At 66.8% G+C, this 219148-nt stretch carries 226 protein-coding genes and 1 tRNA gene; 121 read left to right on the top strand and 106 right to left on the bottom strand.

What is annotated here, in order from left to right; genetic code table 11:
* Nucleotides 1–6: 6 nt before the first annotated feature.
* The 6 genes from ACODTJ_RS05140 (at nucleotide 7) to ACODTJ_RS05115 (ending at nucleotide 6509) form a co-directional block, all read left to right on the top strand.
* A complete protein-coding gene (locus ACODTJ_RS05140) occupies nucleotides 7–756 on the top strand; it encodes a TerB family tellurite resistance protein (protein ID WP_454656135.1) in 750 nt (249 codons plus the stop codon).
* Between the two features lie 180 nt (nucleotides 757–936).
* Nucleotides 937–1725 carry a peptidoglycan recognition protein family protein gene (locus ACODTJ_RS05135; protein WP_454656134.1) on the top strand — a complete coding sequence of 263 codons (789 nt, stop codon included), beginning with the start codon at nucleotides 937–939 and terminating at the stop codon, nucleotides 1723–1725.
* A 108-nt stretch (nucleotides 1726–1833) separates the two neighbouring features.
* Nucleotides 1834–3495 (top strand): hypothetical protein, encoded by a 1662-nt coding sequence (locus tag ACODTJ_RS05130; protein WP_488847776.1) that lies wholly within the window; start codon nucleotides 1834–1836, stop codon nucleotides 3493–3495.
* Nucleotides 3496–3505: 10 nt separating this feature from the next.
* Nucleotides 3506–4255: an ABC transporter ATP-binding protein gene (locus tag ACODTJ_RS05125; protein WP_454656132.1), complete on the top strand. Its 750-nt coding sequence runs from the start codon at nucleotides 3506–3508 to the stop codon at nucleotides 4253–4255.
* The gene (locus tag ACODTJ_RS05120; protein ID WP_454656131.1) at nucleotides 4252–5484 is read left to right on the top strand and encodes an ABC transporter permease; all 1233 of its coding nucleotides are present in this window, start codon (nucleotides 4252–4254) and stop codon (nucleotides 5482–5484) included. Before ACODTJ_RS05125 ends, ACODTJ_RS05120 begins: the two co-directional genes overlap by 4 nt.
* 83 nt (nucleotides 5485–5567) lie before the next feature.
* On the top strand, nucleotides 5568–6509 hold the full coding sequence (locus tag ACODTJ_RS05115; protein ID WP_454656130.1) for a diguanylate cyclase domain-containing protein: 942 nt from the start codon (nucleotides 5568–5570) through the stop codon (nucleotides 6507–6509).
* Nucleotides 6510–6549: 40 nt separating this feature from the next.
* On the opposite strand, the gene ACODTJ_RS05110 is transcribed toward ACODTJ_RS05115, so the two are convergent.
* The gene (locus tag ACODTJ_RS05110; protein ID WP_454656129.1) at nucleotides 6550–6909 is read right to left on the bottom strand and encodes a winged helix-turn-helix transcriptional regulator; all 360 of its coding nucleotides are present in this window, start codon (nucleotides 6907–6909) and stop codon (nucleotides 6550–6552) included.
* 123 nt (nucleotides 6910–7032) lie between these two features.
* On the opposite strand from ACODTJ_RS05110, the gene gstA reads away from it, so the two are divergent.
* From gstA to ACODTJ_RS05095, 3 genes are read left to right on the top strand one after another with little or no spacing between them, the layout of a single operon-like run.
* Nucleotides 7033–7644 (top strand): glutathione transferase GstA, encoded by a 612-nt coding sequence (gene gstA, locus ACODTJ_RS05105; protein ID WP_454656128.1) that lies wholly within the window; start codon nucleotides 7033–7035, stop codon nucleotides 7642–7644.
* A 15-nt stretch (nucleotides 7645–7659) separates the two neighbouring features.
* Nucleotides 7660–8040 (top strand): nuclear transport factor 2 family protein, encoded by a 381-nt coding sequence (locus tag ACODTJ_RS05100; protein ID WP_454656127.1) that lies wholly within the window; start codon nucleotides 7660–7662, stop codon nucleotides 8038–8040.
* A 28-nt stretch (nucleotides 8041–8068) separates the two neighbouring features.
* Entirely contained in the window at nucleotides 8069–8308 is a 240-nt protein-coding gene (locus tag ACODTJ_RS05095) for a tautomerase family protein (RefSeq protein ID WP_454656126.1), read from the top strand.
* Nucleotides 8309–8323: 15 nt separating this feature from the next.
* Here ACODTJ_RS05095 and ACODTJ_RS05090 read toward each other — a convergent pair whose 3' ends face one another.
* The 4 genes from ACODTJ_RS05090 to ACODTJ_RS05075 are packed head-to-tail and all read right to left on the bottom strand — an operon-like array spanning nucleotide 8324 to nucleotide 14522.
* Nucleotides 8324–8785: a GNAT family N-acetyltransferase gene (locus tag ACODTJ_RS05090; protein ID WP_454656125.1), complete on the bottom strand. Its 462-nt coding sequence runs from the start codon at nucleotides 8783–8785 to the stop codon at nucleotides 8324–8326.
* Between the two features lie 55 nt (nucleotides 8786–8840).
* Nucleotides 8841–12593, bottom strand: coding sequence for a methionine synthase (gene metH, locus ACODTJ_RS05085; RefSeq protein ID WP_454656124.1), 3753 nt, complete (start codon nucleotides 12591–12593; stop codon nucleotides 8841–8843).
* 4 nt (nucleotides 12594–12597) lie between these two features.
* Nucleotides 12598–13509, bottom strand: coding sequence for a methylenetetrahydrofolate reductase [NAD(P)H] (gene metF, locus ACODTJ_RS05080; protein WP_488847772.1), 912 nt, complete (start codon nucleotides 13507–13509; stop codon nucleotides 12598–12600).
* Nucleotides 13509–14522, bottom strand: coding sequence for an ArsR/SmtB family transcription factor (locus ACODTJ_RS05075; protein WP_454656122.1), 1014 nt, complete (start codon nucleotides 14520–14522; stop codon nucleotides 13509–13511). The genes metF and ACODTJ_RS05075 overlap by 1 nt, the downstream gene beginning before the upstream one ends.
* Before the next feature lie 380 nt (nucleotides 14523–14902).
* On the opposite strand from ACODTJ_RS05075, the gene mbfA reads away from it, so the two are divergent.
* The gene (gene mbfA / locus ACODTJ_RS05070) at nucleotides 14903–15892 is read left to right on the top strand and encodes an iron exporter MbfA (protein WP_454656121.1); all 990 of its coding nucleotides are present in this window, start codon (nucleotides 14903–14905) and stop codon (nucleotides 15890–15892) included.
* Between the two features lie 19 nt (nucleotides 15893–15911).
* Entirely contained in the window at nucleotides 15912–16448 is a 537-nt protein-coding gene (locus ACODTJ_RS05065; RefSeq protein ID WP_454656120.1) for a cytochrome b, read from the top strand.
* 813 nt (nucleotides 16449–17261) lie between these two features.
* On the opposite strand, the gene ACODTJ_RS05060 is transcribed toward ACODTJ_RS05065, so the two are convergent.
* Nucleotides 17262–17465, bottom strand: a complete 204-nt coding sequence (locus tag ACODTJ_RS05060; protein WP_199091797.1) for a cold-shock protein — start codon at nucleotides 17463–17465, stop codon at nucleotides 17262–17264.
* 542 nt (nucleotides 17466–18007) lie between these two features.
* On the opposite strand from ACODTJ_RS05060, the gene ACODTJ_RS05055 reads away from it, so the two are divergent.
* The 3 genes from ACODTJ_RS05055 to ACODTJ_RS05045 all read left to right on the top strand — a co-directional run bounded on the left by ACODTJ_RS05055 (nucleotide 18008) and on the right by ACODTJ_RS05045 (nucleotide 20136).
* Nucleotides 18008–18631 carry a YitT family protein gene (locus ACODTJ_RS05055; protein WP_454656119.1) on the top strand — a complete coding sequence of 208 codons (624 nt, stop codon included), beginning with the start codon at nucleotides 18008–18010 and terminating at the stop codon, nucleotides 18629–18631.
* 95 nt (nucleotides 18632–18726) lie between these two features.
* Nucleotides 18727–19899, top strand: a complete 1173-nt coding sequence (locus tag ACODTJ_RS05050) for an alpha-hydroxy acid oxidase (protein WP_488847770.1) — start codon at nucleotides 18727–18729, stop codon at nucleotides 19897–19899.
* A gap of 24 nt (nucleotides 19900–19923) precedes the next feature.
* Entirely contained in the window at nucleotides 19924–20136 is a 213-nt protein-coding gene (locus ACODTJ_RS05045; RefSeq protein ID WP_454656117.1) for a DUF4287 domain-containing protein, read from the top strand.
* 119 nt (nucleotides 20137–20255) lie between these two features.
* Here ACODTJ_RS05045 and ACODTJ_RS05040 read toward each other — a convergent pair whose 3' ends face one another.
* From ACODTJ_RS05040 to ettA, 3 genes are all read right to left on the bottom strand, one after another.
* Nucleotides 20256–22043, bottom strand: coding sequence for a peptide ABC transporter substrate-binding protein (locus ACODTJ_RS05040; protein WP_454656116.1), 1788 nt, complete (start codon nucleotides 22041–22043; stop codon nucleotides 20256–20258).
* A gap of 242 nt (nucleotides 22044–22285) precedes the next feature.
* Entirely contained in the window at nucleotides 22286–22924 is a 639-nt protein-coding gene (locus ACODTJ_RS05035) for a VOC family protein (protein ID WP_454656115.1), read from the bottom strand.
* 149 nt (nucleotides 22925–23073) lie between these two features.
* The gene (ettA, locus tag ACODTJ_RS05030; protein WP_454656114.1) at nucleotides 23074–24726 is read right to left on the bottom strand and encodes an energy-dependent translational throttle protein EttA; all 1653 of its coding nucleotides are present in this window, start codon (nucleotides 24724–24726) and stop codon (nucleotides 23074–23076) included.
* A gap of 162 nt (nucleotides 24727–24888) precedes the next feature.
* On the opposite strand from ettA, the gene ACODTJ_RS05025 reads away from it, so the two are divergent.
* Together ACODTJ_RS05025 and ACODTJ_RS05020 are read left to right on the top strand one after the other, a co-directional pair.
* Nucleotides 24889–25437 carry a hypothetical protein gene (locus tag ACODTJ_RS05025; protein WP_454656113.1) on the top strand — a complete coding sequence of 183 codons (549 nt, stop codon included), beginning with the start codon at nucleotides 24889–24891 and terminating at the stop codon, nucleotides 25435–25437.
* A gap of 82 nt (nucleotides 25438–25519) precedes the next feature.
* A complete protein-coding gene (locus ACODTJ_RS05020; RefSeq protein ID WP_454656112.1) occupies nucleotides 25520–26332 on the top strand; it encodes an MBL fold metallo-hydrolase in 813 nt (270 codons plus the stop codon).
* Nucleotides 26333–26342: 10 nt separating this feature from the next.
* Here the strand turns inward: ACODTJ_RS05020 and ACODTJ_RS05015 are convergent, their stop codons facing one another.
* Entirely contained in the window at nucleotides 26343–27083 is a 741-nt protein-coding gene (locus ACODTJ_RS05015; protein ID WP_454656111.1) for an SDR family NAD(P)-dependent oxidoreductase, read from the bottom strand.
* 111 nt (nucleotides 27084–27194) lie between these two features.
* Here ACODTJ_RS05015 and ACODTJ_RS05010 point away from each other — a divergent pair, with 111 nt between their 5' ends.
* On the top strand, nucleotides 27195–27812 hold the full coding sequence (locus ACODTJ_RS05010; RefSeq protein WP_454656110.1) for a TetR/AcrR family transcriptional regulator: 618 nt from the start codon (nucleotides 27195–27197) through the stop codon (nucleotides 27810–27812).
* A 95-nt stretch (nucleotides 27813–27907) separates the two neighbouring features.
* Nucleotides 27908–28237, top strand: a complete 330-nt coding sequence (locus ACODTJ_RS05005; protein WP_454656109.1) for a hypothetical protein — start codon at nucleotides 27908–27910, stop codon at nucleotides 28235–28237.
* A 12-nt stretch (nucleotides 28238–28249) separates the two neighbouring features.
* On the opposite strand, the gene ACODTJ_RS05000 is transcribed toward ACODTJ_RS05005, so the two are convergent.
* A complete protein-coding gene (locus tag ACODTJ_RS05000) occupies nucleotides 28250–29257 on the bottom strand; it encodes an aldo/keto reductase (protein WP_454656108.1) in 1008 nt (335 codons plus the stop codon).
* Here ACODTJ_RS05000 and ACODTJ_RS04995 point away from each other — a divergent pair.
* Genes ACODTJ_RS04995 through ACODTJ_RS04980 form a run of 4 tightly spaced genes read left to right on the top strand, consistent with a single transcriptional unit; the run spans nucleotide 29256 to nucleotide 32478 of the window.
* Complete coding sequence (locus ACODTJ_RS04995) at nucleotides 29256–29381, top strand: hypothetical protein (RefSeq protein WP_454656107.1); 126 nt, start codon at nucleotides 29256–29258, stop codon at nucleotides 29379–29381. The two genes, ACODTJ_RS05000 and ACODTJ_RS04995, sit on opposite strands and share 2 nt — an antisense overlap.
* Nucleotides 29382–29411: 30 nt before the next feature.
* Nucleotides 29412–31028, top strand: a complete 1617-nt coding sequence (gene fliK / locus ACODTJ_RS04990) for a flagellar hook-length control protein FliK (protein WP_488847763.1) — start codon at nucleotides 29412–29414, stop codon at nucleotides 31026–31028.
* The gene (locus ACODTJ_RS04985; protein ID WP_454656105.1) at nucleotides 31025–31318 is read left to right on the top strand and encodes an EscU/YscU/HrcU family type III secretion system export apparatus switch protein; all 294 of its coding nucleotides are present in this window, start codon (nucleotides 31025–31027) and stop codon (nucleotides 31316–31318) included. The genes fliK and ACODTJ_RS04985 overlap by 4 nt, the downstream gene beginning before the upstream one ends.
* Nucleotides 31315–32478, top strand: a complete 1164-nt coding sequence (locus ACODTJ_RS04980) for a GNAT family N-acetyltransferase (protein ID WP_454656104.1) — start codon at nucleotides 31315–31317, stop codon at nucleotides 32476–32478. The genes ACODTJ_RS04985 and ACODTJ_RS04980 overlap by 4 nt, the downstream gene beginning before the upstream one ends.
* Here ACODTJ_RS04980 and ACODTJ_RS04975 read toward each other — a convergent pair.
* Nucleotides 32396–33409 (bottom strand): hypothetical protein, encoded by a 1014-nt coding sequence (locus ACODTJ_RS04975; protein WP_488847760.1) that lies wholly within the window; start codon nucleotides 33407–33409, stop codon nucleotides 32396–32398. The genes ACODTJ_RS04980 and ACODTJ_RS04975 overlap by 83 nt on opposite strands.
* Nucleotides 33410–33562: 153 nt before the next feature.
* Between ACODTJ_RS04975 and mog the strand changes: the two genes are divergently transcribed.
* Nucleotides 33563–34096: a molybdopterin adenylyltransferase gene (gene mog, locus ACODTJ_RS04970; RefSeq protein WP_454656102.1), complete on the top strand. Its 534-nt coding sequence runs from the start codon at nucleotides 33563–33565 to the stop codon at nucleotides 34094–34096.
* Between the two features lie 29 nt (nucleotides 34097–34125).
* Here mog and ACODTJ_RS04965 read toward each other — a convergent pair whose 3' ends face one another.
* From ACODTJ_RS04965 to ACODTJ_RS04910, 12 genes are all read right to left on the bottom strand, one after another.
* A complete protein-coding gene (locus ACODTJ_RS04965) occupies nucleotides 34126–34695 on the bottom strand; it encodes a glutathione peroxidase (protein ID WP_454656101.1) in 570 nt (189 codons plus the stop codon).
* 123 nt (nucleotides 34696–34818) lie between these two features.
* Nucleotides 34819–35205 (bottom strand): response regulator, encoded by a 387-nt coding sequence (locus ACODTJ_RS04960; RefSeq protein ID WP_047578914.1) that lies wholly within the window; start codon nucleotides 35203–35205, stop codon nucleotides 34819–34821.
* A 10-nt stretch (nucleotides 35206–35215) separates the two neighbouring features.
* On the bottom strand, nucleotides 35216–36328 hold the full coding sequence (cheB, locus tag ACODTJ_RS04955) for a chemotaxis-specific protein-glutamate methyltransferase CheB (RefSeq protein ID WP_454656100.1): 1113 nt from the start codon (nucleotides 36326–36328) through the stop codon (nucleotides 35216–35218).
* Complete coding sequence (locus ACODTJ_RS04950) at nucleotides 36328–36921, bottom strand: chemoreceptor glutamine deamidase CheD (protein WP_454656099.1); 594 nt, start codon at nucleotides 36919–36921, stop codon at nucleotides 36328–36330. Before ACODTJ_RS04950 ends, cheB begins: the two co-directional genes overlap by 1 nt.
* Entirely contained in the window at nucleotides 36918–37796 is an 879-nt protein-coding gene (locus ACODTJ_RS04945; protein ID WP_454656098.1) for a CheR family methyltransferase, read from the bottom strand. Before ACODTJ_RS04945 ends, ACODTJ_RS04950 begins: the two co-directional genes overlap by 4 nt.
* A 3-nt stretch (nucleotides 37797–37799) precedes the next feature.
* The gene (locus tag ACODTJ_RS04940; RefSeq protein WP_454656097.1) at nucleotides 37800–39626 is read right to left on the bottom strand and encodes a methyl-accepting chemotaxis protein; all 1827 of its coding nucleotides are present in this window, start codon (nucleotides 39624–39626) and stop codon (nucleotides 37800–37802) included.
* Nucleotides 39627–39693: 67 nt separating this feature from the next.
* Nucleotides 39694–40206, bottom strand: a complete 513-nt coding sequence (locus ACODTJ_RS04935; protein WP_454656096.1) for a chemotaxis protein CheW — start codon at nucleotides 40204–40206, stop codon at nucleotides 39694–39696.
* Nucleotides 40203–42512, bottom strand: a complete 2310-nt coding sequence (locus ACODTJ_RS04930; protein ID WP_488847754.1) for a chemotaxis protein CheA — start codon at nucleotides 42510–42512, stop codon at nucleotides 40203–40205. Before ACODTJ_RS04930 ends, ACODTJ_RS04935 begins: the two co-directional genes overlap by 4 nt.
* Nucleotides 42513–42531: 19 nt before the next feature.
* Complete coding sequence (locus tag ACODTJ_RS04925; RefSeq protein ID WP_257731518.1) at nucleotides 42532–42891, bottom strand: response regulator; 360 nt, start codon at nucleotides 42889–42891, stop codon at nucleotides 42532–42534.
* A gap of 6 nt (nucleotides 42892–42897) precedes the next feature.
* Nucleotides 42898–43179, bottom strand: a complete 282-nt coding sequence (locus ACODTJ_RS04920) for an STAS domain-containing protein (protein ID WP_488847750.1) — start codon at nucleotides 43177–43179, stop codon at nucleotides 42898–42900.
* A 238-nt stretch (nucleotides 43180–43417) separates the two neighbouring features.
* Nucleotides 43418–43885, bottom strand: a complete 468-nt coding sequence (locus tag ACODTJ_RS04915; protein WP_454656093.1) for a response regulator — start codon at nucleotides 43883–43885, stop codon at nucleotides 43418–43420.
* Between the two features lie 56 nt (nucleotides 43886–43941).
* A complete protein-coding gene (locus tag ACODTJ_RS04910; RefSeq protein WP_488847748.1) occupies nucleotides 43942–45414 on the bottom strand; it encodes a methyl-accepting chemotaxis protein in 1473 nt (490 codons plus the stop codon).
* A gap of 255 nt (nucleotides 45415–45669) precedes the next feature.
* On the opposite strand from ACODTJ_RS04910, the gene ACODTJ_RS04905 reads away from it, so the two are divergent.
* Nucleotides 45670–46407: a superoxide dismutase gene (locus tag ACODTJ_RS04905; RefSeq protein WP_454658963.1), complete on the top strand. Its 738-nt coding sequence runs from the start codon at nucleotides 45670–45672 to the stop codon at nucleotides 46405–46407.
* A gap of 160 nt (nucleotides 46408–46567) precedes the next feature.
* Here the strand turns inward: ACODTJ_RS04905 and ACODTJ_RS04900 are convergent, their stop codons facing one another.
* Nucleotides 46568–47791, bottom strand: a complete 1224-nt coding sequence (locus tag ACODTJ_RS04900) for an MFS transporter (protein WP_454656091.1) — start codon at nucleotides 47789–47791, stop codon at nucleotides 46568–46570.
* A gap of 269 nt (nucleotides 47792–48060) precedes the next feature.
* Between ACODTJ_RS04900 and ACODTJ_RS04895 the strand changes: the two genes are divergently transcribed.
* Entirely contained in the window at nucleotides 48061–49035 is a 975-nt protein-coding gene (locus tag ACODTJ_RS04895; protein ID WP_454658962.1) for a TAXI family TRAP transporter solute-binding subunit, read from the top strand.
* Nucleotides 49036–49217: 182 nt separating this feature from the next.
* On the top strand, nucleotides 49218–51383 hold the full coding sequence (locus tag ACODTJ_RS04890) for a TRAP transporter permease (protein WP_454656090.1): 2166 nt from the start codon (nucleotides 49218–49220) through the stop codon (nucleotides 51381–51383).
* 19 nt (nucleotides 51384–51402) lie between these two features.
* Here ACODTJ_RS04890 and ACODTJ_RS04885 read toward each other — a convergent pair whose 3' ends face one another.
* From ACODTJ_RS04885 to ACODTJ_RS04865, 5 genes are read right to left on the bottom strand one after another with little or no spacing between them, the layout of a single operon-like run.
* The gene (locus ACODTJ_RS04885) at nucleotides 51403–52890 is read right to left on the bottom strand and encodes a M81 family metallopeptidase (RefSeq protein WP_488847744.1); all 1488 of its coding nucleotides are present in this window, start codon (nucleotides 52888–52890) and stop codon (nucleotides 51403–51405) included.
* A gap of 38 nt (nucleotides 52891–52928) precedes the next feature.
* Entirely contained in the window at nucleotides 52929–53774 is an 846-nt protein-coding gene (locus ACODTJ_RS04880) for an ABC transporter permease (protein ID WP_454656088.1), read from the bottom strand.
* Entirely contained in the window at nucleotides 53771–54703 is a 933-nt protein-coding gene (locus tag ACODTJ_RS04875; RefSeq protein ID WP_454656087.1) for an ABC transporter permease, read from the bottom strand. The genes ACODTJ_RS04880 and ACODTJ_RS04875 overlap by 4 nt, the downstream gene beginning before the upstream one ends.
* A 32-nt stretch (nucleotides 54704–54735) precedes the next feature.
* Nucleotides 54736–56304 (bottom strand): ABC transporter substrate-binding protein, encoded by a 1569-nt coding sequence (locus ACODTJ_RS04870; RefSeq protein ID WP_488847740.1) that lies wholly within the window; start codon nucleotides 56302–56304, stop codon nucleotides 54736–54738.
* A gap of 51 nt (nucleotides 56305–56355) precedes the next feature.
* The gene (locus ACODTJ_RS04865; RefSeq protein WP_454656085.1) at nucleotides 56356–57234 is read right to left on the bottom strand and encodes a MurR/RpiR family transcriptional regulator; all 879 of its coding nucleotides are present in this window, start codon (nucleotides 57232–57234) and stop codon (nucleotides 56356–56358) included.
* 139 nt (nucleotides 57235–57373) lie between these two features.
* Between ACODTJ_RS04865 and ACODTJ_RS04860 the strand changes: the two genes are divergently transcribed.
* From ACODTJ_RS04860 to ACODTJ_RS04820, 9 genes are all read left to right on the top strand, one after another.
* Nucleotides 57374–58651 carry an NAD(P)/FAD-dependent oxidoreductase gene (locus ACODTJ_RS04860; RefSeq protein WP_454656084.1) on the top strand — a complete coding sequence of 426 codons (1278 nt, stop codon included), beginning with the start codon at nucleotides 57374–57376 and terminating at the stop codon, nucleotides 58649–58651.
* A 169-nt stretch (nucleotides 58652–58820) separates the two neighbouring features.
* On the top strand, nucleotides 58821–60452 hold the full coding sequence (locus tag ACODTJ_RS04855) for a methyl-accepting chemotaxis protein (RefSeq protein WP_454656083.1): 1632 nt from the start codon (nucleotides 58821–58823) through the stop codon (nucleotides 60450–60452).
* A gap of 26 nt (nucleotides 60453–60478) precedes the next feature.
* Complete coding sequence (locus tag ACODTJ_RS04850; RefSeq protein ID WP_454656082.1) at nucleotides 60479–60943, top strand: chemotaxis protein CheW; 465 nt, start codon at nucleotides 60479–60481, stop codon at nucleotides 60941–60943.
* A complete protein-coding gene (locus ACODTJ_RS04845; protein WP_454656081.1) occupies nucleotides 60943–62220 on the top strand; it encodes a CheR family methyltransferase in 1278 nt (425 codons plus the stop codon). Before ACODTJ_RS04850 ends, ACODTJ_RS04845 begins: the two co-directional genes overlap by 1 nt.
* Entirely contained in the window at nucleotides 62220–62915 is a 696-nt protein-coding gene (locus ACODTJ_RS04840) for a chemotaxis protein CheW (RefSeq protein ID WP_454656080.1), read from the top strand. Before ACODTJ_RS04845 ends, ACODTJ_RS04840 begins: the two co-directional genes overlap by 1 nt.
* On the top strand, nucleotides 62912–65179 hold the full coding sequence (locus ACODTJ_RS04835; protein WP_488847733.1) for a hybrid sensor histidine kinase/response regulator: 2268 nt from the start codon (nucleotides 62912–62914) through the stop codon (nucleotides 65177–65179). Before ACODTJ_RS04840 ends, ACODTJ_RS04835 begins: the two co-directional genes overlap by 4 nt.
* A gap of 28 nt (nucleotides 65180–65207) precedes the next feature.
* Complete coding sequence (locus ACODTJ_RS04830; protein WP_454656078.1) at nucleotides 65208–66227, top strand: chemotaxis response regulator protein-glutamate methylesterase; 1020 nt, start codon at nucleotides 65208–65210, stop codon at nucleotides 66225–66227.
* 12 nt (nucleotides 66228–66239) lie between these two features.
* On the top strand, nucleotides 66240–67262 hold the full coding sequence (locus tag ACODTJ_RS04825) for a GGDEF domain-containing response regulator (protein ID WP_454656077.1): 1023 nt from the start codon (nucleotides 66240–66242) through the stop codon (nucleotides 67260–67262).
* Nucleotides 67263–67432: 170 nt separating this feature from the next.
* Nucleotides 67433–68677: a Zn-dependent hydrolase gene (locus tag ACODTJ_RS04820; RefSeq protein ID WP_454656076.1), complete on the top strand. Its 1245-nt coding sequence runs from the start codon at nucleotides 67433–67435 to the stop codon at nucleotides 68675–68677.
* On the opposite strand, the gene ACODTJ_RS04815 is transcribed toward ACODTJ_RS04820, so the two are convergent.
* Nucleotides 68655–69635, bottom strand: a complete 981-nt coding sequence (locus ACODTJ_RS04815) for a LysR family transcriptional regulator (RefSeq protein ID WP_454656075.1) — start codon at nucleotides 69633–69635, stop codon at nucleotides 68655–68657. The two genes, ACODTJ_RS04820 and ACODTJ_RS04815, sit on opposite strands and share 23 nt — an antisense overlap.
* A 152-nt stretch (nucleotides 69636–69787) precedes the next feature.
* On the opposite strand from ACODTJ_RS04815, the gene ACODTJ_RS04810 reads away from it, so the two are divergent.
* From ACODTJ_RS04810 to ACODTJ_RS04795, 4 genes are all read left to right on the top strand, one after another.
* Complete coding sequence (locus ACODTJ_RS04810; protein ID WP_488847729.1) at nucleotides 69788–70450, top strand: RraA family protein; 663 nt, start codon at nucleotides 69788–69790, stop codon at nucleotides 70448–70450.
* 78 nt (nucleotides 70451–70528) lie between these two features.
* Nucleotides 70529–72052 carry an ABC transporter substrate-binding protein gene (locus ACODTJ_RS04805; RefSeq protein WP_454656073.1) on the top strand — a complete coding sequence of 508 codons (1524 nt, stop codon included), beginning with the start codon at nucleotides 70529–70531 and terminating at the stop codon, nucleotides 72050–72052.
* A gap of 94 nt (nucleotides 72053–72146) precedes the next feature.
* Nucleotides 72147–73064, top strand: coding sequence for an ABC transporter permease (locus ACODTJ_RS04800; protein WP_454656072.1), 918 nt, complete (start codon nucleotides 72147–72149; stop codon nucleotides 73062–73064).
* Nucleotides 73064–73936: an ABC transporter permease gene (locus ACODTJ_RS04795; protein ID WP_454656071.1), complete on the top strand. Its 873-nt coding sequence runs from the start codon at nucleotides 73064–73066 to the stop codon at nucleotides 73934–73936. The genes ACODTJ_RS04800 and ACODTJ_RS04795 overlap by 1 nt, the downstream gene beginning before the upstream one ends.
* Before the next feature lie 6 nt (nucleotides 73937–73942).
* Here the strand turns inward: ACODTJ_RS04795 and ACODTJ_RS04790 are convergent, their stop codons facing one another.
* Nucleotides 73943–75094: an acyl-CoA dehydrogenase family protein gene (locus ACODTJ_RS04790; RefSeq protein WP_454656070.1), complete on the bottom strand. Its 1152-nt coding sequence runs from the start codon at nucleotides 75092–75094 to the stop codon at nucleotides 73943–73945.
* Between the two features lie 112 nt (nucleotides 75095–75206).
* Between ACODTJ_RS04790 and ACODTJ_RS04785 the strand changes: the two genes are divergently transcribed.
* On the top strand, nucleotides 75207–76400 hold the full coding sequence (locus tag ACODTJ_RS04785; RefSeq protein WP_454656069.1) for a CaiB/BaiF CoA transferase family protein: 1194 nt from the start codon (nucleotides 75207–75209) through the stop codon (nucleotides 76398–76400).
* A 6-nt stretch (nucleotides 76401–76406) separates the two neighbouring features.
* Entirely contained in the window at nucleotides 76407–77033 is a 627-nt protein-coding gene (locus tag ACODTJ_RS04780; RefSeq protein WP_454656068.1) for a TetR/AcrR family transcriptional regulator, read from the top strand.
* 3 nt (nucleotides 77034–77036) lie between these two features.
* Here the strand turns inward: ACODTJ_RS04780 and pdxR are convergent, their stop codons facing one another.
* A complete protein-coding gene (gene pdxR / locus ACODTJ_RS04775) occupies nucleotides 77037–78464 on the bottom strand; it encodes a MocR-like pyridoxine biosynthesis transcription factor PdxR (protein WP_454656067.1) in 1428 nt (475 codons plus the stop codon).
* Nucleotides 78465–78538: 74 nt separating this feature from the next.
* Here pdxR and ACODTJ_RS04770 point away from each other — a divergent pair, with 74 nt between their 5' ends.
* Nucleotides 78539–79162, top strand: coding sequence for an FMN-binding negative transcriptional regulator (locus tag ACODTJ_RS04770; RefSeq protein ID WP_454656066.1), 624 nt, complete (start codon nucleotides 78539–78541; stop codon nucleotides 79160–79162).
* A 140-nt stretch (nucleotides 79163–79302) separates the two neighbouring features.
* Here ACODTJ_RS04770 and ACODTJ_RS04765 read toward each other — a convergent pair.
* From ACODTJ_RS04765 to ACODTJ_RS04755, 3 genes are all read right to left on the bottom strand, one after another.
* Nucleotides 79303–79378, bottom strand: a tRNA-Ile gene (locus tag ACODTJ_RS04765).
* 124 nt (nucleotides 79379–79502) lie between these two features.
* Entirely contained in the window at nucleotides 79503–81911 is a 2409-nt protein-coding gene (locus ACODTJ_RS04760) for a methyl-accepting chemotaxis protein (protein WP_454656065.1), read from the bottom strand.
* 314 nt (nucleotides 81912–82225) lie between these two features.
* The gene (locus tag ACODTJ_RS04755) at nucleotides 82226–82633 is read right to left on the bottom strand and encodes an acyl-CoA thioesterase (RefSeq protein WP_454656064.1); all 408 of its coding nucleotides are present in this window, start codon (nucleotides 82631–82633) and stop codon (nucleotides 82226–82228) included.
* 149 nt (nucleotides 82634–82782) lie between these two features.
* On the opposite strand from ACODTJ_RS04755, the gene ACODTJ_RS04750 reads away from it, so the two are divergent.
* A complete protein-coding gene (locus tag ACODTJ_RS04750; RefSeq protein ID WP_454656063.1) occupies nucleotides 82783–83208 on the top strand; it encodes a VOC family protein in 426 nt (141 codons plus the stop codon).
* A gap of 99 nt (nucleotides 83209–83307) precedes the next feature.
* Here ACODTJ_RS04750 and ACODTJ_RS04745 read toward each other — a convergent pair whose 3' ends face one another.
* Both ACODTJ_RS04745 and ACODTJ_RS04740 read right to left on the bottom strand, forming a co-directional pair.
* Nucleotides 83308–84543, bottom strand: coding sequence for an MFS transporter (locus tag ACODTJ_RS04745; protein WP_454656062.1), 1236 nt, complete (start codon nucleotides 84541–84543; stop codon nucleotides 83308–83310).
* 139 nt (nucleotides 84544–84682) lie between these two features.
* A complete protein-coding gene (locus tag ACODTJ_RS04740) occupies nucleotides 84683–84970 on the bottom strand; it encodes an HlyU family transcriptional regulator (protein ID WP_454656061.1) in 288 nt (95 codons plus the stop codon).
* 203 nt (nucleotides 84971–85173) lie between these two features.
* Here ACODTJ_RS04740 and ACODTJ_RS04735 point away from each other — a divergent pair, with 203 nt between their 5' ends.
* Entirely contained in the window at nucleotides 85174–85491 is a 318-nt protein-coding gene (locus ACODTJ_RS04735; protein WP_299858293.1) for a hypothetical protein, read from the top strand.
* 149 nt (nucleotides 85492–85640) lie between these two features.
* Complete coding sequence (locus ACODTJ_RS04730; protein WP_299858295.1) at nucleotides 85641–85892, top strand: DUF2798 domain-containing protein; 252 nt, start codon at nucleotides 85641–85643, stop codon at nucleotides 85890–85892.
* A 4-nt stretch (nucleotides 85893–85896) separates the two neighbouring features.
* Here ACODTJ_RS04730 and ACODTJ_RS04725 read toward each other — a convergent pair whose 3' ends face one another.
* From ACODTJ_RS04725 to ACODTJ_RS04715, 3 genes are read right to left on the bottom strand one after another with little or no spacing between them, the layout of a single operon-like run.
* Entirely contained in the window at nucleotides 85897–86322 is a 426-nt protein-coding gene (locus tag ACODTJ_RS04725; RefSeq protein ID WP_299858297.1) for a secondary thiamine-phosphate synthase enzyme YjbQ, read from the bottom strand.
* Nucleotides 86322–86933: a LysE family translocator gene (locus ACODTJ_RS04720; RefSeq protein WP_299858300.1), complete on the bottom strand. Its 612-nt coding sequence runs from the start codon at nucleotides 86931–86933 to the stop codon at nucleotides 86322–86324. Before ACODTJ_RS04720 ends, ACODTJ_RS04725 begins: the two co-directional genes overlap by 1 nt.
* Complete coding sequence (locus ACODTJ_RS04715; RefSeq protein ID WP_299858302.1) at nucleotides 86933–87184, bottom strand: hypothetical protein; 252 nt, start codon at nucleotides 87182–87184, stop codon at nucleotides 86933–86935. The genes ACODTJ_RS04720 and ACODTJ_RS04715 overlap by 1 nt, the downstream gene beginning before the upstream one ends.
* 146 nt (nucleotides 87185–87330) lie before the next feature.
* Between ACODTJ_RS04715 and ACODTJ_RS04710 the strand changes: the two genes are divergently transcribed.
* Complete coding sequence (locus tag ACODTJ_RS04710) at nucleotides 87331–87519, top strand: hypothetical protein (RefSeq protein WP_299858304.1); 189 nt, start codon at nucleotides 87331–87333, stop codon at nucleotides 87517–87519.
* Nucleotides 87520–87706: 187 nt separating this feature from the next.
* Here the strand turns inward: ACODTJ_RS04710 and rpoD are convergent, their stop codons facing one another.
* Nucleotides 87707–89719 carry an RNA polymerase sigma factor RpoD gene (gene rpoD / locus ACODTJ_RS04705; RefSeq protein ID WP_454656060.1) on the bottom strand — a complete coding sequence of 671 codons (2013 nt, stop codon included), beginning with the start codon at nucleotides 89717–89719 and terminating at the stop codon, nucleotides 87707–87709.
* A 195-nt stretch (nucleotides 89720–89914) separates the two neighbouring features.
* Nucleotides 89915–91813, bottom strand: a complete 1899-nt coding sequence (dnaG, locus tag ACODTJ_RS04700) for a DNA primase (protein WP_454656059.1) — start codon at nucleotides 91811–91813, stop codon at nucleotides 89915–89917.
* A gap of 123 nt (nucleotides 91814–91936) precedes the next feature.
* On the opposite strand from dnaG, the gene ACODTJ_RS04695 reads away from it, so the two are divergent.
* Nucleotides 91937–92212, top strand: coding sequence for a type II toxin-antitoxin system VapB family antitoxin (locus tag ACODTJ_RS04695; protein WP_454656058.1), 276 nt, complete (start codon nucleotides 91937–91939; stop codon nucleotides 92210–92212).
* A complete protein-coding gene (locus tag ACODTJ_RS04690; protein WP_454656057.1) occupies nucleotides 92206–92598 on the top strand; it encodes a type II toxin-antitoxin system VapC family toxin in 393 nt (130 codons plus the stop codon). The genes ACODTJ_RS04695 and ACODTJ_RS04690 overlap by 7 nt, the downstream gene beginning before the upstream one ends.
* A 21-nt stretch (nucleotides 92599–92619) precedes the next feature.
* Here ACODTJ_RS04690 and ACODTJ_RS04685 read toward each other — a convergent pair whose 3' ends face one another.
* Nucleotides 92620–93081, bottom strand: a complete 462-nt coding sequence (locus ACODTJ_RS04685; RefSeq protein ID WP_454656056.1) for a GatB/YqeY domain-containing protein — start codon at nucleotides 93079–93081, stop codon at nucleotides 92620–92622.
* A gap of 154 nt (nucleotides 93082–93235) precedes the next feature.
* Between ACODTJ_RS04685 and carA the strand changes: the two genes are divergently transcribed.
* The 4 genes from carA to ACODTJ_RS04665 all read left to right on the top strand — a co-directional run bounded on the left by carA (nucleotide 93236) and on the right by ACODTJ_RS04665 (nucleotide 96421).
* Nucleotides 93236–94444 (top strand): glutamine-hydrolyzing carbamoyl-phosphate synthase small subunit, encoded by a 1209-nt coding sequence (carA, locus tag ACODTJ_RS04680; protein WP_454656055.1) that lies wholly within the window; start codon nucleotides 93236–93238, stop codon nucleotides 94442–94444.
* 22 nt (nucleotides 94445–94466) lie between these two features.
* Nucleotides 94467–94796 carry an NIPSNAP family protein gene (locus ACODTJ_RS04675; RefSeq protein WP_454656054.1) on the top strand — a complete coding sequence of 110 codons (330 nt, stop codon included), beginning with the start codon at nucleotides 94467–94469 and terminating at the stop codon, nucleotides 94794–94796.
* Between the two features lie 170 nt (nucleotides 94797–94966).
* Nucleotides 94967–95779, top strand: coding sequence for a prephenate dehydrogenase/arogenate dehydrogenase family protein (locus ACODTJ_RS04670; RefSeq protein ID WP_454656053.1), 813 nt, complete (start codon nucleotides 94967–94969; stop codon nucleotides 95777–95779).
* 216 nt (nucleotides 95780–95995) lie between these two features.
* The gene (locus tag ACODTJ_RS04665; protein ID WP_454656052.1) at nucleotides 95996–96421 is read left to right on the top strand and encodes a group III truncated hemoglobin; all 426 of its coding nucleotides are present in this window, start codon (nucleotides 95996–95998) and stop codon (nucleotides 96419–96421) included.
* 114 nt (nucleotides 96422–96535) lie between these two features.
* Here ACODTJ_RS04665 and ACODTJ_RS04660 read toward each other — a convergent pair whose 3' ends face one another.
* Complete coding sequence (locus ACODTJ_RS04660) at nucleotides 96536–97468, bottom strand: LysR family transcriptional regulator (protein WP_454656051.1); 933 nt, start codon at nucleotides 97466–97468, stop codon at nucleotides 96536–96538.
* A gap of 91 nt (nucleotides 97469–97559) precedes the next feature.
* On the opposite strand from ACODTJ_RS04660, the gene ACODTJ_RS04655 reads away from it, so the two are divergent.
* Nucleotides 97560–98468 carry a DMT family transporter gene (locus ACODTJ_RS04655; RefSeq protein WP_454656050.1) on the top strand — a complete coding sequence of 303 codons (909 nt, stop codon included), beginning with the start codon at nucleotides 97560–97562 and terminating at the stop codon, nucleotides 98466–98468.
* On the opposite strand, the gene ACODTJ_RS04650 is transcribed toward ACODTJ_RS04655, so the two are convergent.
* Nucleotides 98469–99722, bottom strand: coding sequence for a class I SAM-dependent methyltransferase (locus ACODTJ_RS04650; RefSeq protein WP_454656049.1), 1254 nt, complete (start codon nucleotides 99720–99722; stop codon nucleotides 98469–98471). It lies immediately after the preceding gene.
* 144 nt (nucleotides 99723–99866) lie between these two features.
* Here ACODTJ_RS04650 and ACODTJ_RS04645 point away from each other — a divergent pair, with 144 nt between their 5' ends.
* From ACODTJ_RS04645 to ACODTJ_RS04635, 3 genes are all read left to right on the top strand, one after another.
* Nucleotides 99867–100562, top strand: coding sequence for a class I SAM-dependent methyltransferase (locus tag ACODTJ_RS04645; RefSeq protein WP_454656048.1), 696 nt, complete (start codon nucleotides 99867–99869; stop codon nucleotides 100560–100562).
* A 109-nt stretch (nucleotides 100563–100671) separates the two neighbouring features.
* Nucleotides 100672–101487, top strand: a complete 816-nt coding sequence (locus tag ACODTJ_RS04640) for a hypothetical protein (RefSeq protein ID WP_454656047.1) — start codon at nucleotides 100672–100674, stop codon at nucleotides 101485–101487.
* Nucleotides 101488–101491: 4 nt separating this feature from the next.
* Nucleotides 101492–101962, top strand: coding sequence for a hypothetical protein (locus ACODTJ_RS04635; protein WP_454656046.1), 471 nt, complete (start codon nucleotides 101492–101494; stop codon nucleotides 101960–101962).
* Nucleotides 101963–101992: 30 nt separating this feature from the next.
* Here the strand turns inward: ACODTJ_RS04635 and ACODTJ_RS04630 are convergent, their stop codons facing one another.
* From ACODTJ_RS04630 to ACODTJ_RS04615, 4 genes are all read right to left on the bottom strand, one after another.
* Nucleotides 101993–102397 (bottom strand): GtrA family protein, encoded by a 405-nt coding sequence (locus tag ACODTJ_RS04630; RefSeq protein ID WP_257731426.1) that lies wholly within the window; start codon nucleotides 102395–102397, stop codon nucleotides 101993–101995.
* 40 nt (nucleotides 102398–102437) lie between these two features.
* A complete protein-coding gene (locus tag ACODTJ_RS04625; protein ID WP_454656045.1) occupies nucleotides 102438–103745 on the bottom strand; it encodes a hypothetical protein in 1308 nt (435 codons plus the stop codon).
* Nucleotides 103746–104043: 298 nt separating this feature from the next.
* A complete protein-coding gene (locus ACODTJ_RS04620) occupies nucleotides 104044–105105 on the bottom strand; it encodes a class I SAM-dependent methyltransferase (RefSeq protein WP_454656044.1) in 1062 nt (353 codons plus the stop codon).
* Nucleotides 105106–105202: 97 nt separating this feature from the next.
* A complete protein-coding gene (locus ACODTJ_RS04615) occupies nucleotides 105203–105592 on the bottom strand; it encodes an ArsR/SmtB family transcription factor (RefSeq protein ID WP_454656043.1) in 390 nt (129 codons plus the stop codon).
* A 165-nt stretch (nucleotides 105593–105757) separates the two neighbouring features.
* Here ACODTJ_RS04615 and ACODTJ_RS04610 point away from each other — a divergent pair, with 165 nt between their 5' ends.
* Nucleotides 105758–106966, top strand: a complete 1209-nt coding sequence (locus ACODTJ_RS04610; protein WP_488847709.1) for an MFS transporter — start codon at nucleotides 105758–105760, stop codon at nucleotides 106964–106966.
* A gap of 15 nt (nucleotides 106967–106981) precedes the next feature.
* Here the strand turns inward: ACODTJ_RS04610 and zigA are convergent, their stop codons facing one another.
* Nucleotides 106982–108193, bottom strand: a complete 1212-nt coding sequence (gene zigA, locus ACODTJ_RS04605) for a zinc metallochaperone GTPase ZigA (protein ID WP_454656041.1) — start codon at nucleotides 108191–108193, stop codon at nucleotides 106982–106984.
* A gap of 229 nt (nucleotides 108194–108422) precedes the next feature.
* Here zigA and carB point away from each other — a divergent pair, with 229 nt between their 5' ends.
* Both carB and greA read left to right on the top strand, forming a co-directional pair.
* Nucleotides 108423–111770 carry a carbamoyl-phosphate synthase large subunit gene (gene carB / locus ACODTJ_RS04600; protein ID WP_454656040.1) on the top strand — a complete coding sequence of 1116 codons (3348 nt, stop codon included), beginning with the start codon at nucleotides 108423–108425 and terminating at the stop codon, nucleotides 111768–111770.
* Nucleotides 111771–111871: 101 nt separating this feature from the next.
* Nucleotides 111872–112348 (top strand): transcription elongation factor GreA, encoded by a 477-nt coding sequence (greA, locus tag ACODTJ_RS04595; protein WP_047579718.1) that lies wholly within the window; start codon nucleotides 111872–111874, stop codon nucleotides 112346–112348.
* Between the two features lie 177 nt (nucleotides 112349–112525).
* On the opposite strand, the gene ACODTJ_RS04590 is transcribed toward greA, so the two are convergent.
* A complete protein-coding gene (locus ACODTJ_RS04590) occupies nucleotides 112526–113137 on the bottom strand; it encodes a MarC family protein (RefSeq protein ID WP_454656039.1) in 612 nt (203 codons plus the stop codon).
* Nucleotides 113138–113309: 172 nt separating this feature from the next.
* On the opposite strand from ACODTJ_RS04590, the gene ACODTJ_RS04585 reads away from it, so the two are divergent.
* Nucleotides 113310–113801, top strand: coding sequence for a hypothetical protein (locus tag ACODTJ_RS04585; protein ID WP_454656038.1), 492 nt, complete (start codon nucleotides 113310–113312; stop codon nucleotides 113799–113801).
* A gap of 10 nt (nucleotides 113802–113811) precedes the next feature.
* On the opposite strand, the gene ACODTJ_RS04580 is transcribed toward ACODTJ_RS04585, so the two are convergent.
* Nucleotides 113812–114276, bottom strand: coding sequence for an Lrp/AsnC family transcriptional regulator (locus ACODTJ_RS04580; protein WP_454656037.1), 465 nt, complete (start codon nucleotides 114274–114276; stop codon nucleotides 113812–113814).
* A gap of 60 nt (nucleotides 114277–114336) precedes the next feature.
* Between ACODTJ_RS04580 and ACODTJ_RS04575 the strand changes: the two genes are divergently transcribed.
* The 3 genes from ACODTJ_RS04575 (at nucleotide 114337) to ACODTJ_RS04565 (ending at nucleotide 117435) form a co-directional block, all read left to right on the top strand.
* Nucleotides 114337–115347, top strand: coding sequence for a mitochondrial fission ELM1 family protein (locus tag ACODTJ_RS04575; RefSeq protein ID WP_454656036.1), 1011 nt, complete (start codon nucleotides 114337–114339; stop codon nucleotides 115345–115347).
* Nucleotides 115348–115433: 86 nt separating this feature from the next.
* Complete coding sequence (trxB, locus tag ACODTJ_RS04570; RefSeq protein ID WP_454656035.1) at nucleotides 115434–116399, top strand: thioredoxin-disulfide reductase; 966 nt, start codon at nucleotides 115434–115436, stop codon at nucleotides 116397–116399.
* Between the two features lie 145 nt (nucleotides 116400–116544).
* Nucleotides 116545–117435 carry a LysR family transcriptional regulator gene (locus tag ACODTJ_RS04565; protein ID WP_079591033.1) on the top strand — a complete coding sequence of 297 codons (891 nt, stop codon included), beginning with the start codon at nucleotides 116545–116547 and terminating at the stop codon, nucleotides 117433–117435.
* A 564-nt stretch (nucleotides 117436–117999) separates the two neighbouring features.
* On the opposite strand, the gene ACODTJ_RS04560 is transcribed toward ACODTJ_RS04565, so the two are convergent.
* The 6 genes from ACODTJ_RS04560 to ACODTJ_RS04535 all read right to left on the bottom strand — a co-directional run bounded on the left by ACODTJ_RS04560 (nucleotide 118000) and on the right by ACODTJ_RS04535 (nucleotide 123606).
* Nucleotides 118000–118551, bottom strand: coding sequence for an NADPH-dependent FMN reductase (locus tag ACODTJ_RS04560; RefSeq protein ID WP_454656034.1), 552 nt, complete (start codon nucleotides 118549–118551; stop codon nucleotides 118000–118002).
* Between the two features lie 122 nt (nucleotides 118552–118673).
* Entirely contained in the window at nucleotides 118674–119249 is a 576-nt protein-coding gene (locus ACODTJ_RS04555; protein WP_454656033.1) for a methylated-DNA--[protein]-cysteine S-methyltransferase, read from the bottom strand.
* A gap of 108 nt (nucleotides 119250–119357) precedes the next feature.
* Entirely contained in the window at nucleotides 119358–120314 is a 957-nt protein-coding gene (gene msrP / locus ACODTJ_RS04550; protein ID WP_454656032.1) for a protein-methionine-sulfoxide reductase catalytic subunit MsrP, read from the bottom strand.
* 333 nt (nucleotides 120315–120647) lie between these two features.
* Nucleotides 120648–121757, bottom strand: coding sequence for a 3-isopropylmalate dehydrogenase (leuB, locus tag ACODTJ_RS04545; RefSeq protein ID WP_454656031.1), 1110 nt, complete (start codon nucleotides 121755–121757; stop codon nucleotides 120648–120650).
* A gap of 107 nt (nucleotides 121758–121864) precedes the next feature.
* Nucleotides 121865–122251 carry a RidA family protein gene (locus ACODTJ_RS04540; protein WP_454656030.1) on the bottom strand — a complete coding sequence of 129 codons (387 nt, stop codon included), beginning with the start codon at nucleotides 122249–122251 and terminating at the stop codon, nucleotides 121865–121867.
* A gap of 170 nt (nucleotides 122252–122421) precedes the next feature.
* The gene (locus ACODTJ_RS04535; RefSeq protein ID WP_454656029.1) at nucleotides 122422–123606 is read right to left on the bottom strand and encodes a lytic murein transglycosylase; all 1185 of its coding nucleotides are present in this window, start codon (nucleotides 123604–123606) and stop codon (nucleotides 122422–122424) included.
* 62 nt (nucleotides 123607–123668) lie between these two features.
* Here ACODTJ_RS04535 and ACODTJ_RS04530 point away from each other — a divergent pair, with 62 nt between their 5' ends.
* Genes ACODTJ_RS04530 through ACODTJ_RS04520 form a run of 3 tightly spaced genes read left to right on the top strand, consistent with a single transcriptional unit; the run spans nucleotide 123669 to nucleotide 124733 of the window.
* Nucleotides 123669–123992, top strand: coding sequence for a SemiSWEET family sugar transporter (locus tag ACODTJ_RS04530; protein WP_454656028.1), 324 nt, complete (start codon nucleotides 123669–123671; stop codon nucleotides 123990–123992).
* A 42-nt stretch (nucleotides 123993–124034) separates the two neighbouring features.
* Nucleotides 124035–124391 carry a DMT family protein gene (locus ACODTJ_RS04525; RefSeq protein ID WP_257731406.1) on the top strand — a complete coding sequence of 119 codons (357 nt, stop codon included), beginning with the start codon at nucleotides 124035–124037 and terminating at the stop codon, nucleotides 124389–124391.
* A gap of 39 nt (nucleotides 124392–124430) precedes the next feature.
* Entirely contained in the window at nucleotides 124431–124733 is a 303-nt protein-coding gene (locus ACODTJ_RS04520) for a hypothetical protein (RefSeq protein WP_454656027.1), read from the top strand.
* Between the two features lie 7 nt (nucleotides 124734–124740).
* On the opposite strand, the gene ACODTJ_RS04515 is transcribed toward ACODTJ_RS04520, so the two are convergent.
* The 4 genes from ACODTJ_RS04515 to ACODTJ_RS04500 all read right to left on the bottom strand — a co-directional run bounded on the left by ACODTJ_RS04515 (nucleotide 124741) and on the right by ACODTJ_RS04500 (nucleotide 129100).
* Nucleotides 124741–125874 carry a PQQ-dependent sugar dehydrogenase gene (locus ACODTJ_RS04515; protein ID WP_454656026.1) on the bottom strand — a complete coding sequence of 378 codons (1134 nt, stop codon included), beginning with the start codon at nucleotides 125872–125874 and terminating at the stop codon, nucleotides 124741–124743.
* Between the two features lie 56 nt (nucleotides 125875–125930).
* Nucleotides 125931–127235 carry an NAD(P)H-dependent oxidoreductase gene (locus tag ACODTJ_RS04510; RefSeq protein ID WP_454656025.1) on the bottom strand — a complete coding sequence of 435 codons (1305 nt, stop codon included), beginning with the start codon at nucleotides 127233–127235 and terminating at the stop codon, nucleotides 125931–125933.
* A gap of 166 nt (nucleotides 127236–127401) precedes the next feature.
* On the bottom strand, nucleotides 127402–128376 hold the full coding sequence (locus ACODTJ_RS04505) for a Bug family tripartite tricarboxylate transporter substrate binding protein (protein WP_454656024.1): 975 nt from the start codon (nucleotides 128374–128376) through the stop codon (nucleotides 127402–127404).
* A 244-nt stretch (nucleotides 128377–128620) separates the two neighbouring features.
* Complete coding sequence (locus ACODTJ_RS04500; RefSeq protein WP_454656023.1) at nucleotides 128621–129100, bottom strand: YaiI/YqxD family protein; 480 nt, start codon at nucleotides 129098–129100, stop codon at nucleotides 128621–128623.
* Between the two features lie 165 nt (nucleotides 129101–129265).
* Here ACODTJ_RS04500 and ACODTJ_RS04495 point away from each other — a divergent pair, with 165 nt between their 5' ends.
* Nucleotides 129266–130468, top strand: coding sequence for a pyridoxal phosphate-dependent aminotransferase (locus ACODTJ_RS04495; RefSeq protein ID WP_454656022.1), 1203 nt, complete (start codon nucleotides 129266–129268; stop codon nucleotides 130466–130468).
* Between the two features lie 5 nt (nucleotides 130469–130473).
* A complete protein-coding gene (locus ACODTJ_RS04490; RefSeq protein ID WP_454656021.1) occupies nucleotides 130474–130896 on the top strand; it encodes a rhodanese-like domain-containing protein in 423 nt (140 codons plus the stop codon).
* A gap of 65 nt (nucleotides 130897–130961) precedes the next feature.
* On the opposite strand, the gene trmD is transcribed toward ACODTJ_RS04490, so the two are convergent.
* From trmD to ffh, 6 genes are all read right to left on the bottom strand, one after another.
* Complete coding sequence (gene trmD / locus ACODTJ_RS04485; RefSeq protein WP_454656020.1) at nucleotides 130962–131693, bottom strand: tRNA (guanosine(37)-N1)-methyltransferase TrmD; 732 nt, start codon at nucleotides 131691–131693, stop codon at nucleotides 130962–130964.
* 4 nt (nucleotides 131694–131697) lie between these two features.
* Nucleotides 131698–132369, bottom strand: coding sequence for an HAD family hydrolase (locus ACODTJ_RS04480; protein ID WP_454656019.1), 672 nt, complete (start codon nucleotides 132367–132369; stop codon nucleotides 131698–131700).
* Nucleotides 132356–132877, bottom strand: coding sequence for a ribosome maturation factor RimM (rimM, locus tag ACODTJ_RS04475; RefSeq protein WP_454656018.1), 522 nt, complete (start codon nucleotides 132875–132877; stop codon nucleotides 132356–132358). Before rimM ends, ACODTJ_RS04480 begins: the two co-directional genes overlap by 14 nt.
* A gap of 99 nt (nucleotides 132878–132976) precedes the next feature.
* Nucleotides 132977–133345, bottom strand: a complete 369-nt coding sequence (gene rpsP / locus ACODTJ_RS04470; RefSeq protein WP_454656017.1) for a 30S ribosomal protein S16 — start codon at nucleotides 133343–133345, stop codon at nucleotides 132977–132979.
* A 30-nt stretch (nucleotides 133346–133375) separates the two neighbouring features.
* Nucleotides 133376–133891: a GNAT family N-acetyltransferase gene (locus ACODTJ_RS04465; RefSeq protein WP_454656016.1), complete on the bottom strand. Its 516-nt coding sequence runs from the start codon at nucleotides 133889–133891 to the stop codon at nucleotides 133376–133378.
* Entirely contained in the window at nucleotides 133888–135462 is a 1575-nt protein-coding gene (gene ffh, locus ACODTJ_RS04460; RefSeq protein WP_454656015.1) for a signal recognition particle protein, read from the bottom strand. Before ffh ends, ACODTJ_RS04465 begins: the two co-directional genes overlap by 4 nt.
* Nucleotides 135463–135762: 300 nt before the next feature.
* Here ffh and ACODTJ_RS04455 point away from each other — a divergent pair, with 300 nt between their 5' ends.
* The 5 genes from ACODTJ_RS04455 to ACODTJ_RS04435 all read left to right on the top strand — a co-directional run bounded on the left by ACODTJ_RS04455 (nucleotide 135763) and on the right by ACODTJ_RS04435 (nucleotide 139246).
* On the top strand, nucleotides 135763–136191 hold the full coding sequence (locus tag ACODTJ_RS04455) for a hypothetical protein (RefSeq protein ID WP_454656014.1): 429 nt from the start codon (nucleotides 135763–135765) through the stop codon (nucleotides 136189–136191).
* A 78-nt stretch (nucleotides 136192–136269) separates the two neighbouring features.
* Complete coding sequence (locus ACODTJ_RS04450; RefSeq protein WP_454656013.1) at nucleotides 136270–136851, top strand: CAP domain-containing protein; 582 nt, start codon at nucleotides 136270–136272, stop codon at nucleotides 136849–136851.
* 60 nt (nucleotides 136852–136911) lie between these two features.
* Nucleotides 136912–137538, top strand: a complete 627-nt coding sequence (locus tag ACODTJ_RS04445) for a LysE family translocator (RefSeq protein WP_454656012.1) — start codon at nucleotides 136912–136914, stop codon at nucleotides 137536–137538.
* 8 nt (nucleotides 137539–137546) lie between these two features.
* Entirely contained in the window at nucleotides 137547–138155 is a 609-nt protein-coding gene (locus tag ACODTJ_RS04440; RefSeq protein WP_454656011.1) for a class I SAM-dependent methyltransferase, read from the top strand.
* Between the two features lie 32 nt (nucleotides 138156–138187).
* Entirely contained in the window at nucleotides 138188–139246 is a 1059-nt protein-coding gene (locus ACODTJ_RS04435; protein ID WP_454656010.1) for an MBL fold metallo-hydrolase, read from the top strand.
* A gap of 147 nt (nucleotides 139247–139393) precedes the next feature.
* Here ACODTJ_RS04435 and ACODTJ_RS04430 read toward each other — a convergent pair whose 3' ends face one another.
* A complete protein-coding gene (locus ACODTJ_RS04430; RefSeq protein WP_454656009.1) occupies nucleotides 139394–140242 on the bottom strand; it encodes a GyrI-like domain-containing protein in 849 nt (282 codons plus the stop codon).
* Between the two features lie 191 nt (nucleotides 140243–140433).
* Here ACODTJ_RS04430 and dapF point away from each other — a divergent pair, with 191 nt between their 5' ends.
* A complete protein-coding gene (gene dapF / locus ACODTJ_RS04425; RefSeq protein ID WP_454656008.1) occupies nucleotides 140434–141318 on the top strand; it encodes a diaminopimelate epimerase in 885 nt (294 codons plus the stop codon).
* Nucleotides 141318–142589, top strand: coding sequence for a tRNA (N(6)-L-threonylcarbamoyladenosine(37)-C(2))-methylthiotransferase MtaB (gene mtaB, locus ACODTJ_RS04420; protein WP_454656007.1), 1272 nt, complete (start codon nucleotides 141318–141320; stop codon nucleotides 142587–142589). The genes dapF and mtaB overlap by 1 nt, the downstream gene beginning before the upstream one ends.
* A 129-nt stretch (nucleotides 142590–142718) precedes the next feature.
* Here the strand turns inward: mtaB and ACODTJ_RS04415 are convergent, their stop codons facing one another.
* The 3 genes from ACODTJ_RS04415 to ACODTJ_RS04405 form a co-directional block, all read right to left on the bottom strand.
* Nucleotides 142719–143732: a sulfite oxidase gene (locus ACODTJ_RS04415; RefSeq protein WP_454656006.1), complete on the bottom strand. Its 1014-nt coding sequence runs from the start codon at nucleotides 143730–143732 to the stop codon at nucleotides 142719–142721.
* A complete protein-coding gene (locus tag ACODTJ_RS04410) occupies nucleotides 143729–145444 on the bottom strand; it encodes an AMP-binding protein (RefSeq protein WP_454656005.1) in 1716 nt (571 codons plus the stop codon). The genes ACODTJ_RS04415 and ACODTJ_RS04410 overlap by 4 nt, the downstream gene beginning before the upstream one ends.
* Nucleotides 145445–145657: 213 nt before the next feature.
* Nucleotides 145658–147742 carry an elongation factor G gene (locus tag ACODTJ_RS04405; protein ID WP_454656004.1) on the bottom strand — a complete coding sequence of 695 codons (2085 nt, stop codon included), beginning with the start codon at nucleotides 147740–147742 and terminating at the stop codon, nucleotides 145658–145660.
* Nucleotides 147743–148163: 421 nt separating this feature from the next.
* On the opposite strand from ACODTJ_RS04405, the gene ACODTJ_RS04400 reads away from it, so the two are divergent.
* On the top strand, nucleotides 148164–148367 hold the full coding sequence (locus ACODTJ_RS04400; protein WP_454656003.1) for a hypothetical protein: 204 nt from the start codon (nucleotides 148164–148166) through the stop codon (nucleotides 148365–148367).
* 215 nt (nucleotides 148368–148582) lie between these two features.
* Here the strand turns inward: ACODTJ_RS04400 and ACODTJ_RS04395 are convergent, their stop codons facing one another.
* Nucleotides 148583–149371 (bottom strand): SDR family NAD(P)-dependent oxidoreductase, encoded by a 789-nt coding sequence (locus ACODTJ_RS04395; RefSeq protein ID WP_454656002.1) that lies wholly within the window; start codon nucleotides 149369–149371, stop codon nucleotides 148583–148585.
* 176 nt (nucleotides 149372–149547) lie between these two features.
* On the opposite strand from ACODTJ_RS04395, the gene rplS reads away from it, so the two are divergent.
* The 10 genes from rplS (at nucleotide 149548) to ACODTJ_RS04345 (ending at nucleotide 157479) form a co-directional block, all read left to right on the top strand.
* Complete coding sequence (gene rplS, locus ACODTJ_RS04390; protein WP_199088077.1) at nucleotides 149548–149943, top strand: 50S ribosomal protein L19; 396 nt, start codon at nucleotides 149548–149550, stop codon at nucleotides 149941–149943.
* Nucleotides 149944–150121: 178 nt separating this feature from the next.
* Nucleotides 150122–150571, top strand: coding sequence for a MarR family winged helix-turn-helix transcriptional regulator (locus ACODTJ_RS04385; RefSeq protein WP_454656001.1), 450 nt, complete (start codon nucleotides 150122–150124; stop codon nucleotides 150569–150571).
* Entirely contained in the window at nucleotides 150568–152202 is a 1635-nt protein-coding gene (locus tag ACODTJ_RS04380) for an efflux MFS transporter permease (RefSeq protein WP_454656000.1), read from the top strand. Before ACODTJ_RS04385 ends, ACODTJ_RS04380 begins: the two co-directional genes overlap by 4 nt.
* Before the next feature lie 15 nt (nucleotides 152203–152217).
* Entirely contained in the window at nucleotides 152218–153261 is a 1044-nt protein-coding gene (locus tag ACODTJ_RS04375; RefSeq protein WP_454655999.1) for an HlyD family secretion protein, read from the top strand.
* Nucleotides 153262–153340: 79 nt separating this feature from the next.
* Entirely contained in the window at nucleotides 153341–153493 is a 153-nt protein-coding gene (locus ACODTJ_RS04370; RefSeq protein WP_454655998.1) for a hypothetical protein, read from the top strand.
* A 108-nt stretch (nucleotides 153494–153601) separates the two neighbouring features.
* Nucleotides 153602–155020: a 3-isopropylmalate dehydratase large subunit gene (gene leuC / locus ACODTJ_RS04365; protein WP_454655997.1), complete on the top strand. Its 1419-nt coding sequence runs from the start codon at nucleotides 153602–153604 to the stop codon at nucleotides 155018–155020.
* 23 nt (nucleotides 155021–155043) lie between these two features.
* A complete protein-coding gene (locus tag ACODTJ_RS04360) occupies nucleotides 155044–155289 on the top strand; it encodes a hypothetical protein (RefSeq protein ID WP_454655996.1) in 246 nt (81 codons plus the stop codon).
* The gene (locus ACODTJ_RS04355; protein WP_454655995.1) at nucleotides 155289–155735 is read left to right on the top strand and encodes a metallopeptidase family protein; all 447 of its coding nucleotides are present in this window, start codon (nucleotides 155289–155291) and stop codon (nucleotides 155733–155735) included. Before ACODTJ_RS04360 ends, ACODTJ_RS04355 begins: the two co-directional genes overlap by 1 nt.
* A 27-nt stretch (nucleotides 155736–155762) precedes the next feature.
* On the top strand, nucleotides 155763–156365 hold the full coding sequence (leuD, locus tag ACODTJ_RS04350; RefSeq protein WP_454655994.1) for a 3-isopropylmalate dehydratase small subunit: 603 nt from the start codon (nucleotides 155763–155765) through the stop codon (nucleotides 156363–156365).
* Between the two features lie 28 nt (nucleotides 156366–156393).
* Nucleotides 156394–157479 (top strand): tetratricopeptide repeat protein, encoded by a 1086-nt coding sequence (locus ACODTJ_RS04345; RefSeq protein ID WP_454655993.1) that lies wholly within the window; start codon nucleotides 156394–156396, stop codon nucleotides 157477–157479.
* On the opposite strand, the gene ACODTJ_RS04340 is transcribed toward ACODTJ_RS04345, so the two are convergent.
* The 5 genes from ACODTJ_RS04340 to ACODTJ_RS04320 form a co-directional block, all read right to left on the bottom strand.
* The gene (locus tag ACODTJ_RS04340) at nucleotides 157469–158719 is read right to left on the bottom strand and encodes a DUF1501 domain-containing protein (protein ID WP_454655992.1); all 1251 of its coding nucleotides are present in this window, start codon (nucleotides 158717–158719) and stop codon (nucleotides 157469–157471) included. The two genes, ACODTJ_RS04345 and ACODTJ_RS04340, sit on opposite strands and share 11 nt — an antisense overlap.
* A 5-nt stretch (nucleotides 158720–158724) precedes the next feature.
* On the bottom strand, nucleotides 158725–160188 hold the full coding sequence (locus ACODTJ_RS04335) for a DUF1800 domain-containing protein (RefSeq protein ID WP_488847673.1): 1464 nt from the start codon (nucleotides 160186–160188) through the stop codon (nucleotides 158725–158727).
* A 157-nt stretch (nucleotides 160189–160345) separates the two neighbouring features.
* Complete coding sequence (locus tag ACODTJ_RS04330; protein WP_454655990.1) at nucleotides 160346–160744, bottom strand: DUF1801 domain-containing protein; 399 nt, start codon at nucleotides 160742–160744, stop codon at nucleotides 160346–160348.
* Between the two features lie 217 nt (nucleotides 160745–160961).
* A complete protein-coding gene (locus tag ACODTJ_RS04325; RefSeq protein WP_488847670.1) occupies nucleotides 160962–162053 on the bottom strand; it encodes an ATP-dependent DNA helicase in 1092 nt (363 codons plus the stop codon).
* An 81-nt stretch (nucleotides 162054–162134) separates the two neighbouring features.
* Nucleotides 162135–163841: a methyl-accepting chemotaxis protein gene (locus tag ACODTJ_RS04320; RefSeq protein WP_488847669.1), complete on the bottom strand. Its 1707-nt coding sequence runs from the start codon at nucleotides 163839–163841 to the stop codon at nucleotides 162135–162137.
* Between the two features lie 153 nt (nucleotides 163842–163994).
* Between ACODTJ_RS04320 and ACODTJ_RS04315 the strand changes: the two genes are divergently transcribed.
* Together ACODTJ_RS04315 and ACODTJ_RS04310 are read left to right on the top strand one after the other, a co-directional pair.
* Nucleotides 163995–164987, top strand: coding sequence for an alpha/beta hydrolase (locus ACODTJ_RS04315; protein WP_454655987.1), 993 nt, complete (start codon nucleotides 163995–163997; stop codon nucleotides 164985–164987).
* Between the two features lie 19 nt (nucleotides 164988–165006).
* On the top strand, nucleotides 165007–165861 hold the full coding sequence (locus tag ACODTJ_RS04310; protein ID WP_454655986.1) for an alpha/beta fold hydrolase: 855 nt from the start codon (nucleotides 165007–165009) through the stop codon (nucleotides 165859–165861).
* Between the two features lie 17 nt (nucleotides 165862–165878).
* Here ACODTJ_RS04310 and ACODTJ_RS04305 read toward each other — a convergent pair whose 3' ends face one another.
* The 3 genes from ACODTJ_RS04305 to ACODTJ_RS04295 form a co-directional block, all read right to left on the bottom strand.
* The gene (locus ACODTJ_RS04305) at nucleotides 165879–166466 is read right to left on the bottom strand and encodes a GNAT family N-acetyltransferase (RefSeq protein WP_454655985.1); all 588 of its coding nucleotides are present in this window, start codon (nucleotides 166464–166466) and stop codon (nucleotides 165879–165881) included.
* A 105-nt stretch (nucleotides 166467–166571) separates the two neighbouring features.
* A complete protein-coding gene (locus tag ACODTJ_RS04300) occupies nucleotides 166572–167267 on the bottom strand; it encodes an SDR family oxidoreductase (protein ID WP_454655984.1) in 696 nt (231 codons plus the stop codon).
* 176 nt (nucleotides 167268–167443) lie between these two features.
* Nucleotides 167444–171043 carry a hydantoinase B/oxoprolinase family protein gene (locus ACODTJ_RS04295; RefSeq protein WP_488847667.1) on the bottom strand — a complete coding sequence of 1200 codons (3600 nt, stop codon included), beginning with the start codon at nucleotides 171041–171043 and terminating at the stop codon, nucleotides 167444–167446.
* Between the two features lie 220 nt (nucleotides 171044–171263).
* Here ACODTJ_RS04295 and ACODTJ_RS04290 point away from each other — a divergent pair, with 220 nt between their 5' ends.
* From ACODTJ_RS04290 to ACODTJ_RS04275, 4 genes are all read left to right on the top strand, one after another.
* A complete protein-coding gene (locus ACODTJ_RS04290; protein WP_454655982.1) occupies nucleotides 171264–171812 on the top strand; it encodes a TRAP transporter small permease in 549 nt (182 codons plus the stop codon).
* A 2-nt stretch (nucleotides 171813–171814) separates the two neighbouring features.
* Nucleotides 171815–173119 (top strand): TRAP transporter large permease, encoded by a 1305-nt coding sequence (locus ACODTJ_RS04285; protein WP_454655981.1) that lies wholly within the window; start codon nucleotides 171815–171817, stop codon nucleotides 173117–173119.
* A 40-nt stretch (nucleotides 173120–173159) separates the two neighbouring features.
* The gene (locus ACODTJ_RS04280; protein WP_488847662.1) at nucleotides 173160–174149 is read left to right on the top strand and encodes a TRAP transporter substrate-binding protein; all 990 of its coding nucleotides are present in this window, start codon (nucleotides 173160–173162) and stop codon (nucleotides 174147–174149) included.
* Nucleotides 174150–174262: 113 nt separating this feature from the next.
* Nucleotides 174263–174787: a winged helix DNA-binding protein gene (locus ACODTJ_RS04275; RefSeq protein WP_454655979.1), complete on the top strand. Its 525-nt coding sequence runs from the start codon at nucleotides 174263–174265 to the stop codon at nucleotides 174785–174787.
* Here ACODTJ_RS04275 and ACODTJ_RS04270 read toward each other — a convergent pair whose 3' ends face one another.
* Both ACODTJ_RS04270 and ACODTJ_RS04265 read right to left on the bottom strand, forming a co-directional pair.
* On the bottom strand, nucleotides 174788–175342 hold the full coding sequence (locus tag ACODTJ_RS04270; RefSeq protein WP_454655978.1) for an SRPBCC family protein: 555 nt from the start codon (nucleotides 175340–175342) through the stop codon (nucleotides 174788–174790).
* The gene (locus tag ACODTJ_RS04265; RefSeq protein WP_454655977.1) at nucleotides 175339–175662 is read right to left on the bottom strand and encodes an ArsR/SmtB family transcription factor; all 324 of its coding nucleotides are present in this window, start codon (nucleotides 175660–175662) and stop codon (nucleotides 175339–175341) included. Before ACODTJ_RS04265 ends, ACODTJ_RS04270 begins: the two co-directional genes overlap by 4 nt.
* Before the next feature lie 136 nt (nucleotides 175663–175798).
* On the opposite strand from ACODTJ_RS04265, the gene ACODTJ_RS04260 reads away from it, so the two are divergent.
* Nucleotides 175799–176701, top strand: coding sequence for a DMT family transporter (locus ACODTJ_RS04260; protein ID WP_454655976.1), 903 nt, complete (start codon nucleotides 175799–175801; stop codon nucleotides 176699–176701).
* A gap of 24 nt (nucleotides 176702–176725) precedes the next feature.
* Here ACODTJ_RS04260 and ACODTJ_RS04255 read toward each other — a convergent pair whose 3' ends face one another.
* Nucleotides 176726–177361, bottom strand: coding sequence for a pyridoxamine 5'-phosphate oxidase family protein (locus ACODTJ_RS04255; protein WP_454655975.1), 636 nt, complete (start codon nucleotides 177359–177361; stop codon nucleotides 176726–176728).
* A gap of 183 nt (nucleotides 177362–177544) precedes the next feature.
* On the opposite strand from ACODTJ_RS04255, the gene ACODTJ_RS04250 reads away from it, so the two are divergent.
* The 4 genes from ACODTJ_RS04250 to ACODTJ_RS04235 all read left to right on the top strand — a co-directional run bounded on the left by ACODTJ_RS04250 (nucleotide 177545) and on the right by ACODTJ_RS04235 (nucleotide 180235).
* The gene (locus ACODTJ_RS04250; RefSeq protein WP_454655974.1) at nucleotides 177545–178003 is read left to right on the top strand and encodes a hypothetical protein; all 459 of its coding nucleotides are present in this window, start codon (nucleotides 177545–177547) and stop codon (nucleotides 178001–178003) included.
* Nucleotides 178004–178020: 17 nt separating this feature from the next.
* Entirely contained in the window at nucleotides 178021–178683 is a 663-nt protein-coding gene (locus ACODTJ_RS04245) for a ribonuclease T2 family protein (RefSeq protein ID WP_454658961.1), read from the top strand.
* Nucleotides 178684–178746: 63 nt separating this feature from the next.
* Nucleotides 178747–179598, top strand: a complete 852-nt coding sequence (locus ACODTJ_RS04240) for a 23S rRNA (adenine(2030)-N(6))-methyltransferase RlmJ (RefSeq protein ID WP_454655973.1) — start codon at nucleotides 178747–178749, stop codon at nucleotides 179596–179598.
* Nucleotides 179599–179632: 34 nt separating this feature from the next.
* On the top strand, nucleotides 179633–180235 hold the full coding sequence (locus ACODTJ_RS04235; protein ID WP_454655972.1) for a glutathione S-transferase: 603 nt from the start codon (nucleotides 179633–179635) through the stop codon (nucleotides 180233–180235).
* Between the two features lie 167 nt (nucleotides 180236–180402).
* Here the strand turns inward: ACODTJ_RS04235 and ACODTJ_RS04230 are convergent, their stop codons facing one another.
* On the bottom strand, nucleotides 180403–181053 hold the full coding sequence (locus tag ACODTJ_RS04230; protein WP_454655971.1) for an outer membrane protein: 651 nt from the start codon (nucleotides 181051–181053) through the stop codon (nucleotides 180403–180405).
* Between the two features lie 374 nt (nucleotides 181054–181427).
* Between ACODTJ_RS04230 and ACODTJ_RS04225 the strand changes: the two genes are divergently transcribed.
* Together ACODTJ_RS04225 and ACODTJ_RS04220 are read left to right on the top strand one after the other, a co-directional pair.
* Nucleotides 181428–182243, top strand: coding sequence for a glycosyltransferase family 2 protein (locus ACODTJ_RS04225; protein ID WP_454655970.1), 816 nt, complete (start codon nucleotides 181428–181430; stop codon nucleotides 182241–182243).
* Nucleotides 182227–182982, top strand: a complete 756-nt coding sequence (locus tag ACODTJ_RS04220; RefSeq protein ID WP_488847655.1) for an SDR family oxidoreductase — start codon at nucleotides 182227–182229, stop codon at nucleotides 182980–182982. The genes ACODTJ_RS04225 and ACODTJ_RS04220 overlap by 17 nt, the downstream gene beginning before the upstream one ends.
* A gap of 3 nt (nucleotides 182983–182985) precedes the next feature.
* On the opposite strand, the gene ACODTJ_RS04215 is transcribed toward ACODTJ_RS04220, so the two are convergent.
* The 7 genes from ACODTJ_RS04215 to ACODTJ_RS04185 all read right to left on the bottom strand — a co-directional run bounded on the left by ACODTJ_RS04215 (nucleotide 182986) and on the right by ACODTJ_RS04185 (nucleotide 188195).
* Nucleotides 182986–183615, bottom strand: coding sequence for a 2-hydroxychromene-2-carboxylate isomerase (locus ACODTJ_RS04215; RefSeq protein WP_454655968.1), 630 nt, complete (start codon nucleotides 183613–183615; stop codon nucleotides 182986–182988).
* Nucleotides 183616–183749: 134 nt separating this feature from the next.
* Nucleotides 183750–184034, bottom strand: coding sequence for a hypothetical protein (locus tag ACODTJ_RS04210; protein ID WP_454655967.1), 285 nt, complete (start codon nucleotides 184032–184034; stop codon nucleotides 183750–183752).
* Nucleotides 184035–184173: 139 nt separating this feature from the next.
* Nucleotides 184174–184938, bottom strand: a complete 765-nt coding sequence (gene pgeF, locus ACODTJ_RS04205) for a peptidoglycan editing factor PgeF (protein ID WP_454655966.1) — start codon at nucleotides 184936–184938, stop codon at nucleotides 184174–184176.
* A gap of 45 nt (nucleotides 184939–184983) precedes the next feature.
* Entirely contained in the window at nucleotides 184984–186075 is a 1092-nt protein-coding gene (locus ACODTJ_RS04200; RefSeq protein WP_454655965.1) for a class I SAM-dependent methyltransferase, read from the bottom strand.
* Nucleotides 186072–186926, bottom strand: a complete 855-nt coding sequence (gene lgt, locus ACODTJ_RS04195; RefSeq protein WP_454655964.1) for a prolipoprotein diacylglyceryl transferase — start codon at nucleotides 186924–186926, stop codon at nucleotides 186072–186074. Before lgt ends, ACODTJ_RS04200 begins: the two co-directional genes overlap by 4 nt.
* A 181-nt stretch (nucleotides 186927–187107) precedes the next feature.
* Nucleotides 187108–187680, bottom strand: a complete 573-nt coding sequence (locus ACODTJ_RS04190) for a chloramphenicol phosphotransferase CPT family protein (protein ID WP_454655963.1) — start codon at nucleotides 187678–187680, stop codon at nucleotides 187108–187110.
* Nucleotides 187677–188195 (bottom strand): MarR family winged helix-turn-helix transcriptional regulator, encoded by a 519-nt coding sequence (locus ACODTJ_RS04185; protein ID WP_454655962.1) that lies wholly within the window; start codon nucleotides 188193–188195, stop codon nucleotides 187677–187679. Before ACODTJ_RS04185 ends, ACODTJ_RS04190 begins: the two co-directional genes overlap by 4 nt.
* A 116-nt stretch (nucleotides 188196–188311) precedes the next feature.
* On the opposite strand from ACODTJ_RS04185, the gene ACODTJ_RS04180 reads away from it, so the two are divergent.
* Nucleotides 188312–188668: a cupin domain-containing protein gene (locus ACODTJ_RS04180; protein ID WP_488847650.1), complete on the top strand. Its 357-nt coding sequence runs from the start codon at nucleotides 188312–188314 to the stop codon at nucleotides 188666–188668.
* 135 nt (nucleotides 188669–188803) lie between these two features.
* Here ACODTJ_RS04180 and ACODTJ_RS04175 read toward each other — a convergent pair whose 3' ends face one another.
* From ACODTJ_RS04175 to ACODTJ_RS04165, 3 genes are all read right to left on the bottom strand, one after another.
* Nucleotides 188804–189064 carry a hypothetical protein gene (locus ACODTJ_RS04175; RefSeq protein WP_454655960.1) on the bottom strand — a complete coding sequence of 87 codons (261 nt, stop codon included), beginning with the start codon at nucleotides 189062–189064 and terminating at the stop codon, nucleotides 188804–188806.
* 41 nt (nucleotides 189065–189105) lie between these two features.
* Nucleotides 189106–189396 (bottom strand): 30S ribosomal protein S21, encoded by a 291-nt coding sequence (gene rpsU, locus ACODTJ_RS04170; RefSeq protein ID WP_454655959.1) that lies wholly within the window; start codon nucleotides 189394–189396, stop codon nucleotides 189106–189108.
* A gap of 137 nt (nucleotides 189397–189533) precedes the next feature.
* A complete protein-coding gene (locus ACODTJ_RS04165; protein ID WP_293806237.1) occupies nucleotides 189534–189743 on the bottom strand; it encodes a cold-shock protein in 210 nt (69 codons plus the stop codon).
* A gap of 356 nt (nucleotides 189744–190099) precedes the next feature.
* Between ACODTJ_RS04165 and uvrC the strand changes: the two genes are divergently transcribed.
* From uvrC to ACODTJ_RS04140, 5 genes are all read left to right on the top strand, one after another.
* Entirely contained in the window at nucleotides 190100–192181 is a 2082-nt protein-coding gene (uvrC, locus tag ACODTJ_RS04160) for an excinuclease ABC subunit UvrC (RefSeq protein WP_454655958.1), read from the top strand.
* A gap of 181 nt (nucleotides 192182–192362) precedes the next feature.
* Nucleotides 192363–192974 (top strand): CDP-diacylglycerol--glycerol-3-phosphate 3-phosphatidyltransferase, encoded by a 612-nt coding sequence (pgsA, locus tag ACODTJ_RS04155; RefSeq protein ID WP_454655957.1) that lies wholly within the window; start codon nucleotides 192363–192365, stop codon nucleotides 192972–192974.
* Nucleotides 192971–193264 carry a molybdopterin converting factor subunit 1 gene (gene moaD, locus ACODTJ_RS04150; RefSeq protein WP_454655956.1) on the top strand — a complete coding sequence of 98 codons (294 nt, stop codon included), beginning with the start codon at nucleotides 192971–192973 and terminating at the stop codon, nucleotides 193262–193264. The genes pgsA and moaD overlap by 4 nt, the downstream gene beginning before the upstream one ends.
* A gap of 163 nt (nucleotides 193265–193427) precedes the next feature.
* Entirely contained in the window at nucleotides 193428–193892 is a 465-nt protein-coding gene (locus ACODTJ_RS04145) for a molybdenum cofactor biosynthesis protein MoaE (RefSeq protein WP_454655955.1), read from the top strand.
* On the top strand, nucleotides 193861–194943 hold the full coding sequence (locus ACODTJ_RS04140; protein WP_488847644.1) for a DUF1176 domain-containing protein: 1083 nt from the start codon (nucleotides 193861–193863) through the stop codon (nucleotides 194941–194943). Before ACODTJ_RS04145 ends, ACODTJ_RS04140 begins: the two co-directional genes overlap by 32 nt.
* A 224-nt stretch (nucleotides 194944–195167) precedes the next feature.
* Here ACODTJ_RS04140 and ACODTJ_RS04135 read toward each other — a convergent pair whose 3' ends face one another.
* Nucleotides 195168–196055 (bottom strand): branched-chain amino acid aminotransferase, encoded by an 888-nt coding sequence (locus ACODTJ_RS04135; RefSeq protein WP_454655953.1) that lies wholly within the window; start codon nucleotides 196053–196055, stop codon nucleotides 195168–195170.
* 182 nt (nucleotides 196056–196237) lie between these two features.
* On the opposite strand from ACODTJ_RS04135, the gene ACODTJ_RS04130 reads away from it, so the two are divergent.
* The 4 genes from ACODTJ_RS04130 (at nucleotide 196238) to ACODTJ_RS04115 (ending at nucleotide 199987) form a co-directional block, all read left to right on the top strand.
* A complete protein-coding gene (locus ACODTJ_RS04130; RefSeq protein WP_454655952.1) occupies nucleotides 196238–196741 on the top strand; it encodes a MarR family winged helix-turn-helix transcriptional regulator in 504 nt (167 codons plus the stop codon).
* Between the two features lie 277 nt (nucleotides 196742–197018).
* Nucleotides 197019–197762: a response regulator gene (locus ACODTJ_RS04125; RefSeq protein ID WP_454655951.1), complete on the top strand. Its 744-nt coding sequence runs from the start codon at nucleotides 197019–197021 to the stop codon at nucleotides 197760–197762.
* Between the two features lie 119 nt (nucleotides 197763–197881).
* The gene (locus ACODTJ_RS04120) at nucleotides 197882–199216 is read left to right on the top strand and encodes an ATP-binding protein (RefSeq protein ID WP_454658960.1); all 1335 of its coding nucleotides are present in this window, start codon (nucleotides 197882–197884) and stop codon (nucleotides 199214–199216) included.
* Between the two features lie 72 nt (nucleotides 199217–199288).
* Entirely contained in the window at nucleotides 199289–199987 is a 699-nt protein-coding gene (locus ACODTJ_RS04115) for an alpha/beta hydrolase family protein (RefSeq protein WP_454655950.1), read from the top strand.
* Here the strand turns inward: ACODTJ_RS04115 and ACODTJ_RS04110 are convergent.
* A complete protein-coding gene (locus ACODTJ_RS04110; RefSeq protein WP_454655949.1) occupies nucleotides 199959–200885 on the bottom strand; it encodes a LysR family transcriptional regulator in 927 nt (308 codons plus the stop codon). The two genes, ACODTJ_RS04115 and ACODTJ_RS04110, sit on opposite strands and share 29 nt — an antisense overlap.
* A gap of 99 nt (nucleotides 200886–200984) precedes the next feature.
* On the opposite strand from ACODTJ_RS04110, the gene ACODTJ_RS04105 reads away from it, so the two are divergent.
* Nucleotides 200985–201623 (top strand): glutathione S-transferase, encoded by a 639-nt coding sequence (locus ACODTJ_RS04105; protein ID WP_454655948.1) that lies wholly within the window; start codon nucleotides 200985–200987, stop codon nucleotides 201621–201623.
* Complete coding sequence (locus ACODTJ_RS04100) at nucleotides 201613–202539, top strand: pyridoxamine 5'-phosphate oxidase family protein (RefSeq protein WP_454655947.1); 927 nt, start codon at nucleotides 201613–201615, stop codon at nucleotides 202537–202539. The genes ACODTJ_RS04105 and ACODTJ_RS04100 overlap by 11 nt, the downstream gene beginning before the upstream one ends.
* On the opposite strand, the gene ACODTJ_RS04095 is transcribed toward ACODTJ_RS04100, so the two are convergent.
* The 6 genes from ACODTJ_RS04095 to ACODTJ_RS04070 all read right to left on the bottom strand — a co-directional run bounded on the left by ACODTJ_RS04095 (nucleotide 202536) and on the right by ACODTJ_RS04070 (nucleotide 207784).
* Nucleotides 202536–202895 (bottom strand): tRNA-binding protein, encoded by a 360-nt coding sequence (locus ACODTJ_RS04095; RefSeq protein ID WP_454655946.1) that lies wholly within the window; start codon nucleotides 202893–202895, stop codon nucleotides 202536–202538. The two genes, ACODTJ_RS04100 and ACODTJ_RS04095, sit on opposite strands and share 4 nt — an antisense overlap.
* Nucleotides 202892–204868, bottom strand: coding sequence for a methyl-accepting chemotaxis protein (locus tag ACODTJ_RS04090; RefSeq protein WP_454655945.1), 1977 nt, complete (start codon nucleotides 204866–204868; stop codon nucleotides 202892–202894). Before ACODTJ_RS04090 ends, ACODTJ_RS04095 begins: the two co-directional genes overlap by 4 nt.
* Before the next feature lie 118 nt (nucleotides 204869–204986).
* On the bottom strand, nucleotides 204987–205733 hold the full coding sequence (locus ACODTJ_RS04085; protein WP_454655944.1) for a TetR/AcrR family transcriptional regulator: 747 nt from the start codon (nucleotides 205731–205733) through the stop codon (nucleotides 204987–204989).
* 66 nt (nucleotides 205734–205799) lie between these two features.
* Nucleotides 205800–206621 (bottom strand): pyrroline-5-carboxylate reductase, encoded by an 822-nt coding sequence (gene proC, locus ACODTJ_RS04080; RefSeq protein ID WP_454655943.1) that lies wholly within the window; start codon nucleotides 206619–206621, stop codon nucleotides 205800–205802.
* A gap of 111 nt (nucleotides 206622–206732) precedes the next feature.
* Entirely contained in the window at nucleotides 206733–207239 is a 507-nt protein-coding gene (locus ACODTJ_RS04075; RefSeq protein WP_454655942.1) for a type III secretion system chaperone family protein, read from the bottom strand.
* A 290-nt stretch (nucleotides 207240–207529) separates the two neighbouring features.
* Nucleotides 207530–207784 (bottom strand): accessory factor UbiK family protein, encoded by a 255-nt coding sequence (locus ACODTJ_RS04070; protein WP_454655941.1) that lies wholly within the window; start codon nucleotides 207782–207784, stop codon nucleotides 207530–207532.
* A gap of 245 nt (nucleotides 207785–208029) precedes the next feature.
* Between ACODTJ_RS04070 and ACODTJ_RS04065 the strand changes: the two genes are divergently transcribed.
* From ACODTJ_RS04065 to pth, 8 genes are all read left to right on the top strand, one after another.
* Complete coding sequence (locus ACODTJ_RS04065) at nucleotides 208030–209181, top strand: M24 family metallopeptidase (protein ID WP_454655940.1); 1152 nt, start codon at nucleotides 208030–208032, stop codon at nucleotides 209179–209181.
* A 61-nt stretch (nucleotides 209182–209242) separates the two neighbouring features.
* Nucleotides 209243–209806 (top strand): hypothetical protein, encoded by a 564-nt coding sequence (locus ACODTJ_RS04060; RefSeq protein WP_454655939.1) that lies wholly within the window; start codon nucleotides 209243–209245, stop codon nucleotides 209804–209806.
* Between the two features lie 197 nt (nucleotides 209807–210003).
* Nucleotides 210004–210948: a ribose-phosphate pyrophosphokinase gene (locus tag ACODTJ_RS04055; protein WP_454658959.1), complete on the top strand. Its 945-nt coding sequence runs from the start codon at nucleotides 210004–210006 to the stop codon at nucleotides 210946–210948.
* 10 nt (nucleotides 210949–210958) lie between these two features.
* The gene (gene queC / locus ACODTJ_RS04050; protein WP_454655938.1) at nucleotides 210959–211681 is read left to right on the top strand and encodes a 7-cyano-7-deazaguanine synthase QueC; all 723 of its coding nucleotides are present in this window, start codon (nucleotides 210959–210961) and stop codon (nucleotides 211679–211681) included.
* Nucleotides 211678–212241 carry a VUT family protein gene (locus ACODTJ_RS04045; protein ID WP_454655937.1) on the top strand — a complete coding sequence of 188 codons (564 nt, stop codon included), beginning with the start codon at nucleotides 211678–211680 and terminating at the stop codon, nucleotides 212239–212241. The genes queC and ACODTJ_RS04045 overlap by 4 nt, the downstream gene beginning before the upstream one ends.
* A 109-nt stretch (nucleotides 212242–212350) precedes the next feature.
* Nucleotides 212351–214204, top strand: a complete 1854-nt coding sequence (locus tag ACODTJ_RS04040; RefSeq protein WP_454655936.1) for a putative bifunctional diguanylate cyclase/phosphodiesterase — start codon at nucleotides 212351–212353, stop codon at nucleotides 214202–214204.
* Nucleotides 214205–214364: 160 nt separating this feature from the next.
* Nucleotides 214365–214982: a 50S ribosomal protein L25/general stress protein Ctc gene (locus ACODTJ_RS04035; protein ID WP_454655935.1), complete on the top strand. Its 618-nt coding sequence runs from the start codon at nucleotides 214365–214367 to the stop codon at nucleotides 214980–214982.
* A 127-nt stretch (nucleotides 214983–215109) separates the two neighbouring features.
* Entirely contained in the window at nucleotides 215110–215724 is a 615-nt protein-coding gene (pth, locus tag ACODTJ_RS04030) for an aminoacyl-tRNA hydrolase (RefSeq protein ID WP_454655934.1), read from the top strand.
* 134 nt (nucleotides 215725–215858) lie between these two features.
* Here the strand turns inward: pth and ACODTJ_RS04025 are convergent, their stop codons facing one another.
* Nucleotides 215859–216464: a hypothetical protein gene (locus tag ACODTJ_RS04025; RefSeq protein WP_454655933.1), complete on the bottom strand. Its 606-nt coding sequence runs from the start codon at nucleotides 216462–216464 to the stop codon at nucleotides 215859–215861.
* A gap of 206 nt (nucleotides 216465–216670) precedes the next feature.
* Here ACODTJ_RS04025 and ychF point away from each other — a divergent pair, with 206 nt between their 5' ends.
* Together ychF and ACODTJ_RS04015 are read left to right on the top strand one after the other, a co-directional pair.
* Nucleotides 216671–217768, top strand: a complete 1098-nt coding sequence (gene ychF / locus ACODTJ_RS04020; protein ID WP_488847629.1) for a redox-regulated ATPase YchF — start codon at nucleotides 216671–216673, stop codon at nucleotides 217766–217768.
* A 14-nt stretch (nucleotides 217769–217782) separates the two neighbouring features.
* Nucleotides 217783–218796 carry a MaoC family dehydratase gene (locus tag ACODTJ_RS04015; RefSeq protein WP_454655931.1) on the top strand — a complete coding sequence of 338 codons (1014 nt, stop codon included), beginning with the start codon at nucleotides 217783–217785 and terminating at the stop codon, nucleotides 218794–218796.
* 83 nt (nucleotides 218797–218879) lie between these two features.
* On the opposite strand, the gene ACODTJ_RS04010 is transcribed toward ACODTJ_RS04015, so the two are convergent.
* The coding region (locus ACODTJ_RS04010; RefSeq protein WP_488847628.1) for a helix-turn-helix domain-containing protein at nucleotides 218880–219148 on the bottom strand (269 nt) is incomplete at its 5' end.

Here is a 219148-nt window from a genome sequence, read left to right as displayed (position 1 = left end):
TTTGTGATGGCTTCCTCTTTCTGGGGCGCTCTTGGCGGTGGCGGGCTCGGGCTCGTGATCGGCGGCCCGCTCGGCGCCCTCGTCGGCGCGCTCGCCGGCCATGTCCTGGTCGATCGCGAGGGCGCGCCCTTCGGCCCGGCTCCGCGCGAGCTCGTCTTCACCACCGGCCTCGTCGCGCTTGCCGCCAAGATGGCGCGCTCGGACGGCGTCGTGACCTGCGACGAGATCACCGCCTTCCGCCGCATCGTCGAGGTCCCGCCCGACCAGCAGCAGCGCATCGAGGCCCTGTTCGATCTCGCCAAGCAGACCAGCGCCGGCTTCGAGGCCTATGCCACGCAGATCGCCGGCGCCTTCAAGGACGAGCCGGCCCTGCTGGAGGACGTGCTCGACGGGCTCTTCCTGATCGCCGCCGCCGATGGCGCGATCCATGAGGCCGAGCACGCCTATCTCCAGTCCGTCGCCGGCATCTTCGGCATCGCCGAGAGTGATTTCGCCCGGATCGAGGCCCGCCATGCCCGCCGGCCCGACGATCCCTATCTCGTGCTCGGCGCCAGCCGCGAGATGGACGACGCCGAGCTCAAGCGCCATTACCGCCGCCTCGTCGCCGAGACCCATCCCGACCGCGAGATCGCCCGCGGCCTGCCGGAGGAAGCGATCGCCATCGCGACGCGCCGGATCGCCGCCATCAATGCCGCCTGGGACGCAATCCAGAAGGAACGCGGCATGAGCCGCAGCCTCGCGCCGCAACCTGCTTGAATCCAGGCTTCTCGGACAATACGCGGGTCATCCCGGACAAGCGGCGTTAGCCGCGCCGATCCGGGATCCATGCCTGAACCTCAATCGGACATGCTCAGGAATGGATCCCGGGTCTCCCTTCGGTCGCCCGGGATGACGGCGCGGTTCCATCACGATCACACAATGCGCTAAGGCCGACGCATGACCGACACAGCCAAGCCCGACAGCCGCTTCGCCTCGAAGATTTTTCCCTCGCCGAACCACGGTGAGCGCAAGCACCCCGACGGCACGCCGGACCGTCGGCCCGACATGCTGATCCTGCATTACACCGGCATGCCGGTCGCGGGCGAAGCGCTGCAATGGCTTTGCAACCCGGTGGCGCAAGTCTCGTCGCATTACTTCGTCTTCGAGAACGGCCACACGCTCCAGCTCGTGCCGGAGGGCCGGCGCGCCTGGCATGCCGGCGCCTCGCACTGGGCCGGCGAGACCGATATCAACTCCTGCTCGATCGGCATCGAGATCGCCAATCCCGGCCATCCCGGCGGCCTGCCCGACTATCCCGAGGAGCAGATCGCCGCGACGCTCAACCTCTGCTGCGACATCTGCGAGCGCTGGTCCATCCCGCCGGAGCGCGTGCTTGCCCATTCCGACATCGCGCCCGGCCGCAAGATCGATCCCGGCGAGAAATTCCCGTGGCGCCGGCTCAGTGAGGCCGGCGTCGGCCTCTGGACGGAGCCTGCCCCGATCCGCGGCGGGCGCTTCTTCGCCCGCGGCGAAAGCGGCCAGCCGGTCGAGGCCTTGCAGGCGATGTTCGCGATGCTGGGCTATGGCGTCACCGTCGATGGTGTCTTCGACGAGAAGCTGGAAGCGGTGGTCGCCGCCTTCCAGCGCCACTGGCGGCAGGAGAAGGTCGACGGCGTCGCCGATTCCTCGACGATCACGACGCTGCGCGACCTGCTCGCCGCGACGCAAGCGAGCCGCACCGCCTGAAGCGTAGCTAAGCCAAAGATTGCAGGAAGTTAACTCGCCGGACGGCCCGCTTTCTGGCAAGCTCTTCCCTAGCGGCCGCCAAAGGCTGCCGGGATTGGGGAAGCGACCTTGCGCAAATGGCTGATCGGAACCGGGCTGATCGTGCTTGCCGCGGCCGGCGGCTACTGGGCGCTGCGCCCGGCCGGCGGCAACGCCAATGAGCCGCCCTATCGCACGGCTGCCCTCGATCGCGGCCGCATCACCGCCGCCGTGCGCGCCACCGGGACGCTGACGCCGGTCACGACCGTCCTCGTCGGCTCGCAATTGTCCGGCCAGATCGTCGAGCTCCTCGCCGACTATAATTCGCAGGTGAAGGCCGGCCAGGTCGTCGCCCGCCTGCAAAGCGACCAGATCCGGACGCGCCGCGATGCCGCCCAGGCCGATCTCGAACAGGCCAAGGCCGATCTCGTGGTCAAGAACGCCCAGCTCGAACGCGCCCGCGCCGCCCGGATCAAGGCCGACTCGATCATCCGCGATCTCGAAGCCCAGCGTACCCGCACCTCGGCCCAGCTCGCCGATGCCAGGCGCACCTTCGAGCGGCAGGACCAGCTCTTCAACCGCAGCACGGGCTCGCAGCAGAATCTCGACACCGCCCGCACGCAGGTCGAGGTCCAGACCGCCTCGCTCGCCTCGAACGAAGCCCAGCTCGCCTCTGCCCGCGCCGAGCTCAGGGGGCTCGATGCCGATATCCAGCTCGCCGAAGGGCAGGTTCAGGCCAGCCAGGCTCTGATCGGCAGCCGCGACGCCAAGCTCCGCGACATCCTGATCGACCTCGAACGCACGCAGATCCGCTCGCCGGTCGATGGCGTCGTGGTCCAGCGCCAGGTCGATCTCGGCCAGACCGTCGCCGCCTCGCTCTCCTCGCCGACGCTGTTCCAGATCGCGCAGGACCTGCGCACCATCGACATCTACGCCAATATCGACGAGGCCGATGTCGGCCGGCTGAAGCCGGGCCAGCCGGTCTCCTTCACCGTCAACGCTTATCCCAGCCGCAATTTCCAGGGCCGGGTCGAGATGGTCCGGCTCGGCGCCCAGACCATCCAGAACGTCGTCACCTATACCGGCATCATCCGCGTCGAGAACCGCGACATGGCGCTCCTGCCGGGCATGACCGCCAATCTTCAGGTCGTGACCGAGGACCGGCCGGATGCGCTGCGCGTGCCCAATGCCGCGCTGCGCTTCCGCCCGGCCGGCGCGGCAGGTGCCGCCCCTGCAGGCTCGGGCACCGGCCCTGTAGCGCTGCCGGATGCCGGCGAGCGCGGGCCACGCGCAGCCAACGCCCTGCGCGAGCGGATCGAGACCGAATTGCAGCCGACGCCCGAGCAGAAGCAGGCGATCGCCGAGATCCTGAAGGAGCGCCGCGGCAACCGTGAGGCCATGGCCGGGCTCTCGCCGGAGGAGCGGCGCGCCGCCTTCCGCGCGGCGCGGACGGAGATCGTCACGAAGATCGGCGCTGTGCTCGATCCCGAACGCCGCGCTAAGTTCGAGGCGATCATGCAGGAGGGTCGCGGGGCGCCGCGCCAGGGCGTTCCGGGCCGGGTCTATGTGCTGGACGAAGCCGGCCAGCCCAAGCCCGTGCCCGTCATACTCGGCCCGACCGACGGTGCCTTCACGGAATTGCTCGGCGGCGAGGTCAAGGACGGCGCGCAGGTCGTGACCGGCGGCGGTCCGCGCCTGACGACCGCGCCGGAACCGCCTGCCTCCCGCGCCCGCGGCCCACGGCTGTTCTGAGGGCCTCGCCGTGCCCCTGATCGAAACCCGTGACCTCTCCCGCGTCTACGATCTCGATTCCGGCCGCGTCACGGCGCTGGACCGGGTCTCGCTCGCGATCGAGGCCGGCGATCTCGTCGCGGTGATGGGCCCGTCAGGCTCGGGCAAATCGACCTTCATGAATCTGATCGGCTGCCTCGACCGGCCGAGCGGCGGCCATTACATGCTCGACGGCGTCGCGGTCGAAACCCTATCGGGCGATGGGCTCGCTGAACTGCGCAACCGCAAGCTCGGCTTCGTCTTCCAGCAGTTCAACCTGCTGCCGCGCATCGATGCCTGCGCCAATGTCGAACTGCCGATGGTCTATGCCGGCGTCGCCCGCGCCGAGCGAAAACGGCGCGCGCTTGCAGCGCTCGCCCGCGTCGGCCTGGCCGAGCGCGCCCATCACCGCCCGATGCAGCTCTCCGGCGGCCAGCAGCAGCGCGTCGCCATTGCGCGCGCGCTGGTCAACGAGCCGCGCCTGCTGCTCGCCGACGAGCCGACCGGCGCACTCGACAGCCGCACCGCGCTGGAAATCCTCGCCCTCTTCCAGGATCTGAACCGCGAGGGCGTCACCGTCGTCCTCGTCACGCATGATGCCGAGGTCGCCCGCCACGCACGCCGGCTGATCCGCTTCCGCGATGGCCACCTGCTCAGCGATCTCAGGCAGGAGCCGGCCGACGCCCGCGCCGCGCTCGCCGCCTTCGATGCCGGGATCGGCCTACCGGAGGCCGCCGCATGAGCCTGACCGAAGCGATCCGCTCGGCGCTGTCCGCCATCGGTGCCAATGCCCTGCGCTCGGCGCTGACGATGCTCGGCATCATCATCGGCGTCGCCGCCGTCATCGCCATGGTGGCGATCGGCGCCGGCGCTCGCGAGCGCGTCACCGGCCAGATCAAGTCGCTCGGCGCCAATCTCGCCATCATCCAGTCCGGCAACGTCACGCAGGGTGGCGTCAGGCTCGGCGCCGGCGCTTCTTCGACGCTGACCGACGAGGACGCAGCCGCGATCCTGCGCGAGGTCGAGGACGTCACGGCTGCCGCGCCGGTCCTGGTCACCCGTGCGCAGGCCGTCTATGCCGGCGCCAACTGGTCGACCCAGATCACCGCCACCGATCTCGACTTCTTCGCCGCCCGCGAATGGGAGATCGGCGCAGGCCGGCTGTTCGAGCCCGAGGAGCTGCGCAAGGGTGAGATCGTCGCCGTGATCGGCCAGACAGTCGCGCGAAACCTCTTCGGCGAGGAAAACCCGCTCGACCAGCAGTTCCGCATCCGCAACGTGCCCTTCAAGGTCATCGGCGTGATGGCAGCCAAGGGCCAGTCGGCACTGGGGCAGGACCAGGACGACGTCATCTTCGTGCCGCTCGACACCGGCCGGCGCCGCATCGTCGGGCGAAACTATGCTCGCGACCGCTCGGTCCAGAGCATCATGGTCAAATTCGCCAGCGAGGAAGCGATCACGCCGGGGATCGCCGAGGTCACCGCGCTGCTGCGCCAGCGTCACCGCTTGATGGAGGATCAGGAGGACGACTTCATCGTCCGCAACCTCACCGAGATCGCCAACACCGCGACCGCTGCCGCGACCACGCTATCCTGGCTGCTGGCCGCGGTCGCCGCCGTCTCGCTCCTCGTCGGCGGCATCGGCATCATGAACATCATGCTGGTCTCGGTGACCGAGCGCACGCGCGAGATCGGCCTCCGGCTCGCGGTCGGTGCTCGCCAGAGCGCAGTGCTGACCCAGTTCCTGATCGAGGCGACGACGCTCGCGACAATCGGCGGCGCGGTCGGCGTCGGGCTCGGCATCGCGGCGGCGCTGATCATCGCCCATGTCGCCGGCTGGCCTTCGGTGATTTCGGTCCAGACCATCCTGATCGCGGTCGGCGTCTCCGGGCTGATCGGCGTGTTCTTCGGCTTCTACCCGGCGCGGCGAGCCGCAAGGCTCGATCCGATCGAGGCGCTCAGACGCGAGTGAGGCGGCGGATTTTCTTGCACTGCGCAAGGGTCGCTTAACCCTGCCCGCCCTAGGCTGCCTTTGAGGCAGTCAGGAGGCGGACCGTGAACAGCCAGCAGCTCACCGCGGCGACGCAGTCCCTCTACGATCGCGCGACCGCGGCCGCAGCCGTTGGCGCCTGGGAATGCAACCTCGCCAATGAATCGCTGAGCTGGACTGACGGCGTCTACGACCTGTTCGGCCTGCAGCGCGGCTCTGCCATCTACCGCAGCGCAACGCTGGACCTCTATGAGGAACGCTCGCGCCGCGAGATGAACCAACTCCGCAGCAAGGCGATCAGCACCGGCCAGGGCTTCGCGCTGGATTGCCGCATCCGAGCCGCCAATGGCGAGAAGCGCTGGATGCGCCTCATCGTCGGTGTCGGCCACGAGCATGGCCGCCCGATCCGCATCTTCGGCTCGAAGCAGGACGTCACCGCCGAGAAGGGCTTGTGGAGCGAAACCGCGACGCTGGTGCGGGCGAACGCATCGACGAACCTCGCAGCGCGCCGCAACTTCATCGATGCTCTTCGGCAGTCCCGATACGAACGTAGCCGGGAGCCCGAGCGCTTCGCCCTCGCCATCTTCGGGATCGATCGGTTCGCGACTCTCGTCGAGAATTACGGCCGCTCCGCGGGCGACGATGTGATCCGGAATTTCGGCGAGCGGCTGCGCCGGCTCTTCCCCGATGCGCTCGCCATCGACCAGACCGGCCCCGGCGCTTTCGCCTTGCTGCTGCGCATGCCCGGCGACAAGGGCTACCTCGCCTCGATGCTCTCCGGCACACGCAAACTGCTGTGCCGGCCGATGCCGCGCGGCAATCTCGTCATTGACTTCACGCTCTCGATCGGCGCGGCCCTGCTGACACCGGAGGGCTATCGCGAGCAGAACGAGATCTTCGCGGAGGCCGAGGCCGCGCTTCAGGTCGCCGGCATGGCCGGAGGCGACTGCGTCCGCGTTTTCGACGGGCCGATGGCCGCCGTCAGCCGGGTCGCGCTCGCCGGCTGACATCGCTGAAATGTTCGCGCGGCCAGCGGGCCCTGCCCGGTCAGGATGCCTGCCCGCGCGCAAGAGCCTTGAGCTTGGCGCCGACCTCCGCGATCGCCTGAATCGCCGGCATGTAGTCGCGGCCAAGTGGCGTCAACGCGTATTCGACCGAGGGCGGCGAGCCCGACAGGACGCGCCGCCGCACAACCCCCTTGACCTCGAGACTGCGCAGCCGGGTGCTGAGCATTTTGGCCGATATCATGGGGATGTCGCGCCTGAGCTCCCCGAAGCGCCGTGGCCCCCCGCTCAGATACCAGATGATGTTCGGCGTCCAGGCTCCGCCAAGCACCTGCATGCAGGTGCCGACATCGCAGGCCTCCGGTGGCTCGGGTGAGCGATTCCTACGGATTTTCAAAGCCATGCAGCAAACCTCTGGTAACCGCGAGGATACCGGAAAATGCAGTTACAACAAGTAACGAGGTATACAAAGGTTATTTCAGGGATCTAACCATGGCGCATCACCAATCCACGGAGATGAACCACCATGAAGCTCTACTTCGCTCCCGGCGCCTGCTCGCTCTCGCCCCATATCGCACTGCGCGAGGCCGGCCTGCCCTTCACCCTCGAAAAGGTCGATATCTCCACCGGCAGGACGGCAAGCGGCGAGAGTTTCGCCGCGATCAATCCCAAGGGCTACGTTCCCGCGCTGAAGCTCGATGATGGCGACGTCCTGACCGAAGGCGCGGCGATCGTCCAGTATATCGCCGACCTCGCCCCCTCCGCCGGCCTTGCTCCCCAGCCAGCGACGCTCGAGCGGGCACGGTTGCAGGAATGGCTCACTTTCATATCGAGCGAACTGCACAAGGCATTCTCGCCTCTGTTTCATCCCCGGACGGACGAGGCCGGGCGGCAGGAAGCCCGGGCAGCGATCGCGCGGCGCCTCGGCTATGTCGAGGCAAAGCTCGCCGACGGACGCGACTACCTGCTCGGAGACACCTTCAGCGCCGCCGACATCTATCTCTTCGTCATCACCAGCTGGGCCGAGGGCAAGGAGATCTCGCTGTCGACTTGGCCACGTCTGAAAGCCCTGCTGGAGCGCGTCGCGGACAGGGATAGCGTCCGGGAAGCGCTGAGCGCCGAACGTCTCGCCGCCTGACACGAGGCGCAGCGCATGACCTCGCAATTCGCCCCGATCGAGGCCGTGCTCGGCCGCTATTTCGACGGGCTCTACCACAGCGATGCGGCCCTGTTGGGCCGCGCCTTCCATCCGCAGGCGATCTACGCCTGCGCGACCGATGGACGGCTGACCCACATGACCATGGATGCCTATCTGCCGATGGTGGCGGCCCGCCCCTCCCCGGCGAGCCGTCAGGAAAAGCGGCGCGATCGGATCATCTCGATCGCCTTCGCCGGGCCGGTCACCGCACTGGCCCGCGTGGAGTGCGCCATCGGAGAGAAGCGCTTTACTGACCTGCTCAGTCTCGTCCAGCTCGAAGGCGAGTGGCGCATCATCGCCAAGGTCTTCCACTTCGACCTCGCGTCCGCCGCCTGAACACTTACGAACCCGTGAAGGAACATCCATGCCCTATGTCAACATCCGCATCACCCGCGAAGGGGCCACGGCAGATCAGAAGGCCGCGCTCATCGCCGGCGTCACCGACCTTCTGAGCAAGGTCCTGAACAAGAACCCGGCCACCACCTTCGTGGTCATCGACGAAGTCGGCCTCGACGACTGGGGCGTCGGCGGCCTGCCGGTTGAGCAGTACAGGCTCAAGTTGTCCCAGACCGCAGCTCCGACCGGCGCGGCCGCGCGGGGCTGAAGCGCGCGTCCGAGATCAGGCCGTCAGCGGCTCCTCCTGCGACAACGATCGGGTGAAGACGATCTGCCCGTCGAGACCGCGCCCCATGTCGCGCCAGCCATGGCGGCGATAGAAGCGCTCCGCCCGCGTGCCGGCACCGGTTTCGAGCCAGGCCTGGGCATGGCCCGCAGCCTTCAGTCCGGCCAGCGCCGCATCGATCAGAGCGCGGCCATGGCCCCGCCCCTCCTGCGCCGGATCGATGAACAGGGCCCAGATCAGGCCGGTCTGATGGTTGGCGCAGGCGAAGCCCGCGATCTCGCCCGCGTCTTCCGCAACGAGGAAGATCGCGTTGTCGCGATACCAGGCCACATCCTCGTCCGTGACCTTCGAGGGGTCGCTCAGGATGTTCTCGCGCACGCCCATGCGGATCGCACGGATGCGCGGCTCATCCGCCGCCACCGCCTTGCGGATCAGCCTTGCCTCGTCAATCGTCGCCACACGTCATCTCCATCGCTGCGTCTAGCGTGATGCCCGCCGCTGCGATGGAAGGCAACTACTCCGCCGCCTGCAGGCGATAGGCTGACGTGTCGTAGTTGAGGATCGGCGCGAGCCAGCGCTCGACCTCCTCGATCGTCATGCCCTTGCGCTGCGCATAATCCTCGACCTGATCGCGCTCCACCTTGGCGACGCCGAAGTAGTAGGCCTCCGGGTGCGCGAAATAGAGCCCGGAGACCGAGGAGCCCGGCCACATCGCATAGCTCTCGGTCAGCTTCACGCCGACGCGGCGTTCGGCTTCGAGCAGCCGGAAGAGCGTTTCCTTCTCGGTATGGTCGGGCTGGGCCGGATAGCCCGGCGCCGGGCGGATGCCCTGATATTCCTCGCGGATCAGATCCTCGTTGGTGAAGGTCTCGTCCGGCGCATAGCCCCAGAATTCCTTGCGCACGAGCTGGTGCATGCGCTCGGCGAAGGCCTCGGCGAAGCGGTCCGCCAGCGCCTTGACCATGATCGAGCGGTAGTCGTCATTGTCGCGCGCGAACTTCTCGGAGATGCGCTCTTCCTCCGCCCCGGCCGTGACGGCGAAGGCGCCGATATAATCGGGCGCCACGCCTTCCGGCGCGACGAAATCGGACAGGCACATATTCGGCTTGCCGTCGCGCTTCGAGAGCTGCTGGCGCAGGCCGTGGAAGGTCGCGAGCTGTTCCTGCCTGCTCTCGCCGGTATAGAGGCGGATATCGTCGCCGACGGCATTGGCCGGCCAGAAGCCGATCACCGCCTTCGGATTGAACCAACGTTCCTCGACGATGCGCTTCAGCATCGCCTGAGCATCGTCCCAGAGCGCGCGCGCCGCCTCGCCCTGCTTCTCGTCCTGCAGGATCGCCGGGAAGCGGCCCTTCAATTCCCAGGTCTGGAAGAACGGCGTCCAGTCGATCACCGGCACGAGATCGGCGATATCGAAGGTACGGAACGTACGCGTGCCGAGGAAACTCGGCTTCGGCGGGACATAATTCGCCCAATCCGGCTTGAAGGCGTTGGCGCGGGCACGGGCCAGCGGCAGGCGCTGCTTGTCGGCTTCCGAGCGGCGATGCGCCTCGGCAACCTTGGCGTATTCCGCCTGCACGCCCGCCACGTAACCCGGCTTCTGCTCCGACGAGAGCAGGCTGGAGACGACGCCGACGGCGCGCGAGGCGTCGTTCACATGCACCGCCTGGCCTTTCTCATAGGCCGGGTGGATCTTCACCGCGGTATGGACGCGACTGGTCGTCGCCCCGCCGATCAGCAGCGGGATGTCAAAACCCTCGCGCTCCATCTCGGAGGCGACGGTGACCATCTCGTCGAGTGAGGGCGTGATCAGCCCGGAGAGCCCGATGATGTCGACCTTCTCCTTGCGCGCCGTCTCCAGAATCTTCTGGGTCGGCACCATCACGCCGAGGTCGATCACCTCGTAATTGTTGCACTGGAGCACGACGCCGACGATGTTCTTGCCGATGTCGTGGACATCGCCCTTCACCGTCGCCATCAGCACCTTGCCGGCGGCCGAGCGCTCGGAGCCGCCGTTGAGGCGCTTCTCCTCCTCCATATAGGGCATGAGATAGGCGACGGCCTGCTTCATCACGCGGGCCGACTTCACCACCTGCGGCAGGAACATCTTGCCCGCACCGAACAGATCGCCGACCACGTTCATGCCGGCCATCAGCGGGCCTTCGATGACATGCAGCGGCTTGGCGGCGTTCAGCCGCGCCTCTTCGGTATCGATATCGATAAACTCGGTGATACCCGCGACCAGCGCGTGCTCCAGCCGCTTCTCGACCGGGAGTTCGCGCCAGGCGAGGTCCTTACCCGAAGCCGCGACCGAACCATCGCCCTTGAAGCGAGGGGCAGCCTCCAGCAGGCGCTCGGTCGAATCCTTGCGGCGGTTGAGGACGACATCCTCGCAGAGCTCGCGCAGCTCCGGATCGAGATCGTCATAGGAGCCGAGCTGGCCGGCATTGACGATGCCCATGTCCATCCCCGCCTTGATGGCGTGGTAGAGGAACACGGAGTGCATCGCCTCGCGCACCTTCTCGTTGCCGCGGAACGAGAAGGACAAGTTCGAGACGCCGCCCGAGATATGGGCATGCGGCAGGGTCTCGCGGATCGCGCGGGTCGCGTCGATGAAGTCGTTGCCGTAGTTGTCGTGCTCCTCGATGCCCGTCGCCACCGCGAAGATGTTCGGGTCGAAGATGATATCCTCGGGCGGGAAGCCGATCGTCTCGGTCAGCAGCTTGTAGGCCCGCGTGCAGATCTCGATCTTGCGCTGGAACGTGTCGGCCTGCCCGACCTCGTCGAAGGCCATCACGACGACCGCCGCGCCGTATTGCCGGCAGATGCGCGCCTGTTCGAGGAAGGCTTCCTCACCCTCCTTCATCGAGATCGAGTTGACGATCGGCTTGCCCTGGATGGTCTTGAGGCCAGCCTCGATCACCGGGAATTTCGACGAGTCGACCATGATCGGCACGCGCGAGATATCCGGCTCGGAGGCGATCAGGTTGCAGAACTCGGTCATCGCCTTCTCGGAATCGAGCAGGCCCTCGTCCATGTTGATGTCGATGACCTGCGCGCCGTTGGCGACCTGGTCCCGCGCCACGTCGAGCGCGGCGGCATAGTCGCCATTGGTGATCAGCTTCCGGAACTTGGCCGAGCCGGTGACATTCGTGCGCTCGCCCACGTTCACAAACGGAATGGTCTCGTCGAGCGTGAACGGCTCCAGCCCCGCAAGCCTGAGCCAGGGCTTCACCTCGGGAATCTGGCGCGGTGCCTTGCCGGCGACCGCCTCGGCGATGGCGCGGATATGGTCGGGCGTGGTGCCGCAGCAGCCGCCGACCATGTTGACGAAGCCGGCATCGGTGAACTCGGCCAGCATCTTGGCCGTCGCCTCGGGGCGTTCGTCATAGAGGCCGAATTCGTTGGGCAGGCCGGCATTCGGATAGGCGCAGACCAGCGTGTCGGCGATGCGCGACATGTCCTTGATATGCGCCCGCATCTCGCGCGCGCCGAGCGCGCAGTTGAGGCCGATGGTCAGCGGGGCTGCATGGCGCACCGCGTTCCAGAACGCCTCGACCGTCTGGCCCGAGAGCGTGCGGCCCGAGAGATCGGTGATCGTGCCGGAGATCATTACCGGCAGGCGGATGCCCTTCTCGCGATAGACCTGCTCGATCGCGACGATCGCGGCTTTGGCGTTGAGCGTGTCGAAGATCGTCTCGATCAGCAGCAGTTCGGAGCCGCCGTCGATCAGGCCCCTGACCTGCTCGGCATAGGAATCGCGCACCTGATCGAAGCTCACGGCGCGGAAGCCGGGATTGTTGACGTCGGGCGAGATCGAGAGCGTGCGGTTGGTCGGGCCGATCGCGCCGGCGACGAAGCGGCGACGCCCGTCTTCCCTCTCGGCGATCGCGGCCGCCTCGCGGGCGACGCGCGAACAGGCGACGTTCAGCTCATAGACGATCGCTTCCATGCCGTAATCGGCCTGGGCGATCGAGGTGCCCGAGAAGGTATTGGTCTCGACGATATCGGCGCCGGCCCGGAAATAGGCGAGATGGATGTCGCGCAGCGCCTCGGGCTGCGTCAGGGCGATGATGTCGTTATTGCCCTTGAGGTCGTGGTTGAAGCCCTTGAAGCGCTCGCCGCGGAAATCGGCTTCGGAGAGCTTCAGGTTCTGGATCTGCGTGCCCATCGCGCCGTCGAGCACGAGGATGCGTTCGCGCGCGGCCTGGCGCAGCGAGCGCTCGATCTCGGCGCCATCAACGGGAGCGGGAATGAAGTCGGACATAGGCTTACTCCGCCGCCACGGCCTGCGCCGCCGGCTTCTCGGGCTTCAACCCCACGAGATGGCAGATGGCATAGACGAGGTCGGCCTTGTTCATCGTGTAGAAATGCAGGTCGGTCGCGCCGCGGTCGATCAGGTCGAGGGCCTGCTCGGCGCAGACGGCGGCGGCGACGAGGCGGCGCGTCGCGACGTCGTCCTCCAGCCCCTCGAACCGGTCGGCCAGCCATTGCGGCACGCTGGCGCCGGTCTTGCGGGCGAAATTCGCGGTCTGCTTGAAGTTCTGGACGGGCACGATGCCGGGCAGAATCGGGATCTCGATGCCGCGCGCGCGCACCTTGTCGAGATAGCGGAAATAGACGTCGTTATCGAAGAAGAACTGGGTGATCGCCCGCGTCGCGCCGGCATCGACCTTCTTCTTGAGCGCATCGATATCGGCATCGAGCGAGGCGGCTTCCGGGTGCTTCTCGGGATAGGCCGAGACCGTGACCTCGAAGTCGCCGATGCGCTTCAGGCCGGCGACGAGATCAGAGGTCTGGTGATAGCCCTCAGGATGCGGCTCGTAAGCCGTACCGAGCCCGCCGGCCGGGTCGCCGCGCAGGGCCACGACATGGCGCACGCCGGCATCCCAATAGGATCGGATGACCTCGTCGACCTCGGCCTTCGAGGCCGAGACGCAGGTGAGATGCGCGGCCGGCTTCAGCGCGGTCTCGTCGACCATGCGCTTGACGGTCGCGTGAGTGCGCTCGCGGGTGGAGCCGCCGGCGCCGTAGGTCACCGAGACGAAGCTGGGGCCGAGCGGCTCGAGCCGGCGCACGCTGTCCCACAGCGCAACCTCCATCTCCTCCGTCTTCGGCGGGAAGAATTCGAAGGAGACGCGCGGACGGCGCGAGCCGTGGCGGCTGGGGCGGAAAGCATTCATCACGCAACCTCGAGATTGATCGTGCGGACCGGCGGATCGGCCTGGACGCGCCGGTCGCGGCCACGCCAGAGCATGACCGGGAGCTGGCCCGAGCCGCCATCGGCAAGGGTAACTTCACGGGAAAGATCGCAGGACAGGCCGGCCTCGGCGAACCAGGCCGCGATCTGCTGGCGGGAGAAGCCGAGCCGACGATGCGCATGCTCGGTCCGCAGGAATTCCATCTCGTGCGGCGCGAAATCGACGACGATCAGGCGCCCGCCGGGCGCCAGCATCGCGGCGGCCTCGCGCACGGCCCGGCCGGGATCGTCGAGGAAATGCAGCACCTGATGGATCACGACGAGATCGAAGGAGCCGCGCGCGAAGGGCAATGCATAGATATCGCCCTGCCGAAGCTCGACGCGCGACAGACCCGCCTGCTCCAGATTGGCTCGCGCCACCGCCAGCATCGCATGGTTGGCATCGACCCCGACGGCGCGGCCGAATTTCGGCGCGATCCGCTCCAGCATCCGCCCCGTGCCGGTGCCGAGATCGAGCATCGCGCCGGGCGAGCCCTCGCCGACGGCCTCCTCGACCGCAGCCTCCACGGCATGGTCAGGCACATGCAGCCCACGCAACCGGTCCCAGTCACGCGCGACGCTGGCGAAATAGTTTTGCGCGGCCTCGGCTCGCGTCGTCCGGACGGCAGCGAGCCGCTCGCGATCGGCCGCAAGCACCGGATCGCTCAGGTCGAGCCAGGCGGCGAGCGACGCGGCGAAAGCCCCGCCCGGCCCGGTCTCGTCGAGCCGGAAGAAGGCCCAGGCGCCTTCGCGCGAACGCCGGACCAGCCCGGCCTCGGCCAAGAGCTTGAGATGACGCGAGATGCGCGGCTGCGACTGGCCGAGAATGTCGGTGAGATCGGAGACCGAGAGCTCGCCCTCGGAGAGCAGCGCGAGAATGCGCAGCCGCGTCTCCTCGCCGGCGGCCCTGAGACCAGCGAGAAGCACGTCGGAAGACAATGTCGTCGGCTGCCGCACGCGCTGGCGTCCTCTATCGACAAGGAAAAAGATATAAAGATATCTTTATATCGAACACGCCGTTCGTGCAAGCGGATTGTCGTGCGGAAGATAGGACGCAATCCACAACCGCTCCTGCGGGAGAAGGTGCCAATATGTGGCGCTGACAGATCAGGACTTGCACCGCCGCCGATGCCAGCGCCGGACCTCTTCGCGAGAGAGCGGACTGCCCCTTAGACCTCACTGGGACGCGTGGCACGAAGGCCGTTCAGGCCTGATCTTGATCCACAGCAGTCGCTTTCGACCTTCATTCTGAGGCGACAGAGCGGTCGCGCACGCCCTGGACACTAGATTAGAATTATTCTAAACAATGACCAATGATCGCTCGCGCAGGTGCCGCAATGCCCGCTCTCTTCCCCATCTTTCGGCCAGCCCGCCGCAGGTTTGACGATCTCAGCGCGCAAGAGGTGTTGTCGCTCGCCATACTCGCGGAGGAAGAGGATGAGCGCATCTACGCCGCCTACGCGGCCAATCTGAATGAGAAATTTCCGGCCTCGGCTGCAATGTTTGACGCCATGGCAGCCGAAGAGAACGAACATCGGCGCCTCTTGCTCGACCTTTATGTCCGCAAGTTCGGTTCGACGATCATTCCCATTCGTCGCGAGCATGTTGAAGGCTTCTACACGCGGCGCCCTTTGTGGCTGGTGAAATCCCTGCCATTGGAGCGTGCACGAGCCGATGCCGCCGACATGGAGCGGCAAGCAGAGGCCTTCTATCGGCTGGCTGCGTCGCGCAGCACCGATGTCGAGACACGTAAGCTCCTCGGGGATCTTGCCGCCGCAGAAGCCACCCATGAGCGCAAGGCAACGGCGCTGCACGAGGGCCTTTCGAAAGGCGACGAAGGGCAGGCCGAAACGGAGCATGCCAAGCGCCAATTCGTACTGACATGGGTTCAGCCGGGGCTTGCGGGCCTGATGGACGGCTCAGTCTCAACCTTGGCCCCGATCTTCGCCACTGCGTTCGCAACGCAGAACCCTTGGACAACCTTCTTGATCGGCCTGTCGGCATCCATTGGCGCTGGCATTTCCATGGGGTTTACCGAGGCCGCCCATGACGACGGCAAGTTATCCGGCCGCGGAGCACCGTGGAAGCGCGGGCTGGCATCGGGTGTCATGACTGCTGTCGGCGGCCTCGGCCATGCCCTGCCGTACCTCATCCCGCACTTCTGGACCGCGACGGCCATCGCGCTCTGTGTGGTGTTTGTGGAGCTCTGGGTGATTGTCTGGATACAGAACCGCTACATGGAAACCCCGATAGGCCGGGCCATGTTCCAGATCATTCTTGGCGGCATGCTCGTCCTGGCAACGGGCATTTTGATCGGCGGGGCGTAAGCAAAAGGCGAACGCGGCGATGCAGAACCGTTCTGACGAAAATCACTATGACAACACGAGTGTCAGCTTCCACTGGATAACGGCGGCACTTGTCTTGCTGCTCTGGCTCATGGCGCAAAGCGAATCTTTGCTTCCACAGGCGTTGCGGCACGGCATGTGGTCTGCCCATATCGCAATGGGCGCGTTGCTCATCCTTGTTTATTGTACGCGTGTGGTTTGGAGGCAGTTCGCAGGCGCACATCTGGCCTCCGTCAACTCAGGTTTGCTGAAGATCGCCGAACACCTCGTCCATGGCCTGCTTTACCTGCTCCTCGCAGCGACGCTCGTGGCTGGAATCGCGAATGTCACTGCGCGCGGCTGGGACCTTTTCGGCTTAGTCCAGATACCGGCATTCGCAGCAGACGACAGGGCTCTTCGGCGATCCATTAACGGGTGGCATGAGCTTGCAGCGAATGGCCTTATCTGCCTGGCAGCAATCCATGCCATTGCAGCGATGTTTCACCAGTTCGTGTTGCGAAATGGCCAGCTGAAGCGGATGTGGTTCACACGACCATGATCGCCACGACATGTCGTCAAATGGCAATCGGCCCATAGAGTCGAGTGACCGAAGCTCCAAGATCGACCGAACACGGATTTTTCCCGTCGTGCTGCTCACGCTCATCGAGGCCGGTTTAAGCCCCCGATTTCAGCTCGACCCGAAATGAGCAGGAGTTCCAAAAGAACCCGAATTTGATGCGAGGGGAGAAAGTGGCGGCCCCGCAGAACTTATCCCCGCCCCACTCCCCGCTCCCCTATCCTGCACGCGTCCCATCCGACCGGGAGGGCTTCGCGAGGCATCGTGGGCCGGAGGGGATTGCGGGTTTCGCGCCCCGGGCCGTTACGGGTTCGTCAGGCGCGCAGGTGCCGACTTCGCACAGGCCGAACAGGCAGGCCTCCGCCCTCAAGCATCGAACCGAAAAGTGGAACCGACCTTTCGGATGAATCGATGCTGAAACAGAGAGCTGGATCGCCGCGCGTCCCCGGACGCACGGCGATCAGGCGGCGTCCAAGCGGAACAGACCCCCAGATACCCGTGCGCGGAGCGGGGCAGCGCGAGGTCGTCTCTGTTCGACATCATCGGCATCGATCTCGACACCGGCACGCAGCCGTCGACTGCGAACGCCGTCCGGCTCCGCGCATTCCCCCGGATGCCAACATCCAAAACCCCGCAGGCCGGGCCTGGACGGGGCTTTCGGCGCGCATCATGTCGCGTCAAGAACCATCGCGCCGGACAGGCGGCGATAACGCCGGTCCGGTCGTCATTTTCAGGCGCGCGCCCGCCAACACCCCGCCGCGCGCGGCAGGCGAGCCCTACGGCAACAGAATGGTCTCAGAGTACTTTCAGGTCGCCCGCGGCCGTCTTGCCGCGCTCGGTCTTCAGCTCGAACGAAACCTTCTGCCCTTCCGTCAGCGTCATCATTCCGGCCTCTTTCACGGCCGTGATGTGCACGAACACATCCTTGCCGCCGTCCGCCGGTTGAATGAAGCCGAAACCCTTCTCAGTATTGAACCACTTCACGGTTCCGGTCGCCATCGCCACATCCCTCGAAGCCAAAGCGTCTCATGCTGGCACAGGGCGCATGGCTCCTATGCCGGCAAGGCAGGATTGACCGAAAACCTGTCCTTGTCGAGATGAAAGGACAGGCAGGCACCGCCTCCTGCTTTCAAGATTTTGTCAACGCGATCCATATCTTGGCACCGGCGCGAGAAGAGTCACTCGGACAGGCTTTCGCTTCGTTGGGAGGCACGACCCAGCGCCTCCACCCGCGATGATTGCCGTGTCCTTGCCTGCTCAACCTCAAGCCGATGACGGCGGTCTCGCCGGCCTCGAACGTCATCTTGGCGAAACCCTTCCTGCCCCGCCGCCAGCCAACAAGCTCGCGACCTTCCGACGATCGGTCCCGATCATGGCCAGTCGTCTCGAGCGACGGGACGGCACAGGCCATTTTCCTCCATCGGCACACCCATCCAGAGGCATCGGGCCCTCAACGACCGCATCCCGCCAGGCGCCCCTATCCGGCGCGATCCTTGCTAGACCTCTGGCGCCGGAAGCCGCCAGCCGATACAGGCCTCGCAATGTCCCAAACCGTCAGCGCCGCCATGCCGCAGCAGCACCGCTTCTACGAAGACCTCCTCGCCCTGCCGCTGGGCACGCTGATGATCAGCTTCGGCATCGTCCTGTTCGCGAAGGCGACGCTCTTGACCGGCGGCGCGGCCGGGCTCGCCCTCCTGCTGCAATTCGGCACGGGGGCGGATTTCAGCCTGCTCTTCTTCGTCATCAACCTGCCCTTCTACTGGCTCGCCTTCCGGCGGATGGGCCTGCCCTTCACCTTGCGCACCTTCGCCGCCGTCGGCCTCGTCTCGGTCTTCGTCTGGGCGACGCCGGGCTGGTTCCGCATCGAGGCGGTGGCGCCGCTCTACGCCGCCATCGCCGGCGGCGTCGCGATGGGGCTCGGCCTGCTGGCGCTCGCGCGCCACCGTACGGCGATCGGCGGGGTCAACATCCTCGCGCTCTATCTGCAGGAGCGCCATGGCCTGCGCGCCGGCTGGGTTCAGCTGGGCATCGACGCCGCGATCTTCGCCGCCGCGCTTTTCGTGCTGCCGCCCGACAAGGTCGCGCTCTCGCTCGTCGGTACGCTCGTGCTCAACGCCATCCTCGGCATGAACCACAAGCCCGGCCGCTACATGGCGGTGTCCTGACGCATGCCTTCGGTGCGGCGTAACGGTTGCACCCTGCCCGTCATCATGCGAGCAAGCCCGAAGGACTAGACGGGACGCCAACGGCGAGACGAGACATGGCCCAGCCCCTGACCATCGAAGACCTGCGCCTTCTGGCCAAGCGCCGCGTGCCGCGCATGTTCTACGACTACGCCGATTCCGGCGCCTGGACCGAGGGCACCTACCGCGCCAACGAGACCGACTTCGCCAAGGTCAAGCTGCGCCAGCGTGTCGCCGTCGACATGACCAATCGCTCGCTCGCCTCGGAGATGATCGGCCAGCCGGTGACGATGCCCGTCGCGCTCGCGCCTACCGGCCTCACCGGCATGCAGCACGCCGATGGCGAGATCCTCGCCGCCAAGGCCGCTGCCAAGGCCGGCGTGCCCTTCACGCTCTCGACCATGAGCATCTGCTCGATCGAGGATGTCGCGAACCACACCCAGGCGCCGTTCTGGTTCCAGCTCTATGTGATGAAGGATCGCGACTTCATCTCCCGCCTGATCCAGCGCGCCAAGAAGGCCGGCTGCTCGGCGCTGGTGCTGACGCTCGACCTGCAGATTCTCGGCCAGCGCCACAAGGATATCCGCAACGGCCTCTCTGCCCCGCCGAAGCCGACGCTCGCCAACCTGATCAACCTCGCCTTCAAGCCACGCTGGTGCCTGAAGATGCTGGACACGCCGCGCCGGCAGTTCGGCAACATCGTCGGCCATGTCATCGGCGTCGCCGACATGTCCTCGCTCTCCTCCTGGACGGCGAGCCAGTTCGACCCGAAGCTGAACTGGGACGACGTCCAGTGGATCAAGGACCAGTGGGGCGGCAAGCTGATCCTCAAGGGCATCCTCGATCCGGAAGATGCTGAAATGGCAGCCAAGAGTGGCGCCGACGCACTGATCGTCTCGAACCATGGCGGCCGCCAACTCGACGGCGCGCTCTCCTCGATCGAGGCCTTGCCGGGCATCGTCGAGCAGGTCGGCAACCGTATCGAGGTCTTGTTCGACGGCGGCATCCGCTCGGGCCAGGACGTGTTGAAGGCGATCGCGCTCGGCGCGCATGGCACCTTCATAGGCCGCGCCTTCCTCTACGGGCTGGGCGCCATGGGCGAGCAGGGCGTCACAGCCGCGCTCGACATCATCCGCAAGGAACTCGACACCACCATGGCGCTCTGCGGCCTGCGCGACATCAAGGATGTCGACGAGCGCATCCTCGTCGGCGGCCGCGCCGGGGCGATCAAGCGGCTGACCACGGCCTGAATTTGGCTCCGCAGGAAATCCGAGATGTCAGAGCAGCCGGTCAAGGGACCCGCGTCCTACTTCCCCTCCATCGAGAAGAAGTACGGCCGCCCGATCACCGAATGGAAGGCGATGGTACGTGCCCGCCTCCCCGCGAAGCATATGGAACTCGTGACGATGCTCAAGACGGAGCACGGCATGGGCCACGGGCACGCCAATGCTATCGTGGCCCATACCCTCGCCGAGGACGCGAAGTAACCGGTTCCGGCCAGACCGCGCCGCAAGACGACAGAAGGCCCGGCGGATGCGATCCGCCGGGCCTTCTTCATTGAATAGCCCTTGCGGAGATCACTCTCCGCAAGGGACCGATTTCCGGATCAGACGCGATACCAGGACGCGAGGTTCCAGGTGTCGACATCCCAGCCCGAATGGTCATGCGAGAGGGTGTTCGACGCGGCGACCACCTTCTTGCGCGACAGGATCGGCAGGATGACGTTGGCCTCGCAGAAGATCTCGTTGACCTTGATCAGGAGCGCTGCGCGCTTGGCAGGGTCGAGTTCCTTCTGGGCGGCCTTGTAGGCCTCGTCGGCAGCCGGGTCGGTGTAACGCGAGACGTTGCGGCCCAGCCACTTGTTCTCCTTGTTGGCGACTTCCCACGAGGTGAACTGGTTGAGGAAGCGCTCCGGATCGGGCTGCGGCTGCGTCGTGGTGTACATCTCCATGTCGACATACAGCTTGGTGTAGGTGTCGGGGTTGGCGACGTCCGACGAGAAGAACACCGAAGCGGTGACCGACTTCAGCTCGATATCGATGCCGGCGCGCTGGCACGCCTGCTTGATGATGGCCTGCACCTTCTGGCGCGGAGCGTTGATCGAGGTCTGGAAGACATATTTGAGCTTCTTGCCGTCCTTCTCGCGGATGCCGTCCGAGCCCTTCTTCCAGCCGGCATCGTCGAGGATCTTGTTGGCCTTCTCGATGCTGAACTCGTACTTGAGCTTGGTCGACTTGAACTGCTTCGGCTCGTTGACGAAGCTCGCCGTGGCAGCACCAGCGCGGCCATAGATGAACTTCTGGATCGAGTCGCGGTCGATCAGCAGGTTGATCGCCTGGCGCACGGCCGGGTCGCTCAGCGTCGGGTGCTTGGTCTTGACGCTCGAACGCTCGCCATCGACTTCCGTCCACGGATCGGTCGTGTTCAGCGTGACGAACTCGATGTCGCCGGCAGCAGCCGCGCTGATCTTGCCGCGACCACCGGTCTCCATGCGCTTGAGGACCTCGTCCTCGACCAGCGTGTCCCAGGCGTAGTCGTACTCGCCGGTCTGCAGGACGGCGCGCGCCGCGGAGACGGCATCACCGCCGCCCTTGATCTCGAACGTGTCGAAATGCGGGCGGTTGGCGACGTGGTAGCTCTCATTGCGGGTGCCCGACAGGATGTCGCCCGGCTTGAAGTCGGCGAACTTGTACGGGCCGGTGCCGACGGGCTTCAGGTTGGCCGGAGCCTCGCGCGACTTGGAACCCTTGTACTCGCCGAAATGATGCTTCGGGATGATCATGCCGGCGACGCCGACGAAGGGGTCAGCCCAGAACGGGGTCGGCTTGGCGAAGATCACCTTGACGGTGAAATCGTCGATCTTCTCGACCTTGATGTCCTTGTAGGCGCCGGTGGTATAGGCCGCGGTCGCCGGGTCGGCCGCATATTCCCAGGTGAAGACGACGTCGTCGGCCGTGAACGGCTTGCCGTCATGCCACTTCACGTCCTTCTTCAGCTTCCAGATGACGGTCGTGCCGTCCTCGGACAGGCCGCCATTGGCCTTGGTCGGGACTTCCGCCGCAAGCTGCGGGATCAGGTTGCCTTCCTTGTCCCAACCGGCGAGCGGCTCGTAGAACACGCGCGAGGCGATCTGGTCCTTGGTGCCCGAGGCGAAATGCGGGTTCAGCAGCGTCGGAGCCTGCCAGAGCAGCATCTTCAGCGGGCCGCCGCCGCCAGCCTTGGTCGGCTTGTACTCGAGCGTGGCATTGGCCATCGCGACATCGTTCCAGGAGAGGATCTGGGTCGCGATCGGCGCGGTGATGCCCAGCGCCGCCATCTTCTGGATGAAGGAGCGCCGCGAGAGGCCACCTTCCTTCACATCCTGCACCATACCCTGGATATACTGACTAGTCATAATCAACCTTCACGTCATGGCAGCAAGAACACGATCAATAACTTGACCAGTTCCAGATCGGATTTATCAGTTCCAAGGCGTAGAATTGCTTTGGACGCGACTCTGCTCCTAGGAGCCGCTGCCTTAAACATAACTTAAGTCGTCAGACGGAAACCGCATGGCGGACCTGCTTGTCACTCGGGACGCCAGCTAAATTACGCTAATTCCAAAGGAAAATGCCTCGCGATCACTTTCCGATGTGTTCAGGATAATTCCCTGAGACCGCCGGGCGTGTCGATCTGTGCGCGATAGCGCAGTTCGGCCTCGTAGGTGACGCCGGGCGGCCGTTCGACGGCCAGTTCGTGCAAAAGCGCCGAGACCTTCCCGGCCTCCGGATGCTCCAGCGAGAACCCGCGCAAGCGCGCGCCCAAATCGGCGATCGTCGCCATCGAGCGCGGCTTGCCACGCCGGTCGATGATCGAGGGAGCCGCCCCGCCCCAAGGCAAAGAGCCGTCATCGGGAATGGCGAAATCGAAGACGGGATCATCCGTCGGCAGCCCGACCTTGCGGCCGAAGATCGCCTCCCGACCTTTCAGGACGTCATCGATCCCATCGGCCCGGGCGACCCAGCCACGCAGGCGGCGGCCGGCATCCCAATCCCGCCTGACCTGCTTCTGGTTATCAAGCCCGAACCAGCGCGCGCGCCCGGGATGCACCCCGTCGGGATCGAGCGCGACGATCTCCAGATAGACCGTGCCACCGAGCTGAAGCAGGTGGTTCCAGGTCCCCATATAGCCGTGCCGCTGCCCGAAGGGCACCTCGAGATCGAGGCAATCGCGCACATGCGCTACGCCTTCGGCGAGCGTGGGCGCGATGACGGTGAGATGATCGAGGGCGAGCATGCTGTCAGTTGAAGCCGGGGCGCGACTGTAGTCCAGCTTCTGTAGCACTGAACCGCTTCATCGCGCAGGCATGCGCCTTAAAGCAACACATGAAAAAGCCCCGCGGACCTTGCGGCACCGCGGGGCTTTTTGAGTCAGATATCAAGCACTCAGCGCGAGAACTTCTTGTACTGGATGCGCTTTGGAATGGTCGAGTCGATGCCGAGGCGGCGCTTCTTGTCTTCCTCGTAATCGGCGAAATTGCCCTCGAACCACTCGACATGGCTGTCGCCTTCGAAGGCGAGGATATGGGTCGCGATGCGGTCGAGGAACCAGCGATCGTGGCTGATGATCACGGCGCAGCCGGCGTAATCCTCAAGCGCCTCTTCAAGCGCCCGCAGCGTATCGACGTCGAGGTCGTTGGTCGGCTCGTCGAGCAACAGCAGGTTGGCGCCGGACTTCAGCATCTTGGCGAGGTGGACGCGGTTGCGCTCACCGCCGGAGAGCGAGCCGACCTTCTTCTGCTGGTCGCCGCCCTTGAAGTTGAAGGCCGAGCAATAGGCCCGCGAATTGATCTCTTTCTTGCCGAGATAGATGATGTCGTTGCCGCCGGAGATCTCCTCCCAGACGTTCTTCTTGTCGTCGAGCGAGTCGCGGCTCTGGTCGACATAGCCGAGCTGGACGCTCTCGCCGACCTTGATCGTGCCGGCATCCGGCTTCTCGACGCCGGTGATCATCTTGAACAGCGTGGTCTTGCCGGCGCCGTTGGGGCCGATCACGCCGACGATGCCGCCCGGCGGCAGCTTGAACGAGAGATCGTCGATCAGGAGCTTGTCCTGGAAGCCCTTCGAGAGCCCCTCGAAATCGACGACGTTGTTGCCCAGCCGCTCGGCGATCGGGATGATGATCTGCGCGGTATCAGGGCCCTTGTTATTGGCCTTCTGCACCAGCTCGTCATAGCGCTGGATGCGGGCCTTGCTCTTGGCCTGGCGGGCCTTCGGCGAAGCCGCCATCCACTCGGCTTCGCGCTCCAGGGTCTTCTGGCGCGAGGCGTCCTCGCGGCCTTCCTGGGCGAGGCGCTTCTGCTTCTGCACCGACCAGGCCGAGTAGTTGCCCTCGTAGGGAATGCCCTGGCCGCGATCGAGCTCGAGGATCCAGCTGGTGACGTTGTCGAGGAAGTAGCGATCGTGGGTGACGATCAGGATCGCGCCCGGATAGGTCCTGAGATGCCCTTCGAGCCAGGCGGTGGTCTCGGCGTCGAGATGGTTGGTCGGCTCGTCGAGCAGCAGCAGCTCGGGCTGTTCCAGCAGGAGTTTGCACATGGCGACACGGCGGCGCTCGCCGCCCGAGAGTTTGTCGACCTGCCAGTCGTCCGGCGGGCAGCGCAGCGCGTCCATCGCCTGATCGACCTTGGAATCGAGATCCCACAGCCCCTTGGCCTCGATCTCGTCCTGGAGATTGGTCATCTCGTCGGCGGTCTCGTCCGAGTAGTTCATGGCGAGCTCGTTGTAGCGGTCGAGGATCGCCTTCTGGGGCGCGACGCCGAGCATGACGTTCTCGCGGACGGTCAGCGTCTCATCGAGCTTCGGCTCCTGCGGCAGATAGCCGACGCGCGCGCCTTCCGCGACCCAGGCCTCGCCGGTCCATTCCTTGTCCATGCCGGCCATGATCTTGAGCAGGGTCGACTTACCGGCGCCGTTGACGCCGAGCACGCCGATCTTGGCGTCCGGATAGAAGGACAGGTGGATGTCCTTCAGCACCTGCTTGCCGCCCGGATAGGTCTTGGACAGGCCGCGCATATGGTAGATGAACTGGCGGGACATGGGGCGAGCGGGCTCCGCTTTCGAACGCTTGCGACAAGGATGTCGGGAAATCTGGCCGCTATGTAGCGGTGAGCCGCGCCGCCCGCAACCGCATCCGGCGCATTGCGGAGGCGGGACCTGTCCGGAACAATGCCGGCCTGCGACAGCGGGAGGGGTTTCGCGATGGAGGACCGGGACGGCAGGACGACAGTGGCGCTGAGGCTGCGCGACGGCGCCCAGCTCTTCAACACGCTCGACCCTTTCCCCTTCCGCGAGGGTGACCTCGCACCCGAGGCTGAGGAATACATCGTCGACTGGGCCCGCGACCTGCCGAAGGACGAGCCGATCGCGATCGTGATTCATCTCGAAAGGCCCGATGCGCCCGACAGGCCGGTTCCCGATCTCGCCAACGCCATCACCGGCTGGTTCGCCGGCCGGGCGAAGGCGGAGACCCATGCGCTGCGCGAACTGTTCCATGACGGCCGCCTCGCCTTCGCCATCGGCTTCGTCGGTCTCGCCGCCTGCCTGTTCCTGAGCTGGCTGCTGACGAAGGCCTATGAAGGTCCCTTCGCCCGCCTGTTTCAGGAAAGCCTGATCATCATCGGCTGGGTGGTGATCTGGCGCCCGGCCGAGATGTTCCTCTACGACTGGGTTCCGATCCTGCGACGCAGGAAGCTCTACCGCCGTCTCGCGACCGCGACGGTCGAGATCCGACGCTCCGCGCCTGTGTAACGGTTCACGAAACCGCCAGCGCGCTTTTCAAGGCCCGTCCTTTGCCTGATCGTTGCGGGCAACGCGCAACCGGAGCCGGACGATGAATCTGTCGCGCACCTTCGGGTTATCGGCTTTCGCCGGCATCGTACTGAGCGCTGCCCTGGGCTTCGCTCCAGCCCGCGCCCAGTCGAACGAACCCGGCTGCCGGCCCGAGATGGCGAGCCTCGGCCTGCCCATCCACCGGGTGCAACTGGCAAAGGACGAGGCAAGGCTGACCTTCGTCGGCCACGCCACTTTCCTGATCGAGACGCCGGGCGGCGTGAAGATCGCGACCGACTACAACGATTATGTCCGCCCGCCGGTGACACCCGACATCGCCACGATGAACAAGGCGCATTCCACCCATAACTCGCGCAGCCCGGACCCCGCCATCAAGCATGTCCTGCCCGGCTGGGACATGTCCGGCCGGGGCGCCGCGCAGCACGACCTGACGCTCAGTGATGTCCGCGCTCGCAACGTGCCGACCAACATCCGCACCTATGAGGGCGGGACGGACTATGACGGCAACTCGATCTTCGTCTTCGAGATCGGCGAGCTCTGCATCGCCCATCTCGGCCATCTGCATCACCCGCTGGAGCCCGGCCATCTGCGCGCGCTCGGCCGGGTCGACATCGTGCTCTTCCCGGTCGACGGCAGCTACACGCTGGACCAGACCGGGATGCTGGACGTGCTGAAATCGATCCAGGCGCGGGTGATGATCCCCATGCATTTCTTCGGCGGCGGCACGCTGAACCGCTTCCTCGCCCGCACGCAGGACATCTGGCCGGTCGAGCGCCGCGAGCAGCCAACGATCACGCTGGCCAAGGCGACGCTGCCGGCCAAGCCCACCATGATCGTCCTGCCCGGGCACTAGGCCGGCGGCGTCAGGTGTTCACGCCGCCGTCGATGGCGAAGCCCGCACCGGTGATGAAGCGCGCCTCCTCGCTGGCGAGATAGGCGACGAGCCCGGCGATATCCTCGGGCTGGCCATAGCGCGGGATCGCCATGCGCGCCCGCTGGGCGTCCGCTCCGGGGCCGCCGGCCGGGTTCATGTCGGTATCGGTCGAGCCGGGATGAACGATATTGACTGTGATGCCACGCGGGCCGAGATCGCGCGCCAGCCCCTTGGTGAAGCCGATCAGCGCCGCCTTGCTCATCGCATAAAGCGTGACATTGGGCTCGACGACCCGGTCGGCAAGGCACGAGCCGGTCGAGATGATCCGCCCGCCCTCGCCCAGATGCGCCGCCGCAGCCTGCGATGCGAGCACCACGGCGCGGACATTGACGGCGAGCGTCGCGTCGATATCGGCGAGGCTCCACTCCGCGACCGGGCCGCCGCGATAGATCCCGGCATTGTTGACGAGGATATCGAGCCCCCCGAGCGCCCTGGCGGCATCATCGACCGCGCGTGTCACCGCGGCAGGGTCGGCGCTGTCGGCCGCGATGGCGAAGCCCTTGCGGCCCAGCGCCTCGATCTCCGTCACGACGGCGGCCGCCTTGTCGGCGGAACGCTCATAGGTCAGCGCGACATCGGCTCCCTCGGCAGCGAGCCTGCAGGCGATGGCGGCGCCGATTCCGCGGCTGCCGCCGGTGACGAGCGCGCGCTTTCCGGCAAGGCGTGACATGGCAAACTCCATTTATGTGATGATCGATACATAATAAATGCTGCGCTTGCCTGCAGGCGTCAAGAGAAATATATAACGACCGTCACAAAATAATTTCGAGGAGGCGGATTCATGGCCGAACGGGGCCGCCCACGCAGTTTCGACCGGCAGGCCGCGCTGGAGCGCGCCATGGACGTCTTCTGGGAGCGCGGCTACCAGGCGGCGTCGATGAGCGACCTCACCGAGGCGATGGGCATCAATTCGCCGAGCCTCTACGCCGCCTTCGGCAGCAAGGAGGAACTTTATCGCGCGGCCATCCACCACTTCGCCGCGACCGAGAGCGACGACATCCTCGCGCCACTGCAGAACGAGCCGACGGCGCGCGCGGCGATCGAGGGCTATCTCATGGCGAGCGCCAGAACCTTCACCCGCCCCGGCCGGCCGCCCGGCTGCATGGTGGTGCTCTCGGCCGTCAACGCCGTCGGGGTCGGCGACGAGACCAGCCGCATCCTGCGCGAGATGCGAGCCGGCAGCGTCAGCATGATCGAGGAACGGCTGCGGCGGGCCATCACTGAGGGCGAATTGCCGGCATCGCTCGATCTGCCGGGGATCGCGAGCTACTACGTCACCGTCCAGCAGGGCATGTCGATCCAGGCTCGCGACGGTGCCTCACGCCCGATGCTGGAGACGATCGCGCAGGGTGCCATGGCCGCATGGGACAGTCTCACCCGGCGTCTAGCAGCCGCCTGAGGAGCGGCGTTAACGCCTCGCTGAGGCTGATTCCAGGCTTTCCTTGTCGTTGCGGCAGATCGCGGCATCCTGTCGGCAACCGGGAGACCGTCCTCATGCGCCGCATCGCCGCCCTCGCCTGCCTGCTCGCGACCGCCACCTTGCTGCCTGTCCAGGCCGAGGCCGCCAAGTTCCGTTCCGGCGGGCGCAGCTCCGGCTCATCCGCAACGACCAGCCGGAGCGTCGTCGTCGTACCCGGCATCGCCGCGGGCGCAAGCCGCGCGCAGGCCGCAACCGGCAAGCCCGAGCGCGTGCCTTTCCCCCCGGCGGCAACCCATCAGCAGCGCGAAGAGCCTTTGCCCTTGCGCCTCTCGGCGAACGGCGAAGCCAAGAAGCCGTGGTGCCAGACGGATGTCGTGGTCAACGGCTTCTGCATGATGAACTGAACGGCCCGTCACTCAGACGCGGCTGACGCGCCCCTCCAGCGGATAGGCCGGATCGCTGTAGCCCGGCGTCGAGGGATGCCCCGCCGGCACCAGCCCATCGATCAGCGCCTCGTCCTCCGCGTCGAACCCGGCATCGAGCGCGGCGAGATAGGCTTCCCACTGCTCGAAGGTGCGCGGCCCCGCGATCGCCGCCGTGACGAAGGCATTGTTCAGCACCCAGCGCACCGCGAACTGGATCGGCGTCAGCCCCTTGCGCGCGGCATGCTCCTTGATGGTCTGGGCGATGATCAGGCTCTCCTCGCGCCATTCCGCCTGCATCATCCGTCGGTCGCCGCGCCCGGCGCGCGTACCCTCCGCCGGCGCCTGGCCCGGCGCGTATTTCGCGGTGAGAACGCCACGCGCCAAGGGTGAATAGGACGCGACGCCAAGGCCGAAATAGCCGCAGGCCGGCAGATGCTCGACCTCCGGCATGCGGTTCATCGCGTTGTAATAGGGCTGGCTGACGACGGGCCGGTCGATGCCCAACTCGTCGCAGAGCCGGCAGATCTCGGCCAGCCGCCAGGCGCGATAGTTCGAGACGCCGAAATGCCGGATCTTCCCCTGCCGCACGAGATCGGCGATCGCGTGCACCGTCTCCGCCAGCGGCGTCGTGTGATCCTCCTTGTGGAGGTAGTAGATGTCGATGGTCTCGGTGCCGAGCCGGCGCAGACTGTCCTCGCAGGCGCGCAGGACCCAGCGCCGCGACAGCCCGCCATTCATCGGCCCCTGTCCCATCACGTTCGCGACCTTCGTCGCCAGCACCCAGTCATAGCGATGGGCGGCGATGGCACGGCCGGTGACTTCCTCGGAGCGGCCCTCGTTATAGACATCGGCCGTGTCGATGAAATTGATCCCGGCCTCGCGCGCGCTGTCGATGATGCGGCGGGACGTCGCCTCCTCAGTCGGGCCGCCGAACATCATCGTGCCCAGGCAGAGCGGCGAGACCTTGAGGCCGGAGCGGCCGAGACGGCGATAATCCATGGCAGATATCCTCGAACGTGGTAGCCAAACCTGCCGCAGCGCCGCGCCCGAGACCAGCGCCCGGCGCGCAGGCACGCCCTGCATCACGCGGCCGGTCGGCAAGGAAATGCTTAATCTTTCGTGACAGGGTGATGCGTCGCCACATGGTCATCAGATGAATCTCGCCCAGCTCGTCAAGAGCCAGACCCTCGCCACCTTGCTGCAGGCGCTCGACGCAGGCGGCGAGCTGACGGCTGGCCGGACGGTGCAGGCGCGACTCGCCTCGCTGGAACCGGACGGCACCGCGACCGCGATGATCGGCGAGACCAAGGTCGCGCTCGTCCTTGCCGGCCCGCAGGCCAAGCAAGTGGCCCTGCAACCGGGTGCCACGCTCATGCTGCGGCTCGATCCGCCAGAGCAGCCCGGTGGCGACCTGCGTGCCACGCTGGTCGAGATCCGCCCGCCATCGGCAACATCCGGTCAATCTCAGCCGCAACCGGCCCCCGCGCCTCAACCTGCGCAGCCAGCCGTGCCTCCGGCTTCGACGATGGCTCCAGCCCGGCCGAACCCGGCAGCCGTCCCCGGTGCTGCACCACAACCTGCCGTCGCGCTGGCACCTACAGTCGCACAGGCTGCGCACCCGCCCTCCCCGGTAGCGGTGCAGCAGGCCTTTCTGCAGCAAGCTCTGAAAACGCTGGGCCTCCCGGCAGCGCAAACCGCTACCACGCCTGCGACCTCGACCGCCGCCAACCCCGCGTCACCGACAGCCGCTGCGTCCTCTGCTGCTCCCGTCATCACGGCCGCGACCGCGCGCGCCATCGCCGGTCCGCTGCTCGGCCCGATGCTGCAACAGCAGGCCGGCCTCGCCCCGCTCTTCGCCAATCTGCGCGCGATCGCGCAAGGCTCGATCTCGCTGGCCTTGCCGAAGACCCTGCCGCCCGCCATCCAGCAGGTACTGGCGCAGGCTGTTCCCGCCGAGCGGCAGGCGCCCACCGCGGCGAAGCTGAAGGAAGCCTTCCGGGCGTCCGGGCTCTTCCTCGATGCCCGGCAAGCCGCAGCACTGCCCGCACCCCGACAGGGCGATCTCAAGGCCGGGCTGCTGGCGTTGCGCGAAACCTTGCTGCCGATCATCGACGCCCTCTCGCCGGATCCGAAGGCGAGCCGCCATGAGCATGGGCCCGACCAGGCGGCGGATCCACAGGCCAGCTCCACCGACCAATCCCCCCGCCTCGCTCCGCCCCGCCGCAACGGCCCGCTCGCGCCGCAGCCGGCGGTCGAGCCGTCGCTGACGCCGGGCGAGAAGCCGCTCGCCATCGCCGAGACCCTGCTCGACCAGACCGAGGCCGCGCTCGACCGGATCAAGCTGACCCAATATGCCTCGCTGCCGCTGGAGCCCGCCCGGCAGGACGGCACGCAAGCAGGGCAGCGCTGGCTTGCCGAGGTCCCGCTCGCCTTCCAGCAGGGTGTCTCGATGCTGCCGCTTCAGGTCGAGCGCGAGCCGCCGCGCCGCGATGCGCAGGGGGTGAGCCCACCGGTCTGGCGCATCCGCTTCGCGCTCGATGTCGAGCCGATGGGTCCGCTCCAGGCCGTCGTCACCTTGCAGGGCCGCGATGTCGGCGTCTCGATCTGGGCTGAGCGCGAGGAGACCAGCCAGCTCCTGCGCAGCGCGGCGCCCGGCCTCGAAGGCGCTCTGCTCGATGCCGATTTCGCCAGCGGCGCTATCGATATCCATACCGGCCAGCCGCGCGTGATGCAGCCGACCGCCGGCCAGTTCCTGGACCGCCTGTCATGAGTGCGCCGCAACCACCCCGCATCGCCGTCGCGCTCGAATATGACGGGCATGGCGCGCCGCGCGTCACCGCCAAGGGTCGCGGCGAGCTGGCCGAGCGCATCGTCGAGACCGCCAGGGAGCATGACGTCGCCGTCGAGCAGAACGCCATCCTCGCGCAGGCGCTCTCGACGGTCGAGCTCGACGACCAGATCCCGGAAGAACTCTATCGCGCGACCGCGCAGGTGATCGCCTTCGTCCTCTCCCTGCGCGGCGAGCTGCGCCGGCCGAGCCGGGACGGCCATCGCTCTTGAGCACGATCGTCGTCAGGCGCCTCGGCTCCGCCGCATACGCGGAGCTGGGGCCGGTTTTCGCGGAGCTCGCGCGCCACGCGCTCGAGCCCAATCCGCATATGGCGCCGGCCGCCGTCTCGGCCGCAACGGCGCTGGTGCCGGAGGAGGAGATCGTCGTCCTCTGCGCCTGGCTCAGCGAGGCGCTCGATTTCGAGCAGCTCGTCGGCGTCTGGGCTTTCCGTCGCGTTAAGAGCTGGCGCAGTGGCTTCTCCGCCGCCCTCGCCTCGCCGCTCGTGCCGCTCTACGAGGTCTCCTCGCTGCCGGTGCTCGACCGCGACCATGCGGCGGAGGCGGCGCGCGCGCTGATGCGCTATCTCCTCGCCTCGCGCGACCTGCCGCATACGTTGTTGCTGCCGCTGCTGCCTCTGGTCGGGCCTTGCTACGCCGCATTGGCTGAAGCCTGCCGCCAGACCGGCAGCGCGATCTCGACCTATGAGCGCTGGATCCGCCCGGTCATGATCCCGCGCCCGGACGACAATTTCGAAGCCTATCTCAGGCGCGCGCTCGGCTCCTCCTACAAGAAGCGGATGCAGCAGTTCCGGGCGGTGGGGAAACAAGGCGCCCTCACCTTCCGACGCAGTCGCGGTCGCGGCGCGCTGGAGGCGCTCGACGCTTTCCTCACCCTCGAAGCTTCCGGCTGGAAGGGCGAGGCCGGCACCGCCATCGCCTGCCTTCCGACCGACACAGCCTATATCCGCCACCTGGCGGAGCTTTGCGCCACTGACGACACACTGCTGATCGACACGCTATTGCATGACGGCCGCGTGATCGCGATGGGCCTGCTGATCGAGAGCGGTAATCGCCGGCATTTCCTCAAGATCGCCTATGACGAGACGCAGAGTCGCCATTCGCCCGGCCGGACGCTGGCGATCGCCATGCTGCAGGCCGATTTCAACGGAACGCCGCCGGCCTTCTTCGACAGCGGTGCCGGCGAAGGCGTCGATGCCGGCACCTATATCTGGGGCGAGCGCCGCGAGATGGCCAATGCGATCATCCGCGTCGGCCCGGGTCGCCCGGGCGCGGCGGAGATCGCGGGCTTCAGCCGGATGTGGCTCCGGCGCCTGCGGGATGCCGCCCGAGCCCGATCCGCCCGAGCAGCCAGCGGCCGACCTCCGGCTTGAAGTGCAGGGTGTCGAGCCAGTAGCGCGACGACGCCTTTCCGGGATCGAAATCCTCGAACGGATGGTCCGAGACGAAATCATGAAACGGCAGGCCGCGACGTGCGGCCAGCGAGGCAAGGTCCTGTCGCCAAGCCGCCAGTTCCGCTCCGCGACCACCTGCCTCGATGAGATGTCGCTGCGCCGCGCTCATCGGGGACAGCACAATGGCGATCTCCCACCCCCTTAGCAGGTCGAGAGTCCGGTCGAGGTAAGCAAGGTCACCGGGCCGATAAGCCATCGCCGCGATATTCTGCTCGCGCGTGATCTTGCCCACGAGCTCGGCATCGAAATCCGGCGTCGCCTTGTAGCCGTCGCCATGCCAGAGGCCGGGCTCCGTCCGTAGGCTGCGCCGACCCAGCAGATTGTCGATCACCTTCGGATTGAGCACGACCGAGACCAGCGCCTCGCGGCGCCCCGCTACTGTGGCGAGCTTGCGATCGATCGGCGGCGGCGGTGGCCAGGTCGTGAACATGAAATAGTCGAGTTCGATCACCACGCGTCTGACGCTGCCGACATCGACGGCCAGCGCCGCGAGCACCGGCAGTTCCCGCGCCATCAGCGCGGAGAAGCCGGCATTGTAGACTTGGCCGACCGCGGCCGAGACGTCGCGCGGATCGAGCCCGCGATAGACCACGGACGAGCCGATCAACAGCGTCTGCGGCTTCAGCCTGGCGATCTGGAGCGGCTTGATCAGGCGCATCTCGACGTCGAGCAGGCGGCTCGCACCGACTCCGTCGCGGGTCCAGGGCGGGTTGTCCCGGAAGACCCAGTAAGGATCGCGCCAGAGAGTCAGCGCCGCCAGCAACCCGGCCGCGAGCACCACCGTCGCCGCAAAGCAGGCGGCAAAGCTGCGGGCGTCCGAAGAACGGGACAGGGCGGCGGCGAGGCGCATGGCGCTGCGCTACAGCATCGAACCGGAAAGTGGAAACCGCTTTTCCGGGGTATCCGATCCGACGGCAGGATGGGTCGCCCCGTCGCTGGCGAGCCGGCTTGACCGTCCAACCGCCCCCGCCGATACAGTAACCCTGCCCGCTGGAGAATGCCGATGAGCGCGACCGCCCGGATTGGAATCGTCACGGTCTCCGACCGCGCCTCGGCCGGCATCTATGCGGATGAGGGCGGGCCGGCGATCGATGCCTATTTCAGGAAGGTGCTGACCTCCCCCTGGGAAGCCGTGGCGCGCATCATCCCCGACGATCGCGCCGTGATCGCCGGGACGCTGCGCGAGCTCGCCGACAAGGAAGGCTGCTGCCTGATCGTCACCACCGGCGGCACCGGCCCGGCCCCGCGCGACGTCACGCCTGAAGCGACCGAGGACGTCGTCGAGAAGCCGATGCCCGGCTTCGGCGAATTGATGCGGCAGGTCAGCCTCGCCAAGGTGCCGACCGCGATCCTCTCGCGCCAGACGGCAGGCATCCGGGGCCAATCGCTGATCGTCAACCTGCCCGGCCGCCCCCGCGCCATCGCCGAATGCCTCGACGCGGTGATGCCGGCGATCCCCTATTGCATCGACCTGATCGAGGGCCCCTGGCTCGAAACCGATCCGGCGGTGATCGCGGCGTTCCGGCCGAAGAAGTGAGATAGCCCCGGTTTTCGGAACAAGGAGGCTCAGCCCGCCGCCAGCTCCCGCCCGATCGCCTGCACGAGCTGCGGCGAGAGCGGATCCGTCCCGGCCGGAAAGCCCCCGAGCAGCGCGCCGTCGCGTCCGACAAGGTATTTGTGGAAGTTCCAGCGCGGCGTATCCGCCGGTCGTTCGCTTGCCGCCCAGCGATAGAACGGATGCGCCTCCGGCCCGCGCACGACGGACTTCTCGACGAAGGCGTAGGTCGCGCCATGGCTCTGCCGGGCGGCCTCGGCAATGGCGGCACCCTCCAACGGCTCCTGCCCGCCGAAATCATTGCTCGGCACGGCGACAAGCATCAGGCCGCGCGCCTGATAGCGCTGCCAGAGCTGCTCCAGCGTCGCCATCTGCCCGGCATAGCCGCAGCGCGTCGCCGTGTTGACGACGAGGATCGGCCGGCCGCGGTAATCGGCGAGCGGCATCCGCCCGCCACCCGGCTTGTCGAAGCCGAAGGCATGGGCGCCGGTGAGGGCCTGCGCCGCGGTATCGCGGGAGACCAGGCCGACAGCGGCAGCTCCGGCAATCCCGGCGACGATCTGGCGGCGCGACGGCAACATGGCTTCTCTCCGGTTCGACAGCCGAACGGGCGGCATCATGCCCCAAAGCAAAAAGCCCCGCAGCCGGCCGGCGCGGGGCTTCGCTTCACGATGGCGAGACCGGAAGGCCTCGGCAACTAACTCTCAGCAGGCGAGAACCTTCTTCACCCGCACTTCGAGATCGCGCAGCTCGTAGGGCTTCACGACATAATGGTCGGCGCCGTTGCTGGTCGCCTCGTCCATCTTGTCGACCGAGCGCTCGGAGGTCGCCATGATGATCTTGATCTGGTTGAGTTCCGGCACCGAGCGGATCGCGCGCAAGAGGTCGATGCCGCTCATGCCGTCCATGTTCCAGTCGAGCAGCAGCAAGTCGTAGCGTTTGGTCTGCATCTTCATCAGGGCTTCGCGGGCATTCTCCGCCTCGTCGATGTCCTGGAATTCGATCTGCTTGAGGAAATAGGTCGCCAGGCCGCGCATGCTCTTCTGGTCGTCGACCACCAGGATGCGGTATTCGCTTCTGGCCTTTGACATCTTACTCTCCTTACGCGGTGCGCAGGTTCGGCTTCTCGCCGATCAACTGGCTGACCGCGGTACCAATCTGTGTGAGTGGAACGACCCGCTCGGTCGCTCCCAATTCGTAGGCCGCTTTCGGCATCCCGTTTACCACGCAGGTTTCCCCGCTTTGGATTAACGTCTCGGCGCCGGCTTTGCGCATGGCTAACAAACCGTCAGCGCCGTCGCGCCCCATGCCAGTGAGCAGGATGCCGACCGCATGGCTGCCGACGCTGCGTGCCACGGAATGGAACATCACGTCGACGGACGGCGAATGACCGCTGACCAGCGGCCCCTCGCGCAGCACGCAGACGAACTCGCCACGCCGCTCCTCGATTTCGAGATGGCGCGGACCGCCGGGCGCCACCACGGCCATGCCGGGCCGCAGCTTATCACCGTCGGCCGCTTCGCGCACGTCGAGACCCGTCGCGGTGGCAAGCCGCGCCGCGAACTTGGCCGTATAGCCCGACGGCATGTGCTGCACGACGACGATCGGCAGCCTGAGATGCGCGAGATCCCGCATCACCGTCTGCACGGCCGGGACGCCGCCGGTCGAGGCGCCGATCGCGATCAGCGAGGTCTTGCCGCTGCGCGCCGGCTCCCGCGACGGGACGGGCGCGGCCGGGCGGGCCGGTGCGGCGGCGGCCATCTGCGTCATCTGCCGGGCGGCGGCGATCATCTTGCGGCTGGCCGCGGCGCGCTGCAGCGCCGCGACGAGATGCTTCATGAAGCCGTCGAGCGTATGGGTCGTGCCATCCGGCTTCTCGATGAAGTCGATGGCGCCGAGTTCCAGCGCCTGGATGGTGTTGTCGGCGCCCGGCCCGCCGAAGGCCGAGACGATCAGCACCGGCAGCGGGTCCTGCTTGAGGACGCGCGCCAGGAGCTTCAGACCGTGCCGGCCCGGCAGTTCGAGGTCGAGCGTCACGACGTCGGGACGGAGCTCCTGGATGGCGTCCCAGCCCTCCTCGGCGCTGCCGGCGACGCCGATCACCTCGAAGCCCGGCGCTCCGTTGATGATCTGCGTCATCAGCTTCTGCATCAGGATGGAATCGTCGACGACGAGAACCTTGACCGGGCTTGCGGAGGATAACGGCATGCTCATCACCAGACCTCCACTTCACCGGCCACCGGCTGCGTCTTGAGCCGGTTGAGATAGGCGATTTCCTGCTCGTGGCCGCTGTCGCGCGCGGTCGGCTGGACATGCTGCACCCAGGCCCGGCCCGTGGAGGGCTGGTAGTGGATGCGCCGCGAGCGCGTGCCGCCGACATCCCGCGAGACCACCGGGATGCCCTCGACCTTCAGGAACTCGTTGACGAAGGTGATGTTGCCGTCGCCGATCGCGAGCATCGTGGCGCCCGAGAGCACGCGCGCCCCGCCGAAGACCTTCGCCTCGAAATTGCTGCGCTTGGCGCCGCGCTTGAGCAGGTCGTTGATCAGCACTTCCATGGCGGTGTCGCCATAGCGCTCGCCGGCGCTGGGATCGGCATTGCCGTTGTTCTTCGGAAGCAGGAAATGGTTGAGCCCGCCGACGCCGGCGATGGGGTCGCGCATGCAGACCGAGACGCAGGAGCCGAGCACCGTCGCGACGATCTCGTCCTTGGCGGAGGTGATCTCGTGCTCGCCCGGCGCGACGGTGATGATCGTCGCCTGGAAACGTGGATCGAAATAACGGCGGGAGGACCGGGAGACGCTCATGCAGTCCTCTCGTAGATGGTGCGGCCGATCAGGCGCAGTTTCGGGTGCGGCTGCGGCAGCGATTCCGAATGCCCGAGATAGAGGAAGCCGCCTGGCGCCAGCAGCCCCACGAAACGGTCGAGGATCGAGGCCTTCGTCTGCGTGTCGAAATAGATGAACACGTTGCGGCAGAAGATCACGTCGAACGGGCCGCTCATCGGCCATTTCTCGATCAAGTTCAGTCGCTTGAAGGCGATCATCCGGCGCAGGTCCTCGACGATGCGGGCCTCGTTTCGCCCTGCCCCGCCTTCGAGCTTGAGCAACGGCTTCACGTCGCCCGGCAAGCGCTCGAACAGCTCGGCCGGATAGATGCCGGCCTCTGCCCGCGTCAGGATATCGGTGTCGATATCGGTCGCCAGGATCTTGAAATCGAGATCGCTGCGCGACCCCATCACGTCGCGGCAGGATGCGGCGATCGAATAGGGCTCCTCGCCCGAGGAGCAGGCCGCCGACCAGATGCGGATGCGGCCGCGCCGGCCACTGCGCTCCTGCAGAAGCCGCGGCATCACATCCTTGCGCAGATGGTCGAAATGGTGGCGCTCGCGGAAGAAGGCGGTGTGGTTGGTAGTCACCGCGTTGATGAGCTCGGGCAGTTCGCCCGCCGCCTGAGGCGTCTTGAGGAAGGCGCAGTATTCCGCGACCGAGTTCATGCCGAGCGCCTTGACGCGCCGCGCCAGGCGGCCGCGCGTCATCGCCTCCTTGTGCTCCCGGATGACGATGCCGGCCTGCTCATAGACCAGCGTCGCGATGAACTTCATGTCGTCGCGCGTCAACGTGACGTCGGCGAGCGCGGGCTGGGCCAGGGCGAAGGGATTGGGCGAGGCGGCTCTGGTCATCTCTCAAATCCCCATGCGGCCGCCGGCAGCGACGCGGCGAGGCTGCGGCTGCAATTGCGGCGACGGTATCGTCCGCGACGGCTGCGTGGCCGTCGGCGCCACGTTGCGCCGCGGCGGCAACGCGCCGCCGGTCACGGCATGGCCGCCGCTGAATGCTTCGACATAGGCGTGCAGTGCTGCCGCCCGTTCGGCGAGCTCCGCCGCCGCTTCGGCGCTTCGCGCGGCCAGGTCGCTGTTGTGCTTTGTGCCCTTGTCCATCTTCGCGACGCTGCGGCCCATCTCGCCGGCGCCTTGCGCCTGCTCGGTCGTCGCGCTGGCAATCTCGGAGACGGTGGTCGAGACTTTGCCGGCCGCGGCGACGATGCGCTCCAGCGCCGTGCCGGTCTCGCGGACGAAGCCGACGCCCTCGGCGACCTGCCCTTTGGACGAGGCGATCAGGCCCCTGATATCCTTGGCGGCCTGTGCCGAGCGCTGCGCCAGCGAGCGCACCTCGGAGGCAACAACGGCGAAACCCTTGCCGGCATCGCCGGCGCGCGCCGCCTCGACGGCAGCGTTCAGCGCCAGCAGATTGGTCTGGAAGGCGATCTCGTCGATCACGCCGACAATCTCGGAAATCTTCAGCGACGAGCTTTCGATGCGCCCGATCGCATCGACGGCGCGGGCGACGACGCCCTGCCCCTGCTGGGCGACGCTCATCGTCTCGCTGGCGATGTCGCCAGCCTCGCGGGTGCGGATGCTGCTGCGCCCGACCGAAGCCTTGACCTGCTCGGCTGCGGCCGAGGCTTCGCCGAGATCCGCCGCCGCCTGCCCGGCTCCCGCCGCAAGCTCCGTCGTCGCCGCATCGACCTCCGCCGCGGCATGCGAAACCCGGCCGGCGCTGTCGCGGATGGTCGCGAGCGTCGCGCCGACATGACTGAGCGCCTCGTTGAGACTGTCCTGAAGGAAACCCAGGCTGCCCTGATGGGTCACCGGGATATGGCGATTGAAATCGCCTTCAGCCACGCCCGAGACGGCATGGGCCATCTGGTCGAACGTACCTTCGAGCAGCGTGTTGATCCGGTTCAGGCCTTTGACCGCATGGCCGAGCGGCAGCGCCTGCCCCTCCGACGCCAGACGACGGGAAAAGTCGCCGGCCTCGGCAGCCTCGACCAGCGCCACGATTTCGGCGGCGAGCTTGAGGTCACCGGTCATCTCGCGCCATTCCACGGCCGTGCCGAGACTGCGGCCGTCGGCACGCATCATCGCGGTCAGGGTCAGACAGATCGTGCGACGGCCGAGCGTCAGGCGCACCGGCTGGCCGCCGAGCGGTTGGTGCTCGCCCTGCACGCGCTCCATGACGCGGCCCAGCATGTCCTTGGCGGAACAGCCCGGAAAGGCGGCACGGAAATCCTCCTGTGCCTCGCCGAAAAAGCGCAGCAGCGCCTTGCTGACATAAACGACGCGGCCGTCGGGGTCGCAGAGCATGACGCTGGCCCGGCCATGGTCGAGTGCGGCGCGCAACCGCTCTGCTTCCTGGCCCTGCTCGTGGATGGCCGCCAGCGCACGCGAAAGCTCCGCGCCTTCACCGGGGCCGGATGGATCGGGAAGCGCGATCTCCCCGCCTTCGGCGAGGCGGGCAGCAGCCGCGGCGCTGCGCGCGAGCGGGCGGGTCGCGCCCCAGGCCGCGAGGCCGCCGAACAGCGCGACCACCGTCACCGCGGCAACTCCCAGGGCGGGAGCCCCAGCGACGGCGGCATAGGATGCCAGGCTTCCGGCGAGCGCGGCCGAACCGGCGGCGAGCAGCGGCTGGCTGACCGAGAGACGTGAGAAGGGGCCGAGCGCGCTGCCCATATGGTTCGATCGTTTCTTGTTCTCGCCCGCTTCTTGAACGCTACGCTCGGGCTGGTCTCAAAGAAGGTCAGGCGGCCCGGCTGGTCTTGATCTGGGCCTCGGCGCCGCCGTCACGGATCACGGCCGCGAGGTCGAGCAGCGCGACGATATCGGTGTCGAGCAGAACGAGGCCTTCGATCAGGCCATGCTCGTCACGCTCCAGGTCGGGAGCAGGGCGAACCGCGGTAACCGGCACATCGACGATATCGGAGACCGAGTCGACCAGCAGGCCGGCGGTCTTGTCCTCGACATCGACGACCACGATGACATGGGTCGCGGTGGCGTCGGTGGCGCCGAGGCCGATCGCGGTGCGCAGGTCGTAGACCGCGAGGATCACGCCGCGCAGGTTGAGCACGCCGCGCACATGCGGCGCCGCATGCGGCAGCGGCGTCGTCGCCTGCCAGCCCTTGATCTCGCGGACCATGCCGACATCGATGCCGAAGGTGCGGTCGCCGACCTTGAAGGTCACGATCCGGCGCGCAGCCGCTTCCGGCTGTGCAGACGAGAAGTGCTTTTCGCCGAGTTGGAGGCTCATGGTCATCCAGCCATCTTGAGGTCAGATTGGGGGTTGCGGCCGCCGGACGCGGCCAACCGCAGCATCGAGTCGATATCCAGGATCAGGGCGACGAGGCCGTCGCCGAGGATCGTCGCCGCAGAGGCGCCGTTGACCGCGCCGTAATTGGCCTCGAGGCTCTTCACGACGACCTGCTGCTGGCCGACGATCTCGTCGACGGCGATGCCGACATTGTTGCCGCGCTCGGTCTCGGCGATGATCACGATGTTCTCGTTGGTCTTGCCCATCGAGCCCATGACGTCGCCCAGCCGGTAAAGCGGGGTGACCTCGCCGCGCCAGCGCTGGACTTCCTGGCCGAAGGGCAGGCGCTCGATCGGGGTCGAGGCGAGATGCTGCGTCTCGATCACCGAGGCGATCGGAATGACGTAGCGGTCGTCGCCGCAGCGGATCACCATGCCTTCGAGCACGGCAAGCGTCAGCGGCAGGGCGAGCGTGAATTTGCAGCCCCGGCCCGGCTCGGAATCGACGCTGATGCGCCCACCGAGCGATTCGACGTTGCGGCGCACGACATCCATGCCGACGCCGCGTCCCGAGACGTCGCTGACGACCTCGGCCGTCGACAGGCCGGCGGCGAAGATCAGCTGGTCGATCTCCTCGGGAGCGAGCTTCTCGTCGGCGCCGACGAGGCCGCGCGAGCGGGCCTTGGCCAGCAGCCGGTCACGGCCGATGCCGCGCCCGTCGTCGGTGACGGAGATGACGATGCGGCCGGCGCGATGCTCGGCGACCAGCTTGATCGTACCCTCGCGCGGCTTGCCGGCCTCGACGCGATCATCCGGCGTCTCCAGCCCGTGATCCATCGAGTTGCGGATCATGTGGGTCAGCGGATCGGCAAGTTCCTCGATGATCGTCTTGTCGACCTCGGTGTTCTCGCCTTCCAGGACCAGGCGCACTTCCTTGCCCAACGTCTGCGCGAGCTCGCGCACCAGGCGCGGCATGCGCTGGAACACGGCCTTCACCGGCTGCGCGCGGACCGCCATGACATGGTCCTGCAATTCGCGCGTCTGGCGCGACAGCGTGAGCATGCCTTCCGCGGTCTTGGCGTGGACGTCGTAAGGCAGCGAGCGGACGCATTCGACCAGCATCGACTGGGTGATGACGATCTCGCCGACGAGGTTCATCAGCTTGTCGATGCGGTCGAGATCGACGCGCACGCTGACGGCCTGGCGCTGGCGGGCCGCGTTGTCGGGGGCAGCCGGGGCACGCGGTGCCGCGCGGGCGACGGCGGGCGCCTCCACGGCGACAACAGGAGCGGCGACGGCAACCGGGGCCGGCGCGGGCTGGATATCGGGCTCGTTCGCGGCTTCCGGCGCCGCGCCGAGCTTGGCGAGGATCGCGGAGAGATCGGCGGCGACCGCGCTGGAGACTTCCGGCTCGGCGGCTGGTGCTTCGGCGACCTGCGGAGCCTCGGTGACAGCCTCCTCAAGGAAGTTGATCTCGAATTCCTCGTTCGCGAGGCTGAAATCGAAGCGGCCGTGCAGATCCTCGACGGACAGCTCGGTGCGCAGGTCCACATCGAAGCGCATCCAGCAATCGCTGACATCGATGCTTTCGAGCGGCGGCACCTGGCTCAGGTCGCAGCGGATCGAGACGATGTCGTCGGCCGGCAGGGAGCCCAGCACGACGCGCGGCTCGATCACGCGGCGGAACAGATCCTGCTCCGGCGCGATGCGCAGATGCACGTCGCGGCCTGGCTTGTTCGATGCGGGCGCAGGCGCAGCGACCGGCTCATCGTCCCAGCCGTCATCGGAAGCCGCGGCAGCGGGGGCAGCCGTCTTCGCCTCGACCATGGCGAGCAGGTTGCCGAGCGCGGCAATCCCGATGGGCGCGTCATTGTTGGCGGCGGGAGCGACCGGCTCCGGAGCAACCGGCGCGGGCGGCGGCGGCGCGGCGACGGGGGCCTGCGGCTCCTTGCCGACCTGTTCGAGCGCGGCCAGAAGATCGGGCCGCTCGGTCGCGGGCTCGTCGTTGCGCGCGGCCGAGACCAGATCGGCGACGGCATCGGCGCAGCGCAGGAACAGCGTGAACGGCGCATCCTCGACGGCGACGCGGCCGGACCTCAGATGGTCGAGCGAAGCCTCGAAGACATGCGCGAAACCGACCAGCTCCGTGCAGCCGAAGGCGCCCGCGCCACCCTTGATCGAGTGAATGGCGCGGAAAGCCGCATTGACGTCCTCAGAATCGGTCGAGCCCTCGTCGAGAGCCTGGAGCTTTTGCTCCAGCGCGCCGAGGAGCTCTTCGCACTCCTGGAAGAATGTCTGCTTGAGTTCTGCCAACGGATCCATCGGCCGACCTTCAGTTCTGGTAGCGCGCGACGAGGCCGAGCAGCGTGTTGGGTTCGAAAGGCTTGACCATCCAGGCGCTGGCGCCGGCGCGACGGCCTTCCGCCTTGATCTCGGCGCCGTTCTCGGTGGTCAGCACGATGATCGGCGTGTTCTGCCCGGCCGGGCGCGAGCGGCAAGCGCGGGTGAACTCGATGCCGTCCATGATCGGCATGTTGAGGTCGGTAATCACCAGATCGGGGCGGAACTGGTCGAACTTGGTGAGCCCATCCTCGCCGTTCTCGGCTTCGGCCACCTCGTGGCCGGCATTGCGGAGCGTCAGGCTGAGCAGGCTAAGCAGAGTCTTGGTATCGTCAATCGCCAGGATTTTCATACCTGATCACTCCAGAACGAGAGCGCTGTGAGCGGCATCGAAGCCGATCGCCCGCAAGGATTCGCGGCATTCCTCGGAAGCCGCCCTGAGCGTGACCGAAAGCCCCCGCGCGGCGGCGCTGGTGGCTGCGGAATGAAGGAGCTGAATCCAGAGACTGGGCAGAGGCCCGGCCTCTGCGCATTCGACGGCGACACTTTCCCGCTGTTCCAGCGCGACCAGAAGCTGGTTGCGGAACGTCGCGGCCTCGGACCGGCCGAGGAAAGGGGGAAGCGAGACAGTGATGACCATGAAGGGCGACCCAGGATTGCGCCTGGAGCATCGGGGCAAACTGGTAAAAACTTCGCTAAATATGTTCAGCCGCATCAATACTCTTGGCATTTTCGCGGCAAGCACGACCTACCTGGGGTTGCCGTCGAACGCGACGGCGATCCGACGAGGCCTCAGCGCGCACGCAAGCGCGCCGTGGCGCCTGCCCGAGGGCGAACCTTGCCGTTGCATTCCCCTTGGATAGCGTCTGATGCGTCGCTCAGAAGATGGCGTTGCTGATCGCGCGCGGCACCAGCGTGATCTTGCCAGCCGCTTCCCTGTATTTTCGGGGCATGTTGATGACACCCGACAGGTGAAGCCAGAGATTGTTGGGCGAGATCGGCTTGGTGACGATCTCATGCGCACCGAGCTTCGCGGCCTGGACGACCGAACGCCGGTCCGGCCGCTCCATCATCACCAGCACCGGCGCCTTGGCGAAGGGCGAGGTCTTGAACGACCGGATCGCCGCCAGGCACTTGATGCTGTTGCCCTCCGGCATGTCCCAATCGAGGATGACGATGTTCGGCTGCTTCTGGATGAAGGTCGAGGCCGCGGAGGACAGGTCGGATGCCTCGAAGATGCGGTTGAGCTGCGCCTGGTACAGCATCGTGCGCACGATCCGGCGGTAATGCGGGCTCGGATCGATGAGCAGCACCGACAGGTTGGGAAAGGATGGCGCGATATGCATGGCGCAGACTCGGAAACTCGCTCACTCAACTCGACAGGGCACGCACGGACGAAGCACTAGACCTTGAGGCCGAAGCGGAAGGCGCCCCAGTGCCGGCCCTTGACCATGATCGGCGCCGACAGGTCCTCCATCACGAGGAACTGCCCGCCGCCCATGTCGCGCCGGTAGCTCTGCAACAGGAAAGGCTTGCGGCTCCGTGCGGCGGCCAACCCGGTCCGGTCGTCGAAGATGCGCCGGTTGCGGCAATTGGCGTTGTTCCAGACCGGATCGCTGCCCTGCGGTTGCGCGTATTTGCGATTATGCGTCGGCAGGAAGCCGTTGCGGTCCACCGCCGCGCAGAACACGATCCGCCCGTTCGAGGTCAGGAGCTCTTCCTGCAGCGGCGGCAGCAGCCGGTCGGTCAGCGCGACGAAGCGCGTCATGTGCTGGGCCGGGTCGGAGCCCGGAATCGGCCGGTAGGCCTCGTCGAACAGGTCGGCAAGCGCGATCTCCCCACGCACCAGCGCCGCCTCGAACAGTTCGCTGATCGTGCCGGCCGTCGCCATCGCCGTCGCGATCAGCTCCGACTGAGCCGTCCGCACGCCGGACGCCGCGATCGAGCCGAGGATGCCTTCGCTGATCGCCACCAGCGCCTCGGTGCCCTGCCCCGCCTGCTGCAGATTGTCCGTGGAGGTGTCGACCCCGGCTACGAGGCCCGCTAGGTCCTGCCCTGCCTTCGTGCAGGCCTCGGCATTCTCCCGCGTCGGCCGCGACACCGCCTCGATCTCGCCGATCAATTCGACCACCGAGCGACCGAAGCTGTCGAACTCGCCGATCTGCTGCGAAATGGTCTGGCTGCCCGCCTGCGCGCGCTGCGCCGTCTGCGCGTTTTCCTGGCTGCGGCGGGCGACCGCGTCGACGGCCTTCACCAGCTGATCGAGCTGCGCGGCGCTCGCCGCAGTCGCTTCGCGCGTCTGCTCCGCCAGCGCCTTCACGGCCGCGGCGATGACGGCGAAGCCCTTGCCGGCCTCGCCGCTACGGGCCGCCTCGACGCCGGCATTGATCGAGAGGAGCTGGATCTCGCGGGTGATCGACTGGATCGCATCGCTCGACGCCCGCGCCTTGTGCGCATCGCCGACGGCCTGCGCCAGCACCTGCGACATCGACTGGGCCTCTTGCGACAGGGTCTCGATATCGACCTGCGCGGCATTGAGCCCGAGCCGGACCGATTTCGTTACGCGTTCGAGACCGTTACGGACACCCGAGGCAGCCACTTGCGCGCCCTCAGCCGCCTGCCGGATCGCATTGTTGGCCTGCGACACCTGCTCGACTGCGCCGACCACGCGGCGCAGACCGGCCGTCTGCTTGTCGAATTGCTGAGTCACGTCGCCGACGCGCCCGGCGATATCGGTGATCTCGGCGCTGAGCTTGCCGAAACGGGCGGCGATCTCGCGCACGGCGCGCTCGGCACCGGCCTCCATCGGCTCGCCCGCGGGCCCCGACGCCACCGCATGAACCGGCAGATCGAGCTTGCGAGCCAGTGCATGCATGGCGGGGCGCCCCTTCAACCCGGGAGGAATTCTTCCGGAAATGTAGAGAAACGCGGTAAATCGCCGGTTAAGAGCCTGTTCAGGGGGGGGACCACTTTCGGCGGACATGCCGGATTGCGATATTGCCCTAGGGTCAACTGCGGTGCACGTCCGTGCTATAGCTGTCGCGATCGACGGCGGACCCGCAACGGGACACGCGCGTTGAGCCAGAAGCCAACACGCCCGAACGCTTTCCGGAGGAATTCCATGACCGTAATCTCCGCCGTCTCCCGCCGCGGCCTGCTCGGCCTGGGCGCCGCTGCGCTCGCCATCTCCGCCGCTCCGCGGGTCTGGGCTCAGGCCGCCGCCCCCGCAGCGCCGGCCGGGCCGTTCTCGCTGCCGAAGCGCGCCTACGAGGCCAATGCGCTGGAGCCGCATATCGACGCGGCGACGATGGATATCCACTACAACCGCCACCACGCAGCCTATGTCACTGCGCTGAACAACGCCGCCAAGGACAATGGCGTCATCGCCAAGGCCTCGGTCGCCGAGCTGATCGCCGATCTCGGTCAGGTGCCCGAGAGCATCCGCACCCTCGTCCGCAACAATGGCGGCGGCCATGCCAACCACAGCATGTTCTGGGAGATCATGGCGCCGGGCGCCGGCGGCGCGCCGACCGGCGAGGTCGCCGAGGCGATCACCCGCGACCTCGGCGGCTTCGACAAGTTCAAGGCCGATTTCGAGGCGGCGGGCCTGCGCGTCTTCGGCTCCGGGTGGGTCTTCGTCACCGTCGACAAGGCCGGCAAGCTCGCCTTGCTCGGCAAGCCGAACCAGGACAGCCCGATCATGGACAAGCAGATGGTCCTGCTCGGCAACGACGTCTGGGAGCACGCCTATTACCTGAAATACCAGAACCGCCGCGCCGACTACCTCAAGGGCTGGTGGAACGTGGTCGACTGGAAGAAGGTCAACGAGCGCTACGCCGCCGCCAAGGCCGGCAAGCTCGCAATCTGATCTAACCAGCTTCAGTCACTTTAGAAAACGCAGGTCATCCCGGACGGAGCGAAGCGAAGATCCGGGATCCATGCCTGAACCTTCATCGGAAGCGCTCCGGCATGGATCCCGGGTCAAGCCCGGGATGACCGCGTGGTTCCTGTGGTCGTGCGGGTCGGGTCTAGTGCCCGACCTTGGCGCCCCGCGTTCCCTCGCTGAGCCGCGGCAGGAACCAGGCGAGGAGACCCATCAGCGGGATGAACGAGCAGATCTTGTAGACCGCCTCGATGCCGAGGATGTCCGCGAACTCGCCGAGCAGCGCGGCAGCGAGACCGCCGAGCCCGAAGGACAGCCCGTAGAAGAAGCCGCCGACCAGCCCGACGCGGCCAGGCAAGAGCTCCAGCGCATAGATCAGGATCGCGGCGAAGGCGCTCGACATGATCAGGTTGATCACGATCGTCAGCACGCCGGTCCAGAACAGGTCGGCATAGGGCAGGATCAGCGTGAAGGGCAGCGCGCCCAGGATCGAGAACCAGATGATCTTGTTGCGGCCGATCCGGTCGCCCAGCATGCCGCCGCCCAGCGCGCCCGCCGCCGAGGAGGCGAGGAACAGGAACAGCATCACCTGCGAGTTCTGGATCGAGATGCCGAACTTGCCCATGAGGTAGAAGGTGTAGAATGAGGAGAAGCTCGCCGAATAAGCGTTCTTCGAGAACAGCAGGATGATCAGGATTGTGATCGCGAAGGCGACCGAGCGCTTGCCCGGCCGGGCCGGTGCTACGCTCGCCGTGGCAACCTTCGGCGGGCGCGCCCTGTCGAGCTTCGCATAGCTCGCCGCCGTCCAGACCATCAGCATCATCGCGACGAGCGCCGCGACCGAGAACCAAGCGAGGCTGCCCTGCCCGCGGGGCACGATGATGAAGGCGGCCAGCAGCGGCCCGAGCGCGCTGCCCGTCTGCCCGCCGACCTGGAAGATGCCCTGCGCCAGACCATGCTGCCCGCCGGAGGCATTGCGCGCCATGCGGGTCGCCTCGGGGTGGAAGATCGAGGAGCCGATACCGACGCAGGCCGCCGAGAGCAGCAGGAACCCGTAGCTGCCGGCATAGGCGAGGCCGATGAGGCCAGCGAGCGTAAAGCCCATGCCGACCACCATCGAATAGGGCATCGGATGCTTATCGGTGTAGAGCCCGACCGCCGGCTGCAGCAGCGAGGCCGAGACCTGGAAGGTCAGCGTGATCAGGCCGATCTGGCCGAAATCGAGCCGGTAGGCTTCCTTGATGATCGGGTAGATCGCCGGGATCAGCGACTGGATCATGTCGTTGAGCAGATGCGTCACGCTGAGAGCAATCAGCACCGGCATCATGGCGCGTTGCGGCAGGGAGGCGGTCGGCGCGCTGGCGGTCATCTGGCTAAGTCCCGCGGCATCTCCGGCAGGCCGATTCCCGCCTCGTGAAGCGGTCGAAGGCTCTAGAGGATTGCCGCCGGCCGCACAATTTCATGAGCCGGCACCTCGGCAATGCCTCCGTTGCATGCCGGACCATGATTTCGCGCGCCGAAAGCCGTCCTATTCGGCCATATCGCTGTTGATCGAGTCGACCAGACCGCTTTTTAGGTTGATCCCGCGCCCATTCCTGCCGAGATTGCCCCCTTTCATGGGAGGTTGACTGAATGTCTCTGCGTTTTCGTTCGAAATTGACCGCCGCCGGCCTCGCGCTCGGCGCCGTGGCGCTGGTGGCCGGCATCGCCGTCGCCCAGGCTCCCGCCTTCTTCCGCATCGGCACCGGCGGCACGGCCGGCACCTATTATCCGATCGGCGGCCTGATCGCGAACGCGATCTCGGCTCCGCCGCAGCTGGTCGCGACCGCCGTCGCCAGCAACGGCTCCGTCGCCAATGTCAACGCCATCGTCGGCGGCGCGGCTGAATCCGGCTTCGTGCAGGCCGACGTCGCCTTCTGGGCCCATTCCGGCACCGGCGTCTACGACGGCAAGCCGAAGGTCGAAGAACTGCGCTCGATCGCCAATCTCTATCCCGAGAGCGTCCATCTCGTCGTCCGCAAGGCCTCGAACGTGAAGAGCGTCGCCGACCTCAAGGGCAAGAAGGTCTCGCTCGACGAGCCGGGCTCCGGCACCCTGCTCAACGCCAAGGCGATCCTCGCCGCCTTCGGCGTCACCGAGAAGGACATCACCGCCGAGTATCTCAAACCGAACCAGGCGGCCGAGAAGATGAAGGACGGCTCGGTCGATGCCTTCTTCTTCACCGGCGGCTTCCCGGCGGCGGCGATCTCCGAGCTCGCCTCGACCGGTTCGGGCATCGACATCCTGCCGATCACCGGCGCCCCGGCCGAAAAGCTCGCCAAGGACTCGCCCTTCTTCGCCGCCGACGAGATCCCGGCCGGCACCTACAAGGATGTCGGCGCGGTGAAGACCGTCGCGGTCGGCGCCCACTGGGTCACCTCCTCCAAGATCTCGGCCGACACCGTCTATGCCGTGACCAAGGGCCTGTGGAGCGACAAGGCCCGCGCGGCGCTCGATGCCGGCCACGCCAAGGGCAAGGTGATCCGCAAGGAAACCGCGCTCTCCGGCCTGCAGGGCGTGCCGCTGCATCCGGGCGCCGAGAAGTTCTACAAGGAAGCCGGCCTGCTCAAGTAAGCAGACCCCGCGTCCATACATCTGATCCGTCATCCCGGGCGGGCAAAGCCCGACCCGGGATCCATTCCGGAACCGTTCCGGCATGGATCCCGGCTCTACGCTACGCTCCGGCCGGGATGACGGCGCTTTTATTTGACGGCGCGGATCGCGCTGCTCTCAGCTCGACCGCCGAGGTTCTTCCCATGGCCAATCAGCCCTCCGCCGCCGAACTCGCCAAGCTCGAGGAAGAACTCGACCCGGAAATGCAGTTCCGCAAGGTGCCGCATGGCACCGCGCTGCTGATCGGCGGCCTGCTGCTCGCGCTGTCGGCCTTCCATTACTACACCGCTGGCTTCGGCCTGATGCGCGAGACCACGCATCGCGGCATCCACCTCGCCTTCGTGCTCGGGCTGATCTTCCTTGTCTTCTCCGCACGCAAGAGCGAGGCCGGCACCGTTTATCCCTCGACCGTGTTCCGCCCCGGCGGCGTGCCGCTCTATGACTGGATCTGCGCGGCGGCGGTCGCCGTCGCCAGCCTTTACGTCCCCTGGATCTTCGAGGACCTCGTCTTCCGCGTCGGCAACCCCTCGCCGCTCGACGTGACGATGGGCACGATCACCATCGTCCTGATGATCGAGGCGACGCGCCGCGCCATCGGCTGGGGCCTGCCGCTGATCGCGCTCTTCGCCATCGTCTACGCGCTCTTCGGCAACTGGTTCCCCGGTATCTTCCTGCACCCCGGCGCGACCTGGTCGAACCTCGTCAACCACCTCTACCTGACCAGCCAGGGCGTCTATGGCGTCGCGCTCGGCGTGGTCGCGACTTATGTCTTCCATTTCGTGCTGTTCGGCGTGCTGGCGACCCGCATCGGCCTCGGCCGCCTGTTCCTCGGCGTCGCCGCGGCGGTCGCCGGCCGCTTCGCCGGCGGCCCGGCCAAGGTCTCGATCTTCGGCTCGGCCCTGTTCGGGATGATCTCGGGCTCCTCCGTGGCGAACACGGTCACGGTCGGCTCGCTCACCATCCCGATGATGATCCGCCTCGGCTACCAGCGCCATTTCGCGGCCGCCGTTGAATCGACCGCTGCGACCGGTGGCCAGATCACCCCGCCGATCATGGGCGCCGCCGCCTTCCTGATGGTCGAGTTCCTCAACCTGCCCTATGCGACGATCATCATCGCCGCGATCGTGCCGGCCTTCATGCATTTCTTCGGCGTGCTGATGCAGGTGCATTTCGAGGCGCGCCGCTCCGGCATGGGCGGCATGACCGATGCCGACGCACCGAAGCTCCGCGAGGTCTTCGCCCGCGACTGGCCGACCATCGCTCCGCTCTTCGCGCTGATCGTCGTGCTCTTCACCGGCTACACGCCCTATCTCGCCGCCTTCTGGGGCATCACCGGCTGCATGCTGGTCGGCCTCGCACATTACCGCGCGCCGGCAGCGTTGGCGCTGGCGCTCGCCATCGGCATCGCCGCCCCGACCGAACTGCTGCGCGTGCCGGGCGTCAACGCGGCGCTGGTAGCAACCGCCTTCGCCGTCATGGCGCATGGCGTTCTGCTGCGCTCGACCGAGGGCCGCAAGCGCGTCAACGACATGGTCGATGCCTTCGTCCTCGGCGCGAAATATGCCATCGGCGTCGGCGCGGCGGCTGCGACCGTCGGCATCATCGTCGGCGTGGTCACGCTGACCGGCGTCGGCTTCAAGATCTCCTGGATCGTGACCTCGCTTGCCGATCAATGGGCCAAGGGCCTCATCGACATCGTCCCGTTCCTGCCCTTCGACATCAAGAGCGCGACGCTGTTCTTCACGCTGCTGCTGACAGGCATGGTCTGCATCCTGCTCGGCTGCGGCGTGCCGACCACGGCGAATTACATCATCATGGTGACGGTGGCGGCGCCCGCGCTCGGCATGCTCGGCGTCAACCCGCTCGTGGCGCATTTCTTCGTGTTCTATTACGGCGTGCTCGCCGATATCACGCCGCCGGTGGCGATCGCCGCCTATGCCGGGGCGAGCATGGCCGGCGCCGATCCGTTCAAGACCGGTAACACGGCCTTCCGGCTGGCGCTCGGCAAGGTGCTGGTGCCCTTCGTCTTCGTGTTCTCGCCGTCGATGCTGATCATGGCGCCGGGATTCACCTGGACCGAGTTCGTCGGCTCGACCGCCGCCTGCATGGCCAGCATCACCCTGCTCTCGGCCGCCTTCTCCGCCTGGCTGCTCGCGCCGCTGGCGATGTGGGAACGGCTCGTCCTCGCCGTCGCGGCCCTGCCGATGATCCTGGCGACGCCCGCTTCGATCGTGGCCGGCCTCATCATCGGTGCGCCCGTCCTGTTTAGGCAGGTCATCGCCCGCAAGGCGGCGCCCGCCCCGGCCTGAGCCGGGGCGCGCAGCCCTCTCACGCCACCTTGTCGAGCGGATAGAGCGGCCGGCGCACCCGGCGATAGGGCAGCTTGCCGAGATCGGGCGTGCAGAGCGCCCCGCTGTCGCAGACGGTGACCTTACCGGCGATCGGCTCGAAGGCGGCGCGGAAATGCTGCATCGACTTCAGCCCCACGACACGTTTCGCCGCCGGATCGATGCCGAAAGCGCGCAACTGCTGCAGATCGTTCATCTGCGCGCGGATGGTGGTGACGAGGATTTCGATGTCGCCGACGCGCAGCACGGCACAGGGGCCCCAGCTCGCCTGGAGACCGCCGATCATCGGGCCATCGCCGGTATAATCGCCGTCGCTGACGCTGACGAGCGTGCCGGTGAGTTCAAGCGGGCCGCCACCGATCTCGGGATCGACCTTGCCACCGAGCCTGACCGAAACCGTCGAGCCCGGCTTGCCCTTGCGCAGTTCGGCCGCGACCTCCGGATCGACCATCGGCCCGAAACAGGCGTCCTTGAGATCGGCATCGATCATGCCCTTGAGCAGGCCGGTCGCATCGCCATAGCCGCCGCCACCGGGGTTGTCCGCGTAGTCCGCGATGATCAGCGGCCCCTTCGTCGCGACATAGGTCTTCGCTTCCGCGACCGCCTCCTCGACCGAAAGGAACGGCGTCACCACGTCGAAGCGGCGCTGCCACATATCCTCGACCATCGCCTCGGCGAAGGCCTGGTGCTTCTCGCGCTCGCCCTCGCAGGTGACGAGCACGGTCGGGCCGACCTCATGGATATCGGCATTGCCGAAGCCGCCATTGACGCTGACGGCGAAAACTCCGGCTTCGTTCTCGTAGGCCCTGGCCTTGGCGATGCGCTCGACCATCGGGCCGATATCGGTGCGCCCGCCATTGACCTCCTCAAGCATCGGCCGCTCGGCGCGCAGCGTCACCGGCCTGATCTCGCCCTTCATGGTCCGCTGCAGGATGCCGGCGGCAAGCTTGCCGATCTCGCGCATATCGACATGCGGATAGGTCTTGTAGGAGACGACGATGTCGGCGAGGTCGGTCATCTTGCGGGTGACGTTGGCATGGGGGTCGAGCGTGATGCCGATCGGCACGTCCGGCCCGAGCACGGCGCGCACCCGCTCCAGCAACTCGCCCTCGCCGTCCTCGCAGAACTCCGTGACCATGGCGCCGTGCAGGCCGAGCAGCACGCCGTCGATCTTGCCGGCATGCGCTTTCGCGGTCTCCACGATCACGCCGGCGATCCGGTCGAAGGCATCGCGCGTCACCGGGCCGGAGGGCTGTGCGGCGGCACTGATCGCATGGATGACCGTCCAGCCGGCCGGGCGGCCGATATCGAGGAAACCGGCGATCGGCGTATTGGCCTCGGCCCGCGCGGCGATGGCCTCATCGCCGAGCTTGATGCCGCGATCGGTGAAGGCGGCGTAGTCGGCCGGGCAGCGGCTGAAGGTGTTGCTCTCATGCGAGAACTCGGCGGTCAGGACGGTGAAGCTCATGGCGTTCCTCTGGCTGCTTTCGCGCGTTATTGGGGGCTTCAGCCGTCCCGAAGCGGGCGGCGGATATCGAGCGCCTCGATCAAGGCGTCGCCGAAGACATTGATGGCGATGACGGCCGTGGCGATGACGAGGCCGGGGAAGATGATGATCCAGGGCGCGATGAAGATCTGCGCGGTGCCGGAGCTCATCATCGCCCCCCAGCTCGGCACGGGCGGCTGCGCGCCGAGCCCGAAGAAGCCGAGCGTCGCTTCGAGCACGATCGCATCGCCCGTCGCCAGCATGCCGGCGACGATGACCGGCGTCATCGCGTTGGGCAGAAGATGCAGGAAGAGTACGCGGGCAGGCCTCGCGCCCGCCGTCACCGCCGCATCGACGAAGAGCTCGCCCTTGAGAGCCATCACCTGCGCCCGCGTCAGGCGGGTGAATTGCGCGAGATAGGCGATCGCGATGGCAATCGCCGTCGAATGCAGCCCGGGCCCCAGGATCGCGATCAGGATCAGCGCCAGCAGGATTTCCGGGAAGGACCATGTCAGGTCGACGAAGACGGTAACGACCTTGTCGAAGACGCCGCCGAAATAGCCGGCGGCGGCGCCGAGCGTCGCACCCATCAATACCGAGAGCGCAATCGAGAGCACACTGACGCTGAGCGAGGTACGCGCCCCCTGGATGATGCGTGAGAGCAGGTCTCGCCCGAACTCGTCGGTGCCGAGCCAATGCGCGACTGACGGCGGCGTATTGGCCATGGAGAGTTTCTGCGCGGCATAGTCGTAGGGTGCGATCCAGGGCGCGAAGATCGCGCACAGCACGAGCGCGAGCAGGAACAGCGCGCAGATGGCGCCGCGCGGCGACCGGACGATGCGGCCGGCGAGGGATTTGCGGCTCATCGTGCACCCATCGCTTCGCGCAGGCGCGGGTCGAGCGCCGCCTGGGCGAGATCGCCGATCAGCGTGCCCAACATCACCGCAATCGCCAGCATCAGCAGGCAGCCCTGAACCAGCGGATAGTCGCGCTGGCCGAGCCCCGTGATCAGAAGGGAGCCGAGCCCCGGCCGGGCGAAGACATACTCGACCGTGACAGCGCCACCCAGAATCCAGCCGATGCGCAGGCCCAGAATGGTCATCACCGGCAGCATCGCCTGCTGCAGGATATGGCGGAGCTGGACGCGCCAGAACGGCACGCCCTTGGCCTGCAGCACGCGCACGAAATCCCGCTGCGAGATCTCGACCATCGCCGCGCGGGTGACGCGGGCGATCAGTGCTGTGCCGCCGATGCCGATGGTCAGCGCCGGCAGCACCAGCGCGTCCCATGTCCTTGCCCCCGAGACCGGGAACCACTCGAACTGCACGGCGAACATCAGGATCATCAGGAGCGCCAGCCAGAAACTCGGCAGCGTCGAACCGAGCAGGATGAAGCCCATCACCGCTCGGTCGAACAGGCTGTCCCGAAAGGAGGCCGCGAGCACGCCGGTGACGATCCCGACCACGGTCGAGAAGATCAGCGCCGTGCCGCCGAGCGCCAGGCTATGCGGCATGTTCTCGGCGATGAGCTGCGAGACCGGCTGGCGCATCACGATGGCATCGCCGAAATCGCCGGTGACGACCTTGGCGAGCCAGCGCCCGTACTGGACCAGCAGTGGCTGGTCCAGCCCGTAGCGGGCGATCATCTGCGCCCGCTGCTCGGGCGAGGAGCCGACCTGGATCAGATGTTCCAGCGGATCGCCCGGCACGAGATGGATGATCATGAAGATCACCAGCGAGACGGCGAGGAAGACCGGCACCAGCATGGCGAGGCGCCGGATCGCGAAGCGCAGCAAGGGATCGATCTCCTACGCGAATTCGTCCCGGCTCAGTTGGCCGGGGCGATGTCGATCATCGACTGGCTGGAGAAGCCGATGCCGCGGATCTTCTCGGGCATCACGACGCGCTTGCCATAGGCCAGGCTCTGCACCGGCTGATAGATCGGCGCGAACGGGTACTGCGACAGCACATACTCGTGGTACTTCGTGAAGTTCGCGACGCGCTCGTCCCAGGTCTTCGACTTGTTCATGGCGATGTCGTTGAGCTTCTCCGCCTCGGGGTCGTTGAACATCGAGACATTGGGGTAGCCCGCGCGCTTGGCCGCGAAGAACCAGTCGACGATATCGGCATTGGTCCACTGATAGGCGCGCACCGCGAGCTGGTGCTCGGTCTTCTTGCGGTACTGCGCATTGATCGAGCCGGCATCGATGATGCTGATATCGGCCTGCATGCCGACCGCCTTGAGCTGCGCCTGGACGATCTCGGCGAGGCGCTTGAACTCGGTGCCGTTCTGGGCCCAGAGCTTCACTTCGAGGCGCTTGCCGTCCTTGACGCGGATGCCGTCCGGACCGGGCTTCCAGCCGGCCGCGTCGAACACCTTCTTCGAGCGCTCCGGGTCATAGGAAATCTTGTACTTGGGATCGACCTGCGATTCCTTCAGCGAGGAGATCAGGAAGGTGTCGGCGGTCGCGCCATTGCCGCCATAGAGGCTGGTCAGGATTTCCTTCTGGTTCACGGCGAAGGCCGTCGCCTCGCGCACCTTCACGTCGGTGAACGGCTCGACACTGGTGTTGATCGGCATGTAGACCACCTCGTTGCCGGGGATGGTCACGAGCTTCACCGCCTTGTCGGCCTGGATGCGCGGCAGGAAGTCGGTGGGCACATTGACGAGCACGTCGGCGCCACCGGTCTTCAGTTCGAGATAGGCGGTCGATTCCTCGCCGATCTCGCGGAAGGTCAGCTTCTTGAACTTGGCCGGCCCCTGATTCTTCGACAGGGCGGAGGCCGATTTGTAGTCGTCATTGCGCACGAGCACGGTCTGCTGGCCGACCGTGAACTGCTGCATCTTGTAGGGGCCGGTGCCGATCGCCTCGGTCACGCCGAACTTGTCGCCCAGAGCCTGATAGGATTTCGGCTCCGGAACGCACATGAAGGAGCTTGCGAGATTGAACAGCAGGTTCGGGTCGGGATGCTTCATGTGGAAGCGCACGGTCAGGTCGTCGACAACCTCGACCTTCTCGATCGCCTCGACGGTGAAGGCATTCTCCGTGCCCTTGAACTGCGGCACCCACCATTCGATCGTCTTGGCGTTGAACGGCTCGCCGTTGTGAAACTTCACGCCTGGCTTGAGCTTGAAGGTCCAGAGCTTGCCATCCGGGCTCGATTCCCAGGAGGTCGCGAGCTGGCCGTGGAAGCTCTGGTCGGCATCCTGCACCACCAGCCGGTCGTAGATCAGCGTCGTCGCCGTGTTGAGCTTCGTCGCCTTGATCGGGTTATAAGTCGGCGCACCAACGAGGCGCGCGGTCATCACGAACGTGGCCTCCTGCGCCAACGCCGTGCCGGCGGCAAGCGCCGACAGGCCCAGCGCCAGAATGCTCCCCTTCATCATCGTCTTCATCCCGCTTCCCCTTTTGTTTCGAGATGTTGCGAAAGGCTGTGATCGCGGCCGTCAGCCGAGCGGGCCGGAACTGTCCCCGACATGGCCGGTGAAGCGGCCGTAGAGCTCGGCCATCCGGTTCAGCCGCGCCTCGACCTGCGGTCCGAGCTCGACGAAGACCGCGTTGATCAGCAGGTTACTCAGGCTCGCCATCTGGGCGGTCGAGTCCCAGAACAGGTTGAACTCGGTCGAGACGACCAGCATCTCGTCGACGAGTCCCTGCCCCCAGTCGCAGAAGGAATCGGTGATGAGCGTGGTCTTGATGCCCGCCGCCTTCGCCTGCTCGGCCAGCACCTTGGCCATGCGCGAATAGCGCCGCGCCTCGAAGATCACGAGGCAGCGCTCGGTCTCGCCCGACAACAGCAGGTCCGAGAAATTGCCGGCGGCGAGATCCGCGAGATGCACGCCGTCGCGCAGATACTGCAGCTGGTTGGCGAGGTACTGCGCGAGCCCGCGCTCGGTCTGGAAACCGGTGACGCAGACGGAAGACGCCGTCGCCAGCCGGCGGGCGACGCGCTTCCACTCCTCGCTCTGGGCCAGCTCGTAGATGCGCACGAGCCCGGCGATCTCCAACTGGAGGCTGCGCGCGAGCTGATCGTCGCCGGCCAAGCTGCGCTGCTGGAAATCGCGCAGACGGTCGCTGATCAGCCAGGGCCTGTCGCCGATCTCCTCGGCGAGATTGGCCTTGAGGTCCTTCAGGCTCTTGTAGCCGAGCGTCCGGCAGAAGCGCCCGACCGTCGGCTCGCTGAGCGAAACCTTCTCGGCCAGGCTCGCCGCCGTCTCGAAGGGCAGGCTCGGCATCTGCGCCAGCATATAGCTCGCCAGCGCCTTGTCGGCCCTGGAGCCGTTGGCGAGGCAAGCCTGCAATCTCTGGCGAAGCGTCTGCGACATCGGCACTCCTGCGCGTCTAGAGATCAAGAAATTTTTCTTTCAAACTGTCAAACAGTTTTTATTTTCTTGCAAAAATGCTTCGCTTGAGGCTCGGTTCCGCTGCGCCTATTCCAGAGAGATGGGGAGGATTCCAGCGACGATGGCGACCGCGACAGGACAGGCCGATGTGATCGTGCTCGGCGCTGGCATCGTCGGCGTCAGCGTGGCGCTGCACCTGCAGGAGCGCGGCAAGACCGTCCTGCTCGTCGATCGCGGCGAGCCGGGCGCCGAGACCAGCCATGGCAATGCCGGGCTGATCGAGCGCTCCTCCGTCGTGCCCTATGCCTTCCCGCGCGATCTCGCGACGTTGGCCAGCCTCGCCTCGAACCGCTCGATCGCTGTGCGCTATCGGCCGGCCGCACTGCTGCGCATGGCGCCCTGGCTGGCACGCTACTGGTGGAACTCGGCCCCGAACCGGCTGGATAAACTGGGCCGCGCCATCCTCCCGCTGATCGAGCGCTGCATCGAGGAACACCGGCGCTGGACGAAAGCCGCCGGCACCGAGGCCCTGATGCGCGGCGAAGGCTGGATCGAGCTTTACCGCAGCCGGCAAGGACTCGACGCGGCGATCCGCGGAGCGGTCGAACTCGCCGCCTATGGCCTCAGCTATGACCTGCTCGATGACGCCGCCCTGCGCCGCCTTGAGCCCGGCCTGATCTCCGGCAGCGTTTCCGGCGCGGTGCATTGGCGCGACCCGGTCACCGTCAGCGATCCCGGCGCAGTGACGCGCGCCTATGCCGCGCTGTTCGTCGCCCGAGGCGGCCAGTTGAAGCCGGCTGATGCGGCCAGCTTGCAGCAAGACAACGGGGCTTGGCGGCTATCCGCCGATGGCCATAACTGGCAGGCGCCTGAGACCGTCGTCGCGCTCGGCCCGTGGTCGAACGACCTGTGCGAGCGCTTCGGATATCGCTTCCCGATCGGCTTCAAGCGCGGCTACCACATGCATTACGAGAGCGCCGCCGAAACGGCACCGCAGCATCCGCTTTGCGATGCTCAGGCCGGCTTCGTGCTGACCTCCATGCAGCGCGGCGTCCGCCTGACGACGGGGATCGAACTCGCCGGCCGCGACGAGCCCTCCGATTCCTGGCAGCTCGACCGGGCCGAGCGCATCGCGCGACAGATCGTACCGCTGGGCCGACGCCTCGATGCCGAACCCTGGCGCGGCGCCCGCCCCTGCCTGCCCGACATGCTGCCGATCATCGGCGCGGCGCCACGCCATCGCGGCCTGTGGTTTGCCTTTGGACATGCCCATCACGGCTTCACGCTCGGCCCCGCGACCGGCCGCTTGCTCGCGGAAATGATGACTGGCGCGCCGCCCCTGTGCGACCCCGCGCCCTTCGCGGCCGAACGTTTCCTGCCCTCGGCGCGTACTGGCTGATCCGGCCGGCCGTGCCGCGCCACGCTTCCACAGCCTTCATTGCAACGCGTTTCCGCAACGGAGACGCAATAACTCCTCGCTAACGATGATCTGCGCACGCTTCGACCATGATTAAGGCGACAGCCGGCCCGGCTACCGCCCGGTGCACGCCGCGACGATGGATTGAGCGATGAAGAGCCTGACGATACGCCGCCGCATCCTGATCAGCTTCGTCGCCATCCTCGCGGTGATGTCCGCCATGGCGGGCGCGAGCTACTTCTGGTTCCTCCAGACCGAGCGCGAAGTAACGCAAGTCGAGACCAAGACCGTCCCAAGCCTGTATTACAGCGCACAGTTGATGGCTTTATGGGCGAATACGACCGGCCTTGCACGCGAGCATGCGCGGGCAGAAAATCCTGCCGCAAAGAAACAGGCCACAGACGCGATTCTGGCCAATCGAGGGCGGCTGCGTGAGCTGATCAAATCCTATGAGAGCGTGATCACGACGGAGACAGACCGACGCAACCATGCTCTGGCGGCGCAACTTCTCAACCAATACGTTCAGGCGGAAGATGTGGTTCTCGCCATCGGCAAGGACGCGACCACCCAGCTTCCCGATCAATCCAGGACCGTCAGAACCGATCTGGACCCAATTTCCGCCAACATGCGCAACGTGTTGAACGAGATGGTCGAGTTCAACAAGGCCGAGGCCGACGATTCGACCCGCCAGATCGTCAGCATCGTTCGCTCTGCGGAACTAGGCCTGATCATCTGCTTCGTAATCGCACTCATCCTCGCGATCCTCTGCGGCGTCCTGTTGTTCCGGGCGGTGACCCTACCGCTCGGCAAGCTGCTCGGCATCGTCGATCACATGCGGCGCGGCGATTTCAGCGAGCGCCTGACACTGGAACGGCGCGACGAATTCAGCACGCTCGCCGACGGCGTCAACGCCATGGCCGACGATCTCGCCGGGCTGATCGGCCAGGTCCAGAAGTCGAGCATCCAGGTCAACACCTCGATCACCGAAGTCGCCGCGACCTCGAAGGAACAGCAGGCGACGGCCAACGAGATCGCTGCCACCACGACCGAGATCGGGGCGACCGCGAAGGAGATCTCCGCCACCTCCAACGAGCTCGCCCATACGATGGACGAGGTCTCGGCCGTGGCCGAGCAGACCGCGACGCTCGCCAATGGCGGGCAGGCCGGGCTCGCGCGCATGGAAAGCACGATGCGGCAGGTGATGGAGGCCGCCGGCGCCATCAACGCCAAGCTCGCGATCCTCAGTGAGAAGGCGGGCAACATCAACCAGGTCGTCACCACCATCACCAAGGTCGCCGACCAGACCAACCTGCTCTCGCTCAACGCCGCGATTGAAGCGGAGAAGGCCGGGCAATATGGCCGCGGCTTCGCCGTGGTCGCGACCGAGATCCGCCGCCTCGCCGACCAGACCGCCGTCTCGACCTACGATATCGAGCAGATGGTCAAGGACATCCAGTCGGCCGTCGCGGCCGGCGTGATGGGGATGGACAAGTTCTCCGAGGAGGTCCGGCGCGGCATGCAGGAGGTGCAGCAGGTCGGCGGCCAGCTCTCGGAGATCATCGAGCAGGTCCAGGGGCTGGTGCCGCGCTTCGAGGGCGCCAACGAAGGCATGCAGGCACAGGCGACCGGCGCGGGCCAGATCAGCGAGGCGCTCTCCCAGCTCAGCGAGGCCGCGCAGCAGACGGTCGAATCCCTGCAGCAGTCGACGCTCGCCATCGACGAGCTCAACCAGGTGTCGAGCGGGCTGCGCAACAGCATCTCGCGCTTCAAGCTGCGCGCCTGACGAGAAAGGCGGAACGGAACCGCGCGATGCTGTTTCTGATGTTCCAGCTGGGGCAGGACCGCTACGTGCTCGAGACCGGGCAGGTCGAGGCCGTGCTGCCGTTGCTCGCGACCAAGCACTTGCCCGGCGCACCCAAGGGGATCACCGGCGCGATCAATTATCGCGGCCGGGCCGTGCCCGTGGTCGATCTCGCGCTGCTGGCGCTCGGGCGCCCGGCCGAGCCGCGCCTGAGCACCCGCATCATCCTGCTGCGCTATCCGTCCGGCCCAGGCAGTGACGATCTCCTCGGCCTGCTGGTCGAGCAGGCCGTCGAGACCATCGAGCGCGACCCCACCGACTTCACCACGTCCGGCGTCGAGGCCGGCATGCCGCCTTATCTCGGCCCGGTCGCGAGCGACGAGCGTGGACTGATCCAATGGGTCCGGGGCGAAGCCCTGCTCACGCCCGAAATCCGCGACATCCTGTTCCGTCAGCCAATGGCGGAGCTGTGATGGACGAGACCGCTCCGATCCGGGATTTCGAGAAGCTGCTCAGGGAGACGATCGGCCTGAGCATGGAGACGGTCGGCGCCTCCGTCATCCGCCATGCCCTGAAGCGGCGGATGACGGCCTGCGCCCTGTCCGATCTTCACGCCTACTGGGCCTTCGTGACAGGGAACCCGGCCGAGCGGCAGGAGCTGGTCGATGCCGTCATCGTCCCCGAAACCTGGTTCTTCCGCGATCGCGAGGCCTTCGGCGCGATGGTGCGCCACCTCCGCGAAAACCGGGCCAGCTGCCGCCCGCTCAAGCTGCTCAGCCTGCCCTGCTCGACCGGCGAGGAGCCCTATTCCATCGCGATGGCGCTGCTCGATGCGGGCTTTCCGGATGGCAGCTTCCAGATCGACGCGATCGATGTCAGCAGCCGCAACCTCGTCCATGCCGAGCGCGCGATCTACGGCAAGAACTCCTTCCGCGGCGCCGACATTGCCTTTCGCGACCGCTATTTCGAGGCCTGCAACGGCGGTTTCAGGCCGCATGACATCGTTCGCCGGCACGTCCGCTTCCGCATCGGCAATGTGCTTTCCGCCGCGGCCCAGACCGGCAACGAGGCTTACGCTGTCGCCTTCTGCCGCAACCTGCTGATCTATTTCGACCGCGAGACGCAAGGCGCGGCGCTGAACCAGCTCAGGCAGATGCTGGCCGATGATGGCCTCCTGCTGGTCGGCCCGGCCGAGTCCGGCCTGCCGCCTCTGCACGGCTTCAACTCCACGCGCGTTCCCCGGGCCTTCGCCTTCATCAAGGCAGAAGCTGCACCGATAAAACCTCCAGAGCCGCCCGCCGCACGAAGGCCGAGACCGGCACCGGCGAAGGCTGCTCCCTTGCCGCGGGCGCAGACAGCCAAGGCAAGTTCTGCGCCGCGCCCCTTCGCGCAGAAGACCGCCTCCGCCCAGCCATCCGCACCATCGCCGGACCGGGTGGCTGCCAGCCTCGCCGAGATCGAGCGCGCCGCCGATGCCGGGCACCTGGCCGAGGTAAGCGCGGCCGCAGAACGCCATATCGCCGAGTTCGGCCCCTCGCCCGATGCGTTCTACTGGCTGGGGCTCGCCCATGACGCGGCCGACGCGGTGGAGGACGCGATGCGGAACTATCGCAAGGCGCTCTACCTCGCGCCTGACCACCAGCGGGCGCTGGCCCAGCTCCGGCTGCTCCAGCAGCGCCAGGGCGACCATGGCGCCGCCAAGGCCCTGGCTGATAGGCTCGACCGGCTGACGAAACGGAGCGGCACCTGATGTCCGCCGAAACCCATCCGATGGCCACCGACGGCATCGACGAATGCTGGCGGGAGATCGGCGTCAGCGGCGACCGCACCTGTCCCGAGCTGGTGGAGCATCTCCACTGCCGCAACTGCCCGACCCATGCGCAGATCGCCCGCAAATTGCTCGACCGGCCCTTGCCACCGGGCTATCGCGACGCATGGACGCAGCATTTTGCGAAACGCGACGAGAAGGCACCCGAAGGCGAGGAGATCGACAGCGTCCTGATCTTCCGCATCGGTGAGGAATGGCTCGGCCTGCCGGCCGGGATCTGCCGCGAGATCGCCGAGCCACGCCCGGTCCATTCCCTGCCCCATCGCCGCAGCGAGGCCGTCCGCGGCATCGTCAATGTCCGTGGCGAGCTGCTGATCTGCATGTCGCTATCCGCCCTGCTCGGCCTTGGCTCGGCCGCCGCCTCTCGCGGCACAGAGCGGATCGCCGTGTTCCCTCGCCTCGTCGTTACCGGCGAGGAGACCCGACACGTCGCCTTCGAGGTCGACGAGGTCCACGGCCTGCACAGCTACCGTACCGATGAACGCGGTGCCGTTCCGGCAACGGTCGGTCGCTCGGCGGCGAGTGTCGTGGAAGCGATGATCCCCTGGAACGGCCGCGCGGTCGGCTGCCTCGATGCGGTGCGTTTGCTCTCCCTGATCGACCGGAGCATCGCATGAGCGGCGAGGACCTCAGCGACCTCTCGATGCTCGAGCTGTTCCGGGCCGAGCTGGCGGCGCAGTCGCAGGCCTTCACGGCCGGCCTGCTCGCCCTCGAGCGCGACCTGACCGCTGCCGTCCATCTCGAAGCCTGCATGCGCGCCGCCCATTCCCTGAAAGGCGCCGCCCGCATCATCGATCTCTCGCCGGCCGTGCAGGTCGCGCACGAGTTGGAGGAATGCTTGGTCGCCGCCCAACACGGCAAGATCCGGCTGAACCAACGGCATATCGACGCGCTGCTCGCGGGGTTGGACCTCCTTGCTGCGATCGCGGCCGGAACGGACGAGCCGGAAGCGCAGACAAGGAGCAGGATCGAAGCCTTCGCGCAGGTCCTGCGCCGCGCCTCCGACGAAGCGACGGCGCCCTCACCGAGCGCCTCTCGCGGCGCTTCGGTGCCTGCAGACGAAGCCCCCGCCACCGAAGCGACAACTCCCGCGCCGCCTGTCCTTGCGGACACACCCGCCCCGACTGGAGATGGCGCCGCTGGCGAGCGCATGGTCAGGGTCACCGCCGACAGCCTGAACCGCCTGCTCGGCCTCGCCGGCGAGTCGCTGATGTCGGCGCGCCGGCTTCGACCGTTCAATGACGGATTGCTGCGGTTGCGGCGTGTCCAGGCCGAGCTCGCCAAGAGCTTCGAGGACCTGCGCGCCGCGATGCCCGTCGATATCGACAGCCGCGCCGCGCAGGCACTGGTGACCGCGCAGCTCAAGCTGGCCGAAGGCCAGGCGCTCCTCGCCCAGCGCCTCGACGAAATGGACACGGTCGACCGGCGCGCGACCGATCTCGCCAACCGTCTCTACGACGAGACGCTGGCGAGCCGGATGCGGCCCTTCGAGGACGGCGTCCGGCATTTCCAGCGCAATGTGCGCGATATCGGCCGGACGCTCGGCAAGACGGTGCGCCTCGACATCGTCGGCGGCGCCACCAGCATCGACCGCGACATCCTCGACCAGCTTGACGCGCCCCTCGGCCATCTCCTGCGCAACGCCGCCGATCACGGCATCGAGACGCCCGAACAGCGCCGTGCCGCCGGCAAGCCGGCCGAGGGCCTGATCCGGCTGGAGGCGCGGCACAATGCGGGCCTGCTCCAGATCATCATCTCGGATGACGGCGCCGGCATCGATATCGAGGCGCTGCGGCAGGCGACACTCGCGCGCGGCCTCACCACGGCAGAGACGGTCTGGGACCTCAGCCAGGAGGAATTGCTCGAGTTCCTGTTCCTGCCCGGCTTCTCGATGAAGGCGACCGTCAGCGACATCTCGGGCCGCGGCGTCGGCCTCGATGCCGTGCAGGCCATGGTCCGGCAGGTGCGCGGCCAGGTCACCGTCGTCTCCGAGCCCGGCATCGGCACGCGCTTCCAGTTGCAGCTGCCGCTGACGCTGTCCGTGATCCGCGCGCTGCTGGTCGAGATCGACGGCGAGCCCTATGCCCTGCCGCTGACGGCGATCGGCCGCGCCTTGCGGCTGCCGCGTGACAAGATCGAGCTGCTCGAAGGTCGCCCGCACTTCCGTCATGGCGAGCAGCAGGTCGGCCTTGTCACCGCCCACGAAATCCTGGGCCGGGGCGAAGCGATAGCCGGCGAGGCCGAATTGGCGACGGTCGTCGTCGGCGAGGGTGACAATCTCTACGCGCTCGTGGTCGACCGTTTCCTCGGCGAGCGCGAACTCGTGGTCCGGCCGCTCGACCCGAGGCTGGCCAAGGTCAAGGATGTCAGCGCCGCCGCCCTGATGGACGACGGCTCGCCGGTGCTGATCCTCGATGTCGAGGACCTGATCCGCTCGATGGAGAAACTGGTCTCGGGCGGGCGCCTCAGGACGCTCGAGCGCAGCGTGGTTCGTACGGGACAGAAGCGGCGCAAGCGCGTCCTCGTCGTCGACGATTCGCTGACGGTGCGCGAGCTGGAGCGCAAGCTGCTTGACCATCACGGCTTCGAGGTCGAGGTCGCCGTCGACGGCATGGACGGCTGGAACGCGGTGCGCTCCGACTCCTTCGACCTCGTCGTCACCGATGTCGACATGCCCCGCATGGACGGCATCGAGCTCGTCACCCTGATCAAGCGCGATCCCAACCTGCGCAACCTGCCGGTGATGATCGTCTCGTACAAGGACCGCGAGGAGGATCGCCGCCGAGGTCTCGATGCCGGCGCCGATTACTATTTGACCAAAGGGAGCTTCCACGACGAAACTTTGATCCATGCGGTCGTCGACCTGATCGGCGAGCCATGAGCACAAGTATACGCTGTGGGGGCGTTTCATGAGAATCGGTCTGGTCAACGACCTGCCGATGGCGGTCGAGTTATTGCGACGCGTCATCGCTTCAACGGCGGAGCATCAAATCGCCTGGATCGCCATGAACGGCCGAGAGGCGGTCGAGGCCTGCCGGCACGACCGGCCGGACCTGATCCTGATGGACCTCACCATGCCGGAGATGGACGGCGTCGAGGCCACGCGCCGGATCATGGCTGAGACGCCCTGTCCGATCCTGCTGGTCACTGCCAGTGTCGACGCCAATGTCTCCGGCGTCTACGAGGCGATGGGCCATGGCGCGCTCGATGCGGTGGACATTCCCAGCGTCGGCGCCAACGGCCACACCTCGGCGCAGACGGCCGCCCTGCTCGCACGCATCGCGACGATCGGCCGACTATCGCGCAGCCTGCCGACGGTCGATCCAGGCTCGCGCCGGCCGCCAGCGCCGGTCTCCTCCTCTCAGCGGCTCGTTGCCATCGGCGCCTCGGCCGGCGGCCCGGCCGCCGTGGCGACCCTGCTCGGCGGGCTGGCCCCCGATTTCCCGGCGGCGATCATCCTGGTCCAGCATCTCGACGAGCAGTTCGTGCCCGGCTTCGCGAGCTGGCTCTGCCAGCATTGCCGCCTGCCCGTCCGGCCGGCCCGCGAAGGCGACAGACCGAAGCGCGGCGCGGTGCTGATCGCGGCGAGCGCCGATCACCTGGTTTTCAAGGCCGGCGGAGAACTCGGCTACCGGGCCGAACCGCGCGACTATCCCTACCGTCCGTCGGTGGACGTGTTCTTCGAAAGCGTCGCGGAACGCTGGCAGGGCGACACTGTCGGCGTCCTGCTGACGGGCATGGGCCGCGATGGCGCCCATGGACTGAAGCTCCTGCGCGACAGGCAGTGTTTGACGATTGCGCAGGACAAGGCCACAAGCGCGGTTTACGGGATGCCCAAGGCTGCCGCCGCGATCGGCGCGGCTGCGGAGATTCTGCCGCTGGCCGCTATCGCCCCTCGCCTGGCCGAGGCGTGCGCTCCGTCGTCCTGATGAAGGTTGCCCATGACAGCCGAAACGAGACCTCCCTCGCCTGACGTCCCGCCCCCCGCCGACAGCTACCTGTCCATGGTGCTGCTGGTCGATGACCAGGTCATGGTCTGCGAAGCCGTACGCCGCGCGCTCGCCCATCATGGCGATCTCGATTTCCACTACTGCACCGACCCGCTGGAGGCGATCGCGATCGCCCAGCGCGTCAAGCCGACAGTCATCCTCCAGGATCTCGTCATGCCCGGCGTCGACGGGCTGGATCTTGTCCGGCAGTACCGCAAGCATCCGGCCCTGCATGCCGTGCCGGTCATCGTGCTCTCCACCAAGGAAGACCCGGCGACGAAGAGCGAGGCGTTCCAGGCCGGCGCCAACGACTATCTCGTCAAGCTGCCCGACAAGATCGAATTGATCGCTCGCGTGCGCTACCACACCCGCGCCTATCTCGATCACCTCCAGCGCGACGAGGCCTACCGTGCGCTGCGCGAGAGCCAGCGCGAATTGATGCGGGCCAATCTCGAGCTCGAGCGCCTGACCCGGATCGACGGCCTGACCGGTCTCGGCAACCGGCGCTATTTCGACGAGTACCTCACCGCCGAGTGGAAGCGCTGCCAGCGTACCCAGAGCCCGCTCTCCGTGCTGATGATCGATGTCGACCATTTCAAGCGCTACAACGACGCCTATGGCCATCTCGCCGGCGACGACGTGCTGAAACAGGTCGCACGCGTGATCCAGGAAGGCTCCACCCGCTCGACCGACCTTGCCGCACGCTTCGGTGGCGAAGAGTTCGTGGTCATCCTGACCGGCGTGCCACAGGAAGGGGCGGTCCATGTCGCCGAGCGGCTGGTGCAGGGCGTGCGCGATCTGAACATCGCGCATGGAAACGACCGGGTGACGATCAGCGCTGGCGTGGCGACCGCCTGGCCGGATGCCGACGGCGATCCCGCGAGGCTGGTCAATGCCGCCGACCTCGCCCTGTTCCGCGCCAAGAACGAAGGCCGCAACCGACTGGTCTATGCGGAGCTGCCTCCCGATCGGTGAGCGGCGCCGGGACGGCGCGGAGGCCGCACCGATGGCAAGCATAGGCAATATCTATTTGCCTGCGCCGCCCCCGGCCTGAAATCCTGAGCTGGTTGGTTCGCTCGCCATGGCTGAGCGAACGCATCGCCCCGCAGCAGCTCCCGCCCCGCCCGGCGGAGAGGAGACCCGTCATGCCCAGCCTCGACACGGCCCGTATCGACATCGAGCGCTTCTGGACCACGATCGAGCGCTCGGCCGAGATCGGTCCCGGCCGGCCGGGCGGCCTCTCGCGCCTCGCCTTGTCCGATGCCGACAAGCAGGTTCGTGACGTCTTCGTCGGCTGGTGCCGCGAGGCCGGGCTCGATGTGCGTGTCGACGGCATCGGCAACATCTTCGCCCGCCGCGCCGGCACCGATGACAGCCTGCCGCCGGTGGTGATGGGCAGCCATCTCGATACGCAGATCAATGGCGGCCGCTTCGACGGCATCGCCGGCGTGCTCGGCGGGCTCGAAGTCTGCCGCACGCTCGACGCGCTAGGCCACCGCACGCGCCGGCCGATCGAGATCGTCAACTGGACCAACGAGGAAGGCGCGCGCTTCTCGCCGCCGATGGTCGGCTCCGGCTGCTTCGTCGGCGCCTATACGCTCGACTTCGCGCAAGGGCGCACCGACGAGGACGGCCGCACGATCGGCCAGGAGCTGGAGCGGATCGGCTATCGCGGCGAGATGGAAGCGGCACCGCACGCCTTCGACGCATACTTCGAGTTCCATATCGAGCAGGGCTACTACCTCGACCGCGACGGCATGCAGGTCGGCGTCGTCACAGGCGGCTTCCCGAGCACCGGCATGCTCGTCGAGTTCAAGGGCGAGACCGCCCATACCGGCCCCTGGCCGATGGAGCGTCGCCGCAACGCCCTGCTGGCCGGCGCCCGCCTGCTGGTAGAGACCGACGAGATCGGCTGGACCTATGCCGCTGGCGGCGGCAAGGCGACGGCTGCGCGCCTCGCCGCCTGGCCGAACAAGCCGGGCATCCTGTCAGACTGGGCACAAGCCGTCTGCGATGTCCGCCATCCCGATCCGGAAACCTCCGAGGTCATGGCCGAGCGCGTGCGCCGCGCCGTCGGCGAATCCGCCGCCCGCGCCGGCTGCACCGCCGAGATCCTCGATATCTGGAAATGGGGCGGCAAGATCTTCGCGCAGGATCTGATCGACAGCGTCCGCCAGACCTCGCTGGCATTGGGCTATCGCACGCAGGACATCCTCAGCCAGGCCGGGCACGACGCCTATTTCGTCGCGCGCCATGCCCCGACGACGATGATCTTCGCGCCCTGCAAGGGCGGCATCACCCATAACAATGCCGAACTCTGCACGAAGGAGGACCTCGAACCCGGTCTCAACGTGCTGCTTCACACGGTCATGGCACGGGCGGATCGCTGAGAAGGACCGCGGCGGCCTCGGCCGCCGGCTCCTCCTCCGCCGTGCTGAGCCGCTGCTCGAACAGCCGCAGGAAGGCCTCTTCCGCGGCGCTGAGCTGCATCGCCGGGTTGGAGATGAAATAGAGGTCGGCGCCGAGCAGGTCCTCGGGCCGAGCGAGGTTCCACAGCGAGCGGCTCTCCAGCGCCTCGGCCACCGAGGCGAGCGGCAGAATGCCGATGCCGAGGCCTGCGGCGATCATCCGGGTAACCTCCTCGAGATTGGGGCTGGAGCCGACGACCCGGCTGCCGAGCCCCGCCCCTTCCCTGACCGAGACCATCGGCTCCAGCGCCCCGTCCTGCCCGCAGGCGAGCGCGACGAAGGGCTCGTCGCGCAGTTCTGCCAATGGCACATCCGAGAGCCCGAAGAGCGGGTGGCCGCGCCCGCACAGGATGCCGAATTCCTCGCGCAGCAGCGGCCGGCAGTCGAGCCCGGCGAGTGGCTTGGCGAGCAGGCAGAAGCCGAAGGGACTGAGCTTCTGCGAGACCGCGCGGACGATGTCCTGGCTGTTGGCGACGTCGATCCGTACGCTGACGCCGGGATGCTTGCGGTTGAGCAGCGTCAGCGTCCGGTCGAGCGGCGGCAGCACGACATGGGTCACGACGAGCAGGCGCACCAGCCCGGTCAGGTCGTCGTGATCTTCCGACAGCCGGTCGCCGATGCGCGCCACACTGCGGTAGATGTCGACGCATTCCTTGTAGAGCAATTCGCCGCGCTTGGTCAGGACGAAGCGGCGGCTGTCGCGCTGGATGAGCTGGCCGCCCAGCGTCTCCTCCAGCCGCTGCAGGGCCGCGCTCACCGTCGGCTGGCGCACGAGCAGACGGTCGGCCGCCCGCGTGATGCTGCGCTCCTCGACGATGACGAGGAAGGTATGCAGCAGGTTCCAGTTGAGATGGTGCAGCTTCGGCTTCGTTCCGCTCAAGCGTGTATCTCTCTTCCCTTGGTGGTCCATGCCCCTTATGCAAACCCGCTGCCGTGGCAAGCCTATGCTTAGCATAGGAACTGTCTATTGGACCCGGTTTCGGTGCTTCCGTAGGTTCGGCAGAACGGACATTCTCCAGCACAAGGGCGACCATGACCGCGACCGGATCATCGGCGGAAGCAACGATCGCGCAGCGCGCCGCGCTCTTCCGCGAGATCGAGACCGCGACGCTCGGCCATATCCTGACCGAGGGTTTCATGGTCCCGGCGATCCAGTGCGTCATAGAAGGCCCGCGGGTCTGCGGGCCGGCCTTCACCGTGAGCGTCCCGCCCGACGATGGCGCGGTTCTCTCCTGCGCCCTGACGCAGGCGAAGCGCGGCGACATCCTCGTCATCGATCGCCAAGGCGACGATCGCCATGCCTGCTGGGGCGCGGTAATGACCGCCGCCGCACAGGCGGCCGGCATTGTCGGCGTCGTCATCGACGGCTTCGTCACCGATGTCGCGGCGATCCGGGCCTCGGGCCTGCCGGTCTGGTGCCGTGGCCGCTCGCCCCTGACGACCAAGCTGCTCGGCAAGGGCGGCTCGATCGGCGAGACCGTCCAGTGCGGCAGTGTTACGATACGCCCCGGCGACTTGGTCCTAGCCGACGAGAACGGCGTCTGCGTCATCGATCCCGCCGAGGCCGACGCCCTCGCCAGGACCTGCGCCGCCATGCAGGCCGCCGAGCCCAGCGTTATCGAACGGGTCCGCAAGGGCGAGCGCATCGACGAGATCAACGGCACGCGGAAGCTCTTCGAAACATCGCAAGCCTGATAGGCCCCGGCCGCAGAATCGCCCATAGAGGCGCGCTCCGGCCGGACGGAACATCCAGAAGCACAGGGGAACACACCGATGAAGATCTTGGGAACGACCGCGCTGGCCGGCGCGCTGCTGGCCGCCTCCTTCGCCTTCGCGCCGGCTCCGGCCATGGCCGGCAAGGCCGACGATACGCTGAACGCCGCCTTTGCGCTCGAGCCGGAAGCGCTCGACACCTACAAGATCGCCGGCCGCGAGGGCCTGATCCTCGCCCGGCACATCTATGACGGCCTGCTCTACAAGGACCTCGACACCGGCGAGATCAAGCCGGCGCTCGCCAAGGCCTGGCGCTTCGTCGATCCCACCACGATGGAATTCGACCTGCGCGAGGGCGTGACCTTCCATAACGGCGCCAAGTTCACCGCCGACGACGTGGTCTACACCCTGACGACCGTGCTCGACCCCGCCTATGGCACGCGCTTCCGCATCGCCGTCGACTGGATCGACAAGGTCGAGAAGGTCTCGGATTTCCAGGTCCGCATCAAGATGGCCAAGCCTTTCGCCGGCGCGGTCGAAATGCTGGCCGATGCGCTGCCGATCTATCCGGCTGCCTATTTCAAGGAAGTCGGCTCCGCCGGCATGGCCGCCAAGCCCGTCGGCACCGGCCCCTACAAGCTCGTCGAGATGACGCCCGGCATCCGCTACGCCTTCGAGCGCTTCGACGGCCACTATGCCGGCAGCCCGAAGGGCAAGCCCGCCATCGGCAAGATCGTGGTGCGCACCATTCCCGAGCTCAACACCCAGTTCGCCGAACTGATGGCCGGCAAGCTCGACTGGACCTGGCGCATCCCGCCTGACCAGGCCGCGCGCCTCGCCAGCCGCGTGCAGATCGTCAACGGCCCGATCATGCGCATCTCCTATGTCGGCATGACCGTGACCGGTAAGGGCAAGGACTACCCGACCAAGAACCTGAAGGTCCGGCAGGCGATCAACCACGCCGTCAACCGCGAGGCCATCGTCAAGGCCTTCGCCGGCGGCGCCTCGCAGGTCCTCAACGCCGCCTGCAACCCCAAGCAGTTCGGCTGCGCGCAGGACGTGACGAAATACGCCTATGACCCGGCCAAGGCGAAGGCGCTGCTGGCGGAAGCCGGCTTCGCCAACGGGGTCGACATCGAGATGGTCTTCGCCGCCATGCCGCGCCCTGTCGCCGAGGCGATCGCCAGCGATCTCGCCAAGGTCGGCATCCGCACCACGCTGAATGAGCAGCAATACGCGGCCGGCGTGCAGAAGTGGCGCGCGGGCGAACTGCCGGCCTTCTTCACCAACTGGGGCAGCTACGGCACCGGCGACGTCGCCTTCATCATCTCCAACTTCTTCGGCGGCGGCGCCGACGACCTCGTCCAGGACAAGGAAGTCATGGAGCTGGTCAACGCGGCCGACACCTCGCAGGACCGGGCGCTGCGCGAGGCGAACTACGCCAAGGCGCTGAAGAAGATCGCCGATCAGGCCTACTGGCTGCCGATGTACGACTTCAACATCAATTACGGCCTGTCGCAGCAGCTCACCTTCAAGCCCCATCCGGACGAGTTCGCCCGCTGGTGGCTGTCGAGCTGGAAGTAACAGCTCCTCACCTGTCGCCGCGCCGCTTCCAGTCCATGGCTGGTAGCGGCGCCATCCCTGCCAGGCAGGCCGACCCGCTATTCCCGGAGCCGTCATGCTGCCCTTTCTCGCGCGCCGCCTGATCGTCGCCGCCCTCGTGGCGCTCGCCGTCTCGGCCGTTGCTTTCGGACTGATGTTCGTCTCCGGCGACCCCGCCGTCGTCCTCGCTGGCCAGGCCGGCCGGGCGCAGGATGTCGAACTGATCCGGCAGGCCTATGGCCTCGACCGGCCGATTCCGCTCCAGTTCCTGAGCTGGATCGGCAACGCCTTCGCGGGCAATTTCGGCACGAGCCTCTATTTCAACCTGCCGGTGGCGCCGATCATCGCCGAGCGGCTTTCGGTCACGCTCGTGCTGGGCTCGGCCGCCTTCCTGCTCGCACTCGTGGTCGCCGTCCCGCTCGGCATCCTCGCCTCGCTCAAGCCCGGCGGCACGATCGACCGCATCGCCCTGATGCTCGCCGTGCTCGGCCAGGCGATCCCGAGCTTCTGGCTCGGCCTGATCCTGATCGTCGTCTTCGGCGTCTGGTACGGGCTCGTGCCGATCTCCGGCACGGAAAGCTGGCAGGGCTATATCCTGCCCGTTGTGGTGCTCAGCTACTACGCCATGCCAGCCCTGATGCGCCTGACCCGCGCCGGCATGATCGACGTGCTGACCGCCGATTACATCCGCACCGCCCGCGCCAAGGGCGCCTCGCAGCCGCGTGTGCTCTTGGTCCACGCTCTGCGCAACGCGGTCCTGCCTCTGGTCTCGCTCGCCGCCGTCCAGTTCGGCCTGATGCTCTCCGGCTCGATCGTCATCGAGAGCGTCTTCGCCATCAACGGGCTCGGCCGCCTCGCCTGGGAATCGCTGCTGCGCAGCGACCTCCCCGTCGTGCAGGCGATCATCCTGATCCTCTCGCTGATCTACGTGACGCTGACCACCGCGGCCGACCTGATCAATGCCTGGCTCGATCCCCGCCTGAGGAGCGCCTGATGTCGATCGCCGACAGCCCCGCCATTCGCCGGCGCAAGCTCTTCAAGGGCCTGAGCGCCAGCAGCGCCATCCGCATCGGCGGTGGTCTGCTCGCCGTCATTGTCTTCGTCGCGATCTTCGCGCCCTGGCTCTCGAGCCACGATCCGATCGCGCAGGATCTCGGCAAGCGCATGATCCCGCCCTTCTGGTATCCGGGCTCGGACCCGGCCCACTGGCTCGGCACCGACCATCTCGGCCGCGACTATCTCGCCCGCCTGCTTTATGGCGCCCGCGTCTCGATCCTGATCGGCCTCGGCGTCACGCTCTGCGCCGGGTTCATCGGCACGATGCTCGGCCTCGCCGCCGGCTATTTCGGCGGCCGTGTCGACATGGCGATCAGCTTCATCGTGACGACGCGGCTCTCGCTCCCGATCGTGCTGGTCGCGCTCGCGGCGGTGGCGCTCGGCGGCGCCTCGCTGAAGACGCTCGCGATCGTTCTCAGCCTCCTGCTCTGGGACCGGTTCGCGGTGGTCGTGCGCGCCGCTGCGCAGAGCCTGCGCAGTCGCGAATTCGTGCAGGCGACCCAGTCCTTCGGCGCCTCGCATCTCTACATCATGCTGCACGGCATCCTGCCCAACCTGCGCAACACGCTGATCGTGGTCGCGACGCTGGAAATCGCCAACGTCATCCTGCTCGAAGCGGCGCTGTCCTTCCTCGGCCTCGGCGCCCAGCCGCCGACGCCCTCCTGGGGCCTGATGATCGCCGAGGGGCGCGAACACATCCTGTTCGACCCCTGGCTGATCGCCTTGCCGGGCGCCGGGCTCTGCCTGCTGATCCTGGCGGTGAACCTGCTCGGCGACGGCGTCCGCGACGCGCTCGACGAAAAGCGCTGAGCGGGCTCAGCTCAGCGTCTTCACCATGTTGCGGGCGATGACGATCTGCTGGATCTGCGAGGTGCCCTCGTAGATCCGGAACAGGCGGGCATCCCGGTAGAAGCGCTCGATGCCGTGATCGGCGATGTAGCCGGCCCCGCCGTGGATCTGCACGGCCCGGTCGACCACCCGGCCGACCATCTCGCTGGCGAAGAGCTTGCAGCAGGCGGCGTCCGTCGCGACGTCTTCGCCGCGATCCTTGGCGCGCGCGGTCTCCAAGACCATGCAGCGCGCCGCATAGGCTTCCGTCCGGCTGTCGGCGAGCATCGCCTGCACGAGCTGGAACTCTACGATCGGTTGGCCGAACTGCTTGCGCTCGACGGCATAACGCAGGCTGTCATCGATGACGCGCTCGGCCATCGCGACGCAGACCGCCGAGATGTGCAGACGTCCCCGGTCGAGGACCTTCATCGCCGTGCGAAAACCCTGCCCCTCGCGCCCGCCGAGCAGCGCATCGGCCGGCACGCGGCAATCCTCGAAGATGACGTCCGACGTATGTGAGCCGCTCTGGCCCATCTTCTTGTCAATCGGCCCGAGCGAAAGCCCCGGCGTGCCCGCCTCGACGAGGAAGGCCGAGACGCCCTTGGCGCCGGGCTGCGACGGATCGGTGCGCGCGAACACCGTGAACAGCCCGGCATGCGGAGCATTGGTGATGAAGCGCTTAGTGCCGTTGAGGACATAGCCGCCCTCGACCTTTCGCGCAGAAGTCTTCAATGAGGCCGCGTCTGAACCAGCCTCCGGCTCCGTCAGCGCAAACGAGCTGATCAGTTCGCCGGAAGCCAGTCGCGGCAGGTAGCACTGCTTCTGTTCCTCCGTGCCGTCCATGATCAGCCCCTGCGAGCCGATGCCGTTATTGGTCCCGATCAGCGAGCGGAAGGCCGGCGAGGTCCGGCCAAGCTCGAAGGCGACCCGGACCTCCTCCTCCATCGTCAGGCCGAGGCCGCCATGTTCCTCCGGGATCGACAGGCCGAACAGGCCCATTCCCGCTATTTCCTGACGTATCTCTGCGGGGATGCGATCCTCCTGCGCGACCTGATGCTCGAGGGGCCGCAGGCGTTCGCGGACGAAGCGCTCCACGCTCTCCAGCAACCCCTGCATCGTCTCGCTGTCCAAGGCCATCGCCGTCTCCCTCGCTTGCCCTCGCCCGGTGCCTCGGGCTTCCTTGACAAGGCGAGGCAGTCAAATACCTTCTGGCCGGTAAGTAAATATCGAGAGCGCGGGGCGGCGGGCGATGGACGCGGTACTGGACGGCATCAAGGTCCTCGACCTCACCCGCGTCCTCGCCGGCCCCTGGGCGACCATGACGCTGGGCGATCTCGGCGCCGAGGTCTGGAAAATCGAGCAACCCGGCGCCGGCGACGACACGCGCGGCTGGATGCCGCCCTCGGTCGAGGGCATCTCGACCTATTATCTCGGCGCCAACCGCAACAAGAAGAGCCTCGCCATCGATATGGGCACCGCCGAGGGCCGCGAGATCATCGTCGAGCTCGCCCGCAAGTCCGATATCCTCGTCGAGAATTTCCGGCCGGCCTCGCTGCGCAAGTTCAAGCTGACCTATGAGGACCTCAAGGCGATTAACCCGCGCCTGATCGTCTGCTCGATCTCAGGCTACGGCCGCGGCCATGCGCAGGAAGACCGGCCCGGCTACGACTTCATCATCCAGGCCGAGTCCGGTTTCATGGCGATCACCGGCGAGCACGACGGCGAGCCGATGCGGCTGGGCGTCGCCTTCATCGACCTCGTCACCGGCATGAACGCGGTTCAGGCGGTGCTTGCAGCCCTCTACATGCGCGAGCGCACTGGCGAGGGGCAGTGGCTCGATATCGGGCTCAACGACAGCGCCCTGTTCTTCCTGGCGAATATCGCCTCGGGCCATCTCAACACCGGCAAGGATCCGGGCCGCTATGGCAATGCCCATCCCAGCATCGTGCCCTACCAGATCTTCGCCTGCATCGGCGGCCGGATCGCCATTGCGGTCGGCAATGACGAGCAGTTCCGCCGCTTCTGCCGGGCGCTCGGCATGCCCCATCTTTCGGAGGATCCGCGCTACGCGACCAACCGCAAGCGCACCGAGCATCGCGAAACCTTGCTGCCCCTGCTCGAACAGCATTTCGCGGGCCTGAACCTCACCGACGTGCTGGCCGATCTGCGTGCAGCCGGCGTGCCCGCAGGCGATGTCCGCAGCGTCGGGCAGGCCCTGACCAGCGACATCGCCGAACTGCGCCAGAGCGTCGTCTCGGTTCCCGCTCCGACGATCGGCTCCTTCCGCTCGGTGCGCAGCCCACTGCGCATGTCCGCGAGCCCGTTGCGCGAACCGACGCCGCCGCCTGCGGTGGGAGAGCACACCGATGCGGTTCTGGCTGAACATCTCCAGCTCGACCCCGAGCAGATCGCACGCCTGCGCGCTGCCGGCGCGATCGGCTGACGAGCCATGGCCGCACCCGGCAGCACCGAAACGAAACCGAAGCGCCAGGGTCGCCCGCCGACCATCGAGAACGCACGCGACCGCATCCTCGACGATGCCGCCCGGCTTTTCGCTAGGGACGGCTATGACGGGACATCGCTCGGCGAGCTCGCCACCTCGGTCGGCGTCACCAAGGCGGCGATCTACCATTACTTCCCCAACAAGAAGGAGATCTACGAGGTGATCATCGTGCGCACGCTGGAAGGCTTGCGCCGTCACGTCTCGCAGGCCACGGGTGCAGCCTCCGGGCCGGAAGAAGCGCTGGCCCGCTTCATGACCGCCCATGCCGATTTCTTCGAGGATCACTATGACGGCTTCCTCACCATGCTGGTCGGCTATGGCGGGATGGAGAATGTCGTGATGATCGCAGAGGCGCAAAAGCTGCGCGACGAGCATGAGCAAGCCCTGCGGCGCATCATCGCCGACGGCATGGCCAAGGGTGCCTTCCGTTCGGTCGATATCGATGTCACTAGCCGCGCCGTCCTCTCGATGCTCAACTGGATGGTGCGCTGGTTCAAGCCGGGCAAGGGTCGCCGCGCCGCGTCCTTCGCTCAGGACTATTACGACCTGATGTTCGGCGGCCTGCGCGGCTGACCGTCAGCCTGCGGCCGCAAACACCTTGGCCAACCCGGCAACGCCACGCCGGATCACGTCCACATCATGTGCCGCATAGCCGATGACGAAGCCGGCCTCGGCCGGGCGCTCTTCCGCGGAAGCGTAGAGCGGCCCGATCGGATAAAGGCCGATCCCGGCTTCGCGCGCGGCCTCGACGATCGCCACCTCGCGCTCTGCCGGGACGCCGTCGAGCCACGCCACGACATGCAGGCCGGTATCCGCGCCGGTCACCGTCAGCCGCGCGCCGCATTCGTCCGCGAGAGCCTGCAACAGCGCGGTCCGGCGCTCCGCATTCCGCCGGCGGATGCTCCGGATATGACGCTCGTAGCCGCCGCTTGAGAGGAACTCCGCCAGCGCCTCCTGCTCCAGCAAGGGCGTATGTCGGTCGGTCAAGCGCTTGGCCTCCGCGAAGGCGCGGCAGAGATCGGGCGGCACGACGAGATAGCCGAGCCGCAGCGTCGGCGAGAGCGTCTTCGAGACGGTGCCGAGATAAATGACCCTATCGGGTGCGGAAGCCTGCAAGGGCGGAATCGGCGCGACGCCATGCCGATACTCGCCGTCATAATCGTCCTCGACGACCATGGCTCCGGCTTCGGCCGCCCAGTCCAACAAGGCCCGTCGCCTTGCCGCCGAAAGGACGCTGCCCAGCGGATATTGATGGGATGGCGTGACATAGGCCAGCCGCGCCGCCGGCAAGCCTTCCGTCCGGATGCCCTCGCGATCCACAGCGATAGGCACAGCCACGCCGCCAGAGGCCGCGAACGCATGCCGCGCCAGCACATAGCCGGGGTCTTCCATGACGAAGCGATCACCGGGATTGAGGAGGAGCCGGGCGCAGAGATCGAGCCCCTGCTGCGAGCCGTTGACGACGACGATCTGCTCCGGCGCGCAACTGATCCCGCGGGCCCGCCACAGATAGCTCTGCAAGGCCGTCCGCAATGACAACGAGCCCTGCGGATCGCTGTAGCGCAGCCGCTCGGCCCGGCGCAGGCTCGCCCGGTTGAGCGCACGACGCCAGGCCAGCATCGGAAAATCCGCGCCGCTCAGGTCCCCATAGCGCAGATCGGCGATGCGATAAGTGTAAAACCGGGCCGGCGCGGGCAAGGACAGCAAGCGCTCGGCAAAATCGGACAAGGCCCGCGCACTTGCAGGCGCAGCAACCTTCAGCACCGGCACTGCCGCAAGCCCGCGCGCCACGACGACACGCGCACCGGGGCGGTTGAGCAGATAGCCTTCGGCAATCAACTGCCCATACGCCGCCGTGACCGTCGTCCGCGACACGCCCCATTCGGCCGCAAGCGCCCGGCTCGACGGCAGGCGGTCGCCCGGCCGGTATTCCCAGTCATGGATTCGCTGCTTGATCGCGGCGATGATCCGGCGGGCGACGCCCTGCTCTTCCAACTGGACCACTAAAAACCCTTGGAACTGGATATTCCTGAAGGTCCAGATTGCAGGCATGACGACGGCGACACAAGGAGTTCCCCATGTACACGCCACCAGCCTTTCGCGACGAGGACAGGACGAGCCTGCTGGCGACGATCCGCGCCGCGCGGCTCGCCACCTTCGTCACCGCCACAGTGGAAGGACCTCTGGCGACGCCGCTGCCGCTGTTTATCGACGAGAACGAGGGCGAGCATGGCGTGCTCTACGGCCATCTCGCCAGGGCGAACCCGCAATGGCGCGTGCCTGCCGTGGGCAATGGCCTCGCCCTCTTCGCGGGCCCGGACGCCTATGTGACGCCGAGCTGGTACGCGCTGAAGCAGGAGACCGGCAAGGTCGTGCCGACCTGGAACTACGTGACAGTCCATGCCTCCGGTCCGGTCGAGTTCTTCGACGATCCCGCCCGGCTGCTGGATGTCGTCACCCGCCTCACCAACCTGCATGAGGGCGAGCGCGCCGCGCCCTGGGCGGTCTCGGATGCGCCGGCTGAGTTCATCCAGGCGCAATTGCGCGGCATCGTCGGCCTGCGCATGCCGATCGCGGCGCTCGAAGGCAAGCGCAAGCTCAGCCAGAACCGCAGCCCGACCGACCGCGCCGGCGTCGCAGCAGGCCTCGCCGAGAGCGAACGGCCGGCGGAGCGCCATGTCGCGAGGTTGATTCCGGTCTGAAGCCGCCAGGGAATCGGTCAACGCAGGTAAAAGATGCCGCTTTTGGAACGCTGCAAATAGGCCGGATTGAACACAGAAATGCCCCACCAGAATGTCCCACCGGCACGATCCTCTGGCTAAGGCATTGATCTGAAACGGAATGGTGGGCCGGGCCGGACTCGAACCGGCACCGGCGCTGTTATGAGCAGCGAGCTCTAACCATTGAGCTACCGGCCCGCTCCTCGCCTAGCATCGCCACCACCCGGCAAGCAAGGCGCATGCAGCCGGAATCGAAAGGGCCTCCCGGCAATGCCGGGAGGCCCTGTTCCGTTCACGGGAGCTGGATGGCCCTGCAGCCCTCTCAGGCTGCCGCGACGTGCCGGCCCTCGCCATGCTCCTCGGCCGCATGGCCCTGCCGGAAGGTGAAGCGGCCGATATGCTCGGTCAGCGCCCGCGTCTGCTCGTCGGTGAGGGCAAGCGCAGCGTTGGTCTCCTCGACCAGCGCGGCGTTCTGGTGCGCCATTGTGCCGATGCCGTCGATCTCGGTATTGATCGCCGAGACGTCGCTCGCCTGGCTGCGGGCGGTCTGCGAGATGCCGTTCATCAGCCCGGTCAGCTCGTTCACCGAGGAGACGATCGCGCCGAACATGGACGAGGTCTCTTCGACCAGCCCGACGCCGACCTTGACGTCGCCATGCGCCGCCTCGACCAGCTTCTTGACGTCGTTCGAGGCGTCGGCCGAGCGCTTGGCCAGGCTGCGCACCTCGGTCGCGACCACCGCGAAGCCCTTGCCGGCATCGCCCGCACGCGCCGCTTCGACCGCGGCGTTCAGCGCCAGCAGATTGGTCTGGAAGGCGATCTCGTCGATCATCGCGATGACCTCGGAGATCTTGCTCGAGGACTGGCGGATGCGCTGCATCGCTTCCAGCGCCGAGGCCACGACCTTCTCGCCCTGCTGCGCGCGCTCCTCCGCTCCCTGAGCCATGCCCGTCGCCTGGGCGGCCTCGCTCGCGGTCTTCTTCACGGTGCCGGCGAAGGCGCCGAGCTGGTTGGTCGCCATCGAGACGGCGTTGCTCTCCTCGCTGGTGCGCTCGGCCAGGTCGGTGACGCCGTCGAGGATCTCGCTGGTCGCGCTGCGGACCGCGGAAACCGTCTCGGCGAGGCGGGCGAGCGTGCTCTCGAACTCGTCGGCCAGCGCGTTGGTGCCGTCCTTGAGCTCGGCGAAGGCACCCTGATACATCCCCTCGACCCGGGTCGAGAGATGACCGGCGGACAGCTCCGCCAGTACGTCGCAGGTCTCCAGCAGACCGGTCTGGACGGTTTCCAGCAGCGTGTTGACCGAGCCGGCGAGCGCATTGAGCTCGGGATCGGCGAACTGCGCCGCAACGCGCTGGGTGAAGTCGCCAGCCGCAGCGGCGGCCACGACGACGCCGAAGGCCTCGCCGAGTTCGCGCATCATCTCGCGGCGCTGCTCCAGCGCCCGCGCCTCGTCCTCGACCTTGGCGAGTTCGGCCGCGCGCAACGCCACCGCGTTGTCGCGGAACAGCAGGACGCTCTTCGAGATATCGGAGATCTCGTCATTGCCCTTGGTATCGACCACCGTCTCCAGCGCGCCATCGGCGATCGCCTTGGTCGCGGCCCAGAGCCGGTTGAGGCGGCCAACGATCATCGGGCGGACGAAGAAGAAGGACAGGGCGAGTGCAATCAGCAGCGAGGTGATGCCGATCGCGGCCAGCGTCAGCTCGCTGCGCTTGATCACCGCCTTGGTCGAGTCGCGCCCGGCGATCGCGCCGCCACGGGCGGAGGTCACGAGCTCGCCGACCTCGCGACGGACCTTATCCGCCGCCTGGTCGAGATTCTTGAGGCCGGCAGCGATCGCGGCCTGCGTCCCGAGATCGCGCTCGCGGATGGCGACGAGACCACCCGCGCCTTCGCCGAGTTCGGTCACGGCATTGACCGCCTGGCCGCGCGCCGGATTGGCCTGGAGCATGTCCGCCGCCATCAGCAGACCGCGGACCTGGCCGAGCTGCGCCTTGAGGCGCGATTTGGCATATTCGAGCTTCTCGGTGCTGTCGACCTGGGAAATCTCGCGCAGCAGGCCGACCGTCTCGCTGATCTGGAGCTGGAGCGACTGGGCGGTCTGGAGCGAGGAGAGATCCTTGTCGAGCACCTTGGACAGGGCGGCGTCGAACTCTGCACCGGTGAGCTGCGCGGCACTGGTGATGTTCATCTTGACGTTGAACTGGGCGTCGGCCGTCTCGAAATCGGCCATGGCGCTGAAGCCGTCGCGGGCCTTGGACAGGGCTGCGAGCGCCGCAGTGGTGTCGGCGGCGTTGCGCAGCCGCTCGCCCGTCAGGTCGTTGATGTCGTTGATCTGGCGCGCCAGGTCGTCGATCGCCGATTGCGGCTTGGACTTGTCGACCTTGCCCTGCTCGGCGATGCGCCGCAGCAGCTCGAGCTGGCGCGCCTCGACGGTATCGAGCTCGCCGGTCAGGGTCGCGCGCTGCTGCAGGGTCGAGACCTCGCTGAAGCGGGCCGCCAGCGCGGTCGACTGCGTCGCCGCCTGCGAGAGCTCGAGCGCGAGTTCGACCACGGGCATCTTCTGCCCGACGAGGTCGTCCACCGTCTGGTCGACGCTGTCATAGGAGAACCATGCCACCGAGGACGAGATGATGGTCAGGGCCGTCATCACGCCGAGAGCGGCATAGATGCGGGGCGCGATACCGATCCGCAGCGGCTTGCCCTCACGCGCGGGCTTGGCTTTCGTCATGAAGTCGTACTCCGGATTCACGCAACGCTGGAGAGGAGTTCTGAACACAGGAAGACCGACCCGCTCAGGCTCACCCTGAGCCGGCCCTGATCATCCGGCAGACGCGGGAATCCCCTCCCTCCCCCGGCGTGCAAGCCAGGCGGCTGGATCCGCATGCGGCGTCGAAAGGCCATGGAAGTCCCCTGGCCGGGGCGTATCCCCGGTCTGGAGCGCAGCATCCCCCGAGCGCGCTTAAGGAACGCTTAAAAGTGGATTCTTTTGAATCACTCTCGCGGCCGAGAGATTCACTCGGCGTTAGAGGAGGTTAAATACGGTTAAGCTTCCGGTTTCGGCACCGGCCGCGGCCGCCCCTCCTCGTCGATCGCGACGAAGGTGAAGGTGGCGTCGGTGACCTTCTCGTGCAGCGTGGTGCGGAAGCGCTTGGCCCAGGCCTCGACATGGATCTTCATCGAAGTCCGCCCCACGGATTCGATCTCCGTATAGACGCTGAGCACGTCGCCGACCTTGACCGGCCGGATGAAGGTCATCGCATCGACCGCGATCGTGACCACGCGCCCCTGCGCCCGGTCGACGCCCGCGATGCCCCCGGCCTGGTCCATCCGCGACATCACCCAGCCGCCAAAGATATCGCCATTGGCGTTGGTGTCGCCCGGCATGGCGATCGTACGCACGGTCAGCGTCCCGCGCGGGGCTTCATCGGATCCGTCGGTGGCAGGGCTCATGGGCATCCTTGGGGCAGGCGGAGAATCCGCCGGCGATGATGCTGACGCTGCGGCGGGCGCGCAAGCGGGCGCTTTGCCAAACGGGCGCTTTGCATTGCCTCGCATTGTCGCCGACAACCGCGACGGGCCCCATGAACAGGGATCATGCCATGTCCAGCGCCGACGCCTCCAAGCCCGCGCCCATGATCATCATCTCGCTGCGCTATGCCGACGCGCCGCGGATGTATGGCTGGCTGGTCGAGGCCTTCGGCTTCGAGAAGCATGCCGCCCATTATTCAGAGGACGGCAGGACGCTTCTCCACGGCGAACTGCGCATGGGCACGAGCTTCGTCATGCTCGGCTCGTCCGAGGGCAACGCATTCGGCAAGCTGGTCGCGCGCCCGGCCGAGCTCGGCGGCACCACCGCCTCGCCCTACATCGCCACCGACGATATCGACGCCCGCTGCGAGCGCGCCCGCAAGGCCGGCGCCGAGATCTGCATGGAGCCGACCGACCAGCCCTATGGCAGCCGCGACTTCATCTGCAAGGACCCGGAAGGGCATGTCTGGTGCTTCGGCACCTATCGCCCCGCCTGACGCATCGGACCGAAAAGTGGAATGCACTTTTCGGAAGAATCCGATGCGATCGCAAAGAGCGAGATCGCCACAATCGCGTCCAATCGGACGCGCGGCGATCTAGCCGGCGACCTGAAGCGGCGGCGTCGACCGCCGCGCCCGCATCATCAGCCAGCAGACCACGCTGAGATTGACGAGGTTCCAGGCGAGGCCGTTGAGGAAGGCCATCCGGTACGAGCTGAAATAGTCGAAGATCACGCCCGAGAGATAGCCGCCGAAGGCCATGCCGAGCACGGTCACCGACATCACCAGGCCGATCCGCACGCCCGCCTGCTTGGCCGGCAGATATTCGCGGATGACGACCGCGTACATCGGCACGATGCCGCCCTGGAACAGCCCGAAGATGCCGCTGACGACATAGAGCGACTGCAGCCCGTCGAACCAGAGATAGAGGAAGAGCGCGACGCCCTGCATCAGGGAGCCCAGCGCCAACGTCGCCACGCCACCGATCCGGTCCGCGACGAAGCCCGAGCCGATGCGGCTGACGATGCCGAGCAGCATCATCAGCGAGAGCATCTCGGCGCCACGCGCCACGCCGTAGCCGAGATCGCCGCAATAGGCGACGATATGGACCTGCGGCATCGCCATGGCGACGCAGCAGGCGAAGCCCGCGACGCAGAGCAGGAGCTGGAGTTGGCCGGCGCTGAGGCCGAGATCGCCGCGCGCTCCGGCACTGCTCGCCTCGGCCGCGGCAAACGTCGCCGCGCTCGGCTGGCGCCGGAAGAACGGCGCGAGCGGTAGCAAGACCACCAGCGTTACGATGGCAATGCCGAAATGGGTCGCGCGCCAGCCATGGTTGGCCATGCCCCAGGTGATCACCTGCGGCCAGAACACGCCGGCGAGATAGCTGCCCGAAGCGCCGCAGACCACGGCGAGGCCGCGGTGCTTGCGGAACCAGTGCGAGAGGTCAGAGATCAGCGGCGAGAAGCCGGCGGCGCTGCCCATGCCGATGAGCAGTCCATGCGCCAGCGCGAACTGCCACAGCGACTGCGACATCGCCGCAGCCGCATAGCCGGCCGCGAGCAGGATCGCGCCCATCACGATCGGCACCATGATGCCGTAGCGATCCGCGACCCGACCCATGATGATGTTGCCGGCGCCGAAGCCGAGCATGGCGAAGGTATAGGGCAGCGAGGCACCGGCCCGGAGCGTACCGAACTCGCCCTGCATCGTCGGCAGCACCACCACGACCGACCAGGAGCCGACGCAGGCGATCGTGCCGATCACCAGCGCGACGGCGAGCCGGAGCCAGGCATAGGACGAATCGGGTTGGTAGCGCTCGGCGTCGTGGGACATGTTTCCTCGGCGGCCACATCTTTGGAGATGGCTCTTCTCCGGGCAGCTTTAGCCGCTGGAATCCGCCGGGCAAGCGCACGCGAGGCAGCCCTGCCGCGCGCCAGCGGCAGGGAGCATTTCAGACTCCCGCCCCGCAGTCTCAGCGGAAGACGCGGTCGCCTTCCATGTCGACGATCTGCTGGCCCTTCACCAGGGTGAAATCGGCGGCCTCGGCCTGGCCCGGGAAACGGTCGGCCCGGATGAAGCGATGGCTCTTGGTCTCGCCGTCGACGACCTTCTCGATGACGCCGCAGAGCTGGTACTGCCCCGCTTCCTGGTAGGGCGTGGCATGGATGGTGAAGCCGTTATGCTCGATGCTCTTGACCGGGCCGGCGGGCTTGTCCTCGGCCGGCTTGCGGCCACCGAACAGCGATTTGAAGAAAGACATGGTGCCTCCGCATTGCTTGCGGCCTGATATAAGGCAGGAGCCGCCTCAAGGGGAGCGCTGTTTCGCTTGATCGCGGAAAGCCCCGCCGGCTCTGCCGCTTGCACCGCGCTTCGCCGCTTCCCACATCTAGGGTGTTCAGGGCAGCCGCGGGGCTTCCCGATATCGTGCCGCCCGAGCGGCTACCTCCGGACAGGGAGGTGGTCATGACACTCAGCAGAATCCTGATGACCGCGTGGCTCGTCGGTGCGACGGTCACAGCCCCCGCTTTCGCCCAGCAACCCACACCGCGCGAGCCGCCCTGCGCCGATCGCAGCCATGTCGTCGGCCAGCTTCGCGACACCTTCGGCGAACGCATGATCGGCAGCGGGCTGGCCGAGAGCGGTGTCCTGTTCGAGCTCTATGTCGGGCCGACCGGCAGTTGGACCCTGCTCGCCACCAACCCCGCCGGCAGAAGCTGCTTCGTCGGCGCAGGGGAAGCCTGGGAGCCTCTGCCGGAACAGGATCTGTTCGCAGCGCGGTAGACCGCCTTGGCAATCCCGTTCGGATCACCTAATGGAGCCGCCACCGGGCTTCCATCCCGTTCGTAAGCGTCTCACGTCAGGCAACGCACCATTCGGCCAAGTCGTATCGGATGCCTCCGAACGGCCTGCCTCTTGCGAAAGCCTGACTTATGTCCAGCCCTGCCTTCCCTCGCCTCCCCGCCCGCTATGCCGGCGTGGTGATGCCCTTCTTCCTGTCGATCCTGATGACCTTCGTCGTCTCCGGCATCTCGACCGTGAAGGCCCTCGGCTTCACAGCAGAGTTCCTCTGGACCTGGCCCGGCGCCTGGGCCCTGTCCTGGCTCGTCGCCTTCCCGACATTGCTCCTCGTGCTGCCGCTCGTCCGGCGCCTCGTCGCGCTCGTGGTGGCGCCGCCGGCCTGATCGCTTACGCCGAAAGGTGGAGGGCGACCTCGCGCCGATGCGGCATCCGGCGGTGCTCGAACAGATAGATGCCCTGCCAGGTGCCGAGCGCGAGGCGCCCGCCCATCACCGGGATCGAGAGCGAGACCGGCGTCAGCGCCGCCTTGATATGGGCAGGCATGTCGTCCGGTCCCTCGTCGCGATGAACGAGATAGGCCATCGCCGGATCATCCGCCGGCGGCACCAGCCTGCGGAAGAACGCGTCGAGATCGCGGCGCACATCCGGGTCGGCATTCTCCTGGATCAGCAGCGAACAGGAGGTGTGACGCACGAACAGCGTCAGCAATCCGCTCGCCTCGCCGCTGTCCCTCACGAAGGAAACGACGCGGTCGGTGAACTCGTAAAGCCCCGGCCCGCGCGTCTCGACGCTCAGGATCGTCTGCCGCGCCATCAGCGCTCGGTCAGCGCGAGCTTGGCGCCGAGCGCGACGAAGGCGGCGGCGAAGCTCCGGCGCAGCCAGGCCATCACCGCCGGGCGGCTGATGACCTTGTCGCGCATCGCCGCGGCGAAGAGCCCGTAGAGCGCGAAGACGATGAAGGTCATCGCCATGAACACGCCCGAGAGTTCCAGCATGCGCGCGCCCGGGTTGGCCTCGCCGGCCACGATGAACTGCGGCAGGAAGGCGACGAAGAAGATCGAGAGCTTGGGGTTGAGCAGGTTGAGCGCAAGCCCGTCGCGCAGCACGAGCCAGGCCGAGCGCGCATCCGCCTTGGTCTCGACCTTGAGCGCGCCATGCTCCTTGAGCGTCTGCCAGGCCATGTAGAGCAGATAGGCGACGCCGGCATATTTCACGATGGCGAAAGCAAGTGCGCTGGCATGCAGCAGCGCCGCGATCCCCATCATCGCCGCGATCAGATGCGGCACGATGCCGATCGTGCAGGCGAAGGCGGCGAGCACGCTCGCCCGCGAGCCGCGCGTCAGCCCGGCAGCGATGGTGTAGATCGCGCCCGTGCCGGGTGAAGCGACGATGATCAGCGAGGTCAGCAGGAATTCGGGGGACATCAGGAACTCAGCCCTTCGAAGATGCCGCCGATGACGGCGACGACCGCCTCGCCGGTTGCCACGGCAACGGTCCCCACGCCTTGGACCACGGCCCCGGCCACATCGACCGTGACGGTTCCCGCGATATCGAGCGCGCCGCCGATGATGTCGGCCGTGGCGGACCCCGTTTCCTGCTTCGGCTCGCTCTGGGCTTGTGCCTGGAGCGCGGTCTGGGCGGCCTCGATCTCTTCGGGCGTTGGGATACCGGTCATCTGCTCTCCTCCGACGGAAGCACTGATCTTCAAAGCGACTTTAGCAGAACTGTGGCGGAACCAAACGCGCGTAACGGCAGGCAGAGGCTTGACGCCTGCCTCGAATCAGAAAATGTTTATGCTTTGTTCCAGGCCAGGAGGCAGCAGTGGCTACCAATACCGGTAAAGGGCACCGTCAAGGTGCCGTGACGGGCAGAACGCAGTTTCAACAGCCGAATGGAGATTGGCAGAAGCGCGACGAGCGCACCGGCCATTTCATGGAACGCAAGGACAGCCCCGGACCGTTCAAAGGGGTAGCCAAAGAGCCGGATGGGCGCGACACGAAGAATAGCTAGGGCATGTTGATCTTGCTCGGAAACACGGCGTCATCCCGGGCTTGACCCGGGATCCATGCCGGAGCGCTTCCGGTTGAGGTTCAGGCATGGATCCCGGATCTCCGCTTCGCTGCGTCCGGGATGACCTGTCGCTGATATGCAATTGCTGGAAATGAAGGAGGGCGCCAATGGCGCCCTTCGTTTTATCTCAGTTGTCGAGGAAGCTCCTGAGCTTCCGGCTCCGGCTCGGATGCTTCAGCTTGCGCAGCGCCTTCGCCTCGATCTGGCGGATACGCTCACGGGTGACGCTGAACTGCTGACCGACCTCTTCGAGCGTATGGTCGGTGTTCATGCCGATGCCGAAGCGCATGCGCAGCACGCGCTCCTCGCGCGGCGTGAGCGAGGCCAGCACGCGGGTCGTCGTCTCGCGCAGGTTCGACTGGATCGCGGCGTCGATCGGCAGGATCGCGTTCTTGTCCTCGATAAAGTCGCCGAGATGCGAATCTTCCTCGTCGCCGATCGGGGTTTCCAGCGAGATCGGCTCCTTGGCGATCTTCAGGACCTTGCGCACCTTCTCCAGCGGCATGGCCAGCTTCTCGGCCAGTTCCTCCGGGGTCGGCTCGCGGCCGATCTCGTGCAGCATCTGGCGCGAGGTCCGCACGATCTTGTTGATCGTCTCGATCATGTGCACGGGGATGCGGATCGTGCGGGCCTGGTCGGCGATCGAGCGGGTGATCGCCTGCCGGATCCACCAGGTCGCGTAGGTCGAGAACTTGTAGCCCCGGCGGTACTCGAACTTGTCGACCGCCTTCATCAGGCCGATATTGCCTTCCTGGATCAGGTCGAGGAACTGCAGGCCGCGGTTCGTGTACTTCTTGGCGATCGAGATCACGAGACGCAGGTTGGCCTCGATCATTTCCTTCTTGGCCTGGCGGGCCTCGCGCTCGCCCTTCTGGACCATCAGCACGATCTTGCGGAACTCCTGGATCTCCAGGCCGGTCTCGGAGGCGAGCGTATGCACTTCCTCGCGCAGCTGCTTGATGCGCTCCAGCTCCGCCGCGACGAACTCCTTCCAGCCGCGCGAGCCGAGCTTGGAGACGCGCAGGACCCATTTCGGATCGAGCTCGCCGCCGACATGCTGCTTGAGGAAGTCGTCGCGCGCCACGCCATAGCTCTCGGCGAGGCGCAGCAGGCGCGTCTCATGGCCGATCAGGCGCTTGTTGATGTCGTAGAGCTGCTCGACCAGCGCCTCGATGCGGTTGTTGTTGAGCGAGAGCGACTTCACCGCGGTGATGATGTCGTCCTTGAGCTTCTTGTACTTGCGGTCCTGCGACGGCGAGAGCTTGGTGTTCTCCAGCCGGTTCGCGATGTCCTGATCCTGCAGGCGACGCAGCTTCTTGTAGTCGTCGGCGATGGCGTTGAAGGTCTCGAGCACGCGCGGCTTGAGCTCGGCTTCCATGGCCGAGAGCGACACGTTGTTCTCCATGTCGTCGTCGTCCATGTCCGGCGGGGTCTCGCCCTCCGGGGTCTCGGCCTGCTCGGCTTCCTCGCCCCCCTCCTCGCCGGCGACGGCGTCGGGGTTCTTGCCGTCCGGGCCGGCATAGGTCGCTTCAAGGTCGATGATGTCGCGCAGCAGAACCTTGCCGTCGACGAGTTCGTCACGCCAGATGATGATGGCCTGGAAGGTCAGCGGGCTCTCGCAGAGGCCCGCGATCATCGCCTCGCGGCCGGCCTCGATGCGCTTGGCGATCGCGATCTCGCCCTCGCGCGAGAGCAGCTCGACCGAGCCCATCTCGCGCAGATACATGCGGACGGGGTCGTCGGTGCGTTCGGTCGGCTCGAGGTTGCGCTTGGTCTCGACAGGCAGGGTCTGGCGCGAGGCGTCGACCATGTCGCCGCCCTCGGGTTCTTCCTCGTCGCCGCCGCCATCCTTGCGGGCAGCGCGCTCCTCGCCGGCCGCTTCCGGGTCCTCGTTGTCGACGACGTTGATGCCCTGCTCGCTGAGCTGGCCGAGCACGTCCTCGATCTGCTCCGAGGAGAATTCCTCGGAAGGCAGCACTTCGTTCAGTTCGTCATAGGTGACATAGCCGCGCTTCTTCGCGAGCTTGATCATCCGCCTTACGGCCTGATCGGTCAGATCGAGCAACGGGCCGTCGGTAGTCGGGGGGGCATCCGGCGCGACCTGATCGGTCTTTTCCCGTTCGCTCGCTTTAGTCGCCATCAATCAGCGCTCCGCACTCGCGCCGGCTCTGGCCGAGAAAGCCATATACCGACGCATAAAAGGGCGGCGCGACCGCAGGCCCGGCGCGCTCACCCACCCAAATCCAGTTGCAGATGGCACCAGACGTCGTTGACGAATCGTGAACCACCCCACAGCTTGCGCGCACTCGGACTCGCGTCCACCACTCGCTGGGCTTCAATTCTCGGACATGGCCTCGGTGCCTTCGATTGTCTCGAGGCGGGCCTTCACGTCCTTGATCCAGGCGAAATTGGCTTCGGTCGCGTCATCAGCCAAGGCGCGCTCGGCTGCTCTCAACTCGCTATTTAGCGTCCGCGCGCGATGATGCAAGACGAGAGCCTGATGAATCGAGTCAAAAACCGATTCAGGATCAGCATCTTGCGCGAGTTTTAATCGCTCGGCCGGGCCTGTGACGGCCATCAGATGGCCCTGCGCTTCCCGCACACGCGGCTGCTCCAGCCGATTCGCCAGGGTTTCCCGATCGAGCGTCTCCTCGACGGAATCGAGCAGCGCCTGCCGGAAGCGCTCGGCCGCCGGTCCGTCCAGCGACAACTCGGCGATCTCGTCGGCGCAGCGCAGGATGAGATCGGGATGGCTCGCCAGCGCCAGCAGGATGAAGGCCTCGCGCTGGTCCTCGCCGCGCACCTTCGCGATCAGGCGCGACTGCGTCAGCGCGCTCGACGCCTTGAGCGGGCCGGCGAGCCAGGGCGGCACCTGCCGACCGAACCCGCCGCCGCGCTGGGGCGCCCCGCCGCGCCCGCGCTGGAAATTTCCACCGCCGCCGCGCTCCGGCCGCGCCGGCGCCGCGCTGGCGAAGAGCTGCGCCAGGCGCTCATCCATCTCGCGGCGATAATGCTTGCGCGTGGTCTCGTCGCGGATCTGCCCGAGAGGCTCCTTCAGGCGGCGCTCGAAGGCGGCGCGGCGCTCCGGCGTATCGAGCGGTCCGGCCTCGACCTCGCGCTGCCAGAGCATGTCGACCAGCGGGCGCGCCGCCGCGACCACCTCGGCAATGGCCTGCCGCCCGCCCGAGCGGGCGAGGTCGTCGGGGTCCTGCCCGTCCGGCAACAAGGCGAAGGAGAGCGACTTGCCGGGCTCCAGCAGCGGCAGTGCGATATCGATCGCCCGGCTCGCGGCCTTGCGACCCGCCTTGTCGCCGTCGAGGCAGATCACCGGCTCGTCCGCCATGCGCCAGAGCAGGCCGAGCTGATCCTCGGTCAAAGCCGTGCCGAGCGGCGCCACCGTCTGCGGAAAGCCCGAGAGCGACATGGCGATGACGTCGACATAGCCCTCGACCACGATCACCTGCCCGGTGTCATGCGACGCCTTGCGGGCATTGTGGTGGTTGAACAGCAGATGGCCCTTGTGGAAGAGCGGCGTCTCCGGCGAATTCAAATATTTCGCCGCGACTTCCGAGCTCATCGCCCGCCCGCCGAAGGCGACCACGCGTCCCCGCGCATCATGGATCGGGAACATCACCCGGTCGCGGAAGCGGTCATAGGGCACGGCGATTTCCTCGCCGTGGATGAGCAGCCCCGCTTCCATCATCAACTCGGCCGGAACGCCCTTCCCCGCCAGATGGTCGCGCAAGGCGAAGCGATCGACCGGGCCATAGCCGAGACGGAAGCGCGTGCGCGCCTCTCCGTCGAGCCCGCGCGTCGCGAGATAGCGCCTTGCCGCACCACCGCGATCGCCCATCAATTCGGCCTCGAAGAACTGCGCCGCGAGCTCCACGACCTCGTGCAGCCCCTTGCGCTTCTCCTCCTGGACCTGCGCCTCCGCCGTGATCTTCGGCAGGATGACGCCGGCCTCGGCCGCGAGCTTCTCGACAGCCTCGGGGAAGGAAAGCCCCTCGGTCTCCATCACGAACTTGAAGATGTCGCCGTTCTTGCCGGACGAGAAATCGAAGAACGAGGCCTTCTGGTCGTTGACGAAGAAGGAGGCGGTCTTCTCGGCATTGAAGGGCGAGAGGCCCTTCCATTCGCGCCCTGACTTCTGGAGGCGCACGCGCTTGCCCACGACCGCCGAGACAGGCAGCCGCGCCTTGATCTCATCAAGGACGGAGGGCGGGAATTTCATGGGGTTCTATCTGGTCCTTGCGAAGGCGCTTGCCAACCGCCGAGACGTCCGAAGCCGGGCTTATGGACGATATCCACAGCGCTCCCCATCTGGTAAAGAAAATCGGAGAAAAGGAAGAAAGCCATGGCGCTCAACATCAAGGACCGCGAGACCGAGGAGGCCGTGCGCCTGCTCGCGCGTCGTCGTGGCCTGAGCTTGACCGAGGCCGTGCGCCAGGCCGTCAGGAGCGAGCTCGGCAAGGATGAATTGTCCGAGGAGGAGAAGGCCCGGCGCGTGGCGGAAGGCAGGCGCTGGCTCGCCGACTTCTACAAGCGGCACAATATCAAGCCTGCCGAACGCTCCATGACCAAGCAGGAGATGGACGACATCATCGGCTATGACGAGAACGGCATGTGGTGAGGATCGTCATCGACAGCTCCGCACTCGTCGCGATTCTGGCCGGTGAAGGCGACGCAGGAGATTTGCTGGAACGCATCGCGGCAGCCTCTCAGCGCTGCCTTTCCGCCACCAACCATCTGGAAGCGCGCATCGTGCTCGGCTACGGCCGAAACGTACCATCGTCACGGCTGGAAGAACTGCTCACACGCTGGGACGTCGACATCGTCCCCTTCGACGCAGCCCTCTCCGATCTCGCCTTCGAGGCCTATGGCCGCTACGGCAAGGGCCGCCATCCGGCCCGGCTGAACATGGGCGACTGCGCCGCCTATGCCCTGGCGAAAGCGCGCGGCTGGCCATTGCTCTACAAGGGCGAGGACTTCTCCGGGACGGATATCGAGCGGGCCTGAGGCCCGCCCGTTCCCGCCGGCTCAGCCGCCGAGCGCGGCCTTCACCATCGGGCTGACCTTGCCGAAATCCATCTGGCCGGCGTAAGCCGCGCGCAGCACGCCGATGACCTTGCCCATGTCCTTGACGGCGGTCGCGCCGGTCTCGGCCACGGCCTTGTCGATCGCGGCCTTCACCTCGTCGTCCGACATCTGCTTGGGCAGATAGGACGAGATCACCGCGACCTCACCGCGCTCGCCATCGGCGAGTTCGGGGCGGTTGTTGGCGTCGTAGATCGCGATTGATTCCTGGCGCTGCTTGATCATCTTCTGGAGCACGCCGAGGATTTCGTCATCGGTCGCCTCGCCCTTGCCGGCGCCGCGGGCCTCGATGTCCTTTTCCTTCAGCGCGGCGACGATCAGGCGGATCGCCGCGACCTTCTCCTTCTCGCCGGCCTTCATCGCCTCCTTCATATCGGGCATGAAGCGCTCGCGCAGGCTCGTCATCTCGTTGTTCCTTTTTCTCTTGTGCGGGCTGCGCCAGCTTCGATTGACGGGCAGCGCCCGGCTCATTAAGGCTCGCGTTCCAGACCGGCGGAGTGGATGCCCATGCCCCGCCCCCGCATTTTTCCGCTCAAGCGGACTGGACCGAGACATAGACATGACCGCTCCCGAAGGAAACCCCGCCGCTGGCGGCTGGACCGAACCGCGCGCGACCGCGCTCCTCGTATTGGCTGATGGCACGGTGCTGGAAGGCTTCGGCCTCGGCGCCGTCGGCGAGGCGCCGGGCGAGGTCTGCTTCAACACGGCGATGACCGGCTATCAGGAAATCCTGACCGACCCGTCCTATGCCGGGCAGATCATCACCTTCACCTTCCCGCATGTCGGCAATGTCGGCGTGAACGAGGAGGACACCGAGACGGTGAACGCCGCCGCTTCCTCCGGCGTGCGCGGCTGCGTGCTCCATGCCGCCATCACCGAGCCCTCGAGCTGGCGCGCGAACCGGCATTTCGACGCCTGGCTCAAGGCCCGCAACATCGTCGGCATCTGCGGCGTCGACACCCGTGCGCTCACCGCCCTGATCCGCGACAACGGCATGCCGAACGCCATCCTCGCGCATAGCCCCGACGGCGTCTTCGACATCGAGCGCCTGAAGAAGCAGGCAGCCGGGCTGCCCTCCATGGCCGGTCTCGACCTCGTCCCGCTGGTCACCGCCTCGCAGCGCTATGACTGGGACGAAACTCCCTGGGTCTGGCCGGTCGGCTACGGCAAGCGCGAAAGCAACAAGTTCAAGGTCGTCGCCATCGATTACGGCGTGAAGCGCAACATCCTGCGCCTGCTCGCCAAGGCCGGCTGCGACGTCACCGTCGTGCCCTCGACCACGAGCGCCGAAGACATCCTGGCGCTGAAGCCGGACGGCATCTTCCTCTCCAACGGCCCGGGCGACCCGGCCGCGACCGGCGAATATGCCGTCCCGGTCATCAAGCAGCTGCTCGACAGGAAGGTCCCGACTTTCGGCATCTGCCTGGGGCACCAGATGATGGCGCTCGCCATCGGCGGCCAGACCATGAAGATGAAGCAGGGCCATCACGGCGCGAACCATCCGGTGCAGGACAAGACCACCGGCAAGGTCGAGATCGTCTCGATGAACCACGGCTTTGCAGTCGATCCGGCGAGCCTGCCGGGGAATGCGGTCGAGACCCATGTCTCGCTCTTCGACGGCTCGAACAGCGGCATCGCGCTCACCGACCGCCCGGCCTTCAGCGTCCAGCATCACCCGGAAGCCTCGCCCGGCCCGCAGGACAGCCACTATCTCTTCAACCGCTTCACCGAACTGATGGCGGCCGAGAAGGCGAAGAAGGCGGCCTGAGGGCTGACTTGAGGAGGCGGACATGATCCACCAGTTGCGCATCTACGAGATCTTCGAGCGCAACAAGGCGGCCTTCCATGCCCGCTTCCGCGACCATGCCGCGCGCATCATGGCCCGTCACGGCTTCAGGATCGTCGCGACGTGGGAGACCGCGAGCACCGGGCGCACCGAGTTCGCCTATATCCTCGCCTGGCCCGATGCCGAGACCAAGGCGAAGGCCTGGGCGAGCTTCGTGGCCGATCCCGAATGGATCGAGATCAAGCGCGTGACCTCGCTGGCGCATGGCAGCCTCGTCGGCGCGATCGAGGATCGCCTGATGACGCCGACCGCCTATTCGCCGTCGCTCGATTGACAGCGCGGTCACTGCGCGGTTTAAGCAGCGCATGACCAGCCTGATGGCCCTCCAGCGCAGCTATTACGCCCCGTCCTCATAGAGGCGGTGGCATTCCCATGTTCAACCGCCGCGCTGGCGGTTGAATTCAGGCAGATCACCCGGCATCGCGGCTCCACCGAGCGAAAACGATGTCCTCCACGATCAGAACCATCTCCACCATCGGCATCATGGGCTTCGGCGCCTTCGGGCGATTGATGGCCCGCCATCTCCAGCCGCATTTCGCGCTATGCGTCTGCGATCCCGGCAACGCGCCCGCCACCGATGCGAGCGGCAAGGGCTTGCGGCCGGCGACCGCCACCGAAGTCGCCGCTTGCGACCTCGTCATCCTCGCCGTGCCCGTCCCGGCCATCCCCGATGCGATCGCGGCCTTGCGGCCGCATCTCAAGGCCGGCGCCATCGTGCTCGATGTCGGCTCGGTCAAGATCGGCCCGGCCCGCGCCATGCAGACGGCGCTGCCAGACGATGTCGAAATCATCGGCACGCATCCGCTTTTCGGCCCGCAGAGCGCCCGCAACGGGCTTACCGGCCTCAAGATCGCGCTCTGTCCGATCCGAGGCTCCAGCACGCCGCGCATCGCCGCCTTCCTGCGTCATATCCTCAAGCTGAAGGTGATCGTCACCACGGCCGACGCCCATGACCGCGAGGTTGCGATGGTGCAGGGCCTGACCCATCTCATCGCCAAGATCCTGGTCCGCATGGAACCCCTGCCTCGCACCATGACCACGGCGAGCTTCGACCTCCTGATGCAAGCGACCGAGATGGTCCGCTACGACGCGCCCAACGTCTTCATGACGATCGAGCGCGCCAATCCGCATGCCAAGGCGGTGCGCGATCGCTTCTTCGCGCTCGCCGAGGAGATGCGGCTGTTTCTGGAACATGGCGATGGCCGGTTCACGGAAACCGCTGAGGCGCCCGCCGATAGCCAGCTCCTCACCGTTTGACAAAAACGACGGTCATCCCGGGGCGACCGCAGGGAGAGCCGGGATCCATGCCGGAACTTCTATCTGCCAAGCTCAGGCATGGATCCCGGATCTCCGCTTCGCTCCGTCCGGGATGACAGGCATGAGTGCTGGCATGAGGCCTGCGACGCTGGCGGACCTACCAATCCGGTCCCGCATTCGCCATATCGGATACAGACACTCCCTGATCGCGCGACGATGACCGACAATCCCCTGATCTACCCGGGCGCCGCCCATCCCGACCTGCGCGAGCCGATGATCGCGGAGCTCGTCCGCACGTTCTATGCGCGAGCCCGGGAGGACAAGCTGATCGGCCCGGTCTTCGAGGCTGCCGTCGAGGACTGGGACCATCATATTGGCAAGATCACCGATTTCTGGAGCGGCGTGATGCTGCGCACCGGCCGTTACGATGGTCGCCCGATGCGCCCGCACCTGATCCTGCCGCTGACGGCTGAGCATTTCGACCGCTGGCTCGATCTGTTCGAGATCACCGCCCACGAGGTCTGCCCGCCCGATATCGCGCAGGCCTTCATCGTCAGGGCGCGCCGCATCGCCGACAGCTTCGAGATGGCCCGCGCCAGCCAGCGCGGCGAATTCGCGGCGCCGCGGCATAGCTTGCGGTAAAAACAGCCTCAGTCGTCATGGTCGGGCTTGTCCCGCCATCCACGTCTTCACCGATGCAATCCTGTGTTCAAGACGTGGATGCTCGCCACAAGGGCGAGCATGACGCGCGGCGGATCAAGCCGCCCTGGCTTCCCGGCTGAGAAAAGCTGCGATCTCTCCGCGATCCGCCCCCGCTTCAAGCGCAATCCGCTCGGCCAAAGCCGCCGCCGAAGGCCGCAGCGCGCCCAGCGGCCGATCGAGCCAATAAGAAACCGGGTTCAGCGCCTCGCGCGCGTCGACCCTGACGATCCGTCCCGCTGCCAGCTGCTCGCGCGCCAGAGGCGGACGCGCCAGGGCGATACCGAGCCCATGCGCGGCGGCATCCAGCACAAGATTATAGTCCTCGAAGCGCCGATCCTGCGGGCGCGGGCGATAGTCGAGCCCCTGCGCCGCAAACCACGCCTTCCAGCCGGCGGCATCCGAGTCGTGGATCAGAGGCTGCGCCAGCAGGCGCTCCGGCGCTCCCTCCCCGATCGCCTTGGCAAGCTGCGGCGAGGCGATCGGAAAACACCATTCCTCGAACAGCTTGAGCGAGAGCCGGTCCGGCGCGCCGCCACGACCGCAACGTATCCCGAGATCGACGCCTTCCTCCTCGAAATCCACCTTGCGATGCTCGACCTGCAGCACGATCCGAAGCGGCGGTGTCCCGGCCTCCAGCACCGCCAGTCGCGGCATCAGCCAGAGCGCACAGACCGACGGCGGCGCGCTGACCCTGACCACCGACGCGCCCCTCACCTCGCGCCAGCGCTCGGAGTTATCGGCGATCAGCGCGAAGGCCTCTTGCGTGCGCTGGAGCAGGCGCTGGCCTTCCGGCGTCAATGAGACGCCCCGCGCCTGCCGCAGGAAGACGCGCAGTCCCAGCCAATGCTCGAGCTTGGCGATCTGCCGGCTCACCGCGCCATGCGTCAGGTTCAGCGCCTCGGCGGCCGAGGAGAAGCTGCCGGTGCGTGCGGCCGCCTCGAAGGCGCGCAAGGTATCGAGCGGCGGCAGGTTCGAGCTGTGATCCATCCTCACAGCTCATGCGCGAATTGTTCGTTTGTCAATCAGCTCACCGAGGCGCTTATCGGGAGCAACTTCTCGTCACCGATGGAACGACGCCATGTCCTCCTCAAGCTGCGCTTCACCAACCCTCGCGGCCTCCAGCCCCCAGCGCCTCGATCCGACGCTGGTCTTCACCGTGAGCTTCACGGTCATGGCCTGGGCCTCCTCCTTCCCGGCGATCCGCGCCGGCCTCGCCGGCTTCGGTCCCGCGGAAATGGCCGCACTGCGGTTTGCGCTCGCCGGCGCCCCGGCCGCGCTCTTCCTCATCGCGACACGGGCGAAGCTGCCCGAGCTCGGCGATATCTGGCGCTTCCTCGTCGGCGGCGTGATCTTCATCGCGGGCTACGCCCTGCTCTTGAATTTCGGCCAGCGCGTCGTGCCGGCGGGTCCCGCCGCCTTCATCATCAACACCAACCCGATCATGACCGCCGTGCTCGCCATGATGATCCTGGGCGAGCGCTTCAGCCTCACCGCCTGGCTCGGCACCGCGCTCTCCTTCGCCGGCATCGGCGTCATCGCGCTCGGCAAGGGGCTCGATGTCGAGATCGGCATCAGCGTGCTGCTGATCCTCGGCGCCGCCTTCTGCAATGCGATCACCACCGTCCTGCAAAAGCCGCTCTTCGCCCGCTACAAGCCGCTCCATGTCGCCGCCTGGAACATGGCGATCGGCGGCTTCGTGCTGCTTCCCTTCCTGCCGTCAGCAATCGAGCAGGCGCAGGTCGCTCCCACTATTTCGTTCTGGTCAGTGGTCTATCTCGCGGTGGTGCCGAGCCTGATCGCTTACGGCACCTGGGCGATCACGCTCTCGCGCCTGCCGGCCGCCCGCGCCTCGAACTTCCAGTACGCCGTGCCGCCGATGGCGATGCTCATCGGCTTCCTCTGGCTCGGCGAAATCCCCGCGGTCTTCGGCCTGATCGGCGGCGCCATGGCGCTCGCCGGGGTAGTGGTCGTCAACCTGAAGCGCTGATCAGAAGCCTCTCGCCTCCAATGCCTTCTCGTCATCCGCGATATAGTCGCGGATGACCGGGACGGCGCTCTTGTGCTGGCCGAGCAGGAGCTGGAACACCATGTCGCCGCCGATATCGAAGGAGATCGAGCAGGCGCAGAGATAGAACTCCCACATCCGGGCGAAGCGCTCGCCCATCATGGCGACGACCTCGTCGCGCTTGGCCATGAAGCGCTCGCGCCAGGCCTCCAGCGTCCAGTGGTAATGCCGGCGCCAGAACTCGCAATCGGACGCCCACAAGCCCGTCTGCTCCTGCGCCGCGAACACCTCCGACAGCGCCGGCGCATAGCCGCCTGGGAAGATGTATTTGTCGAAGAAGGGGCCGGTGAAGCCGGGCGGGCCGACGCGGCCGATGCAATGGACCAGCGCGATCCCGTCGGGCGTCAGCAGGTCGCGAATCTTCTCGAAATATTCGCCGTAATGCGCGACGCCGACATGCTCCATCATGCCGACCGAGACGACGCGGTCGAACGTGCCGCCGAGCTCGCGGTAATCCTTGTTGATGAAGGTAACGGCATCGCCGACGCCGGCCGCCTCGGCCCGCCTCGAAGCCGCCGCCATCTGATCTGGCGAGACGTTGAGCCCGGTCACCTTCGCGCCGCAGGCCTTGGCGAGGTAGATCGCCAATTCACCCCAGCCCGAGCCGATATCGAGCACGCTCATGCCAGGCTCGATCTTGAGCTTCGCCGCGAGATGCCGGAGCTTCGCTTTCTGCGCGGCTTCCAGCCCGACCTCCGGAGTATGCCAATAGGCACAGGAATAGGTCATCGTCTCGTCGAGCCAGAGTCGGTAGAACTCGGTCGGGATATCGTAGTGATGCTTGACCTTCTTGCCGGCGACGCCGAGGGGATTATGCATCCGCCAGCGCCGGATCTTGAAGCGCACCTTGCGGATCGCCTGCTGCAACGGGTCCTTGCGCATTTCCCGGCGCTGCATCCAGAACAGCGTCAGCAGGTCGTGGATCGTGCCTTCCTCGAAATCGATCCGCCCGTCCATGTAGCCTTCGGCCAAGGCGAGCTCGGGATTGAGGAAGAGCTCGCGCTCGACGCGGTTGTCATGGAAGCGCACGGTGACGGCGGGCGCGGTCTTGGTGACGCCCGCGAAGAGCAGCTCTACCGGCCCGGCGCCGAAGACATGCCGCTTGCCGTCCGGCGTGATGACCGTCAGGCGGCCGTGGCGGATGAACCGCCTGAGCAATCGCGGCAGCAGCAGCATGGGCGCTCCTCGTCTCGATTCGCCAACTAAAGCGGAAACCTAGCAGCCTCGAAACCCCCGAAGGTTGCGGAGCTTCCCGGCTTGTGCGTAGTCATCGGGATCAGGCGGCCGCATCCGGCCGCTCCCCGAGGGGCGACCGAACACATGTCCTGGCGCGATTTCTGGAACGGCGAGCATTCGATCTACGTCTCGCCGCGCCACAAGGCCCTGCATTATCGCGCCATCGCGACCGACCTGATCGGCCACATCCCCTCAGCCGAGGCCACCGTCCTTGACCATGGCTGCGGCGAGGCTCTCGATGCCGCCCGCGTCGCCGCTTCCTGCGGCAGGCTCTATCTCTGCGAGGCGGCGCCGAATGTCCGTGACAAGCTGCGCGCGCAGTTCGGCCGGAAGGACACTATCGTCGTGGTCTCGCCGGAGGAGGTCGAGGCCCTGCCGCCGGCCTCGCTCGACCTCGTCGTCGCCAATTCCTTGCTCCAGTACCTCTCGCGCGACGAACTGAAGGCGCTGCTGGAGACCTGGCGCGACCGGCTGAAGCCCGGCGGCGCGCTGATCCTCGCCGACGTCATCCCGCCCGATGTCAGCCCGCTGACCGACGCCTCGCAATTGCTCGCCTTCGCCTGGCGCGGCGGCTTCTTCCTGGCGGCGCTCGGTGGCCTCGTCCGCACCGCCTTCTCGGACTACCGCAAGCTCAGGGCGCAATACGGCCTCTCGACCTATACGGCAGAGGCGATCACCGAGTTGATCCGCGAAGCCGGCTTCGCCGATGTGCGGCGGCCGGCGAATTTCGGCCATAACCCGCACCGCATGACGTTCAAGGCCATCAAGGCCGCGACGTAGACGAAAGTAGAATACAGACCGAAGATCCGGCGTCTCAGCACCGCAATTCCCTAACGGAAGTTCGTCATACGCCTTGATTTGACGCTTCAGATATGGCTTTGACCGCGGCTTGCCCCGCGAGATTACCGTGCTGGACCAGTTCGTCTGTCCCTATTGCGAAGCTGCGCTCAACAAGGGCGTGCTGTCCTGCCGCTGCTGCGGCCGGGACCTCACGCCCGTTCTGCCGCTGCTGCGCCGTCTCGATGCGCTGGAAGAACGTCTCGCCGCTCTTGAGAAGCAGCCGGAAGAAGGCCGTCCCGCGCCCGCTGGCGCACGGGTGCCCGAGCCTTCGCCTGCCACCTTTGCCGACCTGGTGGAACCATCGCCTGAAGCGGCGCCCGCCACCATAGGGCTCGCACGCCGGCGCTTCTGGGTGCTGCCCTTCGGCCTCGTGCTGCTGCTGCTCGCCTATTGCGCGGTGATCCTCTGGCTCGACCTGCCGCTCTGGACCCTGCGTCTCGCCTCGATCGCGATCCCGTTCTTCACGGGCCTGATCTATTTCGGTATCCGCCCACGCCTGATCGCCTTCGACATCGGCGTTGCTATCGTCTTCGCAATTTTTTCCGTCGCGACCATGAACGCGTTGCTGGGCTGGCACGACAACATACCGCTCCTTCCGCAGGGGGCGGTGGCCTGGCGCGAGACTTCATTCTACGCGCTGAGCATCGCCGCCTCGATGTTCTCGGGGATGTTGCTGCGCGTGACGCAGGCTGCGCTCGCCGCGCGCGGCCTCGTCTCGCTGCCGGAACTGCGGAAGGGGCTGCAGGCCGTCCATGGCAAGGTGCCGATGGAAACGCTGAAGACCATCGAAACCACCATCCTCATGGCCGGCACCGCCATTTCGGCAATCGCCGGCCTCATCGCTGCAATCCTTGGAGTGAAATAGGACGATGATGAAGTCTGTGCTCGCTCGGCACATGCTGGCTGCCGTTCTCGCCACCGCCGCCCTGCCGATGGCGGCGCAAGCCGCCGACCCGGTCCACCTCATCACCCGTGAGGAAGCTGGCCTGCCAGCCGCGGCCAAAATCCCGGCCAGCACGCGCAACCTGACGCGCGGCCCCGGCATCGACACGCTTCCGACGCCGGATAAGGGCGTCGACGGCAAACCCTTCCGCCTCAACGTGCGCTTCCTGCCGGCGAACAGCGTGCCGATCGATCCGGCGACCGTGCGCGTCTTCTATCGCCGCGACCCTCCGGTCGACATCACCCAGCGCATCAAGCAGTACATCACGCCGAACGGCATCGACGCGCCCGCAGTCGTCGTGCCGAGCGGCAGCCATATCATCGAGATCGAGGCCACCGACAAGGAAGGCCGCATCGGCCGCAGGCAGATCACACTGACCGTCGCCCCGACATCGTGACATCGAATGGGGCGGCGGACGCGCAACCCGTCACGCCGCCCTGTCCGCGAAGCTGAAGAATTTGTGGCCGAGGAACGAGAACACCATCACCACGCCCGTGGTGACGAGTTGCATCGGCAGATAGGGCAAGCCCGCCCGCGCCACGAAGAGATGCATCAGGATGCCGGTGAGCACGAAGCCCCCGGCCGCGATCAGGGCGAAGCGCCAGCCGGCCTGTGCATGGCTGCGGGTCGCGTCGAAGGTCATCCACCGGTTCAGGGCATAGGAAACCAGCGCGCCGACGATGAAGCCGGCGAGCGTCGCCGGCACGGGGTCGATGCGGCCGAGCTCGACCAGGCCGATCAGCACGCCGTAATGCGCGACCGCGGTCAGCCCGCCGGCAAAGACATATGCGGCGAGCTGGCGGAATTGGCGCGGATAGCGACGAAGCGGCATCCGCGCTTCCTAGAGGATGCCGCACGCGCACGGAAGCCCGTCAGCCCGCGTCGCTGCCCGCGAGATTGGCCGGCATGCCGCCGACGGGCATGTCGAGCCCCTGCTTCAGCGTATCGAGATGGTATTCGCGGATGCGCCCGTTCGTAGGGTCGCTGACGAAGGCATTGCCGCCGATCACGGCGAGGTTTGGCGTCGGGGTCTTCGCGCCATAGGCGCAATCGAAGGCCGGCACCGCCTCGAAAGCCGCCAGCTCCTTCCAGGTCGGCGCGATCTCATAGATCCTGAGCTTGCCGTCCGGCGTCAGATTGGCGAGCCGATTGCCATTGCCGCTGAGCTCGAACTGGCAGGCGGCCTGCCCGCCCGGCACGGCCAGCACGTCCTCGATCTTCAGCGCCTTAGCCTCCGGATCGATCCGCAGCAGCGCGTCGTAAGGCGCCTTCAGCCCGTAATTGCCGACGAGATGGCGCCCGCTGTCGCGCGCCTTCAGCGCGCTGACGCGGCGCTCGTCGGGATAGCCGAGCTTGCGCCCGCTCCATGCCGCCGCAGCCCCCTTGCCAGCCTTCGACAGAACCAGCAAGCCGCCGCCTTCGCCCTCAGCGCAGCCGAAGACATGGCGCCCCCGTGCTTCAGCCGTGCCATGGAAGAGCTTGCAGGAGGCGTCGGGCTTTGCGGCGTCGTCGAACAGCGCGACGCGCTTCCAGTCCTTGCCCTCCGCGAGAACCTCGAAGCCGTTCGGGCGCGACGAGGCGCTGCGGTCGTCGCCTTTGGCATAGGCCGGGTTCGGGATCGACATCAGCCATTGCCGGCTGCCGAGCGGCACGGCGATGCCGTGCTGCGGCGCTGGGCTCGGCCAGATCGTGACGGTTGGCTTTCCCTTAGCGAGGCTGTCGATCGCGACCAGCACCGCCTTCGGCTCGCTCTTGCCTTCCCAGGGCCGCCGGCCATCGAAGAACAGAGCGAGCTGCCCGTGGCCTGAAAGCACATGCGCCGGCCGGTCGCCTTTGACCGCGAAATCAAGCAGCTTCGGCGTCGCCTTGTCGAGATCGACATGGTCGCCATGCGATTCCGCGATCAGCCCGGTATCGAGGATGCGCAACGTACCCGCCTCGTCCCCGGTCTTGACCACGACATAGCGCCCGCCGGAAACGCCGGCAAAACCGGGGTTGGCCTTCGGCACATCGAAGCTGTGCGTGACCTCGCCGCTGTCGAGATCGAGGATGCGGACGACCGGCTTCTCATGATCGGCGAAGACGAGGCGCCCGCGCAGCGGGGCATGATCATGGGCAAAGGCCGCGGAAGCGAGCAGGCAGCCGGCAAGGCCGGCAGCGGCGAGACGGAAGGAAGGCACAGGGGTCTCCAGGGCAATAATGGAATACTATAACATTGCATCACTACCACACAGACTCAACCCCGCTTCCGTGCTGCCGGTGGACAAGCCGCACCGCCCGGCAGGCGCTCGCCGGACGATGATCGTCAAGAGCCTGCTGATTTTGCGCGGAAACACGCGTCATCCCGAGCGACCGAAGGAAGACCCGGGATCCATCGTAGAGCGGCGAGCTTTACGATGGATTCCGGGTCGGCGCCGCTTCGCGGCTTGCCCGGAATGACGCTCCGGTTCCGTGAAAACAAACCAAGGTCGGACCAGCTCAGGCCCGGACCTCGAACACCATGTTGAACGGCGTCTCGGTCGCCCGGCGGAAATGCTGGAAGCCCGCATCCATCGCGACCTTGCGCAACCGCATCTCGCCCGCCTGCGCGCCCAACCCAAGCCCGACCTCCTGCGAGAGCGAGGCCGGCGTGCAGATCATGGTCGAGGCCCCGTAGAAAATCCGCCCGACCGGGTTCAGATTGTCCTTGAGATGGTCGTGGGCGAAAGGCTCGACGATCATCCAGCTGCCATCCTTGGCCAACGATTCACGCACATGCTTTCCGGCACCGACCGGGTCGCCCATGTCGTGCAGGCAGTCGAACATCGTCACGAGATCGTATTTCCGCTCCGGGAAATCCTTGGCCGAGGCACGCTCGAAGACGATGCGGTCGCCGACGCCGGCCTTCTCCGCTGCCTCGCGGGCCCGCTCGATCGACGGCCCGTGATAGTCGAAGCCGTGGAAGCGCGACTTCGGATAGGCCTGCGCCATCAGGATGGTGGAGGAGCCGTGACCGCAGCCGACATCGGCGACGGTCGCGCCCTCCATCAGCTTGGCCTGGACGCCGCTCAGCGCCGGAATCCAGTCCGCCGTCAGATGCGCGTTGTAGCCCGGCCGGAAAAAGCGCTCGGTGCCCCGGAACAGGCATTTGCTGTGCTCGTGCCAGCCAAGCCCCGAGCCGTTGCGGAAGGCCTCCTCGACCTTCGGCTCGTCGAGCCACATCGACTGGATGATCTCGAAAGCGCCGGCGAAGAAGGCCGGGCTGTCCTCTTCCGCGAAGGCCATGGCCTGCTCCGGCGAGAGGCTGAAGCTGTCGCTGCCCTCGTCGTATTCGACATAGCCGGCAGAAGCCTGGCCAGCGAGCCATTCGCGCAGATAGCGCTCCTTGAGCCCGGTCTTCTCGGCCAGTTGCTGGGAGGTAACGGGTTCGCCGTCCGCCATTGCCTTGTAGAGGCCGAGCTGGTCGCCCAGCACGATCAGGGCGCCGGTGACGGAGGCACCGACATCACCGACGAGGCGTCCAACCAGGGCATCGAGTTTTTGAGGGTCGGCAGCACGCATGGCCATGCTCCTCGGGTTCGGGCGTGGCCGGTGCCGTGTCGCGATCCGGCTCGACGCCATCGCGGAAACAGGAACGCTAGACCCGTGCGAGGGCCTGTCAACGTGACGAAGTCTGACCCTGAGCCTGCTCGGCGCCCGCGAGCCATTCCGACCCCAGCCGCGGCAGGTTCGGATCGCGCCGCGCCGTCTCGATGACGCTGTCGATCAGCCCCGGAAAGCGCTGGTTCAGCTCCTCGCGCCGGATGCTGAGATAGCGCGACGTGCCCTCCGCCCGTACGCGGGTGATGCCGGCCTCGCGCAGCTTGGCGAAGTGATAGGACAAAAGCGAGGGCGAGGCGAAGGCGGTGAAATGGCTACAGCGCGCCTTGTCGACCTCGTTGACGTCGGACAGCGCGACGAGGATGCCGAGCCGGATCGGATCGGCCAGCGCCGCGAACACGTCGGCGGGCGCAACATCCTCGATATCAGGGTGAAAGACCGGCTTCATAGCCTCCGAGATAGGCGATGCCGTCGCCGCTGACAATATTCAACATTCATTGAAATTACCCTTGTGGCAATCGCCAGGCGAGTATAATTCAACGATCATTGAATTTCGAACCCAGCTTTCGAAACAGCGATCATCCGCAAGGATCACTCCCCAAGGGTCACTCCAATGGATACGCGCCTTCTCTCGCTCGCCGGCGGCGCCTTCGCCATCGGCACGGGCAGCCTGATCGTCACCGGCATCCTGCCCCATCTCGCCTCCGGCCTCGCCATCTCGGTCGATACTGCCGGCCTGCTGATCTCGATCTTTGCGCTGGCCTATGCGATCGGCTCGCCGATTCTCTCCACCGTGCTCGGTGACGCCGATCGCAAGACGGTGCTGGCCGGCGCGATCACCGTCTTCGGCCTCGCCAATCTCGGCGCCGCCTTCGCCACCGACTTCTGGGTGGTGATGGCCGCCCGGATCGTGATGGCGTTCTCGGCCGGCGTCTTCATGCCCGCCGCCAACGCCGTCGCCGTCGCGGTCTCTGCCCCGGAACGCCGCGGCCGCGCCATCGCGCTCGTCACCGGCGGCATGACCGTCTCGCTGATTCTCGGCATACCCATCGGCACGGCGGTCGTCGGCTTCGGCGGCTGGCATCTCGCCTTCCTGATCGTGGCACTGGTCAGCGCGCTCTCGCTCGTCGGCCTCTTGGTCAAGCTTCCGCGCGGCCTGCCGCGCGGCACCAATACGCTGCGCGAGCGGCTGCAGGTGGCGGCGCGCGGCGACGTGCTGCTGGCCCTCGCCACGACCATGCTGTGGACCACCGGTGCCTTCGTTCTCTACACCTATATCGCGCCCTTCCTGACCAATCACGCCGGCATCACCGGCCCCTGGCTCGCCGCGACGCTCGTCGTCTCCGGCCTCGGCTCGGCCATCGGCAACCAGCTCGGCGGCATCGCCAGCGACCGCTTCGGCCCCGAGCGTTCGCTGAGCGTGGTGCTGTCGATCCTGGCAGCGGCGTTGGCCTCTGCCTCGCTGATCGCGATCAACCTGCCGCCGGCTTTGGCGATCTGGCCGATCCCCTTCGTGCTCTTCATCTGGAGCGCGGCGGGCTGGGCCGGCCATCCCTCGCAGATGTCGCGACTGGCCGCGATGGCGCCGGATGCCACCGTGGTCGCGCTCTCGCTCAATGCTTCCGCGCTCTATTTCGGCATCGCGGCTGGCGCAGCGCTCGGCCAGCAGGTGATGCGCCATGCCGGCACCTGGCCTCTCGGCTTCGTCGGCGCCGCCTGCGAGGTCGCGGCGCTCGCGGTGCTCGCATTCACGCTCCATCGCAAGCGCGCCGCTAGGCGCGTGCCGTCCCTCTCGGAAACGGCAGCGCCAGCCCGCAGCTGAGACGGTGCGGGCGGATCAGGCCGCTTCCGCCCGCCGCCAGGCCGGGAACGGGTCCGGCAGGTCGCGATAGCGCTCGGGGTTGAAGCGCAGCGGCAGGGCATCGCCGACGAGGCAAAGGTCGAGCGCGGCGCGAATCGCCGCCTCGTCCAGCTCGGTCCCGATGAAGACCAACTCCTGCCGGCGGTCACCCCAGACGGAATGCCAGTTGCGGTTCAGGATCGCCGTCCATTCGGGATGATCCGGCCAGCGCGAGCGCGGCACGGCGGCCCACCAGAAGCCCATCGCCTCGGTGCGGCAGATGCTGCCGGCAAGCGACATCTCGCCAACCCAGTCGGGCCGCGTCGCCAGCCAGAAATGCCCCTTGGCGCGGATCAGCCCCGGCCATGTCCGGCTCAGGAAAGCGCTGAACTTTTCGGGATGGAACGGACGCCGTGCCCGGTAGACGAAGGAGGAAATGCCGTATTCCTCCGTCTCCGGCACATGATCTTTGAAGCCGTAGAGCTCCTTGTGCCAGAGCGGGTGTTCCTGCGCCTTCTCGTGGTCGAACAGCCCGGTATCGAGCACGGCATCGAGCGGCACCTTGCCGAAATCCGCTTCGACCTGCCTTGCGTCCGGGTTGAGCGCGCGCACGATCTTGCTGACGGCCTCGCGCTGTTCCGGCGAGGCGTCCGAAATCTTGTTCAGCACCACCACATCGGCGAACTCGATCTGCTCCACCAGGAGGTCGACCAGCGTGCGCTCGTCGCCCTCCCCCGCAGTCTCGCCGCGTTCCCTCAGGAAATCGCGCGAGCCGTAATCCCTGAGCAGGCTCACGGCATCGACCACCGTCACCATGGTGTCGAGCCGCGCGACATCCGACAGCGAAAGCCCGGCCTCGTCGCGGAATTCGAAGGTCGCGGCGATCGGCAAGGGCTCCGCGATCCCCGTCCCCTCGATCAGCAGGTAGTCGAACCGCCCCTCCTCGGCGAGGCGGCGCACCTCGGCCAGCAGATCGTCGCGCAACGTGCAGCAGATGCAGCCGTTGCTCATCTCGACCAGCTTCTCGTCGGTGCGCGAGAGCTTGCCGCCGCCCTCCCGCACCAGATCGGCGTCGATATTCACCTCGCTCATGTCGTTGACGATGAGCGCGACCTTGCGGCCCTCGCGGTTGTTCAGGATGTGGTTGAGCAGGGTCGTCTTGCCGGCTCCGAGGAAGCCGGACAGGACAGTGACGGGCAGGCGACGCATAGGGAGAACCTCGACATGAAACGTTATAATATAACATTTCATGAAAGCCTCCTGCCTGGCAAGTGCCGTGACGAAGCCGTGCACATCTGGCCGTGCCGCTCCTTTTAGCTTTCCCCCGCGGCCTTCGCCGTCTATAGCGAGCGCCTAGCATTCATTCAGACGCTCGCCACGCCTCCGCTCGCCCGATCGGACCGGCCTTGCGCGCGCCTGCCCAAGACCGGTCGAGATCATGCCCAAGCGCACAGACATCAAGTCCATCCTGATCATCGGCGCCGGCCCCATCATCATCGGCCAGGCCTGCGAGTTCGACTATTCCGGTACCCAGGCCTGCAAGACGCTGAAGGCCGAGGGCTACCGCATCATCCTGGTCAACTCGAACCCGGCGACGATCATGACCGATCCGGACCTGGCCGACGCGACCTATGTCGAGCCGATCACGCCGGAGATCGTCGCCAAGATCATCGAGAAGGAGCGCCCCGACGCGCTGCTCCCGACCATGGGCGGCCAGACCGCGCTGAACTGCGCGCTCTCACTCAACAAGAAGTCGATCGTCCAGCCCGATGGCAGCAAGATCAGCGTGCTTGAGAAGTTCGGCGTCGAGATGATCGGCGCCACCGCCGAGGCCATCGACAAGGCCGAGGATCGCGAGCTCTTCCGCGAGGCCATGACCAAGATCGGCCTGGACACCCCGCGCTCGCATCACATCAAGACGCTCGGCCAGGCGCTCGACGCGCTTGAGGATATCGGTCTGCCCGCGATCATCCGCCCGTCCTTCACCATGGGCGGCACCGGCGGCGGCATCGCCTACAACAAGGGCGAGTTCATCGACATCGTCGAGCGCGGCATCGACGCCTCCCCCACCAGCGAGGTCCTCATCGAGGAGAGCGTGCTCGGCTGGAAGGAATACGAGATGGAGGTTGTCCGCGATAAGGCGGACAACTGCATCATCGTCTGCTCGATCGAGAATTTCGATCCGATGGGCGTCCATACCGGTGATTCGATCACGGTCGCACCGGCCTTGACGCTGACCGACAAGGAATACCAGATCATGCGCGACGCCTCGCTGGCGGTGCTGCGCGAGATCGGCGTCGAGACCGGCGGCTCGAACGTGCAGTTCGCGATCGATCCGGCCACCGGCCGCATGATCGTCATCGAGATGAACCCGCGCGTCTCGCGCTCCTCGGCGCTGGCATCGAAGGCGACCGGCTTCCCGATCGCCAAGGTCGCAGCGCGGCTCGCCGTCGGCTACACGCTCGACGAGATCGAGAACGACATTACGGGCGGCGCGACCCCGGCCTCCTTCGAGCCGACGATCGACTACGTCGTCACCAAGATCCCGCGCTTCGCCTTCGAGAAGTTCCCGGGCTCCGAGCCGACCCTGACCACCGCGATGAAGTCGGTCGGCGAGGCCATGGCGATCGGCCGCACCTTCCAGGAAAGCCTGCAGAAGGCGCTGCGCTCCCTTGAGACCGGGCTCGACGGCCTCGACGAGATCGAGATCGAGGGCTTCGGCCAGGGTGATGACCGCAACGCCATCAAGGCAGCGATCTCGACGCCGACGCCGGACCGGATCCTCCATGTCGCCCAGGCCATGCGCGCGGGCTTCACCGACGAGGACATCCACGAGAGCTGCAAGATCGACCCGTGGTTCCTCGCCCAGATGCGCGAGCTCGTCGAGACCGAGGAGAAGATCCGCAAGATCGGCCTGCCGACCACGCCCGGCGCGTTCCGCCAGATCAAGGCGATGGGCTTCTCGGACAAGCGCCTCGCAGCCGTCTCGGGCAAGACCGAGGCCGAGGTCAGGAAGGCGCGCCGCGCGCTGGAGGTCCGCCCGGTCTACAAGCGCATCGACACCTGCGCGGCCGAGTTCGCCTCGCCGACGGCCTACATGTATTCGAGCTACGCCATGCCCTTCGCCGGCAAGGCCGCGGACGAGGCTAATCCCTCGGATCGCAAGAAGGTCGTGATCCTCGGCGGCGGACCGAACCGCATCGGCCAGGGCATCGAGTTCGACTATTGCTGCTGCCACGCCTGCTACGCGCTGCGCGACGCCGGCTACGAGACCATCATGGTCAACTGCAACCCGGAGACGGTCTCAACCGACTACGACACCTCCGACCGGCTCTATTTCGAGCCGCTGACGGCGGAAGACGTGCTCGAAATCCTCGAGACCGAGAAGCAGAACGGCACGCTGATGGGCGTCATCGTCCAGTTCGGCGGCCAGACCCCGCTGAAGCTGGCGAACGCGCTGGAAGAGGCCGGCATCCCGATCCTTGGCACCTCGCCCGACATGATCGACCTCGCCGAGGACCGCGACCGCTTCAAGCGCCTGCTCGACAAGCTGCACCTGAAGCAGCCGAAGAACGGCATCGCCTATTCGGTGGAGCAGGCCCGCATCATCGCCAGCGAGCTCGGCCTGCCCTTCGTCGTGCGCCCGTCCTATGTGCTCGGCGGCCGCGCCATGGCGATCATCCGCGACGAGATCATGTTCGAGGATTACCTGCTCGGCACCCTGCCCTCGCTGATCCCCTCCGAGGTCAAGGCCAAGTACCCGAACGATAAGACCGGCCAGATCAACACGGTGCTCGGCAAGAACCCGCTGCTGTTCGACCGCTACCTGTCGGACGCGATCGAGGTCGATGTCGACTGCCTCGCCGACGGCAAGGACGCTTTCATCGCCGGCATCATGGAGCATATCGAGGAAGCCGGCATCCATTCCGGCGATTCGGCCTGCTCGCTGCCGCCGCGCTCGCTCTCGCCCGAGACGATCGCCGAGCTGGAGCGCCAGACCAAGGCGATGGCGCTCGCGCTCGATGTCGGCGGCCTGATGAACGTCCAGTACGCCATCAAGGACGGCGAGATCTATGTGCTCGAGGTCAATCCGCGCGCCTCGCGTACGGTGCCTTTCGTCGCCAAGGTCATCGGCCAGCCGATCGCCAAGATCGCCGCCCGCGTCATGGCCGGCGAGCCGCTTGCCAGCTTCGGCCTGAAGCCCGCGAAGCTCGACCATGTCGGCGTCAAGGAAGCGGTCTTCCCCTTCGCGCGCTTCCCCGGCGTCGACGTCCTTCTCGGGCCGGAAATGCGCTCGACCGGCGAGGTCATCGGCCTCGACCGCTCCTTCGACACCGCCTTCGCCAAGAGCCAGCTCGGTGCCGGTTCCAAGGTGCCGGTCAAGGGCACGGTCTTCGTCTCGGTGCGCGACGAGGACAAGCCGCGCATCGTCCCGGCGGTCCGCATCCTCGCCGATCTCGGCTTCCGTATCCTCGCGACGGGCGGCACGCTGCGCCACCTGCAGGAGCAGGGCATCTCGGCCTCCAAGATCAACAAGGTTCTGGAAGGCCGCCCGCATGTCGTCGACGCGCTGAAGAACAGCGAGATCCAGCTCGTCTTCAACACCACCGAAGGCCCGCAGGCCCTGGCAGACTCCCGTGCACTCCGGCGCACGGCCCTCTTGCACAAGGTGCCCTATTATACCACCTTGGCCGGAGCGATCGCTGCCGCGGAGGGCATCAAGGCCTATTGCAGCGGCGATCTCGAAGTACGATCCTTGCAATCGTATTTCGAGCGCGCGGCCTGACAGGCCGCTCGTCGCACATCACAGATTGAGCGGAAGCGCGGGAACCGGCGGTCGATTTGCCGCCGGTGAGCCGCGCTTTCGGAGCTTATGGGACGGAAGGTATGGAAAAGGTTCCGATGACCGCGGGCGGCTTCGCCGCCCTGGAGGCCGAGTTGAAGGACCGTCAGCAGGTCCAACGCCAGCGCATCATCACCGCGATTGCCGAGGCGCGCGCGCTGGGTGACCTTTCCGAGAACGCGGAGTATCACGCGGCCAAGGAAGCGCAGTCGCTCAACGAGGGCCGGATCATGGAACTCGAATCGCTGATCGGCCGCGCCGACATCATCGATATCGCCAAGCTCGCCGGCGGCGACACGATCAAGTTCGGCGCCACCGTCAAGCTGATCGACGACGATACCGAGGAAGAGAAGAGCTACCAGATCGTCGGCGAGCCGGAATCGGACGTGAAGTCCGGCAAGGTCTCGATCGGCTCGCCGATCGCACGCGCGCTGATCGGCAAGAAGGTCGGCGATTCCGTGCAGGTCAACACGCCCGGCGGCGGCAAGTCCTACGAAGTCGTCAGCGTCGTCTTCCGCTGAGAGAACGGAACCGCGCCATGTCCCCTCTCCCCCTGCGGGAGAGGGTTAGGATGAGGGGTCTCGCGACGCTCATAGCCAGCGCTCCCCGACGCCCATCAATGACTTCGACCTGCGCGCCCCCTCATCCGGCCCTGCGGTCCTACCTACTCCCCCAAGGGGAGAAGGTAGGACCGCCCCCTACCCCGCCAGCACGACTCGCATCGCCTTGATGATGCCGTCCACGGCGACGCTGGCCAGGATCAACCCCATCACGCGGCTGATGATGCTCGCCCCCGCATTGCCGATCACCGCGATGATCCGCGAGGCGCTGAACAGCAGCCCTAGCAGGATCGCGAAGATGATCGCGATCTGGATCACGGTCTCGGTCTGCTCGATGAGGCTGAATTTCGAATTGTCGGTGACCGTCATCACCGTCAGCATCGCGCCGGGGCTGGCGATGCTCGGGATCGCCAGCGGATAGACCGCCTTTTCGAGATCGGAGGAGCGCAGCAGCTTCTGGTCCTCCTCCAGCTTCGATTCGCCGAAGATCATCGTCAGCGCGAACAGGAACAGCACGATGTTGCCGGCGATCTGGAACGAGCTCAGCTCGATATCCATGGCCGTCAGTAGGACCTGGCCGAGTACGACGAAGAACAAGAGCACGAGGAAGGCGACGAGCGAGCCCTGCAGCGCGATGCGCCGTGCCGCTGCGGCGCTCAGTCCCGCCGTCACCGCCAGGAAGACCGGCAAGGTCCCGATCGGGTCGATCACGACCCAGAGCTTCACGAATTCGGTCAGCCAGCGTTCCACGGCAGTGCCCCTCCGGTCGCGCCGGTGCCGGCGCGCCTCCCCCGCCCCGATAGACCGGATTTCGACACGGCTTGGCAACCATCTCCCGCGCATGATCGCGCGCAACCGCCAGCCATGGACTATCGCTGGTCCGTCCCTACATTGAGGCGACAGGCTTTTCGGAGATCCGGCCATGATCACCCGTCGACAGGCACTGGCATCCGCGTTCGGAGCTGCCGCGCTGGCCCTGGCGCCGGCGGTTTCCCCCGCTTTCGCGCAAGGACGGGCGGTCGGCACGATCCGCGTCGATGCGCTGCCCTCGGTCGTGGAGGCTTGGGGTCCCAATCTGCCGATGGTGAAGACCGAGCTGGAGCGAACGCTGGTCGAAATTCTCGGGCCGTCGCTGCAGCGCGGCGCCGGGACGAAGCTCGTCGTCACCATCGGGCGCCTGTGGCTCTCCAGCAGCACGCGGGGCACTGGCTTGACCGGAGCCCACGAGGACTACCTCGAAAGCACGGCGACGCTCTATGATCGCAGCGGCCGGCCGCTCGCCAGCTATCCGATCCGGTCCACGGAATCCGCCACCGGCGCCGGGCTCCAGCCCCAGCCCGAGGCCGACTGGTTCCGCCTGAGGGCCTTGGCCCGCAACAATGCCTGGTGGGTGAAGCGCTACATCACCGGCTGAACGCCGGCCGTCAGCCGAACGGCACGATCGGCTCGTCCTTGACCCGGTCGAGGGCGAGCGCGGTCCGGACATTGCGCACATTCGGCATCGCCGTGAGCTCGGCGACGAAATCCTGGAAGGCCTTCAGGTCCGGCGTGACGCATTTCAGGGAGAAGTCGATATCGCCCGAAAGGGTCCAGCACTCACGCACCGCAGGCCAGTTCCGCATCCGCTCCTGGAAGGCAACCAGATCGGCCTCCGCCTGGCTCGCCAGATGCACGAAGGCGAAGCAGACGACCTCGAAGCCGAGCTTCCGCTCGTCGAGATCGGCATGGTAGCCGCGGATCAGCCCGGCCTCCTCCAGCGCGCGCACGCGCCTGAGGCAGGGCGGCGGCGAGATGCCGACGCGGCTGGCGAGCTCGACATTGGTCATGCGCCCATCGGCCTGGAGTTCGCGCAGGATGCGCAGGTCGATATCGTCAAGTTTGGGGCGCACGAAAATCCTCGCGTGAAGGTCGCGCTGGTGTAGACGGCGGCGTCAGGCGATACAAGGCGCATGCCACGAGCCCAGACCGCCATGCACGACAATCCGGAGCCGAAAGTCTGGGTCCTGACCGACGGCAAGGCCGGCGACGAACTGCAGTGCCTGGGCGTCGCCGAACGGCTCGGCATCGTCCCCGAGATCCGCCGGGTGAAGCCGCGCAAGCCCTGGGCCTGGCTGATGCCGCGCGGGCCGATCGACCCGCGCGAGGCTCCGGACCGGCCGGAGAGCCCGCTCAAGCCCCCTTTTCCCGATATCGCCATCGCCTCGGGCCGACGCGCCGTGGCCTATCTGCGCGCGTTGAAGCAGGCCTCGAACGGCGCGACCTATACCGTGTTCCTCAAGGATCCGCGCACCGGCCCCGGTGCCGCCGACCTGGTCTGGGTCTCCGGCCATGACAGGCTGCGCGGCGACAACGTCCTGGTCACCACCACCTCGCCGCATCGCCTGACGCCCGGCAAGCTCGCCGCCGCCCGCGCCGTGCCGCCCCCGGCCATCGCGAGCTTGAACACACCACGCGTAGCAGTCCTGGTCGGCGGCGACAGCCGGCATCACCGTTTCACGCCGGCCGATATCGAGCGCCTCGCCCGGCAGCTCGATGAGCTCGCCGGCTCGGGCGCAAGCCTCATGGGCTCGCCCTCCCGGCGAACCTCATCCGCGTTGGGGGCGGCCGTCGCCGCCGTCTTCGCCAGGCATGGCGGCTGGTGGTGGGACGGCACGGGCGAAAATCCCTTCCTCGCTTTGCTCGCCAATGCCGATGCGGTGGTGGTGACGGCCGACTCCACCAACATGATCGGCGAGGCCGCGGCGGCAGGCCGGCCCGTGCTGGTTTTCGAGCCCACGGGCGGCCATCCCAAGATCGCGGCGCTGGTCGCGGCGCTGGAGCGCGAGGGCGTTGTGCATCGCTTCTGTGGACGTCTTGAAGGCGAGGCTTACGAACCGATAGACTCAACCCCGATCATAGCCGATGCGATACGGCAAGGCTGGCTGCGCCATCGGGCTGCACTGGAGTTCACGCGCGCCTGAACCCGGTTGCCCTTGTTTCGGCGCCACGCCGGCGTATCTGACGGATCGAGACTGCGGCTCCCGCCCGCAGGAGAGGAATTGAGACGATGGCCCATACCCACGCCCGCGTCATGATCATCGGCTCCGGCCCGGCCGGCTACACCGCCGCGATCTACGCCGCCCGCGCCATGATGGAACCGGTGCTGATCTCCGGCATGCAGGCCGGCGGCCAGCTGATGATCACCACCGATGTCGAGAACTATCCCGGCTTCGCCGACGTCATCCAGGGCCCCTGGCTGATGGAGCAGATGCGCGCCCAGGCCGAACACATGGGCACGAAGATGGTCTCCGACCACATCGCCCGCGTCGACCTCTCGCAGCGTCCTTTCCGGCTCTGGGGCGATGGCGGCGAAACCTATTCCTGCGACGCTCTGATCATCGCGACCGGCGCCCAGGCCAAGTGGCTTGGCCTGCCCTCCGAGCAGGCCTTCCAGGGCTTCGGCGTCTCGGCCTGCGCGACCTGCGACGGCTTCTTCTTCCGCAACAAGGAGGTGGCAGTCGTCGGCGGCGGCAACACCGCCGTCGAGGAGGCGCTCTATCTCGCCAATCTCGCCAGCAAGGTCACGCTGGTCCATCGCCGCGACAGCCTGCGCGCCGAGCGCGTGATGCAGGAGCGCCTGTTCAAGCATCCGAAGATCGAGGTGGTCTGGGATAGCGAGATCGCCGAGATCTGCGGCGGCACCACGCCCCCCAATGTCACACATCTGCGCCTGAAGAACCTCAAGACCGGCGCCGAGAGCGAACTGAAGACCGACGGCGTCTTCATCGCCATCGGCCACAAGCCGGCGACGGAGCTGTTTGTCGGCCAGCTCGCCATGAACGAGTCCGGCTATCTCGATGTCGAGGCCGGCACGACCCGGACCAATGTCGAGGGCGTCTTCGCCGCTGGCGACGTCACCGACGAGCATTACCGGCAGGCAGTGACCGCCGCCGGCCTGGGTTGCATGGCGGCTCTCGACGCCGAGCGCTGGCTCGCCGCCACCGCGCTCGACCGCCGTGAAGCAGCGGAATGAAGGCTTTCGCGCAACCCATCACTGACTCTGATGGGTTGCGTCACCAGATTCACGACGAATAACAGAGACTCCCCGTCACACAGGCGTTGACGCACAACGCCTTTATCCCCCATCATGCAAAAAACGCATAACGGGGAGATGCGCGGTGGATTGGGACCGCATTAGAATCTTTTATACGGTCGCGGAGTCAGGCAGCTTCACCAAAGCTGGCGATGTTCTCGGCTTGAGTCAATCGGCCGTCAGCCGCCAGATCGGCGCGCTGGAGCGGGAGCTGCGCGCACCGCTGTTCCATCGCCATACGCGCGGCCTCATCCTCACCGAGCAGGGCGAATTGCTGTGGCGCGCCGCCCGCGAGATGACTCAGCGGCTGGAGCGCACGCGCTCGCAACTCTCCGAGACGCGCGAGCACCCCTCAGGCGAACTCAAGGTCACGGCGACCCGCGGCCTCGGCGGGCACTGGCTGACGCCGCGCCTCTCCGAGTTCATGGATCTCTACCCCGACATCCGGGTCGAGCTCATCCTCACCGATGAGGAACTCGACCTGTCGATGCGCGAGGCCGATATCGCCATCCGCCTGCGCCAGCCCCAGCAGCCGGACCTGATCCAGCGCAAGCTCTTCACCGTGCACTTCCACGTCTACGCTTCGCCGGCCTATGTGAAGCGCTTCGGCGAGCCCAAGAGCTACGACGATCTCGACAACCACCGCATCCTGTCCTTCGGCGGCACCTCGCCGTCCTACCTGACGGCGGTGCACTGGCTCGGCACGATGGGACGCGACCAGCGCAACCCGCGGCCGATCCATCTGACGGTCAACAACATCACCGCGATGAAGCGGGCCGTTGATTCGGGCGCCGGCATCGCCGTGCTTCCGGACTACCTGATCGAGACCGGCTCCCCGCTCGTGCAATTGATGCGCGAGACGGAAATGCCGCAGCTCGAAAGCTATCTGGTCTATCCCGAGGAAATGAAGTCGGTCGCCCGCGTCCAGGTCTTCCGCGACTTCCTCATCCAGAAAGCCCAGCGCTGGACCTACTAATTGTGCCGTCACGGCGGAAGAATCGGGCGCCTCACGGCGCCCGTTTTGATTCTGGCGGTTTTGTGACCAAATCGGCATCTCGCATGCGCCAAAATCGAACGGTTCGCCTGAAAACTGTTCAGCAGCGGACAAAAGCTAGGTTTCCAAGGGGCCTGCAACTTTCCCGCGCAGCCCCCATCCTGCAATGAACGCATATTTCTCAACCATTTAGGCTCAAATTAGCGCCATCTGCCCTTCGTTCATGCATCATGCGCATGGCGGACCCAAGATATGTTGCATTGCAAAATGGCAGGTCCTGGCCGATATTGAACTCACGGTTGTTCGAAACGGGCTCCGCAATCTCCTCCCGGCGTTGAGTTCGTTTCAGCCGTTCCCCTCTGAGATGTTTGGCGGTTTCGCCAGATGTTTCAAACTTTCAAAGCCGGCTCCCCTCGGGGACGCCGGCTCTTTTTTTACCTGTATGTTACGGCCTTTGCCCGGCTGCGCTCTTTCCGGCATCGCCAAACGGAAAAAGGCGCCGCCCCCGAGGGCGACGCCTTTCGCATGCCGTAATGGCCGCTTCGATCAGGCGGCGAGCTTGCCGGCGATCTTGGCGAAATTGTCGACGAAGCCCTGCAGAAAGCCGCGCGTCGCCTCGTTGGTGACGTTGTGCTGGGCGTCGATCAGATCGTCCTTGAAGGTGACGAAGACCTGGCTGCCGACGACGACCCCGGCAAGATTGGTCAGGATCATCCGCAGCTCGTTCTGCGAGACGGCCGTGCCGACGGCGCCGCCGCTGGTGCCGGTGACGGCGACCGTCTTGCCGGCCCAGGAATTCTTGCCATAGGGACGCGAGGCCCAGTCGATCGCGTTCTTGAGCACGGCCGGAATCGAACGGTTATGCTCGGGCGTGACGATCAGAATCGCGTCGGCCGCCTCGATCTCGCGCTTCAGGCGCAGGGTGGACTCGGGCCGGTTCGACTCCAGGTCCTGATTGAACATCGGCAGGTCGTCGATCTGGACGAAACTGACGTCGAAAGCGCCCTCACCCAGCTTCGCAAGCGCCTGGGCCAGCTTGCGATTGATCGATTCGCGGCGGTTGCTGCCCACGATGATGGCAAGCTTCAGTTTGGCCATGACAGTCCCCAGTGAGGGTGGAAAGGCCGAAACAGTAGAGGCCGCAACCACGGCGGCGCAAGCAGCGGCGCTGCAAGGGCGGCATTGCGCGATTTCAAGCTGCAGGGCTGGTTAGCGACCGCTCAGTGCCGCCCGGGCCGGGCCGCCAGCGGCAGATCGTCGAACAGACTGGGCTCGGCGCTGGTGCGCGCCTTCTCGATGGTCAAGATCCGGAGCTTGATCTCGACACCGCCTTCGGCCGAGAAGCCGCCGGTCTTGCCGCCGGCGGCCAGGATGCGATGGCAGGGCACGATGATCGGCCAGGGATTCTGGCCGAGCGCGACGCCCACCGCCCGCGCCGCGCCGGGATCTCCGATACGCTGCGCCACCTCGCCATAGGTCAGGGTTTCGCCATGCGGGATCGCGAGCGCGACCTCATAGACCTTGCGGTTGAAGTCGGAGACGTTCTCCAGCGCCACCGGCAGATGCGACAGGTCGCGCTTCTCGCCATCGAACAGCGCGCGGATGCCGGCGACGGCTTCCGCGACGAAGCCCTCGGCTTCCGTCTCATCAGCCTCGGGAAACCGCCGCTCCAGGCGCTTGCGAGCGTGCGCCTCATCGCGCTCGGGCAATTGCGCGCCGATGAAGCGCTCACCTTCCCAGATCACGGCGCAGGGGCCGATCGTGGTCTCGAACAGATGGAAATGCTGATTGGCCATGTGCGACTCGTGTCGTTCCGGCGAAGAATGACACGAGGTCTAGCACGGCAGCGGCAGGAGACGGCACCCGAAACCTGCCGAGTGCCGTCCTCGCATCGAGCGCCTGCCTCACATGAAGAGCTTCTCGCCCTCCAGCCCCTTGTAGAGCACAGCGACCTGGTCGCCATAGCCGTTATAGATCTGCGTTGGCCGCCGCTCGCGCGAGCCCAGGATCTGCTCGCTCGCCTGGCTCCAGCGCGGATGCGGCACGGCCGGGTTCACATTGGCCCAGAAGCCGTATTCGGAGGCCTGCAGGCCTTCCCAGAAGGTCTTCGGCCGCTCGGCGACGAAGCTGATCCTGCGGATCGATTTCACCGACTTGAAGCCGTACTTCCATGGCGTGACCAGGCGAATCGGCGCGCCATGCTGCGTCGGCAGCGGCTTGCCGTAGATACCGGTGACGAGCAGCGGGAGTTCGTTCGTGGCCTCCGCGATGGTCAGCCCTTCCGTATAGGGCCAGGGATACCAGCGCTGGCTCTGCCCCGGCGCGACGCGCGGGTTCATGAAGGTCTCGAAGCGGATGTATTTCGCGCCCGAAAGCGGCTTGGCGAGTGCGACGAAGGAAGCGAGCGGGATGCCGGTCCACGGCACGGCCATCGCCCAGGCCTCGACGCAGCGGAAGCGATAGAGCCGCTCCTCGATCGGCAGCTTGCGGATGAGGTCGTCGAAGCCGATCTCGAAGGGCTTCTCGACGAGACCGTCGACCTGGATGCTCCAGGGCCGCGTGGCGAGCCGCCGCGAGGCCTCGACGATGTCCTTCGTCATGCCGAATTCGTAGAAATTATTGTAGTTCGCCGCGTCCTCTTCCTTCGTCTGCGGCACGCCCAGCACATAGGCGGCATTGCGCTTGGCTGGATAGAGATCGAGCGTCGGATCGGGCGTCTGCGCCGACACGGCACTTGGCAAAGCGGCGCCCGCGATCAATCCGGCGCCGGCAGTCATCAACTGGCGGCGATTGAGGAACACGCCCTCGGGCGTGGCCTGGCTTTCCGGCATTTCCCAGCCGGCACGGCGCTTGATCAGCATGACGGACATACTCCATTTTCGCTCGATCGCTGCGCGCCCGTTCGGGCGCGACAACAGTGATCGAGCGATTTGTCATCGCATCGGATTCTCCCGAAAAGTGGCTTCCACTTTTCGGTCCGATGCCATGGGCTCGTTAGGCCACGAAAGCGGGGTCACGGCAATTCACGAGGGAGAGAGACGCGACTTCCCTTCTCCCCTCGGGGGAGAAGGTGGCAGCGCGCAGCGCTGACGGATGAGGGCAGAACCTCTCCAAAACAAGAAAGGGCCGCTCACGCGACCCTTCCCTCATCCGGCGCTACGCGCCACCTTCTCCCGCAAGGGGAGAAGGGAAGATCAGCCGCGCGCTTCCAGCGCCTTGATGATCGCCGCGCCCATTTCGCTGGTCGAAACGGCGTTGGCGCCGGGAGCCGCGATGTCCTTGGTGCGGGTGCCGGAGCCCAGCACGTCGGCGATCGCGCCCTCCAGCTTGTCCGCCGCCTCGCCCGCGCCGAAGGAATAGCGCAGCGCCATCGCGAAGGAGCCGATCATCGCGATCGGGTTGGCGAGGCCCTTGCCGGCGATGTCCGGGGCCGAGCCATGGACGGGCTCGTAGAGCGCCTTGCGCTTGCCGGTGGCAGGATCCTCGGCACCGAGCGAGGCGGAGGGCAGCATGCCGAGCGAGCCGGTCAGCATCGCCGCGACGTCCGACAGGATGTCGCCGAACAGGTTGTCGCACACAATGACATCGTACTGCTTCGGCCAGCGCACGAGCTGCATGGCGCAGTTGTCGGCCAGCACATGCTCCAGCTCGACGTCCTTGTACTCTGCGGCATGCAGCGCGGTGACCGTCTGCTTCCAGAGCACGCCGGTCTTCATGACGTTGTGCTTCTCGGCCGAGGAGACCTTGTTGCGGCGGGTGCGCGCCAGCTCGAAGGCGACGCGGCAGATCCGGTCAATTTCCGGCGTGGTGTAGAGCTGCGTATCGACGCCGCGCTTGGAGCCGTCCTCCAGCGTGACGATCTCCTTCGGCTCGCCGAAATAGACGCCGCCGGTGAGCTCGCGCACGATCAGGATGTCGAGGCCTTCGACGACCTCCGGCTTCAGCGAGGAGGCAGAGGCCAGCGCCGGGTAGCAGATCGCCGGGCGCAGGTTGGCGAACAGGCCGAGATCCTTGCGCAGGCGCAGCAGGCCGGCTTCCGGGCGATGCTGATAGGGCACGTCGGCCCATTTGGGGCCGCCGACCGCGCCGAACAGCACGGCGTCGGCATCCTGCGCCAGCTTCATGTCGCCTTCGGAGATCGCCTGCTTGTGTGCGTCGTAAGCGGCGCCGCCGACAAGGCCCTTCTCGATCTCGAAGGAGCCGAGGCCCTGCTTGCCGAACCAGGAGACGATCTGCTCGACCTGGCCCATCACCTCGGGGCCGATGCCGTCACCGGGGAGCAGCAGGAGCTTGTGGGTCGCCATGATCGTCGCCTCGCCTTCGCGTGTTTGCGTTGGCGGGTGATTACGGGCGCAAGGCGGCGCGCGCAAGCGCCGCGATGCAGCCCTGCCCTGTGCGAAGCGTGGCGATGTCAGGCCTTCGGCAGGCGCGCCGTGACCTCGATCTCGACCTTCATCTCGGGCTTCAGCAGCCCGGACACGACATAGATGCCGGCGGCCGGCCTGATCTCGCGGAAGAACTCGCCGCAAACGCCGAGCACCGGCTCGCAATAGCTGCGGTCGGTGACGAAATACTGTGCCCGCGCGACCTGGGCGAGTGAGGAACCCGCCTCCTTCAGCACGGTGCTGATCGTGCGGAAGATGTTGCGCGCCTGCTCGGCCGGATCGTCGGGCAGGATCATTGTGGCGTAGTCGTAGCCGGTCGTGCCGGAGACGAAGACGAGATCGCCATCGATCACGGCGCGCGAATAGCCGAAGCTGCGCTCGAAGGGCGAACCGGTGGAAATCAGGCGGCGCATGAGTTCTCCGAATGAAACGCAGGTCATCCCGGGCGACCGAAGGGAGACCCGGGTTCCATGCCGGACCGGTTCAGGCATGGATCCCGGATCGGCGCCGCTATCGCGGCTTGTCCGGGATGACCAAGCCATTCATCCAATGCGGCAGCATACGCCACCCGTTTTCTGCGCGGTCAGACCCGCCCGCCCTTCAGAGCGCGCAGCACCTTCTCACCGGGCCGTCCCGTTTGCGGCATGCCGATCTTCGCCTCGATCTCCTTGATCGCGGCGCGGGTCAGCGAACCGACAGCGCCGTCCGGCTCGCCGACATTGTACCCGCGCTGGATCAGCAGGCGCTGCAGCTCGCGGCGCTGCTCGCGCGAGAGCGGCAGGTCGTCGGTCGGCCAGTCGCCCTGCACGCCCGGCCGCCCCCGCAGGCGATCGGAGAGCAGCGAGATGGCGAGCGCATAGGAATCCGCGCCGTTATAGCTGTAGGCGGCGTCGTAATTCTTGAAGACGAGGAAGGCCGGGCCGTTGCGCCCCGCCGGCATCAGCAGCCCGGCATTGCCCGAGCCCGTCAGCGCCGAGCCGTCATATTTGACGATGCCGCGCGAAGCCCAGCTCGACACCGGCTGCTTGGGGTTGCGCCCGGTCGGGCCGGAATAGCCCCCGGGCACGCGGACTTCATAACCCCAGGTCGCGCCGGTGATCCAGCCGGCCTTGTCCATGAAATTCGCGGTCGAATGCAGCGCGTCGGGAATAGAATCGACGAGATCGCGCCGGCCGTCGCCATCGCCATCCACCGCGAGCCTGAGATAGGTCGAGGGGATGAACTGGGTGTGGCCGAAGGCACCGGCCCAGGAGCCGAACAGCCGCTCGGGGCGCACATCGCCGCGCTGGATGATCTGCAGCGTCGCGATCAGCTCGCCCTTGAAGAAGGCGTTGCGGCGCGGCGCCAGGCAGGCGCCGGTCGAGAGCGCCTGAACCAGCGGCATCTTGCCCCGCGCCTTGCCGAAATCGCTCTCGACGCCCCAGACGGCGGCGATGGTGTGGCGGTCGACGCCGAAGCGCTGCTCCGCCGCCGCGAGGGTCGAGGCATGCTGGCGCATCATCGCGCGCCCTTCCGCGACCTTCTCCTCGTCGACGAGCGTGCCGAGATAGTCCCAGATCGGAGTCTTGAACTCCGGCTGGTTGTTCATGGCTTCGATGACCTTCATGTCCGGCTCGACGCCGGCCATGGCCCGATCGAAGGTCGCGCCCGAGACGCCCTTGGCGGCGGCCGCTGATTTCAGCCCGGCCAAGCAGGACTGGAAGCCGCTCTGCGCCGAAGTGGCAGAGGCGAGGAGGATGAGTGGCAAGGCCAGTGTGATTGCGCGCATGGTCTCCACCGAATCGCAGAATTTGCGCAAAACTAGGGCGTTGCCGTTAACGGAAGTTAATCATGGCGCATCTGGCGATGCGCGACCGAATCCCGCTATGGGAGGCGGCCTCACCCGGAACCCGCCCCGTGCCCCTCTCCGTCGAACTCCTCGGTTTCGTCGCCGCCGCGCTGACCAGCCTGTGCTGGCTGCCGCAGACCTGGCGCACGCTGCGCACGCGCGATGCCCGCGCCATCTCGTTATGGACGCAGATCCTGCTGGCTTGCGGGACGGTGCTCTGGCTGGTCTACGGCGTCCAGATCCTGTCCTGGCCGGTCATCGTCGCCAATGCGCTGACCCTGCTGCTCGTGCTGGCCATCATCACCATGAAGCTGCGTTTCGGCTGAACGCCCAAGCACCTCCACACCATCGCGAAGAAGGCTACCGGCATGCCCTCGCTCTCCATGGCCCATCTCCTGCCGATCGTTATGCTGTTCGGCTCGAACATCTTCATGACCTTCGCCTGGTACGGGCATCTCAGCTACAAGAGCACCGCGATCTGGCTCGCCATCCTCGCGAGCTGGATGATCGCGCTGCCCGAATACATGCTGGCCGTGCCCGCCAACCGCATCGGCTCCGCCGTCTATTCCGCCGCCGAGCTGAAGACGATGCAGGAGGTGATCACGCTCACCGTCTTCGCCGGCTTCTCGGTGTTCTGGCTGAAGGAATCGCTGACCTGGAGCCATGCAATCGGCTTCGCCCTGATCGCGGCCGGCGCCTTCTTCATCTTCCACGCCAAGGCCTGAGCGCCGCGCGTCACTTTCCCTTTCGACAGGACGACTGCCTTGCAAAAGACGGCACTGCTTCTCTGCGGCCTCGTGCTCGCCCCCACTGCCGCCCTCGCCGGCCCGACCTGCAGCCCCAGCGACGACAACGCGCGCATCCTCTCCGGCCCCTCGGCCAGCGCCGTCCATCGCAGCTGGCAGGGCGGCAAGCAGGTTGGCTACGGCTGGTCGCTCCAGGTCGAGCGCAGCGCCCATGACGCCGCCGGCACCGAATATTATGTCGGCGACCTCTACGACGCCAATGGCAGCCTCGCCACGCGCAAGGTCTTCGTCATCGAACGCGAATGGGATTGCGGGCCGTGATGGGCAGCTAACGGGCCGGCTTGACCCGCAGCACCTTCCCGTCGGCATCGTCGCTGAGCAGATAGAGGAAACCGTCCGGCCCCTGCACGACGTCGCGAATGCGCGCGCCGATATCGGTCAGCAGGCGCTCCTCGCCCGTCACCTTCTCGCCCTCGGTCGAGAGCCTGACCAGCATCTGCCCGGCGAGCGCTCCGACGAAGAGCGAGTTCTTCCAGGCGGGCCAGGCCGCGCCGGTATGGAAGGCGGCGCCGGATGGCGCGACCGACGGGTCCCAGTAGAACAGCGGCTGCTCCATACCGGGCTTCGACGTGCCCTCGCCGATTTTCGCGCCGGAATAGTCGACGCCGTAGGTAATGACGGGCCAGCCATAGTTCAGCCCCGCCTTGGGCGTGTTGACCTCGTCGCCGCCGCGCGCCGCGTGCTCGGCCGTCCAGAGCTGCCCGGTATCGGGATGCAGCGCTGCGCCCTGCACGTTGCGATGGCCGATCGACCAAATCTCGGGAGCCCAACCCTCCTTTTTCGGGTTATCGGCCGGCGTTGCCCCATCCGGCCTGATGCGGATGACCTTGCCGAGATGATTGGCGGGATTTTGCGCCTGGTCGCGCTGGCTGTAGCGATCGCCCACCGTGACGAAGAGCGCGCCCGTCCGGTCGAAGACCAGACGCGAGCCGAAATGCAGGTTGGAATTGATCGCCGGCAATTGCCGGAAGATCACCTCGACAGCGGTCAGCGCCGTGCCCTGCTCGTTCAGGCGCCCGCGCGCAACGCTGGTGCCGCTGCCGCCGGAGCGCGGCTCGGAAAAGGAGAGATAGACGAGGCGGTTCTGCGCGAAAGCCGGATCGAGCGCGATGCCGAGCAGCCCCCCCTGCCCGCGCGCCGCAACGCTCGGCACCCCGTTGATCGGCCGCGAGAGCTTGCCGTCTTTCTCGACCAGCCGCAGCCGGCCCGGCCGCTCGGTGACCAGCATGCGCCCGTCCGGCAGGAAGGCGAGGCCCCAGGGATTTTCGAGACCCGTCGCAACGGTCTCGACCGTTAACTCGCCGGCACTGGAAGGATAGCGCTTCTGGGCCGAGGCCGGCGGCGCCGGGCTCGCGAGCGCCAGAACCGTTCCGAGCAAACCCACCAGTCCCAATCGCAGCATCGCGCTCTCCTCATTCCATCCGGCCCCTGACCGGAGATAGAGGGGAACGCCGCGGATCACCAAGCCGTTGCGACCAACTCACGACGAAGTGAGACGATCGGTTGGCTTTCATCGAGCGTGACATCGGCCTCCGTCACCGGCTGGCCGGCAGCAACGTCGCGGCTGAGCCTCACGCCATGGGCGAGGCCGATCGGCAAGGCACGCCGCGCCCTGCTCTCGGCCGCCGGCATCAACCGGCCATAGACGGTGTAGCCGCCCTCGCCATCGAGCATCTCGCCGGCCTTGAGCGCACGTTTCGCCACCGCGACCGCATCGCCGCGCCAGCCGCGCGTCGTGCCGGTCGGTTCGGCCCGCAACACCGCGTTCAGCGCAGAAATGGAGAGCTCGAGCCCGATCAGATGGAAGGGCTTGTACATCGCCGCATAGCGGCCGGTCGCATCGGTCGGCAGGCCGTACTGCTTGAAGCAGGCGGCGGCATAGTCGTTCGGCGCCTTCAGCACGACATAGACGCCCCAGCGCAGGTCCCGGAAGACCGGCCGCCCGTCGCGCTCCAGCGAGGAGACCACCTCGACCATCCCGTCGCGCTCCAGTTGCCCACCGACCGCGCGCGGCCGCAGCACATGGGCGAGATCGTCGACGCCGCAAGGCGGAAAGGCGAGCCCGGCCTCCGGCACGTCGAGATCGCAGGCATTGGCGATCGCTGCCATCTCGATCGCCGACTTGGTGCCGTCGAGGAAGGAATTGAACATCTGCGGGTTCATGCCGCCGGCCTTGGCCGCTTCCGGCGTCAGGCCGTAATGGGTCCAGACATCATCCGGCGTGACCTCGTGGTATACCGGCAGGTACTTGGTGCCCTTGCCCGCTGCCGCGACGGTAAAGCCGGTGGCGCGCGCCCAGTCGACCATCTCGCAGACCAGCGCCGGCTGGTCGCCATAGGCCATGGAATAAACCACGCCGGCCGCTTTCGCCCGCTGCGCCAGCACCGGCCCGACCAGCACGTCGGCCTCGACATTGACCATCACGACATGGCGCCTGGCCTCGATCGCGGCCAGCGCATGACGTGCGCCCGCGGCAGGGTGGCCCGTCGCCTCCAGCACGACCTCGACGCCGTCCGCTCGTGCGGCCTGCGCGCCGTCATCGACGAAGCGCGTCCGCGCGATCCGCGCCTCGTCCCAGCCAACGGTGCGGCAGGCCGCCTTGGCCCGCTCGGGATCGAGATCGGCGATGACCGCGACCTCCAGGCCCTCGATATGCGGCACCTGCGACAGGAACATCGAGCCGAACTTGCCGGCGCCGATCAGCGCCGCGCGCACGGGCTTCCCTGCCTCGCGGCGAGCGGCGAGCTTGGGCATCAGGTTCATGGGGCAGGCTCCCGCGCATCACACCCCACAGCCCTCATCCTGAGGAGCGCTCCATAGGAGCGCGTCTCGAAGGATGCTTCAGGAAGCTGCGGAGATCACTGGACCATCCTTCGAGGCGGCCGCTGACGCGGCCTCCTCAGGATGGGGGCTGAGCGAATGTCTCGCGTTATTCCGGCTTCACGCCGGCATCAGCGATGATCTGCTTCCAGGTCGCGATTTCCTGGGTGTGGTAGGGCTTGAACGCCACGGGATCGCGCACCTTGAGCGTGAAGCCGAGCTTCAGGATTGCCTCGCGCGTCTCAGGCTTGTTCAGCGAGGCGAGAACCGCCTTGGAGAGCGTGTCGAGCACGGCATCCGGCGTCTTGGCCGGGGCGAAGAGGGCCGCCCAGGAATCGGCATCGGCATTGTTCACGCCCTGCTCGCGCAGCGTCGGGATGTCCTTGGCGCGCGGGTTGCGCTCGGGGCTTGCCAGGGCGAGCGCGCGCAGCGTGCCGGAATTGATCTGCTCCAGCACGCTCGGCAGCGTCGAATTGGCGATGTCGATGCGGTCGGCGACGATCTCCTGCACCAGCGGCGCCGCTCCCCTAAAGGGCACGTGCGTCATCTTGATGCCGGTGCGCTGCATGAACAGCTCCATCGCCAGATGCGAGCCGGAGCCGACGCCGGTCGAGCCATAGTTGAGCTTGCCCGGCTCGGCCTTGGCGAGCGCGATCAGCTCCTGGATGTTCTTCACCGGCAGGCCGTTGCGCACGACGAAGGCGTGCTCGAAGGCGCCGACGCCGGCGAGCGGCGCGAAATCCTTGACCGCGTCGTAGCCCGGCTCCTTCAGCAGGAACATGTTGTTGCCATGCGTCTGGTTGTTGCCGAACACGATGGTGTAGCCGTCCGGCGCCGCATGGGCGACGGCGCGGGTGCCGACGGCGCCCGAGGCGCCGGCCCGGTTGTCGACCACGACATTATGCCCGAAGGCGACCGCGAGGTCCTGCGCCACGAAACGCGCGATGGCATCCGTCGGCCCGCCCGCCGGATAGGGCACGACCAGCGTGACGACCTTGCTGGGGAAGCTCTGGGCCCGGACGATCGACGGAGCGAAGACGGCGCCGGCCATCAGGCCGAGCGTGGAACGGCGGGTCAACGACATGGACTTCCTCCCGGACGCCCGCCTGAATGGCAGGCCTGCTTTGCGGCGAGATTTACGGGCAAAGGCGCCATGCGTCCAGCAATGCCAAAGTCATAACGACCAGCGCGACAACACCCGCCACTCCCGTCATTGCGAGCGAAGCGAAGCAATCCAGGGAGACTAGCCTGATCGTCTCACCCAGTTCCCCTGGATTGCTTCGTCGCTTCGCTCCTCGCAATGACGGCTTATACCGACCCGAGGGCCTCTATCCACTGAGCCCCGCCCGCTTCAGGCGCTGGATCGCGAGATCGAGCGCCTGCAGGAAGGCCGAGCGGTCCTTCGGCGAGAACGGCTTCGGCCCGCCCTGCACGGTGCCCATCGCGCGCAGATCCTCCATCATGTCGCGCGTCGCCAGTGCCATGCCGATCGAGGCCTCGGTGAAGGGCTTGCCGGTCGGCCCGATGACGTCGGCACCGGCCTTGATGCAGCGATCGGCGAGCGGAATGTCGGCCGTGATCACGATAGCACCGCGCGAGACCCGTTCCGCGATCCAGTCATCGGCCGCGTCGAAATTGCCGGGCACCGTCACGCGCTCGATCCAGGGCTCGCGCGGCACGTTGAGAAAGCTGTTGGCGACGACGAAGACGTGCAGGCGGTGGCGCCCGGCGACGCGATAGACCTCGTCCTTCACCGGACAGGCGTCGGCATCGACATAAACAGCGATCGGACCGGCAGCGTTCGTCATGGACCGGCCTTCGCATGCCCGGAGCGCAAGGGCAAACCGCCCTGAATTCATGACGTTTCTGCCAGACATCAATCAGTTGCGCTTGCGATCATCGCCGTCGAGTCATAAACCTCGCCCGCGCCTTGTTCCGGCGCGCAACCTTCCGCCTCCCCGGAGATCAGTCCCATGGCCTTTCTTGCCGATGCCCTGAAGCGCGTGAAGCCGTCCGCGACCATCACGATCACGCAGAAGGCCCGCGACCTGAAAGCCCAGGGCAAGGACGTGATCTCGCTCTCCGTCGGCGAGCCCGATTTCGACACGCCGGACAATATCAAGGAAGCCGCGATCTCCGCGATCAAGCGCGGCGAGACCAAGTACACCCCGGTCTCCGGCATCCCGCAGCTGCGCGAGGCGGTCGCCCGCAAGTTCAAGCGCGAGAACGGCCTCGACTACAAGCCGAGCCAGACCATCGTCTCGACCGGCGGCAAGCACGTCATCTACAACGCCCTGCTCGCCACGCTGAACCCGGGCGATGAGGTCATCTGCGTTTCGCCCTACTGGGTTTCCTACCCTGAGATGGTCGCGCTCTGCGGGGGCACGCCGACCTATGCCGAGACCTATCTCAAGAACGACTTCAAGCTGCAGCCGGAAGACCTCGAGAAGGCCATCACCCCGAAGACCAAGTGGGTGATCCTGAACTCCCCGTCGAACCCGTCCGGCGCCGCCTACAGCCATGCCGAGATGAAGAAGCTCACGGATGTGCTGATGCGCCATCCGCATGTCTGGATCCTCACCGACGACATGTACGAGCACCTCGTCTATGGCGATTTCACCTTCGTCACCCCGGCGCAGGTCGAGCCCGCCCTCTACGAGCGCACGCTGACCATGAACGGCGTCTCGAAATCCTATGCCATGACCGGCTGGCGCATCGGCTACGCCGCCGGTCCGCAGCACCTGATGAACGCCATGGACCTCGTCCAGGGCCAGCAGACCTCCGGCACCTCGGCGATCTCGCAATGGGCCGCTGTCGAGGCGCTCGACGGCACGCAGGAGCATATTCCGGTCTTCAAGAAGGCCTTCGAGCGCCGTCGCGACCTCGTCGTCTCCATGCTGAACCAGACCCGCGGCCTGAAGTGCCCGGTGCCGGAAGGTGCGTTCTACGTCTACCCGGACTGCTCGGCCCTGATCGGCAAGACCATGCCGAACGGCAAGAAGATCGAGACCGACGAGGACCTCGTCATGGGCCTGCTCGAGACGGAAGCGGTCGCGGCCGTACACGGCTCGTCCTTCGGCCTCGGCCCCAATTTCCGCATCTCCTACGCCACCTCGGATGAGAAGCTGGAAGAGGCCTGCCGCCGCATCCAGCGCTTCTGCGCCGAGCTGCGCTGAGCATCATGACCAAAGGCGCCGCAACGCGCCGGATCGTTCTGGCCGGGAGCTTCATGCTCCCGGCCTCTTTTGTTTTCGGACAATCGGCGGCGACGCTGTCGCCCCGCGAGGCCCATGAGGCCGCCCTGGCGAAGCGCATCCTGCTCGTCGATATCCGCAGTGCGCAGGAATGGGCCGATACCGGCCTGCCGCGAGGTGCCTTGCCTCTCGATGTCGATGCGCCGGCCTTCGAGGTCAGGATCGCGGGCTTGCGTCTTGATCATCCCGGCAAGCGCATTGTCCTGATCGATCGCACGGGCGCACAAGCGGTTGCTGTGGCGCAGAAGCTCGCCGGGCGCGGCTGGCGCGATCTCGCAGCCGTGCGCGGCGGCATGCTCGGGCCGGGCGGCTGGCTGGCAGAGAAGCTGCCGGTCTCGGAGTATCGTTAGCACCCTTCTTCCCTTGGGGGAGAAGGTGGCAGCGCGAAGCGCTGACGGATGAGGGAAGACTGGTGCTAACGGCCCTCATCCGTCTGCTTCGCAGACACCTTCTCCCCCAAGGGGAGAAGGGAAAGAAGGTCCGGCCGCCGCTCCCGCGTGATCCGCTCCGCCTCAGCCCTCCGCCATTTCGCGATGCGGGCGTGATCGCCGGAGAGCAGCGCCTCGGGCAGCCCCCTGCCTTCCCATTCACGCGGGCGGGTGTAGTGCGGGTATTCCAGCAAGCCGTTCTCGAAGCTTTCGTCTTCGCCGGAAGCGACCTTGCCCATCACACCAGGGATAAGACGCACGCAGGCATCGAGCAGCGTCAGCGCCGCCATCTCGCCGCCGGAGAGGATGTAATCGCCGATCGAAACCTCGATCAGCTTGCGCCCCTCGATCACACGCTCGTCGACGCCCTCGAAGCGCCCGCAGACGATGACGAGGCCGGGCCCCTCCGCCCAATCGCGGACCTGTTCCTGCTTGAGCGGCCGCCCGCGCGGCGACATCAGCAGGCGCGGGCGATCGTCATCCGCCGGCACCGCCGCATCGATCGCCGCCGCCAGCACGTCGCAGCGCAGCACCATGCCGGCACCGCCGCCGGCCGGATTGTCGTCGACATTGCGATGGCGGCCGATGCCGTGCTCGCGGATCTGGTGGGTATCGAGCGACCACAGCCCCTTGCGCAACCCCTCGCCCGCCAGCGAGATGCCGAGCGGCCCCGGAAACATCTCCGGATAGAGCGTCAGGATCGAAGCGCGGAAGGGCATGCCTTCAAGCAAAGCGCAGCGCTGGCAACCCGTCCAGCGCCGTGAAATCGGGAGCCGATGCGATCAGGTTGTCGTAAGTCGCGAAGCCCTCGGGGCCGAGCAGGGTGAGCAGCGCCACGGCGCGCATGCCGGCGCGGCGTGCCGCCTCGACGCCGAGCGGCGCGTCCTCGAAGACGATGCAATCGGCCGGATCGACCTTCATGCGCTCGGCGGCGGCCAGGAACATGTCGGGATGCGGCTTGCCGCGGAACCCCTGGCTCGGCGAGACGATGGTCGAAAAGCGCCGGCGCAGGTCCAGCGCATCGAGCACCACTTCGATATTCGGCGGTGGCGCAGCGGTGCCGACCGCCATCGGCACGCCGGCCGCATCGGCGCGTGCCATCAGGTCGAGCAGGCCGGCGGTCGCCGCGACATGCGGGCGATAGGCCTCGCGATAGAGCGCTTCCTTGGCATCGCCCATCGCCGCGATCTCGTCGGGGGTGGCGTCCGGGAAGTAAGGCCCGACGATCTCGCTCAGCGCCATGCCGGCGGTACGGGCCGAAAAGGTCTCGCGATCGAAGGGCAGGTTGTTGCTGACGTGCCAGCTCTCCCAGGCATCGTCATGGAAGCGCATGTTGTCGACGATGGTGCCGTCCATGTCGAAGATCAGCGCGCGGGCCGGCCTATTGCTTGTCATCGTCGGGCTCGAACAATCCCAATGGGGGCGCAGCCTCGATCCGGCGTGCGGCGATGTCGATGCGCGGCGCGAAGGCCTTGGTGAAGGGCATCAGGACGAAACGTCCGTCCGGCGTCTTGATATCGAGCAGGTCGCCGGCCCCGTAATTCTCGACACCGGTGACGGTGCCGAGCACGGCGCCGTCCGGCCCGACCACGCTGCAGCCGATCAGGTCGGCATGCAGGAACTCGTCTTCGTCCGCATCCGCGGAGAGCTTGTCGCGGGCGACGAAAAGTTCGGTCCCGTTCAACGCCTCGGCCTGCTCGCGCGTCGTCACACCCTCGAGGCGGGCGACGACCACTTCCTTGGCCGGGCGGATATCGGTGATTTCGTAGCTGCGGCCCTTGCTGTCGGTCAGCGGGCCGTAATCGGCGATCCCGAGGGGATCGCCGGTGAAGGTCTTGATCCTGACCTCGCCGCGCACGCCATGCGGCGCGCCGACGATACCGAGCAGGATGAGGTCACTCATGTCAGCACGCCATGCCCGGCCTTGAGCCGGACATCTCCTTGAGAAAACGCTCGGGCCGAGGCTGCGCCCCGCCCGAGATCGACGTGCCGACGATCAGGCTCACGCCTCGGCGGCTTCTTCGGCAGCCGGAGCAGCGGCCTTCTCGGCCTTCTTCTCGGCGCGCTCCTTGGCCTTCTCGCCGGGAACAGCCTTGTTCGGGTTGTTGCGGGCAGCGCGCTTGACGAGGCCGGCAGCGTCGAGGAAGCGCAGGACGCGGTCGGTCGGCTGGGCGCCCTTGGCGAGCCAGGCCTGGACCTTCTCGAGGTCGAGCACGACGCGGTCGGCGGCGTCCTTGGCCTTCATCGGATCATAGGAGCCGATCTTCTCGATGAAGCGGCCATCGCGCGGCGAGCGCGAGTCGGCAACGACGATGCGGTAGTAGGGACGCTTCTTGGCGCCGCCGCGGGTCAGGCGAATCTTGAGGGACATGGGTCTTCTCCGGTCAGGTTTGGTTTTGGTTCAGTGTTTCGCAGGCGTGGCGGCCGGATGCCGGTAGATGCCGACCTCGGTGCCACGGATCACGAAGGGTTTCTCGAAGCGCGCGCCGAGACGCTCGGCGACGCGGATCGAGGGTCGGTTATCGGGATGCACCAGACTCATCAGCGTGGTCCACCCCAAGTCGCGATAGGCATAGTCACGGGCGCGCAGCGCGGCCTCGGTCGCAAAGCCGCGACCATGCTCGCCCGCGAACAGGCTCCAGCCGATCTCCGGCTCGGGCCAGCCTTCCGGCGAAAGCAGGCCGCACCAGCCGACGAGCCGGCGGTCCTCCTTCGCCTCCACCGCCCAGAGGCCGTGGCCGCGCAAGGTCCAATGGCCAGCCATGCTGGACAGACGCCGCCACGAATCCTCGCGGCTGCTGGCGCCGCCGACATAGCGCGTGAGTTCCTCGTTGCCGAAGAACTGCGCGAGCACGTCGAAATCGGCGGCCGTCCAGCCGCGCAGCCGCAACCGCTCTGTTTCCAGAACGGGAATCACTTCTTCTTGCCCCCGAACGGGTTACCCAGGCCGGGCAAGCCGCCGCCGCCGAGGCCCGGCAGCTTCGGCATCATCCCGGCCGGCGGGGTCACGCCCTTCGGCAGGCCGGGGAAACCGCCCGGCGGCATCGACGGCAGGCCGCCGCCCGCGCCGAGCTGCTTCTGCAGTTCCGCGAGCTGAGCAGGGTCCATCTTCGAGGGATCGGGCATGCCGGCCGGCAGGCCGCCGCCGAGCCCGAACATCGAGCCGAGCTTGCCGAGCATGCCGCCCTTCTGCTTGGCCATCATCTTCATGGCATCGGCCATGCCACGATGCATTTTCAGTAGCTTGTTGATCTGCTCGGCCGTGGTGCCGGAGCCGGCCGCGATGCGCTTCTTGCGGCTGTTCTTGAGCAGGTCGGGGTTCTTGCGCTCGGCCGCCGTCATCGAGTCGATCGCGGCGATCATGCTCTTGAACATCTTGTCGCCGACGCCGGCATTCGCGAGCTGCGACTGCGCCTGCTTCATGCCGGGCAGCATGCCCATCACACCGCCGATGCCGCCCATCTTCTCCATCTGCTGGAGCTGCGCGCGCATGTCGGACAGGTCGAACTGCCCCTTGGCCATGCGCTGCGCGGTGGCCTGCGCCTGCTCGGCGTCGATCGTCTGCGCCGCCTTCTCGACGAGCGAGACGATGTCGCCCATGCCGAGGATGCGGTTGGCGACGCGCGAGGGATGGAACTCGTCGAGCTCGTCGACCTTTTCGCCGATACCGACAAGCTTGATCGGCTTGCCGGTGACGGCACGCATCGAGAGCGCCGCACCGCCGCGCGAATCGCCGTCCATGCGGGTCAGCACGATGCCGGTCAGGCCGACGCGGGCATCGAAGGCGCGCGCCGTGTTGACGGCGTCCTGACCGGTCAGCGCGTCGGCGACGAGCAGAACTTCGTGCGGATTCGTCGCGGCCTTGACCTCGGCGACCTCGGCCATCAGCGTGTCGTCGAGCGTCACGCGGCCGGCGGTGTCGAGCATCACGACGTCGTAGCCGCCGAGGCGGGCGGCCTCGACCGCGCGCTTGGCGATCTGCACCGCCGACTGGCCGGCGACGATCGGCAGCGTCTGGACGCCGACCTGGCTGCCGAGAATGGCGAGCTGTTCCATGGCGGCCGGGCGTCGCGTATCGAGCGACGCCATCAGCACCTTCTTCTTGTGGCGCTCCGTCAGGCGCTTGGCGATCTTCGCCGTCGAGGTGGTCTTACCGGAACCCTGCAGACCGACCATCAGGACCGGCACCGGCGGCACGGCGTCGAAATTGATGCCCTCGCCCTCGCCGCCCAGCGTCTCGATCAGGACGTCATTGACGATCTTGATGACCTGCTGGCCGGGCGTGATCGACTTCAGCACCTCGGCGCCGACGGCGCGCTCGCGCACCTTGTCGGTGAAGGACCGGACAACCTCGAGCGCGACGTCGGCCTCGAGCAGCGCGCGGCGAACCTCGCGGAGCGCCGCGTTGACGTCCTCCTCGGTCAGCGAACCCCTGCGGGTCAGCCCCGAGAGGATGCCGGAGAGCCTGTCGCTCAGCGTGCCGAACATGCGGACCTGCCTGCCTCAAGGAGCCTTCAGCACCGAGCCTCATCGCCAAGCGGTTTCGCGCCCGAGGGCGCAATCGCGCTGTCGGGCGTTGACCTCCGGGCTCATGAAAGCGGCTTGCGCGGCCCGGTCGGCGGATGTGGTTTCGGCGATGTCGGCGAAACGGATGCGGTCTTAAAGCGGAAGACTGTGGCGAAAGTCAAGTTTTGGGGGCGGGCAGGCGCTGGAAATGGCGCTCAGGTTGCGCGACAGCTCTCTTCCAAGCATTGCTGGGCGGTTCGATTCATCATCAAGGGACCGACGATGCACTTTTCCGCCCTTCGCAGCCTGCCTCTCGCCGCCGGCCTCGTGCTCGCCAGCCTCGCCCCGGCACTGGCCCAGCCCTGCGCCAGCAACTTCAAGGTCGACGGCGTGCCGATGGTGACCGGGCTGAGCTACCGCACCTGGGACCTCATCCCCAACCGCCAGCCAGCCGCCGTGCTGAGCGATCTCGGTGCCGCCGTTTCGGCGGAGGGCTTCGCCGATATGCGCATCGACAAGGCGACGAGCGCCGTCGTCGCCATCCAGGAGACCTCCGGCTCCGGGCGCCCGCAGACGCTGCGCATCACCGCCCGCAAGAACGGCAAGGGCACCCGCGTCGATGCGGTCTTCGTCGTCCAGGCCGGACAGGTCGCGCCGGAAGACTATGTGCGCAAGGCGTTCTGCCGCGTGATCGGCGGCGCACGCAGCTAAACCGCGGAAATCGCGCGGCCCCAGAAAGGCCCTGATCGGGCGGCATCGCTGCGGCCCGATTCGCAAACGTGCCGGCCCATGACACTGAAACCCGCCTCGATCCTGCTGGCCCTGTCCGTCCTGCTCGCGGCCTGCGCCGGCGATCCGCGTCGCGAAGGCCCGCTTGACCCGCGCATGGTCGATAAGGTCGCGGCCGTCTCGCTCGATCCGGCCCAGGCCGGGCGCATCCTCAATGCCTATCGCGCGAGTCAAGGCCTCGGCCCGGTCAGGCCCGATCCGCGCCTGATGGCGATGGCGCAGCGCCAGACCGATGCCATGGTCGCGAAGAACGCCCTGTCGCATGATGCCGGCGGCAACTTCACCGCCCGCATCCATGCCGCCGGTGTCGACAGCGTGCGGGCGGCGGAGAATCTCGGCGGCGGCTATTTCTCGGTCGAGGAAGCCTTCGATGGCTGGCGCAAGTCGCCGGGCCATGACGCGAACCTGCGCATGAAGGAAGCGACCCGCTACGGCATCGCGCTCTCCAAGGACCCGCGCACCAGCTACCGCGTCTGGTGGGCGCTGGTCATCGCGGCCGAACCGGAGGTTCGCCGCGAGATGGCGGCACAAGGCGCCGGCCCCGCGATGGTGTTCGGCAACAACCCGCCCCCGGTGCGCTGACCCCTTTACAAACACCCGCTTCTGGTGATGGCTCTGGTCTTTAGCGGAGCCATCACCATCATGACCTTCGAAGCCTGGATCGCCTTCACCGCCGCCACCGCCGTCCTCCTGGTCATTCCCGGACCGACGATCCTCCTTGTGATCTCCTATGCGCTCGGCCAGGGCTGGCGCACCGCCTTCCCGATCGCCGTTGGTGTTGCGCTCGGCGATTTCACGGCGATGACGCTCTCGATGCTCGGCGTCGGTGCCTTGCTCGCTACCTCCGCCTTCGTCTTCACCACGCTGAAATGGATCGGCGCGGCCTATCTGATCTGGCTCGGCATCAAGCTCTTCCGGGCCGGCGGCACGCTCGATGCCAAGCCGCGCGAGGATGCCGCTCCCGGCTGGAAGATGCTCGGCCATGCCTGGCTGGTGACGGCGCTCAACCCGAAGAGCATCACCTTCTTCGTCGCCTTCCTGCCCCAGTTCCTCGACACCAAGGGCGATTTCTGGACGCAGATGCTGATCTTCGAGGCGACCTTCATCACACTCGCCTTCGCCAATGCCATGGGTTACGCGCTGATTGCCTCGCGGGCACGGGCCGTGGTCAGCAATCCCCGCGCGATCGGGCTGTTCAACAAGGCCGGCGGCACGCTGCTGATCGGCGCCGGCGTCGCGACCGTCGCGATCCGCTCCGGCAGCAACTGACGCCGGTCATGTCGAGCAAGGACGATCAGACTCTCGGCTTCTATGCCGAGGAAGCCAGCGCCTATGCCGGCCGCGACCGACTGGCCGAGCACCGCCGCATCGACCCCTTCGTGGCCAGGCTCAAGCCCGGCGCGCGGATTCTCGAACTCGGCTGCGGCGGCGGGCAGGATAGCGAGGAGATGCTGCGGCGCGGCTTCGACGTCGTGCCGACCGACGGCTCCCCGGAGCTGGCGGCGCAAGCCGAACAGCGCCTCGGCCGCCCGGTCGGCGTCCTGCTCTTCGAGGATCTGGAGGAGGTCGCGACCTATGACGGTGTCTGGGCGCATGCCTGCCTGCTCCATGCGCCGCGTCCCGCCCTGCCCGGCATCATCGACCGGATACACCGCGCCTTGCGTCCGGGCGGCGTCCTCTATGCCAGCTTCAAGGCTGGCGAAGCCGAGGGACGCGACGGCCTCGGCCGCTATTTCAACTATCTCTCGTCAGCCGAACTGCGCGCCGTCTTCGGCATCGGCGCTCGCTGGCAGTCCCTGACGATCGATGAGGATACCGGCTCCGGCTATGACCGCCAGCCGACACGCTGGCTTCACGCCTTGGCGATCAGATCGCCGGAGCCTTGACGGAAAGTCGCGGCGGCTTACCTCTTTTCACCATGACCCGCCGCAAGCTTCTCTCCTTCGTCGGCCTCGGTGCGTTGCTGGCTTCGACCGGCGCCGCTTGGGGCGCGATCTCCCGCTCGCGCAATCCCTACTATCAGGGCCCTGTCAGTGACCATTTCAACGGGCTCGTCTTCAGCGACGGCCGCCCGGTGACCAAGGGCCTCGCCGACGTACTGCGCTGGCAGACCGGCAAGCGCGAGCGCGAGGCCTTCCCCCTCGCCTATCAGGCGCCGCCGCAGGACAGGCCGCCGGCCCAAATCGATGGCGCCCGGATCGTCCATCTCGGCCACGCCTCCTTCCTCTATCAGGTCGCGGGCCTGAATCTGCTGATCGACCCGGTCTATTCGCTGCGCGCGAGCCCCTTCTCCTTCATCGGCCCCAAGCGCGTGAATGCGCCGGGCGTCGCCTTCGCCGACCTGCCGAAGATCGACGTGGTGCTGGTCACGCATAACCATTACGACCATCTCGACATCGAGACGCTGGCGCTGCTGCATGCCAGAGACCAGCCGCGCATGATCATGCCGCTCGGCAACGACTCGATCGTCCGGTCCCGCATCCCCGATGCCCGCGCCGAGGCGCATGACTGGAACGACCGGCTCACCCTGTCGGACAAGGTCACGGTCACGCTGGTGCCGAGCTATCATTGGTCGGCGCGCGGCGCCTTCGACCGGCGCATGGCGCTATGGTGTTCCTACATCCTCGAAACGCCGGCCACGAAGATCTTCCATATCGGCGATACCGGCTACCATGACGGCTCGCTCTATCTGGAACTCGGCAGCCAGCACGGCCCCTTCGACCTCGCTGTGCTGCCGATCGGCGCCTATGAGCCGCGCTGGTTCATGTCGGACAATCACATGAACCCGGACGAAGCCGTGAAGGTCATGCTGGCGCTACGGGCGAAGCAGGCAATCGGCCATCACTGGGGCACGTTCCAGCTCACCGACGAAGGCGTCGAGCGCCCGCCCGAGGCGCTGAAGGCCGCGCTCGCCGAAGCCGGCCTGCCGGAAGAGCGCTTCAGGCCGATGCGGCCGGGTTTGAGCTGGAGTGCGTGACGCTCCTTGTCATTCCGGGGCGGCGCATCGCGCCGAACCCGGACCCCACGACTGGGTGCGACCTCAAGAAATCAAACCGAGTAAAGTCTCGCCCGGTCGTGGGTTCCGGGTTCGATCCTACGGATCGCCCCGGAATGACAACGAGAACTACTTCGGCTGGACGTAGACGTTGATCTCGAGGTTCGGATCGCCGGGGTCCTTGAGGTCGCTGACATATTCCTCGAGGAACGCGTCCTTCACAGCGATGCTCTTGGCCTCGAGATAAGCCGTGATCGTCTCGTAGGTGGAATCGATGTCGTCATAGGGCGCGACATGCAGGAAGCGCAGCGCCCTCCCGGCCGGCGAAGCGCTCAGCTTCACCCCAGGCCCCAATGCAGGAGGCGGGCTCCCGGCCGGCAGCGCAACGGGCAGCATCGCCTCGAAACGAAAGCCGTCATCGGTCGTCTCGACGAAGAGCGACAACGGCCGGCCGGCGACCGGCAGGCCCGCCTTCTGCGCCTCTGCACGCAAGGCGTTGAAGCTCTCCGACAACCTCTGAAAGCCCTGGTCCCAGCTGGCCTGCCCCGGCAACAGGAGCACCGACTTCGCGGCCAGCATGACCTCCTCGATATCGCTTGAATCGCCGCGCTTGCCGGCGAGCGTCGCATTGGGATCGGGCACGCCGGTCTGTTGCTGCGCGGGCGGCGCCGGCAAGGACTGGCCCGGTGGCGGCAGGGTCGGCGGCGGCTGCACGGGCTGCGGCTCGACCGGGCCCGGAAGCGTCGGAGCCGGCTGCATCGGCTGCGGCACAACCGGATTCGGCGGCGGCGGAGCGGGCTGGGCCGGCTGCGGCCCCGGCTGAGAATCAGGCACGGGGACGGGCGGCGTCTGCGCCGGAACCGACGGCATCTGGACAGGGCTGGCGCCGGGCGGCGGCGCGAGAGGCGCGGATTCGACCGCGGTCGGCGGTGCGACGCGCGTCTGTGCGAAGACCGTTCCGCTCGACAGGCTCGTCAAGCCGGCAAGCGCCAGAACACAAATCCGGGAATATCGCCGAGAAACACGCATTGTCACGGCCTTAGAGTTTCACGCGATTCGCGCCCTTGCGGCGCAACATAGAATGTCCACCTTGTCTCAGGAACGGGGACGAGGGTGGCTTTTTCACGTCACCTCGGCCATAGCCCCTTATTCATGGGACGTGTGACCAAATGAACGCTCTGGCCAATCGCCGGTTCCTGAAGATGAACGGGCTCGGCAACCAGATCACGGTGCTGGACCTGCGCGGTAGCAAGCATGTCGTCAGCGAAAGCGAAGCTCGCGCCATCGCATCGGAGCCGCGCGCCCGCTTCGACCAGCTCATGGTCCTGCACGATGCCGTGACGCCCGGCACCGATGCCTTTGTGCGCATCTACAATACCGATGGCTCGGAAGCCGGTGCCTGCGGCAACGGCACGCGCTGCGTCGCCTGGGCGATGATCGCCGACCCGCAGATGGGCGATACTGCCAAGAACCATCTCGCGCTCCAGACCAAGGCCGGCCTGCTGCCGGCGGTGCGCGAGGGCGAGACGCTCTTCACCGTCGACATGGGTGCGCCGCGCCTTGCCTGGGACCAGATCCCGCTGGCCGAGCCCTTCGAGGATACCAGCCGCTTCGAGCTCCAGATCGGACCCATCGATAACCCGATCCTGCACACGCCCTGCGCCGTCAACATGGGCAATCCGCACGCAGTCTTCTTCGTCGAAGACCCCTATGCCTACAATCTCGAGCAGATCGGCCCGCTGCTCGAAAACCATCCGATCTTCCCCGATCGCGCCAATATCGAGCTCGCCGCGGTCAAGGCGCCCGACCATATCGTGCTGCGTGTCTGGGAGCGCGGTGCCGGCATCACCCAGGCTTGCGGCTCGGGTGCCTGCGCGGCGCTGGTCGCCGGCGTGCGCCGCGAGCTCACCGCCCGCAAGGCGACCGTCAGCCTGCCCGGCGGCGACCTCGCCATCGAATGGCGCGAGCGCGACGGCCATGTCCTGATGACCGGCCCGGTCGAATTCGAATGGGAAGGCACGCTCGACCCGGCCCTGTTCGATCAGGCGGCGTAATGGCCCTGGAGGTCGTCACCTTCGGCTGCCGCCTCAACATCGTCGAGAGCGAGGCGCTCAGGCTTCAGGCGGAGGCAGCCGGGCTGAAAGGCGCCGCCATCGTCAATTCCTGCGCCGTCACCGCCGAAGCGACCCGGCAGGCGCGGCAGGTCGTGCGCCGCCTCAAGCGCGAGCAGCCGGACAGGCCCGTCATCGTCACCGGCTGCGCCGCGCAGATCGAGCCCACGCGCTTCGCGGAAATGCCGGAGGTCGACCGCGTCCTCGGCAATGACGAGAAGCTGCGGCCCGAGAACTGGGTGACGTTGGCTCGTTCCAACAGCCTCGGCCATCCCGACATCGCCGCCGCCGACAAGCTCGACGTCGGCGACATCATGGCCCGCACCGCCATGCGTGCGCCCGTCACCGGCCGCTTCGCCAGCCATACGCGCGGCTTCGTCCAGGTCCAGAACGGCTGCGACCATCGCTGCACCTTCTGCGTCATCCCCTTCGGACGCGGCAATTCGCGCTCGCTCGCCATCGCCGATGTCGTCGCGCAATGCCGGACCTTGCTGGAAGCCGGCGCCCGCGAGATCGTACTGACCGGCGTCGACCTCACCAGCTATGGCCGCGACCTGGCCGAGGAGCCGACGCTGGGCGCGCTCGCGGGGGCGATCCTGCGCGCCCTGCCCGAATTGCCGCGCCTGCGCCTCTCCTCGATCGACGCGGTCGAGGTCGACGACGCCCTGCGCGACCTGCTCGCGACCGAGGCGCGCCTAATGCCGCATCTGCATCTCTCACTGCAGGCCGGCGACGACCTCATCCTGAAGCGCATGAAGCGCCGCCACGGCCGCGACGATGCCATCCGCTTCTGCGCGGAAATCCGCGCCTTGCGCCCCGATATCGTCTTCGGCGCCGATCTCATCGCCGGCTTCCCGACCGAGGACGAAGCCATGTTCGCCCGCTCGCTCGATCTCGTCGCGGAATGCGGGCTCAGCTTCGTCCATGTCTTCCCCTACTCGGCGCGCCCTGGCACGCCGGCCGCCCGCATGCCGCAGCTCTCGGGAGAGGTGGTTTCGGAGCGCGCCGCGCGACTGCGTGTGGCGGCAAGCGCCGCGCAGCAGCGCCATCTCGCGGAACGCATCGGCCGTCCGCTCAGCGTCCTGACCGAACGCGGCAATACCGGCCGCGCCGAGGATTTCACGCTGATCCGCTTCGCCAGCGACATCGCGCCGGGTGAAATCCTGCCGGTCACCAGCCACGCCGCCGACGGCAGGGCGCTTCTGGCAGCCTGAACGCGTTCTTCTGGGAAGAATAGCCGCCTCGGTCGCCGATGGGAGGAGGAGTGACCGAGGCGGCAGAGCCATGCCCGGAATGGCAGACCCACTTCTTAGACGCAGCAACCCGCCAAAAGGTTCAAAGCCTCACGCAACCACGGAACCGCGCACGCGCTGGACCTGATTGTTGCAATATCCCCGCGGGTTCCAGATCGGTTCCAGTGGCTGGACGCCGCCCTCGGCATCGCGCGCCCGCGCCATGACGACGAACGGCCCGGGCTGTCCGGCCACGATCTCCGTCTCGAAGCGCCGCCAGGCGAAGCATCCCTCGCCAGCCTGCAATTCGACGCCGCTCCAAGTCTCACCGCCATCGCCGGAGATCGCGACCGATTCCAGGGGAACCGCCCCGCTCCAGGCGAAGCCTGCGACCTTCAATCGCTCACCCTGCTTCACCACGAAGCCATCTGATGGAGCCGTGATCAGCGACTTGACCGGCATGTCGGTGATGACGGCGAAATTCGCGGGGTCGAGCGGCTCGCCGGGACGAACCGGCCGGATCGGCATCCGATAATCCGTCCCGCGCATCTTCTCGCCGTCATGCTCGACAGCGCGCAGGCTGATCCGGTCGAGCCATTTCTGCCAGGCCGAGCCGGGATAGCCCGGCGCGACAAGGCGCAATGGCCCGCCATGCAGGCGCGGCAGGGGCTCGCCATTCATGGCGAAGGCGATCAGCGTTTCGGGAGCCACGGCCTTGGCCATCGGCAGACCACGCGAAAGCGCGGTCTTCTCCGGCTTGCCGATCTGACGGTCCGGCGCGTGATGGGCGGTGTAGATTGCGCCCGGCCTAGGGCCGGCATGTTCCAGCACGTCAGCCAGCCGCACGCCCGTCCAGCGCGCGCAACCGACAGCGCCGAGCCGCCATTGCAGCCCGTCCGTCGTCGGCGAGAAGCGCGAGCGGCCATTGCCGGCGCGTTCCAGGACAGCAGTAACCGTGACCGTTTCGAAACGCTGGCGCAGGCCCTCGACGGTCCAGACGGCCGGGCGCTCGACCTCGCCGTCGATGGTCAGCGTCCAGTCGTTATCGTCGATCTCGGGCAGATGGCCGTTATTGCGGATAAAGAAGGAATCGACCGGCGTGATCGGCTCGTCGCCCAGCGTCAACGCTTGGCGACGACCTCCTCGCGCAGCGCCCGGCGCAGCACCTTGCCGACATTGGTCTTCGGCAGGCTCTCGCGGAAGAAGATCTGTTTGGGCACCTTGTAGCCGGTCAGGTTCTCCTTGCAGAAGGCGCGTAGCGCATCCGTCGTCAGGGTCGGGTCCTTGCGCACGACGAAGGCGGTGACCGCCTCGCCCGAATGCTCGTCCGGCAGGCCGATCACGGCCGATTCCAGCACGCCCGGATGCGCGGCCAGCACGTCCTCGACCTCGTTCGGATAGACGTTGAAGCCGGAGACCAGCACCATGTCCTTCATCCGGTCGACGACCTTGACCTGCCCGTCCGGCAGCATCACGCCGACATCGCCGCTGCGGAAATAGCCGTCCGCTGTCATCGCCTTGGCGGTCTCGTCCGGGCGGTTCCAGTAGCCTGCCATGACCTGCGGGCCGCGGATGCAGATCTCGCCGGCCTCGCCCATCGGCATGTCGTTGCCCTCGGCGTCGCGGATCGCGATCTCGGTCGAGGGGATCGGATAGCCGATCGTGCCGCTGAACTCGGTCAGGTCGGGCCGGTTGATCGTGGCGATCGGCGAGGTCTCGGACAGGCCATAGCCCTCGATGATCGGGCGCCCGGTCACGGCCTTCCACTGCTTGGCGACCGCGGCTTGCGTCGCCATGCCGCCGGCCACCGCAAAGCGCATCTCGGAGAAGTCGACTTGCCTGATCTCGGGATGGTTGGCGAGCGCGTTGTACAGCGTGTTGACGCCGGAGAAGAGCGTGAAGCGGCTCGCCTTCAGTGTCTTGATGAAGCCGGGAATGTCGCGGGGATTGGCGATCAGCAGGCTCTTGGCGCCGATGCGCAGCATGAACATGCAGCAGCAGGTCAGCGCGAAGATGTGGTAGAGCGGCAGCGCCGTCACCATGACATGCTGGTAGTCGCTGCGGCCGAGCGGCGGCTCCAGCACCCATTCCAGCCAGAAGCCGGCCTGCTGCACATTGGATGCGACATTGCGATGCGTCAGCGTCGCGCCCTTGGCGACGCCGGTCGTCCCGCCGGTATATTGCAGGAAGGCGACATCGTCCGGCACCACCGTCACCGGCGCCATCCGGGCGCCGCTCTGTAGAACCTGCTGGAAACCCACCGAGCCCGGCAGGTTGTAGGGCTTCACCACCTTCTTGATGCGGCGCGCGACGAAATTGACGATCTTGCCCTTGAAGCCCATCAGGTCGCCGGCCGTGGCGACGACGATGGCGTCGAGCTTCAGGTTCGGCTTCGCCTCCTCGACGACATGGGCGAAGTTCTCGATCACCACGAGCACCCGCGCCCCGGCATCGTTGATCTGGTGGGTCAGTTCGCGCGCGGTGTAGAGCGGGTTGACGTTGACGGCGGTGAAGCCGCCGAGCAGCACGCCGAAAAGCGCCGCCGGATAGGCCAGGATGTTCGGCATCATCAGCGCGACGCGGTCACCCTTCTTCAGCCCCTTGGCCTGCAGCCAGCCGGCGAAGGACTCGGCCGCCTGGCGGGTCTCGACGAAGGTGATCGTCTTGCCGAAGCTCTCGAAGGCCGGGCGACTGGCATAGGTCGAGCAGGCAAAGCGGATCAGGTCCGCCAGCGTACCGACCTTGGCCTCGTCGAGTTCCGGCGGAACGGCCGGCGGATAATGCGCTAGCCAGGGGCGCAGGGCGTTCCTGGCCTGCGTGGCGCCGGTCGCAGTCATAATTCCCTCCCTCTCGCCCGGTTAGCCGCCTCGCGACGGGTTCCGGTGCATTTTGATGATCGTACAGTGCGGAACGGTGGTCGGGAGCGCAAGCACCCGCCATCAAAGACCATACAATGTTCACATCTAAACAGTTCACCTCGCGCGAAATCAAGCCCGATCCGGGAGCCAATGAATGGCTCCCGGTGGAAAGGACGGGCGTTTTCTCTGGAATCAGCGCCCTTGGGCGAGGGCGAGTGCCTGGGCTGAGACCACGGCCTCGGCCGGCTTGCCGGCGAGTTCCGCGAGATGGTCGAAGCGTGCGCTGAACGAGCCGACACCGGACGTGGCCGAGCGCAGTTCGACGATCAGGCCGGTCATCTCCGCTTCCGGCACCAGCGCCTTGATCTGGTCCCAGCCGCGCCAGCCGGGCCGCGTGTCGTAGCCGAGGATCTGCCCGCGCCGGGCGGAGATCAGGGCCGAGGCCCGCGACATCGCCTCCGACGGGATCACCACGTCGACGGAGAGGATCGGTTCGAGCAGCACCGGCTTCGCCTGCGGCATCGCTTCGTTCATGGCGAGCCGCGCCGCCTGCCGGAACGCCATGTCGGAGGAATCGACGGTGTGATAGGAGCCGTCCGTCAGCGTCACAGCGACATCGACGATCGGGAAGCCGAGCGGCCCCTTCTCGCAGAAATCGCGCATACCGGCCTCGACCGAGCCGATATACTGGCGTGGCACGACACCGCCGGTGATCCTGTCGACGAACTGGATGCCCTCCCCGCGCGGCAGCGGCGCGACCTCGATCACCACATCGCCATACTGGCCATGGCCGCCGCTCTGCTTGCGATGCCGGCCGCGCGCGCCGGCCTGGCCCCGGATCGTCTCGCGATAGCCGACCTGCGGCGCCTTGCTGGCGACGGTGACGCCATAGCGGCCGGCGAGCTTCTCCAGCGCGACGCGCAGATGCATCTCGCCTTGCCCCGACAGGCGGGTTTCGCTGAGCTCCGGCACCTGTGTCACCGCCAGCGCCGTATCCTCCTCGGTCAGGCGCTGGAGCGCAGCCGCCAGCCTGACATCGTCCTTGCGGTCCTTCACCGCGATGGCGAAGGCATGCACGGCTTCCGGCGGCGCGACCGCGCTGACCACGCTCGCCCGCGCCTTGCCCAGCATGAAGGCTTCGCCCGTCGCGATGCCGTCGAGCTTGGCGAAGCCGGCGACATCGCCCTCCTCCGCCGCAGGTTTCCGGCTCTGCTCGGCGCCCTTCAGGGCGACGACTCCGGCGATGCGCGCCTCGACGCCGCCCGACGAGGTCACGACATCGCCCTCCGCCAGCCGGCCGCGCATTACCCTGGCCAGCGAGAGCTTGCCGCCCTGGCTCGAATGCCAGGTCTTCAGCACCTGCGCGAGCGGTGGCCCTTCCGGCAGAATACCGGTGCGTCCGCGCGTTTCGGCCAAGCTCGGCGCCTCGTGCCTGAGCGCCTTGAGCAGCCGCGTCACGCCATTGCCGCGCTCGGCCGCGCCGATCAGCACCGGCACGACATGGCGATGCTGCAATTCGCGTGCGAGATCGTCGAAGACACGGTCGCGCGGCGGCTCCATATCCCCCAGCAATTCCTCCATCAGTTCGTCGTCGTAATCGGCGAGCCGCTCCAGCATCGAGAAGCGCGCTTCCTTCTCGCGGCCCGCCTCGTCGGCCGCCAGCGGCACGATCTCGCTCGGCGCGTGCTCGCGGTAGATGAAGGCCCGCTCCAGGGCGAGGTCGATGAAGCCGACGGCGATACCGTTCTTCCAGATCGGGATCTGGCGCAGCAGCAGCGGCGTCCGCGAGGCCCGTTGCAGGATACCGAGCGTCTCGCGCACCCGGCGCGAGGCCGTGTCGATCTTGTTGAGGAACAGGAAGCGCGGGATGTCGGCCTCTTCCAGCTCGCGCAGCACGAGCTCCAGCGCCGGGGCCTTGCGGTCATCCGCCTCGCAGACGACGACGGCCGCATCCACCGCCGGCAGCACATGGCGCATCTCGTGCAGGAACTCGACCGAGCCGGGGCAATCGATGAAATGAAAGGTATCGCCAAGGAAATCGACGGCCGCGACGGTGGGTTCGGTGCTCATCTGATGCGCGCGCGCCTCAGGCGCCGCATCGCCGACCGTGTTGCCGCCCTTGACCGTGCCGGTGCGGGTGAGCGCGCCGCATCGCATCAGGATGCTTTCGAGCAGCGTCGTCTTGCCGCTCTGGAAGGGGCCGACGATCGCGATGCATCGCGGCCCCGCACGTCGGGTACCGGCTGCGGAACCGCCATTCTGTGCCGATGCGGGCATGACTTCCTCCTTCGGGGCTGGCCGCGATGGAGGAGAGGTTCGAGCGGCCCCGGCTCCGGCACGGTGGAAGCCGGCGGGAACAGCGAATGCGCTCACGCCGGATGGGCGGCGGTCGCTCGGGCCCGACAGGGTCGGGCGGCCGTCGGAGAGGCAGTTGAGGAGAGGTTCGCGCCGATCCGGAAAGGACGCAAGCGCTTTGTCGGTGGCAGCAGCGGCTCGCAGGCTCCGCCCCTGCTGCGCCCGTCGACACGGGGCGCGGCTATCCTGCCGCGGTGACCTGTGATTTCATCGCGCTTCCGCCGGACCGCACTCACCGGGAAGCGCGGACGACAAGCTCACGGCTCCGTGCGCCGCAGCCGGAGGACATGGAGGGTCGTCCGGCATTCTACGGAGCGAGCCGCTGGCGCGGCGGCGATGGAACATGGAGAACCTGCCGATGCCTCAGAACGCTTCGCAAGTTGACCTGGACGAACGCATCGCCCTCCTCAGGCGCAACATCTCCGAGCTGATGGAACAGGCGACGGGAGCCTCCGGCGCCGCCGTGGAAGAGGCCCTCGCCAACCGGCTCAGCGAGCAGCAGGACATGCTCAACGAGCTGCTGAAGAAGCGCGAAGCGATGGGATAAAGGCGTTTTCTCTGATCCGCCGGATCTGTTGCACCGTCCTTGTCATTCCGGGGCGCGCCGCCGGCGCGAACCCGGAACCCACGACCGGGTGAGGCATCAGATGTCTGCGGGGCGCCGCTCGGCCGGTCGTAGATTCCGGGTGCTTCGCTGCGCGAAGCCCCGGAATGACAAAAGCAGAGCTCGAAGCTGCTGCGATCTCGTTTCAGCGCGACCTTTCAAAGATTGCGGCGTTCGCCGCGGAGCGTCGCAAGCCCGATGCCGGCAGCGTCGAAGCCGCCATCGACGGCCAGCACCTGCCCGGTGATGTAGGTCGCCCGGTCCGAGCAGAGGAAGAAGATCGCCTCGGCCAGCTCCTCCTCCAGCCCATAGCGGCCGAGCGGCACGGCATCGCGATAGTCCGCCCGAATTTCCGGGCTGTGCACCGCCTTGGCCATCGCGGTCTCGACCGGCCCCGGCGCGACTGCGTTGACGCGGATGCCAAGCCCCGCAAGCTCGACCGCCTGCTGCTTGGTGAGATGCGCCAGCGCCGCCTTCGAGGTGCCGTAGGCGACCCGCAGCGTCGAGGCGCGCAAGCCCGAGATCGAGGTGATGTTGACGACGGCGCCGCCGCCATTGTCGGCCATGGCCCGCGCCGCGAGCTGCGTCGCCAGGAACGGGCCGGTCAGATTGACCGCCAGCACCCGCTGCCACTCGTCATGGGTCGTCTCCAACAGGGGCTTGAACACCGCCGTGCCGGCATTGTTGACGAGGGCATCCAGCCGCCCGAAGCGCTTGGCCATGCCGGCGAAGGCCGATTCGAGCTGCGCCGGCATCGCCACGTCGCAGGTCAGCACCAGCGTCCGCTCCGGCGCGGCGATCTCTGCCGCTGCCCGCTGGAGGCCGGCCCCGTCGATATCGAGCAGGCCGACTTGCCAGCCCTCAGTCAGGAAGCGCTTGGCGGTGGCGAGGCCGATGCCGCGCGCGGCGCCAGTGACGAGGGCGGTCTTCGGAGTGGTGTCGGGCATGGCATCTCGTCCGCTGGCGTGTCGCTGCCGCCAACGCTATGCATGCCGGCAGCGCGGCCAACAAGCCGGCATTGCCGCTCGACAAACGCCGCGCGCTCCTGTAAGGCCCCGCACTCAACTGAAAACAGCGAGCCGAAAGCCCGCGCTTCCGCGCGAATACGGCCATGGAGAGACCCATGAACATCATCGAACAGCTCGATGCCGAGCAGATTGCCAAGCTGAGCGAAGGCAAGGCCATTCCCGCCTTCCAGCCCGGCGACACCGTGCAGGTCAACGTCAAGGTCAAGGAAGGCGAGCGCAGCCGCGTCCAGGCCTATGAAGGCGTCGTGATCGCCCGCAACGGCGGCGGCCTCAACCAGAGCTTCACCGTCCGCAAGATTTCCTATGGCGAGGGCGTCGAGCGCGTCTTCCCGCTGTTTTCGCCGAATCTCGACTCGATCAAGGTCATCCGCAAGGGCAAGGTGCGTCGCGCCAAGCTCTATTACCTGCGTGATCGTCGCGGCAAGTCGGCCCGTATCGCCGAGCGCGTCGATGCCAAGCCCGCCAAGGGCCAGAAGGCTTCCGGCAAGTAAGCCGAAGCCTCAGCGCAACGAGATTGAAACGCGGTCCTTCGGGGCCGCGTTTTTTTTGTGCCTGAAGCTGCGCCCAGACATTCCATTAACGCATATCGATAGAAATAAATTCCACTTGATATGCACCCTATGCGCATATAAGCATGCAAATCATTAGCATGCTATTTATGTTGGCGCTATGGATCTTACCCAGCTTCAGGCCTCGTTCACCGGCGAGCTTGCCGCCGTCAACCGCAAGCTGCGCGCGCTCGTCGACGACCGCGCGCGTGACATGGGCCTGACCCTGTCGCGCGCGCGCCTGCTGATGGAGCTCGCCAAGGCGGACGGCCCGACCCAGTCCGATCTCGCCGGTTTGCTCGATATCGAGCAGCCGACGTTGGTCCGGCTCCTCGACGGGCTTGAGCGTAACGGCATGATCGAGCGCCGCACGGTCGAGGGCGACCGCCGCGCCCGCCGCGTCTTCCTGACAGAGACCGCCCGCGCCCAAGCTCAGGATATCCTGGATTTCCTGGCCGAATTGCGCGCCGGCATCCTGCAGGGCATCGCACCGGAAGAGCTGGAAGCGGCGCTCGACGTCCTGCGCCGCACTTCACGCAATATCGCGGCAGGCCGGAGCGCCGCCCCATGAGCGCGTCCGAAGCCTCCGCAACGCCGGCCGCATCGCCGCCGGCCCCGGCAGGTCTGACGATGCCGCCAGCCCGCGCGCTGGCCTACATGCTGGCTTCGGTGACGCTGGCCATGACGCAGCAGATCGGCGCGAACCTGGTCAACACCAATGTCTACCAGATCCAGGGCGAGCTCGGCGCCACCCTAGCCGAGACGAACTGGCTGATCGCCGCCTATATGGCCCCGAACGTCTCGCTCTCGCTCGCCCTGATCAAGATCAGGATGCAATACGGCCTGCGCAATTTCGCCGAGATGAGCCTCGCGGGCTTCGTTCTCGCTGCCTTCCTGAACCTTGTCTTCGTCCATGACCTGCCATCGGCCGTGGTCGTGCGCTTCATGAGCGGCATGGCGGCGGCGCCGATGTCGTCGCTCGCCTTCTTCTACATGATCGAGCCCCTGCCGCCGCAGAAGAAGCTCACCGTCGGCCTGTCGCTGGCGCTGACCAACACCACGCTCGGCATCCCCGTGACGCGGCTGATCTCGCCCTGGCTGCTCGATCTCGGCGGCTTCCATGGCCTCACCCTGTTCGAGATGGGGCTGGCGATGGTTGCCTTCGGCTTCGTCTTCGCCTTGCCGCTGACCACGCCGCCGCGGGTGAAATGGATCGGCCCGCTCGACATCGTCAGCTACCTGCTGATCGCAATCGGCTTCGGCGCCATCGCGGTCGCGCTCAGCCTCGGCCGGATCTACTGGTGGTTCGAGGCGCCCTGGCTCGGCATGCTCTTCGCTCTCGCCGTCATCTGCCTGACGCTGGCGGTGATCGTCGAATTGCACCGTGACAGCCCGCTCATCGACATCCGCTGGCTGACCAGCCCGGCGACGTTGCATTTCGCCGGCGCCATTCTCCTGATGCGTATCGTGCTCGCCGAGCAGACGGTCGGCGCCTCCAACTTCTTCCAGGCGCTCGGCATCCAGAACGAGCAGACGATGCCGCTCTACGCGGTCATCCTCTGCGCGATCCTGGCCGGCGGCCTGACCTGCGCGCTGCTGCTGCGGCCCGGTCGCGAAAACTGGTTCTACGGCACGGCACTCGCCTGCGTCGCGCTCGGAGCCTGGCTCGACAGCGGCGCCACCAGCCTGACCCGGCCGCACGATATCCGGCTGAGCCAGGCGCTCGTCGCCTATGGCTCCGGCCTGTTCCTGCCCGCGGCGATGGCTCAGGGCATGGGCGGCGTCATCACGCGCGGCCCGATCTTTATCCTGAGCTTCATCACCGTTTTCCTGTTCACACAAAGCATTGGCGGCCTGCTCGGCTCGGCGCTTTTCGGCAGCTTCATCACGCTGCGGACGGCGTTCCACTTCAATGTGCTCGCCGAGCATTTCGTGCTGTCCGAGCCGCTCCTGGCCCAGCGCCTCAGCCATTTCGGCAGCGTCTATGGCCATGTCCTGAGTGACCCGACACTGATGCGCGCGGAGGGCGTCACCCTGCTCACGCAGCGCGCGGCGCAAGAGGCGATCGTACTCGCTTACAACGACGCCTTCATGCTGATCTCCGCGATCGCAAGCCTCGCTCTCGTCGGGCTCCTCTGCCACGTCGCCTTCCTGCAGCTACGCAAGCGTTCCGGCGCAACCAGTGCTCAACCCGCCCTCTGAACGTCCAGCCCCGCCATGACCCGCATCCTCCGCTCCGTCTCGACCTACATTGCACTCGCCATCGGCCTCGTCGGCCTCGGCATCATCCTCTACGCTTGGCGGCTGCCGCCATTCACCAGTGCCGTCGAGGTGACCGAGAACGCCTATGTCCGCGGTCAGGTCACGCTCATCGCGCCGCAACTCGCCGGCTATGTCGCCGAGGTGCCGGTACAGGATTTCGCAGCGGTGAAGCGCGGCGACCTGCTCCTGCGTATCGACGACCGGGTTTTCACCCAGAAGCTGGAGCAGGCCCGCGCCGGCCTCGCCGCACAGCGCGCCGCACTTGCGAATTCCGACCAGTCACGCGCCGCCGCCGAAGCCCGCCTGCGCGCCGCCGAGGCCAATGTCGCCAGCGCCGAGGCCGCCTTGCGCACCGCCGAGGCCAACTGGGGCCGCATCGAGCCACTGCGCGAACGCGGCGTCGTCAGCCAGACCTCGACAGACCAGAGCCAGCAGGCGCTCGACCAGGCTCGTGCCGCGATCACCGCCACCAACGCGGCCGTCGATGTCGCTCGCCAGGACATCCAGACCGCCATCGTCAACCGTCAGTCGCTGGTCGCCGCGGTCGAGGGCGCGGAGGCCGCGGTCCATCTCGCCGAGATCGACCTGAGCAATACCCGCATCACCGCGCCGCAGGACGGGCGGCTGGGCGAGGTCTCGGCAAGGCTGGGCCAATATGTTTCTGCCGGCACGCAATTGATGGCGCTGGTACCGGATCAGGTCTGGGTCATCGCCAATTTCAAGGAGACGCAGCTCGCCGGCATGCGCACCGGCCAGCCTGTGAGCTTCACTGTCGACGCGCTCCGCCACGCCGTCCTCACGGGCAAGATCGAGCGCTTCTCGCCGGCGGCCGGCTCCGAATTCAGCGTCATCCGGCCCGACAACGCAACTGGCAACTTCATCAAGATCGCCCAGCGTGTGCCGGTCCGTATCACAGTCGACCCCGGCCAGCCGCTTGCCGAACGCCTGGCGCCCGGCATGTCCGTGGTCGTCAGCGTCGATACCTCTGCGTCACGCTGATGGCCAGGCTGCAACGGCATCGATTGTCCGGCTTGATTGGAACTGCTAAACAGTGGCCATGTCGCCGTGTGAGCATCCTATGCAGCGCTTCAGCGCCGTGCAGGCAGAGGGCCATCTGCCGCCCCTGCCGACGACGCAGGACTTTGCCGCGCTGCATGACCATGCCCGTTTGCCCTGGCGCTTTTTCGGCCGCTTTACCGCTTCCATTGCCGCAGGCCTTACCGGCGCCTGAGACCGGCCGCTTCCGTGCGGCCGGCGACAGGCGAACCGTTTTTGCGTGCCGGCCCAAAGCGAGCCGGCGCATGATTTCCCGCAGATTTCCGCAGACCGAGAACAAGCCATGACCGCGACCAAGGGTCCCCAGACACTCTACGACAAGATTTTCGACGACCACGTCGTCGACCGGCAGGATGACGGCACGTGCCTGCTCTATATCGACCGCCACCTCGTCCATGAGGTGACGAGCCCGCAGGCCTTCGAGGGCCTGCGCATGACCGGCCGCAAGGTCCGCGCGCCCGAGAAGACGCTCGCCGTCGTCGACCACAACATCCCGACGACCGACCGCACCAAGGGCATCGCCGAAGAGGAAAGCCGCATCCAGGTCGAGGCGCTCGCCAAGAACGCCCGCGACTTCGGCGTCGAGTATTTCAACGAGCTCGACAAGCGCCAGGGCATCGTCCACATCGTCGGCCCCGAGCAGGGCTTCACCCTGCCCGGCACCACGATCGTCTGCGGCGACTCGCACACCTCGACGCATGGCGCCTTCGGTGCCCTCGCCCACGGCATCGGCACCTCGGAGGTCGAGCACGTCCTCGCCACCCAGACGCTGATCCAGAAGAAGGCGATGAACATGCTCGTCCAGGTGGACGGCACGCCTGCGCCCGGCGTCGGCGCCAAGGACATCACGCTCGCGATCATCGGCGAGATCGGCACCGCCGGCGGCACCGGCTCGGTGATCGAATATGCTGGCGAGGCTATCCGCGGCCTGACCATGGAAGGCCGCATGACGGTCTGCAACATGTCGATCGAGGGCGGTGCCCGCGCCGGCATGGTCGCGCCGGACGAGAAGTCCTTCGCCTATCTGAAGGGCCGCCCCAAGGCGCCGCAGGGCGCCGCCTGGGATGCGGCCGTCCGCTACTGGGAGACGCTGCGCACCGACGAGGGCGCGCATTTCGACCGCATCGTCCGCCTCGACGCTGCCAACCTGCCGCCGATCGTCTCCTGGGGCACCTCGCCTGAAGACGTGATCTCGGTCACCGGCGCGGTTCCGGACCCGGAGCTGATCGCCGACGAGGTCAAGCGCGCCTCGAAGAAGCGCGCGCTCGAGTATATGGGCCTGACCGCCGGCACCAAGATCACCGACATCCCGCTCGACGTGATCTGGATCGGCTCCTGCACCAATGGCCGCATCGAGGACCTGCGCACCGTAGCGAAGATCGTCGAGGGCAAGAAGCTCCATGAGAGCCTCGACTACGGCATGATCGTTCCCGGCTCCGGCCTGGTGAAGGAACAGGCCGAGGCCGAGGGTCTCGACAAGATCTTCATCGCCGCCGGCTTCGAATGGCGCGAGCCCGGCTGCTCGATGTGCCTGGGCATGAACCCGGACCAGCTCAAGCCCGGCCAACGGGCAGCCTCGACCTCGAACCGCAATTTCGAGGGCCGTCAGGGCTATCGCGGCCGGACCCATCTCGTCTCGCCGGCGATGGCGGCGGCGGCGGCCCTCACCGGCCGCTTCGTCGACGTCCGCACGCTGGGCTGAGGCGGACAGGCGGGGAACTGACCATGTCGAACGATCCCCGTGAAGCCGGCCGCGAAGCCGAATCCAAGGCGGCGCTGGACCGGGTCAAGCGCGACAGCGAAAGCCTGCTCGGCTCCTCGATGGGCCGGGCGGCCGATCACTTCTCGGGCGCCGATGCGCCCGAGGGCGACAAGGTCGAGCTCTGGGGCCGGCGTATCGGCCGCTCTCTCTCGCTCCTCGGCGTCATCGTGCTGGCCTGGTGGCTCGGCCACCAACTGAAAATCTGGTGATGGGCAAGACCGTGGACGCCAGGGTCACGAAATCGGCTGAGATCGACTGGGACGACGTCAAGGCGCCGTCGCAGGATGCGTTCGAGGTTCTGGCTCAGGCCGCCTTCGACCGCCTGCCGGAGGAGTTCCGCGCGCTCTGCTCGGACGTGATCTTCAACGTCACCGAGTTTCCCGAAGACGACGTGCTGAAGGAGCTGGAGGCGGAAAGCCCGTTCGACCTGCTCGGCCTGTTCAGCGGCGTCGGCCTGCCGCAGCAGGGTTTCAGCCCCCAGACCGGCCAGATGCCCAACACCATCCACCTCTATCGCCGTCCGATCCTCGACTACTGGGCCGAACATGACGAGAGCCTCGGCTCGATCGTCACGCATGTCATGGTCCACGAGATCGGCCACCATTTCGGCTTCTCCGACGAGGATATGGAAGCCATCGAACAGGCGGCCGGCTGAGCCCGGCCAAGAGCAAGGACAAGAACCATGCAGCCCTTCACCACCCTGACCTCGACGCCCGCGCCCATGAAGGTGGTCAATGTCGATACCGACATGATCATCCCCAAGCAGTACCTGAAGACGATCAAACGCACCGGCCTGGGCACCGCGCTGTTCTCGGAGATGCGCTACAAGGATGACGGTTCGGAGAACCCGGATTTCGTGCTGAACCAGCCGGCCTATCGCAAGGCGGAAATCCTCGTCGCCGGCGACAACTTCGGTTGCGGCTCGTCGCGCGAGCATGCCCCCTGGGCGCTGCTCGATTTCGGCATCCGCTGCGTGATCTCCACCAGCTTCGCCGACATCTTCTACAATAACTGCTTCAAGAACGGCATCCTGCCGATCAAGGTCACGCCCCAGCAGCTCGACATGCTGTTCGACGACGCCGAGCGCGGCTCCAACGCGACGCTGACGATCGACCTCGAGAAGCAGACGATCAAGGGCCCGGACGGCGGCGAGATCACCTTCGAGATCGACCCCTTCCGCAAGCACTGCCTGCTCAACGGCCTCGATGATATCGGCCTGACCATGGAGAAGGGCACGAAGATCGATGCCTTCGAGGAAAAGCTGAAGCAGCGCGCCTGGGCCTGAGGCGAAAGCCTCTCCCGGAGCCCTCTATGTGACCGACACTCTCTTTCGCTCGGGCAATCTGCTGGTCAAGACCGCACGGCGCCCGGGCGAGGATTGTGTCGTCACCTTTGATTCCTACACGGACGATCCCGATCTCGATCGTCCGGCCTTCGGTGAGGCTGCGTTCGCACAGGCGGGCCTTCCCACGATCCATGTCGTGAACCGGCGCAATTCCTGGTACCAGGAGCCGGAATGGCGCGAGATGGTCGCGGCGGTTGCGGCAGCGACGGCCCCCTATCGCCGCGTCCTCGCCTATGGCTCCAGCATGGGCGGCTATGCCGGCCTGCGCTTCGGCAAGATGATCGGCGCGACGAGCGCGCTGGCGATCTCGCCGCAATACAGCATGCAGCGCGACAGGGCGGGCTTCGACACCCGCTGGGCCAAGACCGTCAACCGCATACGCTGGCGGCCCGAACTCGCCGGGCCGCTGCCCGCGGACCTGCACGCGGTGATCGTCTACGACCCCGCCCATGCCTTCGACCGCCGCCATGTCGAACTGATCGCGGGCGAAATGCCGGTGCGGCGGATCGCCCTGCCCTTCTCCGGGCATCCGTCCGGCACCTATCTCGGCGAATGCGGCCTGCTCCGCCCGCTGGCGCTCGCTGTCCTCGCGGGCGAGACCGACTTCTCCGCGTTGCTGCGCACGGCACGCGATCACCGTCGAAGCTCGACCTCCTATTTCATCGCACTCGCCCGTGCAGTCGGGCCTCGCAATCCGGAACGCGCCGTCGCCTTCGCCCGCTGCGCCCTCGATCTGAACCCGACCGCCCATTTCACCTGGGTGACGCTGGCCGAGCAGCTTCGCTTCGCCGGCCGTATCGAGGAGGCGCTCGCTGCGCTGGAGCGGGCTGTGGCGTTGACGAAAGAGCACCCCGAGATGCTGCGGGTGCTGTCCAATGCTCTCTATGACGAAGGCCGCTTCGACGAAGCCGCAACCGTCCTTGCCCGTTCGCTCGCTGTCGCTGGCTCCTTCGATACGCGTGGTCGCATCGAACTCGCCCGTTTCAGGATTCGTGGACACGCCGCCCGGTTTCGCAGCGGCGCGGCGCGGCTCGGCGCCGTGCTCAGGCGATAAGCCCGGACATCGGGGCAAGCCCGCCGGTCTCGGGAAACACCCTCTCCGCCAGCACCGGGCCGGATAATCCGAACAACTCCGACACCACGCCCTTGGCCACGGCGCGGATATCGGTCGTCGGCTTGAGATCGCGGTTCTGGTAGAGCTGCTCGGACTTCAGGCCGGGCCAATCGGCGACGACTCGGCCGCCTTTCACCCCACCGCCGACGAGGAAGGCGACCGTGCCGGTGCCGTGGTCGGTCCCGGTCGTGCCGTTGACGGCCGCCGTGCGCCCGAACTCGGTCGCGACCATCACCACCGTATCCTTCCAGACCGGTCCGAGCCCTTGCTCGAAGGCGGCGAAGGCACCGTCGAGCCCACCGAGCAGATTGGCGAGGCGCCCCTTGGCTCCGCCCTCGTTGGCATGGGTATCCCAGCCTTCGAAGGCCAGCGCCGCGATGCGCGGCCCGTCATCGGCGCCGACCAGCGCCGCCGCACCCTCGGCGATGCGGCGCATGCCGTCGGCTGAATCCGGCCCACCACCGCCCTTCTGCTCGCCGGCCATGCCGCGCCTTTGCGCCAGCCCTTCGGTCTCGATCGCCTGCGCCAGAGCTCGCGCCAAGCCCGGATCGCGCTGGCCGTAGAGATCGGCCAGCCGCATCGTCAGGTCGCTCCCGGCGCGCGCCATGCGCGGCGGCGCCCAGCCCAGCACCGGCGCCTCGCCGCGCACCACCAGCGGCGGCACGACGCCGACGCCGAGCACGCCCTTGCGCGAGATGCCTTCGCCGGCCGGCAGGTTCGCGATCAACCGGTTGAGCCAGCCGCTCTGGGTCGCGCCCGCCCAGGGCTGGCCGCTTTCCAAAACGTCCTGCCCATCGAAATGCGAGCGCTCGCGATACCCCGTCGCCGCGGCATGGACGATCGTCGCCTGCCCCTGCCTGTAGAGCCGCGCGAGGTTCGGCATCGCCGGATGCAGGTAAAAGAAGCCATCGAGCGGCAGCGCCGCCTCCGCACCGTCCTTGGCGAGCGCGATGCCCTCGCGCAGGCCAGCATAATCGGGGTCGCCGATCGGCGGCACGGCCGAGAGCCCATCAAGCGCGCCGCGCAGAATGACCAGCAGGAAGCGCGGATCGCGCGAGCCTGCCGCTGCATAGGCGAATTTCGGCACGAAGGACCAGGCGAAGAGCGCGCCGGCTGCGCCGAGCACGGCGCGGCGCGACGGTGTCATCCGTTCGCAATCATCGTCGTCGTGATCGACCATCGGCGTCACCTCCGCTGGAATTCGGGCGACATCAGCAGGAGCGCGAGCGCCTGCGGCTTGCTCTCGGCCCGTGCCACGGCCTGCTTCGTCTCGGGCGAAAGCAGCGGCCCAAGGATGTCGTCGCTGAGCACGCGCGGATCGGCGACCGAGCCCGCCGCCTGCCGCCCCCATCCGGCGGCGACATCGACCCGCGTCTTGAGCCCTTCGGCCGAAGCCCAGGCCGCATTGTCGTCAGCATAGCCGTTCGGACCGGAAGGTTGCCAGAAGGGCTGCCCCATGACGCCGGCCGGTCCGATGATCTGGCCGAAGTCGGGCTTGCGGCCGAGCGCGCGATAGGAGGCCAGCAGAAACTCCTGCGGCGACCTGATCTTGCTGGCCGGCGCCTTCCAGGCAGCGTCATCCTCGATCAACGCACGGTAGACGCTCGGCAAATCACCATCGCTCTGGCGGAACACGCCGGCCAGCTTCTCGACCAGTGCACTTGGCGGCGCATCGGCTACGAAATAACGGGCGAGTTTCATCGCGATGAACTTCGCCGTCGCCGGATGGCGCGCGAGATCGCTCAGCGCGGCGATACCTTGCGCCTTGCCCGGCTGGTCGTAGCGGCGCCCCAGCAGCGGCGTCGCGCCGGGCTCGTGCAAGCCGGCGTTGAAGGCGAAGGAACCGGGAAAGCCGAGCACGCCCTCGCGCCCGACCACGGTCCAGCCCGTGATGATCCGGGCGAGATTGGTCACGTCCGCCTGCGCATAGCCGCCGGAGACGCCGAGCGTGTGCAGTTCCAGGATCTCGCGGGCGAGATTCTCGTTGAGCCCGCGCCCGCGCCGCCGCCCCGCCGGGGAGTTCGGGCCGACCGACTGGCGGTTGTCGAGGAAATCCAGCATCGCCGGATGGCTCTCCGCCGCGATCAGCATGTCCTCGAAGCGGCCGAAGACATGCGGGCGGATCGCCTCGCGCTCATAGGCACCGGCCATGATCCGGCACATGTTGCTCTTGGTCGCGCTGATGCAGAAATGGTTCGACCAGAACATCACCAGCCGCTCGCCGAAGCCCGTCTCAGCCACGAGCGCGAGATCGACCCGCGCCTTCACCTCGTCGCGATAGGTCCGATAGGGCAGCGCCGGCTCGTTTGCGGGCTTCGGTGCCGGAGCCATCTGGTTCTGAGCCCCCACCGGAGCAACCTGCGGCGCGGCATTCGCGACCTGCGTGCCTTGAGGCACCGGCGCGACGGAAGCGCGGCGCGCCTCGCGCTCCCGTTTCTCCTGATCCTCGAAATCGTAGAGCGCCTTGCCGATCTCGGCAGCGCTGGAAAAGGTCACGCCTTCGGGCTGTGCGGCGCTACCGGCTGCGATCTCCGCCAGAAGCCTGTCGCGAATCTGCGCCCGCGCCGCCTCGCCCTGACCGGGCTTCGGCCCCAGACCGAACCGCTGCAGTGCAATCGCCCCTGCCTTCAGCTCGTCTGTTTCCGCCATCTGCACGGCCTCCGCTGGTCGTGAGGAAGAGGATCGATATCGACTATGGCGAAAAGCCGGCGGCTTTCATGACAATTCGGCAATGTTGGGCGGATGACGCCCCGAAACTGGGTCAAACAAAGCCGTTTGCTCGAATTCTAGCGAATCCGCTCCAGGCTCAGCGGGCCTTCTTGCCAGAGATATTGAGCGCGACAGCCTCGCCGATCAGAGCCTTGAATGCATCCGCATCCACCACCTCGCCCTCCCGGATATCGATGGCGCGGCGGGCATTGCCCTCCAGGCTGGAATTGAACAGGCCGGCGGGATCGGCTAGCGAAGCGCCCTTCATGAAGGTCAGCTTGACCACGCTCTTGTAGGTCTCGCCGGTGCAAATGATCCCGCCATGGGACCAGACCGGCACGCCGCGCCACTTCACCTCCTCGACCACATCGGGATCGGCCTCGCGGATCAGTGCGCGCATCCGTGCCAGCGTCGCACCGCGCCAGTCGGTGAGCGATGCGATCTTCGCGTCGATGAGCGCGGAAGCCGCCTGGTCCTGAACCTCGTCCTTCGCCATGACACACGAATCCCTTCCAACACTCATTTGGGCAACGCGATCAGAACCACCTTTGTCATTCCGGGGCGCGCCGCAGGCGCGAACCCGGAAACCACGACCGGGTGAGCGAGTTGTCTGCGCAGAATCACGGCGCTTCCACCCCGTCGTGGGTTCCGGGTTCTTCGCTATGCGAAGCCCCGGAATGACAATCGTGTCGCCAAAATCTGACCAGCCAACCCTACACAACGACCGTGATCGCCTCGGCCGCCCGGGTCAGGCCGGTATAGAGCCAGCGCGCCCGGTGCTCGCGGAAGGCGAAGCTCTCGTCGAAGAGCACGACATCGTCCCATTGCGAGCCCTGCGACTTATGCACGGTCAGCGCATAGCCGAAGGTGAATTCGTCGGTGTGCTTGCGCAGCTCCCACGGCACCTCCTCCTCGGTGCCGTCGAAGAAATTCGGCAGCACCGAGACCTTGACCGCCTTGCCGCCGGCATCGTCCTCCGGCGTGACGCGCATGGTGATCAGCCCCTTCTTCGAGGTCTTGATCTCCTGCACGATCCAGGCGCCGCCATTGAGCAGGCCCTTGCTCTTGTCGTTGCGCAGGCAGACCAGCTTCTCGCCGGCGACGGGGCTGTTGTCGGTGCGGCCCATCAGCTGGCGGATGCGGGCGTTGTAGTTGCGCCGCGTCTTGTTCATGCCGACCAGCACCTGATCGGCGCCCATGACGATCTCGGGATTGATCTCGCCGCGCCGGATCACCCGGCTCGGGCCGTATTCGCCGAGTTCGAGCTGCCCGCCCTCCCGCACGATCATCGACATCCGCACGATCGGGTTGTCCGCCGCCTGCCGGTGGACCTCGGTCAGCATGACGTCGGGCTCCTGCTCGGTGAAGAAGCCGCCGCCCTTGACCGGGGGCAACTGCGCGGGATCGCCCAGCACCAGCACCGGCGTGCCGAAGGAGAGCAGGTCGCGGCCCAGCTCCTCGTCGACCATCGAGCATTCGTCGATGATGATCAGCTTCGCCTTGGCCGCCGCGCTGTCGCGGTTGAGCGCGAAGATCGGGCTCTCCTCGTCGACGCCGCGCGAGCGGTAGATCAGCGAATGGATGGTCTGCGCGCCCTCGCACCCCTTGTTGCGCAGCACGAGCGCCGCCTTGCCGGTATAGGCGGCGAAGACGACGTCGCCGTCGACGGCCTCGGCAATATGGCGCGCGAGCGTCGTCTTGCCGGTACCGGCATAGCCGAACATGCGGAAGAGCTGCGGCTCGCCGGATTGCAGCCAGCGCGCCACGGCCGTCAAAGCCATATCCTGCTGGGGCGACCAGCTCATCGCGGAACCATCGTCGAAAAAGGCATGGCGCAGATGGGGCCGAGTCGGCCCGCGAGGCAAGCCCGGCGCTGTCGAAACCGCTCAGGCCGCGCGCAGGCGCCTGACGAAGGCCTCGGCCTCCGCCTGCAGGGCATTGATTCGCCCGTCGAGTTCCCTCGCGCTCGCTGCCCCGGTATCGGCCTGGCCGACGGTCTGGAGATTGGCGGCGGCGATTTCGCCCATCGCCAGCGCGGCCGTGCCCGTCACGTCCGAGATCCGCGCCACGGTCTCGCCGAGCGAGCCGAGCAACTCGACATGCGACCCGACCATGGTCGCGATCTCGGTGCCGGTCTGCTCGACCGCCGCGACGCTGGCTCCGATCGCCGACACCGCGTCGGCGGCATGGGACAGGGCCTCGTCGGCCTGCGCGATCCGGCTGACGATCCGCCCGGCGGCGTCCGACGCCTGGTTGGCGAGCGTCTTCACCTCGGCGGCCACCACCGCGAAGCCACGGCCATGAACCCCGGCACGCGCCGCCTCGATCGTCGCGTTCAGGGCGAGCAGATTGGTCTGGCGCGCCACCGCATCGATGATTCCCACGACATCGCGGATCTGGGCCGCATTCTCGGTGAGGCGCGTCACCAGCGCATGGGTCCCGGCAGCCTCGCGGGTCGCCTCCGTCGCCATTTCCGACACGCGCCGGACCTCGGCATTGATCTGGCTGACGACGAAATCCAATCGCATTGCCGCCTCGCTGGAACGGCGCGCATCGACCCCCGCACCATCGACGGAAGCGGCGGCTGTCTCTGTGCTCCGCGAGATCTGGTGCACCCGGACCGCGGCATCCTGCAGCGCCATGCGCAGCACTTCGCTCGACCGCCCGATCTCGCCCAGCAGAAGGCCGAGCCGCGCCTCGAACTCGTCGGCGATCCCGGCGAGCTCCGCATTGCGGCGCTGTTCCAGGCGCCGCGCATCGTCGGCTTCGCTCTCGCGCGTCACAAGCGTCGCCCTGACCTCGCTGAGCTGGCGCACCACGCGGGCAAGCTGGCCGATCTCGTCGGCCCGGTCGCGATGCGGCACGTCGATCACCCGGTCCGACGCCACCGCTTGCCCGATTGCCTGCATCAGGTTGCGCAAGGGCCGCGTCAATTGGCTCCGCAGCATCAGCAGCGCGAGAAGCCCGCCGGCAAGCGGCAGGAGAACCGCAAAGAGAATCGTCCGGAAGCGCACCGCCTCCGCCCGCGCGCCGGCTCGCATGGAAGCCTCCCCTGCCCGCTTGGCGAGCTCGTCGCGCAGCGCGGCGGTCGTCGCGACGATCTCGTCGACATTGACGCGCGCCTCAGCCGCGCCCGCCTCCAGCAAGGCGGCCTTGGCCGAGATGCGCTGGCCGATATCGACGATGCCATGCTGGAAGGCGATGAAGGTCTTGATCCGCGCATCGAGCGTCGAATTGGCCTCGCGCAGGCTCGCCGGCAGGGCGGAGATCAGATGCGCGCGTGCCGCGTCGACCAGCTCGATGGCAGCGTCGAGCTTGCCGATCATCGCCTCGATCTCCTGCGGAGAACTGTCCGTGTCGACCCGGCTGAGCAACGCCGCGGCTGCGATCCGGCTGGACAGAAGCGAGGCGCTGCCGGCGAGGCGGATATCCGAGAAGGCGGCGGCATCGATGCGCCGCGCCTCGTCGAAACCGCGCAGGGCGCTGGCGAGCCCGAGCGCTCCGGCGAGGCCCAGCAGCGCGAAGAAAACCATGATCTTCGCCGTCAGTCCCAGTCGCCGCATCGTCGCCTCAGTCTCGTAGCCGTCGTCCATTTCGCAGACGCGAGCGAACGCCAAGTTAACGACGGGCAGTATGATGCAACAATATCAATAGGTTAGCCGGATACACAATAATCCGTTCCGCTGTCTGGCGGATCCGATCTCGCCGCGATTGCGAGGGATCGCAGGCCGTCCTAGCTTCGCGCCATGAGACGCCGCGCCAAACGAATCCTCCTGCTCTGCCTCGGCCTTGCCTTCATCGGCTATGCTGCCTTCGTCCTGTCGCCCTGGCCCTCGGCCCTGCTGACGCGCCTCGCCTTCGGCTACGGTGCCTCCAAGACAACGGCCGCGCTTGCGAACCACGTCCCCTTCGGCATTCGCGAGCAGCGCGATATCCGCTATGGCAGCACTGAAGACGAACGGCTGGACGTCTATCTACCGCCGGGCGGCCGTGTCGAAGCGGGGCGCCCAACCATCGTCTGGATCCATGGCGGCGCCTTCGTTGCCGGCGACCGCCAGGATGTCGCGCCCTATCTCCGGATTCTGGCCGGGCGCGGCTTCGCGACGGTCGCCATCGGCTATACCCGCGCTCCGACGGCGCGCTACCCGACGCCCGTCCTGCAGACGAACGCCGCGCTCGGCTTCCTGCAACGCGAGGGACAGCGCCTCGGCCTCGACCCCACACGCATCGTTCTGGCCGGGGATTCGGCCGGAGCGCATATCGCCTCCCAGCTCGCGGCCAGCCTGACCGGCAAGGACTATGCGGAGCTGCTCGGCCTGAAACCCGCCGTCGAGGCGGCAGCACTACGCGGCACGATCCTGTTCTGCGGCGCCTTCGATCCGACCGCTTTCGAGTTGACCGGCCCCTTCGGCGGCTTTGTCCGCTCCGTGCTTCTCGCCTATTTCGGCACGTCGAACCCGCTCGACAGCGAGCGCATCACCGAGGCCTCAGTACCGCGCTACGTTACGGAAACCTTCCCGCCGAGCTTCATCTCGGTCGGCAATGGCGATCCGCTGGCGCCGCAATCGGTGGTGATGGCGCAAGCCCTGCGCGACCGCGGCGTCAGGACCGACACCCTGTTCTTCCCGCCCGAGACCGAGCCGAAGCTGCCGCACGAATACCAGTTCGATCTCGGCCGCCCGGAAGGGAAGCAGGCGCTGGAGCGGCTCACGGCATTCCTGAACGGGCTGAAGAACTGACCTCCCGGATACGAGAACCATGCGCATCACGGTGAACGGGGTCCGCCTCTACGTCGATATCGAGGGCGCTGGGCTGGTCCCCGACGGGCCGCGGATGCGCGAGAAGCCGACGCTCGTCCTGCTTCATGGCGGGCCGGGTTTCGACCACAGCATGTACAAGCCCGCCTTCTCGGCTCTGAGCGACATCGTCCAGATCGTCTATGTCGATCATCGCGGCTGCGGCCGCAGCGAGAACGGCCCGACGGATCGCTGGACACTCGACCAATGGGGCGACGATGTCAGGTCGCTCTGCGATACGCTCGGCATCGAGAAGCCGATCGTCCTGGGAACCTCCTTCGGCGGCTTCGTGGCCCAGGCCTATGCGACCCGCCATCCCGGCCATGCCGCAAAGCTCATTCTGATCAGCACGGCTGCGAAATTCGATTTCCAGCAGGTCTACGAGGCCTTCGCGCGCCTCGGGGGCGCCGAGGCGGAACAGGCGGCCCGGAGCTATTGGTCAGCCCCCTCCGATGCGACCCGGGCGGTTTACAGCAAGGTCTGTGTTCCACTTTACGCACCTCGCAAGCAGACGGATGACGGAGCGTGGGTTGCGCGCGCCATCACGCGCAACGAAACCGGCGTCCACTTCAACGGCCCCGGCAACGAGCATGGCCGCTTCGACTTCAGGGATGCGCTTGCGAACGTGACCTGTCCGGTTCTCGTCATGGCCGGAGACAAGGACCCGATCACGCCGATTGCCTTCGGCGAAGCGATCGCGGCCAGCCTCCCACCTGAACGGGTCGACTTCCGACGCTTCGCCGGTTGCGGCCATGGAATCGTCGCCGACGATCAGGAAGGCGCCTTGCAGGCGATCCGCGATTTCATCCTCTCATAGGGCGAAGCCGGCGCTGCCTACAGCATCAACCTGAGCAGCGGCCGCCCCGGCTTCTGCCGGGCGACCTCGACGAAGCCCGCGCGGCGCAACACGCTTTCCGGCCCGACATAGAGCCCCTCAGTGCTGCGCTTGTCCTCATTATCCATGGCCGCGGCCTCGATCAGCCGCGCGCCATTCTCCCGCGCGAAAGCCACGGCACCGTCGAGCAGCGCGCCGGTGACGCCCCTGCCGCGAAAACCCTTGCGCACGAAGAAGCAGGAGGCCGCCCAGTTGCCGATGTCCTCTGCCGGCGCATCCGGCAGCGGCGTCGAGGCGCGGCGCGGGTTGTTCCATTCGGGGATATCGGCGCGCGGCCCGACCTGCAGCCAGCCGACGGGCTTGCCCTCGGCATAAGCGAGCACGCCGGGCGGCGGCCCCTTCCTCACCCGGTCCTCGAAAAGCTGCCGCGCCCCCTCGCCGAGCAACGGCTTGCGCAGCCGCTGCGGCATGCGAAAATGGTTGCACCAGCAGCCATAGCAGGGCCCCTGAGGGCCGAAGAGATCCTCCAGATCGCCCCAGCGCTCGGGCGTCAGGGGAACGACCGATACCTCGCTCGTGCCGGCCATGGCGTCTCCTTCGGCTGGTCCCCGTCTCAGCTTTCATCCGGACCCTAACCGGCCTCGATCTGGAAACTGACAGGAGATCGAAGCCGACAACGGCGGCTCAGGCCCTCACCAGGCAATCGCCTCGCCGGTATAGTCGCGGAAACTGTTGGTCTCAGCCATGCCCGAGGCGTCGATGGTGCGGATGAGGCCATTGGCGCTTTCGGCCGGGGTGATATCGGCGCCGCTGCCGCCCATGTCGGTCTGGACCCAGCCGGGGTGGAACAGCATGACGCTGATAGCGCGCTCGCGCACCGCATTGCCGAACACGACCATCGCCATGTTCACCGCCGATTTGGACGAGCGGTAGATCAGCGCATTGCCGGGATTGGCGCCGATCGATCCCATCCGGCTGGAGATCGTCGCGATCTTGCGGCCCTGCCCGGCCTCGACATGCGGCAGGAAGGCCTGCACCACCCGGATCGGCGCGTAGACATTGACCTCGAAAACCTCGCGCCAGGCGTCGAAATCGACATCGAGCCCGCTCTGCCGGTCGCGCGGGCCGTAGAGGCCGGCATTGTTCAGGAGCACATCGATCGGCTGCCCCGCGAGGGCTTCCTTCGCCGCGGCGACGCTGGCATCGGAGGTGACGTCGAGCTCGATCGGAATGAGCGCCGCCGGATGCTCGGCCGCAAGCTCGGCCAGCGCCCCGCCCCAGGGATTGCGCGCCGCCGCGATCACCCGATCGCCCCGGCGCAGCAACTCGATGGTGATGGCAAGTCCGATGCCGCGATTGGCGCCGGTGATCATCCAGGTCTGGGGCATGTCCGTCTCCATGGTCAGGAGACGGAGCTAAGGACGGTCCGCGCATTCTGACCAGAGGCACGAACGCTTACGCGTCATGCTCACCCTTGTGGCGAGCATCCATGTCTCGGACACCGGGTTCGATGACGGAAGACGTGGATGGTCGGGACAAGCCCGACCATGACGGCAAATCCGCCTCAGCCCTTCGCCTTGCCGTACCCGCCGGCCGTCGGCGTAATCACCGTCACGGCCTCGCCGGCCTGCAGCAGCGTCTGGTCGGAGGGCTTCAATTCCTCGACCGCTCCCGAGAGCCGGCGCACCAGCGTCCGGCCGAGTTCGCCGGCCTCACCGCCATCGACGCCGAAAGGGCGCACCCGGCGATGCGAGGCGAGGATCGCGCAATCCATCGTCTCGCGGAAGCGGATGGTGCGCGAGGTGCCGTCGCCGGCCGTCCACTCGCCCTTGCCGCCCGAGCCCTTGCGGATGTGGAAATCCTCCAGCACCACCGGAAAGCGGGTCTCCAGGATTTCCGGATCGGTCAGGCGCGAATTGGTCATGTGGACATGCACGCCGGACGTGCCGTTGAAGCCGGGACCGGCCGGCGAGCCCGAGCAGATCGTCTCGTAATACTGATACTGGTCGTTGCCGAAGGTCAGGTTGTTCATCGTGCCCTGCGAAGCGGACATCGCCTTGAGCGCCCCGAACAGCGTGTTCGTCACGGCTTGGCTGACCTCGACATTGCCCGCGACCACCGCAGCCGGATAGCGCGGCGCCAGCATCGAGCCCTCCGGCACGACGATCTTGATCGGGCGCAGGCAACCGGCGTTCATCGGGATCGCATCGTCGACCATGACACGGAAGACATAGAGCACGGCGGCGCGCGTCACCGGCGCCGGCGCGTTGAAATTGTCGGGGCGCTGCTCGGAGGTGCCGGTGAAATCGACCGTCGCCTCGCGCTTTGCGCGGTCAATGGTGATCTTCACCTTGATCGCGCAGCCCTGGTCCATCGGATAGGTGAATTCGGAATCGTGCAGCTTGGTGAGGAGCCGCGCCACGCTCTCGGCGGCGTTGTCCTGGACATGGCCCATATAGGCCTGCACGACATCGAGGCCGAAGGAGCCGATCATCTTCTTCAGCTCCGCCAGACCCTTCTCGTTGGCGGCGATCTGCGCCTTCAGGTCATTGACGTTCTGCACGACGTTGCGGACCGGGTAGCGCGCGCCGGTCAGGAGCTTGACCAGATCCTCCTCGCAGAAGCGGCCCTGATCGACGATCTTGAAATTGTCGATATAGACGCCCTCTTCCTCGATATTGGTCGCCAGCGGCGACATCGAGCCCGGCGCCGTGCCGCCGACATCGGCATGGTGGCCGCGGCTCGCCACCCAGAACAGGATGTCCCTGTCCTCGGGGTCGAAGACCGGGGTGCAAACCGTGATGTCAGGCAGGTGCGTACCGCCATTGTAGGGTGCGTTCAGGCAGTACACGTCACCCGGCTTGATCACCGGGTTGTTGGCGATCACCGTCTCGACCGAACGGTCCATCGAGCCCAGATGCACCGGCATATGCGGGGCATTGGCGACGAGCGCGCCGGTCTGGTCGAAGACCGCGCAGGAGAAGTCGAGCCGTTCCTTGATGTTCACCGAATAGGCGGTGTTCTGCAGCGTCACGCCCATCTGCTCGGCGATCGACATGAACAGGTTATTGAAGATCTCGAGCATCACCGGATCGGCCTTGGTACCGATCGCAGCCTGCTGGACCAGCGCCTTGACGCGAACGAGGACGAGATGATCGCGGGCCGTGAGCTTGGCGCTCCAGCCCTCCTCGACGACGACGGTCTGGTTCGGTTCGATGATGATCGCAGGGCCGGCCACGCTCTGGCCGGGCTTGATCGCCTCACGCCGCACGATCGCCGCATCGTGCCACTGGCCCTTGGCGAAGAAGCGGGTGCGCTCGGCGGCAATCGGCTCGCCGGCCTGCTCGCCAGCCGCGGCTTCCTCGAACTTCGCGCCGCCGCCGACGGCCTCGACCTCGACCGCCTCGACGACCAGCGCCTTGGTCTCGTCCATGAAGCCGAAGCGCGCCTTGTGCGCAGTCTGGAAGGCCGTCTGCATCTCGGCGCGCGTGCTGGCAGGGACCGCGATCGCGGTATCGGTGCCGGAATAGCGGATATGGGCGCGGGTATGGATCGCGATATCGCCCTCGGCCACACCCTGGCCGGCGACCTCGGCCTTTGCGTCGGCGGCAAGCTTCGCGGCAACCGCCTCGATCGCGGCCTTGGCCTCGCCGTCGAGCGCGACATCCAGCGCCGATGTCCGCGTCGAGCGGATTTCGGCGAGCCCCATTCCGTAGGCCGAGAGCAGGCCGGAGAACGGGTGCAGCAGCACCGTCTTGATGCCGAGCGCATCGGCCACGAGGCAGGCATGCTGCCCGCCGGCGCCCCCGAACGAATTCAGCGCATAGCGGGTGATGTCGTAGCCGCGCTGGACCGAAATCTTCTTGATCGCCTCGGCCATGTTGGCGACGGCGATCTGGATGAAGCCATCGGCGACCTCCTCAGGGCTGCGCCCGTCGCCGACCTCCGCCGCGAGGATCCCGAACTTGTTGCGGACGATGCCGACATCGAGCGGCTCGTCCTGCTTCGGCCCGAAGATCGCCGGGAAATAGGACGGGATCAGCTTGCCGACCATGACATTCGCGTCGGTCACCGCGAGCGGCCCGCCACGGCGATAGGCGGCCGGGCCGGGATTGGCGCCGGCCGAATCCGGCCCGACGCGGAAGCGCCTGCCATCAAAATGCAGGATCGAGCCACCGCCGGCCGCGACCGTATGGATCAGCATCATCGGCGCGCGCATGCGCACGCCGGCAACCTCGGTCTCGAAGGCGCGCTCATACTCGCCGTCGAAATGGGCGACGTCGGTCGAGGTGCCGCCCATGTCGAAGCCGATCACCTTGTCGAAGCCGGCCGAGCGGCCGGTCTCGGCGAGGCCGACGACGCCGCCGGCCGGGCCGGACAGGATCGCATCCTTGCCCTGGAACAATTCGGCGGCGGTGAGGCCGCCCGAAGACATCATGAACATCAGGCGCGCGCCGGTGCGGGCGACGTCGAGTTCTTCCGATACCTGCTGCACATAGCGGCGCAGGATGGGCGAGAGATAGGCATCGACCACGGCGGTATCGCCGCGCCCGACCAGCTTCACCAGCGGCGAGACCTCGTGGCTGACCGAAACCTGCGGGAAGCCGATATCGCGGGCGATCCGGGCCGCCACCTGCTCATGTGCGGTGTAGCGATAGCCGTGCATGAAGACGATCGCGATGGCGCGGAAACCGGCATCGTATTGTGCCTGCAAGGCGTTGCGGATCGCCGCCTCGTCGGGCGCGCGCTCGACCGTGCCGTCGGCCAGCACGCGCTCCTCGATCTCCTCGACCGCTTCGTACAACGCCTCGGGCAGGATGATCTGCTTGGCGAAGATGTCGGGCCGCGCCTGGTAGCCGATGCGCAGCGCATCGCGGAAACCCTTGGTCGTCACCAGCAGCGTGCGGTCGCCCTTGCGCTCCAGCAGCGCGTTGGTCGCGACCGTCGTGCCCATGCGCACCTCGCCGATGGTCCCCGTGGGGATCGGCTCGCCCGCCTTCAGCCCGAGATGCTCGCGGATGCCCTGCACGGCAGCGTCGCGATAGGCGCCGGGATTCTCGGAGAGCATCTTCCTGGCATGGAGATTGCCCGCCGGGTCGCGGCCGATCACGTCGGTGAAGGTGCCGCCGCGATCGATCCAGAAGTCCCAATGAGCCGCCGACATAGACCCTCTCCCCCTTGGACAAGCCGGGATCGCCCGACACTGACAAATCATCGATAAATCGTCGATGAGTTATTGACAAGGCGATTCTGCCGGCTACGATCCCGATTGTGGCTGGAACATGGCTGAGGGGCCGGGCCGGCGCGAAAGCGGAGGATGCGACAATGCGAGCAATCCTGGCAACCGAGCGCGCCTGCGCTCCCATCCCGTGGGAGCGCCTTCGATGATCCGTCGCGCACTCGACATCCTCTATCTCGCCGCCGGCTATATCGCCGGGCTGTGCCTGATCGTGATCTTCATCCTGATGATGCTTCTTTCGGTCGGGCGCGAGATCAACTTCAACGTGCCGTCCGGCGACGATTTCGCTGGCTGGGCCTTCGCCGCCATGGCCTTCTTCGGCCTGGCCCACACCTTCAAGAAGGGTGAGATGATCAGGGTTGGGCTGCTGATCGAGCGCCTTGACGGACCTGTGAAGAGGGCCGCAGAGCTTTTCGCCCTCACCGTCGCCGCGCTCTTCATAGGCTATTTCACCTGGCAGACCGGGAAACTGGCCTATGATTCCTGGCAGTATTTCGACATGTCCACGGGCGTGGTCTCGGTGCCGCTCTGGATCCCGCAGCTCTCCCTCGCGCTTGGGCTGGGAACGCTTCTGATCGCGATCGTCGACGAATTCGTCATCGTCCTGCGAACGGGCCGACCGACCTACGAACCGGAGCCGCCGAAATCGGTCGAGGAACTGGTCGAGCGAGTCGCCCAGGGCGGAGGCGTCTGATCATGAGTCTGCCTGTCCTCTCGCTCGTCCTGCTCGGCTTCCTCGTCCTCGTCCTCGGCTCCGGCATCTGGATTTCCGTCGGCCTCGGCCTCGTCGGGCTGCTCGCCATGTGGCTCGTCACCGACGTGCCGATCGGCCAGGTGCTCGCGACTACGGTCTGGAGTTCCGCTAGCAGCTGGACGCTGACTGCCTTGCCGCTCTTCATCTGGATGGGCGAAATTCTGTTCCGGACACGCCTGTCCGAGCAGATGTTCCTGGGGCTCTCGCCGTGGCTGCAATGGCTGCCCGGCCGGCTCATCCATACCAATATCGTCGGCTGCGGCATCTTCGCCGCGGTGTCGGGCTCCTCTGCCGCGACGGTCGCGACGATCGGCAAGATCTCGCTGCCGGAGCTTCAGAAGCGTGGCTATGACGAGAAGCTGAGCCTCGGCACGCTTGCCGGCTCCGGCACGCTCGGCCTGCTGATCCCGCCCTCGATCCCTATGGTCGTCTACGCGGTGACCGCGAACGTCTCCGTGCTTCAGGTCTTCCTTGGCGGCTTCCTGCCAGGCCTGCTCGTGATGGCGCTCTATATGGGCTACGTCATCATCTGGTCGCTGCTCAACCCGGACAAGACGCCCCCGCGCGACCCCTCGATGCCGTTCATGGAGAAGCTGCGGCAATCCATGAAGCTGCTACCCTGCCTCGTGCTGATCGCGGCGGTCTTCCTGGCGCTCATCCTAGGCTTCGCCACCGCGACCGAATGCGCCGCCTGGGGCGTCTCCGGTGCGCTGTTCCTGGCCTGGTGGAGCGGCACACTGACCTGGAAGACGCTCTTCGAGAGCATCATGAGCGCCACCCGGCTGACCTGCATGATCATGTTGATCCTGGCGGGCGCCGCGTTCTGCACGGCGGCGATGGCCTATACCGGCATCCCGGCCGCGCTGGCCGAGTGGGTCAAGGGGCAGCAACTCTCGACGCATATGCTCGTGCTGGCGCTGACCTGCATGTACATCATCCTCGGCTGCCTGATCGACGGCATCTCGATGATCGTGCTCACCGCCGTCATCGTCCTGCCGATGGTCAAGGAAGCGGGCTTCGACCTCGTCTGGTTCGGCGTCTACCTCGTCATCCATGTCGAGATGGCGCAGATCACGCCGCCGGTTGGCTTCAACCTGTTCGTGCTGCAGAACATGAGCGGCAAGGACACCTGGACAATTGCGAAAGCAGCATTTCCGTTCTTCATTCTGCTGAACATCGCCGTCCTCATCATCACGACCTTCCCGCAGATCGTGCTCTACCTGCCGAAGCTCGCCTTCCCGGACTGATCCTCGGCCCCATCACCACAAGCAAGAGAGAGGGAATGACATGATCAACCGCAGACATATCACGACCGCCGCCTTCGCCTTCGGCGCCAGCGCGCTGGCCTTCGCCATGCCGGCCTCGGCTCAGACCAAATGGAACCTGCCGGCCGCTTATCCGGGCGACAACCCGCACAGCGAAAATCTCGTGCTCTTCGCCAAGGACGTCGAGGCCGCGACATCGGGCAAGCTTCAGATCACCGTCCACCCCGGCGCCTCGCTGTTCAAGGCGCCCGAGATCAAGCGCGCCGTCGCGTCCGGCCAGGCCCAGATGGGCGAGGTCCTGATATCGCTGCACGAGAACGAGGATCCGATCTTCGGCATCGACGTCGTGCCCTTCCTGGCGACCTCCTTCGCCGATTCCCGCAAGCTCTACACGGCCTCGAAGGCCGCAATCGAGAAGAAGCTCGACGCTCAGGGCATCAAGCTCCTCTTCATGGTCCCCTGGGCACCGCAGGGCGTCTACGCCAAGAAGGACATCAACACGATCGAAGACATGAAGGGGCTGAAATGGCGCTCCTACAATGTCGGCACGGCCCGCCTCGGCGAATTGCTCGGCATGCAGTCGGTCACGATCCAGGCCGCGGAACTGCCGCAGGCTCTGGCGACGGGCGTGGTCAATTCCTTCATGTCGTCGGGCGGCACGGGCTACGATTCCAAGGCATGGGAATCGCTGAGCCATTTCTATGACGTCCAGGCCTGGATCCCGAAGGACGCCACCTTCGTCAACAAGGCCGCCTTCAACGCCCTCGACAAGGCGACGCAGGACGCGATCCTCAAGGCCGCCGCCACCGCCGAGGAGCGCGGCTGGAAGATGTGGCAGGAGAAGGCCGGCTGGTATCTCGACCAGCTCAAGGCCAAGGGCATGAAGGTGCAGGCGCCTTCGCCCGCGCTGGCTGCCGGCTTCAAGAAGGCCGGCGAGCAGCTCACCGCCGACTGGCTGAAGAAGGCCGGCGCCGAAGGCCAGGCCATCGTCGACGCCTACAAGAAGATGTAAGGCGTCGGCGTCGCCACAAGGCCCATCAACATCACGGTCATCCCGGATCGGCGCCGCTGACGCGGCCTGTCCGGGATGACCCAGTGCTTCTGTATCCAGGATAATCGAGCGCGATGACCTCCCCGTCCCCCGACGACCTCGGTCCGATCGTCTCCTCCGGCCATCTCGCCTCGGGAGCCCTGCCGGCTCTGTCGGAGTTCGAATTCGCGCTGAGCATGACCGTGCACGCCTTCCAGCGCTGGATGGTCCGCTGCATGGCGGCGGCCGGCATCGCCGATCTTTCGCCGCTCGACGTGCTCGTGCTGCACAACGTCAATCACCGCGGCAAGGCCAAGCGCCTCGCCGATATCTGCCTCGTCCTCAATATCGAGGACACGCATCTGGTGAACTATTCGCTGAAGAAGCTCGAACGGCTGAAGCTGCTCAAGGGCGGTCGCAAGGGCAAGGAGAAGACCGTCGAGGTCACAGCGGCCGGCGAGGAAGCCTGCCGGCGTTATGCCCAGATCCGCGAGCAGCTCCTGGTCAAATCCGTCCGCGCAGCCGGCGCCGACCCGGCCCGTCTCTCCGAGATCGCCGCCGCGATGCGCTCGCTCTCCGGCCAGTACGACCAGGCGGCGCGCGCGGCGGCGAGCCTCTGATCAGCCCTGTCCCGGCTCGGGCAGGCCCGCATAGCGTGCGGCATAGTCCGCATCGAGCGCCACGAAACGCGACCAGAATCCGCGCCGCGATGCGCCCGTGAGCAGGTCCTCGAGCAGGCCCAGATGCATGTGCCAGCCGCCGGAGACGCTGGTCATCTCCGCCTTGCTGGGCAGCTTGCGATGCGTCAGCACCAGCAGGACCTTCTCGCCCTTCGGCACGAGCTCGAACTCGACCTCGGATTCCGGCTCCGCGCCACCGCCCCAGGTGAAGGCGATGATCCGCGGCGCCTCATAGCGGGTGATCGTCCCGGTCGAGCGCACGCCGCGCTCGTGCACCTTGCGGTAGGCTTCCGGCGGCGCCTCGTCGGTGATCTCGGAGTGCTTGAACAGCATCTCCGTATGGCCACCGACCCTGAGGTCGAACACGCCCGAGGCCAGCCATTGCCCGCGCTTCTCCGACTCGGTGAGATAGGACCAGACCCGTTCCACGGGCCCCGGCAGCAGGCGCTCGAAGCGCACCGCGCCACTTTCCAGCACGACGCCATATTCGTTCATCGGATATCTCCCTCGCCCTGCTCGGGCTTCGTAAGTTCCTGTTCCAGGATATCGAGATGGCGTCCCCAGAAGCGCCGGACCTTGCTGAGCCAGGCGTCGAACGCCTCGAGCCCGGCCGGATCGAGCCGGTAGATCCGTTGCTGCCCCCGGACCTCCACCGTCACCAGGCCTGCCTCGCGCAGCACCTTGAGATGCTGCGAGATCGCCGGGGCGCTGGCGCTGAATGCGGCACCGACCTCTCCCGCCGATAGCGGCCGCTCGCCCAGCATTTCGACGATGCTGCGGCGTGTCGGGTCGGCAAGGGCGGCGAAGCGATCCATGGCCCATAATTTTGCCATTCACTTAATTAAGTCAACACTTAATATTAGGAGGTCATGGCGGCATGCGGAAACGCGGATTGCCAGGCGCCCCGGACTCCGCCAGTGGTGGCGCGCCTTTGGAAGCCTTTCGCCTGACATGACCACCCGCAACGCCTCGCTCGCCGGCATCGCCATGATGGTGCTCGGCATCCTGCTGTTCTCGCTCAACGACGTGATGGGCAAATGGCTGGTCGCCACCTACACGGTCGGCCAGCTTCTGGTGGTGCGCAGCCTGGCGGCGCTCACCGTCATCCTGCCCTTCGTCTTCAAGCAGGGCGTGCAGCGGACATTGCGACCGGAGCGTCCCGGACTGCAGGCCCTGCGCGTGCTGTTCTCGTCGGGCGAGGTCGCGCTGTTCTATCTTGCAGTGACCTATCTGCCGCTCGCCGATGCGATGACGATCTGGCTGGCTGCGCCGGTCTGGGTCGTGATCCTTGCCGCGCTCGTGCTTGGCGAGCGCATCGACGGCCGGCGCTGGCTCGCCCTCGCGCTGGGCTTCGCCGGCGTCGCGGTCTCGCTGAATCCGGGTGGCGCCAGCTTCTCCATGCCGGCCTTGATCGCCGTGCTCGGCAGCTTCTTCTTCGCCGCGATGATGATCGCCGGCCGCCAGTTGCGCGGCACGCCGGACGTCACGCTGGTCACCTGGCAGACGCTCGGCGCGCTCCTGATGGGGCTGGCGCTCCTGCCCTTCGGCTGGGTGACGCCGAGCCTGAAGGACACCGCGCTGCTCGGCCTGCTCGGCATCGTCGCGATGGGCGCGCATATCTGCGTCACCCGTTCGCTCAAGCTGGCGGAAGCCTCGGTCGTGGTACCCTATCAGTACACGCTGATCGTCTGGGCGCTGGTCTTCGGCTGGTTCATCTTCGGCGACTGGCCGACCCCGGCCATGCTCTGCGGCGCGGCCCTGATCGTGGCGGCGGGCCTCGTCCTGCTCATCCTCGAACGCAAGGCCGCCCCGGCGCCGGCGGTGCTCGAAGCGACCGGAGCCGGCGCGCCCTGACGGCCTCACCGCTTCCGTGCGTCCTCAATAGAGGCGCGTGCGATAAGCTTCCTCGAGATTGCGGTCGGCCTCGTCGCCGTCGACCGCCTTGGTCTGGTCGGCGATAATGCGGCCCAATGTCGGGAAGGAGTGGCGCGGCACCTGCGTCGCAGGATCCCAGAGCTTCGAGCGGATCAGCGCCTTGCCGCAGTGGAAATAGGCCTCCTCGACCGAAACGATGAGTCCGGTCACCGGCACGCGCTCCTGCATGATGGAAGGCGCCAGCAAGGCGGCATCGCGCGTCGCATGCGCCTTGCCGTTGACGCGCAGGGTCTCCGGGATGCCCGGCACCATGAACACGAGCCCGACGCCAGGCGACGAGAGGATATTGCGGAAGGAATCGATCAGGTTGTTGCCGCGCCGATCTGGGATCAGCAAGGTCTTGTCGTCGAGGACGCGCACGAAGCCCGGCCCGTCGCCGCGCGGGCTGGCATCGGCATTGCCCTGTGCATCGCAGCTCGCAAGCACGAGGAAAGGCGAAAGCGCGATGAAATCGCGGCAAAACTGATCGAGTCGGCGCAGCATCTTGCTGGCCGCCAGCGGCGATACCGGCCCGATATGGCCGCGCAAGGCATCCGCATCGTCGATGCGAGCCGTCGGGTCGTCGAAGCAGTCCGTCATGCCGTTTCCCCGTGTTTCCTGCCGACAATCTGTCCGATCGCAGTTTCCCGCACCAGCACCAGCGGCTTCTGCCGGGCAACCTTTGCCCGCATGGCACCACCCGGTTCGCATGCGCCTTGACCCGTGACCGGCACATCGCCATCGTGCGCGTCATATTCGCCCTCCCAAACGAGGCCTGATTCGATGCGCCGCGCCCTGCTGCGAACCGCCCTTGTTTCCTTCGCCTGCCTCACGGCCTTTGCCGCTGGCGCCGCGAACGGCCGTGTCGTTCACCCGCTGGACCGGGCGGAGAACCGGACCTTCGCGATGTACGGCAATCTTCCCGGCTGCGACGATCCGGCTGTGCTGAGCGAAGTCACCAGTCGTTTCAACTCGCGCGAAAGCACCTATTGGGGTCCGCTCCAGGCGCTGTCCTATGACCGCATCGGGCAGATCGGCTTTCGCACTTGGGGTGCGGACTTCATCCCGCGGCGCTTCTGCAGCGGCCGTGTTCTGCTCAACGACGGCAAGTTCCGTCGCGTCGACTATTCCGTGCGCGAGAATCTGGGCCTCTTCGGCCTGACCTGGAACGTCAACTGGTGCGTCAACGGCCTCGACCGGCAGCGCACCCATGCGCCCGATTGCAAGATGGCGCGCCCCTGAGCGCAGGTCGTCCGATGATGAAACGGCTGGCGATCGCGGCCCTGGTGCTGTTCGGCTTCGCCGGCGCCGGCCATGCGCAGGGCTTCGGTCAGCGCGGCGGCACGCCGGGCGATTTCGACTTCTACGTCCTGGCGCTGTCATGGTCGCCGGGCTTCTGCGAGCTCGATGGCGACCGTTCGCGCAACCGCGAGCAATGCGGCGAAGGCGCCGGCCTGCGCTTCGTCGTGCATGGGCTCTGGCCGCAGAACGAGCGCGGCTATCCCAGCGAATGCGGCCCGTCCGGTCGCACGCCCTCGCGGATCGCGATGGAGCAGGCCGAAGGCCTGTTCCCGAGCGAGGGCCTCGCCCGCTACCAGTGGCGCAAGCACGGCACCTGCACGGGCTCCAGCCCGAGCGACTATTTTCGCGACGTCCGCCGCGCCCGCGAGAAGGTGGTCATCCCGCCGACCCTCGCCAAGGCCGAGCGCGACCAGACCTGGACCGCGATCGACCTCGAACGCGCCTTCGCCGCCGCCAATCCCGGGTTGCGCTCCGACATGATGTCGGTCGCCTGCAAGCGCGGCGTGCTGCAGGAGGTCAAGATCTGCTTCTCGAAAGATCTCCGTGACTTCCGCTCCTGCCAGCAGGTCGACCGCTCCGGCTGCCGTGCCCGCGAGTTCACCGTCGTCGCGCCGCGCTGAAAGCGCAATGAGGTGGGACTTTGCCGCTTCCGGTCGGGAGCGGCTTCCTCTACCAACGGCGGCATGAACTATCGCCATGGCTTTCACGCCGGAAACTTCGCCGATGTGCTGAAGCATGTCGTGCTGACGCGCATCCTGTTGCATCTCAACGCCAAGCCGACGCCCTACCGCATCGTCGACACCCATGCCGGCAGCGGCCGCTACGATCTTGTTTCGGAAGAGGCGCTCAGGACGCATGAATGGAAGGACGGCGTCGCACGAATCGACCGCTCGCCCCTCGCTCCCGCCGTCGAGGTCCTGCTTGCTCCCTATCGCGCCGCGCTGGATGGCGCCCGCGCGCTCCACGGCGCCGGCACCTATCCCGGTTCGCCCTGGCTCTGCCGTCATGCGATGCGGCCCGACGACCGGCTGGTCGCCGCCGAACTCCATCCCCCGACCTACAAGAAGCTCACCGACGCCATCGGCCGCGACAAGCGCTGCATCCCGCTCGCCATCGATGGCTGGACGGCGCTGCGGGCCAATGTTCCGCCGAAGGAACGTCGCGGCCTCGTCCTGATCGACCCGCCTTTCGAGGAGAAGAACGAGTTCGCCACGCTCGCCGACCAGTTCATCGCAGCGCATCGCAAATGGCCAACCGGCATCTATGCGCTCTGGTATCCGATCAAGGATCGCAGCGGCATCGAATCCGTGATGGACGCGGTGCTCGATGCCGGAATCGGCCGGCTCCTGCGCCTTGAAATGGATGTCGACCGGCCGGAAGCCGCGGGAGGGCTCAGCGCCACCGGTCTCCTTGTCGTCAACCCGCCCTGGCGGCTGGCCGAGGAGGCGGAAACGCTGCTGCCGGCGCTGACCGAACGCCTCGCCCAGGGACCGCGACCGCGCTATCACTGTGAGGCGATCCGCCCCGACGGCTGATCGATCTCTCTGCTCCGCCCCGAGGATACCGCCGATGCTCGTCCTGCGCTCTTCCCCCGCCTCCCCGTTCGGCCGCAAGGTCAAGATGGCGGCTCTCGAACTCGGACTGATGGACAGGATCGAGATCGTCGCGGCCGACACGACCGATCCGTCGGAGGTCCTGCGCCAGCAGAACCCGCTCGGCAAGATCCCGACGCTAGTGCTGGAGGACGGCACGACGCTGTTCGATTCGCGCGTGATCGTCGACTATCTCGACCATCTCAGTGGCGGGAAGCTGATCCCGGCCGGCGAAGCGCGCTTCGCCCAGCTGCGCCTGCAGGCTTTGGCCGACGGCATCTGCGATGCCGCTTTGCTCAAGGTCTATGAAGGACGCTTCCGCCCGGAGGAAGCCCGCAACGCCAACTGGGTCGCGCATCAGGACGGCAAGGTTTCGCGTGGGCTGGAAGCACTCGAAGCTGCGCCGCCCGCCTTCCCGGACCGCCCGCGCATCGGCGAGATCGCGGTCGCCTGCGCGCTCGGCTATCTCGACCTGCGTTTCGAGGGACAATGGCGCGCGGGCCATCCCAAGCTCGTCGCCTGGCTCGACGATTTCGCCGCCCGCGTTCCCGCTTTCGAGGCGACCCGCTTCAAGGGTTGATCCGCGCGGCGGCACCGATCGCGCCGCAGACAGCGAAGAACATTCTGGAGCCGGCGGCCTTGGTCGCCGGCTTTTTCATGCCCGCTGCCGCGGAGGCACTGCGTTCAGGCAACAAAAAACCCGGTGGCCGAGGCCACCGGGTCCGTTCTGTCTCCGGGAGGAGAGGATCAGAACTTGTAGCTGAGGCGGGCGCGAACGACCGAGAAGTCGGTGCCGACCTTGGTGTTGGCGCCAAGGATGTTCTTCTCGCCGAGGTCGACGTAGAGGTACTCGACGCCAGCGATGATGTTGTTGGTGACGGCGTACTCGAGGCCGCCGCCGACGGCGAAGCCGCCGGTGTGGCTGCGGTCGGACGAGAAGCCGATCGCCGGGATCGAGGACTTCACGTTGCCGTAGGCCCAACCACCGGTGATGTAGGGCATGAACCGGTCGAAGGCGACGCCGACGCGAGCGCGGACCGTGCCGAAGTAGTCGGTCTTGACGTTCAGGAGACCGAGGTTGTTGCCGCTGCTGAGGTCAGCGCCCTGCAGGTCAGCCTCGAGGCCGAGAACGAACTGGCCCATCTGGTAGTTGTAGCCGATCTGGCCACCGCCGACGAAGCCGTCGAGATCGCCGACATTGGCCCAGCCGTTGGCATTCACGTTGCCCCAGCCGTAGCCGGCGTTGGCGCCGACGTAGAAGCCGGTCCAGGAGAACGCCGGCGGCATGTAGACGGGAGCGGCAACCGGGCCCTTGCGCGACGGCAGGTCAGCAGCCGAGGCGGCGCCAGCGGCGACGAGGCCGAGCGCGGCAACGCTCGCAAGCAGATACTTCTTCATGACAAACTCCTTAGTCGTCGCTGTCGCCGGAAAACCCGGCGGTTGATTTCGATGAACTCGTTATAAGACGGGGAGCCGGCTTTGTCTGTTGCATCGGAAGCACATCTGCCTTGCAGACCACGGCAGAAATGCGGCACGAATGCGATAACTGAACTCAAATAGGTAAAGCCAGGTTAACCAACCAGCGACTAGCCACCATGGTAAATCGAATACTAACAGTATTTCGACCCCATGCCGACCTAGGAACATGGCCCGGCCTAAAAACGCCGCTGCTTTCTGAAGGTTCCCGCCGCGGGCATGGCTTTTTTCGCTTGTCTTGCCGCTCCGTCCCGCGCGTGCTTAAGCCTTGAGACGACAGGAACCGAAGAAGAACCGTGCCGCCCCTCTCGATTTTTATCATCGCCCAGAATGAGGCAGACCGGATCGGCCGTACGATCGAAGCCGCGCGCGGACTGAGCGACGACATCGTCCTCGTCGATTCCGGGTCGACCGACGGCACCCAGGCCTTGGCCGAGGCGCTCGGCGCCCGCGTCATCTTCAATGCCTGGCCCGGCTATGGCCAGCAGAAGCGCTTCGCCGAAGAGCAGTGCCGCCACGACTGGCTGCTGAATCTCGACGCCGATGAGGTCGTCCCGCCCGATCTTGCCGCGGAGATCTCCGCCCTGTTCGCAGCCGGCACGCCGCCGAAGGACGCTTACAAGGTGAGAATCGCCGAGATCTTCCCGGGCGAAGGCGCGCCCCATCGATTCGCCTACGCGCTCGCGCCGGTGCGCCTCTATCGGAAGAGCAAGGGCCGCTACTCGACCTCACCCGTGCATGACCGGGTCGACCTTCTGCCGGATGCCCGAATCGGGCGCCTGCGCGGGACGGTGCATCATTTCTCGGTCCGCTCTCTCGGCGAACAGATGGACAAGCTCAACGCCTATAGCGATGCGCAGGCCGATGATCTCGACGCGCGCGGCGGGACGCTCTCCGTCTTCCGGCTGGTCGCCGAATTCCCCGCCAACTTCCTCAAGGCCTATATCGGGCGCCGCCACGCGCTTCGCGGCATCTATGGTTTCATGACCGCGATGAACTACGCCTTCTATCGCTATCTGCGCGTCGCCAAGCATTGGGAGCGTCGCCTGCAGCGGCGCGCCTCGGCCGAGGCCCCACTGCTTCCGACGGATCGCGATGGCCGCAATGACTGAGGTCGCTCTGGTTACGGGCGGCGCCCGCCGAATCGGCCGCGCCATCGTCGAGAAACTCGCCGACGCCGGTTATGCGGTCGCGATCCATCACGGCGACAGCAGTGAGGAAGCGGAGACGCTGGCTGCGAAGCTCGAAGCGAGCGGTGCGAAGACCTGCCTGCTCAGCGCCGATCTCGTCGACCCGGCAGCCGTGGCAACGCTGATTCCCGCGGCCGAGAAGGCGCTCGGCCCGGTCACGCTGCTGGTCAACAATGCCGCGAGCTTTGTCGCCGACGATGTCCGCTCGCTCGACATCGCCACCTGGAACCGTCAGTTCTCGATCAACCTGCGCGCCCCCTCCCAATTGGTCGGGATTATGGCGGAGCGCCTGCCCGCCGATGCCAAGGGCGCGGTCGTCAATATCGTCGACCAGCGCGTCTGGAAGCTGACGCCGCAATATTACTCCTACACCCTGACCAAAGCTGCCTTGCTCACTGCGACCCGGACCATGGCGCAGGCGCTGGCTCCGCGCATCCGCGTCAACGCGGTCGGTCCCGGCCCGACCTTTCCGAACAGCTATGACGGCGCCGACCGGCTGGAGCAGGAAGCCGCGGGCACCCTGCTCGGGCGCAGGATCGCGCCCGAGGAGATCGCAGAGGCGGTACTCTATCTCGCGCGGGCCAGTTCCGTGACCGGCCAGATGATCGCGGTCGATGCCGGCCAGCATCTCGGCTGGCGCACCCCCGACATCATCGGCTGATCCTTAGACAGCGCCGTCCGCCCGATAGGGCGCGCGGCCGCTGGCCAGCGCCGAATCCAGCAGGTCGAACCGGTCCTGCCCCCAGAACACCTCGCCTCCGAGAACATAGCTCGGCGCGCCGAAGACGCCGGCTTCGACAGCCTGGCCCAGTGTCTCCTCATAGCGAAGCTTGACCGAAGCCCCCTCGGCTGCGTCGAGCAGCGCCGCCTCGTCGAAACCGGCCCGCACCGCGCAGGCCAGCAGCGCCTCGGAGCGGCTCATGTCCTCGTCCCGCGCCCACAAGCCGGCCATCACGTCGCTGATGAAGGCGAACGGATCGCCGCGCTCGGCCAGGATTGCGATGGTCATGCGATCGGCAAGCGACGGGTCGAAGGGAAAATGCTTCGGCTGCAGCACGAGCGGCAGGTGACGCGCCTCGCGCCAGCGCTGGAGATCGAGCAGCCGATAACGCTGCCTGACCGGATGTCGCTTCGGCAGCGGCAGGCCGCCCGTCTCGTCGAACACCGAGCGCAGCGGCATCGGCCGATAGTCGATCGTGCAGTCATGCCGGCGGGCGATGGCGTGAAAGGCCGCATTGCCGAGATAGGTCCAGGGGGAATGCAGCGAGAAGTAATAGGTGATCGAACGGGACAAGATCGCCTCGCGGGCTTTTGCAGACAGCGCAAGCATCGCCGCCGCCCGGCCCTTCGTGCAAGGCCATGGCCGTGCATCCTGCGCAGCCCGGCCCCGCCAGAAGCCGGGAGCTCATAAGACCATGCAGGGGCCTGTCAGGCCGCCTTGTTCTTCAGCGCGCCGATGATCGCGGTCAGGACCGCCCCGCCGGCGCCGCCCGCGATCAGATTGGTGAGAATGCCACCGATGCTGAGATTGCCGCCCTGCGCCGCTGCGCTGATCGCGGGCAGCAGGATCGGGATCAGTTGCCCGAGCACGCCGCCGCCGACGAGACCGGAAATCGTGTTGCCGAGCGTCCCGAGATCGAAGCTCGGACTGGCCTTGCCAGCCGCATTGCCGCCGATCGCACCCGCGATCAGGTTCATCAGGATCTGTTCCATCTCGGCCCCCTGCATCTGAATGCATCGCCTGAAGGACACGCGCCTGAAGGAAGCGATGCGTTCCCCGCGGCAGCCGGAACGATGCTCCTGCTCGAGCGATGCGACAAGCCGTCGCACCGCTTCATCAACCGCTATCGGCTCAGTCGAGCGCGATCGCCGCGATCAGGCGGCCGTAATCCCGCTCGCCGCGATGGGTCGTGCGCCGGTAGCTGAAGAAGCGCTTTTCGTCGCCATAGGTGCACAGGCCCATATCGACGAAGCGGCCGATGCCAGCCTCCTGCGCCTTGAGCCCGATGAAGGCCGGCAGGTCGAACATCGCGTGCGCGGCACGCTCGGACGGTGTGAAGAAACGCGAATAGGTCCGGTTCTCGGCCTTGAAGCGCTCGATGAATTCCGGCCCCACTTCATAGGCCCTGGCGCTGATCATGGGGCCGAGCACGGCGGTGATGCGCTCGCGGCGGGCGCCGAGCTTCTCCATTGCGGTCACCGTCGCGCCGACGATGCCGGTGAACGCGCCCTTCCAGCCGGCATGGGCGGCGCCAATCACCCGCGCCTCGCCATCGGCGAAAAGAATCGGCCCGCAATCGGCGGTGGAGACACCGAGCGCGACATGCGAGGCAGTCGTCACCATCGCATCGGCTTTGGGGCGATCGCCCGGCCAGGGACCCGTCACCACTTCCACATCGGCGGAATGGACCTGGTAGAGGCTGATCAGGTTCTCGGGAGCAACGGAGAGATGGCGCGCCATCCGCGCCCGGTTCTCCGCGATCGCCGCCGGATCGTCTGAGGAGCCCAGCCCGCCGTTCAGCGACGCGTAGATTCCGGTCGAGACACCACCCTCGCGCGTGAAGAAGGCGTGACGGATGCCGGCTTCTCCGGCGAGTTCGCGGGCGGTGATGAACATGGGCGTGATCCGGTTGGCGCAAGGCCGCAACCGGCCCCGCTGGGTTCAGCCCCGATCTGGCAGCCGATGAAGGTCAAATCCGGGCAGGGGCGGCAGGTTCCGCTGCGATAGCGCGAGAACCTTGAACAAATCCCCCATGCCGGTCTCGCCCGTTTCGATCAGGCGGTCGAAGGCGGCGGAGATCGCAGTCCGCTGGGTCGCGTCTGCCTTGAGCGACAGCGCCTGCGCCCGCTGCGGCAGCCCCAGCGCCAACAGGAAATCGCGTTGCGTCGCCGGCCCGTGCAGCGCGGCGCCGGCCTTGAGCGCGGCCTGCCCCATCCGCTCGAAATCGACATGGACGGTGAGATCCGCCTCGCCCGGTTCCGCCAGCGGAGCGACGAACTCATGCCGCTTCATCGCCTGCAGCGTATCGCCGAAGCCGGAACGCGCCGAGCCGTAATCGATGAGCAGCGCCGCCCCGCCTGCCGAAGCGAGATGGCCGGCAAGCTGCGCGACGATATCGAGCGCGATCGAAGGCTGCTCGAGCACAGTGCCGACAGGTGCGGTGATCTTCAGCGTGCCCCCTCCCGCAGCCGACACGCCGAAGGCGAGGTCGCCGTCATCGTCGAGCCCGACCAGCCGCTCGCGCCAGCCTTCGGGCGTCATCACGAACTGGTCGAGCGGCAGGGCGTCGAGGAACTCGTTGGCGACCGCGATGACCGGGCCGTCGAGCGCGCCGGCCACCGTATCGTGCCAGACCGGTTCGAACCCTTTCAGCGCCGTCGCCTGCCGGCCACGCAGGACGGGGCTGGTCTCGACGAGATGAACGGACAGCGCCGCATGGAAGCCCGGCACGATCCGCGTCGCCCTCAGCATATCGGCCATCAGCGTGCCGCGCCCCGGCCCGAACTCGACGAGGCGGAACCGTGCCGGCGCGCCCATCGCCTGCCAGGCATGGGCCGCCCAGAGCCCGATCAGCTCACCGAACATCTGGCTGATTTCGGGCGCCGTGGTGAAGTCGCCCCCGGCCCCGAGAGGATCGCGCGTCATGTAATAGCCGTGGCGGGGATGGCCGAGCGCCAGCGCCATGTAGCGGCCGATGCCGATCGGCCCTTCCAGCCGGATCAGCTCGATGATCTCGGCCTTGAGCGTGGTCACGCCCGCGCCTCGCCGGGCGCCTCGTGCTTGCTGCGCAGCACCAGCCACAGGCCGGCGAAGAACACCGGCAGCGAGAGCAGCATGCCCATGGTGATACCGCCCGAGAGCGCATCGACCGAGGTCCCGAACAGGAAGCCGAGCTGCGGGTCGGGCTCGCGGAAGAACTCGCAGACGATCCGCGCGACCGCATAACCCATGCCGAAGACGCCGGCGACGTAGCCCGGCCGCCGGAAGCCGCCGGCCCGGACCAGCAGATTCACGAGAATGAAGAGCAACAGCCCTTCGCCAAAGGCTTCGTAGAGCTGGCTCGGATGGCGCGGCAGCGGCCCGCCATTCGGGAACACCATGGCATAGGGGAAATCAGGCGCCGGCCGGCCCCAGAGCTCGCCATTGATGAAATTGGCGATGCGCCCGAGCAGGAGCCCGATCGGCACCACCGCGGCGGCGAGATCGAACACCGACAGCGCCGGATAGCCGCGACGCTTCGCGAAGAGCCACAGGCCCAGCGTCGCGCCGAGCAACCCGCCATGGAAGGACATGCCGCCCTGCCAGATCGCGAAGATGTCCTGCGGGCGCTCGAGATAGCGCGCGAGATCGTAGAACAGCACGAAGCCGATGCGCCCGCCGAGCACCACGCCGAAGGCGACGAAAAGCAGCATGTCGTCGAGCTCGATGGCTTGAGGCCGGGCTCGCCCGCCCCAAAGCTCATCGGCAGCGACGAGCTTGCGCGCATACCACCAGCCGCCAAGCAGGCCGACGACATAAGCCAACCCGTACCATTTGATCGAGAGCGGCCCGAGCTGCACCGCGACGGGGTCGATCATCGGAAAGGGAATGGCGAAGACGGGCATGGCAAAATCCGGTGGCGGGCGCGGCGAGATGGCCGCGCCTCCGCTGAATGGTCAAGGAAAAAGGCTGGCCCGTGGCAGCCTGCCTCACCATCCCGGCAAACGGTCCGGCCCCTGAAACTCGCCGCTCGCAAAGCCCGCGCAAACGCAAGGATGACATGGCAAGGCGATCATCCGGCCGCGTTCAGCCGCGAGCACGCCGCTCGCGCAACCTTTCGAAAGCGGACGGTCGCGAGCGCGCTCGCCATACCGCGATGACGGCGTCGGCATTGGCATCCCGCTCCTGCATCGCATCCACCTCGACATCGTAGAGGCAATAGGAATGGATGCGGTGGAAGTCGCGCCGGGCGTCACCGATCGGCCTGTCCCCACGCTCGCGCTCGCGTCGCTCCAGCTCCTCCAGCGCGCAATGCACCCCGACGAAGAACACGTCATGGCCCGCAAGCGTGTCCGCGAGACGCAGCAACCAGGCCTCGCTCTCCATGATGTGCTCGACGATGAGGTCATTGCCGGCCTCGACATAGGCGAGGAGCGAGCGCTCGAAGCCGAGGAAAAAGGCTTCCCGCATGGTCCGCCAGTCGAACTCGCCGCTCCTGATCCGGGCCGTCGGCAGCACGCCGGCATCGCGCAGGTGATCGATCGAGATACGCCAGAACGGCGCGTCGATCCGCGCCTGGATGGCACGCGCCAACGAAGACTTGCCGCTGCTCGACGCGCCGTTGAGCAGGATGGTGCGGCCGGGCCCGGCGGGGGTCATCCCTCCTGCTCCGGCCGGGCTTCGCTTTCGAGCGTCGCCAGAAGCTCCCTCAGAAGCTCCGCCAGGGCCACTCGCTTGGCCGGGTCCAGGCTTGCGAGGAACTGCGCCTCGCTCGCCATGTCGGCGCGGAGCGCGTCCTCGGCCCGCTGGCAGCCCAGCTCCGTCAGGACGACGAGCAGGCTGCGCCCATCCTCCGCCGATTTCTCGCGGCGCACCAACCCGGCCTTCTCGAGCCGCCCCAGCCGGTGCGTCAACCCGCCGGAGGTGATCATCAGCGCGCGATAGAGCGCCGTCGGCGCCAATCGATAAGGCGGCCCGCTGCGGCGCAAGGTGCTGATGACGTCGAACTCACCGCGATCGAGCCCGAACCCGGCGAAGGTCTCCTCGATGCTCGGCCGCACGAGATTGGACAGGCGATAGGCCCGCCCCAGGATCGCAGTCGGCGTCGTGTCGAGATCCGGCAATTCGCGGGCCCATTGCGCCCTGACCCGCTCGACATGGTCCATCTTCGTCATAGCCTGCCCTTCCCCGGCCTCTCCTCTGCCCCAGAGCGAGCCTCGCGCCAAGAGATATCTTGACACAAAGATATTTCTCGGGAACTATCTTTGCACAAAGATAACTGGAGGACATCATGGCGGCGATAGCGATCGACAGCGACATCCTGCGCAGCGGCGCAAGCCGGACGGCACGGTTCGAAGGCGGCGGGTACGGCTCGCAGGTCTCGTTTTTCCTGGTCGACAACGAGCCGGGACAAGGGCCGGGCCTGCATGTCCACCCCTACTCGGAAACCTGGGTGATCCGATCGGGCGAGGCGGAATTCACGGTGGGCCGCGAGACGCTGCGCGCCAGCGCCGGAGCGATCGTGGTGGGCCCGGCCGGCATCCCCCATAAATTCGCCAATATCGGGCCCGGGCGGCTGGAGCTCATCTGCATCCATGCCAACACGGCTATCGTTCAGGATTGGGTCGAGGACGAAGCCGCGGCCTGAGCGTCGACGGCGGCTGGGCGGACCGATGCGCTGGCGATGGCAGGCTCCACCTGGCCTCAAGGCCTGCGCGGTCGTGGGAAAAACGCGGGGCGCGGCGCATGGGCGCCCAGCCCCGGCAGATTCGTCAGCGCAGAATCAAAGCGCCTTCGCGGCAGCGCGGCTCGGGCGCTTTGCGGCCACCTTGCGAACCGGGGCCGCCGCCTTGGCAGCAGCCTCCTCGGCGTCCCTGGCCAATCGCAGGGCGCGCAGCTTCTCCGTCTTGAGGCGGGCCTGGCCGGCCTCGTCCTCAAGCGCCTGCCACGCGTCGAGCGCATCCTGGCGACGCTGCTCGGTCGTCTCGAAAGCCGCCTGCGCCCGGGCTTTGATCTCGTCCAGCTTCATGTTGCGGCTCGACATGCGAAACTCCTACTCGACTGACGCGGGTCGGCCGTTGCCGCTCAGACGGCGGCCGGACGAGGCGCTCCGGCTCCAGGGCCGGCTCCGGGACGGCCCTTGCCGACGGGCAGCTTGCGCTTCGGCGCCGGCAGCAGGCCTTCGCGCTGCGCCTGCTTGCGGGCAGCCTTCTTGGCACGACGGACCGCCTCGGCCTTCTCGCGGGCGCGGCGCTCGGACGGCTTCTCGAATTCGCGGCGCTGCTTCATCTCGCGAAACACGCCTTCGCGCTGCAGCTTCTTCTTCAGGACGCGCAGCGCCTGCTCGACATTGTTGTCCCGAACGAGAACTTGCATGGTCATCCTTTCCAGAAAGCACAAAGGGCCGGGCTTGTAGTCCCGACCCTTCACTTAACCGTTGGTGCGAAACGTCGTGTCGTGGCGCCGGTACATCCGCGGCGGCCTCAAGGCGGCGTCGTTCCGCTCCGGAACGATTACTCAGCGCGCAGGTTGTCGGCCGAGCTCTTGCCCGAACGCTTGTCCTGAACGATCTCGTACGAGATCTTCTGGCCGTCGCGCAGATCGCGCAGGCCGGCGCGCTCGACAGCGCTGATGTGGACGAAAACGTCCTGGCCGCCATCGTCAGGCTGAATGAAGCCGAAACCCTTGGTGGCGTTGAACCACTTAACCGAACCAGAAGCCATGAAAGCCTCCCGCAAACATGTTTATCCAAGCCCCATGGAAAACATGCGGCGGTGAATTCGATCAGAGGAAGAAAATCATCAGCATGTCGCGCTCAAGCGGCGCGAATGGCCAAATCATCAGGCCTAAATCGAAATTAACAAATAGGCCATGACAAGGCCGATGTCAAATCGAGACCAGCCCGACGATTTCTGAAAAACGAAACCGGGCAACGTCGCCAGCGAAAAAACACCTTGAACGAATACCACCGATTCTTCTCGAAATCGATCGCGTCGAGAAGCAGGCAGCCGTTGATTCAGCGTTGAATCAGTGCCTCTCCTGACATGACGAAGCCGCTGCGGCATCCTACATGCAGGCCATGAGTCGCGAACGCCAGGACGATCTGCCCCAGGACGAATTCGAGGACGAGGAGGACACCCTCCCCGGCGCCGAGCCCGCGCTCGTCCTCGCCGAAGCCGCGCCCGGTGCGCTCAAGGCCGGCATCGAGGTCATCCAGCAATTCGCCAAGCACCTGCCGAACCGGCCCGGCGTCTACCGGATGTTCGATCGCGCCGGCGAGGTGCTCTATGTCGGCAAGGCCAAGAGCCTGAAGAATCGCGTGACATCCTATGCCCGCGGCATGGCGCATACCAACGCCGTCGCCCGGATGATCGCCGAGACGGCGAACATGGAGTTCGTCACCACCGGCACCGAGACCGAGGCGCTGCTGCTCGAATCGAACCTGATCAAGCAGCTCCGGCCGCGCTACAATGTGCTGCTGCGCGACGACAAGTCGTTCCCCTATATCCTGCTGACCGGGGACCATGACGCGCCCGCGATCCTGAAGCATCGCGGCTCGCGCCAGCGCAAGGGCGATTACTTCGGGCCCTTCGCCTCGGTCTGGGCGGTGACCCGCACCATCGACGCGCTGCAGAAGGCCTTCCTGATCCGCACCTGCTCGGATTCCTTCTACGAGAACCGCACGCGCCCCTGCCTGCTTTTCCAGATCAAGCGCTGCGCCGCCCCCTGCACCGGCGAAGTCTCGATCCTCGACTATCAGGCACTCGCAGGCCAGGCCCGCGACTTCCTCTCCGGCCGCTCCTCGGCGGTGAAGCAACTGCTCTCGGCCCGGATGCAGGAAGCCGCGGAGGAGCTCGAATTCGAGAAGGCGGCGCGCTATCGCGACCGCCTCGCCGCGCTCTCGGCCGTGCAGGCCGGGCAGGACATCAACACGCAAGGCGTCGAGGAGGCCGATGTCTTCGCCATCGACGAACAGGCCGGGCAGTTCTGCGTCGAGATCTTCTTCTTCCGGAATCACCAGAACTGGGGCAACCGCGCGCTTTTCCCGCGCGCCGACCGCTCATTGACGCCGGCCGAGGTGCTGGCCTCCGTCGTCGCCCAGTTCTACGACGACAAGCCGCCGCCGCGCCTCGTGCTGCTCTCGCACCCGGTCGAGGAGATCGAGCTGATCGGGCAGGCGCTCTCGGCCCGCGCCGGCCGCAAGGTCGAGGTCGCCCACCCCAAGCGCGGCGAGCGCGCCGACCTGATGGCCCATGCAGTCAAGAACGCCCGCGAGGCGCTCTCCCGCAAGCTCGCGGAAAATGCCGGGCAGCAATCACTGCTCGTCGCGCTCGGGGCCGCCTTCGGCATGGAAACCGCCCCGCGCCGGGTCGAGGTCTACGACAACTCGCACATCATGGGCACCAACGCCGTCGGCGGCATGATCGTCGCCGGGCCGGACGGCTTCGTGAAGAACCAGTACCGCACCTTCAACATCTCGACCGACACCATCGCCGGCGACGATTTCGGCATGATGCGCGAGGTGCTGACGCGACGGTTCGCGAAGCTGGCGAAGGAGAGTGGCACCGACCTGGCCCCGATCGCTCAGGAAAGTACAGCTGTCGGCGGCGAGGCCGGGAAGATCACTCTCCAGGATGCGCCTGCGGAAGAAGCCTTACCGAAGAAGACCCGAAAGGCGCCAAAGCCGCGCAAGGACGAGGACGGCTTCCCCTCCCGCCCCGATCTCGTCATCGTCGACGGCGGCAAGGGCCAGTTCACCGCCGCGCTCAAGATCATGAAGGAGCTCGGCGCGGCCAACATTCCGCTCGTCGCCATCGCCAAGGGGGAAGATCGCAACGCCATGCGCGAGACCTTCCACATGGAAGGCAAGGAGCCCTTCAAGCTGCAGCCGCGCGACCCGGCCCTCTATTTCATCCAGCGTCTGCGCGACGAGGCGCACCGCTTCGCCATCGGCACCCACCGCGCCAAACGCAAACGCGAGACGATGAAGAATCCGCTCGACGAGATCCCGGGCATCGGCCCCTCGCGCAAGCGGGCGCTGCTGCTGCATTTCGGCACGGTGAAGGCGATCCAGCGCGCCAAGCTCGACGACCTCATGCGCACGCCGGGCGTCAATGCGGCCACCGCCAAGGCGGTCCATGATTTCTTTCATGACGCGTAGAGCGTTGCGCGACACAGCGGAAACCGGTGTTTCGCGGGAGCAATGCTCGATTGCTTCAAAAGCAAGCACGTTTTTTCGCTCTCGGACGCTCGCGCCCGAAAGTGACGTGGCCGCGAAGTTCTGCCACATTCACGCTGTTGCGTGTTGACGCTACTGCTGCCGCCTTGCTTTGGTGCATCCCGTGACGATTCTTCCAGACGCCATCAGGCGGCGCGGCCCTTGGTCGCTGCCGAACCTCCTCACCTACGGGCGGATCCTGGCGATCCCGGCCCTGGTGGCGATCCTGTTCTGGCCGCGCGACGATTGGATGCGCTGGCTCGCGCTCGGGATCTATACGCTCGCCGCCATCACCGACTATCTCGACGGCTACATCGCTCGCGCCTGGAGCCAGCAATCCGCGATCGGCCGCATGCTCGATCCGATCGCCGACAAGCTGCTCGTCGCCGCCCTGCTGCTGATGCTGGTCTATACCGGCCAGATCGAAGGCTGGACGCTCTGGGCCGCGATCGTGATCCTCTGCCGCGAAATCCTGGTCTCGGGACTGCGCGAGTTCCTGGCCGATCTGAAGGTCAGCGTCCCCGTCAGCAAGGTCGCCAAGTGGAAGACGACGGCGCAGCTCTTCGCCCTCGGCTTCCTCGTCGTCGGACCGGCCGGAGACAAGGTCCTGCCCGGCAACACCACGATCGGCATCGTCCTGCTCTGGGCCGCCGCCGGCCTGACGATCTATACCGGCTGGGACTATTTCAACGCCGGCATCCGCCATCTCGTCGCGGAAGACGAGCGCGCGCCATGAGCACCGCATCCGCCATGGCCGCGGCGGGCACGCGCCCGGTCCGCATCGTCTATTTCGCCTGGGTGCGCGAGCGCGTCGGCCTGCCCGAGGAAACGCTCGATATCCCCGCCGACCTCGCCACCATCGCCGATCTCGTGCGCTGGCTGAAGGCGCGCGGCGAGGGCTACGAGATGGCCTTCGCCGATGAGACTGTCGTGCGGGCCGCGCTCGATCAGGTCCATGCCAAGCCTCAGGCCCGGCTGGGCGCAGCCCGCGAGATCGCCTTCTTTCCGCCGATGACCGGCGGGTGACGGCCATGTTGCGACACCCTTGTCATTCCGGGGCCGCGCACCGCGCGGAACCCGGAACCCACGACTGGGCGTGCCGGGAATGGCAGTATGTTGCAGTCCGCTCACACCGTCGTGGGTTCCGGGTTCGCGCCTGCGGCGCCCCCCGGAATGACAAGGGGGACCAATGACGCCCCTCGTCCGCATCCAGCGGGAAGATTTCTCGCTCCAGGACGAGATCGACGCGCTCTCGGCCGGCCGCGCCGATATCGGCGCCGTCGTCTCCTTCACCGGGCTCTGCCGCGACGAGGCCGGCACGCTGGCTGCGCTCGAGCTCGAGCACTATCCCGGCATGGCCGAGGCCGAGATCGCTCGCGTCGCCGCTGAGGCAACCACGCGCTGGCCGCTGTTCGGCCTCGTCGCGATCCACCGCTACGGGCTGGTCAAGCCGGGCGAGCAGATCGTGCTGGTGCTGGCGGCTTCCGCCCATCGCCGCGCCGCCTTCGAGGCCGCCGATTTCATGATGGACTATCTCAAGACCCGTGCGCCGTTCTGGAAGCGCGAGCATCGCGCCGACGGCACGCTCGGCGGCTGGGTCGAAGCCAAGGCGGATGACGACGATGCGGCAAAACGCTGGGAACAGGCTCCCTGAATACCTGAAGGGCGCGGCACTCGGCGCAAGCCTCGCGCTGGTCCCGGCCCTCGCCGTCGCGGCCACGCGAGAGCCGAAGACCTTCCGCGACTGGATGGCCGGCTGCGACAATCTCAAAAGCTGCACCGCGCTATCGCTGCCGGCCGAGGCGGCCGACCCGGTCGCCTATCTGCGCCTGACGCGTTCGGCCGGACCGGACACGCCCGCCGAACTGACCTTGCGCCTGCGCGGTGACTGGAAGACCCCACCCCGGTCGGTCCAGCTGAAGCTCGATGGCGCCCCCTTCCCCGCCGGCGGCAAGGCGATGCCGGCGGAGACCGATGGCGACATGCTGTCCCTGACCTTCAAACCGGCCGAGGTCACGGCTCTTGTCGAGGCTGCCCGCAAGGCCACGAAGCTCTCCATCACCGCTCCGCAGGTAAAGGCCGAGATTTCGCTGTCGGGCTCCGTCGCGGCCCTGCTCTGGATCGACGAGCAGCAGGGACGCCTCAACACGACCTCCGCCCTGATCCGCAAGGGCAGCGGCACGAACGTTCCCGCCGCCCCTGCTCTGCCGGTCGTCATCGCGAAGCCGGCAAGCGGCACGCTGTCGGAGAAGGACGGCAAGGCGCTCGCTGCCGCGCTGCGCAAGGAAATCAAGCAGCGCGACCCCGATGGCTGCGACGACGACGAGTCGCTGATTGCCACCGACGAAGCCTGGACGCTCGACAGCGCACGCAGCCTCGTTTCGCTGGCCTGCTCACGCGGCGCCTACAATGTCTCGAACGCCTTCTGGATGATCGAGCGCAGCGACGCGAAGACGGCCAAGCCAGTGGTCTTCCCGCAAGGCGACGGCGACGCGAAGAATACGCTGGTGAATGCCGGGTTCGATCCGAAGAGCGGCCGCATCAATTTCTTCGCCAAGGGACGCGGCATCGGCGATTGCGGCGCCTCGGGCGGCTATGCCTGGACCGGCAGTGTCTTCGCCCAGACCGAGTTCAGCATGATGGGCGAATGCCGCGGCATCGGCTCCGATGACTGGATCACGCTGTATCGCAGCGAGATCAAGTAGGGAGCGGCATTGCCGGGCGGAGCAAAGCTCAGGACTGAGAACGGGCGTTCAGAACCGCGATGTGTCATTCCGGGGCTTCGCACAGCGAAGAACCCGGAACCCACGACCGGGTGACCCGCCTGCAACCGGGCATTAGGAGATTTACCCAGTCGTGGGTTCCGGGTTCGCGCCTGCGGCGCGCCCCGGAATGACAGAGGTGGAGTTTGAAGCCGCGATGTCGCGCCTCACGCCGCCTTCGACGGCGCGCGCACCGCGGCCGAATAGTCTTCCATCACCACCTTGCCCATGTTGCCGGTGATGAAGTTGTACGGGCCGATCTCGGAGACCAGCGTCACCTCGGCGGCAGAGCCGGTGATGAAGCACTCGTTGAAGCTTTCCAGCTCCTCCGGGCGGATGCGTCGCTCCACCACCTCGAAACCGCGCTGGCGGCACAGGTCGATGACCGACTGGCGGGTGATGCCGTTCAGGAAGCGGTCGGCCAGCGGGGTGTGGATCACGCCATCCTTGATGAAGAAGATGTTGGCGCCGGTGCATTCGGCGACATTGCCTTCCCAGTCGAGCATCATCGCGTCGGCATAGCCGGCGCGCTCGGCCTTATGCTTGGAGAGCGAGCAGATCATGTAGAGACCCGCAGCCTTGGCATGAACCGGCGCACAGGCCGGGTCCGGCCGGCGGTAATCGGCGACGTCGAGGCGGATGCCCTTCAGCTTCGCCGCCATGTCGAACATGCTCGGCCATTCCCACACGGCGATCGCGGTATGGATCTTGTTGTTCATGCCGGAGACCGCCATCATCTCCGAGCCGCGCCATGCGACCGGGCGCAGATAAGCGTCCTTCAGGCCGTTCTCCTTCAGGCAGAGATACTTGGCCGCGTCGAGCTCGGCGACCGAATAGGGGATCGTGAAATCCATGATCTCGGCCGACTTGTGGAAACGCTGCGAATGCTCGGTGCTCTTGTAGATCACGCCGTCATAGGAGCGCTCGCCCTCGAAGATGCAGGAGCCATAGTGCAGCCCATGGGTCAGTACGTGAATCCGGGCGTCCTTCCACGGCACGAGCTTGCCGTCGAACCAGATGACGCCGTCGCGCTGGTCGAAAGGAATGACTGACATGGACCTTCTCCTGGGTGCTTGTTTCCGGAACTCGGGCACAGCCTTTTTCGGAACGCAAGCGAGAGTCTAAAGCTGCGCTGCAGCGAGACGTTTTGAAATAATCGTTCGCTCAACGCCCTTGACCGGTAATCTTGCGTCTGAGATATGTCAATAAGGCTGACCCAAATTTTTGGAAGCGTGTTTTGGCCCCATCCTCTTCCGACGTCGACGACCTGCCGCTCAGCCCCTCTTCCGAGGCCGTCCCGCATGACCTGATCGAGCTGCTGTTCTTCGCCTATCGCGACTTCGTCGGCGACCCCGACCGCATCCTCGCCGATTACGGTTTCGGCCGGGCGCATCACCGCGTGCTGCACTTCGTCCAGCGCCGTCCCGGCCTGACCATCGCCGAATTGCTCGACATCCTCCAGATCACCAAGCAGAGCCTGAATCGCGTGCTCAAGGAGCTGGTCGAGAAGGGCTATATCGAGCAGCGCACCGGCCGGCAGGACAAGCGCCAGCGCCATCTCCACACCACGCCTTCGGGGCAGGACCTCGCGCTGCGCCTCGTCCGCCTCCAGGCAAAGCGCATCAACCGCGCGCTTGAAGGCGCCGCGCCTGAAACCGCGGCCATCGCCGCGCGCTATCTCGCCGCCCTGATCGACCCGGCCGAGCGGCCGAAGGTAGAGCGCCTTCTCGACAAGGCTTAGTGATCTCGGCTGTATCGCCCTTGTCATTCCGGGGCTTCGCGTAAGCGAAGAACCCGGAACCCACGACCGGGCGAGCCGACTGTAACGGGCCCCCAGACCCAACCCGGTCGTGGGTTCCGGGTTCGCGCCTGCGGCGCGCCCCGGAATGACAAACGGTGGAGCTGAAGGTTCCGTCTCCTCAGAACCTCCTTAGCGGCGACCGGCCCCGCGGGTTATGCTATGGCAGCCCAGCACCGCGAGCGCGCCGACTAAGATCGGCGCAGGAGAAAAGCGCGAGATGATCGCAACCGAGACCCTGGCGAAGCCGGCCCGCAAGCCCCTGCCCGACGAGGCTCCGCATATCCTCGTCGTCGACGACGACCGGCGCCTGCGCGAATTGCTGGGGCGCTTCCTCGGCGACAACGGCTACCGGGTCACGACGGCTGCCAATGCAGCGGAAGCCGATACGCGGCTGGGCAATCTCGTCTTCGACGCGATCGTGCTCGACGTGATGATGCCTGGCGAGAACGGCTTCGACTTCGCGCGGCGCTTTCGCGGCGGCTCCGCCGTGCCGATTCTGATGCTGACCGCGCGCGCCGACGGCAAGGACCGCATCAACGGCCTCGAGATCGGCGTCGACGACTATCTCTCCAAGCCTTTCGAGCCGCGCGAATTGCTGCTGCGGCTCGGCAACATCCTGAAGCGCACCCTGGTCGTCGAAGCCGCGCAATCCGGCACGCGGCCGGATTTCGTCCGCTTCGGCCCCTTCATCTACGGGCTGGCGCGCGGCGAATTGCGCAAGGGCGAGGAGACGATCCGCCTGACCGAGCGCGAGCGCGAGATCCTGACCGCGCTGGCCGAACGCGCCGGCGAGGTCGTGCCGCGCGAGGAATTGGCCGCGCAGGGCTCCGCCGCCAATGACCGCACCGTCGATGTCCAGATGAATCGCCTGCGCCGCAAGATCGAGCGCGACCAGGCCGACCCGCTCTATCTCCAGACCGTGCGCGGCGTCGGCTACAGGCTGGTGACGGACCGGACGTGACACCGCTGCAAACCGGCAGGAAAGGCCTCTCCGCGCTGCGCTCACTCGCGCGTACGATAACGCGTGGCTCCGCCGGGCTGGAACAGGCGCTCGAAAGCCTCGGCAAGGTCGTGCGGCCGATGGCCAAGCGCATCGGCCGCCCCTTGCAGGTCGTGGCGCGCTACATGCCCAAGGGGCTTTATCCACGCGCACTCGTCATCGTCATCGCGCCGGTCGTGCTGCTGCAATCGGTCATCGCCTATGTCTTCATGGAGCGGCACTGGCAGACGGTGACGCAGCGCCTCTCGTCCGCCGTTTCCGCCGACATCGCCATGCTGATCGATGTCTATGAGAGCTACCCGCAGGATGCCGACACCGCGACGCTGTCGCGCATCGCGGCCGAGCGGCTCGGCATGGACCTCGACATCATCCCCGATTCCGACCTGCCGGCACCGGGCCCGCGCCCGTTCTTCTCGTTGCTCGACAATGCGCTCTCCACCGAGCTCAGCCAGCAGGTCGCGCGTCCGTTCTGGCTCGACACGGTCGGCCGCTCCAGCCTGATCGAGATCCGCATCAAGCTCGGCAAGAACGTGATGCGCATCCTGACGCGGCGCAATTCTGCCTATGCCTCGAACAGCCATATCTTCCTGCTCTGGATGATCGGGACATCGCTGATCCTGCTTACCATCGCGGTTTTGTTCCTGCGCAACCAGATCCGCCCGATCCTCAAGCTCGCCGACGCGGCGGAGGCCTTCGGCAAGGGGCGCGACGCCGATTTCAGGCCGCGCGGCGCCCGCGAGGTCCGCCGGGCCGGCAATGCCTTCATCGAGATGAAGCGCCGCGTCGAACGCTCGATCGGCGAGCGCACGACGATGCTGAATGGCGTCAGCCACGATTTGCGCACCATTCTCACCCGCTTCAAGCTCTCGCTCGCCCTGATGGAGCGCACCTCCGAGATCGAGGCGCTCGAGAAGGACGTCGACGAGATGAGCCGCATGCTTGAGGACTACCTCGCCTTCGCCCGCGGCGATGCCGGGGAGACCGCGGTCGAGACCGATATCCGCTCGCTGCTCGAGGAACTGAAATCCGATGCCGAGCGGCAGGGCCACCAGACCGAACTGACGGTGGTCGGCGATCCGCTGGTCGTGATCCGGCCGGACGCCTTCCGCCGCCTGCTGACCAATCTCGTCTCCAACGCCGCCCGCTACGGCGACCGCATCGCGATCCGCGCGACCCATGACGCGCGCTACCTGATCGTGATGGTCGACGACGACGGCCCCGGCATCCCGCCGGACCAGCGCGAGGACGTCTTCCGACCCTTCTTCCGGCTCGACGAGGCCCGCAATGTCGATGGCGGCGGCACGGGCCTGGGCCTCGCCATCGCCCGCGACATCGCCCGCGCCCATGGCGGCGACATCATGCTCGCCGATTCGCCGCTCGGCGGCCTGCGCGCAACCGTCCGGCTGCCGGTCTAGAGTCACGCGGTTTCGCTCGACAGCCGCGAAAATCGAGCGCTAGTCTCACGATGACGCGAGGGGAGGCCCGGCATGCGGTTCCTGAGACGATCTCTGGCTTTCCTCGCAACGGCACTGCTGATGGCGGCATCCGCGGCGCAAGCGGAGGAAGTCGTCGATCTCGGCGGCAGCTTCCTCGGCAACGGCCGGGCCCTGCTGAACAAGCCCGCAGGCAAGGCTCGCGCCGGGCTCGTGCTTCTGACCGGAGGCGACGGCTATGTCGGCATCGGCGCCGATGGCAGCGTTGCGCGTAGCGGCAACTGGATCGTCCGCACCCGGGGCGCCTATGCTCGCAGCGGCATTGCCAGCATCACGCTCGATGGCGGCGCCGATCCGGCCAAGGCAGTGGAATACATGCGCGGAATCGCACCGCGCGTCATCGTCGTGGCAATGAGCCGCGGCGCCCTCAAGGTCGCCGACACGCTATCGGCACGGCCGGATGGTGTCGTCTTCGCCTCCTCCATTCTGGACGGCGCACGCGGCATGATCGGCGATCCCGGGCGCCTGCCGCCGACGCTGATCATCCACCATCGGCAGGACAGTTGCCGCCTGACGCTGCCGGACTCGGCCGTCACTTTCCAGCAATGGACCGGCGGCAAGGCACGCCTCGTCTGGATCGACGGCGGCAGCTCGACCGGCGATCCCTGCCAGGCCCGTGCCTATCACGGCTTCATCGGCCGCGAGGGCCAGGTCGTCGGCGCCATCACGAGCTTTGCGGGTTCGCTGCGCTAGCACCGGGGCCGATTGGAGCGAGTTCGGGCAAACGTGCCACCGCGTGGTCGATGAAGGCCCGCACGCGCGGCGCCGGCTGCCGGCCCCCCGGTACCACGAGCTGCACCGGCAAGGGCGGCGGCTCGAACTCCGGAAGCAGACGCACCAGCGTGCCCGCAGCGAGGTCGTCCGCAGCCTGATAGGACAGCACCCGCGCCAGCCCCCGCCCGGCCCGCGCCGCGATCAGCACCGACTCCACCTCGTTGACGATCAGGCGCGGCGTCAGCACGACGGCGCTGCCTGAGCGCGGCCCGCCGAAGCGCCAGGTCAGCGTCTGGTTGGCGGCGACGCTTGCGATCGTCTCATGCGCCGTGATGTCGGCAGGCCGCCGCAAGGGCGGACAGTTTGCGAGATATGACGGCGCGGCGACGAGAATGCGCCTGACCTCCCCAACCTTGCGCATCAGCAGGCCGGAATTCGGCAACGGCCCGATCCGGACGGCGAGCTGCAGATCTTCCTCGATCAGGTCGAGGTTGCGGTCCGCGAGCACGATCTCGACCTGCACCTGCGGATAGCGATCGAGGAACTCGCTCACCAGCGGCGTGACATGCCGCCGGCCGAAGGAGAGCGGCGCCGTAATGCGCAACAGGCCGCTGACCGGCTCGCCCGCAGCGACGCCGAGGGCCGCCTCATAGTCTGCGAGCAGGCGCCGGGCCGTGGTCGCAAGCTCCCGACCTGTATCGTTCGGGGTCAAGCGCCGCGTCGTCCGCGCGATCAGTTGCGTCCCGATCCGCTCCTCCAGCCCGGCGAGCGCCCGCGTCACCGCCGGTCGCGATTTGCGCAGCCGCCGTGCCGCACCGGCGAGGCTGCCGGCGTCGACGATCGCGACGAAGATCGCAAGCTCGTCGATCCGGTCCATCGCTTCATTCCGAAAATTGAAATTCTGAGTTCAATCGATAGCAGATTTCGCCACTTCTGCGAAACGATCATGATCTCCGGGATCAGCAGGAGCATTGCCATGCCATCGTCAGAGATCGTCCTCCACGGAACGCCCCTCTCGGGCCACGCCCATCGCGTCGAGCTGCTGCTGCTCGCGCTCGGCCTGCCCTACCGCACCGAGCCGGCACCGGCAGACGTCCGGCAGAGCGCCGCCTTCCGCAGGCTCAACCCGCTCGGCCAGATACCCGTCCTAGAGGACGGCGACCTTGCCTTCGCCGACAGCAACGCGATCATGGTCTATCTGGTCAGGCGCTATGCCCCGGACAGCGCCTGGTTGCCACTCGACCCCGTCGGCGCAGCCCATGTCCAGCGCTGGCTCTCGATCGCCGCCGGCGAAGTCATGCACGGTCCTTCCATCGCACGCCTGATCACCCAGTTCGGCCTGAACGACGACAAAGCTCGCGCCCAGCGGATCGCGGCCCGGCTACTCGCCTTCATGGAAGAGCATCTCGCGACACGCGACTATCTCGCCGCCGCCCAGCCGACGATCGCCGATCTCGCCTGCTATTCCTATGTCGCCCATGCGCCCGAAGGCGGCATCTCGCTGAAGCCCTATCCGGCGGTGCGCACCTGGCTCGCTCGCATAGAGGCCCTGCCCTTCTTCAAGCCGATCCCGCCTTCGCCCCTGCCATCGGAGCTCGACGACGATGCTGCCTGACGGCCCCTTCCACCCTGGCGAACTGGCGGCGCAGGCACGAGCCGGCGTCGCTTCGCGCGGCGCCGGCATCCGTCCGTTCATGCCGGATCAGCACCGCATCTTCTTCGGCCAACTGCCCTGGCTCTTCGTCGGCGTGCTCGACCGGGATGGCTGGCCGCTGGCGACGGTCATCGCCGCCGCGCCCGGCTTCGTGAAAAGCCCGACCCCGACCACACTGTCCGTCGCGGCCCTGCCAGCCGAAGCCGACCCTGCGTTCGGATCGTTCCGGTCGGACAGCCCCATTGGCCTGCTCGGGCTCGAATTCGAAACCCGCCGCCGCAATCGGGCGAATGGCCGGATCGAGACCATCGGTGTGAAAGGCTTCTCGATTTCGGTCACGCAAAGCTTCGGCAATTGCGCGAAATACATCCAGGTCCGCAATCGGGTGCCGGATGGCAATGAGCCCGCCATATCCCCCACTGAATTCTCGGGCCTAGACGCGCAGGCGCGTACGCTGATCGCCCAGACCGACACGCTGTTCATCGCCAGCGCAGCCGCCCTGGACAGCGAGCTTGGCGGCGCCGACATCTCGCATCGCGGCGGCCGTCCCGGTTTCGTCCGCGTCGACGGTGACAGCCTCACCATCCCGGATTTCGCCGGCAACAACTACTTCAACACGTTCGGAAATCTGCTGCAGGAGCCGCGCGCGGCGCTGCTCTTCGTCGATTTCGCGACGGGTACGCTGCTGCAATTGCAGGGTGAAGCGGAGATCGTCTGGCAAGGACCGGAGCTGGCGCGGCTCGATGGCGCCGAGCGCCTGTGGCGCTTCCATGTGAAGCGCGGCTGGCGCCGGCCCCGCGCGCTCAGCCTGCGCTGGTCGGCACCGGAATTCGCGCCGACCACCTTGCAGACTGGCCTGTGGTCGGTGGCGGCCTAGAAGAGCCGCCCGCCGATCGGCACTGCGTGCCCCGGCCCGATCAGGACGACCTCGCCCTCGGCATCGGGAATGCCGAGGGTCAGCACTTCCGACATGAACTTGCCGATCTGGCGCGGCGGGAAATTCACCACCGCGAGGACCTGCCGGCCGGGGAGATCCTCCGGCCGGTAGTGCTTGGTGATCTGCGCCGAGGATTTCTTGCGGCCGATCGTGCCGCCGAAATCGATGACGAGCTTGATCGAGGGCTTGCGTGCCTCCGGATAGGGCTCGGCCTCGACGATCGTGCCGACACGGATGTCGACCTTCAGGAAATCGTCGAAGCCGACCGGAATGGCCGGGGCGGAAGGCTCGCTCAAAACTCCGCCCATCCGTTATCGCGCGCGTCGGCAGCGGGCTTGTGGACCGCAGCGCCACCGCCGCCAGGGGCCTTGGCGCGCGGCACCGCCGGACGCGGCGGCGCAGCGACGGCTGCCCGCATGGTCTGCGAGATCGCCTTCAGCCGGGCGACGTCGCCGCCAAGCTGGAAGCGGGCGACCAGCGACGAGAGCCGGTCCGCCTCTTGCGACAGCGAATGCGCGGCCGCGGTCGACTGCTCGGCCATCGCGGCGTTCTGCTGGGTGGCCTGGTCCATCTCGCCGACGGCGGAATTGACCTCCTGGAGACCTGAGGCCTGCTCCTGCGCGGCGCCGGCGATCTCGGCGACGAGCGCGGTGACGCGGGTGATCTCGGAGGCCATGCGCTGCAGCGCCCCGCCGGTCTGGCCGACGAGCGTGACGCCCTTCTCGACCTCGATGGTCGAGGCGTCGATCAGCGTCTTGATCTCCTTGGCAGCGGCGGCGGAACGCTGCGCCAGCGCCCGCACCTCGGAGGCCACGACCGCGAAGCCCTTGCCGGCATCGCCGGCCCGCGCCGCCTCGACCGAGGCGTTGAGCGCGAGCAGGTTGGTCTGGAAGGCGATCTCGTCGATCACGCCGACGATCTGCGAGATTTCCTGGGCCGATTTCTCGATGCCACCCATCGCCGTCACCGCATCGCGGACGATACTGGTCGACTGCTCGGCCTCGGACTTGACCTGCTCGGTCGCCTGGTTGGCGAGGCGAGCGCTCTCGGCGGTCTGGCGCACCGTGGCGGTGAGTTCGTCGAGCGCCGTCGCGGTCTCCTCGACCGAGGAGGCCTGCTGCTCGGTACGGCCTGCGAGATCGTCGGCCGCCTGGCTGATCTCGGTGGAACCGGCCTTCATGCTGTCCGTATTGGTCGCGATCTGGCGCATCGCGTCTTCCAGCTTGGCGATGGCGCCGTTGAAGTCGTCCTTGAGCTTGACGTATTCGGCCGAGAAGTCGGCCTCGATCCGGTAGGTCAGATCGCCATCCGAAAGACGCTCCAGGCCCTGGCCGAGCGCATGGACCGCATCGGCCTGCGCGCGGGCATGCTCGGCGCGGTCGGCCTCGTTGCGCCGGCGTTCGCCATCGGCGGCGCTGCGATGACCCGCAGCCTCCTCCTCCATCCTGAGCTTGTCGGCCTCCATCGCCTCCTTGGCGAGGGCCGCGTCGCGGAAGACGACGAGCGTACGCGCCATCGCGCCGATCTCGTCGGCTCGCTCCTGATGCGCGATCGCGGTGTCGAGCTGGCCCGCAGCCAGTCCCTCCATCGAGCCGCGCAGCGAATGCAGCATGCCGGAGGCGCGCCGGCTGAGCAGGACCACGAGGCCGAGCATGACGAGGCCGAGCGGCACCAGCACCTTGGCGACACCGCCGACCATGCCCATGAAGGCTGCGTCGACGTCCTGAACATGCAGGCCCGAGCCGACCAGCCACTGCCATTCCGGAATGCCGATGACATAGGCGATCTTGAGCGAAGGCTCCTTGTCGCCGGCCTTGAGCCAGCCATAGTCGACGAAGCCCTGCGTCTTCGCCTTCACCAGCGCGATCATCTCCTGGACGAAGAACTTGCCGTCCGCGTCCTTGAGCGGGCGCATGTCGGTCGACTGGATCTTCTTGTTCGCGTGCAGGACGCTGATGCCGTCGTAATTGACGAGGAAGTAGTAATTCCCGTCGTCGAAGCGAGCGCTGCCGATCGCGTCCATCGCCAGCTTCCTGGCGTCCTCTTCCTTGAGCTCACCGCTCTGGACCCGCGCCAGATAGCCCTTGACCGTCGTCGCCGCGGCCTCGACCGAATTCTTGATCTCGGCCCGCTTGAGCGTGATCTTCTCGTTGCGGGCAGCATTCAGCGTATAACCGACGGCGCCGACAGCGATCAGCACGGCCAAGGCTGCGATCAGGCCAAAGCAACGGCTGATCGACAGAGTCGCAAGCTTCCTAGTGAACGACATTCGCCTATCCTGCGCGAGGGAGAATTCCCCTCATTCGCGCGGAACTGGCTAAAACGCGCTTAACGCTGACCGAGTTTTGCCACATTTTGTCGCAGGCGGCTGCGAGGCCGCCCGGCGCTCAGATCGCCGGCGCGTAGTCCTCGTTGTCCTCGCCGCGCTCGGAGGCCCGCTCGCGCCGGCGCCCCTTCAGTGGCCGCCCCGCGCACAGCGCGCGCGCCAGCCCACGGAACGGCGCCGTCAGCCGGTGGACATCCTCGATGCGGGCCATGATGCGCCCGGCCGTCTTCAGCTCGCGGTCGAGCCGCGCCATCGTCTTCGACAGCTCCGGCTCGTCATCGTCGAGCCAGGCCTCGGAGACCCGTGCCATCAGCAGCACCGCGCCCTGCACGCGCACAGCCCCGAGCGCGTCCTCGGTCGGGATGCCGGCCGAGGCCAACATGTAGCGCCAGGAATTGACCGCCCCGCGATTGAGCGCCGCCAGCGCCAGCGGATCGCGGCGGATGACCGGGGCGATCTTGCGCAGGCTCGCCTTGTAGGGCGCCATCGCATCGAGCCGGCGCATGACGAGGTCGAACAGCCGCTCCTTGACGGGCTCGCCCGCGAGGTCGTCCGAGGCATTGGCCAGCACGGCATCGTCGACGATGCGGGTCACGCCGCCGAGCATGGCGAGCTTGGACGGGAACAGCCCGCGCAACTGCGCCAGCGACAGCCCGGCCTCGGTGGCGATATCAGGCAGTTCGATCTGGTCCCAGGGCCGCTCGGCTGCGAGCTTCATCAAGGCATCGACGGCGCGCTTGCGCGGGTCGACCGGCTTTGCCGCTGGCGGCGAGGCCTCGGACGGAGTGGAAACGGGTTTGCGGGCCATGGGACAGCTCCTCTCGCTTCGCGATGAGCGAAGGTTAGGCCGCTATCGTGGCAGGTGAAAGACCATTCAACCCGAAAGCTCGCCGGCGCGACGTTTGGCAGCAGCCACGGCCTTGCGCATCAACGGCTTCATGCCGTCCTCGGCCATCAGCACCTCGAGCGCAGCCGCCGTCGTCCCGCCCGGCGAGGTCACGTTCTGGCGCAGCGTCCCCGGAGGCAGCGGCGACTGGAACAGCAATTCGCCCGCGCCCTCGATCGTCGCCCGCGCCAGGCGCTCCGCGACATCGGCCGGCAGGCCGGCATCCTTGCCGGCGGCGGCCAGGCATTCGACGAGATGGAAGACATAGGCCGGACCTGAGCCCGACACGGCCGTCACCGCATCGATCAGGCCCTCGTCCTCGAGCCATTCGACCTTGCCGATGCTGCCGAGCAGGGCATCGGCGGTGGCGCGCTGCGCCGCACTCACCCCCTTGCCGGGAGCCGCGGCGGTGGCGCCGCGCTGCACGGCGGCCGGCAGGTTCGGCATGGCGCGGATGATCGCACCGGCGTTGGGCAGGCGCGCCGCAAGATCGTCCAGCGTCTTGCCCGCGAGGATGGAGATCAGCAGCGTCCTGGGATGGATGAAGGCCTGCACGGCAGGCGCCGCCGTATCGAGCATCTGCGGCTTGGTCGCGAGGACGACGACCTCGGCCGCCGGAATCTCCTTTGCGGAGGGATTGAGCCGCATGCCCTTCTCCTGGGCGAGCGAGACCATCTCGTCCGACGGCTTGGGATCGATCAGGCTGATTCCCCGGGGATCGATGCCAATGCGCAGCCAGCCCTCCAGCATGGCTCCGCCCATCTTGCCGGCGCCGATGAGGACGAGCGATTGCGGAAGGGAGTTCGACATGACGGCCTCTCAAGGCTTGGCGTTTCACGGGCCCCTGCCCGGACGCTCACGGCCGGGAGCCTTCCCGACCCGTGGCCCCCCGGTCAAGTCCGCCCGGGCGGTTTCGGCGGCTCAGGCCTCGCCGACCGTCTCCAGGATCGCGCCCTCCATGCCTTCCTTGGCGGTCTTGCCGGCCCAGACGACGAACTGGAAGGCTTGATAGTAGCGTTCGCAAGCCTCGACCGCGGCCTTGATCAGCGCGATCGCCTGCTCCTCGGTCGGCTCGGCGCCACCGGAAAGCAGCAGGGCATGGCGGTACATGACCACGCTTTCGCTGCTCCAGAGGTCGAAATGGCCGAGCCAGAGCTGCTCGTTGACGAGACTGACGAGCTGCAGCACCTCGCTGCGCCGCCGCTCCGGCACCTTGAGGTCGAAGGCGCAGGCGATATGCAGGGCCTCCACCTCGGCAAGCCAGGTGATCGCGACATGATATTCCGACCAGCCGCCGGTGACGGAGACGGAGAGTTCGTCCTCGCTGTCGCGATCGAAGGACCAGTCATTGAGTGCGGCGAGGCGTTCGAACAGGTCGAGCGGGTTGGAAGGCCGATCCAGCTCGGCATCCATATCGAGGTCTATCATGCCCTAGGGTCCACCTTCCGGATGCTGGCGCATCCGGCGCGTTCGAGAAGAGGAACACGGCGACTGGAAAGCCGAAGGAACGCAACACACCTCCGGAGCCTCTCAACGGAGATGCTCCCATCCGGCACGGCAGGACGAATCCGCCCGACGAATCAATTCTTTCCACCGACGATAGCGCAGGCGCTGTGACGCTCCCAACACGGCGCCAAGCTCCGCGGATTCGGCCGGCGGGCTCAATCCCCTCGGAGGGCTGTCCACAGCACATGGCTGTGGACATGACCTCAGGGTATTCAGGACTTGCCGAGCTTCTCCTCCAGCGCCTTCAGCCGCGCGGCGAGCTTGTCGTTCTCTTCGCGGGCGATCAGCGCCATCTCGCGCACCGCCTCGAACTCCTCGCGGGTGACGACGTCGAGATCGCGCAGCAGCCGCTCGATCTGGGTCTTCACCACCGTCTCGACCTCGCGCCGCACGCCCTGCGCCGCGCCGGCCGCATCGGTGGCGAGGCGGGCGATGTCGTCGAGGATGCGGTTGCCGGGGTTCACCATGGTTCTCTCCCTTAGAGCATCGGCCCGAAAAGTGTGACGCGGTTTTTCGGGAAAAGCCGATGCAAATTCAAAGATCTGGAGCATCGGACTGAATACGATATTCAGTCCGATGCTCCAGAGGCGCGAAACTCTCTGGACACAGCCTATAGGCAGCCCGCGCGGGCGCCGCAATTGCGACCGGATGTCGGGCTTGCCCCTCGGCGACCGGCGCGCTCACATGGGCGACCGTCCGGAGGATCTGCGCCATGGCCCTGCATTTCACGCCCGCCGAATTCGCCCGCCGCCGCGAAACACTGCTCGCCGCGATGCAAGACGGGCGCCTCGATGCCCTCTTCCTGTTCCAGCAGGAATCGATGTTCTGGCTGACCGGCTACGACACCTTCGGCTTCTGCTTCTTCCAATGTCTCGTCGTCAAAGCCGACGGCACCATGGCGCTGCTGACCCGTTCCGCCGACCTCCGGCAGGCACAGCAGACCTCGAACCTCACGGATATCCGCGTCTGGAAGGATGGCCGTGACGCCGATCCCAGCGCCGACCTGCTCGCGCTGACTCGCGATCTCGGCCTTGCCGGCAAGCGCATCGGGGTGGAATTCGAAGCTTACGGTCTCGTCGCCTCGAATTACCGCAAGCTCGAAGCCCGCTTCGCCGGGCAGGCCGAGCTTATCGACGCTTCGCTGATCGTCACGCGCCTGCGCGCCGTGAAATCGGCGGAGGAGATCGCCTATGTCCGGCGCGCTGCCGTGCTCGCCGACGCGGCCGACCGCGCCGCGCTCGCCGCGATCCGGGCCGGCGCCGACGAGGGCGAAATCCTCGCCGCCCAGCACAATGCGATCTTCGCGGGCGGCGGCGACTACCCCGCCAACGAGTTCATTATCGGCTCCGGCCGCGACGCCCTGCTCTGCCGCTACAAATCCGGGCGGCGCCGGCTCGATGCGAACGACCAGATCACTCTCGAATTCGCCGGCACCGACCGGCATTACCACGTCGCCGCGATGCGCACGGTCGTCGTCGGCGAGCCCCGCCCGCTCCACCGCCCCTATCACGCCGCCGCCCGCGACGCGCTGCTCGCCTGCGAGGCCGAACTGAAGCCCGGCCGCACCGCGGGCGACGTCTTCGCCGCCCATGCCCGCATCTTCGACCAACACGGCCTCGCGCAGCACCGACTCAATGCCTGCGGCTATTCGCTGGGCGCCAAGTTCACGCCGTCATGGATGGATTGGCCGATGTTCTACGAGGCGAATGACTGGCCGATCGTGCCGGGCATGGTGATGTTCGCCCATATGATCCTGATGGATTCCGCCAGCGAAACCGCGATGTGCCTGGGCCGAACCTATCTGGTCGGCGAGGGCGGCGCCGAGGCGCTCAACCTGCCCGATCTGGACCTCGTCATCCGTTGAGCCTAGAAGAAGCGCGCAGGGAATCTCGAAGCAGTCCACAGCCCAAAGGGCGGGAGGCGTCATGATCAACCGTTTTAGCGGCCTCGTTCTGGGGCCGGTTTTGGCGCTGGCTGTCGCCGGCTGCCAGGAAACCACCCAGACCGCCGCGCGGCCGCGCGTCGATGCGCCCGGCGTCCCGGTCTCGGTCCAGAGCATCTCCGGCGCGCCGGAAAACGTCACGACGAGCTTTGCCGGCCTGCTCGGCGAGGCCGCGGCCGAGCGCAAGATGGAGATCGTTCCCGGCAACAAGCCGGCGCGCTTCCGCGTGAAGGGCTATCTCACCGCCCAGCCGACCGAGGACGGCCAGACCGCGCTCGCCTTCGTCTGGGACGTCTACGATTCGACCAAGCAGCGCGCCCAGCGCGTGCAGGGCGAGAGCATCGGCAAGCGCAGCGGCGGTTCCGATCCCTGGGCCGGCATCGACCAGACGATCGTGGCCAAGGCCGCGTCCGACTCGATGGATGCCATCGCCGGCTTCCTCGTCACCACGCCGGGCGTCGAGACGCTCACGGTGGACGACAAGGCCAACAAGCCCACCGCCCGGACGGGTACCCGCGTCGCCGCGACCGCCGACAAGAAGAGCTGAGCCACGGACCGGCGCCGCCCCGCCGGCGACGCTACGGCAGTGGTTTCCGGGTCACGGCGCGACGCCCCGCGCTTTTTACTCGTCGATATTGCACTGCAGCAGTCGACTCCGTCCGACCGCGCTGTTAAGAGCCGTTCGAATTGAGCCGGCAACGCCGGCCCTCCCTGCTCAGCCTTACTGCAACGGTGCGCTACGGCATGGCCTCCCATTTTAAAGTCGTCGCCGGCAACTCCAATCGCCCGCTTGCCGAGGCGATCTGCAGCCATCTCAGCATTCCCCTCGCCAAGGCCTCCGTCCGGCGCTTCGCCGACATGGAGGTCTTCGTCGAGATCCAGGAGAACGTGCGCGGCCAGGATGTCTTCATCATCCAGTCGACCTCGTTCCCGACCAACGACCATCTGATGGAGCTCCTGATCATCACCGATGCGCTGCGCCGCTCCTCGGCGCGCCGCATCACGGCGGTGATCCCCTATTTCGGCTATGCCCGGCAGGACCGGCGCGCCTCGGGCCGCACCCCGATCTCGGCCAAGCTCGTCTCCAACCTGATCACCCATGCCGGCGTCGACCGCGTGCTGACGCTCGATCTCCATGCCGGGCAGATCCAGGGCTTCTTCGACATCCCGACCGACAACCTGTTCGGCGCCCCGCTGATGGCGCGCGACATCAAGGACCGGCTGGAATGGAAGAATGCCATGGTCGTCTCGCCGGACGTCGGCGGCGTGGTCCGGGCGCGTGCGCTCGCCAAACGCATCGACGCGCCGCTCGCCATCGTCGACAAGCGCCGTGACCGGCCGGGCGAGTCCGAGGTCATGAACATCATCGGCTCGGTCGAGGGCCGCTCCTGCATCCTGATCGACGACATCGTCGATTCCGGCGGCACGCTGGTGAATGCGGCCGACGCGCTGCTCGAGCAGGGCGCCAAGGAGGTCTACGCCTATATTACCCATGGCGTGCTCTCCGGCGGCGCGGTGGCGCGCATCGCCTCGTCCAAGCTCAAGGAACTGGTCATCACCGACTCGATCATGCCGACCGAGGCCGTGAAGGTCGCCCGCAACATCCGCGTCATCTCCATCGCCGGCCTGATGGGCGAGGCGATCGAACGCACCGCGAGCGAGACCAGCGTGTCGAGCCTGTTCGACTGAGAGGTTCGGCTTGGGTAATTCCCGCGCCCTCGTCCTGTTCTCCGGCGGCCAGGATTCGACCACGACCTTGGCCTGGGCTCTCGACCGCTTCGACGCGGTCGAGACGATCGGCTTCGACTACGGCCAGCGCCATCGCATCGAGATGGAATGCCGCGAGACCATTCGCGCGAAACTTCCGGCACTCTCCGCCCGCTATTCCGAGCGGCTCGGCCCCGACCATGTCGTCGATCTCAAGGCGCTCGGCGCGATCTCCGAGACGGCCCTGACCCGCGAGACCGAGATCGCCTTTGCCGAGACCGGCCTGCCCACGACCTTCGTGCCGGGCCGCAACCTGATCTTCCTGACCTTCGCCGCCGCGCTGGCCTATCGCCGCGACCTCAAGCACATCGTGCTCGGCGTCTGCGAGACCGACTATTCCGGCTATCCCGATTGCCGCGACGACACGATCAAGGCGATGCAGGTCGCGCTTGGCCTCGGGCTCGACCGCAGGCTCGTGCTGCACACGCCGCTGATGTGGCGCGACAAGGCGCAGACCTTCGCGCTGGCGCGCGCCATCGGAGGGCAGGCCCTGCTCGACCTCGTGATCGAGGAGAGCCATAGCTGCTATCTCGGCGACAGGACGACCCGGCATGACTGGGGTTACGGCTGTGGCCATTGCCCGGCATGCGATTTGCGATCAAAAGGCTTCGCGGCCTATCTCGCAGCCCCCGATGACAGCGGACCTATTCCATGACCCGTGATCGCCAGCGCCTGACGGAAGGCGTTATCGCCCTCGTCCTGTTCGGCCTGACCATTCCCGCCGCCAACTGGCTGATCGGCAATGCCGGCGCGGTCTGCGTGCCCAATGGCCCCTGCCTCGTCCCGGTCTGGCCGGGCATCATGGCGCCGAGCGGCGTCCTGATGGTCGGTCTCGCCCTCGTCCTGCGCGACATCGTCCAGCGCCGCCTCGGCCCGCTCGCCGGTCTCGGCGCCATCGCGGTCGGCGCGCTGATCTCGGCGACGCTCGCCCCCCCCGCCATCGTGCTGGCCTCGGTCGCGGCCTTCCTGTTGTCCGAACTCGCCGATTTCGCCGTCTATACGCCGTTGCAGCGCCGCCGCTTCGTCACGGCCGTCTTCGCGTCGAGCGTGGTCGGCCTCGTCGTCGACAGCCTCGTCTTCCTGCATCTCGCCTTCGGCAGCCTCGACTTCCTCGCCGGCCAGATCATCGGCAAGGCCTGGATGGTGCTGCTCGCCCTGCCGCTGATGCATCTCCTGCGTCGTCGCGACGAACGGTTGGGCCTCGTGGCCGCCTGAAAGCCGGAAAGCGCGGCGCCGCATAAACTTTGCAGCCGCGCCTCAATCTGACCTTAAGGCATTTGCGATAGGGAACGGGTTCTTCGACGAGCATTCAGTCGGATAATCCGTGATCAGACCTTCGGGCCGCCTGCAGGCTCTTCAGAACGATATTCTTGAAGACATCGCGCGCGGCGAGCCTCTGATCGCGTGCATGGAGCGTCTTTGCCATCGTGCCGAGGCGATCTCGCCCGGCGTCATCTGCTCCGTCGTCACCGTCGACGACCAGGGTTGCCTGCAGCCTCTCGCCTCTCCCAGCCTGCCGGCTCATTATGTGAGCTGTATCAAGGGATTACCCGCCGGCCCCAATGTCGGCTCCTGCGGAACCGCGGTGTTTCGCGGTGAGCCCGTCGAAGTCACCGACATCGCCACCGATCCGCTTTGGGCGCCCTATACCGGCCTTGCCCTGCCGCTCGGCCTGCGCGCCTGCTGGTCGACACCGATCAAGGCCCGCGACGGCCGCGTCGTCGGCGCCTTCGCCTTCTATTTCACGCGCCCTCGCCGCGCCCGCGAACTCGAACGCCAGATCGTCGCGACCTGCGTCCATCTCTGCGCCATCGCGATCGAGCATGACGAGGTCCGCACCCGCAATCACCGTCTTGCCTATTTCGACACGCTGACCGGACTGCCGAACCGCAGCCAATTCAACGGCGCCATTGCCGAGATGAGCGCCACCGGCCGCCGCTACGGGCTGATGCTGATCGACATCGACCATCTCAAGCGGGTCAACGATACGCTCGGCCATGCTGCCGGGGACGCGTTGATCGCCGAGGTCGGCATGCGGCTCGGCACGGCGCTTGCCGATTGCCTGACCTGCAGGATCGGCGGCGACGAGTTCGCCGTCCTCGTCCGCGATTGCGAGGGGCCGGCCCACATGCGCGCCCTCGCCTCGGCCGCGCTGGCAGCGGTCGCGGTCCCGCTCGACCATGACGGCCACAGCATCGTGCCGGGCGTCACCATCGGCGGGGCGCTTGCCGGTGAGGATGGGCTGGACAGCGTCATCCTGCGTCAGAATGCCGACCTCGCGCTCTACCATGCCAAGGAAACCCGGCGCGGTCGCTATGTCCGCTTCCGCCGGCAATTGCGCAGCGCGATGATGCAGCGCATCCGGGTCCGCCGCGATGTCGACGGCGCGCTCGGCGACGAGCGCATCATCCCCTATTACCAGCCGGTCATCCGCCTCGAGACCAGCGAAGTCGTCGGCCTCGAGGCCCTGGCCCGGATGCGCCTCGACGACGGCCGCATCGTCACCGCCGGCGAGTTCCAGGACGCGCTGCGCGATCCGAAGATCGCCCATCGCACCACCACCCAGATGCTGACCGCGGTCGCCGCCGACATGGCGGAGTGGCGAGCCGACGGCCTGAATTTCCAGCATGTCGCGGTCAACGTCACCTCGGCCGATTTCCAGAAGGGCGACCTGGTCCAGCGCGCGAGCCGGATTCTGGAACGGGCTGCCGTGCCGATGCGGCAGCTCGTGATCGAGGTCACCGAACAGGTCTTCATGGGCGGTCGCAGGGACGGCGTCGCACGCACCATGGAAGCGCTGCGCGCCTGCGGATCGCCAGTCGCGCTCGATGATTTCGGGACGGGCTTCGCCTCGCTCACCCATCTGCTCGATTTTCCGATCGACATCATCAAGATCGACCGCTCCTTCGTCGGCTCGATCGGTAGCGGCGCGCGCAGCGAGATCATCATCGAGGCGCTGCTGACCATGACCCGCCGCCTCGGCATGAACATCGTTGCGGAAGGCATCGAGAAGCAGACTCAAGCCGAACGCCTCGCCGAAATGGGCTGCCGCCTCGGCCAGGGTTACCTGTATTCCCCACCGGTCCCGGCCTCGGTCATCCGGGAGTGGCTGCTGCGCTTCGCCCAGCCCAGGCAGGCGACAGCGCCGGCCGCCGGGCGCGTCGCGAACGCAGCCTGAGAGCTTCCGGAAAACCTGCGAGCGAAGCCGGACTTGAGATCGCGGCGGTTTTCGCCTATGAGCCCCCCAGCGTTCGGCTGACACCCTTGGAGGCTCTGAACGCGCAATCCGATGGCCGCCACGAGGCGGCCTTGTCATTTACAAGTCAAGGACATCCAACATGACCGCCGTGAAGCAAATCGAGGCTTCGGCGCGCGCACAGGTCGGCAAGGGGGCCGCTCGTGCTGTTCGCCGCCAGGGCCAGACGCCTGCCGTGATCTATGGTGGGGGCGCTGCTCCCGAAGCCATCGCGCTCGACGCCAACAAGACCCGCCAGCTGATTTTCGGCGGCCACTTCCTGACCACGATCTTCGAGATCAGCGTCGCTGGTAAGAAGCAGCGCGTCATTCCGCGCGATTACCAGCTCGACCCGGTCAAGGATTTCCCGATCCATGTCGACTTCCTGCGCGTCGCCAAGGGCCAGACCGTCACGGTCCAGGTTCCGGTGCACGTCGTCGGTCAGGAGCAGAGCCCCGGCGTCAAGAACGGCGGCCTGGTCCAGATCGTCGAGCACAGCCTCGAAGTCACCGTCGAGCCCGACAGCATTCCGGAGTCGATCGACGTGTCCGTCGCTGGTCTGAACATCGGCGACTCCGTCCATGCCGACGCGATCAAGCTTCCGGCCGGCGCCAAGCTCTCCGTGGGCGCTGACGCCACGATCGTCACGGTCTCCGCGCCGACCGTAGAGGTCGCGCCGGCCGCCGACGCCGCCGAGGCTGCTCCCGAAGCCAAGGCCTGATGAAACGGCGCCAGCCGGCGCCGCTTCCATCCGGAACGATCACGAGACGGCCGGGCCAGCCCCGGCCGTTTTGCTATGGCATCGGACCAGTCCAATGCTGCACTGACAAGCCTGCCGGAGTCCCGCCATGCTGATTTTCGCCGGCCTCGGCAACCCCGGCGCGCGCTATGCCCGCAACCGGCACAATATCGGCTTCATGGCCGTCGAGGAGATCGCACGCCTGCATCGCGCTTCACCTTGGCGCGCCCGCTTCCAGGCCGAGGCCTGCGAGGCGACGATCGGTGGCGAAAAGGTCATCCTGCTGAAGCCGCAGACCTATATGAACGAGTCGGGCCGCGCGATCGGCGAGGCTGCGCGCTTCTTCAAGATCGCGCCGGCCGATGTCGTCATCTTCCATGACGAGCTCGATCTCGCGCCCGCCAAGCTGCGCGTGAAGCTCGGCGGCGGCAATGCCGGGCACAACGGCCTGCGCTCGACCACGGCCGCCATCGGCAACGACTATCGCCGCGTCCGGATGGGCATCGGCCACCCCGGCGACAAGGCGCTGGTCCATTCTTATGTGCTCAACGATTTCGGCAAGCCCGAGCAGCCTTGGGTCGAGGATCTCTGCACGGCCTGCGCCGACCATGCCGCCCTGCTCGCAGCCCATGACGACACCGGCTTCCAGAACAAGGTCCATCTCTTCATGGACGCGCGCGGCCACGCCGCCGTGAAGCGCCTCGGCGAGAAGAGCGACGGCTGATTCCCCTGGCGTGAAAACACGGGTCATCCCGGACGGAGCGCAGCGGAGATTCGGGATCCATGCCTGAACGTTGATCGGAAGCGCTCCGGAATGGATCCCGGGTCAAGCCCGGGATGACACTGGTGGTTCCGGAGTTATAGCGGCAGCTTGGCACCCGCCTTCGCCACTGTGACGCGGCTGGTGCTGTAGCTGCCGTCGGCCTGCCGGCTCGCCGTCATCGCAACCTGCGCGCCGGGCTTGAGCTCGCTCGCTTCCGCCGGCGCCGCCATCAGGATCGTCGCCTCCGGGGTGATCGCGACCTTCTGCTCTCCGCCGGGATAGCTCAGCACCAGATTGGCGCCGTCGACCTTGGAGACGGTCTCGGCCACCGTGGCATTGGTCATGGTCGCGTCCGGCAGCACGCCCCAGGGGCGATGCCCCTCGCCCGTGCCGCGCATCGTCTCGGGGAAGATCACGACCTGCACGGCGAGCAGCGTGCCGTCGGCCTGCGGCTTCGCACCGACACCGATGAAGCTGCCCTTGGCGACATCCGAGGCCTTCGCCGCGACCATGCCACCGACCGAGAAGCCCGGCGCGAGCGCGACCTTGATCTCCCGCCCGTCCGCAGCCTTGAGTTCCAGCGTCGCCCCCGCCATCCGCTCGACCGTGCCGCGTAGCCGTGTCCCCGGCGCCTGGGCGACGGCCATGCCACCGACAAGGGCAAAGGCCGGCAGGGCGAACGCGAGGCGGATACGGTTCATGGCGAGGCTCCGAACGGTGCGGGCAGGCATCCCGCCCGATCCAGCGCCCGCGCCTGCCACGCCGCCATGCACGTTCGCGTGAGGCACACGGCCGCCATAAGGCCTGCGGCTCTTGTCTTTATCGCGCAAGCCCCCCAATAAGGCCGCAACTTCAAAGCTTCACGCCCGGCCACGGCGATCCGCCACGGGCAACGGAACAGGCGATCATGGGTTTCAAATGCGGAATCGTCGGCCTGCCGAATGTCGGCAAGTCGACCCTCTTCAACGCTCTGACGCAGACGGCCGCAGCCCAGGCTGCGAACTACCCGTTCTGCACGATCGAGCCGAATGTCGGTGACGTCGCCGTGCCGGACGAGCGGCTGGAGAAGCTCGCCGCCATCGCCGGCTCCAAGGAGATCATCCCGACGCGGCTGACCTTCGTCGACATCGCCGGCCTGGTGCGCGGCGCCTCGCGCGGCGAAGGGCTCGGCAATCAGTTCCTCGCCAATATCCGCGAATGCGACGCCATCGCCCATGTCGTGCGCTGCTTCGAGGATGGCGACATCACCCACGTGGAAGGCAAGGTCTCGCCGGTCGACGATATCGAGACGATCGAAACCGAACTGATGCTCGCCGATCTCGACAGCCTCGAGAAGCGCGTGCTGCCGCTGGAGAAGAAGGCGAAGTCCGGCGATAAGGAGGCCAAGGAAGCGGTCGACCTGATGAACCGCTGCCTTACCCTGCTGCGCGACGGCAAGCCCGCCCGCCTGGTCCAGGTCTCGGCAGAAGAGCGCCGATCGTTCGAATTGCTAGGCCTGCTCTCGTCAAAGCCCGTGCTCTATGTCTGCAATGTCGAGGAAGCCAGCGCCGACAAGGGCAACAGCTTCTCCGAACTGGTCAAGAAGCGCGCCGCCGAGGAAGGCGCAGTCGCCGTCGTCGTCTCCGCCAAGATCGAGAGCGAGATCGCCGTGCTCCCGGCCGCCGACCAGAAGGATTATCTGGAAGCCGTCGGCCTGGAGGAGCCGGGCCTGAACCGCGTCATCCGCGCCGGCTACGCCCTGCTCCATCTCGTCACCTATTTCACGGTCGGCCCGAAGGAGGCCCGCGCCTGGACGATCGAGAAGGGCACCAAGGGGCCGCAGGCCGCCGGCGTGATCCATACCGATTTCGAGAAGGGCTATATCCGCGCCGAGACCATCGCCTACGAGGACTACATCGCCAACAAGGGCGAGTCCGGCGCGCGCGAGGCCGGCAAGTTCCGGCTCGAAGGCAAGGACTATGTCGTCGCCGATGGCGACGTGCTGCATTTCCGCTTCGCGAACTGAAGAGCCTGCCGGCGATGTCGTTTTTCGAGGATTTCGTTCCGGGCCAGAGCGCATGTTCGCGCAGCCTCGACGTCTCGCAGGACGACATCGTCGCCTTCGCCTCGCGCTATGACGCGCAGGATTTCCATGTCGACCCCGAAGCGGCCAAGACGAGCTTCGTCGGCCGCCTGATCGGCTCGGGCTGGCACAGCTGCGCGCTGCTGATGCGCCTGATGGCGGAAGATTTCCTGCTCGACGCCGCCAGCATGGGCGCACCGGGCATCGAGGAGGTGAAGTGGCTGCGCCCTCTCCTCCCCGGCGACAGCGTCAGTGCCCGCCGCACCGTGCTCGAAAGCAAGGCCTCGCGCTCGCGCCCCGAGATGGGCCTCGTCCGCTTCAGGCTCGAACTCCTGAATCAGCGCGACGAGCCGGTTCTGGAGCAGACCAACTGGATCATGTTCGGCCGCAGGGGCTCCGGCATCGGCAAGCACCCTGCCGGTCCGTGGCTCGATCACGCACCGGTCTACGAGCGCCCGGTCGTCGTGTGTCTGGTGGAAGCGCCCGCCGATCCGCCCGGCCCGCCGCGCTTCTTCGAGGAGCTTTCGGTCGGCGACAGCCACGAGCTCGGCAGCTTCGTCTTCACGTCCGAGGAGATCGTCGCCTTCGCCCGCAGCTTCGATCCGCAGCCCTTCCACATGGACGAAGCCGCGGCCCGCAACAGCTCGTTCGGCAGGCTCGCCGCCTCCGGCTGGCATACGGCCGCCGTCTGGATGGCCTGCATGGTCCAGCACCGCAGGCGCCAGCTCGCGGTGGCGCCCGACCGGCCCGCGCGCCTTGGACCCTCCCCCGGCTTCAAGAACCTGCGCTGGACGAAGCCGGTCTTCGCCGGGGACCGCATCACCTATCGCTCCGAGGTCATCGACAAGCGCGAGAGCGCCTCGCGCCCGCAATGGGGGCTGTTCTTCCACCGCAACACCGGCGTCAACCAGGACGGCGAGGAAGTCTTCAGCTTCGACGGCTGCGTTTTCGTCGAACGCATGCCTCGCTAAATCATTTTTAAATCAATAATCTACGGCGCAAGAATCGAACGCTGACTTCCGCCAATCTACGTAGCAGCTACAAACCTGGAGGCTCAATTGCTCTTGGTTTCTGGGCCTGCTTGCGCTGCACCAGTCACGCCTGACGATCCCGAATCGTCCAGCGCAGCGGCCTCATCGGCGATCAGATCGGCCACCCGTACGCCAATGGCATTGGCCAGCTCATAGAGCGAGATGATCGTCGGGTTTCGCCGACCGCGTTCAAGGCTGCTGATGTACCATTGGCTAAAGCCCGAGCGCTCCTCGACCTGTGTTTCGGCGTGCAAGTTTGACCCCATGAGGCGGGGGATCGGCGTCCAACTTT

This window comes from Allobosea sp. FG18 (assembly GCF_057809495.1).
Note: the sequence above shows the minus strand (reverse complement) of the source record. Positions and strands in the feature narration are given on the sequence as shown.

What these genes read in the sequence shown, in the direction of transcription:
- ACODTJ_RS05140 (WP_454656135.1), top strand. Translation starts at nt 7, where the DNA reads ATGGCTTCCTCTTTCTGGGGCGCTCTTGGCGGTGGCGGGCTCGGGCTC.
- ACODTJ_RS05135 (WP_454656134.1), top strand. Translation starts at nt 937, where the DNA reads ATGACCGACACAGCCAAGCCCGACAGCCGCTTCGCCTCGAAGATTTTT.
- ACODTJ_RS05120 (WP_454656131.1), top strand. Translation starts at nt 4,252, where the DNA reads ATGAGCCTGACCGAAGCGATCCGCTCGGCGCTGTCCGCCATCGGTGCC.
- ACODTJ_RS05110 (WP_454656129.1), bottom strand. Translation starts at nt 6,909, where the DNA reads ATGGCTTTGAAAATCCGTAGGAATCGCTCACCCGAGCCACCGGAGGCC.
- gstA (WP_454656128.1), top strand. Translation starts at nt 7,033, where the DNA reads ATGAAGCTCTACTTCGCTCCCGGCGCCTGCTCGCTCTCGCCCCATATC.
- ACODTJ_RS05100 (WP_454656127.1), top strand. Translation starts at nt 7,660, where the DNA reads ATGACCTCGCAATTCGCCCCGATCGAGGCCGTGCTCGGCCGCTATTTC.
- ACODTJ_RS05095 (WP_454656126.1), top strand. Translation starts at nt 8,069, where the DNA reads ATGCCCTATGTCAACATCCGCATCACCCGCGAAGGGGCCACGGCAGAT.
- metH (WP_454656124.1), bottom strand. Translation starts at nt 12,593, where the DNA reads ATGTCCGACTTCATTCCCGCTCCCGTTGATGGCGCCGAGATCGAGCGC.
- metF (WP_488847772.1), bottom strand. Translation starts at nt 13,509, where the DNA reads ATGAATGCTTTCCGCCCCAGCCGCCACGGCTCGCGCCGTCCGCGCGTC.
- mbfA (WP_454656121.1), top strand. Translation starts at nt 14,903, where the DNA reads ATGCCCGCTCTCTTCCCCATCTTTCGGCCAGCCCGCCGCAGGTTTGAC.
- ACODTJ_RS05065 (WP_454656120.1), top strand. Translation starts at nt 15,912, where the DNA reads ATGCAGAACCGTTCTGACGAAAATCACTATGACAACACGAGTGTCAGC.
- ACODTJ_RS05060 (WP_199091797.1), bottom strand. Translation starts at nt 17,465, where the DNA reads ATGGCGACCGGAACCGTGAAGTGGTTCAATACTGAGAAGGGTTTCGGC.
- ACODTJ_RS05055 (WP_454656119.1), top strand. Translation starts at nt 18,008, where the DNA reads ATGTCCCAAACCGTCAGCGCCGCCATGCCGCAGCAGCACCGCTTCTAC.
- ACODTJ_RS05050 (WP_488847770.1), top strand. Translation starts at nt 18,727, where the DNA reads ATGGCCCAGCCCCTGACCATCGAAGACCTGCGCCTTCTGGCCAAGCGC.
- ACODTJ_RS05045 (WP_454656117.1), top strand. Translation starts at nt 19,924, where the DNA reads ATGTCAGAGCAGCCGGTCAAGGGACCCGCGTCCTACTTCCCCTCCATC.
- ACODTJ_RS05040 (WP_454656116.1), bottom strand. Translation starts at nt 22,043, where the DNA reads ATGACTAGTCAGTATATCCAGGGTATGGTGCAGGATGTGAAGGAAGGT.
- ACODTJ_RS05035 (WP_454656115.1), bottom strand. Translation starts at nt 22,924, where the DNA reads ATGCTCGCCCTCGATCATCTCACCGTCATCGCGCCCACGCTCGCCGAA.
- ettA (WP_454656114.1), bottom strand. Translation starts at nt 24,726, where the DNA reads ATGTCCCGCCAGTTCATCTACCATATGCGCGGCCTGTCCAAGACCTAT.
- ACODTJ_RS05025 (WP_454656113.1), top strand. Translation starts at nt 24,889, where the DNA reads ATGGAGGACCGGGACGGCAGGACGACAGTGGCGCTGAGGCTGCGCGAC.
- ACODTJ_RS05020 (WP_454656112.1), top strand. Translation starts at nt 25,520, where the DNA reads ATGAATCTGTCGCGCACCTTCGGGTTATCGGCTTTCGCCGGCATCGTA.
- ACODTJ_RS05015 (WP_454656111.1), bottom strand. Translation starts at nt 27,083, where the DNA reads ATGTCACGCCTTGCCGGAAAGCGCGCGCTCGTCACCGGCGGCAGCCGC.
- ACODTJ_RS05010 (WP_454656110.1), top strand. Translation starts at nt 27,195, where the DNA reads ATGGCCGAACGGGGCCGCCCACGCAGTTTCGACCGGCAGGCCGCGCTG.
- ACODTJ_RS05005 (WP_454656109.1), top strand. Translation starts at nt 27,908, where the DNA reads ATGCGCCGCATCGCCGCCCTCGCCTGCCTGCTCGCGACCGCCACCTTG.
- ACODTJ_RS04995 (WP_454656107.1), top strand. Translation starts at nt 29,256, where the DNA reads ATGGCAGATATCCTCGAACGTGGTAGCCAAACCTGCCGCAGCGCCGCG.
- ACODTJ_RS05000 (WP_454656108.1), bottom strand. Translation starts at nt 29,257, where the DNA reads ATGGATTATCGCCGTCTCGGCCGCTCCGGCCTCAAGGTCTCGCCGCTC.
- fliK (WP_488847763.1), top strand. Translation starts at nt 29,412, where the DNA reads ATGAATCTCGCCCAGCTCGTCAAGAGCCAGACCCTCGCCACCTTGCTG.
- ACODTJ_RS04985 (WP_454656105.1), top strand. Translation starts at nt 31,025, where the DNA reads ATGAGTGCGCCGCAACCACCCCGCATCGCCGTCGCGCTCGAATATGAC.
- ACODTJ_RS04975 (WP_488847760.1), bottom strand. Translation starts at nt 33,409, where the DNA reads ATGCGCCTCGCCGCCGCCCTGTCCCGTTCTTCGGACGCCCGCAGCTTT.
- mog (WP_454656102.1), top strand. Translation starts at nt 33,563, where the DNA reads ATGAGCGCGACCGCCCGGATTGGAATCGTCACGGTCTCCGACCGCGCC.
- ACODTJ_RS04965 (WP_454656101.1), bottom strand. Translation starts at nt 34,695, where the DNA reads ATGTTGCCGTCGCGCCGCCAGATCGTCGCCGGGATTGCCGGAGCTGCC.
- ACODTJ_RS04960 (WP_047578914.1), bottom strand. Translation starts at nt 35,205, where the DNA reads ATGTCAAAGGCCAGAAGCGAATACCGCATCCTGGTGGTCGACGACCAG.
- cheB (WP_454656100.1), bottom strand. Translation starts at nt 36,328, where the DNA reads ATGAGCATGCCGTTATCCTCCGCAAGCCCGGTCAAGGTTCTCGTCGTC.
- ACODTJ_RS04950 (WP_454656099.1), bottom strand. Translation starts at nt 36,921, where the DNA reads ATGAGCGTCTCCCGGTCCTCCCGCCGTTATTTCGATCCACGTTTCCAG.
- ACODTJ_RS04945 (WP_454656098.1), bottom strand. Translation starts at nt 37,796, where the DNA reads ATGACCAGAGCCGCCTCGCCCAATCCCTTCGCCCTGGCCCAGCCCGCG.
- ACODTJ_RS04940 (WP_454656097.1), bottom strand. Translation starts at nt 39,626, where the DNA reads ATGGGCAGCGCGCTCGGCCCCTTCTCACGTCTCTCGGTCAGCCAGCCG.
- ACODTJ_RS04935 (WP_454656096.1), bottom strand. Translation starts at nt 40,206, where the DNA reads ATGACCATGAGCCTCCAACTCGGCGAAAAGCACTTCTCGTCTGCACAG.
- ACODTJ_RS04925 (WP_257731518.1), bottom strand. Translation starts at nt 42,891, where the DNA reads ATGAAAATCCTGGCGATTGACGATACCAAGACTCTGCTTAGCCTGCTC.
- ACODTJ_RS04920 (WP_488847750.1), bottom strand. Translation starts at nt 43,179, where the DNA reads ATGGTCATCACTGTCTCGCTTCCCCCTTTCCTCGGCCGGTCCGAGGCC.
- ACODTJ_RS04915 (WP_454656093.1), bottom strand. Translation starts at nt 43,885, where the DNA reads ATGCATATCGCGCCATCCTTTCCCAACCTGTCGGTGCTGCTCATCGAT.
- ACODTJ_RS04910 (WP_488847748.1), bottom strand. Translation starts at nt 45,414, where the DNA reads ATGCATGCACTGGCTCGCAAGCTCGATCTGCCGGTTCATGCGGTGGCG.
- ACODTJ_RS04900 (WP_454656091.1), bottom strand. Translation starts at nt 47,791, where the DNA reads ATGACCGCCAGCGCGCCGACCGCCTCCCTGCCGCAACGCGCCATGATG.
- ACODTJ_RS04890 (WP_454656090.1), top strand. Translation starts at nt 49,218, where the DNA reads ATGGCCAATCAGCCCTCCGCCGCCGAACTCGCCAAGCTCGAGGAAGAA.
- ACODTJ_RS04885 (WP_488847744.1), bottom strand. Translation starts at nt 52,890, where the DNA reads ATGAGCTTCACCGTCCTGACCGCCGAGTTCTCGCATGAGAGCAACACC.
- ACODTJ_RS04880 (WP_454656088.1), bottom strand. Translation starts at nt 53,774, where the DNA reads ATGAGCCGCAAATCCCTCGCCGGCCGCATCGTCCGGTCGCCGCGCGGC.
- ACODTJ_RS04870 (WP_488847740.1), bottom strand. Translation starts at nt 56,304, where the DNA reads ATGAAGACGATGATGAAGGGGAGCATTCTGGCGCTGGGCCTGTCGGCG.
- ACODTJ_RS04865 (WP_454656085.1), bottom strand. Translation starts at nt 57,234, where the DNA reads ATGTCGCAGACGCTTCGCCAGAGATTGCAGGCTTGCCTCGCCAACGGC.
- ACODTJ_RS04860 (WP_454656084.1), top strand. Translation starts at nt 57,374, where the DNA reads ATGGCGACCGCGACAGGACAGGCCGATGTGATCGTGCTCGGCGCTGGC.
- ACODTJ_RS04855 (WP_454656083.1), top strand. Translation starts at nt 58,821, where the DNA reads ATGAAGAGCCTGACGATACGCCGCCGCATCCTGATCAGCTTCGTCGCC.
- ACODTJ_RS04850 (WP_454656082.1), top strand. Translation starts at nt 60,479, where the DNA reads ATGCTGTTTCTGATGTTCCAGCTGGGGCAGGACCGCTACGTGCTCGAG.
- ACODTJ_RS04845 (WP_454656081.1), top strand. Translation starts at nt 60,943, where the DNA reads ATGGACGAGACCGCTCCGATCCGGGATTTCGAGAAGCTGCTCAGGGAG.
- ACODTJ_RS04840 (WP_454656080.1), top strand. Translation starts at nt 62,220, where the DNA reads ATGTCCGCCGAAACCCATCCGATGGCCACCGACGGCATCGACGAATGC.
- ACODTJ_RS04835 (WP_488847733.1), top strand. Translation starts at nt 62,912, where the DNA reads ATGAGCGGCGAGGACCTCAGCGACCTCTCGATGCTCGAGCTGTTCCGG.
- ACODTJ_RS04830 (WP_454656078.1), top strand. Translation starts at nt 65,208, where the DNA reads ATGAGAATCGGTCTGGTCAACGACCTGCCGATGGCGGTCGAGTTATTG.
- ACODTJ_RS04825 (WP_454656077.1), top strand. Translation starts at nt 66,240, where the DNA reads ATGACAGCCGAAACGAGACCTCCCTCGCCTGACGTCCCGCCCCCCGCC.
- ACODTJ_RS04820 (WP_454656076.1), top strand. Translation starts at nt 67,433, where the DNA reads ATGCCCAGCCTCGACACGGCCCGTATCGACATCGAGCGCTTCTGGACC.
- ACODTJ_RS04810 (WP_488847729.1), top strand. Translation starts at nt 69,788, where the DNA reads ATGACCGCGACCGGATCATCGGCGGAAGCAACGATCGCGCAGCGCGCC.
- ACODTJ_RS04805 (WP_454656073.1), top strand. Translation starts at nt 70,529, where the DNA reads ATGAAGATCTTGGGAACGACCGCGCTGGCCGGCGCGCTGCTGGCCGCC.
- ACODTJ_RS04800 (WP_454656072.1), top strand. Translation starts at nt 72,147, where the DNA reads ATGCTGCCCTTTCTCGCGCGCCGCCTGATCGTCGCCGCCCTCGTGGCG.
- ACODTJ_RS04795 (WP_454656071.1), top strand. Translation starts at nt 73,064, where the DNA reads ATGTCGATCGCCGACAGCCCCGCCATTCGCCGGCGCAAGCTCTTCAAG.
- ACODTJ_RS04790 (WP_454656070.1), bottom strand. Translation starts at nt 75,094, where the DNA reads ATGGCCTTGGACAGCGAGACGATGCAGGGGTTGCTGGAGAGCGTGGAG.
- ACODTJ_RS04785 (WP_454656069.1), top strand. Translation starts at nt 75,207, where the DNA reads ATGGACGCGGTACTGGACGGCATCAAGGTCCTCGACCTCACCCGCGTC.
- ACODTJ_RS04780 (WP_454656068.1), top strand. Translation starts at nt 76,407, where the DNA reads ATGGCCGCACCCGGCAGCACCGAAACGAAACCGAAGCGCCAGGGTCGC.
- ACODTJ_RS04770 (WP_454656066.1), top strand. Translation starts at nt 78,539, where the DNA reads ATGTACACGCCACCAGCCTTTCGCGACGAGGACAGGACGAGCCTGCTG.
- ACODTJ_RS04760 (WP_454656065.1), bottom strand. Translation starts at nt 81,911, where the DNA reads ATGACGAAAGCCAAGCCCGCGCGTGAGGGCAAGCCGCTGCGGATCGGT.
- ACODTJ_RS04755 (WP_454656064.1), bottom strand. Translation starts at nt 82,633, where the DNA reads ATGAGCCCTGCCACCGACGGATCCGATGAAGCCCCGCGCGGGACGCTG.
- ACODTJ_RS04750 (WP_454656063.1), top strand. Translation starts at nt 82,783, where the DNA reads ATGTCCAGCGCCGACGCCTCCAAGCCCGCGCCCATGATCATCATCTCG.
- ACODTJ_RS04745 (WP_454656062.1), bottom strand. Translation starts at nt 84,543, where the DNA reads ATGTCCCACGACGCCGAGCGCTACCAACCCGATTCGTCCTATGCCTGG.
- ACODTJ_RS04740 (WP_454656061.1), bottom strand. Translation starts at nt 84,970, where the DNA reads ATGTCTTTCTTCAAATCGCTGTTCGGTGGCCGCAAGCCGGCCGAGGAC.
- ACODTJ_RS04735 (WP_299858293.1), top strand. Translation starts at nt 85,174, where the DNA reads ATGACACTCAGCAGAATCCTGATGACCGCGTGGCTCGTCGGTGCGACG.
- ACODTJ_RS04730 (WP_299858295.1), top strand. Translation starts at nt 85,641, where the DNA reads ATGTCCAGCCCTGCCTTCCCTCGCCTCCCCGCCCGCTATGCCGGCGTG.
- ACODTJ_RS04725 (WP_299858297.1), bottom strand. Translation starts at nt 86,322, where the DNA reads ATGGCGCGGCAGACGATCCTGAGCGTCGAGACGCGCGGGCCGGGGCTT.
- ACODTJ_RS04720 (WP_299858300.1), bottom strand. Translation starts at nt 86,933, where the DNA reads ATGTCCCCCGAATTCCTGCTGACCTCGCTGATCATCGTCGCTTCACCC.
- ACODTJ_RS04715 (WP_299858302.1), bottom strand. Translation starts at nt 87,184, where the DNA reads ATGACCGGTATCCCAACGCCCGAAGAGATCGAGGCCGCCCAGACCGCG.
- rpoD (WP_454656060.1), bottom strand. Translation starts at nt 89,719, where the DNA reads ATGGCGACTAAAGCGAGCGAACGGGAAAAGACCGATCAGGTCGCGCCG.
- dnaG (WP_454656059.1), bottom strand. Translation starts at nt 91,813, where the DNA reads ATGAAATTCCCGCCCTCCGTCCTTGATGAGATCAAGGCGCGGCTGCCT.
- ACODTJ_RS04695 (WP_454656058.1), top strand. Translation starts at nt 91,937, where the DNA reads ATGGCGCTCAACATCAAGGACCGCGAGACCGAGGAGGCCGTGCGCCTG.
- ACODTJ_RS04685 (WP_454656056.1), bottom strand. Translation starts at nt 93,081, where the DNA reads ATGACGAGCCTGCGCGAGCGCTTCATGCCCGATATGAAGGAGGCGATG.
- carA (WP_454656055.1), top strand. Translation starts at nt 93,236, where the DNA reads ATGACCGCTCCCGAAGGAAACCCCGCCGCTGGCGGCTGGACCGAACCG.
- ACODTJ_RS04675 (WP_454656054.1), top strand. Translation starts at nt 94,467, where the DNA reads ATGATCCACCAGTTGCGCATCTACGAGATCTTCGAGCGCAACAAGGCG.
- ACODTJ_RS04670 (WP_454656053.1), top strand. Translation starts at nt 94,967, where the DNA reads ATGTCCTCCACGATCAGAACCATCTCCACCATCGGCATCATGGGCTTC.
- ACODTJ_RS04665 (WP_454656052.1), top strand. Translation starts at nt 95,996, where the DNA reads ATGACCGACAATCCCCTGATCTACCCGGGCGCCGCCCATCCCGACCTG.
- ACODTJ_RS04660 (WP_454656051.1), bottom strand. Translation starts at nt 97,468, where the DNA reads ATGGATCACAGCTCGAACCTGCCGCCGCTCGATACCTTGCGCGCCTTC.
- ACODTJ_RS04655 (WP_454656050.1), top strand. Translation starts at nt 97,560, where the DNA reads ATGTCCTCCTCAAGCTGCGCTTCACCAACCCTCGCGGCCTCCAGCCCC.
- ACODTJ_RS04650 (WP_454656049.1), bottom strand. Translation starts at nt 99,722, where the DNA reads ATGCTGCTGCTGCCGCGATTGCTCAGGCGGTTCATCCGCCACGGCCGC.
- ACODTJ_RS04645 (WP_454656048.1), top strand. Translation starts at nt 99,867, where the DNA reads ATGTCCTGGCGCGATTTCTGGAACGGCGAGCATTCGATCTACGTCTCG.
- ACODTJ_RS04635 (WP_454656046.1), top strand. Translation starts at nt 101,492, where the DNA reads ATGATGAAGTCTGTGCTCGCTCGGCACATGCTGGCTGCCGTTCTCGCC.
- ACODTJ_RS04630 (WP_257731426.1), bottom strand. Translation starts at nt 102,397, where the DNA reads ATGCCGCTTCGTCGCTATCCGCGCCAATTCCGCCAGCTCGCCGCATAT.
- ACODTJ_RS04620 (WP_454656044.1), bottom strand. Translation starts at nt 105,105, where the DNA reads ATGCGTGCTGCCGACCCTCAAAAACTCGATGCCCTGGTTGGACGCCTC.
- ACODTJ_RS04615 (WP_454656043.1), bottom strand. Translation starts at nt 105,592, where the DNA reads ATGAAGCCGGTCTTTCACCCTGATATCGAGGATGTTGCGCCCGCCGAC.
- ACODTJ_RS04610 (WP_488847709.1), top strand. Translation starts at nt 105,758, where the DNA reads ATGGATACGCGCCTTCTCTCGCTCGCCGGCGGCGCCTTCGCCATCGGC.
- zigA (WP_454656041.1), bottom strand. Translation starts at nt 108,193, where the DNA reads ATGCGTCGCCTGCCCGTCACTGTCCTGTCCGGCTTCCTCGGAGCCGGC.
- carB (WP_454656040.1), top strand. Translation starts at nt 108,423, where the DNA reads ATGCCCAAGCGCACAGACATCAAGTCCATCCTGATCATCGGCGCCGGC.
- greA (WP_047579718.1), top strand. Translation starts at nt 111,872, where the DNA reads ATGGAAAAGGTTCCGATGACCGCGGGCGGCTTCGCCGCCCTGGAGGCC.
- ACODTJ_RS04585 (WP_454656038.1), top strand. Translation starts at nt 113,310, where the DNA reads ATGATCACCCGTCGACAGGCACTGGCATCCGCGTTCGGAGCTGCCGCG.
- ACODTJ_RS04575 (WP_454656036.1), top strand. Translation starts at nt 114,337, where the DNA reads ATGCCACGAGCCCAGACCGCCATGCACGACAATCCGGAGCCGAAAGTC.
- trxB (WP_454656035.1), top strand. Translation starts at nt 115,434, where the DNA reads ATGGCCCATACCCACGCCCGCGTCATGATCATCGGCTCCGGCCCGGCC.
- ACODTJ_RS04560 (WP_454656034.1), bottom strand. Translation starts at nt 118,551, where the DNA reads ATGGCCAAACTGAAGCTTGCCATCATCGTGGGCAGCAACCGCCGCGAA.
- ACODTJ_RS04555 (WP_454656033.1), bottom strand. Translation starts at nt 119,249, where the DNA reads ATGGCCAATCAGCATTTCCATCTGTTCGAGACCACGATCGGCCCCTGC.
- msrP (WP_454656032.1), bottom strand. Translation starts at nt 120,314, where the DNA reads ATGCTGATCAAGCGCCGTGCCGGCTGGGAAATGCCGGAAAGCCAGGCC.
- leuB (WP_454656031.1), bottom strand. Translation starts at nt 121,757, where the DNA reads ATGGCGACCCACAAGCTCCTGCTGCTCCCCGGTGACGGCATCGGCCCC.
- ACODTJ_RS04540 (WP_454656030.1), bottom strand. Translation starts at nt 122,251, where the DNA reads ATGCGCCGCCTGATTTCCACCGGTTCGCCCTTCGAGCGCAGCTTCGGC.
- ACODTJ_RS04535 (WP_454656029.1), bottom strand. Translation starts at nt 123,606, where the DNA reads ATGCGCGCAATCACACTGGCCTTGCCACTCATCCTCCTCGCCTCTGCC.
- ACODTJ_RS04530 (WP_454656028.1), top strand. Translation starts at nt 123,669, where the DNA reads ATGGCGCATCTGGCGATGCGCGACCGAATCCCGCTATGGGAGGCGGCC.
- ACODTJ_RS04525 (WP_257731406.1), top strand. Translation starts at nt 124,035, where the DNA reads ATGCCCTCGCTCTCCATGGCCCATCTCCTGCCGATCGTTATGCTGTTC.
- ACODTJ_RS04515 (WP_454656026.1), bottom strand. Translation starts at nt 125,874, where the DNA reads ATGCTGCGATTGGGACTGGTGGGTTTGCTCGGAACGGTTCTGGCGCTC.
- ACODTJ_RS04510 (WP_454656025.1), bottom strand. Translation starts at nt 127,235, where the DNA reads ATGAACCTGATGCCCAAGCTCGCCGCTCGCCGCGAGGCAGGGAAGCCC.
- ACODTJ_RS04505 (WP_454656024.1), bottom strand. Translation starts at nt 128,376, where the DNA reads ATGTCGTTGACCCGCCGTTCCACGCTCGGCCTGATGGCCGGCGCCGTC.
- ACODTJ_RS04500 (WP_454656023.1), bottom strand. Translation starts at nt 129,100, where the DNA reads ATGACGAACGCTGCCGGTCCGATCGCTGTTTATGTCGATGCCGACGCC.
- ACODTJ_RS04495 (WP_454656022.1), top strand. Translation starts at nt 129,266, where the DNA reads ATGGCCTTTCTTGCCGATGCCCTGAAGCGCGTGAAGCCGTCCGCGACC.
- ACODTJ_RS04490 (WP_454656021.1), top strand. Translation starts at nt 130,474, where the DNA reads ATGACCAAAGGCGCCGCAACGCGCCGGATCGTTCTGGCCGGGAGCTTC.
- trmD (WP_454656020.1), bottom strand. Translation starts at nt 131,693, where the DNA reads ATGCCCTTCCGCGCTTCGATCCTGACGCTCTATCCGGAGATGTTTCCG.
- ACODTJ_RS04480 (WP_454656019.1), bottom strand. Translation starts at nt 132,369, where the DNA reads ATGACAAGCAATAGGCCGGCCCGCGCGCTGATCTTCGACATGGACGGC.
- rimM (WP_454656018.1), bottom strand. Translation starts at nt 132,877, where the DNA reads ATGAGTGACCTCATCCTGCTCGGTATCGTCGGCGCGCCGCATGGCGTG.
- rpsP (WP_454656017.1), bottom strand. Translation starts at nt 133,345, where the DNA reads ATGTCCCTCAAGATTCGCCTGACCCGCGGCGGCGCCAAGAAGCGTCCC.
- ffh (WP_454656015.1), bottom strand. Translation starts at nt 135,462, where the DNA reads ATGTTCGGCACGCTGAGCGACAGGCTCTCCGGCATCCTCTCGGGGCTG.
- ACODTJ_RS04455 (WP_454656014.1), top strand. Translation starts at nt 135,763, where the DNA reads ATGCACTTTTCCGCCCTTCGCAGCCTGCCTCTCGCCGCCGGCCTCGTG.
- ACODTJ_RS04450 (WP_454656013.1), top strand. Translation starts at nt 136,270, where the DNA reads ATGACACTGAAACCCGCCTCGATCCTGCTGGCCCTGTCCGTCCTGCTC.
- ACODTJ_RS04445 (WP_454656012.1), top strand. Translation starts at nt 136,912, where the DNA reads ATGACCTTCGAAGCCTGGATCGCCTTCACCGCCGCCACCGCCGTCCTC.
- ACODTJ_RS04440 (WP_454656011.1), top strand. Translation starts at nt 137,547, where the DNA reads ATGTCGAGCAAGGACGATCAGACTCTCGGCTTCTATGCCGAGGAAGCC.
- ACODTJ_RS04435 (WP_454656010.1), top strand. Translation starts at nt 138,188, where the DNA reads ATGACCCGCCGCAAGCTTCTCTCCTTCGTCGGCCTCGGTGCGTTGCTG.
- dapF (WP_454656008.1), top strand. Translation starts at nt 140,434, where the DNA reads ATGAACGCTCTGGCCAATCGCCGGTTCCTGAAGATGAACGGGCTCGGC.
- mtaB (WP_454656007.1), top strand. Translation starts at nt 141,318, where the DNA reads ATGGCCCTGGAGGTCGTCACCTTCGGCTGCCGCCTCAACATCGTCGAG.
- ACODTJ_RS04410 (WP_454656005.1), bottom strand. Translation starts at nt 145,444, where the DNA reads ATGACTGCGACCGGCGCCACGCAGGCCAGGAACGCCCTGCGCCCCTGG.
- ACODTJ_RS04405 (WP_454656004.1), bottom strand. Translation starts at nt 147,742, where the DNA reads ATGCCCGCATCGGCACAGAATGGCGGTTCCGCAGCCGGTACCCGACGT.
- ACODTJ_RS04400 (WP_454656003.1), top strand. Translation starts at nt 148,164, where the DNA reads ATGGAGAACCTGCCGATGCCTCAGAACGCTTCGCAAGTTGACCTGGAC.
- ACODTJ_RS04395 (WP_454656002.1), bottom strand. Translation starts at nt 149,371, where the DNA reads ATGCCCGACACCACTCCGAAGACCGCCCTCGTCACTGGCGCCGCGCGC.
- rplS (WP_199088077.1), top strand. Translation starts at nt 149,548, where the DNA reads ATGAACATCATCGAACAGCTCGATGCCGAGCAGATTGCCAAGCTGAGC.
- ACODTJ_RS04385 (WP_454656001.1), top strand. Translation starts at nt 150,122, where the DNA reads ATGGATCTTACCCAGCTTCAGGCCTCGTTCACCGGCGAGCTTGCCGCC.
- ACODTJ_RS04380 (WP_454656000.1), top strand. Translation starts at nt 150,568, where the DNA reads ATGAGCGCGTCCGAAGCCTCCGCAACGCCGGCCGCATCGCCGCCGGCC.
- ACODTJ_RS04375 (WP_454655999.1), top strand. Translation starts at nt 152,218, where the DNA reads ATGACCCGCATCCTCCGCTCCGTCTCGACCTACATTGCACTCGCCATC.
- ACODTJ_RS04370 (WP_454655998.1), top strand. Translation starts at nt 153,341, where the DNA reads ATGCAGCGCTTCAGCGCCGTGCAGGCAGAGGGCCATCTGCCGCCCCTG.
- leuC (WP_454655997.1), top strand. Translation starts at nt 153,602, where the DNA reads ATGACCGCGACCAAGGGTCCCCAGACACTCTACGACAAGATTTTCGAC.
- ACODTJ_RS04360 (WP_454655996.1), top strand. Translation starts at nt 155,044, where the DNA reads ATGTCGAACGATCCCCGTGAAGCCGGCCGCGAAGCCGAATCCAAGGCG.
- ACODTJ_RS04355 (WP_454655995.1), top strand. Translation starts at nt 155,289, where the DNA reads ATGGGCAAGACCGTGGACGCCAGGGTCACGAAATCGGCTGAGATCGAC.
- leuD (WP_454655994.1), top strand. Translation starts at nt 155,763, where the DNA reads ATGCAGCCCTTCACCACCCTGACCTCGACGCCCGCGCCCATGAAGGTG.
- ACODTJ_RS04340 (WP_454655992.1), bottom strand. Translation starts at nt 158,719, where the DNA reads ATGGTCGATCACGACGACGATGATTGCGAACGGATGACACCGTCGCGC.
- ACODTJ_RS04335 (WP_488847673.1), bottom strand. Translation starts at nt 160,188, where the DNA reads ATGGCGGAAACAGACGAGCTGAAGGCAGGGGCGATTGCACTGCAGCGG.
- ACODTJ_RS04330 (WP_454655990.1), bottom strand. Translation starts at nt 160,744, where the DNA reads ATGGCGAAGGACGAGGTTCAGGACCAGGCGGCTTCCGCGCTCATCGAC.
- ACODTJ_RS04325 (WP_488847670.1), bottom strand. Translation starts at nt 162,053, where the DNA reads ATGAGCTGGTCGCCCCAGCAGGATATGGCTTTGACGGCCGTGGCGCGC.
- ACODTJ_RS04320 (WP_488847669.1), bottom strand. Translation starts at nt 163,841, where the DNA reads ATGGACGACGGCTACGAGACTGAGGCGACGATGCGGCGACTGGGACTG.
- ACODTJ_RS04315 (WP_454655987.1), top strand. Translation starts at nt 163,995, where the DNA reads ATGAGACGCCGCGCCAAACGAATCCTCCTGCTCTGCCTCGGCCTTGCC.
- ACODTJ_RS04310 (WP_454655986.1), top strand. Translation starts at nt 165,007, where the DNA reads ATGCGCATCACGGTGAACGGGGTCCGCCTCTACGTCGATATCGAGGGC.
- ACODTJ_RS04305 (WP_454655985.1), bottom strand. Translation starts at nt 166,466, where the DNA reads ATGGCCGGCACGAGCGAGGTATCGGTCGTTCCCCTGACGCCCGAGCGC.
- ACODTJ_RS04300 (WP_454655984.1), bottom strand. Translation starts at nt 167,267, where the DNA reads ATGCCCCAGACCTGGATGATCACCGGCGCCAATCGCGGCATCGGACTT.
- ACODTJ_RS04295 (WP_488847667.1), bottom strand. Translation starts at nt 171,043, where the DNA reads ATGTCGGCGGCTCATTGGGACTTCTGGATCGATCGCGGCGGCACCTTC.
- ACODTJ_RS04290 (WP_454655982.1), top strand. Translation starts at nt 171,264, where the DNA reads ATGATCCGTCGCGCACTCGACATCCTCTATCTCGCCGCCGGCTATATC.
- ACODTJ_RS04285 (WP_454655981.1), top strand. Translation starts at nt 171,815, where the DNA reads ATGAGTCTGCCTGTCCTCTCGCTCGTCCTGCTCGGCTTCCTCGTCCTC.
- ACODTJ_RS04280 (WP_488847662.1), top strand. Translation starts at nt 173,160, where the DNA reads ATGATCAACCGCAGACATATCACGACCGCCGCCTTCGCCTTCGGCGCC.
- ACODTJ_RS04275 (WP_454655979.1), top strand. Translation starts at nt 174,263, where the DNA reads ATGACCTCCCCGTCCCCCGACGACCTCGGTCCGATCGTCTCCTCCGGC.
- ACODTJ_RS04270 (WP_454655978.1), bottom strand. Translation starts at nt 175,342, where the DNA reads ATGAACGAATATGGCGTCGTGCTGGAAAGTGGCGCGGTGCGCTTCGAG.
- ACODTJ_RS04265 (WP_454655977.1), bottom strand. Translation starts at nt 175,662, where the DNA reads ATGGATCGCTTCGCCGCCCTTGCCGACCCGACACGCCGCAGCATCGTC.
- ACODTJ_RS04260 (WP_454655976.1), top strand. Translation starts at nt 175,799, where the DNA reads ATGACCACCCGCAACGCCTCGCTCGCCGGCATCGCCATGATGGTGCTC.
- ACODTJ_RS04255 (WP_454655975.1), bottom strand. Translation starts at nt 177,361, where the DNA reads ATGACGGACTGCTTCGACGACCCGACGGCTCGCATCGACGATGCGGAT.
- ACODTJ_RS04250 (WP_454655974.1), top strand. Translation starts at nt 177,545, where the DNA reads ATGCGCCGCGCCCTGCTGCGAACCGCCCTTGTTTCCTTCGCCTGCCTC.
- ACODTJ_RS04245 (WP_454658961.1), top strand. Translation starts at nt 178,021, where the DNA reads ATGAAACGGCTGGCGATCGCGGCCCTGGTGCTGTTCGGCTTCGCCGGC.
- ACODTJ_RS04240 (WP_454655973.1), top strand. Translation starts at nt 178,747, where the DNA reads ATGAACTATCGCCATGGCTTTCACGCCGGAAACTTCGCCGATGTGCTG.
- ACODTJ_RS04235 (WP_454655972.1), top strand. Translation starts at nt 179,633, where the DNA reads ATGCTCGTCCTGCGCTCTTCCCCCGCCTCCCCGTTCGGCCGCAAGGTC.
- ACODTJ_RS04230 (WP_454655971.1), bottom strand. Translation starts at nt 181,053, where the DNA reads ATGAAGAAGTATCTGCTTGCGAGCGTTGCCGCGCTCGGCCTCGTCGCC.
- ACODTJ_RS04220 (WP_488847655.1), top strand. Translation starts at nt 182,227, where the DNA reads ATGGCCGCAATGACTGAGGTCGCTCTGGTTACGGGCGGCGCCCGCCGA.
- ACODTJ_RS04210 (WP_454655967.1), bottom strand. Translation starts at nt 184,034, where the DNA reads ATGGAACAGATCCTGATGAACCTGATCGCGGGTGCGATCGGCGGCAAT.
- pgeF (WP_454655966.1), bottom strand. Translation starts at nt 184,938, where the DNA reads ATGTTCATCACCGCCCGCGAACTCGCCGGAGAAGCCGGCATCCGTCAC.
- lgt (WP_454655964.1), bottom strand. Translation starts at nt 186,926, where the DNA reads ATGCCCGTCTTCGCCATTCCCTTTCCGATGATCGACCCCGTCGCGGTG.
- ACODTJ_RS04190 (WP_454655963.1), bottom strand. Translation starts at nt 187,680, where the DNA reads ATGACCCCCGCCGGGCCCGGCCGCACCATCCTGCTCAACGGCGCGTCG.
- ACODTJ_RS04185 (WP_454655962.1), bottom strand. Translation starts at nt 188,195, where the DNA reads ATGACGAAGATGGACCATGTCGAGCGGGTCAGGGCGCAATGGGCCCGC.
- ACODTJ_RS04180 (WP_488847650.1), top strand. Translation starts at nt 188,312, where the DNA reads ATGGCGGCGATAGCGATCGACAGCGACATCCTGCGCAGCGGCGCAAGC.
- ACODTJ_RS04175 (WP_454655960.1), bottom strand. Translation starts at nt 189,064, where the DNA reads ATGTCGAGCCGCAACATGAAGCTGGACGAGATCAAAGCCCGGGCGCAG.
- rpsU (WP_454655959.1), bottom strand. Translation starts at nt 189,396, where the DNA reads ATGCAAGTTCTCGTTCGGGACAACAATGTCGAGCAGGCGCTGCGCGTC.
- ACODTJ_RS04165 (WP_293806237.1), bottom strand. Translation starts at nt 189,743, where the DNA reads ATGGCTTCTGGTTCGGTTAAGTGGTTCAACGCCACCAAGGGTTTCGGC.
- uvrC (WP_454655958.1), top strand. Translation starts at nt 190,100, where the DNA reads ATGAGTCGCGAACGCCAGGACGATCTGCCCCAGGACGAATTCGAGGAC.
- moaD (WP_454655956.1), top strand. Translation starts at nt 192,971, where the DNA reads ATGAGCACCGCATCCGCCATGGCCGCGGCGGGCACGCGCCCGGTCCGC.
- ACODTJ_RS04145 (WP_454655955.1), top strand. Translation starts at nt 193,428, where the DNA reads ATGACGCCCCTCGTCCGCATCCAGCGGGAAGATTTCTCGCTCCAGGAC.
- ACODTJ_RS04140 (WP_488847644.1), top strand. Translation starts at nt 193,861, where the DNA reads ATGCGGCAAAACGCTGGGAACAGGCTCCCTGAATACCTGAAGGGCGCG.
- ACODTJ_RS04135 (WP_454655953.1), bottom strand. Translation starts at nt 196,055, where the DNA reads ATGTCAGTCATTCCTTTCGACCAGCGCGACGGCGTCATCTGGTTCGAC.
- ACODTJ_RS04125 (WP_454655951.1), top strand. Translation starts at nt 197,019, where the DNA reads ATGATCGCAACCGAGACCCTGGCGAAGCCGGCCCGCAAGCCCCTGCCC.
- ACODTJ_RS04120 (WP_454658960.1), top strand. Translation starts at nt 197,882, where the DNA reads ATGGCCAAGCGCATCGGCCGCCCCTTGCAGGTCGTGGCGCGCTACATG.
- ACODTJ_RS04115 (WP_454655950.1), top strand. Translation starts at nt 199,289, where the DNA reads ATGCGGTTCCTGAGACGATCTCTGGCTTTCCTCGCAACGGCACTGCTG.
- ACODTJ_RS04110 (WP_454655949.1), bottom strand. Translation starts at nt 200,885, where the DNA reads ATGGACCGGATCGACGAGCTTGCGATCTTCGTCGCGATCGTCGACGCC.
- ACODTJ_RS04105 (WP_454655948.1), top strand. Translation starts at nt 200,985, where the DNA reads ATGCCATCGTCAGAGATCGTCCTCCACGGAACGCCCCTCTCGGGCCAC.
- ACODTJ_RS04100 (WP_454655947.1), top strand. Translation starts at nt 201,613, where the DNA reads ATGCTGCCTGACGGCCCCTTCCACCCTGGCGAACTGGCGGCGCAGGCA.
- ACODTJ_RS04090 (WP_454655945.1), bottom strand. Translation starts at nt 204,868, where the DNA reads ATGTCGTTCACTAGGAAGCTTGCGACTCTGTCGATCAGCCGTTGCTTT.
- ACODTJ_RS04085 (WP_454655944.1), bottom strand. Translation starts at nt 205,733, where the DNA reads ATGGCCCGCAAACCCGTTTCCACTCCGTCCGAGGCCTCGCCGCCAGCG.
- proC (WP_454655943.1), bottom strand. Translation starts at nt 206,621, where the DNA reads ATGTCGAACTCCCTTCCGCAATCGCTCGTCCTCATCGGCGCCGGCAAG.
- ACODTJ_RS04075 (WP_454655942.1), bottom strand. Translation starts at nt 207,239, where the DNA reads ATGATAGACCTCGATATGGATGCCGAGCTGGATCGGCCTTCCAACCCG.
- ACODTJ_RS04070 (WP_454655941.1), bottom strand. Translation starts at nt 207,784, where the DNA reads ATGGTGAACCCCGGCAACCGCATCCTCGACGACATCGCCCGCCTCGCC.
- ACODTJ_RS04065 (WP_454655940.1), top strand. Translation starts at nt 208,030, where the DNA reads ATGGCCCTGCATTTCACGCCCGCCGAATTCGCCCGCCGCCGCGAAACA.
- ACODTJ_RS04060 (WP_454655939.1), top strand. Translation starts at nt 209,243, where the DNA reads ATGATCAACCGTTTTAGCGGCCTCGTTCTGGGGCCGGTTTTGGCGCTG.
- ACODTJ_RS04055 (WP_454658959.1), top strand. Translation starts at nt 210,004, where the DNA reads ATGGCCTCCCATTTTAAAGTCGTCGCCGGCAACTCCAATCGCCCGCTT.
- ACODTJ_RS04045 (WP_454655937.1), top strand. Translation starts at nt 211,678, where the DNA reads ATGACCCGTGATCGCCAGCGCCTGACGGAAGGCGTTATCGCCCTCGTC.
- ACODTJ_RS04035 (WP_454655935.1), top strand. Translation starts at nt 214,365, where the DNA reads ATGACCGCCGTGAAGCAAATCGAGGCTTCGGCGCGCGCACAGGTCGGC.
- pth (WP_454655934.1), top strand. Translation starts at nt 215,110, where the DNA reads ATGCTGATTTTCGCCGGCCTCGGCAACCCCGGCGCGCGCTATGCCCGC.
- ACODTJ_RS04025 (WP_454655933.1), bottom strand. Translation starts at nt 216,464, where the DNA reads ATGAACCGTATCCGCCTCGCGTTCGCCCTGCCGGCCTTTGCCCTTGTC.
- ychF (WP_488847629.1), top strand. Translation starts at nt 216,671, where the DNA reads ATGGGTTTCAAATGCGGAATCGTCGGCCTGCCGAATGTCGGCAAGTCG.
- ACODTJ_RS04015 (WP_454655931.1), top strand. Translation starts at nt 217,783, where the DNA reads ATGTCGTTTTTCGAGGATTTCGTTCCGGGCCAGAGCGCATGTTCGCGC.